General features: G+C 71.8%; 155 protein-coding genes, 3 tRNA genes and 3 pseudogenes (1 of these 161 cut by a window edge). 69 read left to right on the forward strand and 92 right to left on the reverse strand.

Annotated elements, in window-relative coordinates; genetic code table 11:
- The 12 genes from ACIQRW_RS18765 to rplU form a co-directional block, all read right to left on the reverse strand.
- A protein-coding gene (locus tag ACIQRW_RS18765) for a hypothetical protein (protein WP_403761310.1) crosses the window boundary here: on the reverse strand, positions 1-106 show its start. The gene continues 1,040 nt to the left of window position 1, outside the view; 106 of the gene's 1,146 nt are visible here — the first part of the coding sequence; it begins with the start codon at positions 104-106; the stop codon falls past the left edge of the window.
- 206 nt (positions 107-312) lie between these two features.
- A complete protein-coding gene (locus tag ACIQRW_RS18770; RefSeq protein ID WP_403761313.1) occupies positions 313-900 on the reverse strand; it encodes a hypothetical protein in 588 nt (195 codons plus the stop codon).
- A 126-nt stretch (positions 901-1,026) separates the two neighbouring features.
- Positions 1,027-2,310: a glutamate-5-semialdehyde dehydrogenase gene (locus tag ACIQRW_RS18775; RefSeq protein WP_403761316.1), complete on the reverse strand. Its 1,284-nt coding sequence runs from the start codon at positions 2,308-2,310 to the stop codon at positions 1,027-1,029.
- 98 nt (positions 2,311-2,408) lie between these two features.
- A complete protein-coding gene (locus tag ACIQRW_RS18780; protein WP_361322057.1) occupies positions 2,409-2,900 on the reverse strand; it encodes a hypothetical protein in 492 nt (163 codons plus the stop codon).
- A gap of 128 nt (positions 2,901-3,028) precedes the next feature.
- Entirely contained in the window at positions 3,029-4,183 is a 1,155-nt protein-coding gene (gene proB / locus ACIQRW_RS18785) for a glutamate 5-kinase (protein ID WP_265601672.1), read from the reverse strand.
- A 173-nt stretch (positions 4,184-4,356) separates the two neighbouring features.
- Positions 4,357-7,125, reverse strand: a complete 2,769-nt coding sequence (locus tag ACIQRW_RS18790) for a CDP-glycerol glycerophosphotransferase family protein (RefSeq protein ID WP_403761320.1) — start codon at positions 7,123-7,125, stop codon at positions 4,357-4,359.
- Between the two features lie 183 nt (positions 7,126-7,308).
- Positions 7,309-8,547, reverse strand: a complete 1,239-nt coding sequence (locus ACIQRW_RS18795) for a glycosyltransferase family 2 protein (RefSeq protein ID WP_403761323.1) — start codon at positions 8,545-8,547, stop codon at positions 7,309-7,311.
- Positions 8,548-8,725: 178 nt separating this feature from the next.
- Positions 8,726-10,831: a hypothetical protein gene (locus ACIQRW_RS18800; RefSeq protein WP_403761326.1), complete on the reverse strand. Its 2,106-nt coding sequence runs from the start codon at positions 10,829-10,831 to the stop codon at positions 8,726-8,728.
- 225 nt (positions 10,832-11,056) lie between these two features.
- Entirely contained in the window at positions 11,057-12,556 is a 1,500-nt protein-coding gene (locus ACIQRW_RS18805) for an SDR family NAD(P)-dependent oxidoreductase (protein ID WP_403761329.1), read from the reverse strand.
- Positions 12,557-12,876: 320 nt separating this feature from the next.
- Positions 12,877-14,313, reverse strand: a complete 1,437-nt coding sequence (gene obgE / locus ACIQRW_RS18810) for a GTPase ObgE (RefSeq protein ID WP_403761332.1) — start codon at positions 14,311-14,313, stop codon at positions 12,877-12,879.
- 145 nt (positions 14,314-14,458) lie between these two features.
- Positions 14,459-14,716 carry a 50S ribosomal protein L27 gene (rpmA, locus tag ACIQRW_RS18815; RefSeq protein ID WP_026291105.1) on the reverse strand — a complete coding sequence of 86 codons (258 nt, stop codon included), beginning with the start codon at positions 14,714-14,716 and terminating at the stop codon, positions 14,459-14,461.
- A gap of 14 nt (positions 14,717-14,730) precedes the next feature.
- Complete coding sequence (gene rplU, locus ACIQRW_RS18820; protein WP_003969204.1) at positions 14,731-15,051, reverse strand: 50S ribosomal protein L21; 321 nt, start codon at positions 15,049-15,051, stop codon at positions 14,731-14,733.
- A gap of 301 nt (positions 15,052-15,352) precedes the next feature.
- On the opposite strand from rplU, the gene ACIQRW_RS18825 reads away from it, so the two are divergent.
- Positions 15,353-15,949 (forward strand): acyltransferase, encoded by a 597-nt coding sequence (locus tag ACIQRW_RS18825; RefSeq protein ID WP_403761335.1) that lies wholly within the window; start codon positions 15,353-15,355, stop codon positions 15,947-15,949.
- A gap of 104 nt (positions 15,950-16,053) precedes the next feature.
- On the opposite strand, the gene ACIQRW_RS18830 is transcribed toward ACIQRW_RS18825, so the two are convergent.
- The 21 genes from ACIQRW_RS18830 to ACIQRW_RS18930 all read right to left on the reverse strand — a co-directional run bounded on the left by ACIQRW_RS18830 (position 16,054) and on the right by ACIQRW_RS18930 (position 48,117).
- A complete protein-coding gene (locus tag ACIQRW_RS18830) occupies positions 16,054-18,165 on the reverse strand; it encodes a glycosyltransferase family 1 protein (protein ID WP_403761338.1) in 2,112 nt (703 codons plus the stop codon).
- Positions 18,162-19,541, reverse strand: a complete 1,380-nt coding sequence (locus tag ACIQRW_RS18835) for a glycosyltransferase (RefSeq protein ID WP_403761340.1) — start codon at positions 19,539-19,541, stop codon at positions 18,162-18,164. Before ACIQRW_RS18835 ends, ACIQRW_RS18830 begins: the two co-directional genes overlap by 4 nt.
- Positions 19,542-19,614: 73 nt before the next feature.
- The gene (gene galE / locus ACIQRW_RS18840; RefSeq protein WP_403761343.1) at positions 19,615-20,595 is read right to left on the reverse strand and encodes a UDP-glucose 4-epimerase GalE; all 981 of its coding nucleotides are present in this window, start codon (positions 20,593-20,595) and stop codon (positions 19,615-19,617) included.
- A 2-nt stretch (positions 20,596-20,597) separates the two neighbouring features.
- Positions 20,598-21,884, reverse strand: coding sequence for a nucleotide sugar dehydrogenase (locus ACIQRW_RS18845; protein ID WP_403761346.1), 1,287 nt, complete (start codon positions 21,882-21,884; stop codon positions 20,598-20,600).
- 4 nt (positions 21,885-21,888) lie between these two features.
- Entirely contained in the window at positions 21,889-23,502 is a 1,614-nt protein-coding gene (locus ACIQRW_RS18850) for a glycosyltransferase family 2 protein (RefSeq protein ID WP_403761349.1), read from the reverse strand.
- On the reverse strand, positions 23,499-24,518 hold the full coding sequence (locus tag ACIQRW_RS18855; RefSeq protein ID WP_403761351.1) for a Gfo/Idh/MocA family protein: 1,020 nt from the start codon (positions 24,516-24,518) through the stop codon (positions 23,499-23,501). Before ACIQRW_RS18855 ends, ACIQRW_RS18850 begins: the two co-directional genes overlap by 4 nt.
- Positions 24,515-25,633 carry a DegT/DnrJ/EryC1/StrS family aminotransferase gene (locus ACIQRW_RS18860; RefSeq protein ID WP_403761354.1) on the reverse strand — a complete coding sequence of 373 codons (1,119 nt, stop codon included), beginning with the start codon at positions 25,631-25,633 and terminating at the stop codon, positions 24,515-24,517. Before ACIQRW_RS18860 ends, ACIQRW_RS18855 begins: the two co-directional genes overlap by 4 nt.
- A gap of 334 nt (positions 25,634-25,967) precedes the next feature.
- On the reverse strand, positions 25,968-30,224 hold the full coding sequence (locus tag ACIQRW_RS18865) for an Rne/Rng family ribonuclease (RefSeq protein ID WP_403761358.1): 4,257 nt from the start codon (positions 30,222-30,224) through the stop codon (positions 25,968-25,970).
- A gap of 228 nt (positions 30,225-30,452) precedes the next feature.
- On the reverse strand, positions 30,453-31,235 hold the full coding sequence (locus ACIQRW_RS18870; protein WP_403761361.1) for a TIGR03936 family radical SAM-associated protein: 783 nt from the start codon (positions 31,233-31,235) through the stop codon (positions 30,453-30,455).
- A 122-nt stretch (positions 31,236-31,357) separates the two neighbouring features.
- On the reverse strand, positions 31,358-32,560 hold the full coding sequence (locus tag ACIQRW_RS18875; RefSeq protein ID WP_403761363.1) for a hypothetical protein: 1,203 nt from the start codon (positions 32,558-32,560) through the stop codon (positions 31,358-31,360).
- A 67-nt stretch (positions 32,561-32,627) separates the two neighbouring features.
- On the reverse strand, positions 32,628-34,556 hold the full coding sequence (locus tag ACIQRW_RS18880) for a TIGR03960 family B12-binding radical SAM protein (RefSeq protein WP_403761365.1): 1,929 nt from the start codon (positions 34,554-34,556) through the stop codon (positions 32,628-32,630).
- A 52-nt stretch (positions 34,557-34,608) separates the two neighbouring features.
- Positions 34,609-36,135: a CHAD domain-containing protein gene (locus tag ACIQRW_RS18885; protein ID WP_403761368.1), complete on the reverse strand. Its 1,527-nt coding sequence runs from the start codon at positions 36,133-36,135 to the stop codon at positions 34,609-34,611.
- Between the two features lie 30 nt (positions 36,136-36,165).
- Positions 36,166-37,359 (reverse strand): rod shape-determining protein RodA, encoded by a 1,194-nt coding sequence (gene rodA, locus ACIQRW_RS18890; protein ID WP_403761370.1) that lies wholly within the window; start codon positions 37,357-37,359, stop codon positions 36,166-36,168.
- Complete coding sequence (mrdA, locus tag ACIQRW_RS18895; protein ID WP_403761373.1) at positions 37,359-39,581, reverse strand: penicillin-binding protein 2; 2,223 nt, start codon at positions 39,579-39,581, stop codon at positions 37,359-37,361. Before mrdA ends, rodA begins: the two co-directional genes overlap by 1 nt.
- Before the next feature lie 61 nt (positions 39,582-39,642).
- Positions 39,643-40,308 carry a rod shape-determining protein MreD gene (gene mreD / locus ACIQRW_RS18900; RefSeq protein WP_403761375.1) on the reverse strand — a complete coding sequence of 222 codons (666 nt, stop codon included), beginning with the start codon at positions 40,306-40,308 and terminating at the stop codon, positions 39,643-39,645.
- Between the two features lie 11 nt (positions 40,309-40,319).
- Positions 40,320-41,369: a rod shape-determining protein MreC gene (gene mreC / locus ACIQRW_RS18905; protein WP_403761378.1), complete on the reverse strand. Its 1,050-nt coding sequence runs from the start codon at positions 41,367-41,369 to the stop codon at positions 40,320-40,322.
- A 208-nt stretch (positions 41,370-41,577) separates the two neighbouring features.
- The gene (locus ACIQRW_RS18910) at positions 41,578-42,597 is read right to left on the reverse strand and encodes a rod shape-determining protein (RefSeq protein ID WP_018959187.1); all 1,020 of its coding nucleotides are present in this window, start codon (positions 42,595-42,597) and stop codon (positions 41,578-41,580) included.
- A 288-nt stretch (positions 42,598-42,885) separates the two neighbouring features.
- Positions 42,886-43,299, reverse strand: a complete 414-nt coding sequence (ndk, locus tag ACIQRW_RS18915; protein ID WP_228922622.1) for a nucleoside-diphosphate kinase — start codon at positions 43,297-43,299, stop codon at positions 42,886-42,888.
- A gap of 165 nt (positions 43,300-43,464) precedes the next feature.
- On the reverse strand, positions 43,465-43,818 hold the full coding sequence (locus ACIQRW_RS18920; RefSeq protein WP_403761382.1) for a DUF4233 domain-containing protein: 354 nt from the start codon (positions 43,816-43,818) through the stop codon (positions 43,465-43,467).
- A 7-nt stretch (positions 43,819-43,825) separates the two neighbouring features.
- The gene (locus tag ACIQRW_RS18925) at positions 43,826-45,358 is read right to left on the reverse strand and encodes a bifunctional folylpolyglutamate synthase/dihydrofolate synthase (RefSeq protein WP_403761385.1); all 1,533 of its coding nucleotides are present in this window, start codon (positions 45,356-45,358) and stop codon (positions 43,826-43,828) included.
- Positions 45,359-45,495: 137 nt separating this feature from the next.
- Complete coding sequence (locus ACIQRW_RS18930) at positions 45,496-48,117, reverse strand: valine--tRNA ligase (protein ID WP_403761388.1); 2,622 nt, start codon at positions 48,115-48,117, stop codon at positions 45,496-45,498.
- Positions 48,118-48,255: 138 nt separating this feature from the next.
- Between ACIQRW_RS18930 and ACIQRW_RS18935 the strand changes: the two genes are divergently transcribed.
- Entirely contained in the window at positions 48,256-49,263 is a 1,008-nt protein-coding gene (locus tag ACIQRW_RS18935) for a hypothetical protein (protein ID WP_403761391.1), read from the forward strand.
- Positions 49,264-49,348: 85 nt separating this feature from the next.
- Here ACIQRW_RS18935 and clpX read toward each other — a convergent pair whose 3' ends face one another.
- From clpX to ACIQRW_RS18960, 5 genes are all read right to left on the reverse strand, one after another.
- On the reverse strand, positions 49,349-50,647 hold the full coding sequence (gene clpX / locus ACIQRW_RS18940; protein WP_007448932.1) for an ATP-dependent Clp protease ATP-binding subunit ClpX: 1,299 nt from the start codon (positions 50,645-50,647) through the stop codon (positions 49,349-49,351).
- A 156-nt stretch (positions 50,648-50,803) separates the two neighbouring features.
- Entirely contained in the window at positions 50,804-51,487 is a 684-nt protein-coding gene (locus ACIQRW_RS18945; protein ID WP_012380976.1) for an ATP-dependent Clp protease proteolytic subunit, read from the reverse strand.
- Positions 51,488-51,569: 82 nt separating this feature from the next.
- On the reverse strand, positions 51,570-52,175 hold the full coding sequence (locus ACIQRW_RS18950; RefSeq protein ID WP_169808568.1) for an ATP-dependent Clp protease proteolytic subunit: 606 nt from the start codon (positions 52,173-52,175) through the stop codon (positions 51,570-51,572).
- A gap of 311 nt (positions 52,176-52,486) precedes the next feature.
- The gene (gene tig / locus ACIQRW_RS18955; RefSeq protein ID WP_403761394.1) at positions 52,487-53,896 is read right to left on the reverse strand and encodes a trigger factor; all 1,410 of its coding nucleotides are present in this window, start codon (positions 53,894-53,896) and stop codon (positions 52,487-52,489) included.
- Positions 53,897-54,046: 150 nt separating this feature from the next.
- Positions 54,047-54,123, reverse strand: a tRNA-Pro gene (locus ACIQRW_RS18960).
- Positions 54,124-54,300: 177 nt separating this feature from the next.
- Here ACIQRW_RS18960 and ACIQRW_RS18965 point away from each other — a divergent pair.
- A tRNA-Gly gene (locus ACIQRW_RS18965) sits at positions 54,301-54,374 on the forward strand.
- A gap of 100 nt (positions 54,375-54,474) precedes the next feature.
- On the opposite strand, the gene ACIQRW_RS18970 is transcribed toward ACIQRW_RS18965, so the two are convergent.
- Positions 54,475-54,669: a hypothetical protein gene (locus tag ACIQRW_RS18970; protein ID WP_026290750.1), complete on the reverse strand. Its 195-nt coding sequence runs from the start codon at positions 54,667-54,669 to the stop codon at positions 54,475-54,477.
- A gap of 511 nt (positions 54,670-55,180) precedes the next feature.
- On the opposite strand from ACIQRW_RS18970, the gene ACIQRW_RS18975 reads away from it, so the two are divergent.
- Positions 55,181-56,347, forward strand: coding sequence for an acyltransferase family protein (locus ACIQRW_RS18975; RefSeq protein WP_403761398.1), 1,167 nt, complete (start codon positions 55,181-55,183; stop codon positions 56,345-56,347).
- 87 nt (positions 56,348-56,434) lie between these two features.
- On the opposite strand, the gene ACIQRW_RS18980 is transcribed toward ACIQRW_RS18975, so the two are convergent.
- On the reverse strand, positions 56,435-56,935 hold the full coding sequence (locus tag ACIQRW_RS18980) for an HD domain-containing protein (RefSeq protein WP_403761401.1): 501 nt from the start codon (positions 56,933-56,935) through the stop codon (positions 56,435-56,437).
- A 283-nt stretch (positions 56,936-57,218) separates the two neighbouring features.
- Between ACIQRW_RS18980 and ACIQRW_RS18985 the strand changes: the two genes are divergently transcribed.
- Positions 57,219-58,403, forward strand: a complete 1,185-nt coding sequence (locus ACIQRW_RS18985; RefSeq protein WP_403761404.1) for a cation:proton antiporter — start codon at positions 57,219-57,221, stop codon at positions 58,401-58,403.
- Positions 58,404-58,559: 156 nt separating this feature from the next.
- Here the strand turns inward: ACIQRW_RS18985 and ACIQRW_RS18990 are convergent, their stop codons facing one another.
- From ACIQRW_RS18990 to ACIQRW_RS19000, 3 genes are all read right to left on the reverse strand, one after another.
- A complete protein-coding gene (locus ACIQRW_RS18990; protein ID WP_403761407.1) occupies positions 58,560-59,705 on the reverse strand; it encodes a PP2C family protein-serine/threonine phosphatase in 1,146 nt (381 codons plus the stop codon).
- Positions 59,706-59,837: 132 nt separating this feature from the next.
- A complete protein-coding gene (locus tag ACIQRW_RS18995; RefSeq protein WP_403761409.1) occupies positions 59,838-60,662 on the reverse strand; it encodes an Fpg/Nei family DNA glycosylase in 825 nt (274 codons plus the stop codon).
- Positions 60,663-60,771: 109 nt separating this feature from the next.
- Positions 60,772-61,260 carry a ribose-5-phosphate isomerase gene (locus tag ACIQRW_RS19000; RefSeq protein WP_265601637.1) on the reverse strand — a complete coding sequence of 163 codons (489 nt, stop codon included), beginning with the start codon at positions 61,258-61,260 and terminating at the stop codon, positions 60,772-60,774.
- Positions 61,261-61,485: 225 nt separating this feature from the next.
- On the opposite strand from ACIQRW_RS19000, the gene ACIQRW_RS19005 reads away from it, so the two are divergent.
- The gene (locus ACIQRW_RS19005) at positions 61,486-62,919 is read left to right on the forward strand and encodes an amino acid permease (protein ID WP_403761412.1); all 1,434 of its coding nucleotides are present in this window, start codon (positions 61,486-61,488) and stop codon (positions 62,917-62,919) included.
- A gap of 99 nt (positions 62,920-63,018) precedes the next feature.
- Positions 63,019-64,311: an FAD-binding oxidoreductase gene (locus tag ACIQRW_RS19010; protein WP_403761415.1), complete on the forward strand. Its 1,293-nt coding sequence runs from the start codon at positions 63,019-63,021 to the stop codon at positions 64,309-64,311.
- A 7-nt stretch (positions 64,312-64,318) separates the two neighbouring features.
- On the opposite strand, the gene ACIQRW_RS19015 is transcribed toward ACIQRW_RS19010, so the two are convergent.
- The gene (locus ACIQRW_RS19015; RefSeq protein WP_403761417.1) at positions 64,319-64,912 is read right to left on the reverse strand and encodes a biotin transporter BioY; all 594 of its coding nucleotides are present in this window, start codon (positions 64,910-64,912) and stop codon (positions 64,319-64,321) included.
- A gap of 364 nt (positions 64,913-65,276) precedes the next feature.
- Between ACIQRW_RS19015 and ACIQRW_RS19020 the strand changes: the two genes are divergently transcribed.
- The 4 genes from ACIQRW_RS19020 (at position 65,277) to ACIQRW_RS19035 (ending at position 70,988) form a co-directional block, all read left to right on the forward strand.
- A complete protein-coding gene (locus ACIQRW_RS19020) occupies positions 65,277-66,743 on the forward strand; it encodes an amino acid permease (protein WP_403761420.1) in 1,467 nt (488 codons plus the stop codon).
- Positions 66,744-66,897: 154 nt separating this feature from the next.
- A complete protein-coding gene (locus ACIQRW_RS19025) occupies positions 66,898-68,364 on the forward strand; it encodes an amino acid permease (RefSeq protein WP_403761423.1) in 1,467 nt (488 codons plus the stop codon).
- Between the two features lie 226 nt (positions 68,365-68,590).
- On the forward strand, positions 68,591-69,661 hold the full coding sequence (locus tag ACIQRW_RS19030; protein ID WP_403761426.1) for a glycerophosphodiester phosphodiesterase family protein: 1,071 nt from the start codon (positions 68,591-68,593) through the stop codon (positions 69,659-69,661).
- A gap of 91 nt (positions 69,662-69,752) precedes the next feature.
- Positions 69,753-70,988: an epoxide hydrolase family protein gene (locus ACIQRW_RS19035; RefSeq protein ID WP_403761429.1), complete on the forward strand. Its 1,236-nt coding sequence runs from the start codon at positions 69,753-69,755 to the stop codon at positions 70,986-70,988.
- 29 nt (positions 70,989-71,017) lie between these two features.
- On the opposite strand, the gene ACIQRW_RS19040 is transcribed toward ACIQRW_RS19035, so the two are convergent.
- On the reverse strand, positions 71,018-71,689 hold the full coding sequence (locus ACIQRW_RS19040; RefSeq protein WP_403761432.1) for a Dps family protein: 672 nt from the start codon (positions 71,687-71,689) through the stop codon (positions 71,018-71,020).
- A 61-nt stretch (positions 71,690-71,750) separates the two neighbouring features.
- Entirely contained in the window at positions 71,751-73,970 is a 2,220-nt protein-coding gene (gene tkt, locus ACIQRW_RS19045) for a transketolase (RefSeq protein WP_403761435.1), read from the reverse strand.
- A 314-nt stretch (positions 73,971-74,284) separates the two neighbouring features.
- Here tkt and ACIQRW_RS19050 point away from each other — a divergent pair, with 314 nt between their 5' ends.
- From ACIQRW_RS19050 to ACIQRW_RS19065, 4 genes are all read left to right on the forward strand, one after another.
- Positions 74,285-74,926 carry a superoxide dismutase gene (locus ACIQRW_RS19050; RefSeq protein WP_018959211.1) on the forward strand — a complete coding sequence of 214 codons (642 nt, stop codon included), beginning with the start codon at positions 74,285-74,287 and terminating at the stop codon, positions 74,924-74,926.
- A gap of 167 nt (positions 74,927-75,093) precedes the next feature.
- On the forward strand, positions 75,094-75,438 hold the full coding sequence (locus ACIQRW_RS19055; RefSeq protein WP_361321942.1) for a metalloregulator ArsR/SmtB family transcription factor: 345 nt from the start codon (positions 75,094-75,096) through the stop codon (positions 75,436-75,438).
- A complete protein-coding gene (locus tag ACIQRW_RS19060; protein WP_403761438.1) occupies positions 75,435-76,184 on the forward strand; it encodes a DUF2071 domain-containing protein in 750 nt (249 codons plus the stop codon). Before ACIQRW_RS19055 ends, ACIQRW_RS19060 begins: the two co-directional genes overlap by 4 nt.
- Positions 76,185-76,363: 179 nt before the next feature.
- Positions 76,364-77,023, forward strand: a complete 660-nt coding sequence (locus ACIQRW_RS19065; RefSeq protein WP_403761441.1) for a CatB-related O-acetyltransferase — start codon at positions 76,364-76,366, stop codon at positions 77,021-77,023.
- Positions 77,024-77,422: 399 nt separating this feature from the next.
- On the opposite strand, the gene ACIQRW_RS19070 is transcribed toward ACIQRW_RS19065, so the two are convergent.
- Positions 77,423-78,112, reverse strand: a complete 690-nt coding sequence (locus ACIQRW_RS19070) for a class I SAM-dependent methyltransferase (protein WP_403761444.1) — start codon at positions 78,110-78,112, stop codon at positions 77,423-77,425.
- Between the two features lie 122 nt (positions 78,113-78,234).
- A complete protein-coding gene (locus ACIQRW_RS19075; RefSeq protein ID WP_403761447.1) occupies positions 78,235-78,699 on the reverse strand; it encodes a glycine-rich domain-containing protein in 465 nt (154 codons plus the stop codon).
- 211 nt (positions 78,700-78,910) lie between these two features.
- Between ACIQRW_RS19075 and ACIQRW_RS19080 the strand changes: the two genes are divergently transcribed.
- Positions 78,911-80,173, forward strand: coding sequence for a helix-turn-helix domain-containing protein (locus ACIQRW_RS19080; RefSeq protein ID WP_403761450.1), 1,263 nt, complete (start codon positions 78,911-78,913; stop codon positions 80,171-80,173).
- A 182-nt stretch (positions 80,174-80,355) separates the two neighbouring features.
- Here the strand turns inward: ACIQRW_RS19080 and ACIQRW_RS19085 are convergent, their stop codons facing one another.
- Entirely contained in the window at positions 80,356-80,562 is a 207-nt protein-coding gene (locus ACIQRW_RS19085) for a DUF397 domain-containing protein (protein WP_403761453.1), read from the reverse strand.
- Positions 80,559-81,440, reverse strand: coding sequence for a helix-turn-helix domain-containing protein (locus ACIQRW_RS19090; RefSeq protein WP_403761456.1), 882 nt, complete (start codon positions 81,438-81,440; stop codon positions 80,559-80,561). Before ACIQRW_RS19090 ends, ACIQRW_RS19085 begins: the two co-directional genes overlap by 4 nt.
- A gap of 206 nt (positions 81,441-81,646) precedes the next feature.
- On the opposite strand from ACIQRW_RS19090, the gene ACIQRW_RS19095 reads away from it, so the two are divergent.
- Together ACIQRW_RS19095 and ACIQRW_RS19100 are read left to right on the forward strand one after the other, a co-directional pair.
- Positions 81,647-82,048, forward strand: a complete 402-nt coding sequence (locus tag ACIQRW_RS19095) for an ATP-binding protein (RefSeq protein ID WP_403761458.1) — start codon at positions 81,647-81,649, stop codon at positions 82,046-82,048.
- 89 nt (positions 82,049-82,137) lie between these two features.
- Positions 82,138-82,611, forward strand: coding sequence for a hypothetical protein (locus ACIQRW_RS19100; RefSeq protein ID WP_403761460.1), 474 nt, complete (start codon positions 82,138-82,140; stop codon positions 82,609-82,611).
- Positions 82,612-82,619: 8 nt separating this feature from the next.
- Here ACIQRW_RS19100 and ACIQRW_RS19105 read toward each other — a convergent pair whose 3' ends face one another.
- Positions 82,620-83,045: a MerR family transcriptional regulator gene (locus ACIQRW_RS19105; protein ID WP_403761463.1), complete on the reverse strand. Its 426-nt coding sequence runs from the start codon at positions 83,043-83,045 to the stop codon at positions 82,620-82,622.
- Positions 83,046-83,104: 59 nt separating this feature from the next.
- Here ACIQRW_RS19105 and ACIQRW_RS19110 point away from each other — a divergent pair, with 59 nt between their 5' ends.
- Positions 83,105-84,019 (forward strand): NAD(P)-dependent oxidoreductase, encoded by a 915-nt coding sequence (locus ACIQRW_RS19110; protein WP_403761465.1) that lies wholly within the window; start codon positions 83,105-83,107, stop codon positions 84,017-84,019.
- 39 nt (positions 84,020-84,058) lie between these two features.
- On the opposite strand, the gene ACIQRW_RS19115 is transcribed toward ACIQRW_RS19110, so the two are convergent.
- The gene (locus tag ACIQRW_RS19115) at positions 84,059-84,685 is read right to left on the reverse strand and encodes an XRE family transcriptional regulator (protein WP_403761468.1); all 627 of its coding nucleotides are present in this window, start codon (positions 84,683-84,685) and stop codon (positions 84,059-84,061) included.
- Positions 84,686-85,021: 336 nt separating this feature from the next.
- Here ACIQRW_RS19115 and ACIQRW_RS19120 point away from each other — a divergent pair, with 336 nt between their 5' ends.
- Complete coding sequence (locus ACIQRW_RS19120; protein ID WP_403761471.1) at positions 85,022-86,470, forward strand: NCS2 family permease; 1,449 nt, start codon at positions 85,022-85,024, stop codon at positions 86,468-86,470.
- 60 nt (positions 86,471-86,530) lie between these two features.
- Here the strand turns inward: ACIQRW_RS19120 and ACIQRW_RS19125 are convergent, their stop codons facing one another.
- The 3 genes and pseudogenes from ACIQRW_RS19125 to ACIQRW_RS19135 form a co-directional block, all read right to left on the reverse strand.
- Positions 86,531-86,878, reverse strand: a complete 348-nt coding sequence (locus ACIQRW_RS19125) for a VOC family protein (RefSeq protein WP_403761475.1) — start codon at positions 86,876-86,878, stop codon at positions 86,531-86,533.
- Between the two features lie 5 nt (positions 86,879-86,883).
- Positions 86,884-87,063, reverse strand: a pseudogene (locus ACIQRW_RS19130) (hypothetical protein); the annotation flags it as partial.
- Positions 87,064-87,140: 77 nt separating this feature from the next.
- A complete protein-coding gene (locus tag ACIQRW_RS19135; protein ID WP_403761478.1) occupies positions 87,141-87,791 on the reverse strand; it encodes a DsbA family protein in 651 nt (216 codons plus the stop codon).
- A 145-nt stretch (positions 87,792-87,936) separates the two neighbouring features.
- Here ACIQRW_RS19135 and pepN (ACIQRW_RS19140) point away from each other — a divergent pair, with 145 nt between their 5' ends.
- The 4 genes from pepN (ACIQRW_RS19140) to ACIQRW_RS19155 all read left to right on the forward strand — a co-directional run bounded on the left by pepN (ACIQRW_RS19140) (position 87,937) and on the right by ACIQRW_RS19155 (position 96,832).
- Positions 87,937-90,549, forward strand: coding sequence for an aminopeptidase N (pepN, locus tag ACIQRW_RS19140; protein ID WP_403761481.1), 2,613 nt, complete (start codon positions 87,937-87,939; stop codon positions 90,547-90,549).
- Positions 90,550-90,752: 203 nt separating this feature from the next.
- Entirely contained in the window at positions 90,753-91,817 is a 1,065-nt protein-coding gene (locus tag ACIQRW_RS19145) for a hypothetical protein (RefSeq protein WP_403761483.1), read from the forward strand.
- A 373-nt stretch (positions 91,818-92,190) separates the two neighbouring features.
- On the forward strand, positions 92,191-95,499 hold the full coding sequence (locus tag ACIQRW_RS19150; RefSeq protein ID WP_403761486.1) for a S8 family serine peptidase: 3,309 nt from the start codon (positions 92,191-92,193) through the stop codon (positions 95,497-95,499).
- A 304-nt stretch (positions 95,500-95,803) separates the two neighbouring features.
- On the forward strand, positions 95,804-96,832 hold the full coding sequence (locus ACIQRW_RS19155; protein ID WP_403761488.1) for an aspartate-semialdehyde dehydrogenase: 1,029 nt from the start codon (positions 95,804-95,806) through the stop codon (positions 96,830-96,832).
- A 76-nt stretch (positions 96,833-96,908) separates the two neighbouring features.
- Here ACIQRW_RS19155 and ACIQRW_RS19160 read toward each other — a convergent pair whose 3' ends face one another.
- Positions 96,909-97,409: a DUF1203 domain-containing protein gene (locus tag ACIQRW_RS19160; protein WP_403761491.1), complete on the reverse strand. Its 501-nt coding sequence runs from the start codon at positions 97,407-97,409 to the stop codon at positions 96,909-96,911.
- A gap of 124 nt (positions 97,410-97,533) precedes the next feature.
- Between ACIQRW_RS19160 and pepN (ACIQRW_RS19165) the strand changes: the two genes are divergently transcribed.
- Together pepN (ACIQRW_RS19165) and ACIQRW_RS19170 are read left to right on the forward strand one after the other, a co-directional pair.
- Entirely contained in the window at positions 97,534-100,110 is a 2,577-nt protein-coding gene (pepN, locus tag ACIQRW_RS19165) for an aminopeptidase N (protein ID WP_403761494.1), read from the forward strand.
- Between the two features lie 530 nt (positions 100,111-100,640).
- A complete protein-coding gene (locus tag ACIQRW_RS19170) occupies positions 100,641-101,174 on the forward strand; it encodes a hypothetical protein (protein ID WP_403761497.1) in 534 nt (177 codons plus the stop codon).
- Positions 101,175-101,272: 98 nt separating this feature from the next.
- Here the strand turns inward: ACIQRW_RS19170 and alc are convergent, their stop codons facing one another.
- From alc to ACIQRW_RS19195, 5 genes are all read right to left on the reverse strand, one after another.
- Entirely contained in the window at positions 101,273-102,427 is a 1,155-nt protein-coding gene (gene alc, locus ACIQRW_RS19175) for an allantoicase (RefSeq protein ID WP_403761500.1), read from the reverse strand.
- 65 nt (positions 102,428-102,492) lie between these two features.
- Positions 102,493-103,401 carry a LysR substrate-binding domain-containing protein gene (locus ACIQRW_RS19180; protein ID WP_403761503.1) on the reverse strand — a complete coding sequence of 303 codons (909 nt, stop codon included), beginning with the start codon at positions 103,399-103,401 and terminating at the stop codon, positions 102,493-102,495.
- A gap of 143 nt (positions 103,402-103,544) precedes the next feature.
- Positions 103,545-103,757, reverse strand: a complete 213-nt coding sequence (locus ACIQRW_RS19185; RefSeq protein WP_032793216.1) for a hypothetical protein — start codon at positions 103,755-103,757, stop codon at positions 103,545-103,547.
- A 38-nt stretch (positions 103,758-103,795) separates the two neighbouring features.
- Positions 103,796-106,210: a 4-alpha-glucanotransferase gene (gene malQ, locus ACIQRW_RS19190; protein ID WP_403761506.1), complete on the reverse strand. Its 2,415-nt coding sequence runs from the start codon at positions 106,208-106,210 to the stop codon at positions 103,796-103,798.
- On the reverse strand, positions 106,211-106,522 hold the full coding sequence (locus tag ACIQRW_RS19195) for a hypothetical protein (RefSeq protein ID WP_402026232.1): 312 nt from the start codon (positions 106,520-106,522) through the stop codon (positions 106,211-106,213).
- 353 nt (positions 106,523-106,875) lie between these two features.
- Here ACIQRW_RS19195 and ACIQRW_RS19200 point away from each other — a divergent pair, with 353 nt between their 5' ends.
- The gene (locus ACIQRW_RS19200) at positions 106,876-109,866 is read left to right on the forward strand and encodes a beta-N-acetylglucosaminidase domain-containing protein (protein WP_403761509.1); all 2,991 of its coding nucleotides are present in this window, start codon (positions 106,876-106,878) and stop codon (positions 109,864-109,866) included.
- 151 nt (positions 109,867-110,017) lie between these two features.
- On the opposite strand, the gene ACIQRW_RS19205 is transcribed toward ACIQRW_RS19200, so the two are convergent.
- Entirely contained in the window at positions 110,018-110,554 is a 537-nt protein-coding gene (locus ACIQRW_RS19205) for an HNH endonuclease (RefSeq protein ID WP_003969129.1), read from the reverse strand.
- A 314-nt stretch (positions 110,555-110,868) separates the two neighbouring features.
- Between ACIQRW_RS19205 and ACIQRW_RS19210 the strand changes: the two genes are divergently transcribed.
- The 14 genes from ACIQRW_RS19210 to ACIQRW_RS19275 all read left to right on the forward strand — a co-directional run bounded on the left by ACIQRW_RS19210 (position 110,869) and on the right by ACIQRW_RS19275 (position 130,561).
- Complete coding sequence (locus ACIQRW_RS19210; protein ID WP_403761512.1) at positions 110,869-111,936, forward strand: mechanosensitive ion channel family protein; 1,068 nt, start codon at positions 110,869-110,871, stop codon at positions 111,934-111,936.
- Between the two features lie 235 nt (positions 111,937-112,171).
- A complete protein-coding gene (locus ACIQRW_RS19215; RefSeq protein ID WP_361321880.1) occupies positions 112,172-113,395 on the forward strand; it encodes an ROK family transcriptional regulator in 1,224 nt (407 codons plus the stop codon).
- A 59-nt stretch (positions 113,396-113,454) separates the two neighbouring features.
- On the forward strand, positions 113,455-114,786 hold the full coding sequence (locus ACIQRW_RS19220; protein ID WP_403761515.1) for an ABC transporter substrate-binding protein: 1,332 nt from the start codon (positions 113,455-113,457) through the stop codon (positions 114,784-114,786).
- 6 nt (positions 114,787-114,792) lie between these two features.
- Positions 114,793-115,734, forward strand: a complete 942-nt coding sequence (locus ACIQRW_RS19225) for a carbohydrate ABC transporter permease (RefSeq protein WP_403761517.1) — start codon at positions 114,793-114,795, stop codon at positions 115,732-115,734.
- Positions 115,735-115,737: 3 nt separating this feature from the next.
- Positions 115,738-116,649, forward strand: a complete 912-nt coding sequence (locus tag ACIQRW_RS19230) for a carbohydrate ABC transporter permease (protein ID WP_403761520.1) — start codon at positions 115,738-115,740, stop codon at positions 116,647-116,649.
- Between the two features lies 1 nt (position 116,650).
- Positions 116,651-117,916 carry a 6-phospho-beta-glucosidase gene (locus tag ACIQRW_RS19235; protein WP_403761523.1) on the forward strand — a complete coding sequence of 422 codons (1,266 nt, stop codon included), beginning with the start codon at positions 116,651-116,653 and terminating at the stop codon, positions 117,914-117,916.
- Positions 117,907-118,899 (forward strand): N-acetylglucosamine kinase, encoded by a 993-nt coding sequence (locus ACIQRW_RS19240; RefSeq protein ID WP_403761526.1) that lies wholly within the window; start codon positions 117,907-117,909, stop codon positions 118,897-118,899. Before ACIQRW_RS19235 ends, ACIQRW_RS19240 begins: the two co-directional genes overlap by 10 nt.
- A gap of 416 nt (positions 118,900-119,315) precedes the next feature.
- Positions 119,316-120,704, forward strand: a complete 1,389-nt coding sequence (locus ACIQRW_RS19245; protein WP_403761529.1) for a hypothetical protein — start codon at positions 119,316-119,318, stop codon at positions 120,702-120,704.
- A gap of 11 nt (positions 120,705-120,715) precedes the next feature.
- Positions 120,716-121,753, forward strand: coding sequence for a glutamate ABC transporter substrate-binding protein (locus ACIQRW_RS19250; RefSeq protein ID WP_403761532.1), 1,038 nt, complete (start codon positions 120,716-120,718; stop codon positions 121,751-121,753).
- A gap of 108 nt (positions 121,754-121,861) precedes the next feature.
- Positions 121,862-123,232 carry a hypothetical protein gene (locus tag ACIQRW_RS19255; protein WP_403761535.1) on the forward strand — a complete coding sequence of 457 codons (1,371 nt, stop codon included), beginning with the start codon at positions 121,862-121,864 and terminating at the stop codon, positions 123,230-123,232.
- Entirely contained in the window at positions 123,229-126,075 is a 2,847-nt protein-coding gene (locus ACIQRW_RS19260) for a tetratricopeptide repeat protein (protein WP_403761538.1), read from the forward strand. The genes ACIQRW_RS19255 and ACIQRW_RS19260 overlap by 4 nt, the downstream gene beginning before the upstream one ends.
- Positions 126,076-126,077: 2 nt before the next feature.
- A complete protein-coding gene (locus ACIQRW_RS19265) occupies positions 126,078-127,511 on the forward strand; it encodes a PP2C family protein-serine/threonine phosphatase (protein ID WP_403761541.1) in 1,434 nt (477 codons plus the stop codon).
- Positions 127,512-127,601: 90 nt separating this feature from the next.
- Positions 127,602-128,963 carry a VWA domain-containing protein gene (locus ACIQRW_RS19270; protein ID WP_403761543.1) on the forward strand — a complete coding sequence of 454 codons (1,362 nt, stop codon included), beginning with the start codon at positions 127,602-127,604 and terminating at the stop codon, positions 128,961-128,963.
- 131 nt (positions 128,964-129,094) lie between these two features.
- Positions 129,095-130,561 carry an FHA domain-containing protein gene (locus tag ACIQRW_RS19275; RefSeq protein WP_403761546.1) on the forward strand — a complete coding sequence of 489 codons (1,467 nt, stop codon included), beginning with the start codon at positions 129,095-129,097 and terminating at the stop codon, positions 130,559-130,561.
- 47 nt (positions 130,562-130,608) lie between these two features.
- Here ACIQRW_RS19275 and ACIQRW_RS19280 read toward each other — a convergent pair whose 3' ends face one another.
- Complete coding sequence (locus ACIQRW_RS19280; protein ID WP_403761549.1) at positions 130,609-131,604, reverse strand: methyltransferase domain-containing protein; 996 nt, start codon at positions 131,602-131,604, stop codon at positions 130,609-130,611.
- Positions 131,605-131,889: 285 nt separating this feature from the next.
- Here ACIQRW_RS19280 and ACIQRW_RS19285 point away from each other — a divergent pair, with 285 nt between their 5' ends.
- The 4 genes from ACIQRW_RS19285 (at position 131,890) to ACIQRW_RS19300 (ending at position 139,660) form a co-directional block, all read left to right on the forward strand.
- Positions 131,890-132,294, forward strand: a complete 405-nt coding sequence (locus ACIQRW_RS19285) for a globin (protein WP_003969111.1) — start codon at positions 131,890-131,892, stop codon at positions 132,292-132,294.
- A 211-nt stretch (positions 132,295-132,505) separates the two neighbouring features.
- Positions 132,506-135,796 (forward strand): FtsX-like permease family protein, encoded by a 3,291-nt coding sequence (locus ACIQRW_RS19290; RefSeq protein WP_403761552.1) that lies wholly within the window; start codon positions 132,506-132,508, stop codon positions 135,794-135,796.
- Between the two features lies 1 nt (position 135,797).
- Positions 135,798-138,659 (forward strand): ABC transporter permease, encoded by a 2,862-nt coding sequence (locus tag ACIQRW_RS19295; protein ID WP_403761555.1) that lies wholly within the window; start codon positions 135,798-135,800, stop codon positions 138,657-138,659.
- Entirely contained in the window at positions 138,656-139,660 is a 1,005-nt protein-coding gene (locus ACIQRW_RS19300) for an ABC transporter ATP-binding protein (RefSeq protein ID WP_403761558.1), read from the forward strand. Before ACIQRW_RS19295 ends, ACIQRW_RS19300 begins: the two co-directional genes overlap by 4 nt.
- Positions 139,661-139,690: 30 nt before the next feature.
- Here ACIQRW_RS19300 and ACIQRW_RS19305 read toward each other — a convergent pair whose 3' ends face one another.
- The 4 genes from ACIQRW_RS19305 to ACIQRW_RS19320 all read right to left on the reverse strand — a co-directional run bounded on the left by ACIQRW_RS19305 (position 139,691) and on the right by ACIQRW_RS19320 (position 143,542).
- Positions 139,691-140,407, reverse strand: coding sequence for a hypothetical protein (locus ACIQRW_RS19305; RefSeq protein WP_403761561.1), 717 nt, complete (start codon positions 140,405-140,407; stop codon positions 139,691-139,693).
- On the reverse strand, positions 140,404-140,826 hold the full coding sequence (locus tag ACIQRW_RS19310; protein ID WP_403761564.1) for an acyl-CoA thioesterase: 423 nt from the start codon (positions 140,824-140,826) through the stop codon (positions 140,404-140,406). Before ACIQRW_RS19310 ends, ACIQRW_RS19305 begins: the two co-directional genes overlap by 4 nt.
- Before the next feature lie 5 nt (positions 140,827-140,831).
- Complete coding sequence (gene ettA, locus ACIQRW_RS19315; RefSeq protein ID WP_215102464.1) at positions 140,832-142,496, reverse strand: energy-dependent translational throttle protein EttA; 1,665 nt, start codon at positions 142,494-142,496, stop codon at positions 140,832-140,834.
- A 224-nt stretch (positions 142,497-142,720) separates the two neighbouring features.
- Positions 142,721-143,542: a class I SAM-dependent methyltransferase gene (locus ACIQRW_RS19320; RefSeq protein WP_403761567.1), complete on the reverse strand. Its 822-nt coding sequence runs from the start codon at positions 143,540-143,542 to the stop codon at positions 142,721-142,723.
- Between the two features lie 56 nt (positions 143,543-143,598).
- Here ACIQRW_RS19320 and ACIQRW_RS19325 point away from each other — a divergent pair, with 56 nt between their 5' ends.
- The 15 genes from ACIQRW_RS19325 to ACIQRW_RS19395 all read left to right on the forward strand — a co-directional run bounded on the left by ACIQRW_RS19325 (position 143,599) and on the right by ACIQRW_RS19395 (position 154,910).
- The gene (locus ACIQRW_RS19325; protein ID WP_403761570.1) at positions 143,599-144,315 is read left to right on the forward strand and encodes a GntR family transcriptional regulator; all 717 of its coding nucleotides are present in this window, start codon (positions 143,599-143,601) and stop codon (positions 144,313-144,315) included.
- A gap of 617 nt (positions 144,316-144,932) precedes the next feature.
- A complete protein-coding gene (locus ACIQRW_RS19330) occupies positions 144,933-145,205 on the forward strand; it encodes a DUF6284 family protein (protein ID WP_403761572.1) in 273 nt (90 codons plus the stop codon).
- The gene (locus ACIQRW_RS19335) at positions 145,205-145,633 is read left to right on the forward strand and encodes a hypothetical protein (RefSeq protein WP_403761575.1); all 429 of its coding nucleotides are present in this window, start codon (positions 145,205-145,207) and stop codon (positions 145,631-145,633) included. The genes ACIQRW_RS19330 and ACIQRW_RS19335 overlap by 1 nt, the downstream gene beginning before the upstream one ends.
- Complete coding sequence (locus ACIQRW_RS19340; RefSeq protein WP_403761578.1) at positions 145,630-146,472, forward strand: DUF2637 domain-containing protein; 843 nt, start codon at positions 145,630-145,632, stop codon at positions 146,470-146,472. Before ACIQRW_RS19335 ends, ACIQRW_RS19340 begins: the two co-directional genes overlap by 4 nt.
- The gene (locus tag ACIQRW_RS19345) at positions 146,472-146,810 is read left to right on the forward strand and encodes an RRQRL motif-containing zinc-binding protein (RefSeq protein WP_403761581.1); all 339 of its coding nucleotides are present in this window, start codon (positions 146,472-146,474) and stop codon (positions 146,808-146,810) included. The genes ACIQRW_RS19340 and ACIQRW_RS19345 overlap by 1 nt, the downstream gene beginning before the upstream one ends.
- Before the next feature lie 35 nt (positions 146,811-146,845).
- Positions 146,846-147,097: a hypothetical protein gene (locus ACIQRW_RS19350; RefSeq protein ID WP_403761584.1), complete on the forward strand. Its 252-nt coding sequence runs from the start codon at positions 146,846-146,848 to the stop codon at positions 147,095-147,097.
- Between the two features lie 86 nt (positions 147,098-147,183).
- Complete coding sequence (locus ACIQRW_RS19355; protein WP_403761587.1) at positions 147,184-147,564, forward strand: DUF6251 family protein; 381 nt, start codon at positions 147,184-147,186, stop codon at positions 147,562-147,564.
- A 75-nt stretch (positions 147,565-147,639) separates the two neighbouring features.
- Complete coding sequence (locus tag ACIQRW_RS19360) at positions 147,640-147,963, forward strand: hypothetical protein (protein WP_403761589.1); 324 nt, start codon at positions 147,640-147,642, stop codon at positions 147,961-147,963.
- A gap of 83 nt (positions 147,964-148,046) precedes the next feature.
- The gene (locus tag ACIQRW_RS19365; protein WP_403761592.1) at positions 148,047-150,206 is read left to right on the forward strand and encodes an FtsK/SpoIIIE domain-containing protein; all 2,160 of its coding nucleotides are present in this window, start codon (positions 148,047-148,049) and stop codon (positions 150,204-150,206) included.
- A gap of 299 nt (positions 150,207-150,505) precedes the next feature.
- Positions 150,506-150,697, forward strand: a complete 192-nt coding sequence (locus ACIQRW_RS19370) for a hypothetical protein (RefSeq protein WP_403761595.1) — start codon at positions 150,506-150,508, stop codon at positions 150,695-150,697.
- Entirely contained in the window at positions 150,694-151,581 is an 888-nt protein-coding gene (locus tag ACIQRW_RS19375) for a bifunctional DNA primase/polymerase (protein WP_403761598.1), read from the forward strand. Before ACIQRW_RS19370 ends, ACIQRW_RS19375 begins: the two co-directional genes overlap by 4 nt.
- Positions 151,578-151,925: a hypothetical protein gene (locus tag ACIQRW_RS19380; RefSeq protein ID WP_403761601.1), complete on the forward strand. Its 348-nt coding sequence runs from the start codon at positions 151,578-151,580 to the stop codon at positions 151,923-151,925. The genes ACIQRW_RS19375 and ACIQRW_RS19380 overlap by 4 nt, the downstream gene beginning before the upstream one ends.
- Positions 151,922-153,175, forward strand: a complete 1,254-nt coding sequence (locus ACIQRW_RS19385) for a DUF3631 domain-containing protein (RefSeq protein ID WP_403761605.1) — start codon at positions 151,922-151,924, stop codon at positions 153,173-153,175. Before ACIQRW_RS19380 ends, ACIQRW_RS19385 begins: the two co-directional genes overlap by 4 nt.
- 174 nt (positions 153,176-153,349) lie before the next feature.
- On the forward strand, positions 153,350-153,583 hold the full coding sequence (locus tag ACIQRW_RS19390; protein WP_403761608.1) for a helix-turn-helix transcriptional regulator: 234 nt from the start codon (positions 153,350-153,352) through the stop codon (positions 153,581-153,583).
- A 70-nt stretch (positions 153,584-153,653) separates the two neighbouring features.
- Complete coding sequence (locus tag ACIQRW_RS19395) at positions 153,654-154,910, forward strand: tyrosine-type recombinase/integrase (RefSeq protein WP_403761610.1); 1,257 nt, start codon at positions 153,654-153,656, stop codon at positions 154,908-154,910.
- 180 nt (positions 154,911-155,090) lie between these two features.
- On the opposite strand, the gene ACIQRW_RS19400 is transcribed toward ACIQRW_RS19395, so the two are convergent.
- The 4 genes from ACIQRW_RS19400 to ACIQRW_RS19415 all read right to left on the reverse strand — a co-directional run bounded on the left by ACIQRW_RS19400 (position 155,091) and on the right by ACIQRW_RS19415 (position 160,921).
- Complete coding sequence (locus ACIQRW_RS19400; RefSeq protein ID WP_403761612.1) at positions 155,091-156,578, reverse strand: Cys-Gln thioester bond-forming surface protein; 1,488 nt, start codon at positions 156,576-156,578, stop codon at positions 155,091-155,093.
- 198 nt (positions 156,579-156,776) lie between these two features.
- Complete coding sequence (locus tag ACIQRW_RS19405) at positions 156,777-157,238, reverse strand: single-stranded DNA-binding protein (protein WP_403761615.1); 462 nt, start codon at positions 157,236-157,238, stop codon at positions 156,777-156,779.
- Positions 157,239-157,373: 135 nt separating this feature from the next.
- On the reverse strand, positions 157,374-159,281 hold the full coding sequence (locus ACIQRW_RS19410; RefSeq protein ID WP_403761617.1) for a GTPase: 1,908 nt from the start codon (positions 159,279-159,281) through the stop codon (positions 157,374-157,376).
- Positions 159,278-160,921: an ATP-binding protein gene (locus ACIQRW_RS19415; RefSeq protein WP_403761620.1), complete on the reverse strand. Its 1,644-nt coding sequence runs from the start codon at positions 160,919-160,921 to the stop codon at positions 159,278-159,280. Before ACIQRW_RS19415 ends, ACIQRW_RS19410 begins: the two co-directional genes overlap by 4 nt.
- Before the next feature lie 306 nt (positions 160,922-161,227).
- Between ACIQRW_RS19415 and ACIQRW_RS19420 the strand changes: the two genes are divergently transcribed.
- Positions 161,228-161,300: transfer RNA gene (locus ACIQRW_RS19420), tRNA-Arg, on the forward strand.
- A 154-nt stretch (positions 161,301-161,454) separates the two neighbouring features.
- Here the strand turns inward: ACIQRW_RS19420 and ACIQRW_RS19425 are convergent.
- The 4 genes from ACIQRW_RS19425 to ACIQRW_RS19440 form a co-directional block, all read right to left on the reverse strand.
- Positions 161,455-162,273: an ABC transporter permease subunit gene (locus tag ACIQRW_RS19425; protein WP_403761623.1), complete on the reverse strand. Its 819-nt coding sequence runs from the start codon at positions 162,271-162,273 to the stop codon at positions 161,455-161,457.
- Entirely contained in the window at positions 162,270-163,214 is a 945-nt protein-coding gene (locus ACIQRW_RS19430) for an ATP-binding cassette domain-containing protein (RefSeq protein ID WP_403761625.1), read from the reverse strand. Before ACIQRW_RS19430 ends, ACIQRW_RS19425 begins: the two co-directional genes overlap by 4 nt.
- Before the next feature lie 82 nt (positions 163,215-163,296).
- Positions 163,297-164,007, reverse strand: a complete 711-nt coding sequence (locus ACIQRW_RS19435) for a response regulator (protein ID WP_403761627.1) — start codon at positions 164,005-164,007, stop codon at positions 163,297-163,299.
- A gap of 34 nt (positions 164,008-164,041) precedes the next feature.
- Complete coding sequence (locus tag ACIQRW_RS19440) at positions 164,042-165,217, reverse strand: sensor histidine kinase (protein WP_403761630.1); 1,176 nt, start codon at positions 165,215-165,217, stop codon at positions 164,042-164,044.
- Between the two features lie 348 nt (positions 165,218-165,565).
- Here ACIQRW_RS19440 and ACIQRW_RS19445 point away from each other — a divergent pair, with 348 nt between their 5' ends.
- Together ACIQRW_RS19445 and ACIQRW_RS19450 are read left to right on the forward strand one after the other, a co-directional pair.
- On the forward strand, positions 165,566-166,441 hold the full coding sequence (locus ACIQRW_RS19445; RefSeq protein ID WP_403761632.1) for a peptidoglycan-binding protein: 876 nt from the start codon (positions 165,566-165,568) through the stop codon (positions 166,439-166,441).
- A 164-nt stretch (positions 166,442-166,605) separates the two neighbouring features.
- Positions 166,606-167,190: a GNAT family N-acetyltransferase gene (locus ACIQRW_RS19450; protein WP_403761634.1), complete on the forward strand. Its 585-nt coding sequence runs from the start codon at positions 166,606-166,608 to the stop codon at positions 167,188-167,190.
- Between the two features lie 2 nt (positions 167,191-167,192).
- Here the strand turns inward: ACIQRW_RS19450 and ACIQRW_RS19455 are convergent, their stop codons facing one another.
- The 4 genes from ACIQRW_RS19455 to ACIQRW_RS19470 form a co-directional block, all read right to left on the reverse strand.
- Positions 167,193-167,660, reverse strand: coding sequence for a DUF1772 domain-containing protein (locus ACIQRW_RS19455; protein ID WP_403761637.1), 468 nt, complete (start codon positions 167,658-167,660; stop codon positions 167,193-167,195).
- A gap of 241 nt (positions 167,661-167,901) precedes the next feature.
- The gene (locus ACIQRW_RS19460; protein WP_403761640.1) at positions 167,902-169,503 is read right to left on the reverse strand and encodes a von Willebrand factor type A domain-containing protein; all 1,602 of its coding nucleotides are present in this window, start codon (positions 169,501-169,503) and stop codon (positions 167,902-167,904) included.
- A 228-nt stretch (positions 169,504-169,731) separates the two neighbouring features.
- The gene (locus tag ACIQRW_RS19465) at positions 169,732-170,646 is read right to left on the reverse strand and encodes an ABC transporter permease (RefSeq protein WP_215102488.1); all 915 of its coding nucleotides are present in this window, start codon (positions 170,644-170,646) and stop codon (positions 169,732-169,734) included.
- Complete coding sequence (locus ACIQRW_RS19470; protein ID WP_403761644.1) at positions 170,643-173,297, reverse strand: alpha/beta fold hydrolase; 2,655 nt, start codon at positions 173,295-173,297, stop codon at positions 170,643-170,645. Before ACIQRW_RS19470 ends, ACIQRW_RS19465 begins: the two co-directional genes overlap by 4 nt.
- 143 nt (positions 173,298-173,440) lie before the next feature.
- Between ACIQRW_RS19470 and ACIQRW_RS19475 the strand changes: the two genes are divergently transcribed.
- Positions 173,441-173,866, forward strand: coding sequence for a GNAT family N-acetyltransferase (locus ACIQRW_RS19475; RefSeq protein ID WP_403761647.1), 426 nt, complete (start codon positions 173,441-173,443; stop codon positions 173,864-173,866).
- Between the two features lie 281 nt (positions 173,867-174,147).
- Here ACIQRW_RS19475 and ACIQRW_RS19480 read toward each other — a convergent pair whose 3' ends face one another.
- The gene (locus ACIQRW_RS19480) at positions 174,148-174,456 is read right to left on the reverse strand and encodes a hypothetical protein (RefSeq protein WP_403761711.1); all 309 of its coding nucleotides are present in this window, start codon (positions 174,454-174,456) and stop codon (positions 174,148-174,150) included.
- Here ACIQRW_RS19480 and ACIQRW_RS19485 point away from each other — a divergent pair.
- Positions 174,365-174,583 (forward strand): annotated as a pseudogene (locus ACIQRW_RS19485) (phosphatase PAP2 family protein); the annotation flags it as partial. The gene ACIQRW_RS19480 and the pseudogene ACIQRW_RS19485 sit on opposite strands and share 92 nt — an antisense overlap.
- A gap of 87 nt (positions 174,584-174,670) precedes the next feature.
- Here the strand turns inward: ACIQRW_RS19485 and ACIQRW_RS19490 are convergent.
- The 9 genes from ACIQRW_RS19490 to iolC all read right to left on the reverse strand — a co-directional run bounded on the left by ACIQRW_RS19490 (position 174,671) and on the right by iolC (position 186,340).
- The gene (locus ACIQRW_RS19490; protein ID WP_403761650.1) at positions 174,671-175,549 is read right to left on the reverse strand and encodes a response regulator; all 879 of its coding nucleotides are present in this window, start codon (positions 175,547-175,549) and stop codon (positions 174,671-174,673) included.
- Positions 175,550-175,556: 7 nt separating this feature from the next.
- Positions 175,557-177,029: a sensor histidine kinase gene (locus ACIQRW_RS19495; RefSeq protein ID WP_403761708.1), complete on the reverse strand. Its 1,473-nt coding sequence runs from the start codon at positions 177,027-177,029 to the stop codon at positions 175,557-175,559.
- Positions 177,030-177,150: 121 nt separating this feature from the next.
- Positions 177,151-177,771: a DUF4291 domain-containing protein gene (locus ACIQRW_RS19500; RefSeq protein ID WP_403761653.1), complete on the reverse strand. Its 621-nt coding sequence runs from the start codon at positions 177,769-177,771 to the stop codon at positions 177,151-177,153.
- Positions 177,772-177,868: 97 nt separating this feature from the next.
- Positions 177,869-179,617 (reverse strand): DUF4157 domain-containing protein, encoded by a 1,749-nt coding sequence (locus ACIQRW_RS19505; RefSeq protein ID WP_403761656.1) that lies wholly within the window; start codon positions 179,615-179,617, stop codon positions 177,869-177,871.
- 228 nt (positions 179,618-179,845) lie between these two features.
- A complete protein-coding gene (locus ACIQRW_RS19510; protein ID WP_403761659.1) occupies positions 179,846-181,348 on the reverse strand; it encodes a CoA-acylating methylmalonate-semialdehyde dehydrogenase in 1,503 nt (500 codons plus the stop codon).
- A 57-nt stretch (positions 181,349-181,405) separates the two neighbouring features.
- Positions 181,406-183,394, reverse strand: coding sequence for a 3D-(3,5/4)-trihydroxycyclohexane-1,2-dione acylhydrolase (decyclizing) (gene iolD, locus ACIQRW_RS19515; RefSeq protein WP_403761662.1), 1,989 nt, complete (start codon positions 183,392-183,394; stop codon positions 181,406-181,408).
- Complete coding sequence (gene iolB, locus ACIQRW_RS19520; RefSeq protein WP_403761665.1) at positions 183,391-184,302, reverse strand: 5-deoxy-glucuronate isomerase; 912 nt, start codon at positions 184,300-184,302, stop codon at positions 183,391-183,393. The genes iolD and iolB overlap by 4 nt, the downstream gene beginning before the upstream one ends.
- A complete protein-coding gene (locus tag ACIQRW_RS19525) occupies positions 184,299-185,210 on the reverse strand; it encodes a deoxyribose-phosphate aldolase (RefSeq protein ID WP_403761668.1) in 912 nt (303 codons plus the stop codon). The genes iolB and ACIQRW_RS19525 overlap by 4 nt, the downstream gene beginning before the upstream one ends.
- Positions 185,207-186,340 (reverse strand): 5-dehydro-2-deoxygluconokinase, encoded by a 1,134-nt coding sequence (iolC, locus tag ACIQRW_RS19530; RefSeq protein WP_403761671.1) that lies wholly within the window; start codon positions 186,338-186,340, stop codon positions 185,207-185,209. The genes ACIQRW_RS19525 and iolC overlap by 4 nt, the downstream gene beginning before the upstream one ends.
- 133 nt (positions 186,341-186,473) lie before the next feature.
- On the opposite strand from iolC, the gene ACIQRW_RS19535 reads away from it, so the two are divergent.
- Entirely contained in the window at positions 186,474-187,400 is a 927-nt protein-coding gene (locus tag ACIQRW_RS19535; RefSeq protein ID WP_403761673.1) for a sugar phosphate isomerase/epimerase family protein, read from the forward strand.
- A gap of 7 nt (positions 187,401-187,407) precedes the next feature.
- Here the strand turns inward: ACIQRW_RS19535 and ACIQRW_RS19540 are convergent, their stop codons facing one another.
- Positions 187,408-187,932 carry a DinB family protein gene (locus tag ACIQRW_RS19540; protein WP_403761676.1) on the reverse strand — a complete coding sequence of 175 codons (525 nt, stop codon included), beginning with the start codon at positions 187,930-187,932 and terminating at the stop codon, positions 187,408-187,410.
- 247 nt (positions 187,933-188,179) lie between these two features.
- On the opposite strand from ACIQRW_RS19540, the gene ACIQRW_RS19545 reads away from it, so the two are divergent.
- On the forward strand, positions 188,180-188,371 hold the full coding sequence (locus tag ACIQRW_RS19545; protein ID WP_403761679.1) for a helix-turn-helix transcriptional regulator: 192 nt from the start codon (positions 188,180-188,182) through the stop codon (positions 188,369-188,371).
- A 45-nt stretch (positions 188,372-188,416) separates the two neighbouring features.
- On the opposite strand, the gene ACIQRW_RS19550 is transcribed toward ACIQRW_RS19545, so the two are convergent.
- Together ACIQRW_RS19550 and ACIQRW_RS19555 are read right to left on the reverse strand one after the other, a co-directional pair.
- Complete coding sequence (locus tag ACIQRW_RS19550; protein ID WP_403761682.1) at positions 188,417-189,169, reverse strand: class I SAM-dependent methyltransferase; 753 nt, start codon at positions 189,167-189,169, stop codon at positions 188,417-188,419.
- A gap of 56 nt (positions 189,170-189,225) precedes the next feature.
- Positions 189,226-189,546: pseudogene (locus tag ACIQRW_RS19555) on the reverse strand (MMPL family transporter); the annotation flags it as partial.
- 98 nt (positions 189,547-189,644) lie between these two features.
- On the opposite strand from ACIQRW_RS19555, the gene ACIQRW_RS19560 reads away from it, so the two are divergent.
- Positions 189,645-189,962, forward strand: coding sequence for a heavy-metal-associated domain-containing protein (locus tag ACIQRW_RS19560; protein ID WP_403761685.1), 318 nt, complete (start codon positions 189,645-189,647; stop codon positions 189,960-189,962).
- 102 nt (positions 189,963-190,064) lie between these two features.
- A partial coding sequence (locus ACIQRW_RS19565) for a heavy metal translocating P-type ATPase (protein ID WP_403761688.1) occupies positions 190,065-191,255 on the forward strand: 1,191 nt, incomplete at its 3' end.

Raw genomic sequence — 191,255 nt, forward strand, 5'->3', positions numbered from 1 at the left:
GCGCAGCCTGGACGAACGATTCGTCGAAGACGAGCGAGCGGTACTCGTCCTCGCCGCCCGCGGGGTTCTCGGGCGCACCGTCCGGTGGTTCTGAGCGGCCTGTCATGACTTCTCTCCCCATCTCCACACCGGTCGGTTCGGTGCGCAACGGTCTGCTTCGGCCGAGTGGCCTCCGCAGCGAGAAGCCCCCCTGGGAACGAGGGGTCACATCTTGAGGGTAGGTCGATTGCGGCCCGCGTAAACGCGGAGACCGCCGGGAACTGCGGAAGCACCTGGGGCGGCCGTCGGCGATCGGGTGACGGAGCGGGTGGTTCAGGGCACCCGGGGCTCGGCGGAGACCGTGGGGCGGGAGTAGTCCGCGGAGGCCGACGGGGCGGCTCCGGGCTTGTCCACGCCGCTGGTGACGGGCGGCGGCACCTGGTCCTGTCGGTTGTTCGAGCCGCCCCGGTAGACCGCGGTGAAGGCGAGGGAGACCATGCCGACGCCCATCACCAGGGCGAGCAGCCAGGCGACCGGGCGGTGCCAGCGGGCGGAGTTGCGGTAGGGGCGCAAGGAGCCGCCGTGGCGGCCGTAGGGCCCCGGGGCGCAGTCGTCGTCCCCGATGCCGTGGTCGGGGTCGTAGTCGAGGTCCTGGGGGTCGTGGTAGCCCCGGGGGCCGCCGTAGGGGTCGTAGGCGTCGTCGTCCGCGCGGCGGCTCCGACGGGCGCGGGCGGCGTCGGCCTCGGCACGGGCCTCGGCGGCGGCGAGCAGGCGCTCCACGGCGGTGGGCTCATGGACGGGCGCCGACCGGACGAAGTCCTCGTCGAACACCACGGAGGCGAAGTCCTCGTCCGCGCCCCCGCGGTCGTCGTCGGGCTCCCAGCCGTCAGGAAACGGCTTGCCCCCCACGTCGTCCGGCACGGTTTCAGGGTAGCCCGGTCGGGACCTTTTGGGCAGGGACCCCGTGAACTCCCCCGGATCGTCACGGGGCACACGCGGTCGGCCCCACCCCGCGGGAGGGGCCGACCGGAGGGGCCGGGGAGGGGTCTAGCGGGTGTGCCCGTCCCCCGTGACGATGTACTTCGTCGAGGTCAGCTCGGGCAGGCCCATCGGACCCCGGGCGTGCAGCTTCTGCGTGGAGATGCCGATCTCGGCGCCGAAGCCGAACTGCCCGCCGTCCGTGAAGCGGGTGGAAGCGTTCACGGCGACCGTCGTCGAATCGACCAATTGGGTGAACCGGCGGGCGGCGGCCTGCGAGGTGGTGACGATCGCCTCGGTGTGGCCGGAGGACCAGAGCCGGATGTGGGCGACCGCCGCGTCCAGGGAGTCGACGACAGCCGCCGCGATGTCGTAGGAGAGGTATTCGGTCTCCCAGTCCTCCGTCGTCGCCGGGACCACCGTGGCCTTGGACGCCTCGGCGCGGGCGAGGACGTGCTCGTCGCCGTGGACGGTGACCCCGGCCTCGGCCAGCGCGTCCAGGGCGAGCGGCAGGAAGGCGTCCGCCACGTCCTTGTGGACGAGGAGGGTCTCGGCCGCGTTGCAGACGCTGGGGCGCTGGGCCTTGGAGTTGATCAGGATGTCGACCGCCATGGCCAGATCCGTCTGCGCGTCGACGTAGACGTGGCAGTTGCCGGTGCCCGTCTCGATGACGGGCACGGTGGACTCCTCGACGACCGTGCGGATCAGTGAGGCGCCGCCGCGCGGGATGAGGACGTCGACCAGACCGCGGGCCCGCATCAGTTCGCGCACGGACTCACGGCTCTCGCCCGGGACGAGCTGCACCGCGTCGGCCGGCAGGCCGGAGCCACCGACGGCGTCGCGCAGGACCCGGACGAGGGCGGTGTTGGAGGCGTAGGCCGAGGAGGAGCCGCGCAGCAGGACCGCGTTGCCGGACTTCAGGCAGAGAGCGGCCGCGTCGACGGTGACGTTGGGCCGGGCCTCGTAGATGATGCCGACCACGCCGAGCGGGACCCGCACCTGCCGGAGGTCGATGCCGTTGGGCAGGGTCGAGCCGCGCACCACCTCACCGACCGGGTCGGGGAGGGCCGCGACGTCCCGTACGTCGGCGGCGATGGCGCGGATCCGTTCCGGGGTGAGGGTGAGGCGGTCGATGATGCCTTCGCTCGTCCCGGCCTCGCGGGCGCGCTCGACGTCCTTCGCGTTGGCTTCGACGATCTCGCTCGTGCGCACTTCGAGGGCGTCGGCGATGGCCAGCAGCGCGTCGTCCTTGGCCGCGCGCGGAAGTGGCGCGATGTCGGCGGCGGCGGCGCGGGCCCGGTAGGCGGTCTGCGCGACCGGGGAGAGGTTGTCGTAGGGCGAGAGCGTGGTCATGCCCGCAGAGTAATGCGCACTCTGCGGGCATCCGTCACGTATCCCGTGATGCGAGACGCCCGACCCGAGGCGCGGACGCCACCGGATCGCCCCCAGGGTCAGTAGGGGTGCACGCCCACGGGTGCCGCGGGCGGCGGTCCGTAGCCCTCGGCGATCCGCAGGTGGTAGGTCTCGCGGTCGATGACTTCCAGGCCGACGATCTCCCAGGGCGGGAGCTGGGCGCTGGAGCGGTGCTCGCCCCACAGCCGCAGCGCGACCGCGGCCGCGTCGTGCAGATCGCGGGCCTCTTCCCAGTAGCGGATCTCCGCGTGGTCGCTCGCGTAGCGGCTGGTCAGCAGGAAGGGGTGGTCGTGCGCGAGCTGTTCCAGGCCGCGTCTGACCTCCCCCAGCGGAGTCTCGGCGCCCGACACGCTGAGCGTGATGTGCCAGAGCTTGGACTGCGGGGACTCCTCCTTCGCCGTCGTGACCGGCTCCCGTTCGACGGTGTCCGCCGGGGCGGGATTCCGGTCGAGATCCGCCCCCGCTCCGACACTCGTCAGGGCGCGGTTGGCCGTGCCTCGGGGCGGCGCCCCCGGGCGCGCTCGTCTCACCGGCGGCCTCCTGTGATGTGTTGCTGTGCGGTACCCCTGTTTCCCCACTACAAAGTGGACCAGTCCACAGGCGGGCGTGGGGTGGTTTTGGGGAAGGTCCCCGCTGGATGGCGGGACTTTCAGCCGTTTCAGGGGGTGAGGCGCGGCGCGAGGAGGACCAGATCGTCCCTGTGTACGACCTCGCGTTCGTAGGCGGGCCCCAGTTCGCGGGCGAGGTCCCGGGTCGAGCGGCCGAGCAGCTGGGGGATCTCCTTCGCGTCGAAGTTGACGAGTCCGCGGGCGACCGGGGTGCCGTGCGGGTCGCGCAGCTCGACCGGGTCGCCGGCGCTGAACTCGCCCTCGACGGCGGAGATTCCGGCGGGCAGCAGGGAGGTGCGCCGCTCCACCACGGCCCGTACGGCGCCGTCGTCGAGGGTGAGCGCGCCCTGCGGGGTGGAGGCGTGGGCCAGCCACAGGAGCCGGTCGGCGGAGCGGCGTCCGGTCGGGTGGAAGTACGTGCCGGTGTCGCGGCCCGCGAGCGCGTCGGCGACGCGGCTGGCGGAGGTGAGGACGACGGGAATGCCGGCGGCGGTGGCGATGCGGGCGGCCTCGACCTTGGTGACCATGCCGCCGGTTCCGACGCCCGCCTTCCCGGCGCTGCCGATGGTGACGCCGGTCAGGTCGTCGGGGCCGGTGACCTCGGCGATCCGGGAGGCGCCGGGGGTGCCGGGCGGTCCGTCGTAGAGGCCGTCCACATCGGAGAGCAGGACGAGCAGGTCGGCGTGGACGAGGTGGGCGACGAGGGCGGCGAGCCGGTCGTTGTCGCCGAAGCGGATCTCGTCGGTGGCGACGGTGTCGTTCTCGTTGACGACGGGGACGGCGCCCATCTCCAGGAGCTTGTCCAGGGTGCTGTAGGCGTTGCGGTAGTGGCCGCGGCGGCTGGTGTCGTCGGCGGTGAGGAGCACTTGACCGACGCGGACGCCGTAGCGCGCGAACGAGGCGGTATAGCGCGCCACGAGGAGGCCTTGGCCGACGCTGGCGGCGGCCTGCTGGCGGGCCAGGTCCTTGGGCCTGCGGACGAGGCCGAGCGGGGCCAGTCCGGCGGCGATGGCTCCGCTGGAGACGAGGACGACCTCGCGTTCGCCGCCGTCCCTGACCTTGGCCAGGACGTCGACGAGGGCGTCGACGCGGTCGGCGTCGAGGCCGCCGGACGCGGTGGTGAGCGAGGAGGAGCCGACCTTGACTACGACCCTGCGGGCGCCGGTCACTGCCGGCTCGCGGCCCGACGGCCTCTGCTCTGCCACGTGCTTCCTCGCTCTGGATCGCCCCGGTGTCCGATGCGGGGCCCGCTGTGCCGCCCCGGCACAGCACAGTACGCGAGCGGCCGCCCCCGCTGCCTGCCCGTTCCGCTCGGTGGACGCCGAAGGACGGCAGGTGAACGGGGTGCGGGCGGGCGGCGGGGGCGGCCGCGGTGGGCTCAGCTCTGCTGCTCGTCCTTGACGGCGAGCATCCGGTCCACGACCCGGGCGGCGGCGCGGCCGTCGGAGGGCTCGCAGAAGTCGACCCGGAACTGGGCGTACTTCTCCTTGTACTCCTCGCTCACCTCGTCGATGTTCCGGATCGCGGAGACCAGGTCCTCGGAGGTCTTGATCAGCGGTCCGGGGGCGCGGGAGGTGAAGTCGAAGTAGAAGCCGCGCAGGGTGTCGCGGTAGTGCTCCAGGTCGTACGTGAAGAAGAGCATCGGCCGCCCGGAGTGCGCGAAGTCGAACAGCACCGAGGAGTAGTCCGTGATCAGCACGTCGGCGATCAGGTAGAGGTCGGCGATGTCCGGGTAGTACGTGACGTCGTAGACGAAGCCCTGTCCGGCGCCGGGGATGGAGTCGAGGACCTTGTGGTGCTTGCGGTAGAGCAGCACGTGGTCGTCGCCGAGCTCGCGCTTCGCGGCCTCGACGTCGATCTGGTTGTCCAGCTTGAAGCGGCGGCCGCCGTAGCGCTGGTCGTCGCGCCAGGTGGGCGCGTACAGGACGACCTTCTTGCCCGCGGGGATGCCGAGCTTCTCCCGTACGGCCGCGGCGCGCTTGACGCGGTCGGGGGCGTGGAAGACGTCGTTGCGCGGGTAGCCCGCTTCCAGGACCTCGCACTGGAGGCGGAAGGAGTTGGTCATGATCGGGGTGGTGAAGGCGTTCGGCGTGATGAACAGGCTGTACTGGCGCGAGCGCTGCGGGAGGCTCGCGATGTAGGCCAGGTTCGCCTTCGGGGTGCCGAGCAGGTCGGCGCCGATGCGCTTGAGCGGGGTGCCGTGCCAGGTCTGGACGATGACCTGGCCCTCGCGGCGGACGAACCACTCGCGGATGCCGCCGTTGGTGACGACGTACCGGCTGCGGGCCAGTGCCTCGTACCACTCCTTGCTGCCCCACTCGACGCCGCGGACGCCGGGCGGCAGGACGACCTGCTGGTCGTGGACCATCGCGATGTGCTCGACCTCGGTGCCGCGGCGCTTGAGCTCCTCGTAGACCGCGCGGGGCGAGTCGGAGAACTGCTTGCCGCCGAAGCTGTTGTAGAGCACGGCCTCGCGCAGCGGCAGCTTGCGCTGCTCGGGGGTGTAGACGTCGCGCATCAGCCGCTGGCGGTAGGCGCCGCGCAGCTCCGGGTCGAGGACCGGCCCGGACTCCACGAAGATCCGGTCGAAGTCGAGCCGCTCGACGGTGTACGTGCGGTGCTCGCCGCAGTGGGCCAGCGGCAGCGTGTTCACGAGGTCGGGGCGGATCGTGACGGGGAGGTCGCGGGTGTGGTCCCACTCGGTGCGCAGGCGCAGGCGCGGCATCCAGCGGCCGGCGCGCAGCGGCACGGTGCCCTCGTAGGTGGGCATGGTGTCCGGGCGCAGGCGGGCGGTGAAGCGGCCGTCGGCGAACTCGACGGGCAGCGGGCGGTCCTCGTTGCGTCCGGTGTGGCGCAGGACCATCTTCATCTGCTCGGCGGGGCCGGTGTAGACGCCGGAGAGGACCAGCTCGCCGTCGGCGCTCCACTCGACGCTGTCGACGAGGGGCTGGACCGTGCGGACCTGGGGGGTGAAGTTCCCGGCGCCGTCGGTGAGGATCGCGAACTCGCGTCCTTCGGGCAGCGGGTGGACTCCGGTGACGGACTGCGCACCGTTGGTGGCGCGGCGGGTGGTGCCGTCGGCGAAGAGGATCTGGGCGCGGTACTTGACGGACTTGCCGGGGCGCACGTCGTCGACGGGGAGGTCCGCGAAGTCGAGGCGGGCGGTGTGGCGGAGCCAGCCGTCGGCGCCGGTCTCGCCCTGCTGGAGCGGGAGGTCGGTGGCGAATCCGCTCGGCTCGTGGTCGATGCGCAGGGCGGTGGGGTACTTGCCCGCGGGGGTGGTGACGCGGGAGCGCAGGGTGACGGTGAGGGTCTCGCCGTCGGCTTCCTGGGCGATGATCTCGGCCGGGACGACGTCCACGGAGAGTTTGAGCCGGTTGCGGTCGAAGCCGGCGACGAGGCGGACGCCGTCGTCCAGGACCCGCGTGTAGCTGTGGCCGGAGGCGCCCGCGTTGTTCTTGGTGATGCTGCCCACGGACATGCCGCCGGGGCGCGGGATGCCGATGCCCAGGCGCCAGGTGCCGGGCTGCCACTGGCCGCGTACGCGCAGTCGGGACGGGTCGATGCCGAGCTCGAAGCCGGACCAGTCGTAGTTGTGCAGGGCGCCCTTGGCCTCGGCGGTGGCGCGGGGTTCCAGGACGGTGCGCATCCGCAGCGGGAGGGTGGAGCGGCTGCCCTGGCGGCGGAGCACGGCGACGCGCAGCGAGCGCTTGCCGGTGGCCGAGGGGACGTTGGGGATGTAGGCGTACCCCTTGACGAGGAGCTTGCCGTCCTCCCAGCCGAGGTCGAGGAGCTTGCCGCGTACGGGGAGTTCGCTGCGGTTGAAGTTGCGTACCGAGGAGGGGAGCGAGGAGCTCTCGACGCCGGGCAGCTCGATGCGGGCGCGCCGCAGGCCGCGGACGGAGAAGGCTCCCGGGTTCTCACGCTCGTAGTGCAGCAGGTCCACCAGTTCGTCACCGCGGCCGCTGGCAGCCAGGTGCCACTTGACCCGGGCCATCGGGGAGAACTGCCGTACGACCTTGGGAGCGGCACGGGCCAGGAAGTCCTTGGCCGCTCGGTGGAATTCGGGGCGCTCCTCGACCGGAGTCTCCGGGAAGTACTTCATGAGCCGGCTGAGCTCGTCGGGGATCGCTTCGAGGGACGCCACGGGTGGAGGGCCTTTCCGGGGGGACGTGCAGATGATGAACCCCAGGAGGACGGGGCGTAAATGAGACGTCTCCAACCGTCTCATGGTTGCCCCACAGTATGACGTGACACCTCTCACAGGACGAACCGCCCCGGTCGTCACCGGGGCGGGAGAGGGGTCCTGGGCTCCCCCGGCCCCGTCCCGTCAGACGCGGTGGGCGCGGGGGGTGCGCACGACGCCGAGCAGCGCCCGGCGGGCCTTGCGGACCACGCGCCGGGCGAGGGAGATGCGGGGCTTGTCCCGCGGTGCCTCGATCCGCCGTCCGCCGACCCATTCCGTGATGGTCACCTCGTAGGCCCGGTCGGGGAGCACGGAGCTCTCCCCGAAGTGCGGGTAGGCGAGGTGGAGACGGGGCGGGTTCCCCCGGCGGACGAGTTCGGGCTCCTCCTTGGCGCGCAGGAAGGCAACGATGTCCAGGAGCAGGTCGAGCCGGCCCTCGGCGAGGCACATCAGCCGCAGCCGTTCGTTCACCTTGAGGTTGCGGCCGAGTTCCGGGGTCCAGTACGTCTTCATCAGCGGGGCGGCGAGCGCCATCTTCCGCTCGCGGACCTCGGGCTTCTGCTTCAGCAGTCCGGGGCCGAACTGGGGCAGCAGCGTGATGACGAAGGGCCGCACCATCAGGACGTCGCGCCGGGGGCCCGGGGGCACGTACTGGGCGATGAGCCCCATGAGGGCGCGGGCCGAGTCGAAGCGGCGTTTGTAGCTGCCCTTCTTGGTCATCTGGTTGCGGTCCTCGCGGCCCACCAGGTAGTAGCAGGTGTAGTCGGCGACTACGGAGATCCCGTTGCCGCGGATGTACGCCTCCATCGTGAACAGGGCGTCCTCGCCCGTCTTCAGCTTCTCGTCGAAGGTCATTCCGAGGCGTACGAGGAGGTCGCGCCGGAACAGTTTCTGCGCGCTCAACGTGAATTTGACGTTGGAGGAATACAGGTCGGCTCGCTCGACGGTCTCTTTCCACATCGATTTCGCGGCACCGCGATTGACGCCGACGATCTTCCCGAGCACCACGTCCGTACCCGCCCGGTCGCCCATGGCGACCATGCGCTCCAGGGCTTCCTCGCCGAAATAGTCGTCCGCGTCGAGAAAGAAGACGTACCGGCCGCGGGCGAGACCGAGACCCCGATTGCGCGGGCCGCTGGGTCCGCCGGAATTCGCCTGTCGGACGACTCTCATGGGAATCGCGGTCCTGGCGGCGAACTCCTCCAGGCAGGCGCCGGTGCCGTCGGTGGAGCCGTCGTCGATCGCGACGATCTCCATGCGGTCCGCGCCGATGGTCTGCGCCTCGACGGACTCCAGGCACCGGACCAGGTAGGGCATCGCGTCATAAGCTCCGATGATCACACTGACATCGGGCTCGTCGTTCTTCCTGGGCATGTCGGCCATGTGCACCTGTCGATTTGATCACGGAAGAAGGAAGATCGCCCGACTCTGCACCCTTTGCGCATCCGCATGCCGAACGACCCGTACATCCCTCCCCCAAGGAGAGACGTACGGGCCGTGATCGGGGTTGCCTACTTTTCAGCCAGTTCGATCAGCTGTGCGGTGCTCGGCCGTACGGCGCTCAGCGCACGGACGAGGACCCCTCGGCGAGGGCCGCCCGAGCCTCCGCCGCCTCGGCCTCCGGTGCGTCCGGGTCCGCCGTGGCGTCGGCCTCGGCCACCGCCTGCGGATCGCCGGCCCCGACGCCGCTGGTGACGGCCTCCTCGTCCGGCACCGCCACGGACTGGTCGCCGAGCCGCTGGGCGACGCCCACGTTGCGGGCCTCGGCCTTGGCGGCCAGCGCCCGTACGGCGGCGTTGAACTGCTCCATGGAGGTCGGCTCGTCCGGCCCCAGGAGGTAGCTCTTCAGCTCGCGGCGGGCGTTCGCCAGCGTGTCCGCCGCCGGGTCGGCCACCGCGGCCAGCAGCGCGTCTAGCTCCTCGGCGCCGTTGGACAGGATGACCGCGGCGCGCACCGCGGTGTTCTGCCGCTTGAACTCCTCGGCTCCGAGCGCGGCGGAGTCGGTGACCGCGTACGGCTTGCCGCTCGCGATGAAGTCGGAGACCACACTGGAAATGTCCGAAACCATGGCGTCGGACTCGTTGAAGCAGTCGTACAGCTTGGGCTGCGCGCCGGTCACCGTACGGTGCTCCCACCAGCCGAAGGAGCGCCAGTAGGCGTCGTTCCACTCGGCCCGCAAACGGGCTGCCTCCGCCTCGCGGGCGGGGTCGGCGAGCGAGATCCGCGACTCCTCCGCCTCGTCGCCGCCCGAGCGGCCGACGGCCGACAACTGCGCGAGCCGCGCCTCGATCCGGGTCAGCTCGGCCTTGGCCGCGCTCTGCCCGGCGGCGGCCGACGACGCCTCCTTCGCCCAGCGGGGATCGGCGGCGCGCTCGGCGGCGGCCTTGTCCAGCATCGCCCGGATCCGGACGTTGACGGCCTTGGCCTTGCCGCTGCGGATGCCGGTGAAGGGGTGCGGCTTGTAGATGATCCGGACCGGGTCGGCGGCGTTCAGCAGCCGGCGCACGATGTTCTCGCCCGCCAGCAGCAGGGAGGTGTTGCCCGGGTTGTCGTCCCAGCCCTCCCAGGTGGGCGCGTACAGCACGGTCGGGATGGGGTTCTTGACGGCGCCCGTCCAGCTCCTGATGGGCTCCAGCTGCGGACGGCCGACCTCGACGATGTCCTGGTCGAGGACGCCGACGTCGGCCAGCGCGTAGCGGTCGCGGCCGGCCCGGCCCGCGGTCCAGACCTCGTCGTAGACCTTGGAGTACGGGTTGACGCTGGCGAGCTTGTCGCTGTCTCCGTGCCCGATGAAGACGTGCTTCATCGTCGGGACCCGCAGGATGTGGATGTTCTTGCCGACGTTGGCCGGATACAGGCAGACCCGGACGGTCGAGAGGTCCAGGTTCATCAGATGGGTGCCCGCCGGGACGCAGATGACCGGGACGGAGGTCTCGGCCAGCTGCGATACGAGACCGCGCTCGCGCATGATGATCAGCGGCCGGCCCTCGACCCGGGCCATGGTCTCCAGCCACATGTTGCCCTGGTAGGCGGACTCGTTGGAGCCGGAGAAGTAGAGCACCACGGTCGGCTGGTAGTCGCGCAGCCAGCTGTCGACGGCCTTGAGCACGGCGGGGGCCGGAGGCGCCAGCCGGCCCCGGCGCATGTACGGGAACAGCAGCGCGAGGTAGAGCAGGGCCAGCAGCAGCGTCAGGCCGATGCCCGCGTAGCCGATGACGTCCTCACCGGTACCGGCGGCGATCAGGATGCCCACCACGGCCGGGATGTCGAGGTGCAGCATCTTCTCGGCGGAGCGCCGCAGCAGCGCGCCGGGCGGGGCGTCGGGGATGCGGACCGCGTGCAGGTCCACGTTGCGGGTGACGACCGGCATGGTGCGGCGGAGCCGGATCAGGGTCGTCAGGGCGCCGTGCGGCGCCTGGAGCCCGTAGAAGAGCAGGAAGCACGCCACCGCCGAGTAGAACAGCGGCGACTCGGCGAGATCCAGCCGGGCCAGCAGCAGGATGACCATGAGCTGCCGCAGCAGGAAGCGGATCGACAGCCCGGCGCGCACCTTGCCCAGGCGGTTGACCAGATAGCTCCCCTTCTGGTGCAGATACCAGTCGGTGGCATACGTGACAGCGGCGGCCGCCGCGAAGAACCAGATGTGGGGAATGAGCGCGGCAAGCATGACGCAGGGATATCCCAGCCCCATCAACAACGCTGCCGCCAGTTCCGACCTGCTGCCCACACGGGCCAGGCGAATGGCTGTCGAGATCACGAAGAACCTGCTCCAAGGGGTGCCGGTTGATTCACGTATTGGCGGAAATGTGAAGGTGCGGCTTCACGCATTCGGGCCTCTGTCATCGCACAAAGCGACAACAGAGGCCCGGAAAAGCACATTTGTCAAGAATTATTACACATCTGCTTGACGGTCCAGCACGGAGGCCAGGGCCTGCTCGAAACCGGAGGACTCGGCGGCTCCCGCCGTCGGGTCCTGCTGCCGTACGTCGATGACGTGACCGGTCAGGGCGGAGAGCAGGACGTCCAGCGAGGTGCGGGCCACGGCCTCCGAGGAGAGCAGCGAGCCTTCGGGCTCCTGGCCGAACGCCTTGGTGCGCATCGGGGTCGCGGTGCGCTCCGGGTTCACGCAGTTGACCCGGATGCCCTCGCCCGCCCACTCGTCGGCGAGCGCCTGGGTGAGGTTGACCATGGCGGCCTTGGTGGAGGAGTAGAGGCTGTACTCGGCGCGGCCCCGGGTGTAGCTGCTGGAGGTGTAGAGCAGCAACTGGCCCTGGGTCTCCGCCAGGTACTTGTACGAGGCGCGGGCGATCTGGACGGGCGCCAGGTAGTTGACGTTCAGGGCTTCCTGGATCGTCGTGTTGTCGGTCTCGGCCAGCTTGCCGATCCGCAGCACGCCCGCGGTGTTGATGACGTAGTCGACCCGCCCGGTCTCGGCGTACGCCTTGGAGAGCGCGTCGTCCACGTGCTCCGGGTTCTCCACGTGCGTACCGGTGGTGGAGCGGCCCAGGGCGTAGACCTTCGCGCCGTAGCTCTCCGCCAGGGAGGCGATGTCCGCGCCGATGCCGTACGAACCGCCGAAGACGACGAGGGTCTTGCCGGTGAGAAGCTCCCGGTAGGCGGCCTCGTCGGCCTGGCGGGGGGCGGCGGTGGAGGCCAGCTGGAAGAGCTTGTCGGTGATGAAGACGTCGACCGGCTGGGTCACCTTCATGTTGTACTCGTCGCCCGCGACCACATAGATCGGCACGTCGGGGAGGTACTTGAGGACCACCGAACAGTCGTCGGTCGCCTGGAAGTTGGGGTCGCCCGCCGCGACCTCGTACGCCCTGCGGATCGTGGAGAGCTTGAAGGCCTGCGGCGTCTGGCCGCGGCGCAGCCGGGAGCGGTCGGGCACCTCGGTGATGAACTCGCCGTCCTCACCGTGCGTGCGGGTCACGATGATCGTGTCCGCGGACGGGATGGCGACGTCGACGGCCTGGTAACGGTCCAGCGCGTCGACGCAGTCCGTGATCACACGCTGTGACAGCAGGGGGCGTACCGCGTCATGGAAGAGGATGTTGCGGTCCTCGCCCGCCGCGAGGCCCTCGCCGAGGGCCGCGATGGCGCGCTCGGTGGTCTCGTTGCGGGTGTTGCCGCCCTCGATGATCCGGGTGACCTTGGTCAGTCCGGCCTTCGCGACGATCTTCTCGACGTCGGGCACGAAACCGGGCGCCATCAGCACGATGACGTCGTCGATGCCCTCGGCGTTCTCGAAGATGGTCAGCGTGTGCTCGATGACGGCCTTGCCGGCGATCTTCAGCAGCTGCTTGGGGATCGACAGGCCCACGCGCTGGCCGGTCCCACCGGCGAGCACGACCGCTGTGGTCCGGGGCTTGGCTTCATGCGGCACAGACACAGACGACCTACCTTGCTATGACGGGGGAACAGTGTGATGGTCGCACTCTCCGTGACCGTCTCGCAAGGTGGACGTCGTCCGCCGATCGTCCTGCGGATACCCGCAGTTCACCCTCTGGCCAGGGAGGTTGGGCGCTTCGGGGCGGTCGCACGGGGTGACCGACCCCACAGTTGTGTTGCTCAATCCACACATCCGCGGCACGTGCACCCGGCGTGACCGGCGAAAACCACCGGCGCCCGGCCCCGAGGCTACCGGACGGCCCGCCTCCGGGGAGACGGGCCGTCGGCCATGACCGGGGGGCTCCCCCGGGAGAGACTCTTCTAGAAGGGGTCGAACTCGTCGTATTCCTTCTCCGCGTCGTCACGCTCGGAGTCGCGGTCCCGGCGACGCTGCGCGGCGGGGCGCGGCTCCTCCAGGCGGTGGTCCTCGCCGCGGCGGCCGAGCATCTCGGCACCCGCGGTCACGGTCGGCTCCCAGTCGAAGACGACCGCGTTCTCCTCGGGACCGATCGCGACGCCGTCGCCGGCCCGGGCGCCCGCCTTCATCAGGGCGGCCTCGACGCCGAGCCGGTTGAGCCGGTCGGCGAGGTAGCCGACGGCCTCGTCGTTGTTGAAGTCGGTCTGGCCCACCCAGCGCTCGGGCTTCTCGCCACGCACGCGGTAGATGCCCTCGTCGTCCAGGGCGACGGTGAAGCCCGCGTCGTCGACGGCCTTGGGACGGATGACGATGCGGGTCGCCTCCTCCTTCGGCTTGGTGGCGCGCGCCTCGGCGATGATCCCGGCGAGCGCGAAGGAGAGCTCCTTGAGGCCCTTGTGCGCGATCGCGGAGACCTCGAAGACGCGGTAGCCGCGGGCCTCCAGGTCGGGGCGGATCATGTCGGCGAGGTCCTGGCCGTCCGGGATGTCGATCTTGTTGAGGGCGACGATGCGGGGCCGGTTCTCCAGGCCGCCGTAGAGCCGCAGCTCCTCCTCGATCATGTCGAGGTCGGAGACGGGGTCACGGTCGGACTCCAGGGTCGCGGTGTCCAGGACGTGCACGAGCACCGAACAGCGCTCGACGTGCCGCAGGAACTCCAGGCCGAGGCCCTTGCCCTGGCTGGCGCCGGGGATGAGCCCGGGAACGTCCGCGATGGTGTAGACGGTCGAGCCGGCGGTGACGACGCCGAGGTTCGGCACGAGGGTGGTGAACGGGTAGTCCGCGATCTTCGGCTTGGCCGCGGAGAGCACCGAGATCAGCGAGGACTTGCCCGCGCTCGGGTAGCCCACGAGGGCCACGTCGGCGACGGTCTTGAGCTCCAGGACGATGTCCCGGCTCTCCCCCGGCTCGCCGAGCAGCGCGAAGCCCGGGGCCTTGCGGCGGGCCGAGGCCAGCGCCGCGTTGCCGAGGCCGCCGCGGCCGCCCTGACCGGCCACGAAGGTGGTGCCCTGGCCGACGAGGTCGGCGAGCACGTTCCCGGCCTTGTCGAGGACCACGGTGCCGTCGGGGACGGGCAGGACCATGTCCTGGCCGTCCTTGCCGGAGCGGTTGTCGCCGGCGCCGGGCTGGCCGTTGGTGGCCTTGCGGTGGGGGCTGTGGTGGTAGTCCAGCAGCGTGGTCACGGACTGCTCGACGACGAGGATCACATCGCCGCCGCGTCCGCCGTTGCCCCCGTCGGGGCCACCCAGCGGCTTGAACTTCTCACGGTGGACGGAGGCGCAGCCGTGGCCTCCGTTACCCGCGGCGGCATGCAGCTCGACGCGGTCCACGAAGGTGGTCATGGTTGGTGCCTCCAGGTACAGCAGAAAAATACGGGATTGTCTCTGTCGTAACACGCCGAGGGCGGACCCGCTTCCCCGTTCGCCGGGAAAGCTGAGATCCGCCCTCGGAAGGTGCTGTGTGTCGTTCTGCGCGCGCTGAGAAGGATCAGACGGCGAGCGGAACGATGTTCACGACCTTGCGGCCACGGTGCGTACCGAACTCCACCGCACCGGCGGCGAGCGCGAACAGCGTGTCGTCGCCGCCACGGCCGACGCCCGTGCCCGGGTGGAAGTGGGTGCCGCGCTGGCGGACCAGGATCTCACCGGCGTTGACGGCCTGACCGCCGAAGCGCTTCACGCCGAGCCGCTGAGCATTGGAATCGCGCCCGTTCCGAGTGGAAGATGCGCCCTTCTTGTGTGCCATGTGTTCTCAGTCCCTTACTTCGCAGCCGCGGGGATACCGGTGACCTTGATCGCCGTGTACTGCTGGCGGTGACCCTGGCGACGGCGGTAGCCGGTCTTGTTCTTGTAGCGAAGGATGTCGATCTTCGCGCCCTTGTGGTGGTCCACGATCTCGGCCGTGACCTTGATGCCGTCCAGCACCCACGGGTCGCTGGTGACCGCGTCACCGTCGACAACGAGCAGGGTCGAGAGCTCGACCGTGTCGCCAACCTTGGCAGTGGAAATCTTGTCAACCTCAACGATGTCGCCGACAGCTACCTTGTGCTGGCGACCACCGCTGCGCACGATGGCGTACACGCGGATCTCTCTCTCGCTCGGAACGGATCCCCTGATGCCAGCCGCTCGCACGGGCCGGGGCCCGGGACGATCCGGAAGGATGAGCGGCCTCTCCTGGCGGACGGCGCGAACACCGACCGTTACCGGGAGGGATGTGCTCAGGGGTAGGCGCGTTAAGGAAACACACCGAAGGACAAGGTTACGGGGCGGGGGTGTGGGGGTCAAACCGGGGCGAGGGGCCGTAGGCGGGCCTCCGGCCGGGGAGGCGGCGCACCGCCCGCCTTATGCTTTCGGGGCTCACCAGCTCTCCGAAAGGCATGCCGTGAACTACAGGGTCCAGCCCACCGCCCAGGTCGACGAGACCGCCGAGATCGGAGCGGGCAGCAGCGTCTGGGAGCTGGCGCAGATCCGCGAGGGAGCCAGGCTCGGCGAGGGCTGCGTCGTCGGCCGCGGCGCATACGTCGGCACCGGTGTGCGCATCGGTAACAACGTGAAGCTGCAGAACTACGCCCTCGTGTACGAGCCCGCCGAGCTCGGCGACGGCGTCTTCGTCGGCCCCGCCGTCGTCCTCACCAACGACCACAACCCGCGCTCGGTCGACCCGGACGGCAAGCAGAAGCGCGGCGGCGACTGGGAGGCGGTCGGCGTGAAGGTCGCCGAGGGCGCTTCGCTCGGCGCCCGCTCGGTCTGCGTCGCGCCGGTCCGTGTCGGCCGGTGGTCGATGGTCGCGGCCGGCGCCGTGGTCACCAAGGACGTCCCGGACTTCGCCCTGGTCGTCGGCGTGCCCGCCCGCCGGATCGGCTGGGTCGGCCGCAGCGGGGTCCGCCTGGCGGCGCGCGAGGGCGAGCCGGGGGTGTGGGAGTGCCCGCAGAGCGGAGCGCTGTACGAGGAGAAGGACGGGGTGCTCGCGGAGCGCTGAGCGGGCAGGTCGCGTCGGCGGGCGGGGTTCCTCGCCCGCCGACGCGGTACCGGCGAGGGCCGGGAATCGTTTCTCCACGATTCCCGGCCCTCGTACGTCCCGGCTCAGCGGTCGAACAGCAACCGGTCGAAGTCGAGCCGGACGACCGGCCAGTCCCATGTGGTCAGCGCGTGCTCGGTGGCCAGCTTCCCGGCGTTGCGCCAGCTCTCGTCGGACGCCGTGAGGGACAGCACCCGCTCGACCGCGGCCTCGGGGGTCCCCACGATCCATTCGGCCGGGTAGAGCGTTCCCGCGCCGTTCTCACGGCCCGCGAAGAACGGCCAGTCGCGGACCACCGGGACCGCGCCGCTGGCCGCGCCCTCCATGAGGCCCACGTGGCAGCCCTCGCGTACCGACGTACTGAGGATGACGCCCACGTCCTCCAGCGCCCCGGGCACGTCGTCGGTGGAGCCGACCCGTACGACGGCGCCCGACTCCACGAGCGGCCTGAGCGCCTTCTCCAGCTTGCGCGCGTACGCCTTGGCCGCGTTGCTCGGGCGGCCCATGTCCCCGCCGATCAGGAACAGGCGGTACCGCTCGTCCCGTTCCCGGAGCTGCTTGAGAACCTTCAGGGCCCACAGCGGGTCCTTCGCCACCTGGCCGATGCCGACGAGCCCGAGGTTGAAGCGGGTGGCCGGGTCCTTCGTACGCCGGAAGTTGGCGAGGTCCATGCCGTTGTCGATCACGTGCGTACGGGGGGCGTGCTCGCCGCCCAGTCCGGGGATCGACGCCACCGACAGATCACGGATGTGATCGGCGACGAACACCACGTCGTCGACGCGCGAGAAGTCCATCATGTGCGGCCAGCGGGTGAACGCCTCGTAGCTGTGGAGCCGGACGACGATCCGCGTGTCTCCGGGGTCGACCACGGTGAACAGAGCGGCCGGAGCCACACACCAGTCCACGAACACGGTGTCGGCCCAGTCCAGATACGGCCGCAGCTGCTGCTCGACGCCGTGGGCGAAGAGCGGCTCCCCACCCAGACGGTGCTCTATGTGACGCTGCGCGGCGCCGTTGAGCCGCTTCATGCCCGGGTGCTCCGCCATGTCGAGGAAACGCAGCTCGACGTCGGGGTTGGCCTCGTAGTACGAGCGGATCAGGTGCAGGAAGTTCGCGTTGGAGGTCGTCGCGACGAGCAGCCGCAGCGGCCGGTCCCGGGGCGGGGCCGCGGCCGGGGTCAGCCGGCCCTTCGGCCGGACCACGGCGGAGGCGGCCGTCGACTTCCGGAACGGGGCGATGAACTTGGCCGGATCCGCGGCCAGTGGACTGTTGACCTGGTCGATGTGGACGACGCGGTGGAAGGCCAGCTTCGTGGCGTGCAGCAGGGCGTCGGCGGCACCGGTCAGGTCACCTGCCGCGTGGCGACGGTCGGCCAGGTCCAGATAGGCCGTGACCGCGTCGGTGAGGTTGGCGGGCGTCCGGCCGTTCCTGATGACCCTCGACGCCACGTTGTCCAGCAGCTGGGCCTTTATGGCCGGATCGGCGAGCTTCTCGGCGGCCGCACGGGCGGTGACGAGCGCCCCGGACTGGCGTCCGGCCAGCCACATGCCCTCGATGACCTGCTCGGTGGCCGTCATCCGCAGCGAGTCCGGGACACCCGGTGCCGAGACCGCGGCGCGCCAGGCGCGGGCGCCGACGCGGCTGCGCATGGCGAGCGGCCCGGTGGCGTTGCGCAGCAGGTCGGCCGGCAGGGTCCGGACGCGGCGGCGCAGCCCGTCGGTGGCCACCGTGAGGGGGCCGGGGACGTGCTCGGGTTGCGCGGCGCCCGTCTCCAGCCGCTTCTCCAGGGCACGCAGCCCCGCGGCGAGCCCGAAGAACACCTCGGGCTGTCGCCTGGACTGCGAGATGCGCCACGCGCTGTACACCGCGCGGTGGTCGAGAGCCACGACCAGGTCGGCGGAGCGGACGGCCGCCTGGGCCGTCCGGTCGCGCTCCAGGTGGAACCAGAGCCGCTCGGGGAAGCGCATCGCGTCCGTCTTGCGCTGCACGTGCTTGCTCGCCGGACCTCCGGCGGGCACCTTGCGCACGGTGGCCCAGCCCAGGTCGGCTTCGATGTCGGCGACCTTGAAGTTGCCGACGAGGTGGACGCGGGCCCCGAGCTGCCGGAACTTGTCCACCGCCGCGGCCACAACGGTCGCCTTGGGGGTCGAACCCGCGATCATCAGTACATCGGTCATGACCCGGAACCTCCGGAAAGTGCGGGCTTCTGGCCGAGCACCAGAGCGGTCAGGCCCTCCACGGCGCTCGCCATCAGGGAATCACGGGCGTAGCCGGTGCCGTGGTCACGGGCGGCCGCGCGTTGCGCGGGGGTGGCCTCCACGACCATCCGGGCCGCCTCGCAGAACGCGTCCGCGAGCCGCTCCTCGTCCAGCCCTCGGGGGCCGGTCCAGAGCGGGCGGCCGTCCAGCAGACGCGATGCGTCGTGGTCGGCGGCGTGCATGGAGACGATCGGCAGTCCGGTGGCCATGTACTCGTAGACCTTGCCGGAGGTCATGAACGGCCCGCCGATGATGACGAGCACGAGGGCGTCCCAGGCGCCGTACACGTCGGCGACCTCGGCCTTCGGTACCGCACCGCCCACCACGACGCCGTCGTCGGCCGCCGCGCGCAGGACCTCGACGTGCCGGTTGGCCTCGCGGTTGGAGCCCGCGCCGATGTGCCCGCGCACCTCGAACCGGGCGTCGGCGAGCAGCGGCTCCCGCTCCCGGGCGGTGCGCCAGGCGGCGAGGACCGACTCCAGCAGCTGGACGGAGAAACTGACCGTGCCCAGGTGGCCGAAGACGAGGTTCCGCCCGGTGGAGGGGCGGAGCTCGACCTCCGGCACGCTGTCCCGGTCGTAGCCGTTGCGCACCACGTGGATGCGCTCCGCGTGCTCGGGGTAGCGGGCGCGGTAGAAGTCGGCGATCTGGTCGTTGACCACCCAGAGCGACAGGGCGTGCTCCAGCAGGTCCGACTCCCAGCGGCCGGCCTCGGAGTCCTTCGGGAAGGCCTCCACGCCGTCGATGACGTCCAGGGACCAGCCGTCGCGGAAGTCGACCGCGTACGGGGCCTTGTGCTCCTCCCAGAGCCTGCGGACGGCGGCGAGCTGGACGTACGGGACACAGCTGGCGAGGACGAGGTCGGCCGGCCGCTCCCGGTAGAGCTCCAGCGCGGCCGTCTCCAGGGCGCCCCGCCAGCCGCCGAACACCGGCTCGGGGAAGCTCTTGAGCGCTTCGTTACGGAAGCCGGTCAGCCACTTGACGGGGTCCAGCGCCCGCTCCTCGGAGTACAGCCGGATGTCCGTCTCCAGGTCGGCCCGGGACAGCGGCAGCTCCACGATCCTGATCCGCTCGTCGACGGACTCCGAGAGCGTGTGGTCCACGCCGGAGTCGCGGAGCCAGGACTCCTCCGCGATCGTGACGACGGTGACGTCCCAGCCCGCGGCGGCGAACTGGTTCGCGGTCTCCCGCATCCGGAAGGCGGAACTCTTCGCGGCGGGAGGGAACCCGATCGCGAAGTACAGCAGATGCGGACGCGGTCCGCTGCGCTCGTCCATGCCTGGCACTTCAGTCATTCCTGTTCTGCTGAGTTTCGGTGGTCGTTTCTTCGTGACGCCCGGTGTCCGGGTCGGCCCGGGGCGCGGTGCCTCAATCCGAAGCCCGTGGCTCGTGCCGCAGGCGCCACCCCGCCCAGGCCGACTCGACCATGGTGCGTATGCCGTGCCGGGCCGACCAGTCCAGCTCCCCGGCGATACGGTCCACGGAGGCGACCACCCGGGCCGGGTCTCCGGGGCGGCGGGCCCCGGTGGCCGGGGGCGGGCCGGTGCGGCCGGTGACGTCGAGGATGATGCCGACCATCTCGGCGACGGAGGCTCCCTCGCCCCGGCCGATGTTCAGCACCAGTTCGGCGGACGGGTCGCGGGCCAGTCGGCGGGCCGCGGCGACGTGTGCGGAGGCGATGTCCTCCACATGGACGTAGTCACGGACGCAGGTGCCGTCCGGGGTCGGATAGTCGTCGCCGAAGATCCGGGGGGCCTCGCCGGCCTCCAGGCGTTCGAAGACCATCGGGACCAGGTTGAAGACGCCTTCGTCGGCCAGTTCCGCCGAAGCGGCCCCGGCCACGTTGAAGTAGCGCAGGGAGGCCGTGGCCATGGAGTGCGCCCGGCCGGCCGCGGCCACCAGCCACTCGCCCGCCAGTTTGGTCTCGCCGTACGGGCTGAGCGGCAGGCACGGGGTGTCCTCGGTGACCAGGTCGACGTCGGGCATGCCGTAGACCGCCGCCGACGAGGAGAACAGGAAGCGGCGGACACCGGCCGCGGCCGCCGCCTCCAGCAGGGTGCGCAGTCCGTCGACGTTCTCGCGGTAGTAGTACAGCGGTCGTTCGACGGACTCCGCCACCTGCTTCTTGCCCGCGATGTGCACGATGCCGGTCACCGCGTGGTCGGCCAGCACCCGGTCGAGCAGCTCCCGGTCCAGGACCGAGCCCACGACGAGCGGGACGCCGTCGGGAAGGCGTTCCGCGCGCCCGGTGCTGAGGTCGTCGAGGACGACGAGGCGCTCCTCGCCCGTCATCTGCGCGACGACGTGGGATCCGATGTAGCCGGCCCCGCCGGTGATCAGCCAGGTCATCGTCAGCCGCCGATGACGACGCGGCGCACGCCGGCCCAGTTCGCCGGGTCCGTGGTGCGGCGGCCGTCGACCAGGACGCGGACGTCCGGGAGGTCGGCGGCGGCCAGCTCGCGGTACTCGGCGTGGTCGGCCTGGAGGATGGCGGCGGTGACGGCCTGGTGGGCGTCGTGCGGGACGAGGCCGAGGGCGGTCAGCTCCTCGGGGGTGTACATCGGGTCCGAGACGAAGGGCACCGCGCCCCGCGCCTTCAGGGCCTCGACGACGCCGAAGACGCCGGAGAACGCGGTCTCCTTGACGCCGCCGCGGTAGGCCGCGCCCAGCACCAGGACCCCGACGCCGTCCAGGTCGCCGTAGGCGGCGGCCAGCAGGTCGACGGCGTACGCGGGCATCGCGGCGTTGGCCTCGCGGGCCGAGCGCACGACGGTCGCCTCCGGGTCGTTCCACAGGTACATCCGCGGGTAGATCGGGATGCAGTGGCCGCCGACGGCGATGCCGGGCTGGTGGATGTGGCTGTAGGGCTGGCTGTTGCAGGCCTCGATGACCTTCTTGACGTCGATGCCGTTCTGGCCGGCGAACCGGGCGAACTGGTTGGCCAGGCCGATGTTGACGTCGCGGTAGGTGGTCTCGGCGAGCTTCGCCAGCTCGGAGGCCTCCGCCGTGCCGAGGTCCCAGACGCCGTTGGGGCGGGGCAGGTCCTCCCGCTCGTCGAAGTCGAGGACGGCCTCGTAGAAGGCGACGCCGCGCTCGGCGGACGCCTCGTCGATGCCGCCGACGAGCTTGGGGTAGCGGCGCAGGTCGGCGAAGACCCGGCCGGTGAGCACCCGCTCCGGGGAGAAGACCAGGTGGAAGTCCTCGCCGGGGGTCAGGCCCGAGCCCTCGGCCAGCATCGGCGCCCAGCGGGTACGGGTGGTGCCGACCGGCAGCGTGGTCTCGTAGCTGACCAGGGTGCCGGGCTTCAGGCCCGCCGCGATGGCCTTGGTGGCGGAGTCCATCCAGCCGAAGTCGGGGGTGCCCTCGGCGTCCACGAAGAGCGGGACGACGACCACGACGGCGTCGGAAGCGGCGACCGCTGCCGTGGTGTCCGTCGTGGCGGAGAGCAGGCCGGCGCCGACCGTCTCCTTGAGCAGGCGGTCGAGGTCGTGCTCACCGGGGAACGGCTCGGTGGCCGCGTTGACGAGTTCGACGACCTTCTCGTTGACGTCCGCGCCGATGACCTTGTGGCCCTTGGCTGCGAACTGCACGGCGAGCGGAAGTCCGATCTTGCCGAGCGCGACTACACAGATATTCATCGGGTTACTTCCTCTTCGACCTGGACAGTGCGCGGCGCAGCCGTGCGCCCACACTGGGCTTCGGTTCCCGCAGGGGGGCCGTCGTGATCACGAGCCGGCCCTTCGCGTTGGTGTTCGCCGCCACCCGGTGGGGGTCGGTGCTCCCCCACCGGCGGGCCAGCGGCATCGGCAGCCCCTCGGTGCGGACCGGGATCTCGTACGGGGTGCCCGCCACGTCCACGTAAAGGCGGGCGCCCCTCTTGGTGCGTGTGAGCGCCAGCGGGATACGGGCGGTCAGCAGGGTGCCGCCGTCCTTCGCCGCTTCGGCGGTGAGCGTGCCGCCACGCTCCGGGCGCGGGGCGTCCGCGGGCAGCTTGCGCGCGCCGGACTTGTCCGCGCTCTGCGGCATGGCGCCCTGGGCGAGGGCGACGACGGCCGAGGAGGTGTCGCCGGTGATGCCGGCGCGCACCCGCAGGACGCAGGCGAAGTCCGTGCCCTCCTGCTCCCAGTCGGCCGACTCCAGTCGTGTGCCGGCGGAGAGGCGGCCGGCCACCGACTCGCCGAGGACCTCGTAGTACCGCTCGTCGAGGCCGACGGCCGGGTCACGGAACCCGGGGTAGGTGGCGAAGGCCCGGTCGCCCTCCAGCAGGAAGGGCGGTGCTCCGTGTTCGGTCTCCTCCGCGATGGCGCGGGTGAGCTCGTCGACGGCGCCGCTCCGGGCGAGGCCGAAGCGCACCCGGCGCTTGACCCCGGTGCCGTCGCGCAGGCCGTCGGTGAAGTAGGCGTCCACCAGGGCGCCGACGCCTTCGCACACCTGGCGGCGGGTGTCGGCGTCGAGCGTGGGGAAGTCCTTCTGCAGGAGCTTGGTCAGCTCCCAGTCGAAATGCCGCTTGAACACGGCGTCACGCCGCGGGCCGGCGGGGATCAGGGCGGCCGTGTGCTCCATGATCCGCTGGACGCAGCGGAGCCGGGCCAGGTGGTTCGCCCGGTAGGTGATGTTGCTCGCGTCACCGCGCTTGACCGCGTAGTAGCAGGTGTAGTCGGAGATCACGGAGATCTTCCGGGCCCGGACGCACGCCTCGATGGTGAACGGCTGGTCGCTGCCGACCGGCATGTCCTCGGGGAAGCGGAGCCCGTGCTTCTCGACCAGTTCCCGGCGGAAGAGCTTGGTGTTGGCCAGGGTGTAGGGCAGCTCGGAGTCGTCGAGGGTGACGTCACGGTTGCCCGTGTACAGCTTCTGGTGGACGTAACGCCCGTTCGTGCCGACCATCTTGCCGACGACCACGTCGGACTCGTTGGCGTCGGCGCAGGCGACCATCCGCTCCAGCGCCTCTTCGCCGAGGTGGTCGTCCGAGCCGATGAAGTACACGAAGCGACCGGCCGCCAGGTCGAGGGCGCGGTTGCTCGGAGCGGCCGGGCCGCCCGAGTTGGGCTGGTGGACGACAGTGAAGACGCCCGGGTACCGCTGCGCGTAGCGGTCGAGTTCCTTGCCGCTGTCGTCGGTCGAACCGTCGTCGACCGCCACGACCTGGAGCCGCTCGTGACCGATGCTCTGGCCCACCAGCGAGTCGAGGCACTCGGTGAGGTAGGGCATCGTGTTGTAGACGGCCACGACCACCGTGACATCGGGTGTGGTCACCTTCTGGGCTCCTGCCCCTGGTCCGCCGGGATCAGCACCGTGGTGCCGCTGGTGGCGGATTCCAGCACGGAGGCGGCCACCTCGACCGTACGGAGCCCCTGGCGCAGGGTGCAGATGTCGGCCGGCTTGCCCTGTACGGCGTCGCGGAACAGCTCGTGCTCGACGAGCAGCGGCTCGCGCTTGGGGATGGCGTAGCGGATCATGTCGCCCTCGGAGACCCCGCGGAAGGCGCGCAGCGCCTCCCACTCGGTGGTGACCGCGGCGTTGGAGTGGAAGGTGAGGTCGGCCGTGAGGGTGTCGGCGATGAAGCAGCCGCGCTCGCCGGTGACCGAGGTGAAGCGTTCCTTGAGCGGGCTCAGCCAGTTGACCAGGTGGTTGACCATCGTGCCGTCGGACAGCTGGCCCACGGCGGAGACCATGTCCTCGTGCGGGCGGCCGGACTTGGAGACGGTGTGAGCGGCGATCGAGGTGTACGTCCGGCCGGTGACCCAGCCCGTCAGGTCGATGTCGTGGGTGGCCAGGTCCTTGACCACGCCGACGTCGGCGATCCGGTGCGGGAACGGGCCCTGGCGGCGCGTGACCACCTGGTAGACGTCGCCCAGCTCGCCGGCCTCCAGGCGGGCGCGGAGCGAGAGGAGGGCCGGGTTGCAGCGCTCGATGTGGCCGACGCCGGCCACCAGGCCGCGCGACTCGAACGCGTCGACGAGGCGGCGGGCGCCCTCGACGGTGTCGGCGAGCGGCTTCTCGATCAGGGCGCTGACACCGGCGTCGGCGAGCTGGAGGCCGACCTCCTCGTGCAGCGCGGTCGGGCAGGCCACGACGGCGTAGTCGATGCCGAGGGCGATGAGCTCCTCGACGGTGGCGAGGACGGGGGCGCCCTGGGCCCAGCCGTTCTTGTCGCCCATCGGGTCGACGACGCCGACCAGCTCGACGCCCTCCAGGCTCGCGAGGACACGGGCGTGGTGGCGGCCCATGGAGCCGAGGCCGATGAGTCCGGCCTTCAGTACGGCGCTCACAGGTTCTCCCCCAGGGAGTTCACCGCGGCGGCGATCCGCTCCAGGTCGCCCTCGGTGAGCGAGGGGTGGACGGGCAGCGAGACCACCTCGGCGGCGGCCCGCTCGGTCTCGGGCAGGTCCCAGGTGCGGCCTGCCTTCTGGTCCGGCTCCCAGTAGGGCTTGAGCCGGTGGATCGGCGTCGGGTAGTAGACCGCGTTGCCGATGCCCGCCTCGGTGAGCTTCGCCATCGCGGCGTCCCGGTCACCGCTGATCCGCACGGTGTACTGGTGGTAGACGTGCCGGGCGCCCTCGGCCACCGGCGGCGTGGTGACGGCCGGGGCGGTGATGTGGGCGTCGAGGTACGCGGCGTTGGCGCGGCGCTGCTCGGTCCATGCCTCCACCTTGCCGAGCTGTACGCGGCCGACGGCGGCGGACACGTCGGTCATCCGCATGTTGGCGCCGACGATCTCGTTGGCGTACCGCTGTTCCATGCCCTGGTTGCGCAGCAGACGCAGGGTGCGCGCCAGTTCGGCGTCGGCCGTGGTGACCATGCCGCCCTCCAGGGAGTGCATGTTCTTGGTCGGGTAGAAGCTGAACGTGCCGCCCGCGCCGAACGCGCCGACGGGGGTGCCGTTCAGCGCCGCGGCGTGGGCCTGGCAGGCGTCCTCGACGACGGCGAGCTTGTGCTTGTCGGCGATGGGCATGAGCTTGTCCATCGCGGCGGGATGGCCGTAGAGGTGCACCGGCATGATCGCGGCGGTGCGCGGCGTGATCGCGGCTTCGACCGCCGCCGGGTCGAGGCCGAAGCTGCCCGGCTCGATGTCGGCGAACACCACGTCGGCTCCGACGAGGCGGACCGCGTTCGCGGAGGCGGCGAAGGAGAAGGAGGGGACGATCACCTCGTCGCCGGGGCCGATGCCCAGGGCCAGCAGCAGCAGGTGGAGGGCCGAGGTCCCCGAGTTGACGGCGACGCAGTGCCGGTCGTCGACCAGGCGGGAGAAGCCCTCTTCGAAGGCCGCGACCTCCGGGCCCTGCACGACGCGACCGCTGCGCAGCACGCGTACCGCGGCCTCGATCTCGTCTTCCCCGATGACCGGGCGGGCAGCAGGAATCGGCTGCTCGTTGATGCTCGTCATGAACGTCCTCCTTGAACACCGCAAGAGCTCGTTACCAGGCAGAGCTCCGGGTGCGGGACGTCTTACCGAGGTCGCGCGTAACCCCACCGGCGCGATGCCGACGCCCTGCCGAGGAATCCGGCCCGGTCGGTAGGTTCGCCGGGCCTTGTCACCAACCGTAGTTTCCGTGAAGAACGCTCACACGCGTGGCAACCGCCGTCACATTATCAGGGATTTCTCAGCCCATTTCGGGCTCGTTAACCGGCCCTTGCATCAGTTCTGAAACAAAGCAGGTGTCCCGCCCCGATGTACTCGGAGCGGGACACCTTTAGATGAACAACCGGTTACGGATTCATCAGCCGGTCGACGACTCGCCCTCCACGGAAGGCGCGGAAGCCGTTACGGACGGCGACGACTGCTCAGCGGCGACGGTCTTCTTCGTCGTCTTCTTCGCGGCCGTCTTGGCCGTTGTCTTCTTGGCGGCGGTCTTCTTCGCGACGGTCTTCTTGGCGGCCGCCTTCTTCGCCGGCGCCTTCTTGGCCGCGGCCTTGCGAGCCGTCTTCTTCGCCGGGGCCGACTCCGCGGATTCGGATTCGGAATCCGCTGTTCCGGATTCCGCCGCTCCCGTCGCTCCCGCCACTCCCTCGCCGTCGGATTCCGGGGCCTTCGCCTCGGGCGCCGAAGCGACCACGACGACCTCCGTGTCGTCCGACCCGGTGGGCGAGCCCGCCGGTGCGGTGACCTTGCGGGTCACCCGGCGCCGGGCGCGCGGCGGGGCGGCCACGGGGGTCTCGGCCTCGGGGGCCTTCTCCTCCGGAGCCTCGGGGGCCGGCGTCTCGACGGCGGGCGCCTCGACGACCGGGTCCTCGACCGCGACCGGGTCCGTGGTGGGCTCGGCCGGCCGGACCGGCTCCGCGGTCTCGGCCTGCTTCGGCGAACCCGCCGGGGCGGTCGCCTTACGGGTGGCCCGACGGCGCGGGCGCCCCTGGGGCGCGGCCTCGACCGGAGCCTCGGGGGCCTCGGGGGTCTCCGGGGCCTCCACAGCGGGCGTGTCGAGAACCGGCTCGGGCCGGGCCTCGGCGACGGGTACCTCGACGACCGGGGCGGACGCCTCGGCCCTCGGGGCGCCGGCCGGGGCCGACGCCTTGCGGGAGGCCCGACGGCGGCCACGGCCTCGCGTGGCGGCCGCCTCCGCCTCGGCGGGGCTGCCGTAGAACTCCTCGTCGGCGGTCACCTCGGGCTCGACGGCCACCGGGGCGGCGACCTCCGCGGCCAGCTCGGCCTCGGTCTCGGCGGGCTCGGCCGCGTGCTCGTCGTGACCGTGCTCGTGGTCGTGACCGTGCTCGTGGTCCTGGCCCGCGCCGCCGCGGCCGCGCTTCTTGGACTTCTTGCCACCACCACCGCCGACGGACGTCGGCTGCTCCATGTGGACGATGACGCCGCGCCCGTTGCAGTGGACGCAGGTCTCGGAGAAGGACTCCAGCAGACCCTGGCCCACCCGCTTGCGGGTCATCTGGACCAGGCCCAGCGAGGTGACCTCGGCGACCTGGTGCTTGGTGCGGTCGCGGCCCAGGCACTCCAGGAGCCGGCGCAGCACCAGGTCCCGGTTGGACTCCAGCACCATGTCGATGAAGTCGACGACGACGATGCCGCCGAGGTCGCGCAGCCGCAGCTGGCGCACGATCTCCTCGGCCGCCTCCAGGTTGTTCCTGGTGACGGTCTCCTCCAGGTTGCCGCCCTGGCCGGTGAACTTGCCGGTGTTGACGTCGACAACGATCATCGCCTCGGTCTTGTCGATCACCAGCGAACCGCCGCTGGGCAGGTAGACCTTGCGGTCCAGCGCCTTCATCAGCTGCTCGTCGATACGGTACGTCGCGAAGACGTCGACCTCGGAGGTCCAGCGGGAGAGCCGCTCGGTGAGGTCGGGCGCGACGTGCGAGACGTAACCGTGGATGGTCTCCCATGCCTCGTCGCCGCTGACGATGACCTTGGAGAAGTCCTCGTTGAAGATGTCGCGGACGACCCGGACGGTCATGTCCGGCTCGCCGTAGAGCAGCGTCGGCGCGTTGGAGCCGCTGGTGCCCTTCGCCTTCTTCTGGATGTCCTCCCACTGCCCCTGGAGCCGCTCGACGTCACGGCGCAGCTCGTCCTCGCTCGCGCCCTCGGCGGCGGTGCGCACGATGACGCCCGCGTCCTCGGGGACGATCTTCTTGAGGATGGTCTTGAGGCGGGAGCGCTCGGTGTCGGGCAGCTTGCGGCTGATCCCGGTCATCGAGCCCTCGGGCACGTAGACGAGGTAGCGGCCGGGCAGCGAGACCTGGCTGGTCAGACGCGCGCCCTTGTGGCCGATCGGGTCCTTGGTCACCTGGACCAGGACCGACTGGCCGGACTTGAGCGCGGTCTCGATGCGGCGCGGCCCATGGGCCATGCCGAGCGCCTCGAAGTTGACCTCACCGGCGTACAGGACGGCGTTGCGGCCCTTGCCGATGTCGACGAAGGCGGCCTCCATGGACGGCAGCACGTTTTGGACCTTGCCCAGGTAGACGTTGCCGACGTAGCTGGTGGCCTGCTCCTTGTTGACGTAGTGCTCGACGAGCACGTTGTCCTCAAGGACGCCGATCTGGGTGCGCTCGCCGCTCTGGCGGACGACCATCACGCGCTCGACGGCCTCGCGGCGGGCGAGGAACTCCGCCTCGGTGATGATCGGGACCCGGCGGCGGCCCTGCTCGCGGCCCTCGCGGCGGCGCTGCTTCTTGGCCTCCATACGGGTCGAGCCCTTGATGGACTGGACCTCGTCGAAACCGGTGCCCGGCTCGCGCTCCTCCTTCTTGCGGGGCTCGCGGACCTTGACGACCGTACGCTCCGGGTCGTCGGGGGTGCCGTGGTCGGCCTCGGCGGCGGCGTCACCGCTGCGGCGACGGCGACGGCGGCGACGGCGGCTGCTGCTCGACCCGGAGGCCGAGGAGTCGTCGTCCTCGTCGTGCTCGTCGTCGGCGTCCGAGCCCTGGCCCCGGCCCCGGTCCTGCTCGTCCTCGGAGCGGGGCTCCTCGGCGCGGGACGGCGCGGGCGCGGCCTGCTCGGCGGGCTGCTGCTCGTCGTCCGTGTCATTGGCCTCGCCACGACGGCGGCGACGGCCGCCGCGACGGCGACGGCGCGAGGGGCGGTCGCCGTACTCGTCGGTGTCCTCGCCCTCGTGCTCGTCCGTCTCGGCCTCGGGGGCCTCGTCGGCGGGCTGCTCGGCGGGCGCCTCCACAGGAGCGGCGGGCTCGGCGGCCTGCTCGGTCCCGTCGGCCTCGCCACGGCGGCGACGACGGCGGCGCGAGCCGCCCTGCGGCGCGGCCTCGGCGGGCGGGGCGCTCTGCTCGACCTCGGCGGTCTGCTGCTCCTCGACCTCGTCGGCCTCGTCGGGCGCCGAGGAGGAACCGGCCGCGGCAGCGGCGGCGGCCGCGGTCTCGGGGGTCTGGAACATCGGCTCGGCGAAGACCGGGGCCTGGAAGACGGCGACGGCGGGGCGCGTCGCGCGCCGGCCCTTGCGCGTCGGCTCCTCGGGCTTGGTGGTGAACTCGGGGCGACCGGCGGCGGCGGTGGCCCGGCGGCGCTGGCGTCCGCGCGGGGCGGCCTCCTCGACCTCCTCCACCTCGGCGGCGAGCTCCTCGGCGACGGCGGCGGGCAGGCTCTCGCCGGCCTCGACGGGCTCCGCGGGGGTCTCGACGAACTCGGCGGCCGGCTGCGGCGTACCGGCGGGCGCGGACGCCTTGCGGGACGCGCGGCGGCGGGCGCGCGGGGCCGGGGTCTCCTCGACGGCCTCCGCCTCGGCCGCGGGGGCCTCGGCGGCGACGGGCGTCGGCTCGGTCACCGTCTCGTCGACGGGCGCGTTTGCTCCCGGCGTGCCGGCGGGGGCCGAAGCACGGCGGCGGGCACGGCCGCGAGGGGCCTCGGCGGGCTCCGGCTCGACGACGGCAGCGGCGGGCTCGACCACGGCGGCGGGCTCGGCGGCGACGGCCGGCTCGACCACGACGGCGGCCTCGGCCGCCGCCGGGGCGCCCGCGGGGGCGGTGGCCTTGCGGGAGGCGCGACGGCGGCGGGGCGCCGGGGGCTCCTCGACGACGGCCTCGGCCTCTTCCTCGGGCTCGGCCTCCTCGGCGGGCTCGGCCGGGGTCTCGACGACCGGGGCCACGGTCTCGGCGGCCTCCGGCGCACCGGCCGGGGCGGTGGCCTTGCGGACCGCGCGGCGGCGGGTGCGCGGCGCGGGCGCGGCGGGCTCCTCCTCGGCGGCGGCCGGCGCGGGGGCCTCGGCGACCGGGGCGGGCTCGGTGTTCTCCACCGGCTCCGGGGCTCCGGCGGGCGCGGTGGCCTTACGCACGGCGCGACGGCGCGCACGGGCGGGCGGGGCGGTCTCGGCGACCGTTTCCCCGGGCGTGTCGTCCGCGGCGGGGGCGGCGGACCCGGCGGCCGGTATGGCCGGCGTGACGTCCTCGGCGGGGGCCACGGTCGCACCGGGCGGGCCCGCCGGGCGGGAAGCGGCGCGGCGCCTGCGGCGCGGCGGCAGCTTGTCCCCGGGGGTGTTCTCTTCGTTGTTCCCGGTGGTGCCGGGTTCGTTGGGCTGAGGCATGCGGGCGGTTCTCCCGTCGTGCTCCCGGGCGCCGCGTCTGATTCCGGTCCGGCACGGTCCGCAGTGGTGCGATACCGCCGTCCGGGGCGCGGGCGCCACACGGGAACTGATGTCTGGCTCGCCGGTTCCGTCTGCGGTGTGCCTACGGCCTGGCGAAAGTCTTATGGGTCAGTGCGCGGCCCGACCCAGGTGGCTCCCGAGTCGGAGGGCTGCGCTACAACGACCGCCTTACGCGGAACCTGCACCTTCCGGCGCCGTCGCGACGGCTGCCCCGGCGACCGCGGGATGTGCGGTCGGGGCGGCCTCGCGGTCGGGCGCGAGCGGGTCGGTCACCGTGCCGGACTCCTCGTCGAAGAGCCCCTGCGCCAGCCTCGTCACCGCGGCGGGGACGGGCGGCGCCAGGTCGGCCACAGCTCGGAGACCGGACAGGACGTCGTCGGGTCGCACGGCAGGTGTCACGTGCCGAACAACCAGGCGCAGTATCGCACAGGGCCGCTCGACCGGCCTATCGGCCGGAGCGTCGACGACCCGCAGGTCGGCGACGGCGCCACGGGCGTCGAACGTCCGGATGCCGTTCTTCGCCTTGCGCTGGACCTCCACGGTCCCGGCGTCGTTGAACGCGGCCACGGCGGTTCGGACGTCCTCGGGATCGACGCCGTCCAGGCGCATCTCCCAGACGGACGCGGTGAGCCGCTCGGCCAGGCCCGAGGTGCGGGCCTCCACCGCGTCGATGATGTCGAGGCCGTCCGGCATCGACTCGTCGAGCAGTCCGCGCAGGACCTCGGGGTCCCGCGCCTCGGTGAGGGCGATCTCCAGGAACTCCGCCTCACTGCCCGTGCCGGTGGGTGCGGCATTGGCGTAGGAGACCTTGGGGTGGGGGGTGAAGCCCGCCGAATACGCCATGGGCACCTCGGAGCGGCGCAGTGCCCGCTCGAAGGCCCGCTGGAAGTCTCGGTGGCTGGTGAACCGGAGGCGGCCGCGCTTGGTGTAGCGCAGGCGGATGCGCTGCACTGCCGGTGCGGGCGGCGGGCCTTCGGGCTGTCGCTTGCCCAGTGGTTCTTCTCCTCGGTGCGGGGCGGGCGCGGTGGCGCGCCGCCCACGAGATTCGGGTGGCCCCCGGGTGCCGCTCCGGCTCACCCCCGCTTGACGAGTTTCTCGCCGAGCAGAGGGGTCTCGGACGCCTGCGCCGCGCTGGGGACAGTCGTTGTACTACCCAGAGTACGCGCAGGGATCCCCGCCGGTTCCCGGGACCGTGCGCCGTCCGTGGAGCCGACCAGCGCCCGCCACGCGTCGCGGCGCGCTAGGCGCACGGTTTCCCGGGCGGACGCGAGGGCCGTGCGGGCGGCCCGGCCCGCCTCGGCGGCGGCGCGGCGGGCCGGGGCCCACACGGAGTCGCGCAGGAAGTGGCCGACGGGGGTGCACACGGTGCGGTACGCCCAGGAGGCCGGCGCGCCGATCACGTACCGGGCGATCGTGGCGAGGGCCCGCCCGACGGCCCGGGAGACATACCCGGTGATCCGCCAGGCGACCTCGAACGCGGCGGCGATCTCCCGGCCGACCGGGGCGAGAAGCCGGCGGTACGTCCAGGAGACGGGGGCGACGAGCAGGGTCATGACCAGCCAGGTGACGGCGGTGCCCAGCCCGTGTCCGATGGCCGCGATCCCCCGCCAGAGCCGGCCCAGCACCCAGGCGGTGCCCTGCCACAGCTTGCCCAGGACCCAGGCCGTGCCGAGGCCGATGGGGCTGAGGACGGCCTCGTACAGCCACACCACCGGGACGACCATGCCGTAGCGGACCACGGGCACGATCACGTACCGCCACAGAGCTGCGACCGGCAGGACGAGCAGGGTGGCGAACAGCCGGGCCAGGCCGGTTCCGAGGCCGCGTGCCGCCGGGACCAGCAGGGCGGTGCCGATCCAGCGCAGGCCGTGGCCCAGCGGCGTGAGGACGGCCCGGTACAGCCATGCCGCCGGCGCGGCGATCCCGTAGCGGGCGACGGGGACGATCACGTACCGCCACAGGCCGATCCAGGGCCAGAGGAGAAGGGCGACGGCCAGCCAGGAGGCGGCCTTGCCGAGCGGGGTGAGGACCCAGGTGTACAGCCAGGTCAGCGGGGTCGTGACGAGGGTGGCGAGGAGCCACGCCAGGGCCCGGCCGAGCGGGCGCAGCAGGACACGGTCGGCGGCGTGCCAGAGGGCGGCGAGCGCGTCCCAGACCATGCGGACGGGCAGGACGAGCACCACGACCACGATCCGCACCGGGATCCTGATCAGCGTGGTCAACACGCCTTCGCCGGGTTCGTACCCCTGTGGGGCCTGGTGCTTGCCGTAGTCCATACCGCCAAGGACGCGTCAGGCCCGGTCCGGGGTTGCCGGGCCGGGCCTGCGGGTCGTTCGGGGACCGCTACTTGTTGACGACGCTGAGCGGCAGGAGCTTCTTGCCGGTCGGGCCGATCTGGATGTCCAGGTCGAGCTGCGGGCAGACGCCGCAGTCGAAGCAGGGGGTCCAGCGGCAGTCCTCGACCTCGGTCTCGTCGAGCGCGTCCTGCCAGTCCTCCCAGAGCCAGTCCTTGTCCAGGCCGGAGTCGAGGTGGTCCCAGGGCAGGACCTCCTCGTAGGTGCGCTCGCGGGTGGTGTACCAGTCGACGTCGACCCCGAATTCGGGCAGCGTCTTCTGGGCGCAGTTCATCCAGAGGTCGTAGCTGAAGTGCTCGCGCCAGCCGTCGAAGCGGCCGCCGGACTCGTAGACCGCGCGGATGACGGAGCCGACGCGGCGGTCGCCGCGCGAGAGGAGGCCCTCGACGATGCCGGGCTTGCCGTCGTGGTAGCGGAAGCCGATGGAGCGGCCGTACTTCTTGTCGCCGCGGATCTTGTCGCGGAGCTTCTTCAGCCGGGCGTCGGTGTCCTCGGCGCTGAGCTGCGGTGCCCACTGGAAGGGGGTGTGCGGCTTGGGCACGAAGCCGCCGATGGAGACCGTGGCGCGGATGTCGTTCTGGCCGGAGACCTCGCGGCCCTTGGCGATGACGTTGACCGCCATGTCGCCGATCTGGAGGACGTCCTCGTCGGTCTCGGTGGGCAGGCCGCACATGAAGTACAGCTTCACCTGGCGCCAGCCGTTGCCGTACGCGGTGGCGACCGTCCGGATCAGGTCCTCCTCCGAGACCATCTTGTTGATGACCTTGCGCATGCGCTCGGAGCCGCCCTCGGGGGCGAAGGTGAGGCCGGAGCGGCGGCCGTTGCGGGTCAGCTCGTTGGCCAGGTCGACGTTGAACGCGTCGACGCGGGTCGAGGGCAGCGAGAGGCCGACCTTGTCCTCGGTGTAGCGGTCGGCGAGGCCCTTGGCGATGTCGGCGATCTCGCTGTGGTCGGCGGAGGAGAGCGAGAGCAGGCCGACCTCCTCGAAACCGGTCGCCTTGAGACCCTTCTCGACCATCTCGCCGATGCCGGTGATGCTTCGCTCCCGCACGGGGCGCGTGATCATGCCGGCCTGGCAGAAACGGCAGCCGCGGGTGCAGCCGCGGAAGATCTCCACGGACATCCGCTCGTGCACGGTCTCCGCGAGCGGGACGAGCGGCTGCTTGGGGTAGGGCCACTCGTCGAGGTCCATCACCGTGTGCTTGGAGACCCGCCACGGCACGCCGGACCGGTTGGGCACGACGCGGCCGATCCGGCCGTCGGGGAGGTACTCCACGTCGTAGAAGCGCGGGACGTAGACCCCGCCGGTCTTCGACAGCCGGAAGAGCACCTCGTCGCGGCCGCCGGGGCGGCCCTCGGCCTTCCAGGCGCGGATGATCTCGGTGATCTCCAGGACGGCCTGCTCGCCGTCGCCGACGACCGCGCAGTCGATGAAGTCCGCGATCGGCTCGGGGTTGAACGCGGCGTGGCCGCCCGCGAGGACGATCGGGTGGTCCACGTCACGGTCCTTGGACTCCAGCGGGATGCCCGCGAGGTCCAGGGCGGTGAGCATGTTGGTGTAGCCCAGCTCGGTGGAGAAGCTCAGCCCGAAGACGTCGAACGCGCCGACGGGGCGGTGGCTGTCCACGGTGAACTGCGGCACGTTGTGCTCGCGCATCAGCGCTTCGAGGTCGGGCCAGACGCTGTACGTGCGCTCGGCGAGGACGCCCTCGCGCTCGTTGAGCACCTCGTAGAGGATCATGACGCCCTGGTTGGGGAGTCCGACCTCGTAGGCGTCGGGGTACATGAGGGTCCATCGGACGTCGCAGCTGTCCCACTCCTTGACGGTGGAGTTCAGCTCACCGCCGACGTACTGGATGGGCTTCTGCACATGCGGGAGCAGAGCTTCGAGCTGTGGGAAGACCGATGCGGCAGACATCTCGCGAACCTTCGTGAGCCGGCAGGGGTGACCATCCAGCGTACCCCGGTACTCAACGCCTCAGATCCGCGCGCACTCCGGGGGCGGCGGCGCGGGCCCAGACCTCGGGCAGTTCGCGCTCCCGGGCCTCGGCGGCGGCCTCCTCCTGGCCGTACAGGAGCCCCCAGGTGAACGCGGTCTCCCCCGCCGCGTGCGACTGGATCGCGAGCGTGCGCAGGGCCTCGCGGGCGACGACGCTGTCCTGGTGGTCGCCGAGGACGGTCTGCACGGCCTTCACGCGCTTGGCGAAGCGCTTGGCGGGCTTGCCGAGCGCGGGGCGGGCCGCCTCGCCCGCGTACCGGGCGCGTTTGGCGGCCTTGCGGGCCTCGTGCATCGCGGTGTCCCGCTCGGGGCCGGGCGGCTGCTCCAGAGCGTGGTCCATACGGCGCGCGAGCTTCTTGTAGTCCTTGAGCACCGCCCGGGGCAGGGCCTTGTCGGGCGCGCGGCCGGCGGCGGGGCGCAGGGGCGGGTCGGTGCTCAGCGCGTCGAGCGCGTCCAGGAGGTCCAGATACCGCTTCCCGTCCAGTACGTCGATGATCCTGCGGCGCGATCCGGTGCGGCGGGCGGCCGACCAGGCGCGGAGGCGGCCGCGCACCGGGCCGAGGGTCAGGGTGGCGGGCAGGGCCTCGACGCGGGTGCCGAGGCGTTCGTCCAGGACCTCCTGGTCACGGTCGAGGCCCAGTTCGGCGGCGAGCCACTTGAGCTCCGCGCCCAGGGGGTCGGTGACCTCGCGGTCGAGGAGCCCCCGGTGGGTCTTGAAGGTGCTGCGCAGCCTGCGGGTGGCGACGCGCATCTTGTGCACGGAGTCGGGCAGATCGCGGCGGACGGCGGGGTCGAGGCGGACGATCGCGGAGATCTGCTTCCGTACGTAGGCGAGGACGTGGTCGCCCGCGGTGTGCGGCGCGTCCTTCTCCCGCCCTTCCCCGTCCCGTACGGGTGTCGTCTCCGCCAGCGCCCGGGCGAGCTTCGAGGAGGACTCCGCGGGGCGTACCCCCGCCTTGCGGAGCCGCTTCTCGACGGCGTCCAGGATCGCGGGATCGCCGTCGTCGGCCAGCTCGACCTCGATCTCGGTCCAGGTGGCGGTGGCACCGCTCCCCTCCCCCGCGAGGCGCTCCGCGAGCACCTTGTCGACGCTGACCTCGGCAAGGAGGGTTCCGTCGGCGGCCAGCAGGTGGTGGACGTCCCGGGAGGAGAGCAGCCGGACGACGGGGGCGATCTCCGCGTGGCGGACCCGGGAGCGGAGCAGGGCCGACAGTGCGGGCGGCACCGCGTCGGAGAGCGGCTCGTGGATCTCGTCCCGGACGCCGACGGCGACGGGGAACTTCGCGTGCCAGCCCTCGTCCGCCCCGCCGGTCCTGCGGCGCAGGGTGAGGGCGTCGGCGGCGAGGCGGAGGTCGGCGGTGTCGTAGTAGACGGCGTCGAGCTCCGTCAGGCCGCGGTGGACCGTCCGGTCGACCCCGGCCGCCCTGGTCAGGTCGGGCAGCCGGGTGTCGTCGGTGGCTTCGTACTTCCGCTCGATCTCTCGCTTGGTGTCCGCCATGTAGGGACACCTACCCGGCGTGTGCCGGGTTCAGGCGGACATCGGCCGTTGCACCCTGATGGACTGCAACAGCCCGATCGCCACCCAGACGGCGAACATCGAGGATCCTCCGTAGGAGACGAAGGGCAGCGGCAGCCCGGCGACCGGCATGATGCCGAGCGTCATGCCGATGTTCTCGAAGGACTGGAAGGCGAACCAGGCGATGATCCCGGCGGCGACGACCGTGCCGTACAGCTCGGTGGTCTCGCGGGCGATCCGGCAGGCGCGCCACAGGACGACGCCCAGGAGCACGATGATCAGCCCCGCGCCGAGGAAGCCCAGCTCCTCGCCGGCGACGGTGAAGACGAAGTCGGTCTGCTGCTCGGGCACGAACTGGCCGGTGGTCTGGGTGCCTTCGAAGAGGCCGGTGCCGGTGAGTCCGCCGGAGCCGATCGCGATGCGGGCCTGGTTGGTGTTGTAGCCGACGCCCGCCGGGTCGAGCGCGGGGTTGGCGAAGGCGGCGAACCGGGCGATCTGGTAGTCGTCGAGCAGACCGAGCTGCCAGACGGCGACGGCCCCGCCCACGCCCGCGCCGAGGAGGCCGAAGACCCAGCGGTTGGAGGCGCCGGAGGCCAGCAGGATGCCGAGGACGATGACGGCCATGACCATCACCGAACCGAGGTCCGGCATCAGCATGACGATCGCCATGGGGATGGCCGCGAGGCCCAGCGCCTTGGCGACGGTCCGGTGGTCGGGGTGGACCTGGTCGCCCGCGTCGACGCGGGCCGCCAGCAGCATCGCCATCACGAGGATGATCGTGATCTTCGTGAACTCGGAGGGCTGGATCGAGAACCCGGCGGGGAGCTTGATCCACGCGTGGGCGCCGTTGACCGTGGTGCCGAGCGGGGTGAGGACCGCCAGGACGAGCAGCACCGAGATGCCGTAGAGGACCGGGACGGCCCCGCGCAGCGTGCGGTGGCCGAGCCAGATCGTGCCGATCATCAGGGCGAGGCCGATGCCGGTGTTGAGGGCGTGCCTCAGGAGGAAGAAGTACGGGTCGCCCTGGGTGAGGTGGTCGCGGTTGCGGGTCGCGGACCACACGAGCAGCGCGCCGAGGAACGAGAGCGCGAGCGCGGCCCCGAGCAACGGCCAGTCCAGCCGCCGTGCGAGGGAGTCGCGGGCGGTCAGCTTGGCCCAGGAGCCCTCGTCGGGGCCGTAGCGGGAGACGGAGAATCCACCTGCCATCAGGGCTGCCTCCCGTTCGACGCCGGCGATCCGGTGAGTCCGGGCTGGCCTCCGGGCGGCAGGGGCAACTGGGGTTCCTGTCCGCCCGGCTGCTCCCCGGGCTCGGCCGGAGTGGGGTCGTAGGGCTTGACCTTGGGGGCGTAGATCGAGCCGTCGGGCTGGATCTTCGGCAGCGCCTTCTGCGGCTCCGGCAGGAGGGCCTTCTTCTTGTCCTGGTTGCCCTCGGCGTCGAGGCCGTAGAGCGCGTCGTAGATCTTGCGGACGGCGGGCCCGGCGGAGCCGGAGCCGGTGCCGCCCTGGGAGATCGTCATGACGATCGTGTAGTCGTCGGTGTAGGTCGCGAACCACCCGGTGGTCTGCTTGCCGTACACCTGGGCGGTACCGGTCTTGGCGCGCATCGGGATCTTGTCCTGCGGCCAGCCGCCGAACCGCCAGGCGGCGGTGCCGCCGGGCTCGACCACCGAGCGCAGCCCCTTGTCGAGGTCCTTGATGGTCTGGGCGCTGACCGGCAGCTTGCCGCTGGCCTTGGGCTTGATCTCCTGGACGGTCTTGCCGTCGGGGCTGATCACGGCCTTGCCGACGGTGGGCTCGTGGAGGGTGCCGCCGTTGCTGATGGCGGCGTAGGCGGTGGCCATCTGGATCGGCGTGACGAGCACGTCACCCTGGCCGATCGAGTAGTTGATGCTGTCGTAGGCCTTGAGCTGGTTGCCTTCGAGGCAGCTCTCGTACGCGATCTGCTGGACGTAGGTGCCGCCCTTCTTGCCCTCCTTGCACCAGGCGTCCTTGTTGGCCTCCCAGAAGTCCTGCTTCCACTGGCGGTCCGGGATGCGGCCCTTGACCTCGTTGGGCAGGTCGATGCCGGTCTCGGAGCCGAGGCCGAAGTCTCGGGCGGTGCGGTAGAACCAGTCGTTGGCGTCCTTCTTCGGCTTTATGCCGCCGTCCTTCACCCACTCCTCGTGGCCGAGACGGTAGAAGACGGTGTTGCAGGAGTACTTGAGCGCGTCGCCGAGGGTGATGGGGCCGTGGCCCTGGGACTCAAAGTTGGCGAAGGTCTGGTTGCCCAGGCTGTAGGAGCTGCTGCACTGGTAGAGGTCGTTGAAGTCGTTGCCGGCGCGCACGGCGGCGCTGGCGGAGACCACCTTGAAGATCGAGCCGGCGGGGGCCTGGCCCTGGATGCCCCGGTTGAGCAGCGGGTAGTTGGACTTCTTGCTCGTGAGCTTGGCGTACTGCTTGCCGGAGATGCCGCCGACCCAGTCGTTGGGGTCGTAGTCGGGCTGGGAGGCCATCGACACGATGCGGCCCGTCTTGGACTCCATCACGACGACGGCGCCGGAGTCGGCCTCGTACTTCCGGCCGGTGATCTTGTCGGTCTCCCCGCGGACCAGCTTCATCGCGGCGGCGAGCTCGTGCTCGGCGACCGCCTGGACGCGGGCGTCGAGGCTGGTGACGAGCGTGGAGCCGGACACCGCCGGGTCGTTCTCCGCCTCGCCCATGACGCGGCCGAGGTTGTCGACCTCGTAGCGGGTGACGCCCGCCTTGCCGCGCAGCTCCTTGTCGTACGTGCGCTCCAGGCCGGAGCGGCCGACCTGGTCGGAGCGGAGATAGGGCGACGGGCCGTCCTGCGCCTTCTGGATCTCCTCGTCGGTGACGGGCGAGAGATAGCCGAGGACCTGTGCGGTCCTCGCCTTGCCGGGTGCGGCGTAGCGGCGTACGGCGGTGGGTTCGGCGGTGATGCCGGGGAAGTCCTCGGCGCGCTCGCGGATCTGGAGGGCCTGCTGGGTGGTGGCCTCGTCGGTGACCGGGATCGGCTGGTACGGCGATCCGTTCCAGCAGGGCTGGGGGGTCTTGGAGTCGCAGAGGCGGACCTTGTCCCGGACCTCGCTCGCCTTCATGTCCAGGACGTCGGCGAGGCGGGTGAGGACGCCGACGCCGTCGTCCTTCATCTTCAGCAGCTCGGTGCGGCTCGCGGAGACGACGAGACGGGTCTCGTTGTCGGCGAGCGGCACGCCGCGGGCGTCGAGGATCGAGCCGCGCACGGCGGGCTGGACGACCTGCTGCACGCCGTTGCCCGCGGCTTCGGCGGTGTACTCGTCGCCGTTGCGGATCTGGAGGTACCACAGGCGCCCGCCGAGGGTGAGCAGCAGCGAGAAGACGAGGACCTGGATGACGATGAGCCGGATCTGGACCCGCTGGGTCCGCCCGGTCTCGGGAATGTTGCTCACGCGGTGCCCCCGATGGTGGTCCTGCTGGGGGTACGGGGGTCGCCCCCCGGGAAGTACGGCCTCACAGTCGCTTGACCCCCTTGATCCTGCCCGCGCGTGCGGCGCGGTTGCGGGCGGCCTTGACGCGCAGCCCGCCTCGCTGGTTGCCGATCCGCAGACCGGTGCCCGAGGCGAGCCAGCCGGCGGCGACGTCGTTGCCGCCGGACGAGGCCTCGGCGAGCGGATCGTTCTCGGTGCGTCTGGCCAGCGCCATGATGAGCGGCACGGTGAAGGGTGCCAGCAGCAGGTCGTAGATCGCGGCCGTGAACAGCAGGCTGCCCAGGCCCACATGGCGGGCGGCGGTGTCGCCGACGAGCGCGCCGACGCCCGCGTACAGCAGGGTCGAGCCGATCGCGGCGGCGACGACCACGGCCATCGGGGCGAAGGCCGACTTCAGTTGACCGTTCTCCGGCCGGGCCAGGCCCGCGAGGTAGCCGATGACGCAGAGCACCAGCGCGTAGCGCCCGGCGGCGTGGTCGGCGGGCGGGGCGAGATCCGCGAGGAGGCCCGCGCCGAAGCCGATGAGGGAGCCGCTGACCGGCCCGTACACGAAGGCGAGGCCGAGGACGGTGAGGAGCAGCAGGTCGGGGACGGCCCCGGGGAGCTGGAGGCGGGCGAGGACGGAGACCTGGACGACGAGGGCGACGACGACCAGGACGATCGAGAGCAGAGTCCGGTTGATGCGCATGGGGATCAGCTCTACTCCTGGTCGTTGGCCGCGTTGTCGGGTTGGGCGTTGCCCTGCTGGTCGCCTGCCGCGTCACCGGGGGCGTCGCCGCCCGGCTGCTCGTTGATGTTGCCGACGACCTTGCCGGAGCCGTCCACGAGGTCTCCGTTGGGCTGGACCGTGACGGTGACCGTGGGGGTCGGCTTCGGCTTCTTCTTGACGGGCTGCTTGGGCAGGACCATGTCGCGCGGGTCCTCGCGGGGCGCCTGGACGACGACGCCGACGATGTCGAGCTTGGTGAACCCGACGTACGGCTTCACGTAGACGGTCCGGGTCAGCGCGCCGCCGGAGGGGTCGACGCGGACGACCTCGCCGACCGGGACGCCGGGCACGAAGGGCTTGTCCTTGCTGGAGCCGAAGGTGACCAGCCGGTCGCCGGCCTTCACCTTGGCCTTGCCGTTGAGGAACTGCACCGACAGCGGGCGGGAGCCCTGGCCGGTGGCGAAGCCGAGCTCGTCGGTCTTCTCCATCCGGGTGCCGACGGTGAAGTCGGGGTCGTTGGCGAGCAGGACCGTCGCGGTGTTGGGGCCGACGGTGGTGACCCGGCCGACCAGCCCCTCCCCGTTGAGGACGGTCATGTCGCGGCGGATGCCGTCGTTGGCCCCGGCGTCGATGGTGACCGTCCAGGAGAAGCCCTGGGCCGCTCCTATGGCGATGACCTCGGCGCCCTTGATGCCGTACTGTCCGGCGCCCGCGTTCTTCAGCATGGCGTCGAGCTGTCGGACCCGGCTGTTGGTGCGGTCGTCGCTGCCGAGCTTGGCCTTCAGCGCGGCGTTCTCCTGCTCCAGGGTGGAGATGCGGTCGTGCCGGTTGCCGGAGTCCCGTACCGCGCCTATGGCGTTGCCCACCGGGTCGACCGCTGCCGCCACGCCGTTCTCGACCGGTCCGAAGACGGTGGCCGCGGCCTGCCTCGCGCCGTCGACCGGTGACTCCTCGCCGCCTCGGATATCCACCGTGATCAGGGCGAATGCGATGGCGATCAGCAGCACCAGGAGCAGCCGGCTCTCTCGTGTGTCCCTCACGTGCGGCGGCCGTGCCTTCCTCGTCGGAATGTTCGTGCCTTTTTGTACGTCGCTGTACGTGTATCCGCGTCGACGCGTGTCCGCGTCGGTGTGTCTCCGCGTCCGTACAGGTACAGCAACGATCTATATCAACGATCCGGCGGGCGGAGCGTCAGCGTCCGCTCGTCGGATGGGGTGGTGTCCCCGCGGGGACACCACCCGAAGTGCGCTAGCGGCGGGGCTGGGCGTCCAGCACCTGCTGGAGCGCCTCGAACTCCTCGACGCACTTGCCGGAGCCGAGCGCCACCGAGTCCAGCGGGTCCTCGGCGATGTGGATCGGCATGCCCGTCTCGTGGCGCAGCCGCTCGTCCAGTCCGCGCAGCAGCGCGCCGCCGCCGGTGAGGACGATGCCGCGGTCCATGATGTCGCCGGACAGCTCGGGCGGGCACTTGTCGAGCGTCGTCTTCACGGCGTCGACGATCGCGTTGACCGGTTCCTCGATGGCCTTGCGGACCTCGGCGGCCGAGATGACGACCGTCTTGGGCAGTCCGGACACCAGGTCGCGCCCGCGGATCTCGGTGTGCTCGTCCTTCTCCAGGTCGAACGCCGAACCGATGGTGATCTTGATCTGTTCGGCGGACCGCTCACCGAGAAGGAGCGAGTACTCCTTCTTGATGTGCTGGATGATCGCGTTGTCCAGCTCGTCACCGGCGGTGCGGATCGACTGGGCGGTGACGATTCCGCCGAGCGAGATCACGGCGACCTCGGTGGTACCGCCGCCGATGTCGACGACCATGTTCCCGGTGGCCTCGTGGACCGGCAGGCCGGAGCCGATGGCCGCGGCCATGGGCTCCTCGATGATGTGCACCTGGCGCGCGCCGGCCTGCGTCGACGCCTCGATGACGGCGCGGCGCTCGACCCCGGTGATACCGGAGGGCACACAGACGACGACGCGGGGGCGGGCCAGATAGCGACGCTTGTGGATCTTGAGGATGAAGTAGCGGAGCATCCGCTCGGTGATCTCGAAGTCGGCGATCACGCCGTCCTTCAGTGGCCGCACGGCAACGATGTTGCCCGGCGTGCGCCCGATCATCTTCTTGGCCTCGGAGCCGACTGCCAGAATTCCGCCGGTGTTGGTGTTGATGGCCACGACGGACGGCTCGTTCAGAACGATGCCGCGCCCCCTGACGTACACCAGCGTGTTGGCAGTCCCGAGGTCGATAGCCATGTCACGGCCGATGAACGACATTGAGTTCCCCTTGTTCCCCATGAGGATGCGTCGGGCCTTCCCAGGTAGCGAAGATGGCTGGTTCTGGTAGGCGAGGTTGGCGCTGCGGGCGTGGAAGCTTCCATCGTAGTGCCGTATGCACGGACACAGCGCGAGGGTCCTTCGCCATTGTGAGCGGAACGGGTGCCCGTTCTACCCATGGTGACGTTACGTCGGAGGGATGCGTTCCCGCGATCCCAAACCCTATGCCGAAGGGCGACCGAATTACTTCGGTCGCCCCAGGCGTACAGCGCTGTTTGGCCGATCGGGTCAGGAAAGTCCCGGAAAGAAAAGCTTCAGTTCTCGCTCCGCGGACTCCTCGGAGTCCGAGGCGTGGATGAGGTTCTCGCGGGTGATCGTGCCGAAGTCACCACGGATGGACCCGGGCGCGGCGGCGATCGGGTCGGTGGGGCCGGCCAGGGTGCGGACACCCTCGATGACCCGCTCACCTTCGGCCACCAGGGCGACGACGGGGCCGGACTGCATGAACTCCATGAGCGGCTCGTAGAACGGGCGGCCCTTGTGCTCGCCGTAGTGCTGCTCCAGCGTCTCGTGGTCCAGGGTGCGCAGCTCCAGCGCGGTGATCCGCCAGTCCGCCTTGCGCTCGATGCGGCCGACGATCTCGCCGATCAGGCCACGGCGGACCGCGTCGGGCTTGAGCAGGACGAGAGTGCGCTGAGTCATGTACGGCTCCTTGCAAGGCCAGGCATACGGGTGCGGTGAGGGCGAGATTACAGGGGTCCGGGGGCGGGTCTGCGCCCGGGTTCACCCAGGGTCACCTTCGGGCCCCGGAGATCCGGACGGGGAGGCCGCCCGGCCCGGGGGCCCAAGGTCTCAGGCCTCAAAGTCTCAGGCCGTGGCCTCTTCGGCTTCCTGCCTGGCGGCCCAGTTGGCCTTGGCCTCGTCGATCTTGCGCCCGTAGTGGATCGAGGCCCACCACAGACCGCCGAAGGCCAGGCCCAGGATGAACATCGTCGGGACCACGAACCCGCTCAGGACCAGGGCGACCTGGAGCGCCCAGCCCAGCTGGACACCGCCGGGCCGGGTGATCATTCCGCACAGCAGCACGGAGAGGAGCATGCCGAGGCCGCACACCGTCCAGACCACGGCCATGGAGGCGTCGTCCAGCTTCATCGCGACGAGACCGGCGAAGCCGATCACGAAGAACTCGCCGATCAGCGTCGACGCGCAGAGCGTCCGCATCCTTCTCTCAGCCCCTTCCCAGCAGCAGCCGGGCTTCGCCGACCGTGATCACGGATCCGGTCACCAGCACCCCGGCGCCCGCGTACTCGTCCTCCTCCTCGGCCAGCGTGATCGCCGCCTCCAGCGCGTCGTCGAGCCGCGGCTCGACCTGGACCCGGTCGTCGCCGAAGACCTCGACGGCGATCGCGGCCAGCTCGTCCGCGTCCATCGCGCGGGCGGTGGAGTTCTGCGTGACGACGACCTCCGCGAAGATCGGCTCGAAGGCCTCCAGGAGCCCGCGGGCGTCCTTGTCACCGCTCGTGCCGACCACGCCGATCAGCCGGGAGAAGCTGAACGCCTCGGAGACGCCGTCCGCCGCCGCCTTGGCCCCCGCCGGGTTGTGCGCGGCGTCCAGCACGACGGTCGGGCTGGAGCGCACGACCTCCAGGCGGCCGGGCGAGAGCACCGAGGCGAACGCCTTGCGGATCGCGTCGATGTCGAGGGAGCGGGCCTGCTCGGCGCCGATGCCGAAGAACGCCTCGACGGCGGCGAGCGCCACGGCCGCGTTGTGCGCCTGGTGGGCCCCGTACAGCGGGAGGAAGATGTCCGTGTACTCGGTGGCCGCGCCGCCGAGCCCGCGCAGCGTCAGCAGCTGTCCGCCGACCGCGATCTCGCGGGAGACGACGCCGAACTCCATGCCCTCGCGGGCCACGGTGGCGTCGACCTCGACGGCCTTCTTGAGCATCACCTGCGCGGCGTCCACCGGCTGCTGCGCCAGGATGACCGTGGCGCCCTGCTTGATGACCCCGGACTTCTCGCCGGCGATCTCGGCGGGCGTGTTGCCGAGCCGGTCGGTGTGGTCCAGCGAGATCGGGGTGACGACGGCGACCGTGGAGTCGATGACGTTGGTGGCGTCCCAGGTGCCGCCCATGCCGACCTCGACGACCGCCACGTCGACGGGCGCGTCGGCGAAGGCCGCGTACGCCATGCCGGTGAGGACCTCGAAGAAGGAGAGCCGGTAGGGCTGCTGGGCGTCGACCATCTCGACGTACGGCTTGACGTCCTCGTACGTCTCGATGAACCGCTCGGGCTCGATCGGGGAGCCGTCGAGGCTGATCCGCTCGGTGATCGACTGGACGTGCGGGGAGGTGTAGCGGCCGGTACGCAGCTCGAAGGCGTTGAGCAGGGCCTCGATCATGCGGGCCGTGCTGGTCTTGCCGTTGGTGCCGGTGATGTGGATGGAGGGGTAGGCGCGCTGCGGCTCGCCGAGGACGTCCATCAGCGCGGCGATGCGCGTGACGGACGGCTCCAGCTTGGTCTCGCCCCAGCGCCCGGCGAGCTCCTGCTCCACCGCGCGCAGCGCCTTGTCGGTCTCGGGATCGGCCGGGCGGGCGGGGACCGCTTCGCCCTGGGGCTGGCCCGAGTGGGCGCGCAGTGTGCGGCTCCCGGCCTCGATCACCGCCAGGTCGGGGTCGCGCTGGGTCGCCTCGTCGACGATCTCCTCGAAGGTGTCGTCGGGATCGGGCGCGTCGTGCCGGTCTGAAGGGCGGGGCTCACTCACGGGCCCAGTCTACGGATGGGCGCCGACATCGCGCGCAGCGCCCGGCGGAGTGGGGGCGGGCGGGGCACGGAGGGCGTACGGCGAAGCCCCCGCGCCCCGGTCGGTCGGGGGATGCGGGGGCTTCGTCCTGAAGCTGATCAGCTCTGCGGGAGGGCCGCCAGCTGGGCGCCGATCCGCTCGATGTCGGCCTCGGCCTTGGAGAGCCGGCCGCGGATCTTGTCGACCACGTTGTCCGGGGCCTTGGCCAGGAAGGCTTCGTTGCCGAGCTTCCCGGTGGCCTGGGCCTTCTCCTTCTGCGCGGCCTCCAGATCCTTCGTGAGGCGCTTGCGCTCGGCCGGGACGTCGATCGTGCCGGAGAGGTCCAGGGCGACGGTGGCCCCGGCGACCGGGAGCGACGCGGTGGCCTGGAAGCCGTCCCCGGCGGGCTGGAGCCGCAGGAGCTGGCGGATGGCCGCCTCGTGCGGGGCGAGCTCCGTGCCGGTCAGGGTCAGCTCGGCCGGGACCTTCTGGCCGGGCTGGAGGCCCTGGTCGTTGCGGAAGCGGCGGACCTCGGTGACGACCTGCTGGACGAGCTCGATCTCCTTCTCGGCCGCGTCGTCGCGGAAGCCGGAGTCGCCCGGCCACTCGGCGATGACGATCGACTCGCGCCCGGTGAGCGCGGTCCACAGCGCCTCCGTGACGAACGGGACGATCGGGTGCAGCAGCCGCAGCATCACGTCCAGGACCTCGCCGAGGACCCGGCCCGAGACCTGGGCCGGGCGGCCGCCCGCGAAGAACGTGGTCTTGGACAGCTCGACGTACCAGTCGAAGACCTCGTCCCACGCGAAGTGGCGCAGCGACTCACTGATCTTGGCGAACTGGAAGTCGTCGTAGAACGCGTCGACCTCCGCGACCGTCTTGTTCAGACGGGACAGGATCCAGCGGTCGGTGACGGACATCTCCTCGACCGGGGGCAGTTCGCCCTCGATCGTGGCGCCGTTCATCAGGGCGAAGCGGGTGGCGTTCCAGATCTTGTTGGAGAACTTCGCCGAGCCCTGGACCCACTCCTCGCCGATCGGGACGTCGGTGCCGGGGTTGGCGCCGCGCGCGAGGGTGAAGCGCAGGGCGTCGGAGCCGTACTTGTCCATCCAGTCCAGCGGGTTGACGACGTTGCCGAAGGACTTCGACATCTTCTTGCCGTGCTCGTCGCGGACCATGCCGTGCAGGACGATGGTGGAGAACGGAGGGACGCCGTCGTTGACGTACAGGCCGAACATCATCATCCGGGCGACCCAGAAGAAGAGGATGTCGTAGCCGGTGACCAGGACGGAGTTCGGATAGAACTTCGCGAGGCTGTCGGTCCGTTCGGGCCAGCCGAGGGTGGAGAACGGCCACAGGCCGGAGGAGAACCAGGTGTCCAGGACATCGCTGTCCTGGGTCCAGCCCTCGCCGGTGGGCGCCTCGTCGTCGGGTCCGACGCAGACGACCTCGCCGTTCGGGCCGTACCAGACGGGGATGCGGTGGCCCCACCAGAGCTGGCGCGAGATCGTCCAGTCGTGGAGGTTGTCGACCCAGTCGAAGTAGCGCTTCTCCATCTCCTGCGGGTGGATCTTGACGCTGCCGTCGCGGACCGCGTCACCGGCGGCCTTGGCGAGCGGGGCGACCTTGACCCACCACTGGAGGGAGAGACGCGGCTCGATGGTGGTCTTGCAGCGCGAGCAGTGGCCGACGGAGTGGACGTAGGGCCGCTTCTCGGCGACGATCCGGCCCTCGGCGCGCAGGGCGGCGACGATGGCGGAACGGGCCTCCAGCCGGTCCAGGCCCTGGAAGGGCCCGGGGACGGTGATGACGGCGCGCTCGTCCAGGACCGTGAGGAACGGCAGGTCGTGGCGCTTGCCGATCTCGAAGTCGTTCGGGTCGTGGGCGGGCGTCACCTTGACCGCGCCGGTGCCGAACTCCGGGTCGACGTGGTGGTCGGCGACGACGGGGATGGTGCGGTCGGTCAGCGGCAGGCTGATCTGCTTGCCGACCAGGTGCTTGTAGCGCTCGTCGTCGGGGTGGACGGCGACGGCGGTGTCACCGAGCATCGTCTCGGCGCGGGTGGTGGCGACGACGATGGTCTCGTCCCCGTCCCCGTACGTCATGGAGACGAGCTCGCCGTCGTCCTCCTGGTACTCGACCTCGATGTCGGAGATCGCGGTGAGACAGCGGGGGCACCAGTTGATGATGCGCTCGGCGCGGTAGATGAGCCCGTCGTCGTACATCTGCTTGAAGACGGTCTGGACGGCCTTGGACAGGCCCTCGTCCATGGTGAAGCGCTCACGGGACCAGGCGACGCCCTCGCCGAGGCGGCGCATCTGGCCGGAGATCTGGCCGCCGGACTCGTTCTTCCACTGCCAGACACGCTCGACGAAGGCCTCGCGGCCCAGGTCGTGGCGGGACTTGCCCTCCTTGCCGAGCTCGCGCTCGACGACGTTCTGGGTGGCGATGCCGGCGTGGTCCATGCCCGGCTGGTACAGCGCCTCGTAGCCCTGCATCCGCTTCCGGCGGACGAGGGCGTCGATCAGGGTGTGCTCGAAGGCGTGGCCCAGGTGGAGCGATCCGGTGACGTTCGGCGGCGGGATGACGATGCTGTACGGCGGCTTGTCGCTGTGCTCGTCGGCTTCGAAGTACCCGCGCTCCACCCAGCGCTCGTACAACTTCCCCTCTACATCGGCCGGCGCGTACTGGGTCGGCAGTTCGGGGTTGCTGGCGCTTGGCTGCTGAGTGTTCTCGGTCACGGGAGACAGTTTAGGGCCGTCACAGGTCTGCACTGAAACGGATTGGTTCAGTAACGGTGTCCGACCCGATCCCCCATGTCAGGGCGGCTTCCGTCAGGATGTTGGCAACGCATAAGGAATTCTGGAGGGGACACCGCAATGAGCTACAACCAGCCGGGCCCGTACGGTGGGCAGCCGCCGCAGGGCCAGCCCGGACCGTACGGACAGCAGCCGGGCCCGTACGGAGCCCCGCCGCCCCAGGGCCCCCCGCAGGGCCAGCCCGGCTACGGCTACCCGCAGCAGGCCCCTCAAGGCGTCCCTCCGCAGCAGCCGAACCCGTACGGGCAGCCGCAGCAGCCGCAGCAGGGCTACGGCTACCCGCAGGCTCAGCAGCCGGGCCCCTACGGCCAGCAGCCGCCCGCCCCTCCGTACGGCGGGCAGCCTCCGTACGGCTCCCAGGCGCCGCAGCCGAAGAAGAAGACCGGCCTGATCGTCGGCGTGGCCGTGGTGGCCCTGGCGGTCATCGCGGGCGGGGCGTACTTCCTGACGTCGGGCGGCGGTAGCGGTGACGTGGCGGACTCCACGAAGGGGTACAAGCTGACGCCCGCCGCTGCGGTGGACGACTACAAGCAGGACACGAAGGAGAAGGCGCCGGCCGGGCCGGTCACCGGCGAGGACAAGGCCGAGGCCGAGGCCATGGGGATCAAGAACGCCAACGAGGCGGCGGCCCAGTACATCAGCGGCGACATGGAGAAGAACCCGCTCACGGCGAAGATGCTCCTGCTCCAAGGCCTCTGGGGCGAGGTCTCGGATCCGGCGAAGACGCTCGACAACGCGTTCAAGCAGGCCGAGAAGAGCATGTCGGAGGACTCCGACAGCAAGGAGGTCTCCTTGATCGGCAGCCCGGAGGACGTCCAGCCGGACGGTTTCGACGGCGCGCTGATGAAGTGCCAGAAACTCAAGACGATCAACGACGAGGCCGACGGCACCGCGGCCAAGGGGCCGAAGGAAATCGTCACGCCGGTCTGCGTCTGGGCCGACTACAGCACGGTCGGCATCGTCGTCGCCGTCGATGTCGGCTCGGCGCTGACGGGGAAGGCCGTGCCCCAGGAGGACGTGGCCGCCCTCGCCGCCAAGCTCTACAACACCTCCCGCACCAAGATCTGACCCAGCGTCCGATCCCTCAACGCCGAAGGGGCGCCCGCCGGTTCATCCGGTGGGCGCCCCTTCGGCGTACGCAAGTCTTCTGCGGCTAGGCCGACTTCTCGTGCCGGCCGCCGTCGTTCTTGCCGATGGTGCGCGGCTCGCGCGGGACCAGCGTCGGGTTGACGTTGTTGCGGACGACGTCCGGAGTGATGACGACGCGGGCGACGTCCTTGCGGGACGGGACCTCGTACATCACGGACTGGAGGACTTCCTCCATGATCGCGCGCAGACCGCGTGCGCCGGTCTGGCGCAGGATCGCCTGGTCGGCGATGGCCTCCAGCGCCTCGCGCTCGAAGTCCAGCTCCACACCGTCGAGTTCGAACAGCCGCTGGTACTGCTTGACCAGGGCGTTGCGCGGCTCGATGAGGATCTGGAGCAGGGCCTCGCGGTCCAGGTTGTGGACCGAGGTCAGCACGGGGAGACGGCCGATGAACTCGGGGATCATCCCGAACTTCACCAGGTCCTCCGGCATGACCTCCTGGAACTGGTCGCTCGCCTGGATCTCCAGCTTGGAGCGGATCGTGGCGCCGAAGCCGATGCCCTTGGCGCCGGCCCGGGACTCGATGATCTTCTCCAGACCGGAGAACGCGCCGCCCACGATGAACAGCACGTTCGTCGTGTCGATCTGGATGAACTCCTGGTGCGGGTGCTTGCGTCCGCCCTGCGGCGGTACGGAGGCGGTGGTGCCCTCCAGGATCTTCAGCAGGGCCTGCTGCACGCCCTCGCCGGAGACATCGCGGGTGATCGACGGGTTCTCGCTCTTGCGGGCGACCTTGTCGATCTCGTCGATGTAGATGATCCCGGTCTCGGCCTTCTTGACGTCGTAGTCGGCCGCCTGGATCAGCTTGAGCAGGATGTTCTCGACGTCCTCGCCGACATAGCCGGCCTCCGTCAGCGCCGTCGCGTCCGCGATGGCGAACGGGACGTTGAGCATGCGGGCCAGCGTCTGCGCGAGCAGCGTCTTACCGGAACCCGTGGGGCCCAGCAGGAGGATGTTCGACTTGGCGAGCTCGATCGCGTCCTCGCGATTGGCGCCGCCGCCGTTCTCCCCGGCCTGGACCCGCTTGTAGTGGTTGTACACCGCGACCGAGAGGGCCTTCTTCGCGGGCTCCTGCCCGACGACGTACCCCTCCAGGAACTCGTAGATCTCGCGAGGCTTGGGAAGCTCTTCCCAACGAACCTCGCTCGTCTCCGCGAGCTCCTCCTCGATGATCTCGTTGCAGAGATCGATGCACTCGTCGCAGATGTACACACCGGGTCCCGCGATGAGCTTCTTCACCTGCTTCTGGCTCTTTCCGCAGAACGAGCACTTGAGCAGGTCGCCGCCATCACCGATGCGTGCCACGAGGTGCTTCCCCTTCGCCTGGGAGACGCCTGGTTCAGCGACTCCTGGTGCCTCTATCCGACGGTACCTTGCCTGGGCCCCCGTTCGGGCCCCCCTTGGCACGGTTCACACGGCCGTGGCCGTGCAAACGGAATGTGCCAAGGGGAAAGACCGACGTCAGAGCGATGCGCCCGCGGTGGTCTTGCGGGTGGAAACGATCTGGTCGACCAGACCGTACGCCAGGGCGTCCTCGGCCGTGAGGATCTTGTCGCGCTCGATGTCCTCGCTGATCTTCTCCAGCGGGGTGGTCGAGTGCCGGGCCAGCATCTGCTCCAGCTGCGTGCGCATCCGGAGGATCTCGTTGGCCGCGATCTCCAGGTCGGAGAGCTGCTCGCGGCCCGTCTGCGAGGACGGCTGGTGGATGAGCACCCGGGCGTGCGGGAGCGCCATGCGCTTGCCCGGGGTGCCCGCGGCGAGCAGGACCGCGGCGGCGGAGGCCGCCTGGCCCATGCAGACCGTCTGGATGTCCGGCTTCACGAACTGCATCGTGTCGTAGATCGCGGTGAGCGCGGTGAACGAGCCGCCGGGGCTGTTGATGTAGATCGAGATGTCGCGGTCGGGGTCCATCGACTCCAGGCACAGCAGCTGCGCCATGACGTCGTTGGCGGAGGCGTCGTCGATCTGGACGCCCAGGAAGATCACGCGCTCCTCGAAGAGCTTCGCGTACGGGTCGTACTCGCGCACGCCCTGCGAGGTGCGCTCCACGAAGCGCGGGACGACGTAGCGGTTGTCCACCTGCGGGCCGGTGTAGAGGCCGCTCGCAGAGGCGCCGGTGTAGTTGTTCATGTGGGTCTTCACCATCCTGGTGGCGTTCTGTGGGCTGGAGGTCTCGGCGTGCGAGAGGCGTGCGGGAGGTGGTGCGGCCGGTCCGGTGGGAACCGGATCAGGCACCGGTGCCGCCGCCGCCCGGGATGCCCGACGCGACCGTGATGATCTCGTCGATGAGGCCGTAGTCCTTGGCCTCCTCCGCCGTGTACCAGCGGTCGCGGTCGCCGTCGCGGATGATCGTCTCGACGGTCTGGCCGGAGTGGCGGGCGGTGATCTCCGCCATCCGCGTCTTGGTGCGGAGCAGGTACTGGGCCTGGATCTTGATGTCCGAGGCCGTTCCGCCGATGCCGGCCGAACCCTGGTGCATGAGGATGTCGGTGTTCGGGAGCGCGAAGCGCTTGCCCGCGGCGCCGCCGGTGAGCAGGAACTGGCCCATGGAGGCGGCCATGCCCATGCCGATGGTGACGACGTCGTTCGGGATGTACTGCATGGTGTCGTAGACCGCCATGCCGGCCGTCACCGAACCACCGGGGCTGTTGATGTAGAGGTAGATGTCCTTGTCGGGCTCTGCGGCAAGGAGGAGAAGCTGTGCGGTGATCTTGTTGGCGATGTCATCGTCGACCTGCTGACCGAGGAAGATGATGCGCTCGCCGAGCAGTCGGCTGTAGACCTGGTCACCGAGGCCTCCACCGAGGGACGGCTCTCCGGCGGCGTAGGGCATCAGATTCGTCACGTATCCACCTGCTCGTCTCTGACGGCTCCGGCCGTCTCAGCGTCTTCGTACCGGGCGGGTGAAGTCACTGCCCCACCCTTCCTCTTCATGGACCCTAACGCGCAGGTGGGACAACGCCATCCCGCTTCCGCAACTGTTCGCTGGGAGCGCAAGGTCCGCAGTGGGCACAAGGGTTCCGGGGCTCGCACAGCGATACGACGCCCCACGCCGGGATACGGCGACGGGCCCCGGACGCGTGGAGCGTCCGGGGCCCGTCGTGCCGGTCGGCGCGAAGGCCGCCCTGGGGATCGGGACGAGGCTCAGGCCTCGTTCTTCTCCTCGGCCTTGTCCTCGGTGGCGGCCTCGGCCGGCGCCTCCGTGGTCTCGGCGGTGGCCTCGGCGGCCTCTGCGGTGTCCTCGTCGTCTTCGAGGTCGACGACCTCACCGTTGGTGTCGACGACCTTGGCGGCCTCGACGACGACGGCGAGCGCCTTGCCGCGGGCGACCTCGCCGACGAGCATCGGCACCTGGCCACCCTCGACGACGGCCTGGGCGAACTGGTCGGGGCTCATGCCGGAGGAGGCAGCGCGCCGCATGAGGTGCTCGGTGAGCTCCTCCTGGTTGACGTTCAGCTTCTCCTTGTTGACGAGCTCGTCAAGGATGAACTGGGTCTTGATGCCCTTGATGGCCTGCTCGGAGGTCTCGTTCTCGAACTCCTCCAGGGTCTTGCCCTGGATCTCGAGGTACTTCTCGAGGTCGAGGCCCATCTGACCGAGCTGGTGGTGCTCCAGGTTGTGCTTGCGGGTCTGGACCTCGTCCGCGAGCAGCTTCTCCGGGATCGGGACCTCGGCGAGCTTCAGCAGCTCCTCCAGGACGCGCTCCTGGGCCTGGGTGGCCTGGTCGTACTGCTTGGTGGTCTCCAGGCGCTTGCGGCTGTCGGCCTTCAGCTCCTCCAGCGTGTCGAACTCGCTGGCCATCTGGGCGAAGTCGTCGTCCAGCTCGGGAAGCTCACGGGCGGCGACGGCGGTGACCTTGACGGTGACCTCCGCGGCCTTGCCCTCGGCGGAGCCGCCCTTCAGCTCGGAGGTGAAGGTGGCCTCGCCACCGGCCTCCAGGCCGGTCACGGCCTCGTCGATGCCGTCGAGGAGCTCGCCGGAACCGATGGTGTACGAGACACCGTCGGCCACGCCGTCCTCCAGGACCTCGCCGTCGACCTTGGCCTCCAGGTCGATCGTGACGACGTCGCCGTCGGCGGCGGCGCGCTCGACCGGGTTGGTGGCGGCGAAGCGCTCGCGGAGCTGCTCCACGGCCTTCTCGACCTCTTCGTCGGTGACCTCAAGGGCGTCGACGGTGACCTCGATGCCGGAGTAGTCCGGGATCTCGATCTCGGGGCGTACGTCAACCTCGGCGGTGAAGGCCAGCAGCTCGCCGTCCTTCAGCTCGGTGATGTCGACCTCGGGCTGGCCGAGGACGTTCAGCTCACCCTCGTTGACCGCCTCGGTGTAGAACTTCGGGAGGGCGTCGTTGACGGCCTCCTCCAGCACCGCACCGCGGCCGAACCGCTGGTCGATGACCCGGGCGGGGATCTTGCCCTTGCGGAAGCCCTTCACCGTGACCTGCTGGTTGATCTTCTTGTACGCCGCGTCGAGGCTGTCCTTGAGCTCCTCGAAGGGCACCTCAATGCTGAGCCGAACCCGGGTCGGGTTCAGGGTCTCCACGGCGCTCTTCACGGTTCGGTCTCCTTGGTGGCTGACTTCTTGGGGTTCTGCTGGGCCGCCGATTGGCGGCTTCGCGGACCGAGCCCGGTACATCAGACACACGGGCACGCATTTTGCATAGTAACGGCAAGGGGGATGACTCCCACAATGCGATCTTGCTGGTGGTCGGGGTGGCCGGATTCGAACCGACGACCTTCCGCTCCCAAAGCGGACGCGCTACCAAGCTGCGCCACACCCCGTCGGTGCGACACGTAGGGTACATGCCCCGGAGCCGTGGTTCCGCCGCTTTACGGAGCGACGTCAGGGGCCCGGTCCGGGTCCGGTCCGGTGGCCGGCACAACGGATGTGCGGGCACCGCCGCCGACCCGCTACGATGCTCTTCGTGCCGCGGTCCACGGATCTGCGGTGCGGCGCTTGCGGGCGTAGCTCAATGGTAGAGCCCTAGTCTTCCAAACTAGCTACGCGGGTTCGATTCCCGTCGCCCGCTCCACGCAGCCGAGGCCCGGGCCGGAGGATGATCCTCCGGCCCGGGCCTCGCGCGTTGCGGTGCTTCGGCAGCCCGGTCCGGGGCCCGGCAGCCGATCCCGGCCTCAGAAGCTGATCTGGTTGATGGTGTCGGCTATCGAGTTCATGAACCTGTTGATCGACGGCGCCATGCCGGTCGATGCCAGGAAGAAGCCGAAGAGCACGGCGACGATCGCGGGACCGGCCTTGATGGAGCCACCACGGATCATTACCACCAGGATGACCGCGAACAGCAGCACCATAGACAGTGAAATAGCCACGTCTGATCACACCCTCGGTCGGTCCGCCTTGCCGGCCCGGAAGCGTGCACCACCGCGCGCCCCGTCGCCCCCATCGTGCCACCAACTCCCCCGTGGTTGCTGCCGGGTGACGGAACGGACTGACGGGATCCCGCCATCCTTCACGGGCCGACGCCACCCCCGTGACAGGCGCGGCACGGCGCCCGCCCCGCGCCGTGCCGGGGAACCGGGCGGGAAGCGCGCGGGAGCCGCGGGGCCCTCGCGCTCCCTGTGCGCCGACTGTGAAATCCCCGCGGCCGAATATCCACCACGGCGATCGTTTCCGCATCCACACACTTCATTCACAGCCAATTGACCGCGTGGATGCGACGTAATTCACTTCCACCGACACTCGGCCGATATGCCCCATTTAAGCGGGATCAATGGTGCCATAGCGGGCGGTGCTCGACGGTTTCACATTCGAATAGAGGGGAACACGCGATATCTCCCCACAGTTTTACGCGAGGCAATCGACCGGTCTAAGGTGCCTTAGATGTTCCAAGCTCCGAGCGTATTTCAGAGGGCTCCGCTCCCCCCGGCGACCCGGGAGTCGGAGCCCAGACACGAGCAGACGCTCACCGCCACCGCTCCCCGCCCGGCCCCGGGGCCCAGCGCTCGGGGTGCCGCCGCTCCGGCGCCCGCGGCGGCGAGGAAACGCGATCCCTACTTCGACAATGTGAAGTATCTGGCCATCGTTCTCGTCGCGGTGGCGCACGCCTGGGAACCCGTGATGGACGGCAGCCGCGCCACCCGGGCGCTGTACATGATCGTGTACACGTTCCATATGCCGGCCTTCATCCTCATCTCCGGCTATTTCTCCCGCTCGTTCGACATGACGCCGTCCAAGGTGAAGCGGCTGATCACCTCGGTCGCGGTGCCGTACGTGCTGTTCGAGACGGCCTATTCGCTCTTCAAGCGGTACGCGGACGATTCGCCCGACATGGCGATCAGTCTGATCGACCCGTTCTTCCTGACCTGGTTCCTGATCGCCCTGTTCGTCTGGCGGGTGACCACGCCGATCTGGCGCACGCTGCGCCATCCGCTGCCGGTGGCGCTCGCCATCGCCGTGCTCGCCTCCGTCTCCCCCGAGATCGGCGACGACCTCGACCTCCAGCGGGTGCTGCAGTTCCTGCCGTTCTTCGTGCTCGGCCTGCTGATGAAGCCCGAGCACTTCCAGCTGGTCAGGCGGCGCGAGGTGCGGCTGCTGTCGCTGCCGCTGTTCGCCGGTGCGCTGCTCTTCGCGTACTGGATCGCCCCGCGCATGGAGCTCGGCTGGTTCTACCGCGCCAACAGCGCGCAGGAGATGGACGCGCCGTGGTGGTCCGGCGCGGTGATGACGCTCGCGATGTTCGGCTGCGCCCTGGCGCTTACGGTCGGCTTCCTGGCCTGGGTGCCCGGCAGGGCCCGGTGGTTCACGGCGCTCGGCGCCGGAACGATCTGCGGCTACCTGCTGCACGGCTTCCTGGTCAAGGGGGCCGAGTACGCGGGCCTGTTCGACCGCTACACCTGGCTCTCCGACCCGGTCGGGCTGGTCGTCGTCTCGCTCACCGCGGCGGTGGCCGTGACGCTCATGTGCACCCCTTGGGTGGGACGCGCCCTGAAGTGGGCCACCGAGCCGGACATGAAGTGGGCGTTCCGGAAGGACCCCGCGGGGCGCTGAGCCCCCTGACGGACCGGCCGCTCACGGAACGGCCGCCGCCCCCTCGCCGTTCTCCCTGATCCACCCGCCGGCCCGGCCGCGGGTGGATCAGTGCGTCTCCGGGTTGGCCGGATTCTTTCGGTCCGAGGGTGATTCGTCGCCGGCCAGCCCCAACAGCTCGCGTACCTGCGCATACTTCGCCGTCAGTCGGGTACGCGTCGCCGCGTCCAGGACCGCGAGGCGCTCGGGATCCGCGTTGTGGGCGAGGTCCGCCTCCTTGATGAGCAGCGCGCCCGGAGTGGCCAGGATCCGCGCGGCGTACGAGGACAGCTCCTCGCCCGGCCGCTTGGTCACCGCGAGGACCATGTCCTTCACCTCCTGCGGCAGGGCGGCGGCGGCCAGCCACTGAGCCGAGAGCGCGGCGTCCTCGATCGCGTCGTGCAGCCAGGCCGCCGCGATCTGCCCATCGCCGCCGCCGCGCAGCCGCACGCCTTCGGCCACCGCCGCCAGGTGTTCCGCGTACGGACGGCCCGCCTTGTCGGTCTGCCGCGCATGGGCCTCGCGGGCGATGGCCTCCACCTCGGCGACGCTCAGATCGTGTCCAGTCATGGGCCGACCCTACGGCCGCGTACGGCATCAGGGCCCGGGCCGCATCCAGGCCGTTTCCGGGGCCGCAGCCGAACTCGCCTCGTCCGTCCGGGTGTTGATGCCGCATCCCGACGATCCCCATAGCCGAAGCAAAACGACAAAAGCTGACAATCTGATGGACCCATAGTTGCAGGGTCAATCGTTCGGTAAACTAATTACTGATGGATTCTTAATGCCCTCTTGACCAGCTCTTGACCGACCCCGAAGGATCAGGCTCATCGGACACGCAGACACCCTCCTCGCCATGGGCGGCGCCTTCCTGGCCGCTGCCGTCCTCGCCCGCCTCGGCGGCCGCATCGGGCTGCCGACGATTCCCTTGTTCATCCTGGCCGGGATCCTCCTGGGCCCGCACACCCCCGGCTACACGCTTCTGAAGAACCCGCACGACCTGGAGATGCTCTCCGCGCTGGGACTCGTCCTCCTGCTCTTCTACCTGGGGCTCGAGTTCCACATGGACGACCTCAAGACGGGCGGCCGGAAGATGGCCATCGCCGGCGGGACGTACCTCCTGCTGAACGTCGGCGCCGGTCTCGCCTTCGGTTTCGCGCTGGGCTGGGGCACGGCGGAGGCGCTGGTCCTCGCCGGTGTCCTCGGCATCTCCTCGTCCGCGATCGTCACCAAGATCCTGGTGGACCTCGGGCGCATCGGGAATCCGGAGACCCGGCCGATCCTCGGCATCATCGTCGTCGAGGACATCTTCCTCGCCCTGTACCTCGCCGCGCTCCAGCCGATCCTGTCCGGTGCGGACAGCCTCTCGGCCGCGCTGATCGACGGCGGCAAGGCCTTCGGCTTCCTGCTGCTGCTCGCCCTGGCGGCCCGGTTCGGCACGAAGCTCATCGGCAAGCTCATGAACACCAAGGACGACGAGCTGCTCGTCATCTCCTTCCTGGGCGTGGCCGTCTTCGTCGCCGGTGTCTCCGAGATGTTCGGCGTCGCCGACGCGATCGGTGCGTTCATGGTCGGCCTGATGCTCGGCTCCACCTCGTCCGCCGACCGCATCCTGAAGCTGGTCCACCCGCTCCGCGACGCGTTCGGCGCGATCTTCTTCTTCGCCTTCGGCCTCTCCATCGACCCGGGCGACCTCCCGAGCGTGCTGTGGCCGGTGCTGGCCGCCGTGGTGCTGACGCTCGCCATGAACATCGCGGCCGGGCTCGCGGCGGCGAAGGTGTACTCCTTCGGCGCGCAGGCCACGTCCAACATCGCCACCACCCTGGTCGCCCGCGGTGAGTTCGCGCTCATCCTGGCCACGATGGCGGCGGCCGCCGGACTGGACGAGCGGCTCTCGCCGTTCATCGCCGGCTACGTCCTCCTGCTCGCCGTCCTCGCGCCGCTGGCCGCCGGACGCTCCCACTGGCTGACCCGCATCCTGCCGGGCGGCCGCAAGAAGGACGACGACCAGGACCAGAAACAGGTACCGGTGTCGGTCTGAGCAGCACCTGACGGCGGAGAGGCGCCCCGATACCCGGTCTCCGGGTGACGGGCGCCTCTCCGCCGTTCGCCGTCCGGTGACGGGTGTCTCTCCGCCGTTCGCTGCCCCGCGCCCCGCGCCCCGCGCCCGGTGCCCGGTGTCCCGGCCGAAGGCCTCTCAGGCCCGGCGGGAGAGCAGCAGCAGGGCCCGGTCGTCGTTGACGTCCTTGGCGCAGGCCTCGATCAGATGCCAGGCCGCTCCCTCGAAGCCGGTGGAGACATAGCGGTCGGCCTCGCCCGTCAGCCGGTCGATGCCCTCGGACATGTCCCGGTCGGAGGCCTCCACCAGACCGTCGGTGAACAGCATCAGGACGTCGCCCGGCGCGAGCGATCCCTTCACCGCGTCGAACTCGGCCCCGTCGTAGACGCCGAGCAGAGGGCCTTCCCCGGACTTCTCCTCCCACTGGCCCGTGCCCGCGTGCAGTTGGAGGGCGGGCGGATGACCCGCGGAGAAGATCTCGTAGTCGCCCGATTCCAGGTCCAGCACCAGATGGATCGAGGTGGCGAAGCCCTCGTCCCAGTCCTGGCGCAGCAGATAGCCGTTGGCGGCGAGCAGGAAGGCGTGCGGGGGCAGCGAGCCGAGCAGCCCGCCGAAGGCGCCGGACAGCAGCAGGGCCCGGGAGCCCGCGTCCATGCCCTTGCCGGAGACGTCGGTGAGGACGGCCTCCAGGGTGCGGCCCCCGTGGGTGCGGGCCGCGACGACGAAGTCCCCGGAGAACGACTGGCCGCCGGCCGGGCGCAGGGCCATCTCGCGGTGCCAGCCCTGGGGCAGCCGGGGCAGGGAGCTCTGGACCCGGATGCGTTCGCGCAGGTCGAAGAGCATCGTGCCGCCGCGCCGCCAGGGCACGCCGACCCGGGCCCGGAACTGGGCCAGGATCAGCCCGAAGAATCCGCAGGCGGCAACGACGAGCACCGTGCCGGGAGTGACCCGGGCGGGGCCGTCCAGGTACGGGCCGAGGGTGAGCGCCTCGACGATCAGTGCGCCGGCGGCCGTCGCGTAGAGGCCCAGCAGGCTGGCGGGGCGCAGCAGGAGGCCGCCCGCCACGATGGGCAGCGCGAGGGCGGCCGGGTCGATCCAGACCGGGCTCGCGACGGTGGCGAGGGTGATGGCCGGGATCGTCAGCAGCAGACCGGCCAGGGCGATCCAGTCGGAGCCGTCGCCGCGGAAGTAGTCGACCCCGGATTTGCGCAGGCCGATGCGGGCCCGGTGCAGGTTTCTGCGCCACCGGGCCCCGAAGTCGTCTACTCCTCCGCTACGGGCCACTGCCGGGACCTTATCGACCCGAACGGCTCCGGTGCAGGGGGACCCCGGTGACAATGCGCTCGAAATGGGGTCGTCCGCGCGACGGGAGCCGACTTCGCGTGGCATATGACACGGATGTGCGGGGCCGGGACGTCAGTCGCCGGAGGGCCCCGGGGGCTGGCACCGGGGGCACCAGAAGAGGTTGCGGGAGACCAGGTCCGCGGTGCGGATCTCCGTACGGCAGATGTGGCAGGGGAGGTTCGCGCGGCGGTAGACGTAGACCTCGCCGCCGTGGTCGTCCTTGCGGGGCGGGCGGCCCATGGCCTCGGGGAGGTGTTCGGGGCGGACGGTGTCGATCCGGTTGTTCCGCACGCCTTCGCGCATCAGCTCCCCCAGGTCCGCCCAGATCGTGTCCCACTCGGCGCGGGTCAGGTCCCTGCCCGTGCGATACGGGTCGATGCCGTGGCGGAAGAGGACCTCGGCGCGGTAGACGTTGCCGACGCCCGCGATGACCTTCTGGTCCATCAGGAGGGCGGCGACGGTGGTCCGGCTGCGGGAGATCCGCTGCCAGGCGCGCTCGCCGTCCTCGTCGCCGCGCAGCGGGTCCGGGCCCAGGCGTTCGTGTATCGCGCGCTTCTCGGGCTCGGTGATCAGGGCGCAGGTGGTGGGGCCGCGCAGATCCGCGTGGTGGACGGCGTTGACCAGCCGGAGGCGGACCGTGTCGGTGGGCGGCGGGGGCGGGGCGGCGCCGAAGCCGAGCTTGCCGAAGAGGCCGAGATGGATGTGGACCCAGCCGGCGTCGCCGAAGCCGAGGAAGAGGTGCTTGCCGTGGGCGTCGGTGGCGGTGAGGGTCCGCCCGTCGAGCAGTGCCGCGCTGTCGGAGAACTTGCCCTGCGGGCTGCTCACCCGTACCGGCGCGCCCGCGAACCGTTCGGCGTGGTCGTCGGCGAGGCGGCGGATGGTATGTCCCTCGGGCACGGCGGGGCTCCTGCTGGAAGGGCGGGCGGCGGTACGGCTGTGCCGGGCGGCGGCATGGCCGTGCCGCCGGGTCCGGGACCCGGCGGCACGGGAGAAAGAGGGGGGCGGATCAGCCCTGCTGCGGGTGGTGGGCGGGGATCGGGGGGAGCTCGCCGGTGTTCTCGTACGCCGCGAGCATCTCGATGCGGCGCGTGTGGCGCTCCTCGTTCGAGTACGGCGTGGTGAGGAAGATCTCGACGAACTTCGTGGACTCCTCGACCGTGTGCATCCGGCCGCCGATGGCGACGACGTTGGCGTCGTTGTGCTCGCGGCCGAGGGCGGCGGTCTGCTCGCTCCAGGCCAGTGCGGCGCGGACGCCCTTGACCTTGTTGGCGGCGATCTGCTCGCCGTTGCCGGAGCCGCCGATCACGATGCCGAGGCTGTCCGGGTCGGCGGCCGTCTTCTCGGCGGCGCGCAGGCAGAACGGCGGGTAGTCGTCCTGGGCGTCGTAGATGTGGGGGCCGCAGTCGACGGCCTCGTGGCCGTGGGCGCCGAGCCACTCGACGAGGTGGTTCTTGAGTTCGTAGCCGGCATGGTCGGATCCGAGGTACACGCGCATGGTGCGAAGTGTGGCACGAACTTCGCGGGGTAGCCGTCAGCGGGGTCGGGGCCTCCCGCCGCGTTCGATGTGGTCAACACCACTCGGGCAACGATCGGGCAAACGATCCGAAAGAGGGGGTTCCGCTTCCGTGTCTTTCCGGGCTTGAATGCGTGGCCTTGTCTTCGCACCACCCCACGGCGGAGCAGGGCGTTCCCTCACGCACCGAACGTAAGGATTCCCCCCATGACGTCGCAGACGACGCTGGCGAAGCCGGGCCAGGAGCCCGGTGAGCCGGACCGGCCGGACTCGTCGGGCGGGCTTCAGGCAGGTCTGAAGAACCGCCACCTCTCGATGATCGCGATCGGCGGTGTGATCGGCGCCGGGCTCTTCGTGGGTTCCAGCGCGGGCATCGCGGCCGCGGGTCCGGCGATTCTGCTGTCGTACGCGATGGTCGGCCTGATGGTCGTCCTCGTGATGCGGATGCTCGGCGAGATGGCCGCCGCCCGGCCGAGCTCCGGTTCCTTCTCCGCCTACGCCGACCAGGCGCTCGGCCGTTGGGCCGGTTTCTCCATCGGCTGGCTCTACTGGTTCTTCTGGGTCGTGGTGCTCGCCGTCGAGGCCACGGCGGGCGCGAAGATCCTGGAGAGCTGGATCCCGGGGGTCCCGCAGTGGGCCTGGGCGCTGATCGTGATGGTCGTGCTGACCGCCACCAACCTGGTCTCGGTGGGCAGTTACGGCGAGTTCGAGTTCTGGTTCGCCGGGATCAAGGTCGTGGCGATCGGCGCGTTCGTGGTCATCGGCTTCCTCGCGGTCTTCGGCTTCCTGCCCGGGTCGGACAACGCGGGATCGGGTCTGGCGCATCTGACGGACAGCGGCGGGTTCTTCCCCGAGGGGCCCGGCGCGATCCTGACCGGTGTGCTGATGGTCGTCTTCTCGTTCATGGGCAGTGAGATCGTGACGCTGGCCGCCGGCGAGTCGTCGGACCCGCAGCGGGCCGTCTCCAAGGCCACCAACAGCGTGATCTGGCGTATCGCCGTCTTCTACCTCGGCTCGATCTTCGTGGTGCTGACGCTGCTGCCGTGGAACGACCCGTCGATCGTCGAGAAGGGCAGCTATGTCGCCGCCCTCGACGTGATCGGGATCCCGCACGCCGGGCAGGTCATGGACTTCATCGTGCTGACGGCCGTGCTGTCCTGCCTCAACTCCGGCCTCTACACCGCCTCCCGGATGGCGTTCTCGCTCGGCGAGCGGGGCGACGCTCCGAAGGCCTTCGCCAAGGTCAACAAGCGCGGTGTGCCGCAGGCGGCGATCCTGTCCTCGGTCGTCTTCGGCTTCGTGGCGGTGTTCTTCAACTACCAGTGGCCCGACACGGTGTTCCAGTTCCTGCTGAACTCCTCCGGCGCGGTCGCGCTCTTCGTGTGGCTGGTCATCTGCTTCACCCAGCTGCGGATGCGCGGGATCATCCTGCGCGAGACCCCCGGCAAGCTGGTCGTACGGATGTGGCTCTTCCCGTACCTCACCTGGGCGACGATCGCGATGATCTCCTTCGTCCTGGTCTACATGCTGACCGACGACACCGCCCGCGAGCAGGTCGTGCTGTCGTTGCTGGTAGCGGCCCTGGTGGTGGGCATCTCGCTGTTCCGGGAGGTGCGCGGCCGCAAGGCCGTAGCCAAGTGATCCGCACCCGTCCGCTCGATACCTGACAGAGGTTGTCAGGTAATGGGGGGAGGCTCTTCCTCGCACCGCCGAAACGCGAGCGAAGGAGAGCCTCCCCCCATGTCGTCCCAGCCCACCAGATCCGCACCCGCCACCTTCCAGACCGGCTTCCCGATCCGGCCCGGCCGGCTGGTCGGGGCCGCCACCCCCGAGGACGTACGGGAGGCCGTGGCGTACGCCGCCGCGCGCGGACTCCCCGTCGCCGCGCACGCCACCGGCCACGGGCTGTCCGGAGCGGTCGAGGGCGGCGTCCTCGTCGTCACCCGCGCCCTGGACTCCGTCGCCGTCGACCCGGTCCGCCGCACCGCCCGGATCGGCGCGGGCGCGACCTGGGGCGCGGTGACCGCGGCGGCGATCCCGCACGGGCTGGCCCCGCTCAACGGCTCGTCGCCCTCCGTGGGCGCGGTCTCGTACACGCTGGGCGGCGGGCTGGGCATCCTGGCCCGGGAGTTCGGGTACGCCGCCGATCATGTGCGGGCGCTGGAGGTGGTGACCGCCGACGGGGCCCTGCGCCGGGTCACGCCGGAGCGCGAGCCGGAGCTCTACTGGGGGCTGCGCGGCGGCGGGCACCGGCTGGGGGTGGTGACCGCCCTGGAGATCGGCCTGGTGGCGGTGGAGCGGCTGTACGGGGGCTCGATCGCCTTTGCCGGGGAGCGGGCGGCCGAGGTGGCGGGCCGCTATACGGAGTGGACCCGGACCGTGCCGCGGTCCCTCACTTCGTCGCTGGCCGCGCTCGTCTACCCGGACCTGCCGCAGCTGCCCGAGGAGTTGCGCGGGCGGTACGTCGTCTCCGTGCGGGTCGCCTTCACGGGGGACCCTGCCGAGGGCGAGCGGCTGGTGGCACCGCTGCGGGGGATCGGTCCGGTGCTCGCGGACTCGCTGCGCGAGATGCCGTACGCCGAGAGCCCCTCCATCCACAGCGACCCGCCGTTCCCGCACGCGTACTACGGGGAGGGGCTGATGCTGCGGGACCTGGACGCGGGGCCGGCGGCCCGGGTGCTGGAGCTGACCGGGCCCGGGGCCCCGATGATGACGGTGGTGCAGCTCAACCACCTCGGCGGGGCGTTGGCCGGGCGGCCGGAGGCGGCGAACGCGGTGCCCCACCGGGACGCGGGCTTCCTGCTGCGACTGCTGTCGCCGTTGGACGGGACGGACCTGGCGGCGGTGCGCTCGCTGTACGGGGAGGTGTCCGGGGTGCTGGGGCCGCTCGTTCAGGGGCGGTCGCTGAACTTCTCCTTCGGCGGCGGGGACCGTACCGCCGGTTTCCATGAGCCGGAAACGGCGAAGAGGCTCGCCGGTCTGGTCTCCCAGTTCGATCCGGCGGGCCTCTTCGGGGGGCCCTACGAGGGCTGAGCAGGGGTCAGTCGCGGCGGCCGAGCAGCTTCCAGGTGGTCGGCAGAAGGCCCATGGCCAGCGCCGCCTTGAGCGCGTCGCCGATCAGGAAGGGGACCAGGCCGGCGGCGACGGCGGCGCTCAGCGACATCCCGGTGGACAGCGCGAGGTAGGGCACGCCGATGGCGTAGATGATCGCGGAGCCGAGGACCATGGTGCCCGCGGTGCGCAGCACGGAACGGTCGCCGCCGCGCCGGGCGAGGGCGCCGACGACGGTGGCGGCCAGGAGCATGCCGAAGACGTAGCCCAGGGACGGCATCGACCAGCCCGAGGAGGCCTCGGCGAACCACGGCATGCCGGCCATGCCGACGAGCGCGTACAGCGCGAGGGAGAGGAAGCCGCGGCGGGCGCCCAGCGCGGTGCCGATGAGGAGCGCGGCGAAGGTCTGGCCGGTGACCGGGACCGGGGAGCCGGGGACCGGGACGGCGATCTGGGCCGCGATGCCGGTCAGGGCGGCGCCCCCGAGGACGAGGGCCGCGTCCACGGCGTAGCGGTGCCTGGCTGCGGGCAGCAGGTCGGCGAGGACCGCTCCGGAACGGACGGGGGCGGCAGCAGTGCTCATCGGGACTCCGCGGGTGAGGGCAGGTGGGCCGGGACGGCCCCCGCCGGGCAGGGTGGGGTCGGGCTCCCGCCGACGTTAGCCCACGGGTTAACGCTCGATCACCATCAGCCGCCCACAAAGCGGCGGTTGATGCCTTGGTGGGATTCGCACAAAGGCCGGACCGCAATCGCTCTCCCGCGTGACGCTCGTCACGGAGGTGAGAGGTGCCTCGGCGCATTTTGGCGGGGAGGGCGGCGATCGGCGAGACTGTAGCTTCCCCATAAACGATCAGCTCACTCTGATCGGCCCCCCGAAAGACCCGAAAGACCCGAACCACCCGCACGACCGGCTACGGCCCGCTGATCCGAGAGTGACCCCTCCCCCCATGCACGAGGCCCCTCCCCCCACCCCGGCTTCCACTCCTGCGTCCACCGCCGTTCCGGCCGAGCCGCTGTCGCACGGGCTCCAGCAGCGCCATCTGACGATGCTGGGGCTCGGTGGGGTGATCGGGGCGGGGCTGTTCGTGGGCTCCGGCGCGGGGATCGCGGTGGCGGGGCCCGCCATCGTCGTCTCGTATCTGATCGCGGGGGCGCTCGCGATGCTGGTGATGCGGATGCTGGGCGAGATGTCCGCCGCGATGCCCGCCTCCGGTTCGTTCTCCGTGCACGCCGAGCGGGCGCTCGGGCGGTGGGCCGGGTTCAGTGTCGGCTGGCTGTACTGGTTCCTGCTGGTGGTGGTCCTCGCCGTGGAGGCGACGGCGGCCGCGCAGATCGCCCATGGCTGGGTGCCGGGTGTCGAACCGTGGGCGTGGGTGCTGCTGTTCATGGTGGTGTTCACCGCGGCGAATCTGACGGCGGTGAAGAACTTCGGCGAGTTCGAGTTCTGGTTCGCCTCCTTGAAGGTCGGCGCGATCGTGGTCTTCCTGGTGCTCGGGCTGCTGGCCGTCCTCGGATGGCTCCCGGACACCGATCCGGTCGGGATGGCCAACCTGACCGGTCAGGGCGGCTTCCTGCCGAACGGCTGGGGCGGGGTCGTCTCCGGCGTGCTGACCGTGGTCTTCGCCTTCGGCGGTCTTGAGGTCGTCACCATCGCCGCCGCCGAGACGGACGACCCGGCGCGCGCGGTGGGGCGTGCGGTGCGCAGCGCGGTGGTGCGCATCCTCTTCTTCTACGTCGGCTCGATGCTGGTGATTGTGACCGTGCTGCCGTGGACCGCGCAGCAGGCGGGCCTGAGCCCGTATGTGAAGGTGCTGGACGCGATCGGGGTGCCGTCGGCCGGGCAGATCATGAACATCGTGGTGTTCGTGGCGCTGCTCTCGGCGCTCAACGCCAATCTGTACGGCTCCTCCCGCATGATCTTCTCGCTGGCGGAGCGGGGGGAGGCCCCGCGGGGGCTGCTGAAGGTCTCGGGCGGGAACGCCCCGAAGGGCGCCGGCTCCCGGGAGAAGGCAGGCGGTGTGCCGCGCCGGGCGGTGCTGGCATCGGTGGCCTTCGGCTTCGTCTCCGTGCTGCTCAACCTGCTGTGGCCGGACACGGTGTTCCTCTACATGCTCAACTCGGTCGGCGCGGTGCTGCTGTTCGTGTGGGCGCTGATCGCCGCCTCCCAGCTGCGGCTGCGCGCCCGGCTGGAGCAGGAGGCTCCCGAGGCGCTCTCGCTGCGGATGTGGTGCTTCCCGTATCTGACCTGGGTGACGCTGGCCGGGCTGTTCGGGGTGCTGGTGCTGATGCTGACCGACGAGGCGGCGCGCCCGCAGGTGTTGTGGTCGGCCGGGGCGACGGCGTTGGTGCTGCTGGTGGCGGTGGGGCGGCAGCGGCGGGAGCAGCGCGGGGGTTCGGCCGCTGCCGACGGGTAGGCGGGTGGGGGGGGTCGGTCTTACCGACCGGTAGGCGGGTGTACACCTTGTGTGAGCCTGGTGACCGTATAGCGGACACCTGTTCCCTGTGAGCGGTGCGGATGCTCAGACTGTGGGTTCGCCCCCTGTCTCAGCTACCGAACAGAGCCCGTCCATGCCTCGGACCTCCGCGTCTCCCCCCACCGCTGACTCCGCGGCCCCCGCCGGCCCCTCGGCGGACTCCGCGCTCACCCACGGACTCAAACAGCGTCACCTCTCGATGATCGCCCTCGGCGGGGTGATCGGCGCCGGGCTGTTCGTCGGCTCGGGCGCCGGGATCGCCGCCGCGGGGCCCTCGATCATCGTCGCGTACGCCATCTCCGGGCTGCTCGTCATGATGGTGATGCGCATGCTCGGCGAGATGTCGGCCGCCAATCCGGCGTCCGGTTCCTTCTCCGTGCACGCCGAGCGGGCGATCGGCCCGTGGGCCGGGTTCACCGCGGGCTGGTCCTTCTGGTTCCTGCTCTGCGTCGCCGTGGGCCTGGAGGGCATCGGGGCCGCGCAGATCGTCAGCGGCTGGCTGCCGGGGACACCGGAGTGGGCGTGGGTCGCCCTGTTCATGGTGATCTTCCTCGGGACGAACCTGGCCGCCGTGAAGAACTTCGGCGAGTTCGAGTTCTGGTTCGCCGCGCTCAAGGTCATCGCGATCACGCTGTTCCTGGTGCTCGGCCTGCTGGCGATCCTCGGCGTGCTGCCCGACACGGAGGCGCCCGGCCTGTCCAACCTCACGGGGGACGGCGGCTTCCTCCCCAAGGGCATGGACGGGTTCATCATCGGGCTCCTCGCCTCCGTCTTCGCGTACGGCGGCCTGGAGACCGTCACCATCGCGGCGGCCGAGTCCGAGAACCCGGTGCAGGGCGTCGCGAAGGCGGTCCGTACGGCGATGTGGCGCATCGCGGTGTTCTACATCGGCTCGATGGCGGTCATCGTCACGCTCGTCCCCTGGGACGACCCGAAGGTCGCCGAGGTCGGCCCGTTCTACGCGATGCTCGACCACCTCGGCATCGGGTCCGCCGCGCAGATCATGAACGTGGTCATCCTCATCGCCCTGCTCTCCGCGATGAACGCCAACATCTACGGCGCGTCCCGCATGGCCCGGTCGCTGGTCGCCCGGGGCCAGGGCCCGGCCGTGCTCGGGAAGATCTCCTCCGGGGTGCCGCGCAACGCCGTGCTGTTCTCCTCGGTCTTCGGCTTCGCGTGCGTGCTGCTCAGCTACTGGCGGCCGGACGACGTCTTCCCGTGGCTGCTGAACATGATCGGCGCGGTGATCCTGGTGGTGTGGATCTTCATCGCGGCCTCCCAGCTGATCCTGCGCGGCCGCACCGAGCGGGAGGCGCCCGAGAAGCTGGTCGTGCGGATGTGGTTCTTCCCCGTCGGCACCATCGTCGCCCTGGCGGCCATGGTGGGCATCTTCCTGCTGATGCTGCGCCAGCCGGACACCCGGGACCAGCTGCTGGCCACGGGAGCGCTGACCGTGGTGCTGATCGGCATCGGCCTCGTACGTCAGCGGCGACGGGGCGGCGACGGCGCGAGCGGCGTCGGCGGCGACGGCACGGCCGGGATCCCGGCGCAGCGGAAGTAGCTCCCGCCCGCCGCGCGGTACCGGTTCCCGCACGACCTCTACGAACGCCGGGCTCCTCCTCGTACGATCGGGGCGGAGCCCGGCGTTTCGGCGTCCGGCGTTCCGGTGTGTGGTTCCGGCGCTGCGTGCACCCGTGACCAACAGGACATCGCAGGGCCGGGTACCGTACGCCGGGCCGTCATCCGCCCTCGCTTCCGTGGTGGCTCCACCCACCCGAGGAGCCTCCATGTCCGTTGCCCCCAGGCGTCGTTCGATCCTCCTGGCCACCGCCGCCGTCACCGCCGCGGCCACCGCCCCGGCCGTCGCCGCCCCCACCGCCGGGCGTCGCCCCCACCGTCCGTCGGGCCCCCTGGTCATCGGGCATCGCGGGGCGGCGGGCTGGCGGCCCGAGCACACCGCCGACGCGTACACCTATGCCGTACGGGCCGGGGCCGACTGGATCGAGCCGGACCTCGTGCCGACGAAGGACCATGTCCTGGTCGTGCGGCACGAGAACGAGATCGGCGGGACGACGGACGTCGCCCGCCGCCCCGAGTTCGCGGACCGCCGCACCACGAAGACCGTCGACGGCAAGGCGGTGACCGGCTGGTTCACCGAGGACTTCCACCTGCGCGAGCTGCGGACGCTGCGCACGGTGGAACGGCTTCCGCTGGTCCGCGACCGCAACACGGTCTTCGACGGGCGGGGCTCGGTGATGACCTTCCAGGAGGTGATCGACCTGGCCCGGCGGCTGTCCCGGGAGTCCGGCCGGCGGATCGCGGTGTTCCCGGAGACGAAGCACCCGACGTACTTCCGCTCGATCGGGCTGCCGCTGGAGGAGGAGCTGATCCGGGTGATCCGCCGGAACCGGCTGACCGCCCGGGACTGCGTCGTCCAGTCCTTCGAGCCCGCGAGCCTCCGCCGGGTGGCCGCGGCCCGCCTCGGCCTCCCGCTGTGGCAGGCGCTGGGCACGAGCGGCGGCCCGTACGGCCACGGGGTCACCTACCGGGACATGATGACCCCGGCCGGGCTCCGCGAGATCGCCTCGTACGCGGAGTGGATCGGCCCGGACAAGTCCTCGCTCGTCCCGCCGAGCACCCTGCTGGCGGACGCCCACGCGGCGGGCCTGAAGGTCGGCGCGTACACCTTCCGGGCGGAGAACCAGTACCTCCCGGCCACCTACCGGCGGGGCAGTGCGCCCACCGCCTTCGGCGACGCGTTCGCCGAGTACGCCTTCCACTACGGGCAGGGCGTGGACGCGGTGGTGACGGACTTCCCGGACCTGGCGGCGCAGGCCAGGGACGACCTGCGGCGGTAGCGCCGGGATACGGGGAGCGTCCGGCGGCGGCGGGGCGGATGTGGAAACGTTCCGGTGACAGCGCTTCCTCCTGCCCGGAAGGGACCACGCCATGACCGCCCCGCACGTCTTCCCCCTGGAGCCCACCCCGATACGCGTGGCCGACCGGGTCCTCGACGACCTGCGCGCCCGTCTCCAACGGACCCGACCGCCACTGGACGAGGGGAACGAGGACTGGTCCTACGGCGTTCCGGAAAGCTATCTGCGTGAGCTGGTCGCCCACTGGCGGGACGGCTACGACTGGCGCGCGGCCGAGGCCGCCATCAACGCCCACGAGCAGTACCGGGTGAGCGTCGACGGGGTCCCCGTGCACTTCATGCGCGAGCCCGGCCGGGGCCCCCGCCCGGTCCCGCTGATCCTCACCCACGGCTGGCCGTGGACGTTCTGGCACTGGTCGAAGGTGATCGGCCCCCTCGCCGACCCGGCGGCGTACGGCGATGACCCGGCCGACGCGTTCGACGTCATCGTGCCGTCCCTGCCCGGTTTCGGTTTCCCCGGCCCGCTCACCGGCTTTCCGGACGTCAACTTCTGGAAGGTGTCCGACCTCTGGCACACCCTGATGACCAAGACGCTGGGATACGAGAAGTACGCCGCCGGGGGCTGCGACATCGGCGGGATCGTCTCCAGCCAGCTCGGCCACAAGTACGCCGACGAGCTGTACGGCGTCCACATCGGCTCCGGGCTGCCGCTCGACTTCTTCACCGGCCCCCGCGCCTGGGACTTCGCCCGGAACCGGCCCCTCACCGACGACCAGCCCGCCGACGTCCGCGCCCGCATCATCGAGCAGGACCGCCGCTGGGCGCCGCACCTCGCCGTGCACATGCTCGACGGCGCCACCCTGGCCCACGGGCTCAGCGACTCCCCCGCCGGGCTGCTCGCCTGGCTGCTGGAGCGGTGGAACGCCTGGAGCGACAACGGCGGCGACCTCGCGTCCGTCTTCAGCGAGGACGACCTGCTCACCCACGCCACGATCTACTGGGTGAACAACTCCATCGCCACGTCGATGCGTTACTACGCCAACGCCAACCGCTATCCCTGGGCCCCGTCCCACGACCGCACCCCGGTCGTGCAGGCCCCGGTGGGCCTCACCCTCGTCCGTTACGAGAACCCGCCCGGCGTCCACACCGCCGACGAGCGCGTGCGGGCGTTCGAGACCGGCCCGCAGGCGGACTGGTTCAACCATGTCAACGTCAACGCCCATGACCACGGGGGCCACTTCATCCCCTGGGAGAACCCCGACGCGTGGGTGGGCGACCTGCGCCGCACCTTCCGCGGCCGCAGGCCCTGAACGATCCCGTCCAGGGCCCGCGGGCCTCCTCAGCGGGTGGTGCGCCTGCTCGCCGTGGTCTTCTTGACCGCCTTCTTGGCGGTCTTCTTCGCCGGGGCGGGGAGCGCCGTCTTCTTGGCGGGGGTGCGCTTGGCGGCGGCCCGCTTCGGGGACGCGGCCTCGGCGGCCGCCTCCTCGGTGTCGGCGCCGGCGTTCGACAGGGCGCCGGAGCTGGACTCCAGATGGGCCCGGACGAACCACTGGAACTGCTCCAGGCCGCGCAGGTGCTCGATGAGCAGGTCCTCGGTGACGGGGTCGATCTCGCCGGCCTTCCCGACCGCCTCGCGATGGTCCTCGATGATGCCCGTGTAGACGAGGTCCAGGGCGCCGAGGTGGGCGATGGCGTCGGCGCGCCCGACGCTGTAGTCGTCCCAGGTGCGCTCCCTGACCAAGGCGCCCGGGGTGCCGTTCGGCTCGCCGCCGAGGGCGGAGATGCGCTCGGCGGCGGCGTCGGCCATGTCCCGCACGGCGGCGGTCTGCGGGTCGAGCATCTCGTGGACGGCGATGAACTGCGGCCCGACGACGTTCCAGTGGATGTGCTTGAGCGTGAGCGCGAGGTCGTTGAGCGCGTGCAGGCGCAGCGTCAGGAGGTCGATGACCTGTCGGCCCTCGTCGACGCCGAGGCCGGGAACGGTGTAGCGGGGGGTGCGTGCGGGGGACATGGGACTCCTCTGCGGGGTGAACGACGGTGATGGTGTTGGTTGGGGGGGGGGGGGAGGTCGTCTAGCCGACGTCTCCGGTGCCGCCCTCGGTCGGGGCCGAGCCGGGGCGCTCCCCGCCGGGCCGGACGGGTCCGGCCGCCGCGCGGATGCTCTCCCGTGCGGCGTCGGCGACCGCGTGGGGCGTGATGCCGAACTCCTCGTACAGCCGCTCGTAGGCGGCGGACGCGCCGAAGTGCTCCAGGCTCACCATGCGGCCCGCGTCCCCCACGACGTCCCGCCAGCCCTGGGCGACGGCGGCCTCGACGCTGACCCGGGCCCGGACCTCGGGCGGCAGGACCGCGTCCTGGTAGGCGTACGGCTGCTCGGCGAACCACTCGCGGCAGGGCAGGGAGACCACGCGCGCGTCGTGCCCCTCGGCGGCCAGCAACTCCCGTGCTTCCAGGGCGATGTGGACCTCCGATCCGGTCGCGACGAGGATGACGTCGGGCGTCCCGCCCCGGCTGTCGGCGAGTACGTAGCCGCCCCGGGCGGCCCCCTCGGCGGGGGCGTACGCGTCGTCCCCCCGCTCCAGGACGGGCAGCGGCTGCCGGGTCAGGGCGAGACCGGCGGGCCGGTCGTGGTGCTCCAGGACGGTGCGCCAGCACACGGCCGTCTCGTTCGCGTCGGCGGGCCGTACGACGTCGAGGCCGGGGATCGCGCGGAGGGCGGCGAGCTGCTCGACGGGCTGGTGGGTGGGGCCGTCCTCGCCCAGGCCGATGGAGTCATGGGTCCAGACGTAGGTGACCGGGAGCTTCATCAGGGCGGCGAGCCGGACGGCCGGGCGCATGTAGTCGCTGAAGATCAGGAACGTACCGCCGTAGGGGCGGGTGAGGCTCTGGAGCGCGACGCCGTTGAGGATCGCGCCCATGGCGTGCTCGCGGATGCCGAAGTGGAGCGTGCGGCCGTAGGGGTTGCCGGGGAACTCGCCGGTCTGCTTGGACTCCGGCACGAAGGACGGCTCGCCCTCCATGGTGGTGTTGTTGCTCCCCGCGAGGTCGGCCGAGCCGCCCCACAGCTCGGGCAGCACGGGTGCCAGCGCGGTGAGCACATCGCCGGACGCCTTGCGGGTGGCGATGCCCTTGGGGTCGGCGTCGAAGACGGGGAGGCTGTCGGTCCAGCCCGCGGGGAACTTCTGCTCCCGCAGCCGGTCGAGGAGTTCGGCGCGCTCGGGGTGGGCGGAGCGCCACTCCTGGTAGCCGGGCTCCCAGGCGCGGTGGGCATCGGCCCCGCGCTCGACGACCGCGCGGGCGTGTTCCAGTACGTCGTCCTCGACGGCGAAGTCGGCGTCCGGGTCGAAGCCGAGCAGCTTCTTGGTGGCGGCGACCTCGTCGTCGCCGAGCGCGGAGCCGTGGGCCTTGCCGGTGTTCTGCTTGGTGGGAGCGGGCCATCCGATGATCGTGCGCAGCAGGATCAGGGAGGGCCGACCGCGCTCGCTCTTCGCTGCTTCGACTGCGGCGAGCAGGGCGTCGACGTCCTCGACGTAGTCGCCGGTCCGGGTGAAGTCGACCGTCTGGACCTGCCAGCCGTACGCGGCGTAGCGGGCGGCGACGTCCTCGCTGAAGGAGATGTCGGTGTCGTCCTCGATGGAGATGTGGTTGGAGTCGTAGAAGACGATCAGATTCCCGAGCTCCTGGTGTCCCGCCAGTGAACTGGCCTCGGACGTCACGCCCTCCATCAGGTCGCCGTCGGAGGCGACGACGTACACGTGGTGGTCGAAGGGGCTCGTACCGGCCGGGGCGTCGGGATCGAGGAGGCCACGCTCGCGCCGGGCCGCCATGGCCATGCCGACGGCGGAGGCCAGTCCCTGTCCCAGCGGCCCGGTGGTGATCTCGACACCCCTGGTGTGCCGGTACTCCGGGTGGCCGGGCGTGGCGGAACCCCAAGTGCGCAGCGCCTCCAGGTCCGTCAGCTCCATGCCGTAGCCGCTCAGGTACAGCTGGATGTAGAGGGTGAGGCTGGAGTGGCCGCAGGACAGCACGAAGCGGTCCCGGCCGAGCCACTGATCGTCGGCCGGATCGTGCCGCATCACCTGCTGGAACAGCAGGTACGCCAGCGGGGCCAGGCTCATCGCGGTGCCCGGGTGGCCGTGGCCCGCCTTCTGCACGGCGTCGGCCGCCAGCACCCGCACGGTGTCGACGGCACGGACGTCGAGCGGCCCCCAGCCCGCCGCGTCCGCGAGGGGCGGGGCCAGTCGCGGATCGCGACCGTCGTTCGGGCCGTTCGGCGTTTCGGGGGGTGCCATCAAGTCCTCCTGATCAGCGGGGCGGGCGGGCAACAGGCGGCGCGGCCGGGTCGCGGCCCCGGGGCGCCCGGCTGTCCGGCCGGGTCCCCCGGAACGACGGGACCAAACGCGCGACGGCGTACGCAGCACGGAATAAGGAGCAAATCACCTTTGCCGTGCAAACGGGAGGAAGAGGGCGGTAGAGGAAGGGCAGCGCCGCGAGTCCTAGGCCGAAGGGCTGATCACTTCGGAGGCACTCCTGCTGTTAGCCTGCTCTTGCATATAGCTTGCAATAACAACTGGACGGCATTCCCAGCAGTCGGAGGGCTCGCATCATGGCCACGTACACGCTCCCGGAACTCCCGTACGACTACGCGGCGCTCGAACCGGTCATCAACCCGCAGATCATCGAGCTGCACCACGACAAGCACCACGCCGCGTACGTCAAGGGCGCGAACGACACCCTGGAGCAGCTGGAGGAGGCCCGCGACAAGGAGGCCTGGGGCGCGATCAACGGCCTGCAGAAGAACCTCGCGTTTCACCTCTCCGGCCACATCCTGCACTCGATCTACTGGCACAACATGACCGGCGACGGCGGCGGCGAGCCCCTCGCGGCGGACGGCGTGGGCGACCTCGCCGACGCGATCACCGAGTCCTTCGGCTCCTACGCGGGCTTCAAGTCCCAGCTGACGAAGGCCGCGGCGACCACCCAGGGTTCCGGCTGGGGCGTGCTCGCGTACGAGCCCGTGAGCGGCAAGCTGATCGTCGAGCAGGTCTACGACCACCAGGGCAACGTCGGCCAGGGCTCGGTCCCGGTCCTCGTGTTCGACGCCTGGGAGCACGCTTTCTACCTGCAGTACAAGAACCAGAAGGTGGACTTCATCGAGGCGATGTGGCGCGTCGTCAACTGGCAGGACGTGGCGAAGCGCTACGCCGCCGCCAAGGAGCGCGCGGACGTGCTGCTGCTCGCCCCCTGACCGGACACCGGCGCGCCACACCACCACAGGCGTCCTGCCTCGTGATCGTCTTCTCAACCTTCACCACGGCAGGCGGATGAACGGAGAGCCCCCGCGAGGACATGACTCGCGGGGGCTCCCCCATGGGGGCTACTTAGCTGTTTAGCTCATGTGCTAAACATGCACACATGGAATCACCCGCCGTTCCGGCCGATGACGAGGCGAGCGCCTTCCGCGCGCTCGCCGACCCCACCCGCCGTCAGATCCTGGAGGATCTGCGGGGCGGTGAGCTGGCCGCCGGGGAGATCGCGAGCCGGTTCTCGATCAGCGCCCCGTCCATCTCGCGCCACCTGGGTGTGCTCAAGGGGGCCGGGCTCGTCACGGAGCGCCGGGACGCCAACCGCATCCTCTACTCCCTCGCCGAGGAACGGCTCGCCCTGTGCGTGGGGCGCTTCCTCAGCACCGTGTGCCCCGAGCAGATCGTGCTCCGCAACACCAAGTGGCGCTCCGCGCCGGAAGGCGACGCCTCATGATCCGGCCCCGGCTCTCCAGTGTCATCGAACGCCGCCTCCTGGTGAACTACCGGGTCGACCGTCACGTCGCGGCGGCCCTGCTGCCCGCGCCGCTGCGGCCCCAACTGGTGCGCGGTCAGGCGGTGGCCGGGATCTGTCTGCTGCGGATCGGCGGCGTCCGCCCGGCCTGGGCCCCCGCCGTGACCGGGCTGACCAGTGAGAACGCGGCGCACCGGATCTCCGTGGAGTGGGACGGGCCGGACGGCGTCGAGCGCGGCGTCTACATCCCGCGCCGCGACACCGCCTCCCGCCTCAACGCCTTCGCGGGCGGGCGGATCTACCCGGGCGAGCACGGCCGCGCGGACTTCACGGTGCGGGAGGACGCCGACTCCGTACGGGTGGCCTTCGCGACCCGGGACGGCGAGGTGGAGGTGGACGCGACCGTGGAGCCCGCCGACGAACTGCGCGGCAGCGGGCTGTTCACGGACCTGGCGGAGGCGTCGGAGTTCTTCCGCCTCGGCAGCCGGGGCCTCTCCCCCAGCACCGGCGGGGACCACCTCGACGTCCTCGAACTGTCCACGGACGCCTGGAAGGTGACGGCGGGCCGGCCCCGTTCCGTACGGTCCTCGTTCTTCGAGGACCTGGACCGCTTCCCGCCGGGCAGCGCGGTGCTGGACAGCGCGCTGGTGATGCGGGGCGTGGCGGCGGACTGGTCGCAGGGGGAGCCGTTCCGGCTGGGGTGCGGGGCGGGGGCGGTGGCCTCGTAGGGAGGCCGCGCGGGGTAGCCGTAGGAGGGCCGCGCAGGGGGCGCGTAGGAGGGCCGCGCAGGGGGGCCGGCGGGCCGCCCGGGGCCGGGCCGGGCGGGAAAATACCCGCGTTCCGCCGGGCCCGGATGCCACGATGATCCACGTCCGAACGCCCGTACCCCCGCCCCGGAAGCGACCCCATGACTTCTGCCCCCGCGCCCGTCCCTGCCGACCCGACCGTCCTGCACCCGATGCCCGGCCAGCCGCGCGTGGTGCAGCTGAAGCCCCTGATCACCTCGGAGCTGATCGAGGCCGGGGAGTACTCGTACTACGACGACCCCGAGCACGCCACGGAGTTCGAGACCCGCAACGTGCTCTACCACTACGGGCCGGAGCGCCTGGTGATCGGGAGGTTCTGCGCGTTCGGCACCGGGGTGCGGTTCATCATGAACGGCTCCAACCACCGTATGGACGGGCCGTCCACGTTCCCGTTCCCGACGCTCGGCGGCTCCTGGTCCGACCACTTCGACCTGCTGACGGGCCTGCCCAACCGGGGTGACACGGTGATCGGCAACGACGTCTGGATCGGCTACGAGGCCGTGATCATGCCGGGGGTCCGCATCGGGCACGGCGCGATCATCAGCTCGCGGTCCGTGGTCGTCTCCGACGTCCCCGACTACGGCATCGTCGGCGGCAACCCGGCCCGGCTGATCCGCACCCGGTACGAGGAGGCCGACGTCGCGCGCCTGCTGGCGGTGGCCTGGTGGGACTGGCCGGCGGACCACCTGACGCGCCACATCCGTACGGTGATGTCGGGCACGGTGGCGGAGCTGGAGGCGGCGGCGCCGCGGGGCGGGTAAGGGCGGAGCGGGTGGGCTCGAGTCCTCGGCCCTCGGCAACCGGTCAGCGCGCGCAGGTGCCCGGCTCGCTACGCATCGCGGAGTGGGAGACCAACACCTGGTTGCTGGGGGCAGAGGACGAGGACCAGCAGTCGTTCGGCACCTCCGCACAAAGGCCGCCTGCCCGGCCGGAGCACCGAAAACCACCCGGCCCGGACCAGGACGCCCACCCGGCCGCAGAAACGACCAGCCCACTGCCCGCCATGACGTACACACAGTTGGCTGACCAGACTCCGCGAAGCGACCCACGAAGAGGTCAACGACCCTGCGTCCACGCCGCACAGGTTAAAGATCAAGCTAGGACGGGCACCATCGCCACGGCTGCCGACTACGGCCGCGTGCTGCCGATCCGGGTCTCTGTTAAGCCTGCCGGATGGCGGTCACGAGCAGTGTGTCCGCGCTGCGCGGCGCGTCGGTGGTCGAGGGCAGTCTGTCGATGCAGATTCGGGTGAACCCGGCCTCGTCCAGCACCTTCGTCCAGACCTGCTCCTGAAGTACCCAGCGGCGCATCGTGGTCGCCTCACCGCCAGGGGTCCTTGCCGGGACGTCAGCGGGCGAAACGTCCGCTGACGCAGGTGCGCCGCCGAGGTAGTGGGCGAGCGTGGAGAACACCAGCCGGCCGCCGGGACGCAGTGCGGCGGCCACGGACGGCAGAAGTTCGTGCGGGTCGGTGAAGTCGACTGCGCCGAAGACGCTGTACAGCACGTCGTACGAGTCGGGCGCCGTCTGCGCGTGCTTCACGACATCGGACCCGATGGTGCGCAGGCGCGGCGCGAGGTAGCCGAACAGATCGGTGGCCATGGCGTACTGCGCGGGTGAGGCATCGACGGCATCAACTCGGGCGGGGGAATGATGGGTCGCGAGGTGGGCGGCCTGCTTGGCAGCGCCTGCGCCGAGGTCTCCGACGACCTTGTCCGTCAGGTCGCCCAGCAGCTCGGGGCCGGGGCCACCGTCTTGACTCCAGATCCAGTGGAAGGTGTCAGGGACGGCGCGGTTGTGCTCGGCGTGGTTGCGGCCGTAGTGGTGCCAGAGGTCTGTGGTGGTGGTCACCCGCATCATCCTGGCGGGTTCCGCCCGCCGCCGTGTCAGCTCCGGCGAATCTCACCCACGCGTGAGCCGGGCCCCGGCCAGAGGAGGCGCGGGGCCCGGCTTGGCGTTCAGCCCGGTGTGAGTCAGTGCGAGTCGTTGCCGGGGTGGCACGGGCCGCAGTCGGCGGCGTCCGCCCACAGCGGCAGGTCAACCTCCCAGCCGTCAGTCGCGATCAGGTCCGCCGTCCGCAGCACGGAGCCGTCGTTCTTGAAGGCGACGTCCGGAACGTGGTGCAGGAAGTGTCCGCCGTTGAAGCGTTCGCATAGCGTGGCGTAGGCCACGGTGTCCAGGATGATCGTGTGGACACCGATGTCGACGATCTTGCTGGGTGCGAGTCCCAGCGCCCGGCCCCGGTGGTTCATCGCGGTCAGGAGGTAGGCGTAGCCCTGTCCGAGGACCCGGGCCGCCATGATCGAGTCGTAAGGGTAGTCGCGCATGAGGAGTCCGACCTGCTTGTCCCACAGGTCGGCCGGCACGACGTCCCGCGCAGAGCGGATCGGGCCGGTCGTCGGGTCGATGGCCAGAGGGGTTGCGACAGCCGTTGCCATGATGCCTCCGATGGACGAGGCCCCGCGGTCGGGGGCGCTGCACCCAGGACACCGCGCCGACTCGCCCGGTGAAGGTCAACGGTCCTGTTGTGCAAGGGCTTTGCACGTTGTGCAAGCGGGCTCGACGGGCCCGTGTGCCGACCGTACGGTGAGGGCCCCGGTCGTGCGGCGTGGGAGGGGACCTGTGCCTGTTGACCTTTGGAACAGCCCCATGGTGCGCGAGTTAGCGGCGCAGCGGCGCCCCGGCGCGCTCATCCGTCTCGGCCGCGAACACCGTGCCTGGACTCTCGCCGCCCTCGGGGACCGGATCGGCTGCTCAGCCGCCACGGTGTCCCGGTTGGAGCGTCGCAACAGGGTGGCCGATCTGGCCCTGATGCACCGCGCAGCACTGGAAGTCGGGGTCCCGCGACACGTCTTGGTGCATTCCCTGGCGCCACCCGCCCCGACCGCGTCGGCGGCCACTAGAGTGACGGCCAGTCCGTACGCCGAGGAGGACCCGATGCGCCGCCGCACGCTGATCACCGCCACGGCGGCTGCCGGACCGGCCGCCCTGCTGCTGGGGTTGGACGAAGCCTTGGCCGACGCTCCCGGCCCGACCGGCGGCGGTTCGCTCGACACCCGGCTGGCCACCGCCCGCGAGTTGTACGACAAGGGGGCGCACGGGCGTCTCCTCACCGCGCTGCCTGGCCTCATTGGTGACGGCCACGCCACCGCGTCGTCGCGCCGGGAACTCGATCAGGCCCGGCTCTCGTCCGTCTACAGTCTGACCGCCTCGGTGCTGAGCAAGCTCGGCTCGTACGAGCAGGCCCGGCTCACCGCGGACCGCGCCCGCACTTGGGCCGAGGTATCCGGCTCACCGCTCGCGTCCGCAGCCGCAGCCCGAGAACTGGCGATCGTGCTGCGCCACCAGGACCGCTCCGAGGAGGCCCAGCGCCTCATGAGGGCGGCGGCCACCGGAGTGGAGGCCACGGGCCTGCGTACCGACGCTTCGGCTTCCGCGTACGCGCAGATGCTCTGCACTCTGGCGTACACCGCCGCTCGTGGAGGGCACCGGACAGATGCGCTGGCAATGACCGAGGAAGCCCGCTGTGCCGCCCGCCGGCTGCCACCGCACCCCCCGTCCGGCCGTCTGTTTCCCATCACCCCCGCCGCCGTTGACCTGTACGCCGTCGGCGTCCACTGGGCGCTCGGCGACGCGGGGGCCGCGCTGGAGGCCGGGAAGGACCTGCGACCCGAACAGTTCCCGACAGCTGAGCGGAAGGCGCGGTTGGGCACCGACATGGCGCGGGCCTGGTGGGCATGGCAGCGCCCCGCGCAGACCGCCCATGCGCTGCTCACCGCGTACCGCTCCAGCCCGGGAGAAGTCCGAGACCGGCCCGCCATCCGCCGCATCGTTGCCGAACTCGCCGAGCGGCACCCGCGCACCACCGGGGTCCGGGAATTGCAGGCCGCCGTGGTTCTGCGGTCGCTTTAGCAGGCTGGCTGCATGTGGTTAAGAAGTCACCCTGCGGACGATCACGCGAGGGGTATGCGTACCGCTAGGTGTTCTGTCCCGGGAGGTTGTGGGCATGGCTGAGATCCGGCCCCTGCATCGATACCGGATCGCGCGAGGTGGCTGCCCGCCGGGGCGCTGCCCCCGTCTCCGGGCTGTTCCCGTCAGCCGCCGAAGGTACCGGCCTTCACTCCGTCGATGAACAAGGCCCAGTGCTCCGGGCCGTAGAACTGGAGCCCGGCGGCGGGATCCTTACTGTCGCGGACGGCCCGGCCGCCGTTGGCGGTGTGGGCGACCTCGACGCAGTCCTGGGCAGCGCCCTGTGAGGCGTTGGACTTCTTGAAACTGGTCACGATCTCTTCGTGCGTCATTCTGCTTCTTTCTCACTTTCCGGGACGCTTGCCAGAACCTTTCGGACGAACGAAAGACTCTGATCCGGCGTCAGAGCTGCCGCACTCAGCGCTTCGAAGATCCTCGCATGTGCGGCCATTTCCTCAAGATCTTCGACGAGGACAGTGCTGGTGGTGGTGTCGTAGGCGACAGCTTCTGGGGCGGGCTCGGGTCCGAAGCTGAGCATGACGAAGTGCGATGAGAGGTGCGCAGCACGCCACTCGGATACCGGTAGCACCTGCACCTGCACGTTCTGCCGCTGAGCTACGTTAAGTATGTGGAGCAGTTGCTCGCGATGCACCTTGGCCGACGGCATGGGAGCAGTAAGAGCGGGCTCCCAGATGATCGTCGCGAACCGCGCACCATCCTCCTCGATAAGACCACGGCGCACCCTCCTCACCGCCAGAACCTCTTCGACGGACTCAGGTGAGTGCACAGTGAGCCCCGAACTCAACAGCGTCCGCAGATAGTCGTCGGTCTGGAGGAGCCCAGGGATGAACAGTGGTTGCCAGGTACGGATATAGCTCGCATCCGTTTCCAGCGTCACGAAGTCTGCGAATCCAGCTTCCTTGGTGATCCAGTCGAAGTTGAGCCACCAGCCACGCTTGTTGCTGTCGCGCGCCAGCTTCTCCAGCCGCCTGCGCTCGGCCTCCTCCTTGACCCCGTAAAGGTCAAGAAGCACACGAACGTCCCCAATACGCGCACTGACCGTACCGGACTCGATTCTGCTGATCTTGGCAGTAGAACAATCGACCGCTTCAGCGGCGTGCTCCTGATCCAGACACGCGTCCAGCCGCAGCCGCTTGAGTGCCGCGCCCAGCCTCCGACTGCGCACCGTGGGCTTCCCACCTGCGGGCATGACTCCCCCTTTCCCTCCGGCCAGTCTGCCTGGCAACTGTTCTCTCTCGCCAGCGAGTTGCCTCGGACGAGTGAATGCAAGCTTGCACTACAGATTCGCTTGCATCACATCTCACTCGACCTCTAGCGTGGATCACGTCACACCGAGTGCTGACACCAGCACACCAGGTGATCTTGGTTCCGCCTGCCCACGACCTTGGGGGACGTATGTCCGGGCGCACAGACAGCAAGAGGTTCCGAGTCCGCAGGGACTCCATTCCCGCCGCTCGTCGGCACGTCAGAACGGTCTTGGTCGAGTGGAAGCTCGCCGGACTCGTCGACGACGCCACGCTGATCACCAGCGAGTTGGCCACCAACGTCATCGCCCACGCCAGAGGCACCGGCGACTACTTCGAGTTGGGGTTGCGGCGTCGGAACGGCGTGCTGATCCTGGAGGTCGCCGACTCGTACCAGTGGCTGATGCCAGAACTCCGCAAGCCCAGCGACGACGAGACGTCCGGCCGGGGCCTGCTCATCGTCGACGCGCTCGCCGAGCGGTGGGGCGTACGGCCGCGCAACCCCGGAAAGACCGTCTGGGTCCACCTGCCCGTCCGGACCCGGCTTCCGTGAAGTCACCCATGCGCCGCCCACCCGGAGGCCACGGGCGGAGCTTCGTACCGCCCGTGGCCTCCGGGGAGAGAACGGAAGAGACCTGCCCCGTGCTGCAATGCACCGCCGTCACCGACGTACCGTTCTACGAGGCGCTCCTCGCGCTCGCCACCATGGAAGGCGGTCCCGAGCACCCGACCGACGTCCTCGCCCAGGACGACTTCCTCCTCTGCGAACTGGGCGAGCACGACGAGGCCGCCGAGCACGCCGCCCACGTCTGGACCGCCGACGTCCCCGACGACGACCGGGACCTGTGGCTCCTGTGGACCGGCACCGGCGCCCACCGTGTCTACCGGTTCGACACTCTGCCCCTGTGCCCCGCCCTCCTCCGCGACCTGATCGCTCGCACCGTCACCTCGTGCGCGTACCTCGACCACCACCCCGGCCCGCACTCCTGGACCGTGACCGACCCGCTCGGCGACCTCATCACCGAGCACATCCACCGCGAAGTCCGGCGCCTCACGGCCGGGGAAGACTCCAGCGACGCCGACGCCGACGCCGACGCCGATACCGACGGCCCCTGACCGCCCGCTCAGGCAGACCTCGGGGAGACCCCTTCGCGCCCGCCGGCCACCACCGCGCACGCCTCCTCGTCGGTCACGCCCGACTCCGCCGTCAGCTCGATCAGCGCGTCCAGCCGGTCGCGGGCGGCCAGGAGGGCGGCGGCTGCTTCGTCGATGCGGGCGCGTTCGCGGTGCAGGTCGGGGAGCATGCTGGAGCAGGCCGGCTCCAGGATGCGGCCCTCGTCGACCATGCAGGGCAGCAGCTCTGCGATGACGGCCGTGTTGAGCCCGGCGGCCAGCAGCATGCGGACGCCCCGTACGGTCACGACGTCGGCTTCCTCGTACTCGCGGTAGCCGCTCGGGCGACGGGCCGGGCGCAGCAGGCCCTGCTCCTCGTAGTAGCGCAGCAACCGCTGGCTGACGCCCGTCCGTCGGGAGAACTCCCCCATGCGCATATGACGACCACCACATTCGGTTGACTCTCACACCGGTGTGAGACAGCAGCCTATTGCGCATGACACAGCAGCCTTCAACCCGCCTGCGGGACACCCCCGTTACCGTCATCGGCCTCGGTCCCATGGGCCTCGCCCTCGCCGGAGCCCTTCTTGAGAACGGCCATCCCACCACCGTCTGGAACCGCACCCCGGAGAAGGCCCAGGGTCTCGTCGCCCGGGGCGCGCGGCTCGCGGGGTCCGTGGCCGACGCCGTGGCCGCCGGCCCTCTCACCGTCGTCTGCCTCAAGGACTACGCGACGCTGTACGAGGTGCTCGATCCCGCCGGGGGCGCGGTGGCGGGCCGGACCTTGGTCAACCTCAACTCCGGTACTCCGAAAGAGGCGCACGCGGCGGCCTCCTGGGCGGCCGAGCGGGGCGTCACCTATCTGGACGGTGCGGTCATGGTGCCGCCGCCCCTCGTCGGGGACCCCGGATCCGTCCTTCTCCTCAGCGGTCCGCGCGGCGTCTTCGACGCCCACCGGGCCACGCTGGCGAGCCTGGGCGACCCCCGGTACCTCGGCTCCGACCCCGGGCTCGCGGTGCTCCACAACGCGGCGCTGCTCGGACTGATGTACGCGACGATGAACGGCTTCCTGCACGCCACCGCGCTGGTCGGCTCGGCGGGCGTACGGGCAGCGGAGTTCGCCGGTCTCGCGGTGAACTGGTTCCTGCCCACGGTGGTGGACGCGACCCTCGTCGAGCAGGCGCCGGGTCTCGACGCGGGCCACTACCCGGGCGAGCTGGGCACCCTGCACATGAACCTGAACGCGCTGGAGCACATCGCCCTCACCTGCGAGGAGCAGGGCGTGCACACCGGGCAGCCGCGGCTGATGCGGGAGATCGCGGCACAGGCCATCAAGGAGGGCCACGGCGGGTCGAACTACCTGGCGGTGTTCGAGGTGTTCAAGAAGGCGGTGGAGCCGGACGCGCGGTAGCGGCGGCGGGGCCCGGCGGGTCGCACGAGCCCCGCCGGGCTACGCCTGGGAGGACCCCGGCAGCCGGGTCCAGAAGTGATCGACGATGTTCTCGACGTAGCGACGCCCGTCCTCGCCGGATGCCGTGGTGCCGCCGGCCCGGCTCAGGGTCGCCGCCAAGAGGCCCTGGTACTCCTGGTGCATGGCGGACAGGGGGCTCTTCAGGTCGCGGCGCTCCATCGAGACGAGCTTGGCGATGTCGCGGATGTGCGCCTGCCAGCGCGTGGAGACCGCCTCGGTGAGGAGACGGGCCAGTTCCTCCTCCAGCCTGGTGATGGCGATGAAGTCGCGCGGGGGAAGGCTGAGGACCTCGCCGAGCTTGACGGACTGCCGTTTGTCGCCGGCCCACAGACCGGCCTCCTCCATGGACAGATAGGCGTCGAGGGTGAGGCCGGTGGCGCGCGCGACCTCCTCGGCCGAGACGCCGCGCGCTATGCGGTGTTCGAGCAAGGTGCGTGGGTGGCCCATGAGTTCACTGGGACGGCACCACAACGCGCCCGCCAGGGCGGTGAACTCCGTCGCGTCCGGCACATGGGTCCCGCGCTCCCACGCGACCACATGCTCGGGACCGACGTGTGACGTGCCGAAGGACGCGCGCATGCCGTAGGCGACATGACCGGGTGCCATCCCGAGTTTCTCGCGCAAGGCGCGCGCTGCCCGCGCGTTGAAAGGGAGTGGTGGGTGCACATACGGAGCGTAGGGGAGCTGTCACCGCCAATTCCATACCCGCTGTCGGCTGCCTGCCGGTTTGGCGGCAAAGGTCACCGCTGATTCCGTAGGAAGCCACAGGACCGAAAAGGGACCAACTGCACGCTCTACGCGGGTAGTTGCGATCCCACTGTTGCCGCGTATGATCCGCTCGCAAGGTGCCGCATGTGCGTTCGCACAGCGCCTGCCACTCACTTCGGGCAGCACCGGCGAAACCCCCCTTCCCCATCATTCGCAGGCTCAGGAGACTCCGTCATGCACCCCAGTACGACCAGCCCGCCGCTCGACGCGAAACCAGACGGATCGGGGGGCGCCGTCGACCGGTTCTTCCGCATCAGCGAACGCGGTTCGACCTACCTCCAGGAGATACGCGGCGGATTCGCCACGTTCTTCACGATGGCATACATCCTGGTCCTCAACCCGATCATCCTCGGCGGGGCCGAGGACAAGTTCGGCAAGCAGCTGGACAACGTGCAGCTGGTCACCGCCACCGCTCTGGTCGCCGCGGTGATGACGCTGATCATGGGTGTGGGAGGCAATCTGCCGCTGGCCCTGGCGGCGGGGCTGGGCATCAACGCCGTCGTCGCCTACCAGATCGCTCCCCTGATGAGCTGGGACGACGCGATGGGCCTCATCGTGCTCGAAGGGCTGCTGATCTGCGTTCTGGTGATGACCGGGCTGCGCGAGGCGATCATGCACGCCATTCCGCAGCCCCTCAAGCAGGCCATCAGTGTCGGTATCGGCCTGTTCATCGCCTTCATCGGCTTCGTGGACGCCGGGTTCGTCACCCGCATCCCCGACGCCGCGAACTCCACCGTGCCGGTCCAGCTCGGCACCGGCACGCTCACCGGCTGGCCGATGCTCGTCTTCTGCCTGGGCGTGCTCCTGACGATCGTGCTGGTCGCCCGGAAGGTCAAGGGCGCGATCCTCATCAGCATCGTCCTGATGACCGTCGTCGCCATCGTCATCAACGAGATCGCCAGCATCAAGTCCTGGGGGCTCACGTCGCCCTCGATCCCCGACAACCCGGTCGCCGCACCCGACTTCGGGCTGCTGGGCCAGTTCGACCTGTTCGGGTCGTTCGGCCAGGTCAGCGTGTTGACGGTGGTCCTGCTCGTCTTCACCCTCATCCTGTCCGACTTCTTCGACACGATGGGCACGGTCGTCGGTGTCACGGCGGAGGCCGGGCTCCTCGACGAGCGGGGTCAGGTGCCCGGCCTCGGCCGCGTCCTGCTCATCGACGGTGTGGCCGCCGTCGCCGGTGGCGCCGCGTCCTCGTCGTCGGCCACCACCTACATCGAATCCGCGGCGGGTGTCGGCGAAGGAGCCCGCACCGGCTTCGCCAACATGGTGACCGGCGGCCTGTTCGCGCTCGCCCTCTTCCTCACGCCCGTCCTGACGATCGTGCCGCTCCAGGCGGCGGCGCCCGCGCTCGTCGTGGTCGGGTTCCTGATGATGACCCAGGTCAAGCACATCGACTGGGACCGCTACGACGTCGCCATCCCGGCCTTCCTCACCATCGTCGTCATGCCGTTCACCTACTCCATCACCAACGGCATCGGGGCCGGCTTCGTCGCCTACGTGGTCATCAAGGCGTGCCTGGGCAAAGCGCGCGAGGTCCACTGGTTGCTGTGGGGCACCGCCGCGCTCTTCCTCGTCTACTTCGTCATCGACCCGCTGGAGCAGATCCTCGGCCTCAAGTAGCGGAGCCGGAGGCGGTGGCCCGAGGTCAGTGAGTGGTTTCCGGCGGCGGTGGTCCCGAGATCAGTGGCTTCCGGCGTCGGAGAGGCAGAACTCGTTGCCCTCCGGATCCCTGAGGACGGTCCAGGACATCCCCTGCATCGACTGCTCGCCGACGACGGTCGCGCCCAGCTTCGCCAGGCGCTCCACGTCGGCCGGGCGGTCGGGCGAGGAGAAGTCGACGTGGACCCGGTTCTTGGCGGCCTTGGCCTCGGGCACCCGCTGGAAGCCGAGGACCAGCGGGGTCGCCGCGAGGACGACGAACGCGTCGTAGTCCTGCGTCTCCTCGACGCCCAGCGCCTCGGCCCACCAGGCGGCCAGGGCCTGGGGGTCGGCACAGTCGATCGTGATCATTTCCGGTGAGATAAGCATGCCTCTCACCGTACGGCGCACCACTGACAACGGGCCGGAACCCCGCCCGGCCCGTTGCCGGCCCCCCTCAGCAGCGCGACTATTAGCAGCGGGAGTTCACGGCCCGGGATGGAGCCGGACGGGGTGACGCCGATCCGGACCGCGCCCATGGCCCGGTAGAAGCGCTCCGCGTTCGGGTCGGCTTCGGCCGCCTCGCCCGCGCGTATCCGCATGGGGTCATCGTCCCCCGTGCGGATACGCGCGGCCACCGGCTCGACCTACGTCAGTCGAAGATCGGGCCCTGCGTCCGGGTCCGCTTGATCTCGTAGAAGCCCGGGACGGAGGCGACCAGCAGCGTGCCGTCCCAGAGCTTCGCCGCGTCCTCGCCCTTGGGAGCGGGGGTGACGACCGGGCCGAAGAAGGCGACCTGCTCGCCGTCCGCGCCGGGGACGGCGATGACCGGGGTGCCGACCTCCTCGCCGACCTTGTCGATGCCCTCCTTGTGGGAGGCGCGCAGCTCGGTGTCGTACCGGTCGGAGTCGGCGTACTCCGCGAGGTCGGCGGGCAGGCCGACGTCCTTCAGCGCGGCGGCCACGGTCTCGGAGGTGAGGCCCTCGTCGTTGTTGTGGAAGCGGGTGCCGAGCGCGGTGTAGAGGGGGCCGACGACCTCGTCACCGTGGAGCTGCCGGGCGGCGACGACGACCCGGACCGGGCCCCAGGCCTTGTTCTCCAGGAGGTCGCGGTACTCCTCCGGCAGCTCGTCCAGCTTGTCCTCGTTCAGGACGGCCAGGCTCATCACGTGCCAGCGGACCTCGACGTCGCGGACCTTCTCCACTTCCAGCATCCAGCGCGAGGTCATCCACGCCCAGGGGCAGAGCGGATCGAACCAGAAGTCGACCGGGGTCTTGCCGTTGGCCGGAGTGTTCTCGGACATGTCTCTCCTCAGAAGGGCGTGTTACACCTGCGGGCGAGAACGCCTCCGGACGGGCAGCCATTCCCTGCATGCCGCCCCGCGGAGACGCGTGCAAGGATCAATGGGTTCGAACACGACACATGACGCGCGTCACGAAGGAGTGCCCGTGCCCGGTGAAAACCTGTCCCGCGACGAGGCCCAGAAGAGGGCCGAGCTGCTGACCGTCGACGGATACGAGGTCGAGCTCGACCTGCGGTCCGCCGTCGGCGAGCCCGAGGGGGCCGACGGGGGCGACGGGGACGGCGGTCCGCGGACGTTCCGGTCGCTCACCACGATCCGGTTCCGCTCCGCCCGTGCGGGCGCCTCGACCTTCGCCGACCTGGTGGCCCCGGGGGTGGACGCGGTGACGCTGAACGGGACGGCCCTCGACCCGGCCGTCGTGTTCGACGGGACGCGGGTGGCGCTGGACGGGCTCGTCGAGGGCGAGAACGTCCTCGTGGTCGACGCCCGCTGCGCGTACAGCCGGACCGGCGAGGGCATGCACCGCTTCGTCGACCCGGAGGACGGCGAGGTCTACCTCTACACGCAGTACGAGCCGGCCGACGCCCGCCGTGTCTTCGCCAACTTCGAGCAGCCCGACCTCAAGGCCCCCTACCGCTTCCGGGTGGCCGCCCCCGACGGCTGGCGGGTCTGGTCCAACGGGGCCGAGGAGTCGCAGAAGGACGGGGTGTGGACCTTCGCCGAGACGAAGCCGATCTCCACGTACATCACGGCCGTCGTCGCCGGTCCCTACCACTACGTGAGCGACCACTACAGCCGCACCCTGGGCGACGGCACCACGTTGGAGATCCCGCTCGGCGCGATGTGCCGCAAGGGGCTCGCCAAGCACTTCGACGCGGACGACGTCTTCCTGATCACCAAGCAGGGCCTGGACTTCTTCCACGACCACTTCGACTACCCGTACCCCTTCGGGAAGTACGACCAGGCGTTCGTGCCCGAGTACAACCTCGGCGCCATGGAGAACCCGGGCATGGTCACCTTCCGCGAGGAGTACATCTACCGCGGCAAGGTCACCTCGGCCGCCTACGAGCGGCGTGCCAACGTCATCCTGCACGAGATGGCGCACATGTGGTTCGGCGACCTGGTCACCATGGAGTGGTGGGACGACCTGTGGCTGAAGGAGTCCTTCGCGGACTTCATGGGCTCCTTCTCGATGGTCGAGGCGACCCGCTTCACCAACGGCTGGATCACCTTCGCCAACAACCGCAAGGCATGGGCCTACCGCGCCGACCAGCTGCCCTCCACGCACCCCATCACGGCGGACATCCGTGACCTGGAGGACGCCAAGCTGAACTTCGACGGGATCACGTACGCCAAGGGCGCGTCCGTGCTCAAGCAGCTGGTGGCGTACGTGGGGCGCGACGCGTTCCTCGAAGGCGCCCGGCGCTACTTCAAGAGCCACGCCTACGGCAACACGCGCCTGGGCGACCTGCTGTCGGTGCTGGCCGAGACGTCCGGGCGCGATATGACGGCCTGGTCGCGCTCGTGGCTCCAGACGGCGGGCGTCAACGTGCTCACCCCCGTGCCGACGTACGACGCGGACGGGAAGCTGGCCGAGCTGGCCGTCGTCCAGGAGGCCGCCGCCGCGTACCCGGAGCTGCGCCCGCACCGCGTCGCGGTCGGCCTGTACCGGCGTACGCCGGAGGGCGAGCTGACGCGTTACGCGCGCGCCGAGGTGGACGTGGCCGGTGAGCGGAGCGTGGTGGAGGCCCTGGCCGGCTCCGAGCGGCCCGATCTGATCCTGGTCAACGACGACGACCTCACGTACTGCAAGGTCCGCTTCGACGAAGGGTCGCTGGCCACGCTGCGCGACCACCTGGGCGAGATCACGGACCCGCTGGCCCGTGCCCTGTGCTGGTCGGCCCTGTGGAACCTGACCCGGGACGCGGCTCTGCCGGCCCGCGACTTCGTCGCGCTGGTGCTGGCGTTCGCCGGGCGGGAGAGCGACATCGGCGTCCTCCAGATGCTGCACGCCTGGGCCCAGTCGGCGCTGGTCAACTACGCGGCCCCCGACTGGCGCGAGGAGGGCGGCCGGGCACTGGCCGACGGCGCGCTGCGCGAGCTGCGGACCGCCGAGCCGGGCAGCCAGCACCAGCTGACCTGGGCCCGCTTCTTCGCGGCGGTCGCCTCGTCCGAGCAGGACTTCCAGCTGCTGGGCGGGCTGCTGGAGGGCACGACCCGGATCGACGGTCTCGACGTCGACCAGGAGCTGCGCTGGTCCTTCCTCTCTCCGCTGGCCTCGCACGGGGTGGCCAACGAGGCGGCGATCGACGCCGAACTGGCCCGCGACGACACGGCCTCCGGCAAGCGCCACCACGTACGGTGCCTGGCCTCGCGCCCCTCGGAGGCGGTCAAGGCGCAGGCGTGGGCGGCGGTCGTGGAGTCGGACAAGCTGTCCAACGCGCTGGTCGAGGCGACGATCTCCGGCTTCGGGCAGCCCTCCCAGCGGGAGCTGCTCGCCCCGTACGCGAACCGCTACTTCGAGGTGATCGAGCGGATCTGGGCGGAGCGGTCCATCCAGATCGGCATGCATGTGGTGCGGGGGATGTTCCCCGGTCTCCAGGACAGCCCCGCGACCCTCGCGGCGACCGACGCCTGGCTGGGCGAGCACGAGGACGCCGCCCCGGCGCTGCGGCGACTGGTGCTGGAGGCCCGGGACGATCTCGCGCGGGCGCTGCGCGGCCAGGAGTGCGACCGGGCCGCGGCGCAGGCGGGGTGAAACGAGGGGGCGCTCGGTCGGGGCGTGCGTGCGGCGTGAAAGCGGCGCTCGCACATCCGCCCGAGTCGCCCCTCCCCCGATTCCCGGCGCGACGGCCCTTTTCGGTTGTCGAACGTCCGTACTTTAGGACGGCGTTGTCCGGGATTGTCGACGGACGTGTAACAGGGGTTAGGGCACCCTCCCCGGGCGGGAAACCCCGGGACATGACCCAGAACACCCCGCTCTCCCCCCGTCTCCCCGGCCTCCCCCTTCACCCCGAGGACGTCACGCACCGTGTCCTGTCCGCCGCCCAGTTGAGGGCGCGGGGTGTGTCCGCCGCGCAGACGTCCGCCCAGTGCCTGCCCGGTGGCCCCTGGCAGCACCTGCTGCCGGGGGTCTATCTGCTGCACCCGGGCCCGCCCACCGGTCGGGAGCGGCTGCGCGGAGCACTGCTCTACGCGGGGCGCCCGCCGGCCTCCGCGCGGCGCGCGCCGGCGGGCCCCGCGGACGCGGGGTACGGCGAGTCGATGCTCACCGGGGTGGCCGCGCTCGCGCTGCACGGCTTCGCCGCGGCCGGGGACGTGGAGGCGCTGCACCGGATCGACGTGCTGGTCCCGCGCACCCGGCGGCTGCGGTCCACCCGGTTCGTGGAGGTGCTGCGGACCGCCTCGATGCCGGACCCGGTGCGGGTGGGCGAGGTGCCCGTGGCGCCGGTGGAACGGGCCCTGGCGGACGCGGTCGCGGGTACGGCCGACGCGGCCGTCGTCCGGCGGCTGCTGACCGAGGCGGTACGCGACGGGCACTGCGACCCAGCATCCGTGGTACGGGAGTTGAGCGAGGCGAAGCTGCTGGGGCGGCCCGCCGTGGTGGGCGCGGTCGATTCGCTGCTGGCCGAGGGACGGGCGGTGGCGGAGGCGCGGCTGTACACGATGGTGCGCGAGCACGGGCTGCCGGAGCCGCTGTGGAACGTGGAGCTGCGGCTGCCGGGCGGGCCCCGGCTCGGCGGGGTCGACGCCTACTGGCCCGACCAGGCCGTGGCGGTGGAGCTGGACGCCCGGGCGCCCCGGTACGGCGTGCCGGGGCGGAGGGACCGGGCGGAGGCGGACCCGCAGTGGTCCGCGTACGCCGCGAAGCGGGAGCAGTTGGAGCGGCTCGGGGTCACGGTCGTCCACGTCACACCGAGGAAGCTGCGCGAGGCGGCGGACCAGCAGGCGACGGTGGTGCGGACGGCACTGATGGCGGCGGCGGACCGGGAACCGGCGGCGTACGTGATGGTGCTGCCGCGCTGAAAGGGGCGGCGGCCCGGGAGGCCGCCGGCCCGGGGAGGCCGCCGGCCCGGGGAGGCCGCCGGCCCGGGGAGGCCGCCGGCCCGGGGCGCGCCGGCCCCGGGCCCCGGGGCCACGGCTGTTCCCGGCCACCGACCCGTCCGGCCTCCGCCACGGACGCGTCTGGTCCGGACCACGGCCGCCGCCACCCGCGTCGCCAGGCGTCACGGACGCACCGTTTGGCCTCATTCATCCCTCGTGGCACAGCGCGCCCCATGGCGGATCTATGCCATGCCCCTGACTCGCCTCCGTCAACTCTCCACAAACCCCTGTCATTTACGACAGGCTGAGCGGTCATCCGGTACCGAATTCCGGACTCTCTCTTTCAATTACAGGGATGCTGATGACCAAGGAATCCCCCAGCTCCATACCCGGGGCCAGACGCGCGGCACGTATCGCGGCCGCTGCCGGACTGGCGGCGGCACTCGCCGCCTCCGGCGCCGCTCCGGCGTTCGCCGCCGAGGACCCGGCACCGGCACCCGTCAAACCGGCCGCCACGAGCGACCGGGGCGACAAGCTCGGCAAGGCCGACGCCGATGTCCTGGCGAAGGCCGAGGCCAAGGGCGAGAAGAGCGTCACCATGATGGTCGCCACCACCCCGGGGGCGACCGAGCAGGTCAGCAAGCAGCTGGACGCCGTCGAGGGCTCCGTGCTCGGCCAGACCTACGACAAGCTCGGCTACGTCCGGGCGACGGTCCCGACCAGCCGCGCCGAGTCCACCATCAAGGCGGCCTCCAAGCTCTCCTCCGTCCTCGGTATCGATCTCAAGCAGGAGATCAAGCTGGACGACCCGACGCCCAAGGGCGACCGGGCCGCCGGAGCGAAGCAGCCGAAGGCCACGGGCGGTTACGCGGCGCCGAACAAGAAGACCCCGGCGAAGAACCCGTACAACCCGTCGTTCGAGACGGGCGCGGTCGACTTCGTCGAGAAGCACCCGACGGCCGACGGCCGCGGGATCACCATCGGCGTCCTGGACTCCGGCGTCGACCTCGGTCACCCGGCCCTGAAGAAGACCACCACCGGCGAGCGCAAGATCGTCGACTGGGTGACCGCGACCGACCCGGTGAACGACGGCGACGGCACCTGGCTGGAGATGTCGCAGTCGGTCGCCGGCCCGACGTTCACGTCCGGCGGGAAGACCTACTCGGCGCCGGCGGGCAGCTACAAGTTCGCCACGTTCGCCGAGGCGGCCACCACCGGCGGCGAGATGGCGGGCGACCTCAACCGCGACGGTGACACCACCGACGTCTGGGGCGTGCTGTACGACCCGGTCACCGGCACCACGCGGGTCGACCTGAACAACAACGCGGACTTCTCCGACGACACGGTCCTCAAGCCGTACAAGGAGAAGTTCCAGGTCTCCTACTTCGGTGAGGACGACCCGCGCACGCAGGTCGTCGAACGCATCCCGTTCGTCGTCGAGACCCGCAAGAACGTGGTCCTCGACGCCTCGGGCGCGAAGGCGGACTTCGTCAACATCGGCGTCATCGAGGGCGCGCACGGCACCCACGTCGCGGGCATCACCGCGGCCAACGGGCTGTTCGGCGGCGAGATGAACGGCGCCGCCCCCGGCGCCAAGATCGTCTCCTCGCGTGCCTGCACCTGGTCCGGCGGCTGCACCAACATCGCGCTGACCGAGGGCATGATCGACCTCGTCGTCAACCGCGGCGTCGACATCGTCAACATGTCGATCGGCGGCCTGCCGCCGCTGAACGACGGCAACAACGCGCGCGCCGAGCTGTACAAGCGGCTCATCGACATCTACGGCGTTCAGCTGGTCATCTCGGCCGGCAACAGCGGCCCGGGGCTCAACACCATCGGCGACCCGTCGGTCGCCGACCACGTGATCTCGGTCGGCGCGTCGATCTCCAAGGAGACGTGGGCGGCCAACTACGGCTCCAACGTCACCAAGAAGTACGACATGCTGCCCTTCTCCTCGCGCGGTCCGCGTGAGGACGGCGGCTTCACGCCGGTCCTCTCCGCTCCGGGCGCGTCCATCAACAGCACCCAGACCTGGGCGCCGGGCGGTCCGGTCAAGGAGGCGGGTTACGACCTGCCGGCCGGCTACTCCATGCTCCAGGGCACCTCGATGGCCTCCCCGCAGGCGGCGGGCGCCGCCGCGCTGCTGCTGTCGGCCGCGAAGCAGAAGGACATCGAGCTTCCCCCGGCCGATCTGCGCACGGCGCTGACCAGCACCGCGAGCCACATCGAGGACGTGCCCGCGCACGTCCAGGGCTCCGGTCTGATCAACATCGTCAAGGCGTGGAAGCAGATCGCCAAGCAGGGCAAGCCCGCGCACGAGTTCTCGGTGAAGGCCCCGGTCGACACCGCGATCGACTTCGCGCTCAAGGACCCGGGCTTCGGCACCGGCCTCTACGACCGCGAGGGCGGCCTGAAGGCCGGCGAGACCAAGGTCTACGACGTCGTCGTCACCCGCACCACGGGCCCGGACCGCAACGTCCAGCACAAGCTGTCCTGGAAGAACAACGACGGCACCTTCGAGCTCAGCAGCCCCCAGTACGTCTCGCTGCCGCTCGACACGCCGGTCAAGCTCAAGGTCAAGGCGAAGGCGAAGTCCGCCGGCGTCCACAGCGCCATCCTGCGGGTCGACGACAAGAAGACCTCCGGCGTGGACCACCAGATCATGACCACGGTCGTCGTCGCCCACGAGCTGCGGCAGCCCGGTTACGCCTACAAGCACTCCGGTTCGGTCCAGCGCAACGGCACCACGTCGTACTTCGTCAATGTGCCGGAGGGCGCGAAGACCCTTGAGGTCGCCCTCAGCGCACTGCGCTCGGGCAGCCAGACCCGGTTCATCGCCCTGCACCCGTACGGGACGCCGGTCGACCCGACCTCCACGGTCAACTGCTACCCGAACTACGAGAACCCGGCCAACACCTGCCGCCCGGACGCGCGTTCCTACAAGGACCCGCAGCCCGGCGTGTGGGAGATCGAGGTCGAGGCGCGTCGTACGTCGCCGCTGCTGGACAACCCGTACAAGCTGGATGTCTCGCTGCTCGGCACGACCTTCGACCCGGCGGTGCAGACCATCGCCGAGGCGAAGATCGGTACCCCCGCCCCGGTGAACTGGACGGTCACCAACAGCGCCGCCGCCTTCCAGGGCAAGCTCCAGGGCGGCTCGCTGGGCTCGGCCAAGGTGGCGAAGCCGTCGATCTCGACGGGCCAGACCCGTGAGACCACGGTCACCATCGGCGCGGGTGTCGAGAAGCTCGACATCGCCGTCGGTGGCACCTCGGACACCAACGCGGACATCGACCTGCTCGTCTTCCGGGGCGCCACGCAGGTCGGCAGCTCGACCTCCGCCGGTTCCGAGGAGTCGGTCAGCCTGGTCAAGCCCGCCGCGGGCACGTACACGGTCGTCGTCGACGGCTACTCGGTCCCGTCCGGGACCACCACGTACGACTACCGCGACGTCTTCTACTCGGCCTCGCTCGGCACGCTCAAGGTCGACTCCACCAAGGCCGTGAACCTGGCCAACGGTGCCTCCGCCCAGGTCGGCGCCGAGGTCGTGGTCGCCGGGGCGGCTCCCGAGGGCCGGCAGTTCTTCGGCGAGGTCAGGCTGGTCAACACGCGCGGCACCGCCGCGGGCACCGGCAGCGTCGTGATCGAGAAGGTCACGCCGTAACGGGTCCCATCGGGCCGTAACGGATCGCACCGTACGGATCCCATCGTCACGACGGCGGGGCGGGCGCCCTCACGGGCTCCCGCCCCGCTGTGCGTGTTCCTCGTCACACCCCCCGACCGCCGCCGCAGATGTTTCCCCCCGCGCGCGCGGACGTTGCAGAATCTGCGGTCCTCGCGCGAAGAGTCCGCAGGTCGGACAATGGATTGGACAAGGCGGGCCAGGACATACGCATCATGGAGCGGCAAACGGGCCGCACAGACGCACGGGCAGGCAGCCGCCGGACGTGCAGAACAGAGGAGTCCTCGTGAAGGTCGGAATCGTCGGCGCCACCGGTCAGGTCGGCACAGTCATGCTCAGGATCCTGGCCGAGCGGGACTTCCCGGTCGACGAGCTGCGGCTGTTCGCCTCGGCCCGGTCCGCGGGCTCCACGATCGACTTCAAGGGCTCCGGCGTCACCGTCGAGGACGCCTCCGCGGCCGACTACACGGGCCTGGACATCGTGCTGTTCTCCGCCGGCGGCGCGACCTCGAAGGCGCTGGCCGAGAAGGTCGCCGCCCAGGGCGCCGTGGTGATCGACAACTCCTCCGCCTGGCGCAAGGACCCCGAGGTCCCCCTCGTCGTCTCCGAGGTCAACCCGCACGCGGCCCGGGTCCGCCCGAAGGGGATCATCGCCAACCCGAACTGCACGACGATGGCCGCGATGCCCGTACTGCGCCCGCTGCACGACGAGGCCGGTCTCGAAGCGCTGACCGTCGCCACCTACCAGGCCGTGTCCGGTTCCGGCGTCGCCGGTGTCGCCGAGCTGCACGGCCAGGCGGCCAAGGTCGTCGCCGAGGCCGAGAAGCTGGCCCACGACGGCGAGGCCGTGGACTTCCCCGAGCCGGCCGTCTACAAGCGCCCGATCGCCTTCAACGTGCTGCCGCTGGCGGGCTCCATCGTGGACGACGGTTCGTTCGAGACGGACGAGGAGCAGAAGCTCCGCAACGAGTCCCGCAAGATCCTGGAGATCCCGGAGCTGAAGGTGTCCGGCACCTGCGTCCGGGTCCCGGTCTTCTCGGGCCACTCGCTCCAGATCAACGCCCGCTTCGCCCGTCCGATCGGCGTCGAGCGCGCCTACGAGCTGCTGAAGGACGCCGAGGGCGTCGAGCTCTCGGAGATCCCGACCCCGCTCCAGGCGGCCGGCAAGGACGCCTCCTTCGTGGGCCGCATCCGGGTCGACGAGACGGTCAGCCACGGTCTCGCGCTGTTCGTCTCCAACGACAACCTCCGCAAGGGCGCGGCGCTGAACGCCGTGCAGATCGCGGAGCTGGTGGCGGCCGAGCTGAAGGGCTGACCCGCGGCGTCACGCGTACGTGGAAGGGGCGGCCACCGGACACCGGTGGCCGCCCCTTCCCCTTCCCCTTACCGTCTCAGCTTCGCCGCACCTCGAAGTGGAAGCACCCGTACTCCACGGCCCGCACGTGCGCCAACGCCACCTCCGGGTCCGCGAACGCCTCGTCGAGGGCCGCGTCGAAGCCCTTCTCCGTATCCGCCGGGATCTCCAGCAGCCGGCCGCCCACGATGTGCCCCCGGGCGTCGTAGCGGCGCACCGCGCGCAGCGCGCCCGCCCGCGCGAAGGGGTATCCGGCCCGCTCCGGGTCCGGGCCCGGGCAGGCCTCGGCGTGGATGAAGACGGGCCCCTGCTCGTCGTACGCCCCCGGGCTCGCCCCGGTCGCGGCGGCCCAGCGGCGCAGCGGGGCGTAGGAGACGAGGGCGATGCGCTCTCCCGGTGCACTGCCGCGCAGACAGCAGCGCAGGGGGTGGCCGCCCTCGGTCGCGGTGTACGGGCGGCAGGGCCGGCCCGCGTCGTCGGCGGCGCGGAGTTCGGCGAGAGCGGCGGGGTCGATGGGGCGTGGCTGGTGTCCGGTCATGGTCCGAGCATGTCCCGGTGAGCGGTCCGCGTCCGGCGGAAAACGGACATCGCGCTGGGAGCACGTGCGTGGAAGGATGGGCCGAAACGCCGCTTATCAAGTCGCACACCTAGGAGATGACCGCGTGCCTGGCACGAATCTGACCCGCGAAGAGGCACAGGAGCGGGCGCGCCTGCTGACCGTGGACGCGTACGAGATCGATCTCGACCTCTCCGGAGCGCAGGAGGGCGGCACCTACCGGTCCGTGACCACCGTGCGCTTCGACTGCGCGGAGGCGGGTGCGGAGTCGTTCATCGACCTGGTCGCCCCGGCCGTCCACGACGTGGTGCTGAACGGCAAGGACCTGGACGTGGCCGCCGTGTTCCGCGACGCGCGGATCGCCCTGCCGCATCTGCGTGAGGGCGCCAACGAGCTGAAGGTCGTCGCCGACTGCTCGTACACCAACACCGGTGAGGGCCTGCACCGGTTCGTCGACCCGGTCGACGAGCAGGCCTATCTGTACACGCAGTTCGAGGTCCCGGACGCGCGCCGCGTCTTCGCCTCGTTCGAGCAGCCCGACCTGAAGGCGACCTTCGCGTTCACCGTGAAGGCCCCGTCCGGCTGGACGGTCATCTCGAACTCCCCGACGCCGGAGCCTGCGGGCGACGTCTGGACCTTCGAGCCGACGCCGCGCATCTCCACGTACATCACGGCCCTCATCGTGGGCCCGTACCACGCGGTGCACAGCAGCTACGAGAAGGACGGCCAGTCCGTCCCGCTCGGCATCTACTGCCGCCCCTCCCTCGCGGAGTACCTGGACGCGGAGGACATCTTCGCCGTCACCCGGCAGGGCTTCGAGTGGTTCCAGGAGAAGTTCGACTACGCGTACCCGTTCGCCAAGTACGACCAGCTCTTCGTCCCGGAGTTCAACGCGGGCGCGATGGAGAACGCGGGCGCGGTCACCATCCGCGACCAGTACGTCTTCCGCTCCAAGGTGACGGACGCGGCGTACGAGGTGCGGGCCGAGACCATCCTGCACGAGCTGGCCCACATGTGGTTCGGCGACCTCGTGACGATGGAGTGGTGGAACGACCTCTGGCTGAACGAGTCGTTCGCCACCTACACCTCGATCGCCTGCCAGGCGGACGCGGCGGGCTCGAAGTGGCCGCACTCCTGGACCACGTTCGCCAACTCCATGAAGACCTGGGCGTACCGGCAGGACCAGCTGCCCTCCACGCACCCGATCATGGCGGACATCCAGGACCTGGACGACGTCCTCGTCAACTTCGACGGGATCACGTACGCCAAGGGCGCGTCCGTGCTCAAGCAGCTCGTGGCGTACGTCGGCAAGGACGCGTTCTTCCAGGGCGTCCAGGCGTACTTCAAGGCGCACGCCTTCGGCAACACCCGCCTCTCCGACCTGCTGGGCGCCCTGGAGAAGACCTCCGGCCGCGACCTGAAGACCTGGTCGAAGGCGTGGCTGGAGACGGCGGGCATCAACATCCTGCGCCCGGAGATCGAGACCGACGCGGAGGGTCACGTCACCTCGTTCACCGTGCTCCAGGAGGCGCCCGCGCTGCCCGCCGGCGCGAAGGGCGAGCCGACGCTGCGTCCGCACCGCATCGCCATCGGCGCTTACGACCTCGACGCGGACGGCAAGCTGGTGCGCACCGACCGGATCGAGCTGGACGTCGACGGCGAGCGGACCGCGGTGCCGTTCCCGGAGGGGAAGGCCCGCCCGGCCGTCATCCTGCTCAACGACGACGACCTCTCCTACGCCAAGGTCCGCCTCGACGAGGAGTCGCTGCGGGTCGTCACCGAGCACCTGGGCGACTTCACCGAGTCGCTGCCGCGCGCCCTGAGCTGGGCCTCGGCCTGGGACATGACGCGCGACGGCGAGCTGGCCACCCGGGACTACCTCGCCCTGGTGCTCTCCGGCATCGGCAAGGAGTCGGACATCGGGGTCGTGCAGTCGCTGCACCGCCAGGTGAAGATGGCCCTCGACCTGTACGCGGCGCCGGAGGCCCGTGAGGCCGCGCTGATCCAGTGGACCGACGCCACGCTGGCCCACCTGCGCGCGGCGGAGCCGGGCAGCGACCACCAGCTGGCCTGGGCCCGCGCCTTCGCGGCCACCGCCCGCAACCCGCAGCAGCTGGACCTGCTCCAGTCGCTGCTGGACGGCACGGAGACCATCGAGGGCCTGGCCGTCGACACCGAGCTGCGGTGGGCGTTCGTGCAGCGGCTGGCGGCCACCGGGCTGCTGGACGAGGAGGAGATCGCCGCCGAGTACGAGCGCGACAGGACGGCGGCGGGCGAGCGCCACGCGGCCTCCGCTCGGGCGGCCCAGCCCACTCAGGAGGCCAAGGCCGAGGCGTGGGCGTCGGTCGTGGAGTCCGACAAGCTGCCCAACTCCCTCCAGGAAGCGGTCATCAGCGGCTTCGTCCAGACGGACCAGCGCGAGCTGCTGGCCCCGTACACGGAGAAGTTCTTCGCCGCGGTGAAGGACGTCTGGGACTCGCGCAGCCACGAGATGGCCCAGCAGATCGCGGTGGGCCTCTACCCGGCCCTCCAGGTCTCCCAGGAGACGCTGGACGCCACGGACACCTGGCTTGCCTCGGCCGAGCCGAGCGCGGCCCTGCGCCGGCTGATGTCGGAGTCGCGGTCCGGTGTGGAGCGCGCCCTGAAGGCCCGGGCGGCGGACGCGGCGGCGGCCACCGCATAGCGGAACGTACGGCCCTGGGGGCGTCCACTTCGTCGCGGCGGAGGGGGCGCCCCTTTCCCGTGTGTCCGTGCGGGCCCCGGTGACCCGCACCCCCGCCCGGCGTGACCCACGTCACTCCGGGCGCCCCTTGGTGCGGAGGTGGCACGCGTGTCACGGGCTTCACGCACGGCCCTGCGGCCGTCGTCGAGCTCGCTCAGGGCGCGGTCGACGTGGCGCAGGAAGTTCTCCCCCTCGTACCCGTACGACCCGAGCCGGGCCGCGGCGCGCTCGTGATGGTCGGCGACGTCCGACACGACCACGACGACCGTCACGGCGTCCGGATCGTCCGGATCCAGTCCGTCGCACAGCACGGCCTCCGCCATCTGATTTCCCCCCGGGGAGTGCGGTATCGGGTGTGAACGTCCGCAGGTCAGCCCGCGCCGCGTGCGCCGCCCGTTCGGGTGCCGTCGGCGCGCGACGGGGGCTCCCGTGGCCTACGGTCCGAAGGGTCGTCGCAGGAAGCTTCGGTCGCAGGCCACGGGAGGGTTGGGATGCCCGGCTTCGCCGCCGTGCCGGTCGCGCTGGCGCTGTGCGCGGGTCTGCTGACGGGCCCCGCCGCCCCGGTGGCCGGCCGGCCGGACTGCCGGGCGGGTCCGGCGGGCTGCTACGACCTCTACACGTACGGCTACAGCCTCGGGCTGCATCCGTTCACCGGCGCGGACGATGTCCGGGAACAGCTGACCGACCACTTCTGGCTGTTCCCGGTCAGCGGCGGCTGCGCGGGGCGGATCCGGGCGGGAGCACGCTGCGAGCTGCTGGGCGGCAATCCGGTCGAGGTGGAGTACATCGGGAACGACTTCTTCCAGATCAACACGCTGCCGGGGCACCAGTTGGGCCGGGGCATGCACATCCGCTTCGCCTTCTCGCGGACCCTCGGCTTCCACTCCATGACGGTCCGGGCCTGGCAGGACCGGCCCACCGACTGCACGGGCGAGGCCCTCTGCAACACGGTGAACCGGGTGTTCGCCTGGGGGACCTGGCGGGTGCTGGCGAAGACGCTGCGCTTCTCCGCGTACGTCGCCTGAGCCGCCGCCCGGTGTGGAAACCGCCCGGCGGGCGGGCGCAGGAGCGCAACCGTCCGCCGGGCGGGAACTGGGGGGGTGCCGGCCCGAGGGTTACGGGGTCACGCGCCCGACTCCTCGTAACGGCGGGTCAGCTCGGCCGCGCCGGACTCCGTGAGGGTGCCGTGCAGACGCATCCGGGCCACGCCGCCGTCGGGGAAGGCGTCGAGGCGGACGTGGGTGACGACCGCCTGGGCGCGCAGCACGAAGCGGTGGAGGGTGTCGGGCTGGAGGCGGGTGCGCGGGACGATCTCGAACCACTCGCCGGTGTCGCCGTTGCGGCCCTGGAGGGCGATCCAGCCGGCGGAGTTGCCCTTGAGGTAGGCGGTGTCGATCTCGATCGCGCGGACCGCGCCCTGGGCGGGGAGGCGGAAGCGTACCCAGTCGTTGGTGTCGCGGACCCGGCGGCGGCGGTTCTCCCAGCCGTCGTCCATCTTGCGGGAGGTGCCCGGCAGGATGATCTGGGTGGGCGAGGAGTAGAAGCGGTCGGAGGCGTCCTCGTACGTACCGCCGTTGAGCACCGAGATCAGGTCGACGGTGCCGAGCGCGGCGAGCCAGGCCGGGTCCGGGACGACCTCGCCGTGCACGCGGAGGCGGGCGATGCCGCCGTCGGGGTGCTGGCAGAGGCGCAGGTGGGTGTAGCGGCGGCCGCCGGTGATCTCGAAGGCGTTGGCCGCGTGTCCGCGTACGGGGGTGGGCGGGAGGATCTCCTCCCACTTCACGTCGTCGGCGAGCAGCTGCTCGGGGCTCGGGGCGCCCTCGACGGAGGTGGCCTGCACGGATACGCGCTGCGGGTAGTTGCCGCGGAAGTGGGCGGTGTCGACGATCAGGCCGCGGATGATGCCGGGCGCGCCGAGGCGGACGATGGCCCAGTCGTGGTCCTCGGGGGCCGGGAAGGGGGTCTCGGCGCCCGCTCCCCTGCGGCGGCGGGTCTCCCAGCCGTCCATGATCTTGCCCTTGTGCCCGAAGTGCTCGGGGTCGAAGGCGGCGCGTTCACGGATCAGGAGGTTCTCGCGCTCGGCGAAGAACTCGTCGTTGGCGGCGATCACGCCCGCGCCGAGGCGGCGGTCGGCGAGGTCGACCAGCTCGGTGAAGGGGAGGTCTCCGGCTTCGCGGTAGTCGGCGTACGGGTCGCCGCCGCCGTAAGGCGCGGCGTCATTGGCGTGGGGGTCGGTGTCGGGGTCCTGGAATGTGGTCTCGCTCGCGTCGAAGGTCATGGCTCCTACCTTCGCGCCACCGGACCCATCAGGTCCATCGAAAGTTTTCGCAGATATCTTTCAGCTCAGCTGAATGATGTGGCTACGTGGGTGAGCGCCGCGAGGACCCGGGCCACCGCCGGTCCGCTCTCCGCCCCGTGCCGGACCGCCGCCACCACGTGGCGGCGCGGCCGGTCCGCCTCCAGCACCCGCATCACCACGCCCTCGCGACGCTCCCGGGCCGCCATCCGGGGGACCAGCGCGACGCCCATGCCCGCCTCGACCAGGGCGAGGATCGCCGTCCACCCGGCGGCGCTGTGGGCCTGCTCGGGGACGAAGCCCGCCGCCTCGCAGGCCGCGGTGGTGATCTCGGACCAGGGTCCCGAGCCGCCGAAGATCCAGCGGTCGGCGGCCAGGTCCGCGAGGCGCAGGGCGGGCGCGGCGGCCAAGGGGTGATCGGCGGGGAGAGCCACGTCCAGCGGGTCGGCGAGCAGCGGGAAGAGGCTGAAGCGGGGGTCGCGGGCGGTGGGCGCGTGGGCGGCCAGCGACAGGGCCAGGTCCACCTCGCCCGCGGTGAGCAGCTCGTACGCCTGGGCGGCCTCGGCCTCCCGTACGCGTACGTCGGGCCCCGGCCGCTCCTCGGCGCGCAGCAGCCGGACGGCGGGGACGACGAGGGCGGGCACGGCGGTGGAGAACGCGGCCACCCTGACCTCGCCCGCCTCGCCGCGCAGATAGCCGGTCAGTTCGGCCTCGGCCCGCTCCAGCTGGGCGAAGACCGCCTCGGCGTGGCGCAGGACGAGATGGGCGGCGTCGGTGAGACGGACGCGGCGCCCCTGGGCCTCCAGGAGGTCCACGCCGAGCTGCTTGGCCAGGTTGGTGAGCTGCTGGGAGACCGCGGAGGGGGTCATCAGGAGCGCCTCGGCGGTCGCCGTCACCGTGCCCCGGTCGCGCAGGGTGCGCAGGATGCGGAGCTTCTTGACGTCCCACTCGGTCATGGGCGCAACCTACCGGCCCGGCGCGGGCCGTGTTCCCGCCCCCGGGCCGTGCGCACCTCGACGTCCGGGGCCGGACACACGAATGCGCCGCGCGATGGTCCCCACCGGCGGCGCATCCTTCGCGCAGGTCGTACGTGTGCGGGTCAGACCTGCTTCTTGGACTTGTCCAGGACCATGACCAGGCCCGTGATCACCACGAACAGGGCGATGGGCGCGACGACGTAGAGACCGATGGTCTCGATCGCGCTCAGGCGCGGAGCCGGGTCGTCACCGTCGTCGGGCGTGAGCGCGAGCGCCGGGCTCGACATGAGCAGCATCATCAGCGTCGTCCCGGCCGCAACGACGCCGGCGCGCATAGCGTTCTTCTTGTCCACGGTGCCAACGTAGCGAACGCCTAGGGACGGCGCTCGCCCGGGGGTGCCGTATGAGGCTTTCGGGGCCGTAGGACGTCCATCAGCGCGTGCAGCCGGGGCGAGGCGGTGATCTCCTCCAGGGTGACCGGATGCCCCTCGGCGTCGGCGATCGGGAGGCGCCAGTTGGGGTACTGGTCCCAGGTGCCGGGGAGATTCTGCGGGCGGCGGTCGCCGACGGTGTCGGGGAGCCAGACACCGGTCATCCGGGCGGGGGTGCGCAGCAGGAAGCGGTGGACGGCGCGGACGGCGGCCTCCTCGTCGCCGTCGCCCTCGGGGAGCATCCGCAGCCGGGCGAGGAGGGCCAGCCACTCGGCGGTGTCGGTGACGTCCTCGGTCAGCTCCTCCTCCAGGGAGCGGGTGAGCAGGCCGAGACGGTGGCGCAGCGTCACATGGTCGCCGGTCAGCCGGGCGGCGGTGGAGGGCAGGTCGTGGGTGGTGGCGGTGGCCAGGCAGTCCCGGCGCCACCGCTCCGGGGCGAGCGGCCGTCCGTCGCCGTCCCAGTCACGTTCGAACCAGAGCACCGAGGTGCCGAGCACGCCCCGCCGGGCGAGCGCCTCGCGGACCCCGGGCTCGACGGTGCCGAGGTCCTCGCCGACGACGACGGCCCCGGCCCGGTGGGCCTCCAGGGCGAGGACGGCGAGCATCGCCTCGGCGTCCTGGGCGACGTACGTGCCGTCGGTGGGCGGGCTGCCCTCGGGCACCCACCAGAGCCGGAACAGACCCATGACGTGGTCGATGCGCAGGGCGCCGGCGTCGGCCAGCAGTCCGCGCAGCAGGCCCCGGTAGGCGGCGTAGCCGGTGGCGGCGAGGACGTCGGGGCGCCAGGGCGGCAGGCCCCAGTCCTGGCCGCGCGCGTTGAAGGCGTCGGGGGGCGCGCCGACGGACATGCCGTGGGCGAAGGCCTCCTGCTGGGCCCAGGTGTCGGCGCCGGCCGGGTGCACGCCGACGGCGAGGTCGTGGACGATCCCGACGCTCATCCCGGCGTCCTCGGCGGCCCGCTGGGCGGCGGCGAGCTGGGTGGCGGTCAGCCAGGCGAGGCGGCAGTGGAAGTCGACCCGGTCCAGCAGCTCGGCCCGGGCGCGGGCGGTCCCCGGGGAGCGGGGGTCGCGCAGGGCCTCGGGCCAGGCGTGCCAGTCGGGGCCGTGCACCTCGGCGAGCGCGCACCACAGGGCGTGGTCCTCCAGCGCCTGGCCCTGCTCGGCCAGGAAGTCGCAGTAGGCGGCGCGGCGGCCGGGGGTGAGCGGCACCTCGACGACCAGCTCCAGGGCCTGCCGCTTCAGCTCCCAGACGGCGTCCCGGTCGATCAGCGCGCCCTTGTTCAGCACGGCCTCGCTGAGGGCCGCGGCGTCCTGTCGGAGGTCGTCCAGGGCGGCCCGGTCGCGGACGTGGCCGTATTCGGGGATCGACTCGACGCGCAGGTGCACCGGGTCGGGGAAGCGGCGCGAGGAGGGGCGGTACGGGGACGGGTCGGTGGGGTGCCCGGGGACGGCCGCGTGCAACGGGTTGACCTGGACGAACCCGGAGCCGAGGGTCCGCCCTGCCCAGGCGGCGAGGTCGGCCAGGTCACCGAGGTCGCCCATGCCCCAGGAGCGGGCGGAGAGCAGGGAGTAGAGCTGGACCAGGAAGCCGTGGGAGCGCTCGGGCGGCTGCGGGACGCGGGCCGGGGCGACGACGAGGGTGGCCGTGGCGCGGCGGTGGTCCGGCGTACGGACGTGGACACGGTGGACGCCGGGGGGCGGCGGGATCCACCAGGCGGGGACGGTGGCCGGAGCGCCGGGCTCCTCGCCGACGCGCTGCGGGTGCGGCGCGGATGCGGTGGCGATGGCGGACGCGAAGGCGGTGGCGGTACCCGCAGGAGACGTCACGGACGGGGCGGAGTCCGCGCCCCCCGGAGACGTCACGGACGGGGCGGAGTCCGCTCCCCTCGAAGGCGTCACGGACGGCACGGTGGCGTCGGGGGCTACGGGCGGAGCGGTGGCGCCGGCGACGCCCCCCGGAGGCATCAGGGGGGCGGCAGCGGTGCCCGGCGGCGGCACGGGCGGGGTGGGGGCCGCCGCCCGTGCCCGCATGCTCAGCGGGGCGGGGCGCCGGCCCGAGGGGGGTCCCTGGGTCTCGGCCGGCTCCGGCTCGACCGTGACGGTCGAGCCGGGGGGCAGCCCGGCGAGGGCGGGCGGCAGGGGCTCGCCGGCCCAGACCACCACGGTCGGCGGTAGCAGGCGCGAGCGGGACTCCGCGGCGACGAGGCACTTCCGTACGTCCGCCGGAGTGCCGGCGTCGACGCCCAGCGCGGCGAGCACGGCGATGACCGTGTCGTCGGGGACGGACACCGTGACATCCGGCGACGGGGAGTAGGAGGTGGCGACACCGTGCAGTGCGGCGAGCCGGGACAAGCCCATTCAGACTCCTGGGAACTCCATGCCCCCTGCGGTGCCGGGTGCGGTCGGCTCGCTGGTCAGAGGGGCGACGGCGGCGAGCGGAGGCTCGCTCGTGAGAGGGGTGGCATCGGCGAGCGGAGGCTCGCTGGTCAGCGGTGCGGAATCGGCGAAGGAGGATTCGCCGAGCAGGAGGGAGACATCGGCGAGCGGCGGCCCGCTGATCAGGTGGGCGACGTCGGCAAGGGGGAGTTCGCTGGTCAGCGGCGCGGATTCGGGCTGGGTGGGTACCTGTTTGGAGAGGGCGGAGAGCAGAAGCTGCGCGGCAGCGGGCATGGTGGCCTCCTGGCCATGGAGAACAGGACACAGCAGGCCTACCCAAGCCTCGCCGTGGCAGACGTGGACGTGATGCAGGCGTTATGACAACGAGCCCAACGTGCTCTGGGTCACACTCGGTTCCCCGGGGCAGCAGGTATGGGCCGTTTTCAGCCACTCCCGGCCGCCACACCAGCCCCAGAGGGCTCGAAGGCGTCACTATTACCGGCAAATACGGCAGAACGGCCATGCGCATTGACACCCTCGCGCCCGGGTGGTGGGCTCGGAGCCCGCCGCGGCCCACCGCCTGCGGTCCGAGGGGGTGGCACGGCGGTCCATCGCCGACAGTTGGTACGTACGAAGGGGAGCGCGACGTGCGGATCGGGCGCAGAAGGCAGGCAACGGCCGTCGCCGTCGCCGTGATCGGCGGACTCCTCGGATCCGTCTCCGTCGCTCCGGCCGCGACGGCCGCTCCCGCCGACCCCGGCAGGCCCGCGGTCGGCTCCGCCGACCGCGCCGACAGCGCGCGGACCCCGTCCGTCTGGCCCCGGCCGCAGAGCTTGAAGACCACCGGGCCCGCCGTGCCGCTGGGCTCCGAGGCCACGCTCGTCGCCGCGCCCGACGCCGATCCGTACGCCGTCGAACAGGCGCGCACACTGCTGCGCGGGGCGGGCGTCCGGACCCTGCACGAGAGCCTGCCGGGCGGCGGAACGGTGGTCCGTGTCGGCGGCAGCGGAGCCGGCGAGGCACTGCGGGCGCTGCGCGCTCCCGACCGGGCCGATCTGCCATCGGGCGGCTACCGGATCGCGGTCGGCCAGGTCTCCGGACGTGCCACCGTCGCGCTGGACGGGCTCGGGGCGGACGGCCTCTTCCACGCCGTCCAGACCCTGCGCCAGCTGATCGCCGACGGCTCGGTGGCCGGCGTGACGGTACGGGACTGGCCGGGGACCGCCGTACGCGGCATGGCCGAGGGGTTCTACGGAGAGCCGTGGACACGCGAGGAGCGGCTCGCCCAGATCTCCTTCATGGGCCGCACCAAGCAGAACCGCTTTCTCTACGCGGCGGGCGACGACCCCTACCGGCTGGCGCGCTGGCGCGAGCCGTATCCGTCCGAGAAGCGGGCCGACTTCCGGGCGCTCGCCGAGCGGGCGCGCGCCGAGCACGTCACGCTCGGCTGGGCGGTCTCTCCCGGGCAGGCGATGTGCATGGCCTCGGATCAGGACCTCCGGGCGCTGACGAAGAAGATCGACGCCATGTGGGCGCTGGGCATCCGGGTCTTCCAGCTCCAGTTCCAGGACGTCAGCTACAGCGAGTGGCATTGCGACCTGGACGCGGAGACCTTCGGCAGCGGTCCGAAGGCGGCGGCCCGCGCGCAGGCCCGGGTAGCGGGCGCCCTCGCCCGGCATCTGGAGGAACGGCACCCGGGCGCGGCCCCGCTGTCGGTGCTGCCGACGGAGTTCTACCAGGACGGGGCCACCGACTACCGCACCGCGCTGGCGGCCGAGCTGGACGACCGGGTGCAGGTGGCCTGGACCGGTGTCGGGGTGGTGCCGAAGAAGATCACCGGCGGTGAACTCGCCGGGGCCCGCGCCGCGTTCCGCCACCCGCTGGTGACGATGGACAACTACCCGGTCAACGACTACGCCCAGGACCGCATCTTCCTAGGCCCGTACACCGGCCGGGACCCGGCCGTGGCGAGCGGTTCGGCGGCGCTGCTGGCCAACGCGATGGAGCAGGCGTCGGCCTCGCGGATCCCGCTGTTCACCGCCGCCGACTTCGCCTGGAACCCGAAGGGGTACCGCCCGGACGAGTCGTGGCGGGCGGCCGTCGAGGATCTGGCGGACGGGGACGCGGGCGCCCGGGAGGCGCTGCTGGCGCTGGCCGGGAACAGCGCGGGCTCGGTGCTCGGCGCGGAGGAGTCCGCCTACCTCCAGCCCCTGTTCGACGCGTTCTGGAACTCCCGCGCGGACGCCCCCCGCCGCGACCGGGCGGCGGCCGAGCTGCGCGCGGCCTTCTCCGTGATGCGAGGGGCCCCCGAGCGGCTGAAGACCCCCGCCGACGGCCGACTGACCGAAGAGGTGCGCCCCTGGACGGAGCAGCTGGCCCGCTACGGCCGGGCCGGTGAGCTCGCGGTGGACCTGCTCCAGGCCCAGGCCGCCGGGGACGGCGCCGCCGCCTGGCGCGTCCAGCTGGCCCTGGAGCCGCTGCGCCAGGAGATCGGCGCGAGCCGGGCCACGGTCGGCGCGGGTGTGCTGGACCCGTTCCTGGACAGGGCGGCGAAGGTGTCGGCCGGGTGGAACGGCACCGACCGCGCCTCGGGCCGGGTCACGAAGGACGCGCACAGTTATACGGTCCGGCTGGCCGGGCCCCGCCCGGTGGAGGCCGTCACGGCGCTCGCCGAGCCCGGAGACGCCCTCACCGGCGCGGTCGTGGAGGCCTACGTGCCCGGTGAGGGGTGGCGGGCGCTCGGGAAGCTCTCGCCGAGCGGCTGGACCCAGACCGCCGCGAAGGGGCTGCGCGCGGACGCCGTACGGGTCACGGTGCCGGAGGCCGCCCGGACCGTCCCGCCCTCGTACCTGAGCCCCACCCTGCCCCCCTCCCCCGCCGTCGTGGCGGGGTCCCCGCAGGTGCGCGCCCTGGTGCCGTGGTTCGGCGACGAGCCCGCCGCCACGCTCGACCTGACGCGCGGCGAGACGGACGCGGAGATCGGCGGCGAGCCCCAGCGGGTCGAGGCCAGGCTGGCCGGGCGGCGTCCGGTCGAGGTGAAGGGCAAGCTCACCGCGAAGGCCCCCGAGGGCATCGAGGTGCGGGTCCCGAAGCAGACGACCGTGCCGCGTGGATCGCGTACGGATGTGCCCGTGGACATCACCGTCCCGGCGGACACCCCGGCGGGTGAGTACGAGGTTCCGCTGGCCTTCGGCGGCCAGGAGTCCACGCTGACCGTGCGGGCCTTCCCGCGTACGGGCGGCCCGGATCTGGCGCGTACGGCGAAGGCCTCCTCGTCCGGCGACGAGACCCCGGACTTCCCGGCGTCGGCGGCCTTGGACGGCGATCCGGAGACCCGGTGGTCCTCGCCGGTGGAGGACGGGGCCTGGTGGGGGGCCGAGCTGCCGAAGCCGGTGCGCCTGGGCCAGGTGGTGCTGAACTGGCAGGACGCGTACGCCTCCCGCTACCGGATACAGGTCTCCGCCGACGGCCGCGTCTGGCGCACCGCCGCGACGGTGACGGAGGGCCGGGGCGGACGCGAGTCGGTCCGGATGGACGCGAAGGACACCCGGTTCATCCGGGTGCAGGGGGACGGCCGGGCGACGGAGTACGGCTACTCGCTGTGGTCGGTGGAGGCGTACGCGGTCGTGGACGACTGACCGCGTACGTACAGCCTGACCGCGTACGTACAGCCTGACCGCGTACGTACAGCCTGACCGCGTACGTACAGCCTGACCGCGCACGTGCAGAGGGGCCCTGTACGTACAGATTGACCCCGTACGTACAGGGGGAACGGCGAAGACCCGAATCTCAGGCGGACACGCCGTCGATCCGGGCCATCACGTCGTCCGCGCCGAACGGTTGCAGATACGGCAGCCAGCGCGGGTCGCGGTGTCCGGTCCCGATGATCCGCCAGGCCAGGCCGGTCGGCGGGGCGGGCTGGTGGCGCAGTCGCCAGCCGAGCTCGGGCAGATGGCGGTCGGCCTTGACGTGGTTGCAGCGGCGGCAGGCCGCCACCACGTTGTCCCAGGCGTGCTGTCCGCCGCGGCTGCGCGGAATGACGTGGTCGACGCTGGTCGCGGCGGCCCCGCAGTACATGCAGCGCCCGCCGTCCCGGGCGAAGAGCGCCCGCCGTGTCAGCGGGACGGGGCCCCGGTAGGGGACGCGGACGAAGCGCTTGAGCCGGACCACACTGGGTGCGGGCACGGCACGGGTGGCACTGTGCAGAAAGGAGCCGGACTCTTCAAGGCAGATGGCCTTGTTCTCCAGGACGAGGACGAGCGCGCGGCGGAGCGGTACGACGCCGAGCGGCTCGTACGACGCGTTGAGAACCAGGACGTGCGGCACGGTGGATGCCTCCTTGTACGCCGGCGGCGCGTGGCTCGCGCCGGGACGATCCGATCTCAGTCTCTCCTCATGCCTGGTCAAAGCGCCACCACGTACGGGTAACGGGCCGGGAGGATTTTTCTCACTCCGGGCGCCGCACACCGTTCGGCGGTGCCGAACAGGTGTTTCACCTGGGCGCCCGTCGGCACTGTGCGATCGGCCACAGCGGAGGTGTTCCCGGTGAGACCCGTCTCTCCTCCCGCGACGGCAACGATCCACTGCCCCGGCTTCGTTAGTGTGGTTGACCAGCCGTCGTCCCCCTGGAGGTCCCTGTCGTGTCGCTGTCCGTCCTCTTGGCCGCAGCCCCCTCTCCCGAGCCGGGTGGCTCGCTGGGCGAAGCCGCCGAACAGGCCGGGAACGCCGCGGGCTGGGTCGAGGAGAACTGGTCCACCTGGCTGAGCACCGGGTTGCGCATCCTGCTGATCGTGGCGGTCGCGATCACGCTGCGTTATCTGATCCGGCGCGCCCTGACCAATCTGATCGAGCGGATGAACCGCAGCGCCCAGGCCGTGGAGGGCACGGCGCTGGGCGGGCTGCTGGTGAACGCCGAGCGCAGACGCCAGCGCTCGGAGGCGATCGGCTCGGTACTGCGCTCGGTGGCCTCGTTCGTGATCATGGGCACGGCCGCCCTGATGGTCCTGGGCGCCTTCAAGATCAACCTGGCGCCACTCCTCGCCTCCGCAGGTGTCGCGGGTGTGGCACTCGGCTTCGGCGCCCGCAACCTGGTCACGGACTTCCTCTCCGGCGTCTTCATGATCCTCGAGGACCAGTACGGGGTCGGGGACACCGTCGACGCGGGCGTGGCCTCCGGCGAGGTCATCGAGGTGGGGCTGCGCGTCACCAAGCTGCGCGGCGACAACGGCGAGATCTGGTACGTCCGCAACGGCGAGGTGAAGCGGATCGGCAACCTCAGCCAGGGCTGGTCCACGGCCGGGGTCGACGTCACGGTGCGCCCGACGGAGAAGCTGGAGCGCGTCCGCGAGGCGATCACCGCAGCCGCCGAGACGATGACGAAGGAAGAGCCCTGGTCGGAGCGGCTGTGGGGCCCGGTGGAGGTGCTCGGCCTGGACGAGGTCCTGCTGGACTCGATGACGGTCCGGGTGACCGCGAAGACGATGCCGGGCAAGTCGATCGGCGTGGAGCGCGAGCTGCGCTGGCGCATCAAGCAGGCGCTGGACGACGCGGGCATCCGGATGGTCGGCGCGATCCCGCTCCCCTCGGATGGCGAGTCCACGGCGGACCCGACGGCCGCGATGGCAGCCCCCTCCGCGTACGCCTCGGCGACCTCCCCGCAGTCCCTGGCGGCGACCCCGATACCGCCGGCGACGAACCTGAGCAAGTAGCGGCCGAATCTGAACGAGTAACCCCTGCCGCAGCGCCCCCGGCCGCCCCCTGAACCCCAGGGCGGCGGCCGGGGGCGTCGCCGTGCCGGGTAACACTTTGATTGCCGGACGGGGGCCACCCATTGACGGTGCGGTGACCTGCGGCCTACCGTCCTCTCAACCGAATAGGAAACTTTCCTAACAGAGTTTCTCCGGGTCCGCTCCGGAGGTCCGAACAGAGGGCGGTGCATCCACGATGGCGGGAACCACTCCCGGCGCACCCGGCACACCGGGCACACCACGGGTGCTGCGGGCCATGAACGACCGGGCCGCCCTCGATCTGCTGCTGGAGCACGGGCCGCTCTCCCGGACCCGGATCGGAAAGCTGACCGGCCTCTCCAAGCCCACCGCGTCCCAGCTCCTGGCCCGGCTGGAGGCGGCCGGTCTTGTCGTCGCCACCGGGACCAGCGAGGGGCGCCCCGGGCCCAACGCGCAGCTCTACACGGTGAACGCGCGGGCCGCCCATGTGGCCGGGCTCGACGTGAACGGGCGGCGCATCGTCGCCGCCGTCGCGGACGTGACCGGGCAGACCGTCGGGGAGTTCGAGCTGGCGACGCCGGGCCGGCGCGCCGACAGCGTGGTGCGCCAGGTCGCCGACGCGCTGGACGGGGCGGTGAAGGACGCCGGGCTCACCCGCGCCGACGTCCACCGGCTCGTCATCGGCACCCCGGGCGCCTTCGACCCGGGCACCGGACGGCTGCGGTACGCCTCGCACCTGCCCGGCTGGCACTCCCCCACCCTGCTGGACGAGCTGGCCGCGTTCCTGCCGATGCCGGTGGAGTACGAGAACGACGTCAACCTGGTCGCCGTCGCCGAGCAGCGCCTGGGCGCCGCCCGCGGCCACGAGGACTTCGTCCTCCTGTGGAACGAGGAGGGCCTCGGCGCCGCCCTCGTCATCAACGGCAGGCTGCACCGCGGCTTCACCGGCGGCGCGGGCGAGGTCGGCTTCCTGCCGGTGCCGGGCACCCCGCTCGTGCGCCAGGTCGTCAAGGCCAACAGCGGCGGCTTCCAGGAGCTGGCGGGCGCCCAGGCGGTGCCCCGGCTCGCGAAGGCGCTGGGCGTCGACACCCCGCAGCAGCCGTACGCGAAGGTCGCCGCCGAACTGCTGGCGCGGGCGGCCGACGCGTACGAGCGGGACGAGGCCCTCACCGAGCTGCTGCGCCAGTACGCCCAGCGACTCGCCACCGGCCTCGCCTCCGTCACCGCCGTCCTGGATCCCGGGCTGATCGTGCTCTCCGGCCAAGCGGTCGCGGCGGGCGGCGAGATCCTGCGCTCCCTGATCCAGTCCGAGCTGGCCGAGCTCGCCGCCTCCCGGCCGCGGCTCGTGGTCGGCGAGATCGACCGCACCCCCGTACTGCGCGGCGCCCTGGAGAGGGCGCTCGCCGACACCCGCGACGAAGTGTTCGACACCTCGCGCTGAACCACGCTTCTCCCCCGTTCCCCGCCGTCTGCCTCTTCCCCGTCCCTGGGAGTTTTGTCATGCGCACAAGCCGTCTCACCACCACCGCTGTCGCCGTCGCCGCGATATCGGTGCTCGCCACCGCGTGTACCGGCCAGTCCGAGGCCGGCGCCTCCGACGACCCGAACGCGAAGACCACGATCAACTTCTGGCACGGCTGGAGCGCGCCCGCCGAGGTGAAGGCGGTCAAGGACAACATCGACCGGTTCGAGAAGGCCCACCCGAACATCACGGTGAAGGTCTCCGGCAACATCAACGACGACAAGCTCAACCAGGCGCTGCGCGCGGGCGGTTCGGACGGGCCCGACGTGGTCTCCTCCTTCACCACCGCCAACGTCGGCAAGTTCTGCTCGTCCGGCGCGTTCGCGGACCTGAAGCCGTTCATCGAGAAGTCGAAGCTCGACCTGGAGAAGGCCTTCCCGAAGGTCCTCCTGGACTACACCCAGTTCGAGGGCGAGCGCTGCGCCCTGCCGCTGCTCACGGACGCCTACGGCCTCTACTACAACAAGGACGCCTTCGAGAAGGCCGGCATCACCGCGCCGCCGAAGACGATGTCGGAGCTGGCGAGCGTCGCGAAGAAGCTGACCGTCGAGAAGGGCGACAGCTACGAGCAGCTCGGCTTCATGCCGACCTTCCACGGTTACGAGACCGTCGCCAGCCACTACATGTCCTCGTGGGACCACACGTACTTCGACGAGAACGGCAAGTCCAACATCGCCAAGGACCCGGCGTTCGCGGAGATGTTCACGTACCAGAAGAAGCTCGTCGAGGACCTCGGCGGCTACGACAAGCTGGAGAAGTACCGCGGCACCTTCGGCGACGAGTGGGGCGCCAAGCACCCGTTCCACACCGGGCAGGTCGCCATGCAGCTGGACGGTGAGTGGCGGCTCGGGATGGCCGAGAGCGCCAAGGCCGGTTTCGAGATCGGCGTCGCGCCGATGCCCGTCGCCGACGACGAGGCCGACAGCTACGGCAAGGGCTTCCTCTCCGGCACCATCGTGGGCATCGCCCCGGCCAGCAAGAAGCAGAACGCCGCCTGGGAGCTGGTCAAGTACATGACCAGCGACACGGAGGCAGTCGTCGACTTCGCCAACGGCATCCGCAACGTGCCGTCCACCCTTGATGCGCTGAAGTCGCCCGACCTGAAGTTCGACCCGCGGTTCAAGACCTTCCTGGACATCGCCCAGCACCCGAAGTCCAGCACCTCGGACGGGGCCGTCAACGGGTCGACGTACCAGCTGACGCTCCAGGACTTCGGCTACCAGTACGAGAAGGGCGCGGTGAAGGACCTGAAGGCCGGTCTGGAGAAGACCGCGCAGCAGATCGACACCGACATCGCCAAGGCCAAGTAGCCCCCGATGACGACGCACACACTCCGCTCCAAGCGTCGCAGGTCGGCGCTGCGCACGGCGGCCTTCATGTCGCCGTGGCTGATCGGGTTCTCGGTCTTCTTCGCGTATCCGATGATCTCGACCGTCTATTTCTCCTTCACCCAGTACGACGGCTTCGGGGCTCCGGTCTTCAACGGGCTGACCAACTGGACCTACGTCTTCAGCGACTACCCGATGTTCTGGCCGTCGCTGCGCAACACCCTGTGGCTGGTCCTCGTCATGGTCACCTGCCGGGTCGTCTTCGGGCTCGGGATCGGGCTGCTGATCACCAAGATCAAGACAGGGACGGGCGTCTTCCGGACGCTGTTCTACCTGCCGTACCTGGCCCCACCGGTCGCCGCGACCCTCGCCTTCGTCTTCCTGCTCAACCCCGGCACCGGGCCGGTCAACGCGATCCTCGGGGAACTGGGGCTGCCGACGCCCGGCTGGTTCAACGACGCCACCTGGTCCAAGCCGGCCCTCACCATGCTCGCGGTCTGGGGCATCGGGGACCTGATGGTCATCTTCATGGCCTCGCTGCTGGACGTGCCGACCGAGCAGTACGAGGCGGCCGAGCTGGACGGCGCGTCCGCCTGGCAGAAGTTCCGCTTCGTGACCCTGCCGAACATCTCGCCGATCGTGCTGTTCGCCGTGGTGACGGGCGTCATCCAGGCGATGCAGTACTACACGCAGCCACTCGTCGCCGGGAAGGTCGCCTCGGGGGTCATCGGCGGCTCCGGCCAGTCCTTCGAACCCGGCTATCCCGACAAGTCGACACTGACGCTCCCGCAGCTCGTCTACAACCTGGGCTTCCAGCGCTTCGACTACGGCGCCGCCTGCGTCGTCGCCCTCGTCCTGTTCGCCCTGGCCATGGCCTTCACCGCGCTGCTGATGCGGGGCCGCAACAACCTGATCCAGGCCGGTGACTGAGCCATGACCCAACTCCTCGACACCGTCGACAAGACCGCCACCGCCTCCCCGAGGAACTCCCCGCGGACCCCCGCCGCGCGCACCGCCCGCCGCAAGGCGCTGCTGCACTGGATCGCCGTGCACTCGCTCGGGATCGCCGCCGCGCTCTTCTTCGTGCTGCCGTTCGTCTTCGTGGTGCTGACCTCGCTGATGAGCGACCAGCAGGCGCTGACCCGCGACCTCACCCCGAACACCTGGGAATGGGGCAACTACGAGCGGGTCTTCAACACCCCGGGCTTTCTGACCTGGTGGCGCAACACCCTGCTGTACGCGGGCGTCGGCACCGTCCTGACCGTCGTCTCGTCGGTCCCGGTGGCGTACGCGCTGGCGAAGTTCCGCTTCCGGGGCCGCAAGCTGTCGCTGATGCTCGTCATCTCGATGATGATGCTGCCGCCGCAGGTCATCATCATCCCGATGTACCTGTTCTGGGCGAAGCAGATGGACCTGTCCGGCACGCTGTGGCCGCTGATCATCCCGATGGCCTTCGGCGACGCGTTCTCCATCTTCCTGCTGCGCCAGTTCCTGCTGACCATCCCGAACGAGTATCTGGACGCCGCCAAGGTCGACGGCTGCGGTGAGTTCCGCACGCTGATGAAGGTCGTCCTGCCGATGGCCAAGCCCGGCATCGCGGCCATCGCCCTCTTCCAGTTCTTCGCCGCCTGGAACGACTACTTCGGACCACAGATCTACGCCTCCGAGAACCCGGCCGCCTGGACGCTCAGTTACGGCCTCGAATCCTTCAAGGGCGCACACCACACCGACTGGAACCTGACCATGGCCGCGACCGTTCTGGTCATGGCCCCCGTGATCGCCGTCTTCTTCTTTGCCCAGAAGGCATTCGTCGAGGGCGTCACACTGACCGGAGTAAAGGGCTGACATGAAGCTCGCAGTAGTGGGTGGCGGGTCCACCTACACCCCTGAACTGATCGACGGATTCGCCCGGCTGCGGGACACGCTGCCGATCGAGGAGCTGGTGCTCGTCGATCCGGCGGCCGACCGCCTGGACCTGGTGGGAGGTCTCGCCCGGCGGATCTTCGCCAAGCAGGACCACGCCGGAAGGATCACGACCACCACCGACATCGACGCGGGCGTCGCCGACGCCGACGCGGTCCTGCTCCAGCTGCGCGTCGGCGGACAGGCCGCGCGCGACAAGGACGAGACCTGGCCGCTGGAGTGCGGCTGTGTCGGCCAGGAGACCACCGGCGCCGGCGGCCTCGCCAAGGCGCTGCGCACCGTGCCGGTCGTCCTGGACATCGCCGAGCGGGTGCGCCGCGCCAACCCGGACGCCTGGATCATCGACTTCACCAACCCGGTCGGCATCGTCACCCGCGCCCTGCTCCAGGCCGGGCACAAGGCCGTCGGCCTGTGCAACGTGGCGATCGGCTTCCAGCGGAAGTTCGCCCGGCTGCTGGACGTGAACCCCTCCGAGGTGCACCTCGACCACGTCGGGCTCAACCACCTGACCTGGGAGCTGGGGGTCCGCCTCGGCGGCCCGGACGGCGAGAACGTCCTGCCGAAGCTGCTCGCCGAGCACGGCGACACCATCGCCGACGACCTGCACATGCCCCGCCAGATCGTCGACCGGCTCGGCGTCGTCCCCTCCTACTACCTGCGCTACTTCTACTCCCACGACGAGGTGGTCAGGGAGCTCGGCACCAAGCCGTCCCGGGCCGCCGAGGTCGCGGCGATGGAGAAGGAACTGCTCGCGATGTACGGCGACCCGACGCTGGACGAGAAGCCCGAGCTGCTCGCCAAGCGCGGCGGCGCGTTCTACTCCGAGGCGGCCGTGGACCTGGCGGCCTCCCTGCTGGGCAACGGCGGCTCCCCGGTCCAGGTGGTCAACACGTACAACAACGGGACCCTGCCGTTCCTCCCGGACGACGCGGTGATCGAGGTACAGGCCCGGGTCGGACACGACGGCGCGACGCCGCTGGCCGTGCCGGCGCTGGACCCGCTGTACGCCGGTCTCATCGCCAACGTGACGGCGTACGAGGACCTCGCCCTGGAAGCCGCGCTGCGCGGCGGCCGGGACCGGGTCTTCAAGGCGCTCCTCGCCCACCCGCTGATCGGCCAGTACGAGTACGCCGAGGGGCTCACCGACCGGCTGATCGCGCACAACCGGGAGCACCTTTCGTGGGCGTGAACGTGTCGGTCGTCGCCATCGACGCGGGCAACAGCAAGACCGACGTGGCACTGATCGGCGAGGACGGCACGGTGCTGGCCTCGGCGCGCGGCGGCGGCTTCCAGCCGCCCGTGGTCGGGATGGAGGCCGCGATCGACAAGCTGGCCGCCGCGCTGGAGCGGGCTGTCGCGGAGCTGCCGGACGCCAGCGGCGCGTTCGGCGCGTTCGGCGCGTCCGCCCATGTCTCCGCGTGCCTGGCCAACGCCGATCTGCCGGTCGAGGAGGCCGAGTTGGCCGAGGCCCTGGAGGCCCGCGGCTGGGGCTCCTCGGTGGAGGTGCGCAACGACACCTTCGCAATCCTGCGCGCCGGGGTGGACGAGCCCCGGGGCGTCGCGGTGGTGTGCGGGGCCGGGATCAACTGCGTCGGCATGACCCCGGACGGGCGGACCGCCCGCTTCCCGGCGATCGGGCGGATATCCGGTGACTGGGGCGGCGGTTCGGGGCTCGCGGAGGAGGCGCTGTGGTTCGCCGCGCGCGCCGAGGACGGGCGCGGCGAACCGTCCGAGCTGGCCCGTGCGCTGCCCGGCCACTTCGGGCTCGCCTCGATGTACGCGCTCATCGAGGCGCTGCACCGGGGCGGGATCCCGTCGGCGCGGCGGCACGAGCTGACGCCGGTGCTGTTCGCGACCGCCGCGGGCGGCGACCCGGTGGCCCTCGCGCTGGTGGAGCGACTGGCCGAGGAGGTGGTGGCGATGGCCTCGGTCGCGCTGGGGCGGCTCGGTCTGCTGGCGGAGGAGGTTCCGGTGCTGCTGGGCGGCAGTGTGCTGGCCGCGCGCCATCCGCAGTTGAACGACCGGATCACCGCGCTCCTCGCGGCACGCGCCCCGAAGGCCGAGGTGCGCGTCGTGTCCGAGCCGCCGGTGCTGGGCGCGGCGCTGCTGGGCCTGGACCGTACGGGCGCGGCGCCGGAGGTCCATCGGAGGCTGCGCGCGCAGTACGTCTGAGGACCGGAGCACGTCGTACGTCACGGGGGCGTCCCCTCACGCGGTTCGCGTGGGGGGACGTTCCTCGTACGGGTGAACGCCAGGCACGCGCGGGGCGCGAGGGAACCGATCGGGCTCCTGGAACGTGTACCTGATGGGGAGTCCGTTCGCTTATGGGGATGTATCAGGGCGCGTTGCACCGCTTGTCTTGATCGGCCGCGTCCGCCCTGATCGAATGCGGGGACTGATGTGAGGGCTGATGTCGTGACCGATATCGGGACCGATGTGGGGACTGATGTGGGGGCTGATGTGGGGGCCGCTACGGGAAACAGCCGTTCCCGGTGCGCATGTCCGTCCCCGCGGCCATACTTCTGGCCGGGCGCGCGTCCCTGGGCCGGGGACGGGGGCCCGCCGTCAGTGACCGAGGGGGAGGTCGAGTGACACACCCGCCGAGCGGCGGCACGCAGACGCTGCGCACGCCGGACCCGGTGTCCGCGCCCGCCGGCATGGACGCACAGCGCCGCACCACGTGGGCCGTGCGGGCGGAGCGTCTGCGCGCCGTGGCGACGACCGAGCCCGGCCGGCTCCAGATCATCGGGGCCGTCCTGGCCCTGCTGGTCGTGGCCTTCGGCGCGGTGACCACCCTGGAGATCTCGTCGCGGGCCTCGTCGGCCGACGACGTGGTCAGCCGCAGTCAGCCGCTCAGCGCCGACGCGGCGGACATCTACCGCTTCCTGGCGGACGCGGACACGACGGCGGCCAGTGGGTTCCTCGCGGGTGCGCAGGAGCCCGAGGCCGTGCATCAGCAGTATCGGAAGGACATCGAGGAGGCGGCCCGGCTGCTGGTGAAGGCGTCGGGGAGCACCGACTCCGACAGCCCGTCCAGCCGTGAGATAGCCACCCTCAACAAGCTGCTCCCGGTCTACACGGGTCTGATCGAGCGCGCCCGCGCCAACAACCGCCAGGGCCTGCCGCTGGGCGGCGCCTATCTCCGGTACGCGAACCAGAAGATGACCGGCGAGATGCTGCCGGCCGCCGAGCGGCTGTACGCGGCGGAGACGGGCCGGCTGGAGACGGACTCCGCCGACGCCCGGCAGTGGCCCCTCCTGTCGCTCGGCGCCGGGATTCTGGTGCTCGGCGCGCTGGTGTGGATGCAGCGGCGCACCTACCGCCGGACGAACCGGGTGCTGAACCACGGGCTGCTGGCGGCGACGGCAGCTGCCTCGGTGGTGGTGCTCTGGCTGGCCGTGGGGCACGCGGTGGCCCGTACGGAGCTGCGGTCGGCGATGGTGCACGGCCAGGCGTCCCTGGATGTGCTCAACGACGCGCGGATCAACTCCCTGAAGGCGCGCGCCAACGAGAACCTCACCCTGGTGGCGCGCGGTGCGGTGCTGACCCCCGACGGCTCCGCCGACCAGTACGAGGCGGACTACAGCACGGGGATGAAGGCGTTGAAGGACCGGTTGGAGAAGGCCGACCGGCTCGCGGACGACGAGAGCGGGAACGCGCCGGTCCTCGACGCGGCCAAGGACGTGACCGAGTGGCAGGCCCGCCACCGCGAGGCCCGCGCCACGGACGACCGCGGCGACTACGACGGCGCCCTGGAGCAGATCATCGGGGCCGAGGGCTCCACCGGGCAGTCCTTCCAGCGGGTGGACGCCGCGCTGGAGAAGGCGCTCGCCCATGAGCAGGGCGAGTTCACCGCGGCGGCGAAGGACGGGCGGGGCGCCCTGCGGGGCCTGCCGATCGGCGCCGCGGCGCTGGCGGTCCTGGGGGCCGCCGCCGTGATCGTCGGGGTCAACCGCAGGCTCTCGGAGTACCGGTGAGAGGGGCAGCGATGAGCAGGTCGAAGGAGCGTTCCGCACGCGGCGGCCTGCGCGGCTGGGGCGGCGTGGCGGGGATGGCGGCGGCGTGCGCGGTCACCGCGGCGGTCACCCTGCTGCCGCTGGCCCACCACAGCGGCGGGGCGGCCGGAGCGGACGCCCCGGGCGGCGGGGCGGTGACGGCCGCCCAGGCACGGGCCGAGGAGTGCACCGAGCCGGAGGCGAGCCTGCCCGCGTCGAGCGCCGACGGGCCCAGCATCGAGAAGATCAAGGAGCGCGGCAAGCTGATCGCGGGCGTCGACCAGAACAGCTTCCGCTGGGGCTACCGCAATCCGGAGGCCCGGGAGCTGGAAGGGTTCGACATCGATCTGGTGCGGGCCATCGCCGAGGACGTCCTGGGCGACCCGGACGCGGTGATCTTCCGCGCGATCCCCACCAACCAGCGCATCGCCGCCCTGGAGAACGACCGGGTCGACGTCGTCGTGCGGACGATGACGATCAACTGCAAGCGGCTGGAGCAGGTCTCCTTCTCCACCGCCTACTTCCAGGCCGGGCAGCAGGTGCTCGCCCCGAAGGGGTCGACGATCACCGGCTACGACGAGTCGCTGAAGGGCAAGCGGGTCTGCTCGGCCGAGGGCTCCACGGCGTACGAGGCGCTGGAGAAGAAGTCGTTCGGGGCGCTCTACAAGGACGACTTCGACGGCACCGAGCGTGATCGGGACCTGCTGACCGTGCCCAACCAGCTGGACTGCCTGGTGCGGCTCCAGCTCGGCGAGGTCGACGCGGTCGTCACGGACAACGCCCTGGCGGCCGGTCAGGCGGCGCAGGACCCGGCGGTGGAGCTCAAGGGGAGGGCCCCGTTCACCACGGAGTACTACGGCGTCGCGACGAAGAAGGGCGCCGACGACCTGGTGGCCCGGGTGAACAAGGTCCTCGTCGACTACCGGGCGGGTGGTGACAGCAGCCCCTGGATGACGTCGTATCGCAAGTGGCTGGCGGCCGGACTGCCCGGCATAGCGGGCCCGCCCGCCCCCAAGTACCGCGGCGACTGACCACGGGCGCCCCACGCGCACGGGCCGGGGCGGGCGGACCGGAGCAGACCGAGACAGACCGATCCCGCCGGGCCCACCGGCCCGGCGGGGAGAGCGGAGAGGTGATCGATGGGCGTCGCGGGATCCTTCCCCAGCTTCGCGGGGAGGCCCCCCGGCCCGGTCATGGACCGGGAGGAGGCGGACCGTGCGCTGGCCCGGCTCGGTGCGGAGCACGAGGCCATCGAGACCTCGCTCCTCGCGCTCCAGGACCATGCCGGCCGCCGGCTCCTGGAGGGTGCCGAGCTGACCGGCGTCACCCGGGAGCGCTGGGCCACGACCGAGCAGTCGATCACCCTGCTGTGGGGCTATTTCGACGCGTACGCCGGCGCCCTGTCCGAGGCCCGGGAGATCCGTGCGCGGCGGCGCCACCCGAACCGGGAGGACCTCACCGCGCTGACCGAGCTGCTGCGCGGCGAGGCCGTCACCGTCGCCAACCCGGGGGCCGTGCCGCCGCCTTCGGTCGCGGGCCCGGCCAGGCTCTCCGAGCGGTTCTCCCTCCAGGAGCTGGTCGCCCGGATGAACGAGCTGTACGCCAGGTCCCTGGACATGGTCGTCTCCTCCGACTCCGTGTGGTCGGCGCTGCCCGCCCGGATCGATCTGCTCGCCGCCGAGCTGCACCGCACGCGTTCGCTGGCGCACTCCGTGGGGGTGCGGCCCGGTGAGCATCCGGCCGGGGACGACCTGGCGGAGATCACCGAGGAGCTGGCCACGCTGCGGGTGCAGGTGATCTCCGACCCGCTGGCGTTCTGGCTGCCGGGGCCCGGCAGCGCCGCGCCGGGCGGCGGCCGCCCCGACACCTCGCGCTACGACCGGGCGGCCCGCGCCCTGGAGGACGTACGGCGGGAGATCGAGGCGGTGCTCGCGGTCCGGCAGGACGCCGAGGCGCGGCTGGTGCGGCTGCGGGACGTGCTCTCGCGGGCCGACCGCACCCTCACGGAGGCACGGGCGGCACGCGGCGAGGTGCTGGCCAAGATCGCCGCTTCCGAGGTGCCCGCGGTCAGCGGCCCGCCGACCGCCCTCCAGGAGCGGCTGGCGGCGGCGTCGGACCACCGCAGGTACGCCCAGTGGCACCGGCTGTCGCCGCTGCTGGAGTCGCTGGAGCAGGAGGCCGAGGACGAACTGCTGCGTGCCCGGGAGTCGCTGACCTCGGTGACGGCCCCGCTGGCGGTCCGCGCGGAGCTGCGCGGCCGGCTCGACGCGTACAAGGCGAAGGTGGCCCGGCACGGCCTGGCGGAGGATCCGGTGCTGATCGAGCGGTACGACGCGGCGCGCCGCATGCTGTGGAGCGCGCCGTGCGATCTGCGGGTCGCCGAGCAGGCCGTCCTGCGTTACCAGCACGCGGTCGCGGAGATGCTGACGCCGCGCCGGCCCGACGGACCGCAGGACCGGCGGCCCACGGGCACCGGCACCGGCACCGGCAAAGAGGGGGAGACACGATGAGTACGCAGTGCCAGCGCCCCGCGTGCGAGGGGAACTACGAGGACATGGGCGGCGGTGAGCTGTACTGCGACACCTGCGGTCTGGCTCCGGTCGTCTCGCCGACGGGCATGGTCTCCTCGCCGCCGACCGGGATCGCCGGGGGCGGCCGGGCGAGCAGCCGGGACAGCTCGTCGGCGCGCTCCAGCTCCCGCGCCTCCGGACGTGCCTCGTCCCGTTCGTCGACCTCGCGCCGCTCGGTCTCCGGCCGGCTGTCGCGCTCGCTGTCCGGGGCGTCCACCTCCCGTTCGGTCTCGGTGCGTTCCTCCGGCTCGTCGTCGGCGGCCTCGGCCCGGGGGCGGCTCGGCGTCGGTCTGGTGGAGGTCCCGGACGTGCCCCGGCCCGATCCGCGCACAGCGGTGATGGAGAACCCGGAGGTGCCCGAGCGCAAGCGGTTCTGCTCCCGTTCGGACTGCGGGGCGCCGGTGGGCCGTTCGCGCGGTGAGCGGCAGGGCCGCACCGAGGGGTTCTGCACGAAGTGCGGCCACCCGTACTCCTTCGTGCCGAAGCTGACCGGCGGCGACATCGTGCACGGCCAGTACGAGGTCGTGGGCTGTCTGGCGCACGGCGGGCTCGGCTGGGTCTATCTGGCGGTGGACCGGGCCGTTTCGGACCGCTGGGTGGTCCTCAAGGGCCTGTTGGACACCGGCGACCAGGACGCGATGGCCGCCGCGATCTCCGAGCGCCGCTTCCTCGCCGAGATCGAGCACTCCAACATCGTCCGGATCTACAACTTCGTCGAGCACCTGGACCAGCGGACCGGCTCGCTCGACGGTTACATCGTGATGGAGTACGTCGGCGGCAAGGCGCTCAAGGAGATCGCCAACGAGCGCCGCACCCCGGCCGGGAAGCGCGACCCGCTGCCGGTCGAGCAGGCCTGCGCGTACGGGATCGAGGCGCTGGAGGCGCTCGGTCATCTGCACAGCCGCAACCTCCTCTACTGCGACTTCAAGGTCGACAACGCGATCCAGACCGAGGACCAGCTCAAGCTGATCGACATGGGCGCGGTGCGCCGGATGGACGACGAGGAGTCGGCCATCTACGGCACGGTCGGCTACCAGGCCCCCGAGGTCGCGGAAGTGGGCCCGTCGGTGGCCTCCGATCTGTACACGGTGGCCCGGACGCTGGCGGTCCTCACCTTCGACTTCCAGGGGTACACGAACGTCTTCGTGGACTCGCTGCCGGACCCGGACAACATCGAGGTGTTCCGGACCTACGAGTCGTTCTACCGGCTGCTGGTGCGCGCCACGGACCCGGACCCGGCCCGCCGGTTCGCCTCCGCCGCGGAGATGGCCGAGCAGCTGACGGGGGTGCTGCGGGAGGTCGTGGCGCTCCAGACGGGTCGGCCGCGTCCCGCTCTCTCGACGCTGTTCGGCGCGGAACTACGGGTGATCGACACCGAGTTGTTCGCCCGGCCTACGGACGACGTCTCGCGGCTGGGCGGCCGGGAGACCGGCTCCGGGCGTGGCGGTCTCCGGGGCCGCCGCAAGGGCCGCGGCCGTCCGCCGTCCGGCGTTCCGGCGCAGGGCGGCACGTGGCAGCCCCACGCCGGCGCGGCTCCGGTCGCGCCGGGGGCCGTGACGTCCGCGGTGGCCGGGGCGCTGCCGGTGGGCACCCAGCCGCCCGGTCCTGCGGGGGCCCACCCGTCGGGTCCGGCGGGGGCCTCTCCGCTGGCGGCGCCGCCGACGCATGTCCGGGGCTCGGCGCAGGGCGGCGCCCCGCCCGCGTACGCTCCCCCGGCGCGTGCTCCGCTCCCGGCGCCCCGGTCGGCCGAGCCGGCCCCGGTCGCGACGTACGGGCCGTACGTCGCGACCGGACCGTACGGCCCCTTCGGGGCAACCTCCGGGGGCGTGCTGCTCGCCCTGTTCGACACGCGGGCCACGTCGTTGGCGCTGCCGGTCCCCCGGGTCGACGCGATGGACCCGAACGCCGGTTTCCTCGCCGGTCTCATGGCCTCCGCCCCGGCCGAGCTGATCACGGCCCTGCACACGGTGCCGGCCCCCTCGCTGGAGACCCGGCTGCGGGAGCTGCGGGCCCGGCTGGAGATGCGGGAGCTGGACTCGGCCACCCGTGTGCTGACCACCCTGGAGGGTGAACACCCTGACGACTGGCGGGTCGTCTGGTATCGGGGCGTCACCTCGCTGGTCACCGGTGACCACGAGACGGCGGCGCTTTCCTTCGACGCGGTCTACGACGCGTTCCCCGGGGAGATGGCGCCCAAGCTGGCCCTCGGGATCTGTGCGGAGGTGCTGGGCCAGCTGGACAACGCCGCCGAGTACTACCGCCTGGTGTGGGCGACCGACCCGGGGTTCGTCAGCGCCGCGTTCGGCCTGGCCCGGGTGCAGATCGCCGCCGGTGAGCGGGCCGGGGCGGTGAGCACCCTGGAGTCGGTGCCGGGGGCCTCGATCCACTACACGGCGGCCCGGGTCGCCGCCGTCCGGGCGCGGCTGCGCGAGCGCTCGCACCGGGAGCCGCTGCTGGCCGACCTGACGGCCGCCGGCGTCCAGGTGGCGGCGCTGGCCGCCTTCGGTCTGGACCCGGTGCGTCACGAGCAGTTGTCGACCGAGGTACTGGGCAAGGCTCTCGACTGGGTACTCTCCGGTAGTCCCGGTGTCCCGGGGCTGGGCGGACCGGCCGCCGGTTCGTCCGGGGCAGGCAAGCTGCTCGGCGCCGAACTGAACGAGCGGGGGCTGCGGTTCGGGCTGGAACGCTCGTACCGGATGCTCGCCCGGCTCGCGCAGCGGGGCGACGAGAGGATCGAACTGGTGGAGCGGGCCAACCGTTTCCGCCCCCGGACGTGGGTGTGAAGATGTCACAGAGCCACCAGCAGCCCGCCCTGCCGAAGTGCCCGGGCTGCGAGGAACCGCCGGCTGCGGGCGATCTGTTCTGCGGGGTGTGCGGCTACGACCTCTCGGCCGTTCCGGCGCGCCCCGACGACCGGCCCACCATGGCCATCACCGTGCCTCCGGCGGCTCCGGCGGCCGGTGCGGTGCGGTGGCCCGCCGCCGAGGAGACCGACAGCTCGGACGTGCCCGCGCCCGTGGTCCGTCCGGCGGACGTGCCCGGGACGGACTCGGGCGGCAGGCCCCTGACGGAGCCGGACACGCCGGACGCGGTGTCCGGGCGGGGCGCGGCGTCGCCGCCCGAGCCGGTGCGGGCGGGTGGGCCGGAGGCCGCGGCCGTCCAGGTGCGCCACGACGACCGGGCGGACCCGGACGGTGCGGAGGCCTCCGGTGACTTCGCGCTGGCCGCGCCCGATCCCCGGGCGCCGGAGCATGCCGCCGCTCCCGCCGCCGCGCCCGCCCCCGGGGCGAAGGTCTGTGTGGCCTGCCGCTCCGGCCGGGTGGACGCCGACGGCTACTGCGAGAACTGCGGGCACGCCCAGCCCCGTGAGCACGACCACATGGAGCAGGAGCTCGACGCGGTGGCCGCCGTCAGCGACCGGGGCCTGCGCCACCACCGTAACGAGGACTCCTTCGCGGTGTCCTCCACCGCGCTGCCGGACGGCTCGCCCGCCGTCGTCGCGATCGTCTGCGACGGTGTCTCATCGGCGAGCCGTCCCGACGAGGCCTCGGCTGCCGCCGCGAGCGCCGCCAACGAGGCGCTGCTGGAGTCCCTGCCGCGCGGTACGCATCCGCAGACGGCGATGCACGAGGCGATCGTCGCCGCGTCCGAGGCGGTCAACGCCCTGGCGCAGGAACCGGCCGGGGCGAGGGAACACGACGCGCACCGCCACCAGAACGCCCCGGCCTGCACCCTGGTCGGCGCGATCATGGCGGGCGGTCTGCTGATCGTCGGCTGGGTCGGCGACAGCCGGGTCTACTGGGTGCCGGAGGACCGGACCCGGCCGACCGCCCGGCTCACCGAGGACGACTCCTGGGCCGCGCAGATGGTGGCGGCAGGCCTGATGAACGAGGCGGAGGCGTACGCGGACGAGCGCGCCCACGCCATCACCGGCTGGCTCGGCGCCGACGCGTACGAACTGGAGCCGCACACCGCCGCGTTCAAGCCGGACCGGCCCGGCCTGGTCGTCGTCTGCACGGACGGTCTGTGGAACTACGCGGAATCCGCCGAGGAGATGGCCGCCGCCGTCCCGGCCGACGCCCAGGAACAGCCGCTGCGCGCGGCCCAGATGCTCGTCGGGCACGCTCTCGACGGCGGGGGCCACGACAACGTAACAGTGGCGCTTCTGCCGTTCGCCGTACGGCCGCAAGGGGCAGGATCGGCCTGCGACACCGTTTGAGCCGGTTTTCCGTCCTTGCCCCGACCCCGTGTCAGCCGCCCGCGTCCCCTCTTCACCTGATCCCCTGTGGAGCCTCAAGGAGCCGACCAGATGGCCAACTTCTCCAAGTCGAACGTGCCGCAGTTCTCCGTCGAGGTGTACCAGAACGAGTTCCTGCCCGAGGGCGGACGTGAGGTCAACGCGATCGTCACCGTGACCTCGACCGGCGGCGGCACCACCGGCGGCATACCGCTGGCGGGTTCGGCGCCGGCGCCCGCGTACAGGCCGGGGCGGGGCCCGGACGCGGCCGTGGTGCTGATGGTCGACTGCTCGGGCTCGATGGACTACCCGCCGACGAAGATGCGCAACGCGCGCGACGCGACGGCGGCGGCCATCGACGCCCTGCGCGAGGGCACCCGGTTCGCGGTGGTCGCCGGGACGCACGTGGCCAAGGACGTCTATCCGGGCAACGGGGGGCTCGCGGTCGCCGACCAGCAGACGAAGGCCCAGGCGAAGGACGCCCTGCGGAAGCTGAGCGCGGGCGGGGGCACCGCGATCGGCACCTGGCTGCGGCTGGCCGACCGGCTGCTGGGCGCGGCCGAGGTGGGCATCCGGCACGGCATCCTGCTGACCGACGGCCGCAACGAGCACGAGGCGCCCGAGGATCTGCGGGCGGCCCTGGACTCCTGCGCCGGCCGGTTCACCTGCGACGCCCGCGGGGTGGGCACCGACTGGGAGGTGAAGGAGGTCACCGGCATCGCCGCCGCCCTCCTCGGCACCGCCGACATCGTCGCCGACCCGGCGGGCCTGGCCGCGGACTTCACGCGGATGATGGAGAACGCCATGGGCAAGGAGGTCGCGGACGTGGCGCTGCGGCTCTGGACGCCGGTGGGGGTGGAGATCCGGTTCGTGAAGCAGGTCGCGCCGACCGTCGCGGACCTGACCGGCCGGCGGACCGAGGCGAGCCCCCGGGCCGGGGACTACCCGACCGGTTCCTGGGGCGACGAGTCCCGCGACTACCACGTGTGCGTCCTGGTGCCGGAGGCCGGGATCGGCCAGGAGATGCTGGCCGCCCGGGTCTCGCTGATCCTGCCCGACCCCTCGGGCGCGGGCGCCCCGCGGACGCTGTCGCAGGGGCTCGTACGGGCCGTGTGGACGGACGACATGGTGGCCTCGACCTCGATCAATCCGCAGGTCGCGCACTACACGGGTCAGGCGGAACTGGCACAAGTCATCCAGCAGGGCCTGGACGCACGCAAGTCGGGCGACTTCGACGGCGCGACGGCGAAACTGGGCCGTGCGGTGCAGCTGGCGTCGGCGTCCGGGAACCAGGACACTGCGAAACTGCTTTCGAAGGTGGTCGACGTCGTCGATGCCGCGACAGGTACTGTGCGACTGAAGGCGAAGGTTGCGGAAGCGGACGAGATGACCCTCGAAACGCGCTCCACCAAGACCGTTCGCGTCAAGAAGTAGCACGGCACGGTCATCGGACGACCGCCGGGCCGTGAGCACAGAGCAACCATACGTATACGTGGGGCAAGGACGCCCACGATCGACAGCATGACGGCCTCCGGGGCCGGAAGAGGAGAGGGGGAAGCGCCGACATGCCGACCTGCCCGAACGGACACCAGTCGGGTTCCGAGGACTGGTGCGAGGTCTGCGGACACCGCATGGCCACCGGCGGTGCGCCCGCGGGCGCGGTGCCCCCGCCGCCTCCTCCGCCTCCCGCGCCCGGTTACGGCTACCCGCAGCAGGGTTCCGGCGGTGGCCAGCCCACCATGCAGGCGGAGCTGTGCCCGCAGTGCCGCACGCCGCGTGAGGCGATGGCGCCGTACTGCGAGGAGTGCCGATGGAACTTCCTCACCAACACGGCGACCTCGTACACCCCGCTGGCCCCGCAGCACGGCACGCCCGGCGGACCTCCGCCCGGCATCAACCTGCCGCCCGGATTCCAGGCACAGGGGCCCGGCCCCGGCGGTCCCGGTGGCCAGGGCGGTCCCGGCGGACCCGGTGGCCAGGGCGGTCCTCCCGGCGCTCCCCAGCCGCGTGACCCGTTCGACTACCAGGGCTCGCGCCCTTCGCAGATGAACCGTCCCGCCGAGCCGCTCGCCCCCGAGCAGAACGGTCCGCACGGGAACGGCGGTCCGCACGGGAACGACGGCCAGGGCGGGTCTCCGCCGCAGGCGTTCCAGCAGGGGTCCCCGCCGCAGGCGTTCCAGCAGGGGCCCCCGCCGCCGCCCTCGTTCCAGCAGGGCCCTCCGCCGCAGCAGTCCGGACCCTCGCCGTTCGAGCCGCAGCAGTCGGCCCCGTCGACGCACTCACCGTTCGAGCCGCAGCAGTCGGCTCCCTCTCCGTTCGAGCCCCAGCAGGCCTCGCCCTTCGCGCCGCCGCAACAGCAGCAGCAGTCGGCGCCGCCCGGGCCGCCGCAGCCGTCGGGGCACACCGGCGGCGGGGACGACTGGATGCTGCCGCCGCCCTCCCAGGCCCAGCAGCCCCCGCAGTCGCAGCAGTCACAGCCGCCGCAGGGGTTCCAGCGGCCCGGCCCCCACCAGGGGCAGGGCCACGGACAGGACCAGCGGCAGGGCCAGGACCAGGCCTACGACCAGGGCTACGACCCGGGTCAGCAGCACGGCGGGGTGCCCGGTCAGGGCCGGCCCCAGCAGTCCGCCTCCTGGACCGCCGTGATCGCTCCCGACCGCGCGTACTTCCTCGCGATGATGCAGCGCAGCGGCCCCGAGGCGACCGGGCTGAACCTGCCCGCGTACTCCCCGGAGCAGCGTCTTCCGCTCACCGGGAGCCAGATCACCATCGGGCGTCGCCGGCACAGCACCGGCGAGTCCCCCGACGTCGATCTGTCGGTGCCCCCGGAGGACCCGGGCGTCTCGCACCAGCACGCGGTGCTGGTGCAGCAGCCCGACGGCAGCTGGGCGGTCGTGGACCAGAACTCCACCAACGGCACCACGCTGAACGGCGCCGAGGACCCGATCCAGCCCTACGTCCCCGTACCGCTCCAGGACGGCGACCAGGTGCACGTCGGGGCGTGGACGACGATCACGGTGCGCCGGGACTGACAGGCCCTGGGGCCTGTCTGACCATTCCCGCCTGCCTCACGACGCGGTCAGACAGGCCCCAGCGGCCAGGTGTACGGGCCCTGCGGGTCGTCGAGCCAGGCCCACTGCCGGCCCTGGCCGACCGTGATGCCGTACCTCTCCCGCTGCGGGCGCTCCTCGCGCTCCCAGAGGGAGAGGGCCTCGTGCGGATCGAGGGTGCCCGCGGTCAGGGCCAGAAGGAACCGGAAGAGGTCGTCCCCGGCGACCCGGCGCGGCAGTCCGCCGAGGTGCGGCAGCGCGCCGGGACCCGGGAGCGCGCCGCGCAGCGGCACGAAGTACGCCGGGGTGTGCAGGAAGTGCCCCTCGGCGCGCGGACCGTGCTCCGTCGCGCGGACCTGGAGCAGGACCAGGCCGGTGGCGAGCGGCGCGAGGATGCGCGCGCCCGGACGGCACTGTTCCGGCCAGGTCCCCGGTACGGACGGCAGGGTGCACGTCGCGATGATCCGGTCGTACGGGGCGCGCCCCGGGCAGCCCCGGGCCCCGTCGCCGGTGACCACCGTCGGGTCGTACCCGGCCGCGGCGAGGTGGCGCCGGGCCGACTCCGTGATCTCCGGGTCGAGGTCGACGCTGGTCACCGCGGAGTCGCCGAGCCGGTGGGCGAGCAGCGCCGCGTTGTAGCCGGGGCCGGTGCCGATCTCCAGGGCCGTGTGCCCGTCCCGTATGTCGAGGGCGTCGAGCATCAGGGCCATCAGGGACGGCTGACTGGAGGACGAGACGAGTTCGCCGTCCTTGAGGCGGGTGGCCAGCGCCCCGTCCGCGTACACCCCGCGCAGCCAGCGGGAGCGCCGTTCGGGGTCGGGGTCCTCGCCCCAGAGGCGCTCGAAGCCCCGGATTCCGTGCACGTAGTAGAACGGCACGAACAGATGGCGGGGCACCTCGGCGAAGGCCGTGCGCCAGGCGGGGTCGGTGAGCTCGCCCCGCGCGGCGATCTCTCGCACGAGGGCTTCCCGCGCCGCGTCGGCCTCGGCGTCGGGCGGGGAGGAGCCTTGCCGGTGTGCACCCATGTCTCCACTGTCCTGCGCCGGGGCCCTGCGGGCGAGCGGCCGAACGGGCTTTTCGACCCTCGGTCCTAGGGAGTGTCCGCAAAGTATCGTCGTCCGCCCTCTGGGCGGGGCCTGCGGCGTCTGGTGCGTGCTCTCGCAAGGCGCCGGAGTGTCCTAGTAGCGGAGCTACTCGGGCATTTCGGCAACGCCGCGAGAGTGCGTGCCAGGCGTCGTGGGCCAGACGAGACTTTGCGGACACGACCTAGGACCCCGGTCCTCGGTCGGCGCGTCTGCGACCATGGACGGGTGACTGAGATTCCGCGCGACACGCTTCAGGAGCAGACCTTCTACGAGCAGGTCGGCGGCGAGGCGACCTTCCGGCGCCTGGTCCATCGCTTCTACGAGGGCGTGGCGGGCGACGAGCTGCTGCGGCCGATGTATCCGGAGGAGGATCTGGGTCCGGCCGAGGAGCGGTTCGCGCTGTTCCTGATGCAGTACTGGGGCGGCCCGCGCACCTACAGCGACCACCGGGGTCACCCGCGGCTGCGGATGCGGCACGCGCCGTTCCGGGTGGACCGGGCGGCGCACGACGCCTGGCTCGCCCATATGCGGGTCGCGCTGGACGAGCTGGGGCTCGCACCCGAGCACGAGCGGCAGCTGTGGGACTACCTGACCTACGCCGCCGCCTCGATGGTCAACACCGCCGACTGATCATCGCCAACAGCACCGACAGCGTCGGCTGATCACCTGTGCACGATCTGTGACCGGGCAACTCCGGAATTCGACACTCCATCTCCGCATAACGATCACGATCGCATCAAGGTGTACCTGTAAGCGGTTACCAGAACCCTGTTGCCTCTGAAAGCATCACCGGTACGTCGGGGGGCGTGCGCACGCGGTGTTTCCGGGGCTGGGGGATCAGGTGACGGGTTTCGTCCTTCTGCGGGTGAGGGCTCATCGCCTCCTGCTCTCCGCGGCCGTCCTGGCCGTCCTGCTGACCACCTCCGTCCTGGCGGCGCTCACCGCGTTCTCCGATTCCGTGGGCGACTCGGCCCTGCGTCACTCGCTCACCCACGGGTCGGCCGCCTCCGCCGCCCTCGTCGTCTCCGCGTCCGTGGACCACGAACAGCGCGCGGAGGCCGACGACGCCGTCCGCAAGGCCTCCCGTGACGCCTTCGACGGGCTGCCCGTGACCGTGGGGAAGCTGGAGAGTTCGGGGTCGTACGCGCTGCCGCGGAGCCTCCAGGACCCGGCCGCCCGGCGCGGCAAGGAGCCGGACCTCACCCACTTCGCCGCCCTCGACCCGAGCCGGGTGCGGATCACCGGGGGCAAGGCGCCCGCGGCCCCCGACGGCGCGGGTCCCGTCCAGGTCGCGCTGCCCGTCGTCGCCGCCGAGGCGCTGAAGCTGAAGCCGGGCGCGCGGCTCACCATCACCGACCGGCTGCGCGACAAGAAGCAGCGGGTCCTGGTCACCGGCGTCTACGAGGCCGCCGACCAGTCCGACCCGTACTGGCAGTTGGACCCGCTCGGCGGGCGCGGGGTGCGCAAGCTCGCCTTCACGACGTACGGCCCCCTGCTCACCGATCCCTCGGTCCTCGCCTCCGGTGTGCTCGCCGAGGGCGAGACGTCCTGGCTGGCGTCCGCCGACTTCGCCGAGCTGACCACCGGCTCCATGGAGGGGCTGCGCGAGGCGTCGGCCGGCGCCCCGAAGGCCCTGACGGCCGCACCGGTGTTCGCCTCCGGGGTCACCGCGCGGACGTCGCTGCCCACCGTGCTCGACCAGCTCGACCGGGCGCTGCTGGTCTCCCGCTCCACGCTGATGATCGTCGCGGTGCAGCTGGTGCTGCTCGCCGCGTACGCCCTGCTGCTCGTGGCCCGGCTGCTGAACAGCGAACGTGACGGGGAGCGCGAACTGCTGCGGGCCCGGGGCGGTTCGCGGGGCCGGATCACTTCGTTCGCCGCGATCGAGGCACTGTTGCTCGCCGTGCCCGCCGCGGTGGTCGCTCCCCTGCTCGCGGGCCCGCTGACCGGGCTGCTGGCCGAGCGCAGCGCCCTGGCCCGGATCGGGCTGAAGGTCCAGGAGGCCTCGACCGGCACCGTGTGGCTGGTCTCCGCGGCCGTCGCGCTGGCCTGCGCCCTGGCCGTGGTCGCTCCGTCCCTGACGGCCGGGGCCGGTGGGCGCAGGACCCGGGCCGCTTCACTGCCCGGGCCGGTGCGGGCGGGCGCGGACCTCGGGCTGCTCCTCGTCGCGGCCGTGGCGTACTGGCAGTTGGACCGGCAGTCCGGCAGCGGGGCGCTCAGCGGTGACCAGGCGGGCAACCTCGGGATCGACCCCCTGCTGGTCACCGCCCCCGCGCTGGCACTGCTCGCCGGGACCGTCCTCACGCTGCGCCTGCTGCCGCCCGCGGCGAAGCTCGCCGAGCGGCGTGCGGCCAAGGGCCGGGGGCTGCCCGCGGCCCTGGCGGGCTGGCAGTTCAGCCGACGCCCGTTGCGCGGGGCGGGGCCGGTGCTGCTGCTGGTCCTGTCGGTCGCGATGGGCATGCTGGCGATCGGGCAGAGCGCCTCCTGGAACCGCTCGCAGTCCGACCAGGCGGACTTCGGCACCGGCGCCTCGGTCCGGCTCGTGGGCGGGCACGGGAGCGGTCCGGCGACGGCCGGCTCGTACAGCGCCCTGGAGGGGGTGCGGCAGGCGGCCCCCGCCTACCGGGCGGACGTGGAGGTCTCCGGCGGGCGCACCGCGGAGGTCATCGCCCTGGACACCGCGCACGCGGACGAGCGGATGCTGATGCGCTCCGACCTCGCCGACGGAAGCCCGCGGGAGCTGTTCGGGGCCATCGCCCCGGAGCGGGCCCCGCGCCCCGGGCTCGTACTCCCCGAGGACAGCAGCCGGTTGAAGCTGGACCTGCGGATCACCACGGTGTCGAAGCTCTCCGGGGACAGCCTGTACCCGGACCCGGATCCGCCGGTGGTCACCGTGCTCCTGGAGGACCGCTACGGTCTCCCCTACCGCGCCCTGGCCGGCCCCGTGCCGGTGGACGGCCGGCCGGTCCCGGTGTCCTTCCCGGTGTCCGCGGCGGGCGGTCTGGCCGTCATCGGCATCGAGGTGGACGCCGCCGCGCCGTCCGACTACGCGCGCGAGCACCGCGTCTCGGTGAGCGACGTGCGGGTGGTCGCCGCGTCGGGCGCCGAACGCCCGGTGCCGGCCCCGGAGTCGCTGCGCTGGGACGCGGCCATGACGCTCACCGAGTTCGGCGAGGACCGGCCGGGCAAGCCGCCGGTGCGCAACGGCGCGGCGGGCCTGCCGGACTTCACGTACGACACCGGCGTGGACAGCGAGGACAACTGGGAGCCGACCAGCGGCACCCTGCGGGTCACCGCCGCCCGGCCGAAGGCCGCCGCGGTCAAGGCGGTCGCGACGGACGCCTATCTGAAGAGCACCAACGCGAAACTGGGCGACGAGATCGACGTCACCCTGGCCGGGAACACCGTCCGGGTGACCCTGGCGGAGACGGTGCGCCGGCTGCCGACCACCGGGGCCGACGGGGCGTCCGGCACCCCGGACCCGGTGGCGAGCGGCGGCGCGCTGCTGCTGGACCTCAAGGCCGTCACCGAGGTCCTGGCCCACCGGCCGACCGCCACGATCGAGGCGACCGAATGGTGGCTGAGCGCCGCCCCGGGCGACGCCGCGAAGGTGGCGGCCGCCCTGCGCGCCCTGCCGGACACCGATCCGGCCCAGGTGCTGGTCCGGGCGGAGGCCGCCCAGCGGCTGGTGGACGATCCGCTGGGGGCGGGGCCGCAGTCGGCGCTGCCGGCCGTGGCGGTGGTCGCCGCCGCGCTGGCGGCGGTCGGCTTCGCGGTCAGCGCCTCGGGGTCCCGGCGCGAACGCTCCGCCGAGTTGGGCGTGTTGCGGGCGCTCGGTGCGCCGCGCCGCCAGCTGGCCCGCATGATCGCCGCCGAACAGGGCGTACTGATCGCGCTCGCCCTGCTCATCGGGCTCGGCATCGGCACGGTACTGACCCGGGCCGTCGTTCCGCTCATCGTGCTGACCGGACAGGCCGACCGGCCCGTTCCACCGGTGCTGGTCGAGCTGCCCGCCGGGCAGGTCGCCGCGCTGCTGGCCGGGGTCGCCGCGCTGCCGCTCGTGATCGTCGCGACGATGGCGCTCCGCCGCGGGGACCCGGCGGTCACACTGCGCCACCAGGGGGACCACTGACATGCGTCACAACAACCGGGCGGCCACCGCCCCGTGGATCCGTACCCGGCTGCGTACCGCGCCCGGTGCGGCGGCGGCACTCGCGGTGCTGGTGCTGGTGACGGCGTTCCTCGCCGCGGCGTTCCCGCGGGCCGTGGACGCGTACGAGACGAAGGGGCTGCGCCACGACATCCTGTCGGCGGACGCGAGCCGCAGCGTTCTGGAGGTCGCCCGCCCGCAGCCCGGGCTGGAACTGCCGCAGAAGCAGCGGGACGCCGAGGTGCGGAGCCCCGAGCTGACGCGGGTCGGGGGCGGGCTCCTGAAGGCGCTGCCCGCACCGCTGCACGCCGACACGTCGTCGGTCGCGTCCGGGGTGCGCACCACGAAGCCGGTCCTCGCGGACGAGCCCTGGCTGCCGAGGCCCGACGCGATTCCGCCGCGGCTCTCCTACGTGGCGCAGTCGGGGCTGAAGGAGCACGCCACCCTGGCCTCGGGCGCCTGGCCGACGACGCCGCGGGAGGTCACATCGGACTCCCGTCAGGTGCAGGGCGCGGTCACCGAGGAGACGGCGGCCGAGCTGAAGGTGAAGGTCGGCGCGACCGTCGAGCTGCTCACCGCGGCCCAGGAACCCATCACCGTGACGATCACCGGCATCGTGGCCCCGCGCGATCCGCGCGGCAGCTACTGGTCCGCCGATCCGCTGCTGCGCACCCCGTCCCTGGTGCCGGACCCCGAGGCCCCCTTCCCGGTGTACTACTGGACAGGCACCGTCCTGCTGGCCGAGGACGCCGGTCCCGCGCTCCTGAGCACGGCCACCGATCCGGTCCTCTTCTGGCGGATCCCGCCCGACCCGGCCGGGCTGACCGGCCCCGACGGCGCCCGGCTGACGTCCGTCATCGCCTCGCTGGAGAGCGGCCCCGGGCTGCTGAAGGTGCGGGAGACCGCCGGGGACACCGCGGTGTTCGCCACCGGGCTCGGCCACATCGTGGAGGCCAACGCGCGGATGCGCGACGCGATCAGTCCCGTGATCGCGGTCGCCGCCCTCGGCATCGGCTCCGTGGCCGCCGTCGTGCTGCTGATGACGGGGGCACTGATCGCCGCCCGCCGCCGCAGCGAACTGGCGCTGATGCGCTCACGCGGCGGCTCGCTGCGCGGCATCGGCGGCCGGCTGCTCGCGGAGACGGCGGTGACCGTGCTGCCCGCGAGCGCGCTCGGGCTGCTGCTCGCGGTGCTGGCCGTGGGCGAGGGCCGGTGGTGGCCGGGAGCGCTGGCGGCCGCGGGCGTCGGCCTCCTGGTGTGCGTCGCCCTGCCGCTGCGGACGACGCTCCAGCACATCCGGCCCACGCTGCACGGGGCCCGCGAGGACATGGTGAGCGCCCGGCCCTCGCGTCGGCGGACCGTGGCCGAACTGACCCTGCTCGTGCTGGCGGTCGGCGCGGTGACGGCGCTGCGCCGTCGCGGTACGTCGTCCGATGGCGGCACCGACCTGCTGGTCAGCGCCGCGCCGGTGCTGGTCGCGCTGATCGCGGCACTGGTGCTGGTGCGCCTCTACCCACTGCCTCTGCGGCTCGCCACGCGCCCTATGGCCCGGCTGCGCGGGGCGATCGGCTTCCTCTCGCTGGCCCGCGCCGGCCGTTCCTCGGCCGGCGGGGCGCTGCCGCTGCTGGCCCTGCTGCTGGCGCTGGCCACGGCGGCGTTCGGCGGCTCGGTGATCGCCGGCATCGGGGACGCGCGGGACGACGCCGCGCTGGCGTCCATCGGCGCGGACGCCAGGATCAGCGGCGTGAGCGAGCGGACGACGCTGCCCGACGAGCTGGTCAGCGCGGTGCGCGACCTGGACGGCGTACGGGGCGCGGCACCGCTGCGGATCGAGCACAGCGTGGCCCTGCCGGAGGCCGTGGCCGGTGACGGCGGAGCGAACGGGAACGGTGCCGGTACGGATACGAGTACGGGTACGGGCGGCGGCAGCGCCGAGGACGTGGGGGCAGCGGCCATGGTCGGTGTCGATCCCGCCCGGTACGCCGAGCTGGCCCGCGCGACCGGGCTGCCGGCCTTCCCGGCCGCCCGGCTGAAGGCCACCGGCCCCTCGGCCCCCCTCCCCGGGGGTACGGAGTCCGGCCCGGAGCGCGTCCTGCCGGCCATCGCCTCCCCGGCGGTGGCGGCCCGCCTGGGCAAGGAGCCGCAGGCGCTCGACACGCTGTCCGGGAACTTCAAGGTCCAGGTCGTGGGGACCACCCCGCGGGTCGCCTCGGTCTCCACCACGAACTTCCTGATCGTGAACTCCGCCGCCCTGGAACAGCGGGCGCCCACCACGCTGCTCCTCACCGGCGCGCCGGATGCCGGGAAGCTGCACGCGGCGGTCGAAGGAAGCGGCAAGGAGTACGCCGTACAGCTGCGTTCCGAGGAGCGCGCGCGGTATGTGAACACCCCGATGCAGGCGGGGGCCGAGCGGATCTACCTCGCGGCCGTCGCGGCGGGCGCCGGATACGCGCTGCTGGCCGTACTGCTGTCGCTGCTCCAGACCGCGCCGGAGCGCAGGACGCTGCTGGCACGGCTGCGCACGATGGGGCTCACCACCGGGCAGGGCAGGCGGTTGCTGGCCTTCGAGGCGACGCCGCAGGCCCTGCTGGCGGCGGGTGGCGGGCTGTTCACCGGCTGGGCGACCATCGCCCTGCTCTCCCCCGGCGTCGATCTGGTGCCGCTGGCGCTCGCGGGCGTCGCCGGATCGGACACGAGCCCCGTCCTCCTGCGCACCGACCTCTGGTCGCTGGGGCTGCCGGCCGCCGGGGTCGTGGCGCTCGCCGCCGCGGTCGCGGGCGTTCAGGCGTGGTGGGCGAGCCGCCGCGGATCGATCACCGAACTCAGGGCAGGAGACTCCCGATGACCTCGTCCACCGAGACGGCAGGCACGGCCCGCGCGGCCGAAACGACGCTGGCGGAGCTGGAGCAGCGGGCCGCGGCCCGCCGGGACCGCCCTTCCTACGGGCACGACGCGCTGATCGCCTGCGATCGCGTGGTGCGGATCTTCACCACGGACGGGGTGGAGGTGCAGGCCCTCCAGGGCCTCGATCTGCTGGTCACCGAGGGCGAGTTGATGGCTCTGGTGGGGGCGTCGGGCAGCGGCAAGTCGACGCTGATGAACATTCTGGCGGGCCTGGACGTGCCGACGGCGGGGTCGGCGAAGGTCGCGGGCTGCGATCTGCTGTCGATGGGCCCGAAGGAACGGCTGCGCTACCGCCGGGACGTGGTCGGGTTCGTCTGGCAGCAGACCGCCCGCAATCTGCTCCCGTATCTCACCGCGATCCAGAACATCACCCTGCCCATGCAGTTGCGCGGTGGCGGCAGCAAGCGCGAACGGGCCTCCCGCGCCGAGTCGTTGCTCACCATGCTCGACATCGCGGACTGCCGCGACCGGCGCCCCCAGCAGCTGTCCGGCGGGCAGCAGCAGCGGGTGGCCATCGCGGTGGCACTGGCCAACTCCCCGTCCGTGCTGCTCGCGGACGAGCCGACCGGGGAGCTGGACTCGGCCACCGGGGAGCAGGTCTTCGCCGCGTTCCGGCGCGCCAACGAGGAGTTGGGCACCTCGATCGTGATCGTCACCCATGACCAGGCGGTCGCGAACGAGGTGCGGCGTACGGTCGCCATCCGCGACGGCCGTACCTCGTCCGAGGTGCTGCGCCGTACGGAGGTGGACGCGGCGACGGGCCAGGAGTCGCAGGTGGCGCGGGAGTACGCGATGCTCGACCGGGCGGGGCGGCTCCAGCTGCCCGCGGACTACACGCAGACGCTGGGCATGGAACACCGGGTGCTGCTGGAGCTGGAGCAGGACCACATCGGCGTCTGGCCGGACGCGCACGGGGCGGCCCCGGAGGAGCCGGGCAAGTAGGACCGGCACCAGGACAGTGCGGGAGGGCTGTCAGCGGGGGCCGACGGTGAAGGGCAGGGCGCCGAGCTCGCCGCTCGTCGCCCTGCGCAGGGCGATCGAGCCGTACGGGGTCCGCAGCCGGAGCCAGCTGCCCGAGGACAGCAGCGACACCGGGAACCGCGGGTCGGCCCGGAGGAAGCCGAGGGACTGGGCCGCGTGGACGGCCCGGAGCGGAAGGTCCGTGGTCCCGACCGGCCGGGACCAGATCTCCCGGCCGATACGGTCCCGCACGGCACGGGTGCGCCGCTCCTCGGGCAGGGCCTCGTCCCGGGTGCGGAACTCGGTGACGGCTCCGTCCAGCGCGGCGCGCAGAGCGTCCGGCCCGGGCAGCCCCGGCTGCTCCCGCCAGGGCCCCCGGGGCGGCAGGACACCGGTCCAGGGCGGCCCGGTGACAGGGGCGGGCAGCGCACCGGCGCCCGGCTCCGGGGCGCCCGCGGGGTCGCCGGGGGCGGGAACGTCGAGGGTTTCCAGCAGCTCCCCGGCCGACACCGTGACGTCGAGCGTCTCGGGGCGGGCCAGGCGGGCGGCGCGGATGGCGAGGACCTCGAAGGAGGGCGGACGGCCGAACACGGCCAGTGCGTCGCCGCCGCCCGCCTGCAACCGGACCGCGGCGGCCCGGTCGTAGTGGAGCAGCCGGCCGAGGAAGGCGGCGAGATCCGCCGCCTCCCTCGCGTCGGCGAACCGCAGCGACTGCACGGGCACGGTCATGCCGCGGCGGTCTCCTCTGCCAGGTACTGCTGGAGGAAGAGCTTCTCCTCGGCGGAGATCCGCCGGGGCCGCTCCGCCGCCAGGTCGTACGGCACGACGACGGTCGAGGCGCGTACGTACACCTGGTCGGCGTCCTTGATCTCATAGGCGATCGTCAGGGACGCGGCGCCTATCTTCGTGACCCACGACTCGACGGTCACCGGCTCGTGCCGGTGGACCAGCGGGCGCACGTAGTCGATCTCGTGACGGGCCACGACGGACCCGCCCGAGAACGACGGCGAGCCGTCCCCGGGCGCCAGCCGGAACATGAAGTCGATGCGCGCCTCCTCCAGGTAGCGGAGGAAGACCACGTTGTTGACGTGGCCGAAGGCATCCATGTCCGACCAGCGCAGGGGGCAGCTGTAGAGGTGACGAGCCAAGACGATCAGCCTCGCGTGAGCTTCTTGTACGTGGCACGGTGCGGGCGGGCCGCGTCCGCGCCGAGCCGCTCGATCTTGTTCTTCTCGTACGACTCGAAGTTGCCCTCGAACCAGTACCACTTGGAGTCACCCTCGTAGGCGAGGATGTGCGTGGCGACGCGGTCCAGGAACCAGCGGTCGTGGGAGATGACCACAGCGGCGCCCGGGAACTCCAGGAGGGCGTTCTCCAGCGAGGAGAGCGTCTCGACGTCGAGGTCGTTGGTGGGCTCGTCGAGGAGCAGCAGGTTGCCGCCCTCCTTGAGCGTCAGCGCGAGGTTGAGGCGGTTGCGCTCACCACCGGACAGGACGCCGGCCGGCTTCTGCTGGTCCGGGCCCTTGAAGCCGAACGCGGAGACGTAGGCGCGCGAGGGCATCTCGACCTGGCCGACGTTGATGTAGTCCAGCTCGTCCGAGACGACGGCCCAGAGGGTCTTCTTCGGGTCGATGTTGGCGCGGGACTGGTCGACGTAGGAGATCTTGACGGTGTCGCCGACCTTGATGGCGCCGCTGTCCGGCGTCTCCAGGCCCTGGATCATCTTGAACAGCGTGGTCTTGCCCGCACCGTTCGGACCGATGATGCCGACGATGCCGTTACGGGGCAGCGTGAACGACAGGTCGTCGATGAGGACCTTGTCGCCGAAGGCCTTCGAGAGGTTCTCGACCTCGACGACGATGGAACCGAGCCGCGGGCCCGGCGGAATCTGGATCTCCTCGAAGTCCAGCTTCCGCATCTTGTCCGCCTCGGCCGCCATCTCCTCGTACCGGGCGAGTCGGGCCTTGGACTTGGTCTGGCGGCCCTTGGCGTTGGAGCGGACCCACTCCAGCTCTTCCTTGAGCCGCTTCTGGCGCTTCTCGTCCTTGCGGCCCTCGACCTTGAGGCGGGTGGCCTTGCGCTCCAGGTACGTGGAGTAGTTGCCCTCGTAGGGGATCGCGCGGCCGCGGTCGAGCTCCAGGATCCACTCGGCGACGTTGTTCAGGAAGTACCGGTCGTGGGTGACGGCGACGACGGCACCCGGGTACTTCGAGAGGTGCTGCTCCAGCCAGTTCACCGACTCGGCGTCGAGGTGGTTGGTGGGCTCGTCGAGGAGGAGCAGGTCCGGGGCCTCGATGAGCAGCTTGCAGAGCGCCACGCGGCGCTTCTCGCCACCGGAGAGGTTGGTGACGGGCCAGTCGCCGGGGGGGCAGCCCAGGGCGTCCATGGCCTGCTCCAGCTGCGCGTCCAGGTCCCACGCGTTCGCGTGGTCCAGGTCCTCCTGGAGCTTGCCCATCTCGTCCATGAGCGCGTCGGAGTAGTCGGTCGCCATCAGCTCGGCGACCTCGTTGAAGCGCTTGAGCTTGCCCATGACCTCGGCGGCGCCGTCCTGGACGTTCTCCAGGACGGTCTTCTCCTCGTCCAGCTTCGGCTCCTGCATGAGGATGCCGACGCTGAAACCGGGCGAGATGAAGGCGTCACCGTTGGACGGCTGCTCCAGGCCCGCCATGATCTTCAGCACCGTGGACTTACCGGCACCGTTGGGCCCCACGACACCGATCTTCGCGCCGGGCAGGAAGTTCAGGTTGACGTCATCGAGAATCACCTTGTCGCCGTGCGCTTTGCGCGTCTTGCGCATGGTGTAGATGTACTCAGCCAAGAGAAACCGTCCGGCAGCAATAGAGGTGTGGGCAGATACACCCCATCTTGCCTGACGGCCACCCGCCGGGGGAAACCAGCATGTGCGCACGCCCCTGACCTCGGGCGGAGGCCTGACGCAACTGCGCGTCACGGTCGTTGAAAGTCGTTGTCGGGCGTCATTGGTCAGCCCCTGACGGCCCACAGGCGGCCCGGCGCCACCGCTCCGCCCGCAGGTCAGGGGCATCAGTCGGCACTGCTGGCGGGCACCGTGCCGACAGCCAAGAGGTGCGAACTGGCGGCAAGGAGTTCCGGGTACGGCTCCGCCATGCGGGCCGCGTCGAGGGCTGAGGCGATCAGCTCATCCGTGGGACCTTCGCCCGGCTGCTGTTCCGCCGCTTTCACCAGCGACCAGGCGGGGCCCTCGATGCCGAAGACCTGCACATCCTCCAGTCCGGAAGCGACCAGCTCCGCCACCAGCTCTTCGGCCCGGTGGAAGTACGACAGGGTGAACCCCCGCGCGCCGTCGTAGACCGCCGTCTCCAGAATCTTGGAGACGGAGTTGTGAATCCGCTCGGTGTGCAGGTGGGCGTACGTGACGTGCTCGAAGAGCGACGCATAGCGATTGATCGCGGCAGCGGCGACCAGCCCGCCCGGCTTGGCCACCCGAGAGGCTTCCGCGAGAGCCCGCTGCCGGTCGGTGGGGTCGGGCAGGTGGTAGAGCGGCCCGAGGAGCTGCACGACGTCGAAGGTGTCGTCCGGCTCGGGCAGCTCACGCGCGTCCCCGACAACCGCCGGGCACACCGCCGACGCGGCCTCAACGTGACGGGGCACCGGGTCCACCAGAGCGACGTCGTAGCCGTCCTTCACCAGCCATTCAGCGTGAATCCCGGTCCCCCCGCCCACGTCGAGCAGACGCGCCGGCGCAGGCGGCAAAAACCTTCGGAGGAGTTCCTGAGTCCTGACCAGTTCCATCCGACCGTCTGCCGAGCTGCGCAGACGGCTGTCCTCATCGACCGTCTCGCCATAGAACCGCATCACGGAGGGTGCCAATTCGAGATTCGACATGGTCGCAGTATCGTGTGTACCGGTGGACCAGTCCAGCGCAGGAAACAGGGGAAGCCATGGCAGTTCTGAAGTACGAAGAGATCGCAGAGTTCCTGCGCGCCCGCATCGCTGCTGGTGAGATCGCGCCCGGCACCACGATTCCCTCGGGCCGCGAGTTGGCCGAGCAGTGGGATGTGTCACGAGCCACCGCCATCAAAGCCGTCGATGTACTGCGAAACGATGGCGTGGTCGTGGCCAAGCAGGGAACCGGGTTCGTCGTCACGGAGACGCCCGTTGCACGCCCCGCCGGGGCCCGCCGTGCGGGATCGGCGCGCATCCTGGGCGGAATGCCGTTCCTGCGCGTCGGTGAGCCTGATTGGGCGGAACCCCCCGCCCACGTCGCCGCCGCCCTGGGGCTCCCCCCTGGGACGACGGCTCTTCGGCGCGTTCGGGTCCTCCAGCTCCCGGATGGAACGCCGAACAGTTGCGTTGAGGCGTGGTTCCCCCCGGAGGTCGCGGAGGTGTCGCCGCGCCTTGCCGACACCAACCCGATCGCCGAAGGCACAACGCGCTACATCCGGCGCCAGACCGGGCGGGCCCCGGCCGAAGGCGTGGACGTCACCACCGTGCGCGGCGCGTCGGAGACGGAGGCGGAACGCTTGAGGGTGCCGCAGGGTGCACCGGTAGCAGTGCTGTTGCACACGGCGTATGACGAGCAGGGGAAGCCGCTGGTCTGCGAGGAGGGCGTTACCCCCTCCTCGCTCTTCGAGCAGGTGGACACCTACGCCATGTAGGCACGCAACGAGCAACAAAGACGGCTGGACCGGTCCACCGGTTCAGCTTTTTTTGTTGCTAGAAAACACCCCTCCACCTGCGCTTTCCCTCACGTCGGAGCGGCAGCCCGCAGATTCCACGCTTGACTGGACCGGTCCACCGGTCCAGTCTCTTGTTGTGGCCATCGCCCGATCCGGGATCTCCGGAGTGGGTCGATTCCGTCACGCTAAAACTCAACAGCGTGATCCACCGCAGCACGACGACCGTGACCGTTCCGGCCGAGGCGAGTGGAGACCAGCCGACCGAGACCGGGCCCGCGCAGCAACGCGGACCCCACACCCCAGACGGGGGACACGCCATCGGCTCTAAAGAACCGCACGGCACAACCTTCGAAGCTGCGACGACTTCCGGGATTTCGGACCTCCCCGGAACGAGCAGCGCCGTGCGAATCGGAGAACCGAAGCACCAGCGCTCTCGGTGCTCGGCATTCACCGCCCGCCCTACCGGCGGGCTGCGGTGCCGGGTCGCCGTGGTCGCTCGTAGTCCACGAACGACCTCTCAGACGGCGCGAGGCCCCGGTGCTCGAACACCGGGGCCTCATTTCGGGCCGTACTACCTGCTAGGGAGAACACGACCCATGAAGAGCATCGCAGCACTTCAGGCGGCCGTTACGGCCGCCGCCCCGTTCGACGGTGAGCCGTCGAACGCCGAGCTGGACGCGATCGAGACGGAGATGCCCGCCATCCTGGCGGACGTTGTCCTGCTGGACGCGCAGATCATGACGATCGACCGCACGCCGACGGAGCTGGACGAGCGGCGTATCCGCCGGGCCCGCCGGCGGGTGCTGGCCGCCCGCCGGGAGCTGGCCAACCGGTCGGCCGTCGTGAGCCTGTCGGGGGGTGCGGCCTGATGAGCGGTCGCTTCGATCTCACCGCGTACGACCGCAGCCAGATCCTCGCCGCCCGGCAGGCCCTGGCGGATGCACAGTCCATGAGCCTGCTGGATGTGTCCGCCATGGCCCGGATGATCGGCCGCCTTGAGGTGACCGTGGAACAGCTGGTCGAGCTGGTCGACGCGCCGCCCGCCGGCACTCCGGTGCGGTGCCCGGCCGCCCACTCGGAGGACCCGACCCCGTGCGGGGGCCCGGCCGTCGTGACCGTCGTCGACGCGGAGAACGCGGGTGCAGACGGGTGCGAGCACCACGCCGCCCGCATGCTCGCCTCGATCAGCGGCGCCCGACCCGTCGCCAAGCCCGACGCCCCCGCCGGGGTGGCCGTACGGATCTTCCGCACCGCCCACCACACGCACCCCTTCCCGTGGCGGGGGGAGCAGTCATGAACCGCTTCGGCAAGGGCCTGCTGATCGCCGCTCTGGTCGGTGTGGTCGCGATGGCGTTCCGGGTGTCCTGGAACGCCCTGCGCGACGTCGCCACCGCCACCGGGGCCGACCCCACCGCCGCGACGCTCTACCCGTTCGTCGTCGACGGACTGATGGCGCTCGCCCTGGTCGCGACCCTGGTCCTGACCGGTGACGCCCGCCGCTTCGCCCTGCGGGTGCTGGCCGCCTACACCCTGGCCTCACTCGTCCTCAACTACGTCCACGGTCTCGTCCCGCAGCTTCACGACGAGGTGGTCGACTGGGGTCGACTGGCCGACTGGGACCCCGCCAACTGGGCGCTGGTCCTGCTCGCCACGTCACTGCCGGTCGGGTCGATCTACTTCGGCTCCGACCTCGTCGCCAAGGTGCTCCACCACCAGCCGATCGAGCCTCCGACCGATTCCACGAATCAGGAGGAATCGACCGAGACGACCGTAAAACGGTCGACGGCTGACCTGGATGTATCGACGCCCACCCCGATCACTCCGGCACCGGCCCCGGCGGCGCTGGAAGCCCCGGTGGTGGTCGACCTCGTGAAGCCGACCGATCGGGCCCCGGCCGGTGCGGTGGCCGCCGAGTCGACCCGCCCCCGCCGGGCGACCGGCCGCGTCCCCGACGCAGCCCGATCGACCCGACCGACCCGCACCGCCGAACAGCTCCTGACCGAAGCCCGTGCGGCTACAGCCGACTGGGCCGACAAGGAACTGACGGCCGAGGGCATCCGGCGGGCCGTGCGGACGTCGCCCACCAGGGCGCGCGATCTGCGCGAGACCCTGCGCGCCGAACGCACCGCAGCCTGATGGCCGACGTCTACCGGTGGCGTCTCGCCCCCGATGGCCTGGCCACTCGCCGTCAGCTCCGCGCGCTGGGGTTGCGGCCGGGTGGTCAGGACGTCGTCGCCGAACTCCACCGCCCCCGCCGACGCCGCGCACCGCTGGTCGCCTACCTCTACCGCGTCGACCAGGCCAAGCCCGTACGCCCCATGACCCCCGCCCGCGCCGCCGCGCTCGCTGCGGCGATGCGGGCCCGCCGTACCTGCCCCAACTGCTTTGTCGACGCCGGGTACTGCATCCCGCGCTCGCTCGGCATGTGCGTCACCTGCCACGACACCCCCAGCAGCCAGGTTCTGGCCGCTTGAACCTGTTCCGCCCAACGCGTCGAAAGGCCACACACATGGGATTCCTCGACCGCCTCATCGGCCCGCCCGGTTCCGGCTCCGCCGGATCGATCGGCACCACCGGGCAACCGACACCGAACAACACCCCGGCCCCCGCGAATGAGCAGGCGATCCGCTCCGCGTTCAGTGACCGCCGCGAAGCAGCCCGCCGCCACTACAAGAAGACCGGCGACAGCGGCCCCATGTGGCAGGCCAAGGCCGACGAAAGCGACGCGATCAACGCCAGTCGTCGCAATCGCCGACGCTGACCCGTCCGCCCCGGAACACGGCCTGAGGCCGCCGGATCGACTCCGGCCCGGGGCACTCCCGCGCACCGCCCCACGGAAGGACCCGCATGGAACAGCACCTCCCCGCCCCCCGGCTGCCGTCCGTCGTGCAGCTCCCGGACGGCACCCCCGCCTACACCGACCACCTCCCCGCCACCTACCAGCCCGCCAACGCGGTGCCGCAGGTCGTCCACGTCCACCAGGCCCCGCCCGACCGCACCGTTCAGCGTCTCGCGCTCGGCTCCGGCATGGGCGCCGGTGCGGTGGCCGCCGGGGTCTACTTCGGCCCGCTCCTCGTCGGCGTCCTCACCGCGATCGCCGCGAACCTCGCCCTGCTCGCCCTGATCGCCTCTGTCTGTGCGTGGGGCGTCGTGACCGTCGTGAAGTCGGTCGGCGGGCCGGACGGCAAGGCCGCCGCGTCCTCGCTGCGCAAGGGCCGCCGTCGCTGACGGCCCCCTGTCCGTCCGGTCTCGTACCGGGCGGGCGGAGGGCTGGACAGACCGGCCCCACCAGGGAGGTGCACCGTGTACAGCTACACCCGAGCTGAGTCCCGCGAGCGCTCCAAGCTGTTCCGCAAGGGCTTCCGTCAGGCTCTCGCGGACTGCGTCGACCCCGCGATCCGCCAGCAGATCGAGCGCATCGACCGGTCCGCCGCCGAGCGCGGTGCGCAGGAACTGGCCGCACTCCACAGGGTCCAGGCCGACGCCCGCCAGGACCTCGCCACCGCCAAGGCCGTTGAGCGCACCGCCCCGCGCGCCGAGAAGGCCGCCGCGCGGGAGGCCCGTAAGCAGGCCGAGCAGCGCGTCCGCCTCGCTGAGCGGGCCGCCCACAAGGCCGAGCAGAGCTGAGCGGGGGCGGCCGGACCGGCCAAGGACACCGGCCGCCCCCTTCACCCCAACCCGTACCACTGAGCAGGAGAGGCACGTTCATCATGACCGAACCCGCCGTGCAGGTTCCCGGAATGGGGACCGTGCACCACCTCGACGACCACCGCCCCACCACCCCGCCGGCCGAACCGGTCACCCTGGTCAAGGACCCGCCGCCCGAGTCGACCAGCACTCCGCCCACGGCTGTCCCGCAGGTGTCGCGGGTGGTCCGCACCGGCCGCGCCCTGCGCACCGCCGCCACGCACGAACGCACCCGGGCGACCGGCCGGTTCACCGTCCGGCACGGCATGTACGTCGTCGGCGGCGGGCGGATCGTGGCCCGCCGTGCGTGGGAGGGCCGCACCGCCTCCCGCTACGAGCGGATGCTCAGGGCGGCGGAAGCCGCGGGGAACCTCGACCTCGCCACCGAGTGGGAGGAACGCCTCTCCCGCTTCCGCGCCGCACGCCACCAGCGCCGCATGGACCTCCTGTCCGCGCCGGTCAAGGCGGCCAAGGGGGCGGCGGCCGGGCTCGGCATCACCGCCGGTGGCCTGCTGCTCCTCGGGATCATCCTCGCCGTCGCCAACGAGAACTTCGCCGACCTCGCCACCCCCACTCTGGCCCTCATCGAGCTGATCCGGTGGATCGTCGTCGTCATCACCGTGGTGTGGGGCCCGCTGGTCGTCCTCGGACCGTGGGCCGCCTTACTGGCCCTGTGGGGAGTGGGACGGCACCAGCAGGCGGCACCGCAATGGGTCCTCCCCGCCCGTCCGGCGGACGTCGGTGCGCCGGTCACCCCGTCCGTCGTCGTCACCGCCCTGCGGGATCTCGGCATCGCCCCGCTGCGGCAGGCGGTGAAGGAGATGGGGGACGCCGGGGCCGCGATGCTCGGACCGATCCGGATCGCCGGATGCGGCGTCGAAGTCGACGTCACCCTCCCTTCCGGCGTCGCCACCGACGAAGTGCAAAAGCGCCGGCGGAAGTTGGCGGAGAACCTGTCCCGGCACGAGCACGAGGTGTTCATCACGATCGCGCAGGCCGCCCGCACCGTCCGGCTGTGGATCGCGGACAGCGGCGCCCTGGACGAGCCGATCGGCCCCTCCCCGCTGATGACGGACACCACGCTGACCGCCGACTACACCAAGGGACGGTCCCCCTGGGGCCAGGACCTGCGCGGCGACGCCGCCCTGATCAGCCTCTACCAACGCCACATGCTCATCACGGGGCTGTCCAACCAGGGCAAGACCGCCGCCCTACGCGCACTCGCCCTCTGGCTCGCTCTCGACCCCCGGGTGGAGTTCCGGGTCGCGGACCTCAAGGGCGTCGGCGACTGGGGCATGTTCGACGGGCTCGCCACCGTGCTCATCCAGGGGCCGACCGATGACCACGTCATCGAGGCAACCGAGATGCTGGAAGACCTGGTCAAGGAGATGGACCGCCGCATCCAGGCACCGCCCGGCACTGTCTTCACGCCGCTGATCGGGATCGTGGATGAGGCGCAGGTCGCGTTCATGTGCCCCGTCGTCGACAGCGCGAAGCGGCCCTACGGAGGGTCGAAAGCTACGGCCCGGTACTTCATGGCCGCCCGGAAGATCCACAACCAGGGGCGGGCCGTGGACGTGCTGCTCTACCAGGGCACCCAGGACCCCACCGACCAGAACCTCCCCAAGCTGGTCCGCGAAGGAGCCCACACCCGCGCCTCCCTCGCCCTCGGCACCGAGTCGCAGGCCCGCATGGCGCTAGGGGACAAGGCGGTGGACGGCGGGGCTGCGCCGAACCTGCTGCGGCCGGGCCTGGACAAGGGCACGGTCGTGGTCGCCTCGGACGGGATCAAGATTCCCGCCGGGCAGGCCGCTCTGACGGTGCGGACGCACTACATCAGCACCGACGACGCCGCCCAGATCGCCGACCGGGCCAAGGCCCTGCGCGACGGGGTCACCACCCTCCACACCGTCGACAACGGCACGGACCGCGACCCGCTCATGGACGTCATGACCGTCCTCGGAGACACCTCCCGCGTCCTCACCACCGATGTCCTCAAGCGCCTCACCGCGCTGAGCGAGGAGGCCTACGGCGAGTGGTCGCACCTCGACCTGAAGCGGGTCCTGGACGGCACTGGGGCCGAGCCCTACAAGTCCGACGGCCGGATGGTCGTCGGCCGTGAGCGGCTTGCCCGGGTCCTCGCCAACCGCGACACCGAGGGTTCCGCTTCCGCTGCCGAGTAGCAGGGAGGCGGGCCCCGCACGGTCAGGGAGGCAGGGAGAAGTCCCTGGCCCCCTCCCTGACCCGTCTCCCTGGCCCTGACCAGCAGAAATGATCTGTCAGGGAGTCAGGGAGGCACCGCAGGTCAGACCCCCGAAACCCCCTCCACATGCACCCCGACAGGGGGTGCCCAAGCCTCCCTGCCTCATCGACGGCAGGGATTCCGGATACCACCCGGCAAGCCGAAAGCGGCCCCCTCTCACGCCAATGATCCGGGGCCGCTCTCGTCTGCCAGAACCTTCCAGAACTGGAGACATCCATCATGACTCACCCCACCCCCGTGCGGGAGGCCGCACGCGTCGTCGCGATCGAGGCCGCCCGCGCCTACGTCGCGAGCATCGGCGTCATCGACCTCACCAACGCCGGTGTCCTCGTCGGCCACCTCATGGCCGCCGAGACCCTGCTCATGGAGATCGTTGCCGCGCATGACGAGCCCACCGAGGCGACAGCATGAACGCCCACATCCTCACCGCCGCCCTGGACGCGGCTGGGCGCGGGTGGCGCGTCTTCCCGCTCCGCCCCCGCGACAAGCGCCCCGCCCTCCACGGCGAGACCGCCTGCCCCCGCACCGGCGACTGCGCGGCCGGTCACCGGAAGTGGGAGCAGCGGGCCACGACCGACCCGGACCGCATCCGCGTCGCCTGGTCGGCGGGGGCGTTCAACGTCGGGATCGCCACGGGCCCGTCCGGGCTGGTCGTGGTGGACCTGGACATGGCCAAGGCGAAGGATCTGAAAGGAACGCCTGACGGCGTCACTTCTCTGCAAGCGCTCTGCGAGCGCGCCGGGCAGGCCGTCCCCGCCACCTACCGGACCCGGACCGCGAGCGGTGGACACCACCTGTACTTCACCGCCCCGGACGGGGTCCGGCTCGGCAACAGCGCGGGCAGGCTCGGCACCCACATCGACACCCGCGCCCACGGTGGCTACGTCGTGGGTGCCGGGAGCACCCTCCCGAACGGTGCGTACGAGGTGGTTGACCCCACCGAGCCCGTACCGCTCCCGGAATGGCTGTACGCCCTTCTGGCGCCCCGTCAGCCCGTCCGGGGCCTGACGGCTGCGCCCGTGCCGGTTCGGGCCTCCAATTACGCCGCAGCGGCTCTCAGGGCCGAAACGGCGGCCGTGGCCGGGGCTGGGGAGGGTGTGCGGAACTGGACGCTGGTTCGGGCCGCACGAGCGTTGGGGCGGTTCATCCCGTCCGGCGACCTCGCCCGCCATGAAGTAGAGCAGGCTCTTAATTCGGCGGGATTGCGGGCCGGACTCCGCGAGAACGAGTGCAGGGCTGCCGTGGCGAGCGCTCTGAACTGGTCCATCGCCAACAACCCCGGGCGGCCGGCATGACCCCCGCCCCGAATCCCCGCCTTAAGAGCCTGCCTGCCGCCTCGAACACCCCGCAGACCGCCAGCCCCGCCGCAGCACAGATGACCGGTGGCGAGCTGAAAGGCGTCGCCGAAGGCGTCCGCGTTGCTGTTCTCCCTGACCCGCACACGGTCACGGTGACCGGCATCCGCCCCGGGCTCACGGTGTGCGGGCTGGGACGCAACCAGATTCCCGCCGCCGACTGGCTCTGTGCCTGCGGCCACCACGAACGCGCCCGTGGCCGCAACGCCGTGACCGACCTGACCACCCGCGCCCGCGTTGACCACTGCCCGCACACCGAGCAGCACCGGAGGAACGCCGCATGAACACCCCCGCCCAGCAGCCCAAGGCACCCATCGACGGTGCTGCCCTGCTCGATAAACTTGAGGCCTTTCACCGCCGGTTCAACGTCTTCCCGACCGAGTCCGCCTACGTCGCGGTCGCCCTGTGGGACGCGCACGCCCACCTGATCGACTGCTTCGAGACCACCCCGCGCATCGCGTTCCTCTCCCCGGAACCGGGGTCGGGGAAGTCCCGGGCGCTGGAGATCGTGGAAATCCTCACCCCCCGCCCCATGAGCACGGTGTCCGCATCCGCGAACGCCCTCTACCGGCTCGTCGACTCCGCCGAGGGACTGCCCACCGTGCTGTTCGACGAGGTGGACACCATCTTCGGCCCCAAAGCCGGGGCGGACGAGGCGCTGCGCGGGTTCCTGAACGCCGGATACCGGCGCATCGGCGGGGCCCTGCGGTGCGTCGGGGACGGCTCCAACCAGAACGCCCAGGTCTTCGGCTCCTACTGCGCCGTCGCCATGGCCGGACTCGGCTCCCTCCCCGACACCGTCCTGACCCGGTCGGTCATCATCCGGATGCGGAAGCGGGCCCCCAACGAGAAGGTCGAGCCCTACCGCCAGCGCATCCACGAGAAGCAGGGCCACGCCCTGCGCGACCAAGTCGCGAAGTGGGCCGACACCGTCCGCGACCAGGTCGCCAACGCCTGGCCTCAGATGCCCGAAGGGGTCACCGACCGGCCCGCCGACGTATGGGAACCGCTGCTCGCCGTCGCGGACGCGGCCGGCGGAACCTGGCCCGCCCGCGCACGGGCCGCCTGCCTGGACCTGATCAACGCCGGACAGGACAACGACGAAGCATCGCTGGGTGTCCGGCTGCTGACCGACCTGCGCGACACCGTGTTCTGCGGCGCCGACCGGGTGCCCACCGCCGTCATCCTCGAAATCCTGCTCCGCATGGACGACGCCCCCTGGGGCGACCTGGACGACAAGCCCCTGAACTCCCGCACACTCGCCAAGCTCCTCAGCCAGTACGTCACCCCGGCCATCAAGCCCATCAAGCCGCGCGGCATCCGCACCCCCTCCGGCACCCCCAAGGGCTACTACGCGGAAGACCTCACGGACGCCTGGACCCGGTACTGCCCCCCGCCCCCCGAGGAATCCGCAACATCCGCCACAGCCGCCACACCGCAGGTCAGCGGGGGTGAATCCGTGGCGGATACCGCCACACTCACCCGCCACACGTCTGCGGAAACCGCAACACCGCTCTTCCCGGTCGCGGGCTGACTCCCAGTGCCACCAGGTGCCGCCACACGTCCGCGTGTGGCGGCACCTATCCGCCACATGACCGCCATCCGCCACAAACGCAGGCCCCTGACCTGCGGTGTGGCGGCGTGGCGGACGTTGCGGATCTGCCAGGACAGGGCGGGCACCCACCCGCCACACCCAGAGGAGAATCCCGTGGCCACGACGACTCCCCCAGACCCTCGGGCCGCCCTCCGGGGCGGTCTCCCCGATCGCTACCTCACCCCCGAAGACCTCATCAAGATGTTCAAGCTCAAGAGCAAAGAGACGCTCTACACCTGGCGGAAGACGGGCACCGGCCCGCCCGGCTTCCGTGTCGGCAAGCACCTCCGATGGGACCCCGCCGCCGTGCGCGCGTGGGTCGAGAACAACACCGACACCGCCGCCTGACACTCACCAACCCGCAGGGGCACGACCATCGCCGGGTCGTGCCCCTGCCGCATGCCCACAGGAGCATCCATTGGCCGGCCACATCCAAGACCGTTGGTACAAGAACGAACCCGGACCCGACGGAGAGCCCCGCCGGGTCAAGAGCGACCGATACGGCTCCGGACTCCGCTACCGCGCCCGCTACATCGGCCCGGACGGCACGGAACAGTCCAAGAGTTTCCCCGACCGAAAGAAGGGTCTCGCTGAGAAGTGGCTTACGCGCATCGAAGCGGACATGGACGCGGGGCAGTACATCGACCCCAAGGCGGGGCAGATCGTCTTCCGGGACTACGGCGAAAAGTGGCTGGGCGGGTTGACGACGGACCTGGGCAGTCAGGAAGTCGTGGGCAGGCGAATCCGGCTGCATGCAGTCCCCTACCTGGGTACGCGCCCCATGGGGTCGTTCAAGCCGGAGCACATGCGTACGTGGCTGAACACTCTCCAAGTGGCCGTGCCCAATGGCACCTATCGTCGCGCGATCTACGACACGGTGTCCGCGCTGTTCAACGCTGCGGTGGACGATGGAGTGATCAGGTCGAATCCTTGCCACGCCCAGTCGGTTAAGCCCCCGACCCCGGAGCAGCGGCTGATCGTGCCGTGGACCGAGGACCGCGTACTGGCAGTTCGTTCGGGGGTGCCCGACCGGTATGCGGCCACCGTGGACGCTGGCGGAGGCTGCGGTCTGAGGCAGGGGGAAGTTCTGGGCCTTGCCGAAGACAACCTGGACTTCAAGACGGGTTGGGTGCACGTCCGTCAGCAGATCAAGCGCGTAGGCGGCACCCTCGTCTTCGCCCCTCCCAAGCGCGGCAAGCTCCGGGACGCGCCTCTCAGTGATGCGGTGGGAGCTGGCTTGCAGGAGCACATGGGCTTGTTTCCGCCCGTCGCTGTCACGCTGCCGTGGAAGACCCCGAACGGCCCCCTGGTGACACGGAAACTGGTCTTCACCAGCTCTGTCGGCAAGGCCATCTGGCGGAGCTACTTCGATGACTACGTGTGGAAGCCAGCCCTGGCGCACGCCAGCGTCATCCCGCCCAGAGAACCGGGACAGCGCTACGCAGCCGCTCCTGACGATGGAATGCACGCCCTGCGGCACTTCTACGCGTCGGTGGTCCTGGAAGCCGGAGGGAGCATCAAGGCGCTGAGTACCTACCTGGGGCACTCCGACCCCGGGTTCACGCTCCGGATCTACACTCATCTTCTGCCCAGCAGTGACGAGAAGGCCCGAGCCGCTATGTCGTCCGTGTTCCGGCGGGTTCACCCGCTGGATGACCTCGCGGCGGCGGCCTGACGGCCCACAGACGGCCCACGGCCCCGATTCGGCCCCTACCAGGCGATTCCGTCGCAGGTCAGGGGTCGAATTGCGCTCTCGGGCCGCCAGAAACACCCCATCTTGCCTGACGGCCCTCCCCGGACGGAAACCCGTCCGGGGATCGACACGGGAACGGCGTCACTTCCCGCGTACGGACGGTCACTCACCGTCGGAGTGCGGCGCCTTCCGGCGGAGGAGGAAGACCGCGCCGCCGCCCACGACCAGCAGTCCGATGGCGACCGCGGCGAGCATCGGGGTGGCGCTGGAGCCGCCGGTCTCGGCGAGGTCGCCCGCCGGCCCCGATGTGACGGAGCCGGTCGTGGCCGGGACGGACTGCTGGGCGCTCCGCGTGCCGATGTCGTTGCCGGCGTCGCCCGCGCCCTCACGGTCCAGGACACTGCCGCTGGTGGCGCAGTCCAGCACCCCGGTGAAGGTCCTGGTGAACCCGCCGGGCCCGGTGATGGTGAAGTCGTACGCCTGGTCCTCGGCGACGGGGACCGTCACCGTGCGGGTGGTCCCGGCGGCGATGGTGTGCTCGGTTCCGGCCAGCTCGAAGGTGAAGGGCTCGTCGCCCCGGTTGGCGGCCGTGATGTCCACGCCGCCCGCGGCGCAGTTCTTCCGTGCGGACAGTGCGGGGGCGGCACCCTGCTCGGCCCAGGTGGCGCCGGCCCGCGCGGAGACCGTGGACTCGCTGGAGCCGGCCAGGATCTGGGTCTGGGTGCGGCCGGTCCCGACGAGGGCCCGGCCGACCGGCACGGAGGTGGTGGCCTGGACGGTCAGGGAGGCGGTGCCGTCGGCGGTGTCCTTCGGCACGGCGAAGTAGAGCCGGTCCCCGTCCGCCGCGGCGGTGACGGGGGCGCCCTTCTCGTCCGTGACCGCGATGCCGCTGACCGCCGCGTCCACCGGGGGCGACACCGAGACCTGGTCCGCGGCGGTGCGGACGGTCACGGGGCCGAGCCGCTCACCGGCCCGGCCGGAGACGGCGGCTGGCTCCAGGGTCAGCGAGGCCCGGGGCTCCTTCGTCTTGCGCGCGTTGCGGTGCAGCCAGTCGGCGAGCTTCTCCGCCTGCTTGTCCGACGCCGTGACATCGGCGTTGTCCGAGTAGCGCCAGATGGCGACCTGGGTCCCGGCGGCGGCGGTCCGCTCGGTCAGCGGGCCGGTGCCGGCCGCGTCGGCGAGCGCGGCCAGGTCGTCGACCTGGGGGTAGGAGTGCTGGAGGATCCAGCGGATCTTCCCCGCGTTCCGGTTGGTGCTCAGCGAGGTCTCGGCCCAGGGCGTCTCCAAATACCTCGCCTGGTCCTGGGTGGGGTTGTGCAGGTCGATGCAGTAGGTCTTGAGCTTGCCGCCGCCGTCCACGGTCATCTCGAACAGTCCGGCGGGCAGCTCCTGGGTCCGGTCGGGCGCACCGTCCTTCCCCGCGAGGCGGAGCACGGCGCTGTCGAAGGTCTTCAGCCCGTCGAGCACCGCGGCCGCGCCGCCGTGGTGCCGGCCCGGGTCCTCGGCCGCCGCCGGTCCGGCGCCGACGAGTGCGGCAGCCGCGACGAGACCGGAGAGCAGCAGCGCGGCGACCGGGCGGCGGGTGCCGCGGCCGGGGGGCGCCCCTGTCGTGCCGGACGACGCAGCGGACGCTGAAGACGCAGAAAACACAGAATTCCCCTCCGGGCGAGGCCCTCGCGCATGGTGCGCGTGTGGGGAATGCCTCGCCAGCAGACCCAAGTGACCCGTGAGCACTGGGAATCCTAAAGAACGGGGCAAGGGCAGTCCCCCGTACTGCCCTTGCACAACCATTCCGAATCGGAATCGTTATCGCGCGACGGCCGCCGCACTTGTCGACGATCGGCCTTTTCAGGACACCGCGGCCATTGCGTCGACGCGTTCCCGCTGTTTCGGCGACTCGTGCGCATCGCCGTCCGTGACACTTTCCCGACGCTCCGTCAGAACGGGCTCCGCTCTGGCGGCCCGGCGGAAGGCGGCCGTTCCCCGGCTCAGGTCGTGGCCGACGGCGACGGCCTCGACATCGACGAACGTCCGTCGCTGACCGGCCTGTTCCTCCTCGCGGACCTTCAACCGGCCGTGTACGACGAGGGGTTCCCCGACCGAAACGGAACCGGCCAGATTCGCGGCGAGCGTCCGCCAGGACCAGACGGTGTAGAAGCTGGTGCGGCCGTCGGCCCAGAGCTGTTTCTCACGGTCCCAGCGCCGCGGAGTCACGGCGAAACGGAATCGCGCCATTCCACCGGTGGCCGTCTCGCGGAACTCCACCGCCGTCGCGGCGTTACCCACCAGTGTCACCAAGGTCTCGTTCATTTCCCGCCCCCGCTTTCCTTGTCGTACCGGATCGCACCGCTCGTACCTCATCGCACCGCTCGTACCTCTCCGGGCGTCGGTGGGGTGCGGACTCCATGGTGGACGCCGGGCGGAAACCGCGTCGGGGCCTGTGGACTACCGGCCGGTTGTGGAGAACTCCGTCACCGTCACGTACCGCTCGCGCACTTCCCGGTAGCGCACCAGTTCGGCGGCGACCGGATCCAGGACCCTGGCCCGGCCGCATCCGGCGGCCGCCTCGCGCAGCCGCCGCTCGGCGTCCTGTCCGTACCGCCTCGCCGGTCCCCGGATGGCCGCGGCACAGGACCACTCCACGAGCGGGCCGCCGACGACTCCGGCCAGCATGATGAGCGCGGGCGTGACGAGCCCCGGCTCCAGGACGCCGATGATCTGGCCGACCAGCCACAGCCCGCCGAAGATCTGGAGGAGCGTCATCGACACCTGGGCCAGCACCGCGGCGGGCCACCACTTCGGCCGGGGCGGCTTGGCCGGACGGCCGCCGAGCGGGGCTCCGAGCGGGGCTGCGGCGATGGCGCCCTGCCCCGCCTCCGTTCCGCCGCCCCGCTTGGACACGCCGGAGGCCCCGGCCTTGACCGCCAGTTCGTCCAGCGCCTCGGACAGCCCCTTCGCCCCGTTGAACGCGGCCTCGCGCACCGCCTGCGCCCAGGGTCCCGGCAGCCCGTCGGCGGCGTCGTCCGCGACGTTCCGCACTGCCTGCTCGACCCGCTGCCGGGCCGTCGGTTCCTCTTCGGGCGGGGCCAGCGCCTGGCCCATCCGGTCCAGGCTGCCGGGCAGGCCCCGGTTCTCGTACCAGCGCCAGAGCCGCAGCCACGGCGTCCCGCAGGCCCGCCCGGCGTTCCTGCGCCACTCCCGCTCGGCGGCCTGTCCGGCGGCCGCCGCGCCGACGGCCTCGGCCAGCCGGTCGGTGAACTCGTCGCGGGCCCGCTCGCCCAGTCCGGGCCGGCCCTCGGCCACGTAGACCGGGCGCAGCCGCGCCGCCGCCGCGTCGACGTCGGCCCAGAGGCGGCGGGTGGCGGCCGTGCGGTCCTGGACGAAGCGGCCCACCATCTCGCGGAGTTCGGGCACCCCGTCGCCGGTGAGCGCGGACAGGGACATGACGGTGGCGCCGGGTTCGCCGTGCTCGCCGAGCGCGATGCCGTCCTCGTCGAGGAGGCGGCGCAGGTCGTCGAGGACGAGGTCGGCCGCCTCGCCGGGCAGCCGGTCGGTCTGGTTGAGGACGACGAAGGTGACTTCGGCGTGCCCGGCGAGCGGGCGCAGATAGCGCTCGTGGAGGGCGGCGTCGGCGTACTTCTCCGGGTCGACGACCCAGATCACCGCGTCGACCAGGGCCAGGACCCGGTCCACCTGGTCGCGGTGTTCGGTGGCCGCCGAGTCGTGGTCGGGCAGGTCGACCAGGACGAGCCCCTGGAGCGCCTCGTCGAAGGCGGCGGGCCCCGGGTGGGGCCTGCGGCGGAGTCGGCCGGGGACGGCGAGACGGTCCAGCAGCCCGGCGGCCCCGTCGGTCCAGCTGCACGCGATGGGCTGGGAGGTGGTGGGCCGGCGCAGCCCGGTGTCGGAGATCGGGGCCCCGGCGAGCGCGTTGAACAGGGTCGACTTCCCGCTGCCGGTGGCTCCCGCGACGGCGATGACCGTGTGCCGCGAGGAGAGCCGCTGCCGGGCGGCGGCCTCGTCCAGCACGCGTCCCGCCTCGGCGAGGGTGTCCCGGTCGAGCCGGGCGCGGGAGAGCCCGACGAGCTCGCGCAGGGCGTCGAGCCGGGGCGGCAGCGGCCCGCCGGAGGGGACGTACGCCTCGACCTGCGGCTCCACGTCGTCGGCGGCGGGGGCCCGGGGGGCGGTTCCCCCGGCCTCACGGGCCTCGGCCGCCGCGGCGCGCCGGGCGATGAGCCCGTCGTCCCAGCGCCCGTCCCCGCCCCTGCCCGGCACCTCCCCGTCCGACTTCCCGCCGCCGCCACCGTCGCTGCTGCCGTTGCCGTTGCTGTTGTCCTGGTCCGTGACGGCGGTCATCGCTGCCACCTCTCCTTCTGCAGTACGGAAAGCGCGGCGATCAGTTCGGCCTGGGGTTCGGGGGCGACGTCGAGCGCGTCGAGCGGGGCGAGGCGGCGGTCGCGTTCGCCGCCGAGTACCTGGTCGAGGTAGGTCGTCAGCAGCTCACCGCCCTTGTCGCGGAGGCGCAGCGCGCCCTGGACACCGATGCGTTCGGCGAGCTGCTCCCCCGCCGCACGGGCGCGCCGCCCGCCGAGGAGGGCGGCCGCGAGCAGTGCGGCGACGGTCTCGGGGGCGGGCGCCACATTGCGTTCGAGCTGGCGCACCTCCTCCTCGGCCAGTTCCTCCAGGACCCGCCGCCACCGGCGTACGGCGACGGAGATCCGGCCTTCGATGTCTTCGGCGGGCCCCCAGCCGCCCGCCTCACGTCCGGCGTCCTCGAACCGGAACAGGCCCCCGGCGGGCTCGCGGCGCCACTGGGTGCGGATCTGTTCGTCGGCGGCGGAGACCGAGCACTGGAGCAGGGCCACCAGGCTGTCGACGAGGGCTTCGAGGAGCTCCTCGGGCGAGCTGTAGAGCGGGTAGCCGCGCCACCGGGTCCGTGCGTCCCCGGAGAGCACGGCGCCGCTCTGGAGGCGGCGCCGGATCCGGGCGGCCTCCTTGCCGTACGCGTCCTGGACCACCCCGGTCAGCCGCACGGAGGCGGCGTACTGGGCGGCGACGGCGGAGGCCAGCGAGGGCATCCGCACGTTGAGCGACTGGATGACACCGGACGCGGTGCGCGCCACCGCCTGCTGCCGGGCGGCGGGGTCCTGGGCCCGGTGGGCGAGCCAGGCGCGCAGCGGGGCGACGGCGGTGGTGGGGAGCAGTCCGCTGCCGCCGCCCGCGGACTCGGGCAGCTCCGGGATGGTGAACCGGGGTACGTCCCCGAGGCCGGCCCGGGTCAGCAGCGCCGCGTACTGCCGGGAGACCTCGGCGATCACCTGGTGGGGCACCCGGTCGAGGACGGTGACGAGGGCCGCGTCGTACTCCTTCGCGGTACGCAGCAGGTGCCAGGGCACGGCGTCGGCGTAGCGCGAGGCGGTGGTGACCATCACCCAGACGTCGGCGGCGCAGATGAGTTCGGCGGCGAGGACCCGGTTGCGTACGACGAGCGAGTCGATGTCGGGGGCGTCCAGGAGGGCGAGCCCCCGGGGCAGGCTCACGGCGGTCTCCACCCGCAGCGCGGTCTCCCCGTCCTCGCCCCGGGCCGCGAGGTCGTCCAGCCCGTCCGGGTCGGGCGTCTGACCCGGCGGCAGCCAGATCCGGGTCAGCTGGGGCAGCACCCGCACCCCGGCGAACCAGTGGTGGTCGTCCGGGTGACAGATCAGCACCGGGGTCCGGGTGGTGGGCCGCAGCACCCCGGCCTCGCTGAGCCGGCACCCCACCAGCGAGTTGACCAGGGTGGACTTCCCCGCCCCGGTGGATCCGCCGATCACGACGAGCAGCGGCGCCTCGGGGTCCTTGAGGCGTGGCAGAAGGTAGTCGTCGAGCTGGGCGAGGAGTTCGACCCTGCTCTGCCGGGCACGTTCGGCCCCCGGCAGGGGCAGTGGAAGACGCACGGCGGCGACACGGTCGCGCAGGGCGGAAAGTGCGTCGATGAGCTGAGGCCGTACGTCCATGGTCACCACATGCGAAGAATGCCCAATTTTAGATCCTTTTTGAAGCGTATAGGCCTGTCTGCGCGGCGGTTCCACCCTCAGGACAGAGTCAGGACAGAGGGGACGAGTGGGGCAGGGGCATAACGAGTGCACAACACCCGGCGCGAGGGGAGCGAAAACCGATGCAGGAATCGCACCTACCTGCGATTATCGGTTCGCTTCACCGAACCTCCACATCGTGCCACGCAGGTGAAGCAACCGGGTCCAGGGGATCGGAGCCCTATCCTTGTCCCGGCATGGCCACGGAACCACCGATCAGGACTCCCGGCCCCCGTAGCTCAGTGGATAGAGCAGGCGCCTTCTAAGCGCTTGGCCGCAGGTTCGAGTCCTGCCGGGGGCGCACCGACCGCACCACCGAGAGGCCCTCCGCACCGGAGGGCCTTTTCGTCGGTCAGGGGGACGCTAGCGAGCGCGGCGTCATGGCGGCGTAAACAGCGTCCCCGCCGCTCGTGCCTCCCCCGCTCGTGCCGCCCGCCCCTCGTGCCTCCCGCCCCTCACGCGTCCCGTCGGCGGAGCAACAGCAGGGCCCCGAGCGTGAGCGCCGTCGTGCAGGCGGCGACCAGGAGCAGGGAAGGCCAGGGGCCCAGGCTGCCCACGGTGTCGGCGGCGGCGTCCGAGGTCTGGGTGAGCTTTTCCAGGGCGGCCGTCGGGGAGAGTCCGGCGACCCAGCGTTCGGCGTCGCCGAAGAGGGGGCCGAACAGGGACGGCAGGAGCAGCAGGCCGATCACCGTGGTGACCGCACCGGCGGAGTGGCGTACGAGGATGCCGACGGCGAGGCCGAGGACGGCGGCCACCGCGAAGGACGCGGCGATGCCGAACAGGGCGGGCAGCGGCTCGCCCCGGGCGTACCGGCCCTCCGGCAGCATGGCGTCCCCGACGAGGTAGGCGGCCGTGCAGGAGGCCAGGGCGAGGAGGTACATCGCGCCCGCCACCAGCGTCGCCTTGGCGGCGAGGACCGTGCCCCGGCGGGGGCAGGCGGCGAACGTCGTGCGGATGGTGCCGCTGCTGTACTCCCCCGAGGCGACGAGCGCCCCGACGACCGCGGCCAGCATCTGGGCGACGACGGTGAGCGTGAGGCTGCCGCCGAGGACGGTGTCGTCGGGTTGCAGGCTGCCGGTGGCGGCGATGAACACCGCGCCGATGACGGGCAGTACGGCGGTGGCCGCGGTCGTCCACACCGTGGAGCGCACGCTGCGGAACTTGATCCATTCGTAGGCGAGGGCCTCCCGGAAGCCGGTCCGGTTCCGGTTCCGGTTCCGGTTCCGGTTCCGGCGGGTGTCGGACAGCGCGGGCGTGGTCGTGGTCGTGGTCATCGGACTGTCTCCTTCCGGGGTGTCGACGAGCCCCTGTCCTCGGCCCGGTATTCCACCGAGGACCGCGAGAGCGCCGTGTAGACCTCCTCCAAGGAGGAGTGGGCGGGGGTGAGTTCGTGGACGGCGACCCCGTGGTCCCGGGCCAGGTCGCCGATGGCCGGGGCGTCGGGGCCGTCGACCCGCCAGCCGCCCCGGGCGTCCAGCCGCACGCGCGCTCCGGCCGCTTCCAGCAGGGTGCGCAGCCGTTCCGGTTCCGGGGACCTGACGAGGGTGTGCGCGCGGGAGTTGGTCTCGATGAAGTCGCGCATGGTCGTGTCCGCGATGAGCCGGCCCTGTCCGATCACGATGAGGTGGTCGGCCGTCAGTTCCATCTCGCTCATGAGGTGGCTGGAGAGGAAGACCGTGCGGCCCTCCGCCGCCAGGGACTTCATGAGTTCGCGGATCCAGCGGATGCCCTCGGTGTCGAGGCCGTTGACCGGCTCGTCGAGGATCAGCACCTCCGGGTCCCCGATCAGTGCCGCCGCGATGCCCAGCCGCTGGCCCATACCGAGCGAGAAGCCCTTGGTGCGCCTGCGGGCCGTCTCCACGGGGAGGCCGACCAGGTCCAGCACCTCCTCCACGCGGCGGCGCGGGATGCCGTTGCTCGCGGCGAGTCCGGCCAGGTGGTGATAGGCGGACCGGCCGCCGTGGACGCCCTTGGCGTCGAGCAGGGAGCCGACCGCCCGTAGCGGCACGGGCAGGTCCGCGTAGGCCTTGCCGCCCACGGTGACGCGCCCCGCGCTCGCGGAGTCGAGGCCCAGGATCAGGCGCATGGTGGTCGATTTCCCGGCGCCGTTCGGGCCGAGGAAGCCGGTCACCCGGCCCGGCCGGACCGTGAACGACAGCCGGTCGACGGCGGTTCGCCCGCCGTAGCGTTTGGTGAGTTCCGTTGCCTGGATCATGCGGCCGACGCTACGAGCGGGGGGCCGATGGCGAATCCTCCGCCGGAAGTCGCTCCCTGCTCCCCCGGGAGTACGACAGGCCCTAGCGTTCTCCCGCCCTGACCAGACCCGTTTCGTAGGCGAGGACCACGAGCTGGGCCCGGTCTCGGGCGCCGAGCTTCGTCATGGTCCGGCTGACATGCGTCTTCGCGGTCAGCGGGCTCATGATCAGCGCCTTGCCGATCTCCTCGTTGGACAGCCCGGCGGCGACGAGCGCCATCACCTCGCGCTCCCGCCCGGTGAGCACGGCGAGCCGTTCGGCACCGGCCGCCTCGGGGGCCTTCAGCCGGGCGAACTCCTCGATCACCTGGCGGGTGACGGCGGGGGCGAGCAGGCTCCGGCCCGCTGCGACCGTGCGGATCGCGGCGCGCAGGTCGTCCGGCTCGATGTCCTTCAGGAGAAAGCCCGCCGCGCCGTGCCGGAGGGCCTCGAAGACGTACGCGTCGACCTGGTACGTGGTGAGCATGACTACACGGACCCGGTCGAGGGAGCGGTCCTCGGCGATCCGGCGGGTGGCCTCCAGGCCGTCGACGCCGGGCATCCGGATGTCCATCAGCACGACGTCCGGGCGGGTCGTCCGGACCGCTTCCACGGCCCGGGCCCCGTCGGCGGCCTCCGCGACCACGACCAGGTCGTCGGTGAGGTCGAGCAGGGCGCGGAACCCGGCCCGTACGACGGTCTGGTCGTCGGCGAGGACCACGCGGACGATCCCCGGCGGCCCCGCCGCGCTCGCGCTCTCCACCCGCTCGCTCACGCGGCCGCTCCCCGGGTTCCGTACGGCGTCACGTTCATGGGGCCGCTCCCTCCGTCGGCAGCTCGGCGCGGACGCGGAATCCGCCGCCCGGCACCGGACCGTACGTGACGTCGCCGCCCACCGCGACCGCTCGCTCCCGCATACCGATCAGGCCGAAGCCCCGGTCGGCGGGCGGGACGGCGGGCGGCGGCGCCGGGGGGCCGTCGTCCACGACCTCGACGGTCAGCCGGGTGGCGTCGCGGGTCACCGACACCGCGGCGTGGAGCGCCGCGGAGTGCTTCACCACGTTGGTCAGCGCCTCCTGCACGATCCGGTACGCCGTGGCCTCGACGACCGCGGGCAGGGCGGCGCCCCCCGTCTCCCGTCGCAGGTTGACCCGCACGCCGCCCGCCTCGACCCCCGCGACCAGTTCGTCCAGCTGGCCGAGGCGGGGAGCCGGCGCCGTGGACTCCGTCGCGCGCAGGACGGACAGCGTGGCGCGCAGTTCCCGTACGGCTTCCTTGCCGGAGGCGCGTACCTGGGTCATCGCCTGCCGCGACACCTCCGGCGCGGCGTCCAGCGCGTCGAGGGCCACCCCGGCCTGCACGGTCATCGCGCTCACCGTGTGCGCGAGGATGTCGTGGATCTCCCGGGCGACCCGTGCCCGCTCCTGGCGGACCCGGCGGGCGGCCTCCCGCTCGCGGTCCTCCTCGGCCCTCGCGGCGCGCGCCGCGTACTCCGCCAGCAGTTCCCGGCGGGTGCGCACCACCTCACCCAGGAGGAGCGGGACGAGCGGCCAGACCATCTCCAGGACGGGCAGCCCCTGCGGGTTGACCACGTCCCGGCCGACCTTCAGCGCCACCGCGCCCGAGACCGTCGCGGCGATCACCCCGGTCCACAGGGTGCGCCGGCGGTCGCCCAGCACCGCGACCGTGTACAGGGCCACGATCACCGGGAGGTTCAGCAGTTCGCCGATGTGCCCGTGCAGCGCCCACCCGGCACAGGCCGCCCCGGTCACACAGACCACCGGAACGGGCCAACGGCGCCGGCAGGCGAGCGCCGCCAGCGAGACCACGAGGAGGGCCCAGGTCAGCGCGTCGGCCTGCCGGTAGCCGGGCTCGTTGACGGCCGCGTCGGCGGTGGTCAGCACCCCCACCACCGCCACCACCAGCAGATCCGCGACGATCGGCGGCAGAGCCCGCGCACGGGCGGCCAGGCGGTCGAAGGTCATCACCCCCTCACGGTAGGAGGCGGGAGGCCGGGACGCATACGACAGCGGGAGTACACCGGTGCGGGGCCGGTGGCGAACGTCTCGGCGCTGTGCACATCGGGCAGGAGTTCGGACATAGCCGGACGGGAGTTCGGGCACGGCGCAACCTTCCGTCCGGCGGGACGTTCGGCAGGGCGTGGGAGCGGGCAAATCGATCAGGTGGGCCCGAAGGCGGAATCCCCGCCGCAGGGCGCTCCCGACCGTCCCGTCACCCGGCGGGCGTACGCGGCTCCGCGCCGCCGTCCGCCCGCCGGCCCCACACCGAAGCGCCCGCGTGAACTACGCACCATCAGGGAAAGGAGCGCCGCGATGGCGACGCCGCTGTCTGCAGCCAGGCTGCTCAAAGCCCTCCGCGACGAAGGCCTCCACGTCGTCGAACACCGGAGCTGGCGTACCAACAACCGGAACCACAAGGGGCCCTGGGGCCCTACGCACGGCGTGATGATCCATCACACCGTCACCTCGGGCACCGCGTCCTCGGTCGAACTCTGCTACAACGGCCACTCCGCCCTCCCCGGCCCGCTCTGCCACGGGGTCATCGCCAAGGACGGGTCCGTCCACCTCGTGGGGAACGGCCGGGCCAACCACGCCGGACTCGGCGACGACGACGTCCTGCGCGCCGTCGTCGCGGAGAAGGCGCTGCCCCCGGACAACGAGGCCAACACCGACGGCAACCGGCACTTCTACGGCTTCGAATGCGTCAACCTCGGTGACGGCAAAGATCCCTGGCCGGCGGCCCAACTGCTGGCGATCGAGCGGGCCGCCGCCGCCGTCTGCCGGGCGCACGGCTGGTCGCAGCGGTCGGTGATCGGACACCTGGAGTGGCAGCCGGGCAAGGTCGATCCGCGCGGGTTCACCATGAACTCGATGCGCGCGCGGATCGCCAAGCGGCTGGGCGGCTCCCCGGACGGGCCCTCCGATCCGCCGCCCAAGCCGACGTACGAGCCGTTCCCGGGGGCCGCGTTCTTCAAGGTCGGCCGCAACAGCGCGGTCATCACGGCGATGGGCAAGCGTCTGGTGTCCGAGGGCTGCGGCCGGTACACGGTGGGTCCCGGCCCGGCCTGGTCCGAGGCCGACCGGAAGTCGTACGCCGCGTGGCAGCGCAAGCTGGGCTACACGGGCGGCGACGCGGACGGCATTCCCGGCAAGAGCAGTTGGGACCGGCTCAAGGTTCCCAACGTGTGACGGCGGCGCGTCCGGCTGCTCCCCCCTCACCGCCGGAGGTGGGGGAGCAGCCGGACGATGCGGATGATCGCGGCAGTTGACCAGGGTTTCCTCGCCGCGCCGATGGCGCCCCGGTGACCCGCCGATGGAAAGCGGATCGCCGACGAGATCCGAGGGAAGGTGCGATGACGGCCGAGGTGCGAACGGTGGGGGCCGGTGAACTGAACCGGTACGCGGACGGGATCCGCGACGTGTACGCGCGAGCGTTCGCGGCCCCGCCCTGGAACGAGGATCCGGCGCAGGCCGACACCTATGCGGAGCGGCTCGCACGGGACGCGCTCCGGTCCGGATTCACGGCGGCGGTGGCGACGGCCGGGGGGACGGTGACGGGTTTCGCCACGGCCTGGATCACCCCGGAGGTCTTTCCGGCCGACCGCAGCTACGGGCAGGTCGCCGAGGCCCTCGGGCCCGGGCGGACGCGGTCGTGGCTCTGCGGTGCGCTGGAGGTGAACGAGCTGGCGGTGGCGCCGGAGGCGCACGGTGCGGGGCTCGGCGCGGCGCTGCTGGACGCGGTGACGGGGCCCGCACCGGAGGGCCGTTGCTGGCTGCTGACCTCCGTGCGGGCCGAGGCGGCGCTGCGCCTGTACGAGCGGGCCGGCTGGCAGCGGGTCGACGCGCCCGTGCCCGGCGCGGCCGCTCTCGTGGTGCTGCTCGGCCCCCGCCACCCGCGGCGGGCGGAGGCGGGGGCCCGCGTACGGAGGGGCGCCTAGCCCTACAGCGCGACGGCCAGCAGGACGCACGCCACCAGCGCGAACGCGGTGCGCACCTGGTGGAGGGTGTTCCAGCGGGATTCGAAGGCGGCGCGAGCCGCACTGTCGTCGCCGCCCTCGGAGGCGGCGAGGGCGTTGTTGAGCGGGATGTTCCCGACCACGGTCACCAGGTGACCGGCGACCACGCAGATCAGCGCCCCCAGGATGGCGGGCCCCGCCGCCTCGCCGTGCTCGCCGAGGCCGGTGAAGAACGCGGCGGCGGGCAGCGCGACGACGCCGAGGAACAGGACCAGGAAGACCGGGCCGGGGACCTTCTCGTTGAAGCGGCGCATGGCCGCCGTGAACTGCTCGTCCGTCAGGTCGGCGAGGCCGGGCATGATCGCGATCAGGAAGGTCAGCATGAAGCCCGCGTAGAGGCCGTTGACGATCGTGGCGAGCACGAGGAAGAGGGAGGTCATGGCGGACATCATGACCCGGAACGACGTTTCAGCGGGCCCACTTTCGAATGACCGTGCGAAGAGTTTCGGCCCCGGTGGCCCCGGTGCCCCCGGTGGCCCCGGGCGGGGCAGGCCGAGCTGACCGAGCTGACCGAGCCAACCGAGCTGACCGAGCCGGCCGCCCAGGACGCACGTCCCGCTCGGCCCGCTCGTCCTCCTCCGCCCGCTGTCCTCCCCCGCCCGCTCGGCCCCTCGGGCCTCCGGCCGCTCCGCCTCAGCCGATCTCTCCCTCGCCCGGTTCCGGTTCGTCGTCCGTTCCGGATCCTCGCTCGATCCGGTCCGCCTGCCCGATGGCCTTGGCCAGCTTCGTGACGGAGCTGTCCTCGGTCGTCTCCGCCAGCCCGGCGGCCCGCGAGGCCAGTTCACCGAGTCCGGGTGCGCCGGGCAGGTCGCCGCCCCGCAGGTGGTCGGCGAAGTAGGCGGCCACCGCCGCTACTTGGAGCCGGTCGCCCCCGCCGCCCCACAGAGAGCCGTCGATCGCCCCGGTCGTCGCGGTTCCGGTCTCCTCCTGGGCCTTGCGGGTCTTGGGGTCCAGCCAGCGCACGGTGGCCTTGGCCACGGTGCCGGACGCGCCCTCGCGCAGCCGTACGGCGTACAGAGCGGTCACCGTATGGCCGGGGCCCACCTCGCCGCCGTCGACGCTGTCGTCGCGGAAGTCCTCGTCGGCGACCTTGCGGTTCTCGTAGCCGATCAGCCGGAACTGCTTCACGGTCTTCCGGTCGAACGCCACCTGGGCCTTGGCGTCACGGGCCCGGATCTCCAGGTGGGCGGGGAGCTGGTCGACGAAGACCTTGCGTGCCTGCGCCTCGTCGCTGACGTACGTGGTGTTCCCGTCGCCCTTGTTGGTGAGCCGCTCCATGAACGCGTCGCCGTAGTCGCTGCCGACACCGACGCCGAAGAGGGTGATGCCGTACTCGCGGCGGATCGAGTCGATCTTCTCCAGGATGCCGTCGGCGTCGGTGTCGCCGATGTTGGCCAGCGCGTCGGAGAGGAGCACCACCCGGTTGGTGGCGCCCTTGCGGTGGCCCTCGACCGACTCCTCGTAGCCGAGGGTGATGCCCGCCTCGACGTTGGTGGACTGCGTCGGCCGCATCTCCTCCACCACGTCCTTGATCCGGTTCCGGTTGCCCTGGAGGCGGGTCATCGGCAGCCGGGTCTCGGCCTCGTCGCTGAAGGTGACCAGGGAGAGGGAGTCGTCGTCGCGCAGTTCGTCGGTAAGGATGGTCAGCGACTTCCTGACCAGGTCCAGGCGGCCGGTCTCGGCCATGGACCCCGAGATGTCGACGACGAACGTGAGGGCCGCGGGCGGCCGTTCAGCGGTCGACGGGGCGGCCTCGGTGGCCAGGCCGACGCGGAGCAGCGACCAGTCGGAGGCTCCGGTTCCACCGCTCCCGCCCTTCCCGGAGCCGATGCGGGCCCCGTCGACGTTCACCGAGAAACCGGGGCCCTTCGGCCGTTCGTACCCCTGGCGGAAGCTGTTGACGAACTCCTCGGGGCGTACCTCCTCGGGAGAGGGCAGCCTGCCGTCGCCGAGGGTGCGGCGCGCGTAGCCGTAGCTCGCGGTGTCCACGTCCAGGGCGAAGGTGGAGAGGTAGTCGGGCGCTGCGACGTCCGGCCTGCTCTCGTCACCGGGCTCCCCCGTCGGCGCGGCCGACCGGCCCTTCTCGGGCGCCGCCGCGTCCGGCGCGGGCTGTCCGCCGCCGGTCGATCCCTGCCCGTTGCGCGTATCCGAGGTCAGGTCGCGCTTGCCTCCCGAGGCGCTGTCGCCGCCGCTGCACGCGGTGAGGACCATGGCGCCCGCCAGAAGGAGCGCCATGGCGCCCGCCCGGCCCCCCGCCCGGACACCTGCCCTGCCCTCCGCTCTGCCTTCCGTCCGCTTCTCGTGTCGTCGGCCTGCCTGGTGCATAGGTAACCCCCCACGTCGTCACGATGTCCTCGACATCTGTGAATGTGACGTACGGGGTCGCCGACCGGAGTCGACGAAAGCGTTGCGGAACCATCTCGATGCGGCAACAGCGGGCAGGAAACCGGCGGAACATCAGGTTCAGGACACGATGTCCTTACGACTGAACCCGCGGAAGGCCAGCGCGAACAGGATCAGGGCATAGGTCACTGATACGGCCGTGCCCTTGATCATGCCGCCCCACTCCAACTGCGGCTGGAGGGCGTCGGCCCAGGCGAACTGCCAGTGCGCGGGCAGGAAGTCGCGCCAGGAGCCGAGCGCGGTGACCGCGTCGAGCACATTGCCGACGATGGTGAGGCCCACCGCGCCGCCGACCGCGCCGAGCGGGGCGTCGGTCTTCGTGGACAGCCAGAACGCCAGGCCCGCGGTGACCAGTTGGGAGACGAAGATGAACGCCACGACGATCGCGAGGCGGGGCACCGTGTCCCCGGCGGACAGCGCTCCCCCGGTGGGCAGTTTCAGCGGCCCCCATCCGTAGGCCGCCGTGCCCGCCACCAGGGCGACGAGCGGCAGCAGCACCATCGCGGCCAGGCTGAAGCCGAGGGCGACGACGAGCTTGGACCACAGCAGCCGGACGCGCGGCACGGGCGCGGCGAGCAGATAGCGCAGCGAGGACCAGCTCGCCTCGGAGGCGACGGTGTCCCCGCAGAACAGGGCCACCGGCACCACCAGCAGGAATCCGGCCGAGACGAACAGCGAGGTGGCGGCGAAGTTCGCGGCGGACTCGGTCGCCACGTCCATCAGGTTGATCCGGCCGCCGCCCCCGCCGCCGCCTCCTCCGCCGTCCTCGCCGTCCGGCGTGCCGCCGATCGCGAAGGCGATGATGAGGATGAAGGGGAGGGCGGCGAGGATTCCGCCCATCAGCAGGGTGCGTCGTCGGCGCAACTGCCGCATGGCCTCGACGCGGAGGGGAAGGGTGCGCCCGGCGCGGTAGCCGGGGGCCTCCGGGTGTTCGGTCTCCACCCGGGCCTCGGGGGGCTGGACGGGGGCGCTCATGCTGCTCCTCCGGAGATGAGGGTGAGGAAGGCGTCCTCCAGGCGGCGGTGCGGTCCGACGCCGGTGACCGGGACGTCGAGCCGGACGAGATCGGCGACGAGCCGGGAGGTGGTGGCCCCGTCGAGGCGGACGAGGAGTCCGCGCCCGTCGTCGGTGCGGACGGCGGAGCCGATGCCGGGCAGGGCGGCGACCTTCTCCGCCAGCGGCTCGGACACCTCGTCCGCCGTGGTCACCAGGATCATGTCGCCGGAGCCGGTGATCTCGGCGACCGGCCCGGCCTGGACGAGCCGGCCCCGGTCCATGACGACCAGGTGCGTGCAGGACTGCTCGACCTCGGAGAGGAGGTGGCTGGAGACGATGACGGTCCGGCCGCCGGCCGCGTAGCGGATCATCACGTCCCGCATCTCGCGGATCTGCGGCGGGTCGAGCCCGTTGGTCGGCTCGTCGAGGATGAGGAGGTCCGGCATGCCGAGCATGGCCTGGGCGATGGCGAGCCGCTGCCGCATGCCCTGGGAGTACGTCCGTACGGCACGGGCGAGCGCGTCGCCGAGCCCGGCGATCTCCAGGGCCTCCTCGATGTGCGCGTCCTCGGCGGGGCGGCCGGTGGCCTGCCAGTAGAGGTCGAGGTTGGCGCGCCCGGAGAGGTGGGGCAGGAACCCGGCCCCCTCCACGAACGCCCCGACCCGGGACAGCACCGGCGCGCCCGGCCGGATGGCCTGCCCGAAGACGCGGATCTCGCCCTCGTCGGGGGTGATGAGCCCCATGAGCATGCGCAGGGTGGTCGTCTTGCCGGCGCCGTTGGGCCCGAGGAGCCCGAGGACCTGGCCCTTCTCGACGCGGAAGGACAGCTCGCGCACGGCGTACCGGTCGACCGCCTTCGCGTACTTCTTCGAGAGACCGGTGATCTGGAGCGGTACGTCGGTGAGCGCGGGGTCCGGCGCGGGCGTGGCGGTCCGGCGGCGGGCGGTGAGCAGCAGGCCGGCCGCGATGACGAGGGCGGCGGCCGGGAGGCCCCAGGTCCACCACGGGAGGGTGGCCGCCGCGGTCTTCACGGCGGGCGCGGTGGGGATGGTCAGCGGTCCGTCGGCGGTGACGGTGTACCTGGCGGGCTCGGCCGGGGACGCGTAGCCGAGGTCGGTCGCGGAGAACACGAGCCGCAGCCGGTGTCCGGCGTCGAACTCGTGGTCCACGGCGGGCAGCGCCAGCTCGACCGGCTTGCCCTGCTGGTCGGGGGTGATCCGGTAGGGGGCGACGAGCTGGTGGGGCAGCACCTGCTGCCTGCCGTCCGGCGACACGTCGTACACCTTGCCGAAGAGCACCGCGTCCCGGCCGCCGCTCGCCGTCACGTTCACCTTCACGGTGGGCGTGCCGGTGACGCGTACGGAGGTGTCCAGCGGGGCGGACTCGAAGCGGGCGAACTGTCCGGGGAAGTCGAGCGAGAGTCCGACGCCGAGAGAGGAGAGCTGGGCGAGTCCGCCGCCGACGCCGGGCACGGCGGAGATGGCGGGCGGTGCGGCGCCGGCCGGGTTGCGGAAGGTCTTCGTCCCGCCGCCGAGCGCGATGTCCCGGCCGCCGCTGCGCAGCCCCGGGTAGGTGTCGCCGCTCGCGCCGCGCAGGAGGGCGGCGCCGTCGGTGGAGTCGACGCCTCCGGTGCGGGTGACGCGGAAGGCGGGCCCGGTGTCGGTGCCGGTGTCCTCCTTGAGATAGCGGTCGAACCAGGAGCCGACCCGGCCTTCGACCCGCCCGGTCTCGCTGTCGCCGCCGTCGTGCCCGCCCGAGATCCAGTCGACGGAGACGGGTGCGCCGTTGGCGCTGATGGCCTTCTGCATGGCGTCGGCCTGGCCGAGCGGGAAGAGGGAGTCGGACTGCCCCTGGAGGAGGAGCGAGGGGACCTTGATCCGGTCGGCGACGGCGGACGGCGAACGCTCGGTGAGGAGGTCGATCGCCTCGGCGTCGGGCTTGCCGCTGACGGCGACCCGCTCGTACATCTCGCAGAGCCGCTTCTCGAACTTCTCGCAGCCGCCGCCGGTGGTGATGAAGATCCCGGCCCAGAGCTTCTTGAAGACCCCGTCGGGGAAGAGGGCGTCGGCGAGGTTCCAGTAGGTGATCACGGGCGCGATGGCGTCGACCCGCTCGTCGTGACCGGCGGCGAGCAGGGAGACGGCCCCGCCGTAGGAGGCGCCGGTGAGCCCGACCCGGGGGTCGCCCTTTTTGTCGAGCTCCACCTCGGGCCGTTCCGCGAGCCAGTCGATGAGCCGCGAGACGTCCCTGACCTCGTGGTCCGGGTCGTTGAGGGAGATCTCCCCGCCGGACTTGCCGAAGCCGCGCGCCGACCAGGTCAGCACGGCGTACCCGTCGGCGGCCAGCTTCTCGGCCTGGGCCCGTACGTCGTTCTTGCTGCCGCCGAAGCCGTGTCCGATGAGCACGGCGGGCCGCTTGCCGGAGCCTTCGGCGTGGAAGTACGAGGTGTCGATCGGCACTCCGTCCATGCGCAGCGTCCGGTCCTCGCGCTGCACGGCGGGCGTGCCGTCGTCGGCGACGGCGGTCCAGGTGCCGCCGCCCACGAGCACGGCGAGCGCGGCGCCGACCGCGGCCCACCGGCCAGGTGTACGGGGCAGCAGGCGCCGCCATCGAGCAGTAGGGGTCTCCATCCCTCGACCCTAAGCGGAGGATGCAACTCGGTTGAGTGCCGCCGGGGGGAGGCGGGCGGCCTCCCTGAGAGGTACGGTGCGCCCCCGCCGTACTCCGGACGCGGTACAGAATGCCTTCAGACCCCTTGCCTCGGGAGGCCATTGTGGACATTCGTCGCGCTACGACCGTCAGGGAACTCCTGGCCGCCGGCCACCTCTACGACGCACCGCCCCGTGAGGAATGGGCCGCCCGCTTCCTCGCGGCGGACGGTCATGTGCTGCTGATCGCGTACGTGGACGGCGTCCCGGCCGGCTTCGTCACGGGCATCGAGATGCTGCACCCGGACAAGGGCACGGAGATGTGCCTGTACGAACTCGCCGTCGACGACGCGTTCCGCCGCCGGGGCATCGGCAGGGCCCTGACACTGGCGCTCGTGGACATCGCCCGGGAGCGGGGGTGCTACGACCTGTGGGTCGGTGTGGAGGGCGACAACGAGGCGGCGCTCGCGACGTACCGGTCGGCGGGGGCGGGGGACGACGGCGGGTTCACGATGCTGACGTGGGAGTTCGGGGACGGTGCCGCTCAGTAGAGGGGGCGCTCCCGGGTGCCTCTCAGTAGAAGGGGCGCTCCCGGGTGTCAACCCTGACCTTCGTCGGGGGCCGCTCCTGCCGTTCGGCCCCCGCGCCGGGCCCTGGCGCCTTCGTACGTTCGCGGCATGGCAAAGCACACACATCAACACCACTGGCCCGCCCGGCTGTTCGGGTCGGCCGCACTGCTGGCGTCGGCGGCCGCCGTGATCGGGATGCTGTCGCCCGGGGGCCTGGGGCGGCCCGGCCCGACAGAGGTCACGCAGGGGGCTTCCGCATCCCTCTACCGGTCGCTGACGGGAGCGGTCGGGGACGGTCCGGGGTGGCTGGGGCACCTGCTGGAGCTGTCCTCCGAGGCCACGCTGATCGTTCTCGGCCTGCTGCTGCTCGCGGTCTGCTGGTCGGCGGTACGCCGGAGGGACACGGGCGCGGTGGCGGGGGCCGTGCTCATCGGCGCCGGGACGGTCGTGGCGTACGCCGTCAGCGAGGCGCTGAAGCTGATCGTCGACGAGGAGCGACCGTGCCGGGCGTTGGACGGCGCCCGGGCGGTCGCGGCGTGCCCCGAGCCGGGCGACTGGTCGTTCCCGAGCAACCACGCCACCCTGGCCGCCGCCCTCGCGGTCGGGCTGGCGGCGCGGCGGCCCCGACTCGCCGCCGTGACGCTGCCGTTGGCCGTGGCGGCGGCACTGTTGCGGGTCCTGATGGGGGTCCATTACCCGCACGACGTGATCGCCGGGGCGGTGCTCGGCGGGGCGGTCGTCACCGCGGTGCTCCTCGTGCTGGTCCACCCCGCCGGTCTGCTGGCCTCAGCGCTGCTCGGTCGGTGGTGGGGGCAGGATCCCGGCCTCGTGGGCGACGACGGCGGCCGCGGCCCGGTTGTCGACGCCGAGACGGGCCAGGACGGAGCTGACGTGCGCCTTGACCGTGCCCTCGACCAGGTGCAGCCGCCGGGCGATCTGCCCGTTGGACAGCCCGCCGCCGAGGTGCGACAGGACTTCGCGCTCCCTGGGCGTCAGCCCGGCGACCCGCTCCCGGGCGGCGTCCCGCCGGCCGGCCAGAGCCCCGGCCCCGGTGGACGCCAGGTGCGCCACCACGCGGGCGGCGACCTTCGGTGACAGATAGGCGGCGCCTTCGGCCACGGCCCGCACCCCGGCGACGAGTTCCTCGGGCTCGCCGGACTTGATCAGGAATCCGGCGGCCCCACAGCCCAGCGCCCGCAGGATGTAGTCGTCCTCGCCGAACGTGGTCAGCATGACGACACCGGTGGCGGGCAGGGTGCGGCGGATCTCGGCCGCGGCGTCGATGCCGTTGGTCCCCGGCATCCGTACGTCGAGGACGGCCACGTGCGGGCGGTGCGCCCGGACCAGCTCCACCGCCTCGTGCCCGTCGGCCGCCTCGGCGACGACCTCGATGCCGGGGTCGGTGGCGAGGACGGCGCGGACGCCGGCACGGATCATGGGCTCGTCGTCGGCGACCAGGACCCGGATCGTCCCGGCCGGGGTCGTGTCCGCTCGGGTCGTGTCCGCCGCCGGGGTCGTCTCCGCCGCTCGGGTCGGGTGCGCGGGGGCCGTGCGCTCGGGGGCCGTGTCCGCCGCCCGGGCCGTGTCCGCCGCCCCGGTCGCGTTCGCCCGGGTCGCGTCCGCCGCCCGAGCCGTGTCCGCCCGGGTCGCGTCCGGCCGGCTCATCGGGCGCTCACGGTGTCAGCGCGTCGCGGGAGACCAGCCTGCCGTCCCGGAAGCAGAGCCGGTACGCGTCTCCTGACCGGTCGTCGAAGCGGTCGGCCGTCATCGCGTAGAACTCGCACGTCACCCCTCGTTCCTCCGGCCCGGCGCCCCCCGGCCGCTCCACCGACTGCCGGTCCGGCAGCACCTTCCGTATGTCGGCCCGATCCTGCCCCACCCGCAGCCGGGCGTAGTCGCGCGGGTCGAGGACGGACCGGGACGCGGCCACCGTCTCCCACATCCCGACCCCGGCGAGCAGCATCGCGCCCGCTGCCAGCGGCACCGCCAGCGCGGCGAGCAGGGTGCGGCGGATCCGCCGCCGCGCCCGCCGGTATCCGGCCGGCCCGGGGCTCACCCCGCCGGCGGCGGGCCGGGGCGCGGGCTGGGCGGGGGCGTGGTGGGGCAGCCGGGCATCGACGGTGAAGCCGCCGTCCCGGGGGCCGTGGTCGAGGGTGCCGCCGACGAGCCGGACGCGCTCGTCCAGCCCGATGAGGCCCCGCCCCCCGTGCCCGGCGAGCCCCCCGCTCCCGTGCCCGGCGAGTCCACGTTTCCCGTACCCGGCGAGTCCACGTTCCGTGTGCCCGGCGAGTCCTCGGCCCCCGTGCCCGGCCGACGGTTCGCCCGGGGCCCCGGGCGGTGTCGCCGGATCTCCGTCGCGGACCACCACCCGGGTCTCGGTCGCCGTGTGCGAGAGCTCGACGCTCACGGACCGGCCCGGCGCGTGCTTGGCCGCGTTGGTCAAGCCTTCCTGCACGACCCGGTGCGCGGCGCGTTCGACGGCGGGCGGCAGGCCCGCCGCCGCCTCTCCGGCCACCGTCAGTTCGACGTCGAGCCCGGAGGCGGCCGCGTCGCCGACGAGCCGGGCGATGTCGGCGTCGCGCGGCCCCTCCGGCGGGCCCTCGCTCTCCTCGCGGAGGACGCCGATCACCTCGCCGAGCCGCTCCACCGCCGCGCCGGCCCTGCCCCGGATGTCCTGGGCTGCCCGCCGGTGCCGCTCGTCCAGGCCGGGCGCCAGCTTCAGGGCCCCGGCCGACAGGGCGATCAGGCTGAGGTCGTGGCCCAGCACGTCGTGCATGTCCCGGGCGATCCGGGCCCGCTCCAGCAGCCTCGCCTGCTCGGCGATCAACCGCTTCTCCCGCTCCAGCTGTTCGGCCCTCTCCCAGCCGGCCCGGACCAACTCCCGGTACTGACGTGAGAACCGCCCCACGAACCAGGGCACCAGCACGGCGAGGACGACCACCGCCACGAACTGCGTCCCGAGAGCGAGCAGGGACGGCGCCACCGCCACCGCCACCGCCCCGGCCACGAGCGTCCCGGCCAGGACCAGGACGACGGTTCTGCCACGCCCGGGGCCCCGCCCCGCGACGAACGCGGCGATCGCGGTCGGCAGGCCCCACCACCAGCCGACCAGGCTCAGCGCGCCGAAGGCCGCCGCGGCGGGCACCAGCAGGCCACCCGGATCCGCCCACCTGGGGCCGGGCCCACGATCGGTCCTGTTCCTCGGGGAAAAGCTGTTCACGAGGGAGAGGCTACGGAGACCGGGAGCCTTCCGGCACTGCCGAAAGTCACATGTCCGGCGTCGGGGAAGCGCCCCGGACCGGCCGGGGGGCAGCGAGGGCGAGCGGTGTCTCCACAGGCAGCAGGGCCGCGGCCCTCTCCCGCTCCCCCGCCCGGACCGCCGCGTGCACCTCGCGCGCGAGCGGGGTGACATCGCGGACGGACACGGTCCACTCGTCCGCGTACCGCCGGGAGGCCTCACCGCTCAGCCCGAGCTGGAGGGAGCGGTACGGGAGCGGGTTCAGGTCGAGGTCGCGTTCGGGGTCCCACTGGACCCGGGCGGGGGCGGTGCGCAGGCTCCGCTTCCAGTCCGCCCGATCGGCGTGCACGCCGCGTACGTAGTGGGAGAGTTCGGCGCGCGCGAGGGCCCATTCCAGGCCGGCCCGGTCGATCTCGACGGCGAGGACGACCTCCTGCCCCTCCTTCGTGCCCCAGCCGCAGCGGTACATCATCCACAGGAAGCTGGGCTTGATCCAGGTCATCCGGTCCCGCTTCCAGACCTCGGGGAACCGCCCGTCGCGTGCGGCGGGCAGCCCGATGGCGGGGCGGTACGCCTGGTAGACGGTGACGGTGGTGGCTGTCTGCCGGGCGCGGATCTCGTAACGGGGCGGGAGGGCCGGGGTGTTCATGAGTCACAGGATGCGGGGAGGGGCGGGGGCCCGGCATCCGCTTTTCGCGGAGCGGCGGCCCCGCCCGCACGCACGCCGGTGCGGGCGGGGCCACGGTTCACTTCTTGGACTTCGACTTGTCGTACCGGCTGACGCCGTCCTCGTAGCCGACCGCGGGGAGGCCCGGGTCGGACGCCATCGCGACGTCGTCGGCGTTGCGGACCAGCTTGATGCTCCCGAACAGCACGTCGGGGATGACCAGTTCGTCCGAGCCGTGGTAGACCATCGCAGACTCGGAACCGGACGCGGAGCCGGAATCACTGTCGCTCTCGAACGCGAAGCCGGCCTCGGATCCGCCTCCGGCTTCCACCAGCCCGACGTCGTCCTTCACGTAGACGGCGACCAGGAACTTGCCCCAGGTCCTCGCGTCCTTCTTCGCGGCGGTCGTGCCGGGTGCCTTCATCGAGCCGGGGGCCAGGACGGGGGCGACGTAGAACCCGCGCCCCTTGCCGATGCCGTTCGCCGCGCCGACCATGTCCGCGTCCGGGCCGTGGGTGACCAGGCTGCCGACGCTCTCGACGTGGGTGCCGTGGAACCCGACCAGGCGGTAGCCGCTCAGGCTCGCGTTCAGCGCCTTCTGTCGCTCCGCGCGCTCGGCCTCGGACATCTCGCGCCGGAACTCCAGCGGCTCCTCGGGGATGCCGATCTCGTCCGCGCCCCAGTCGCCCTCCGCCCAGTCGGCTCCCGAACGGGATCCGGACGAGGCGACGCTGGAACGCTCCGACTCCTCGTCGCTGCTGCTCTCCTCCTCGCTGCTGCTGTCGTCGGACCGGCGATTGCCCTGCCGGAAGAAGCCGCCCCCACCGTCGCTGTCGCTACTGCTACTGCTACTGCTGCTGTCACTGCTGTCACCGGCCTCCTGCTGGGCGAGGACCTCGCCCAGGGCCCGCCAGACCGCGGCGTGGTCGATCGGGCCGCCCGACCGTTCCAGGTTCGCCAGAACCCTCTGAAGGGTGGCGGGCCTGGCGTAGTTCCTGGGGGCGGGGCGCACGGGGTGGCCGACCATCCACACGAGCAGGTCCGACGCGGACCGGACCGTCGTGGGGCCTTCCGCCCCGCCGTCGATGACGAGTTGCTTGTCGCTCGCCACACGCTGTACGTCCACGGCCCGCTGGACGGCCCCGTCGCCACCGGACGCCGTGTGGTCCGCCGAACGGGCGATGTCCGTCTGCGGGCGGGGCCCGCTCATGACCCGCGTCGCGTTGGCCTCGGCCTCGCGCTCGAACCGGTCGGACGGGTCGGACACCCGCAGCCCCGATCCGTTGTCCGTGCCGGCGACGGGCCCCTGGCGCTGCTGGATGACATGGGTCAGCTCGTGGGCGAGGGTGTGTTTGTCCGCTCCGCCGTCACCGATGACGATGTGGTTGCCGGAGGTGTAGGCACGGGCGCCCACCTCCGCGGCGGAGGCCTTCGCGGCGGCGTCCGTGTGGACGCGGACGTCGGAGAAGTCCGCGCCGAGCCGGGCCTCCATGTCGGCGCGTTCCGCGCCGCCGAGACCCCGTCCACCGGTACGCAGGACATCGTGGACGGCGGAGCGGCGTTGCACGGGCGCGTCCGCGCGGCGTTGCACGGGTGTGTCGGCGGTGGGCGCGGTGTCCTCCTGGTGGCCGCATCCGTCGCCGTGCTCGTGGTCCAGCGCCGGGGGGTGCCCGGCCCTGCGGAGCATCTGGACGACGGCCGCGTTCCCGGCCGTGCCCTGGAGGGCCATGCCTCCGGCGAGCGGCGCTTCGGCCGGCTCCACCGGTCTGCGGGCCTGCTCCCGAACGTTCTCGGCGTCGCCGTTTCGGGCGTTGTCCTGTGCGCGCACGGGGAGCTTCACTTCCTACGGAGGGACGGCGTCCTCTCCTGGATACCCGGCGGGTAGCGCCGGTGCCAGGTTCTCCGGGGCAGGGAAGGCGGGCCCGGGGGGCAGTGTCGGGTGCCGTCGGAGCCATCACGGCCGGAGGGGCGTCACGGGCACACAGGCGTCGGACGCACCGGTCCCCGCCGGCACCGGGGTGCGGGCGGGGACGGGTGAGAACGGCGGGGGCGGCCCTCAGTGGTTGCGCGGGAAGCCGAGGTCGACGCCGGCCGGGGTGTCGGCCGGGTCGGGCCAGCGGGTGGTGACGACCTTGCCGCGCGTGTAGAAGTGCACGCCGTCGTTGCCGTAGATGTGGTGGTCGCCGAAGAGCGAGTCCTTCCAGCCGCCGAAGGAGTGGTAGCCCACGGGGACCGGGATCGGGACGTTGACGCCGACCATGCCGGCCTCGACCTCCAGCTGGAAGCGGCGGGCCGCGCCGCCGTCGCGGGTGAAGATCGCGGTGCCGTTGCCGAACGGCGAGGCGTTCATGAGGGCGACGCCGTCCTCGTACGTGTCCACGCGGAGCACGCACAGCACCGGGCCGAAGATCTCGTCCTTGTACGCGTCGGAGTCGGTGGAGACCTTGTCCAGGAGGGAGAGGCCGATCCAGTGGCCGTCCTCGAAGCCCTCGACCGTGTGGCCCGTGCCGTCCAGGACGACCTCCGCGCCCTGGGCGGCGGCGCCCGTGACGTAGGAGGCGACCTTGTCGCGGTGGGCGGCGGTGATCAGGGGGCCCATCTCGGAGGCGGGGTCGTTGCCGGGGCCGATGGTGATCTTCTCGGCGCGCTCACGGATCTTCGCGACCAGTTCGTCGCCGATCGCGCCGACCGCGACGACGGCGGAGATCGCCATGCAGCGCTCACCGGCGGAGCCGTACGCCGCCGAGACCGCCGCGTCGGCGGCCGCGTCCAGGTCGGCGTCCGGGAGGACGAGCATGTGGTTCTTCGCGCCGCCGAGGGCCTGGACGCGCTTGCCGTTGGCGGACGCGGTGGCGTGGATGTGGCGGGCGATGGGGGTGGAGCCGACGAACGAGACGGCGGCCACGTCGGGGTGGTTCAGCAGGCCGTCGACGGCGACCTTGTCGCCGTGCAGGACGTTGAGGACGCCGTCCGGAAGGCCGGCCTCCGATGCCAGCTCGGCCAGCAGGTTGGCGGCCGAGGGGTCCTTCTCGCTGGGCTTCAGCACGAACGTGTTGCCGCAGGCGATGGCCAGCGGGAACATCCACATCGGCACCATGGCCGGGAAGTTGAACGGCGTGATGCCCGCGACGACGCCCAGGGACTGGCGGATCGAGGAGACGTCGACCCGGTTGGACACCTGGGTGGACAGCTCGCCCTTGAGCTGGGTGGTGATCCCGCACGCCAGCTCGACGATCTCCAGACCGCGGGCGACCTCGCCCAGCGCGTCCGAGTGCACCTTGCCGTGCTCGGCGGTGATCAGCGCGGCGATGTCGTCGCGGTGGGCGTCGAGCAGCGCGCGGTAGCGGAAGAGGACGGTGGTGCGCTGGGCGAGCGAGGAGGTGCCCCACGTCGCGTACGCGGCCTTCGCCGCCGCCACGGCCGCGTCGACCTCCTCCACGGAGGCGAGCGCGACCTGTGTGGTGACGGCGCCGGTGGCGGGGTCCGTGACGGGACCGTACTGGCCCGACGTGCCCTCCACTGTCTTGCCGCCGATCCAGTGGTTGACGGTCTTCGTCATGACGTACTCCTTCAGGCTTCTGGCCGCTCTGGCAGTGCGAGCGGGTTCAGGCGGTCTTCACAGGTGGCGGCGTCGGGCGGCGACCTGCCGGTCGTACTCCTCCCGGGCCTTGACCGCCGCCGGGCGGCTCGCGGTCTCGGCTACCGGAACATCCCACCACGCCTGTGCCGGAGGGGGGCCCGACACTGTGTCGGGCGTTTCGGTCTCGACGTAGACACAAGTGGGGCCCTCCGCGTCACGGGCCTCGGAGAGTGCTTTGCGCAGGTCGTCGACGGTGGTGGCGCGCAGGACGCGCATGCCGAGGGAGGCCGCGTTGGCGGCCAGGTCGACGGGGAGCGGCGGGCCGGTGAAGCCGCCGTCGGCGTCCCGGCCGCGGTAGGCCGTGCCGAAGCCTTCGGCGCCGACCGACTCGGAGAGGCCGCCGATGGAGGCGTATCCGTGGTTCTGCAGGATGAGCAGCTTCAGCGGCAGGTTCTCCTGGACGGCGGTGACGATCTCGGTGGGGTTCATGAGGTACGTGCCGTCGCCGACGAGCGCCCAGACGGGGCGGCGCGGCGTACGGACTCCGTCGGCGAGCAGGACGCCGATCGCGGCGGGGATCTCGTAGCCCATGCAGGAGTAGCCGTACTCGACGTGGTACTGGTCGCGGGAGCGGGTGCGCCAGAGCTTGTGCAGGTCGCCGGGGAGGGAGCCCGCGGCGTTGACGAGGATGTCGTCCTCGGTGACCAGGGCGTCGAGGAGGCCGAGGACCTGGGTCTGGGTGGGTCGCGCGGTCGGGTCGGGGGTGGCGAAGGATGCCTCGACCCGTTCCTCCCACGCTTCCTTCGCGCCGGTGTACTCCGTCTCGTACGCCGGGTCGACCCGGTAGCCGCGTCCGGCGAGCGCCGCCGTGAGCGCCTCCAGTCCGGCGCGGGCGTCGGCGACCAGCGGGAGGGCGGCCAGCTTGTGGGCGTCGAAGCCGGTGATGTTGAGGTGGAGGAAGCGGACGGCCGGGTCGGCGAAGAGCGTGCCGGAGGCGGTGGTGAAGTCGGAGAAGCGGGTGCCGACGCCGATCACCAGGTCGGCGGTGCGGGCCAGTTCGTCGGCGGTGGCGGTGCCGGTGTGGCCGATGCCGCCGACGTCGGCCGGGTGGTCGTGGCGGAGCGCGCCCTTGCCCGCCTGGGTGGAGGCGACCGGGATGCGGGTCGCGGCGGTGAACGCGGCGAGCGTCTCCTCGGCGGCGCTGTGCCGGACCCCGCCGCCGGCGACGATCAGGGGGCGGCGGGCGGAGCGCACCGCCCGTACCGCGGTTTCCAGTTCGTGCGCGTCGGGGGCGGGCCTGCGGACGTGCCAGTCGCGCTCGGCGAAGAACTCCTGCGGCCAGTCGTACGCCTCCGCCTGCACGTCCTGCGGCAGCGCGAGCGTGACGGCCCCGGTCTCGGCGGGGTCGGCGAGCACGCGCATCGCCTGCAACGCGGCCGGGATCAGCGCCTCGGGCCGGGTGATCCGGTCGAAGTAGCGCGAGACGGGGCGCAGACAGTCGTTGACCGAGACATCGCCCGCGTAGGGCACTTCCAGCTGCTGGAGTACGGGGTCGGCGGGCCGGGTCGCGAAGGTGTCGCCGGGGAGGAGGAGGACGGGCAGGCGGTTGATCGTCGCGAGGGCGGCCCCGGTGACGAGGTTGGTGGCCCCCGGGCCGATGGACGTGGTCACGGCGTGCGCGGAGAGCCGCCCCGACTGACGGGCGTACCCGACGGCCGCGTGCACCATGGCCTGTTCGTTGCGGCCCTGGAGGTAGGGCATGCGGTGCGCGGCCCCGTTCGCGCCGCTGCCGTTCCCGTCGCCGCTGCCGCCGCCGCCCGCCTCGACGAGTGCCTGGCCGATGCCCGCGACGTTCCCGTGCCCGAAGATGCCCCAGGTGGCGCTGATGAGCCGCTGCCGGCGGCCGTCGCGCTCGGTGTACTGCCGGGCCAGGAAGGCGATCAGGGCCTGAGCGGTGGTCAGCCTGCGGGTCGGACCGTGGGGGTTCGCGGGGCGCGTCGGGCTCGCGGGACTCGTCGGGCTCAAGGCGTTACCTCCGGGCCGGGCGACGGATGCGCCGTGTACAGCGGGAGTCTGGCGTCGATCGGCTCGTCCCGCCAGGTGTCGCGGATCCATCGGTGGTCGGGGTGGTCGCGGATCAGCCAGGCGCGCTCCTCCCCCGGCCCGGCCATCACGTTCAGGTAGTAGAGCGTCCGGCCGGGCGGGGCGATGGACGGGCCGTGCCAGCCGTCGGGGATGAGGACGGCGTCGCCACCGCGCACTTCGGCGAGGACGTCCGTACCGCCGTCGCGCGACGGGGAGACCCGGTGGTAGCCGATCCCGCCGTCCGCGACCTCGAAGTAGTAGATCTCCTCCAGTTCGCACTCCTCGCCCGGCACGTGCTCGTCGTGTTTGTGGGGCGGGTACGAGGACCAGTTGCCGCCGGGGGTGAGCACCTCGACGGCGATCAGCCGGTCGCAGTCGAAGGTGTCGGCGGCGGCGAAGTTGTTCACCTGGCGCGAGCAGGTCCCGGAGCCGCGCAGCTCGACGGGTACCTCCGGCGCGGGGCCGTAGCGAGCGGGGAGTCGTCGCTCGCACTTCGCTCCTGCCAGGGCGAAGCGGCCACCTGCGCCGGAGGCGATCTGTGCGTGGGAGTCGCGCGGTACGTAGGCGAAGTCGGAGACCCCGCTGAACACGCTCTCCCGGCCCAGCAGTTCAAAGGTCTCGCCTGCCGTACGCACCGTACATGCACCGGCCAACGGCAGGACGATCCATTCACTTCCGCCGGTGTCGAGCGTGTGAACACCTCCCGGTTCCAGCTCCAGCACCCGCAGGGCCGAACGGTCCCAACCGGCCCGCTCGGGGTCGATGTCGACGGCGTACGCCCCGCGCGCGACGCTGCCGGCCGGCAGGTGGTACCGGTGGTTCCGCTCAGGGGGGTGATGGTTCGTCATAACTCTTCCCTACCCGTGCCGAGCAGCGATACGGCGGTGTCGACGGCACCCGTCACGTCCCCGTCGACCGGGTAGAGCAACGAGCGGCCCACGACCAGCCCCCGCACGGTGGGCAGCCGCAGCGCGTCGCGCCATTTCCCGTACGCGGCGTCCTGGTCGTCGCCGACCTCGCCGCCGAGCAGGACGGCGGGCAGCGTGGAGGCTTCCATCGCCCGGGCCATGGCGTCGGGGTCGTCGGTGACGGGGACCTTCAGCCAGGTGTACGCGGACGTCCCGGCGAGGCCCGACGCGATGGCGATGGAGGTCGCCACGGCGGCGGCGCCGAGATCGTTGCGGAGGCGGCCTTCGAGGCGCCGGCAGAGGAAGGGCTCGACGAAAACGGGCAGCCGGCGCGCCGCCATCGCGTCGATGGTCCGGGCGGCGGTGTGCAGGGTGGCCAGCGAACCGGGGTCGTCGTGGTCGATGCGCAGCAGCAGCTTCCCCGCGTCGAACCCGTGGCGGACCAGGTCGTCGGGGCGGTGGCCGGTGAACCGGTCGTCGAGCTCGAACGCGGCGCCGGCCAGCCCGCCACGGTTCATCGAGCCCATCACGACCTTGTCCTCCAGGGCTCCCAGCAGGAGGAGGTCGTCCAGGACGTCGGCGGAGGCCAGCACTCCGTCTACGCCGGGGCGGGAGAGGGCCAGGCAGAGCCGCTCCAGCAGCTCGAAGCGGTTGGCCATGGCGAGGGGCCGGTCCCCCACGGCGAGCGCGCCGCGCGCGGGATGGTCCGCCGCGATGATCATCAGCCGGTCGCCGGGGTGCCGGATCAGCCGCCGCCGCTTCCGTCGCGCGGCGGCCTCGGCGACGGCTTCGGGACGCTCGGCGCGCAACCGCACGAGCTCGGCGAGGGAGGGCGCGAGAGGCGTCATGAGCCCGCTCCGGACGGGGCGTCCGCCGGAGTGCCGGGGCCGGCCGGAGCGGCCGGGGCGCCGGGGTCGGCCGGAGCGGCCGGGGCGCCGGGGTCGGCCGGAGCGGCCGGGGTGCCGGGGTCGGCCGTGACGGCTCCGGTGTTCGCCGGAGCGCCCGGGTCGGCCGTCACGGCTCCGGCCGCGAGGGCTCCCTCGACCTCGTCCGGAGACGGCATCGCGGACGAGCAGGCGAGCCGGGAGGCGACGATGGCGCCGGCCGCGTTCGCGTACCGCACGAGCCGGTCGAGGGGCCACCCGGCCAGCAGCCCGTGGCAGAGCGCGCCCCCGAACGCGTCCCCCGCGCCGAGTCCGTTGACCACGTCCACCGGCAGGGGCGGGCAGTCGGCGGTGGTGCCGTCGCGGTGAACGGCGAGCACGCCCTTCGGACCCTGTTTGACGACGGCGAGCTCCACCCCGGCCGCGAGCAGGGCCCGGGCCGCGGCGTACGGTTCGCGTTCGCCGGTCGCGATGGCGCACTCGTCGACGTTGCCGACGGCGACCGTGGCGTGGGCCAGCGCCTCGCGGTACCGCGCGGGAGCCTCGGCGCTGTCGTCGCCGCCGTCCCAGAACATGGGCCGCCAGTCGAGGTCGAAGACGGTCGCCGTGCGCGGCGCACCGCGGGCGCGGAGTGCGGCCAGGGTGGCGGAGCGGCTGGGCTCGGCGCTGAGTCCGGTGCCCGTCATCCAGAAGATCCGGGCGTCGCGCACCGCGTCCAGGTCGAGGTCCGGCGCGTGGATCTCCAGGTCGGGGGCCTTGGGCTGCCGGTAGAAGTAGAGCGGGAAGTCGTCCGGCGGGAAGATCTCGCAGAAGGTGACCGGGGTCGGATACTCGGCCACGGTCGTCGCCCAGCGGGCGTCCACGCCGAACCGTTCCAGCTCCTGGTGGAGATACGCGCCGAAGGCGTCCTGTCCGGTCCGGGTGATCACGGCCGTCCGCCGCCCCAGCCGGGCCGCCGCCACCGCGACGTTCGTCGGGGAGCCGCCGAGGAACTTGCCGAACGTCTCGACCCGGGCGAGCGGTACCCCGACCTCCAACGGGTAGAGGTCCACCCCGATCCGCCCCATGGTGATCACGTCGTACGGCTCAGGCATGCCCATCCCTTCGACCCACCGGTGGCCGGCTGGTCCCAGGTCTAGTCCCCTCCCGGGAACCCTGTCAATATTTTGTCCGGACATTCGGACGAAGCCTTGACACTCTTCCGCGCGGGCCCCGAGGCTGGGCGTTATGACCCCCTCCGTCCGCCCCTCGTCTCGCATCCGTATCGGCTCGGCCCCCGACTCCTGGGGGGTGTGGTTCCCAGACGACCCGCGACAGGTGCCGTGGCAGCGCTTCCTCGACGAGGTGGCCGAGGCCGGGTACGCGTGGATCGAACTCGGCCCGTACGGCTATCTGCCCACCGACCCGGCCCGGCTGGCCGACGAGACCCGCGAGCGGGGGCTCACGGTCTCCGCCGGGACCGTCTTCACCGGATTGCACCACGGCCCCGACGTCTGGGACCGGACGTGGGCGCATGTCGCGGACATCGCCGGACTGACCCGGGCCATGGGCGCCGAGCACCTGGTCGTCATCCCCTCCTTCTGGCGCGACGACAAGACGGGCGAGGTGCTGGAGGACCGGGTACTCACACCCGCGCAGTGGCGTGAGCTGACCGCGCAGACGGAGCGGCTGGGCCGGGAGGTCCGGGAGCGGTTCGGGCTGCGCATCGTCGTCCACCCGCACGCCGACACCCACATCGACACCGAGGAGAACGTCAACCGCTTCCTGGACGCCACCGATCCGGATCTCGTCTCGCTCTGCCTGGACACCGGGCACTACGCCTACTGCGGCGGCGACAGCGTCAAGCTCATCGAGACGTACGGGGAACGCATCGGCTACCTCCACCTCAAGCAGGTCGATCCGGAGATCCTGGCGACGGTGGTGGCGGACGAGGTGCCGTTCGGCCCGGCGGTGGCCAGGGGTGTGATGTGCGAGCCGCCCGGCGGGGTGCCCGCCCTGGAGCCGGTCCTGGAAGCGGCCCGGGCCCTGGACGTCGACCTGTTCGCGATCGTGGAGCAGGACATGTATCCGTGTCCGCCGGACAAGCCGTTCCCCATCGCCCGCCGCACCCGGGAGTTCCTCCGCTCCTGCGGAAGGCCCGGACCGACGCTCTGAGCTCCCGTCAGACCCCCGTGCGTCCGTCGACGCGTTCGCGGATCAGGTCGGCGTGGCCGCAGTGCCGCGCGTACTCGCCGATCATGTGGGTGTAGATCCACCGCAGGGTGACCTGCGCGCCCATGAACGGGCTGGTGTCGTCGAGCGCCCGGGCCGCGCAGTTCTGCCGGGCCCGTGCCACCTCGGCCTCCCACCGGGCGAGCGCCTGCTCGTGGGTGGAGTCCTCGGCGAGCTCCCAGCCGCCGTCACGGCCCTCGGCTCCGTCGCCGCCGCCGGCCGGAGGGGCGAAGAGCGGCGGGACGTCCTCCTGCGCGAGCACGCGGCGGAACCAGTTCCGCTCGACCTCCGCCAGATGCTGGAGCAGTCCGAGCAACGTGATCGGCGACGGCGCCGCGGACGCCTCGCGCAGCCCCTTCTCGGGCAGGTCCGCGCACTTCTGGGCGAGGGTGGCGCGGTAGAAGTCGAGCCAGCTCTCCAGGGAGAGGCGTTCATCGGCGACCAGAGGGGGCATCGGGCGTTCGGAAGTGCTCATGGCCCCCATCGTGGCAGCCGGGTCCGACAACGGGGCCGCTCCCCGCACCACCGGGCCCGGTTCATCCGTTCTGCCACAGCAGTAACCGTTTCGGCACACATATCTCGGTTACGCGTGGTTTCTGTCACAGCCGGTCGACAGCCCCACGCCGCCTCCCCCGGGGTCGTTCAACCGAGCACGGGCTGAGTGATCGTCAGCCTGTGCTGCGGAGCGCAGCAGAGCAGAGAAGCGCTGAGAGGTGTCACTGATGACCGACGAGACGCTCTGGTCCTACAAGGACATTGCCGCGCACATCCAGGTCCAGCCGGACACCGTCCGTTCCTATCGCAAGCACGGGCTCCTGCCCCCGCCCGACCAGGTGAGGAACGGGAAGCCGTACTGGTACGGAGACACCGTCCGGGCCTGGGTCGCCTCCCGCCCCCGCAACCGGGGCCGCTGACACCCCCTGCCCGCACAGCGACCCCGCTCGCCCGGCCCGGGCCCGTCAGCTCCGGGCGGGCGCCCGGAAGAGGCCCGTCCAGAGGAACGGCTCCCCGAAGAGCGGGGATTCGGGAGCCTCGTCGTTCATCCGGCGCAGCTCGATCTCCGTCAGGCCGGAGAAGACGTGGCGCAGCGCCTCGGGCGAGTAGGCGAGCCCACCCTGCAGACCGCCCGTCCGGTAGAGCTCGGCGTCCGGCAGTTCCGACCCCATCCCGCCCTCACCGGCGGCGAAGCAGGTGAGGGTGAAGTGGCCGCCGGGCGCGAGGCAGCGCTCCAGGAGGGCGAGATAACTGACGCGCCGGTGGGGCGGCAGGTGGTGGAAGCAGCCGGAGTCGTGGATCAGGTCGTAGGGCCCGGCCAGGGCGGCCCCCGCCGCCGTCAGCGCGAACGCGTCACCGCGGTGGAACCGGACGCCGTGGGCCCCCGCCTCTTCCGCCCGCTCCCGGGCCCAGGCGATCGCCGCCGGGGAGAGGTCGACCGCGTCGACGTCGAAGCCGAGCGAGGCCAGGTGCAGCGCGTTGCGGCCGGGGCCGCAGCCGAGGTCGAGCGCACGGCCCGGGGCGATCAGCCCCTGGCGGAGATACCCGTCGAGGCTCTCGTCGGGTTTGTCCACGAAGAACGGCACCGTCTTCGAACGGTCCGCGTAGAAGTCGTCCCACCAGGACGCCCCGTCGGCCGTCCACCGGTCCGCCGCCGGGGCGAACAGCCCGTCCATCAGTGCCAGCACATCGTCCGTCGTCGTCACGTTCCGGTCCATCCGGGCCCCCTTTTCCGATGGGGTAATTCTAGGCAGTCGGAGCGTGAAATCCCAGGTCAGCGGCCTTTTGCCGATGCCGTCGGCAGGCGCCTGGCGTCGTCCGGGACGGGCGGGGAGGCCGACCCCCCGGCCTCCCCCCGTTCGGTGCTCCGCGGGCCCTCCGGGGCCCGCTCCGGGGGTGTTCCCGGCCTCCCCGAGGGCTGTTTCCGAACGGCTTCCCCGTCCCCTTCGCTGAGGCCGAACCTGCGGTGGAAGGAGCGCAGGGGCGCGGGGGCCCACCAGGTGGAGCGGCCCATCAGCTTCATCACCGCGGGAACCAGCAGGCCCCGCACCACCATGGCGTCCATCAGGACGGCGAGGGGGCACTCATACCCCATAGGGGTATAGTGTGCATACGACGGAACGCCGGGAGTCCTCCGTGACGCCCCTGCGCCCCGCCACGCCGCCGTTACGTGTTCGCGAAGAGGAGAACGTCATGACCGCCGAGACAGAGACCCCCCAGTCCACCGGTTCCTGCTGCTCGCCCACTGGTTCCTGCCACGACGGCGCGGCCGACGTGCAGATCGAGCAGACCGACTCGGTGACCACCGTGTACCAGGTCAAGGGGATGACCTGCGGCCACTGCGAGGGCTCCGTCTCGGAGGAGATCTCCGGGATCGCCGGCGTGACCTCGGTCGCGGCCGTCGCCGCCACCGGCCTGGTCACCGTCACGTCCAAGGCCCCGCTGGCCGAGGAGGCTGTCCGCGCCGCCGTCGACGAGGCCGGGTACGAGCTCGTCGGCCCGGCCGCCTGAAGGCCTGCCGGAGCGGCAGCACCCCTTCGCAGATCGGGCCGTACCCCACCAGCCGATACTGGTGGGGTACGGCCCGATCTGCGTTTCCCAGGAGTTCCGGACATGGCCAGCACAGCAGCAGCCGATTCCCCGACCGCCGACACCTCCGAGGCCGAGCTGATGATCGGCGGGATGACCTGCGCCTCGTGCGCCGCCCGCGTCGAGAAGAAGCTCAACCGGATGGACGGCGTCACCGCCACGGTGAACTACGCGACCGAGAAGGCCAGCGTCACCTTCGGGGAGGGGCTGAAGCTCGGGGACCTCGTCGCCACGGTCGAGAAGACCGGCTACACGGCCCGCCCCGTCGCCCGGCCGGAACGGAGGACGCCGACAGGACCCGAGACCCCCACTCTCCCGGCGGCCGCCCCGGGCCCGGGCCCGTACGCCGACGAGGCCCGCCGCACGGACACCGCCACGACCCCGGGCGTCGACTCCGCCACGAGCCCGGGAGTCGATCCCGCCGCGGCCCCGGGGCCGGACCCTCACTCCACCGCCCGGGACGCCGGGGCGGAGCAGGACGCCTCCATCGGCGCGCTCCGTCAGCGCCTCGTCGTCTCGGCCGTGCTCGCCGTACCCGTCGTCCTGCTCGCCATGGTCCCGGCCCTCCAGTTCGACTACTGGCAGTGGCTGAGCCTCACCCTCGCCGCGCCCGTCGTCGTCTGGGGCGGCCTGCCCTTCCACCGCGCCGCCCGGACCAACCTCCGGCACGGCGCGGCCACGATGGACACGCTGGTCTCGCTCGGCACGCTCGCCGCGTTCGGCTGGTCGCTGTGGGCCCTGTTCCTCGGCGACGCGGGCATGCCCGGCATGCGCCACGGCTTCGACCTCACCGTCCCGCGCGCCGACGCCGGCTCCACGATCTACCTGGAGGTGGCGGCCGGGGTCGTCACGTTCATCCTGCTCGGCCGCTACCTGGAGGCCCGCGCCAAGCGGAGGTCCGGGGCGGCGCTGCGGGCGCTGATGGACCTGGGGGCCAAGGACGTCGCCGTGCTCAGGGACGGCCGGGAGATCCGCGTCCCGGCGAGCACGCTCGTGGTCGGCGATCGCTTCGCCGTCCGTCCCGGGGAGAAGATCGCGACGGACGGGACCGTGGTCGAGGGCACGTCCGCCGTGGACGCCTCCATGCTCACCGGCGAGTCCGTACCCGTCGAGGTCACTATCGGCGACACCGTCACCGGAGCCACCCTCAACGCCGGAGGCCGACTCGTCGTCGAAGCCACCCGCGTCGGCGCCGACACCCAACTCGCCCGCATG

The sequence above is a fragment of the Streptomyces sp. NPDC091287 genome (genome assembly GCF_044768525.1).
Lineage (GTDB): Bacteria > Actinomycetota > Actinomycetes > Streptomycetales > Streptomycetaceae > Streptomyces.

What these genes read in the sequence shown, in the direction of transcription:
- ACIQRW_RS18775 (WP_403761316.1), bottom strand. Translation starts at nt 2,310, where the DNA reads ATGACCACGCTCTCGCCCTACGACAACCTCTCCCCGGTCGCGCAGACC.
- ACIQRW_RS18795 (WP_403761323.1), bottom strand. Translation starts at nt 8,547, where the DNA reads ATGGCCGACATGCCCAGGAAGAACGACGAGCCCGATGTCAGTGTGATC.
- ACIQRW_RS18800 (WP_403761326.1), bottom strand. Translation starts at nt 10,831, where the DNA reads ATGCTTGCCGCGCTCATTCCCCACATCTGGTTCTTCGCGGCGGCCGCC.
- obgE (WP_403761332.1), bottom strand. Translation starts at nt 14,313, where the DNA reads ATGACCACCTTCGTGGACCGCGTCGAGCTGCATGCCGCCGCGGGTAAC.
- rpmA (WP_026291105.1), bottom strand. Translation starts at nt 14,716, where the DNA reads ATGGCACACAAGAAGGGCGCATCTTCCACTCGGAACGGGCGCGATTCC.
- ACIQRW_RS18830 (WP_403761338.1), bottom strand. Translation starts at nt 18,165, where the DNA reads ATGACCGATGTACTGATGATCGCGGGTTCGACCCCCAAGGCGACCGTT.
- ACIQRW_RS18835 (WP_403761340.1), bottom strand. Translation starts at nt 19,541, where the DNA reads ATGACTGAAGTGCCAGGCATGGACGAGCGCAGCGGACCGCGTCCGCAT.
- galE (WP_403761343.1), bottom strand. Translation starts at nt 20,595, where the DNA reads ATGACCTGGCTGATCACCGGCGGGGCCGGCTACATCGGATCCCACGTC.
- ACIQRW_RS18845 (WP_403761346.1), bottom strand. Translation starts at nt 21,884, where the DNA reads ATGAATATCTGTGTAGTCGCGCTCGGCAAGATCGGACTTCCGCTCGCC.
- ACIQRW_RS18860 (WP_403761354.1), bottom strand. Translation starts at nt 25,633, where the DNA reads ATGACGAGCATCAACGAGCAGCCGATTCCTGCTGCCCGCCCGGTCATC.
- ACIQRW_RS18865 (WP_403761358.1), bottom strand. Translation starts at nt 30,224, where the DNA reads ATGCCTCAGCCCAACGAACCCGGCACCACCGGGAACAACGAAGAGAAC.
- ACIQRW_RS18875 (WP_403761363.1), bottom strand. Translation starts at nt 32,560, where the DNA reads ATGGACTACGGCAAGCACCAGGCCCCACAGGGGTACGAACCCGGCGAA.
- ACIQRW_RS18880 (WP_403761365.1), bottom strand. Translation starts at nt 34,556, where the DNA reads ATGTCTGCCGCATCGGTCTTCCCACAGCTCGAAGCTCTGCTCCCGCAT.
- ACIQRW_RS18885 (WP_403761368.1), bottom strand. Translation starts at nt 36,135, where the DNA reads ATGGCGGACACCAAGCGAGAGATCGAGCGGAAGTACGAAGCCACCGAC.
- rodA (WP_403761370.1), bottom strand. Translation starts at nt 37,359, where the DNA reads ATGGCAGGTGGATTCTCCGTCTCCCGCTACGGCCCCGACGAGGGCTCC.
- mreD (WP_403761375.1), bottom strand. Translation starts at nt 40,308, where the DNA reads ATGCGCATCAACCGGACTCTGCTCTCGATCGTCCTGGTCGTCGTCGCC.
- ACIQRW_RS18910 (WP_018959187.1), bottom strand. Translation starts at nt 42,597, where the DNA reads ATGTCGTTCATCGGCCGTGACATGGCTATCGACCTCGGGACTGCCAAC.
- ndk (WP_228922622.1), bottom strand. Translation starts at nt 43,299, where the DNA reads ATGACTCAGCGCACTCTCGTCCTGCTCAAGCCCGACGCGGTCCGCCGT.
- ACIQRW_RS18920 (WP_403761382.1), bottom strand. Translation starts at nt 43,818, where the DNA reads ATGCGGACGCTCTGCGCGTCGACGCTGATCGGCGAGTTCTTCGTGATC.
- ACIQRW_RS18935 (WP_403761391.1), top strand. Translation starts at nt 48,256, where the DNA reads ATGAGCTACAACCAGCCGGGCCCGTACGGTGGGCAGCCGCCGCAGGGC.
- ACIQRW_RS18945 (WP_012380976.1), bottom strand. Translation starts at nt 51,487, where the DNA reads ATGGTGAAGACCCACATGAACAACTACACCGGCGCCTCTGCGAGCGGC.
- ACIQRW_RS18950 (WP_169808568.1), bottom strand. Translation starts at nt 52,175, where the DNA reads ATGCCCTACGCCGCCGGAGAGCCGTCCCTCGGTGGAGGCCTCGGTGAC.
- ACIQRW_RS18975 (WP_403761398.1), top strand. Translation starts at nt 55,181, where the DNA reads ATGTTCCAAGCTCCGAGCGTATTTCAGAGGGCTCCGCTCCCCCCGGCG.
- ACIQRW_RS18980 (WP_403761401.1), bottom strand. Translation starts at nt 56,935, where the DNA reads ATGACTGGACACGATCTGAGCGTCGCCGAGGTGGAGGCCATCGCCCGC.
- ACIQRW_RS18985 (WP_403761404.1), top strand. Translation starts at nt 57,219, where the DNA reads ATGGGCGGCGCCTTCCTGGCCGCTGCCGTCCTCGCCCGCCTCGGCGGC.
- ACIQRW_RS19000 (WP_265601637.1), bottom strand. Translation starts at nt 61,260, where the DNA reads ATGCGCGTGTACCTCGGATCCGACCATGCCGGCTACGAACTCAAGAAC.
- ACIQRW_RS19005 (WP_403761412.1), top strand. Translation starts at nt 61,486, where the DNA reads ATGACGTCGCAGACGACGCTGGCGAAGCCGGGCCAGGAGCCCGGTGAG.
- ACIQRW_RS19010 (WP_403761415.1), top strand. Translation starts at nt 63,019, where the DNA reads ATGTCGTCCCAGCCCACCAGATCCGCACCCGCCACCTTCCAGACCGGC.
- ACIQRW_RS19015 (WP_403761417.1), bottom strand. Translation starts at nt 64,912, where the DNA reads ATGAGCACTGCTGCCGCCCCCGTCCGTTCCGGAGCGGTCCTCGCCGAC.
- ACIQRW_RS19020 (WP_403761420.1), top strand. Translation starts at nt 65,277, where the DNA reads ATGCACGAGGCCCCTCCCCCCACCCCGGCTTCCACTCCTGCGTCCACC.
- ACIQRW_RS19025 (WP_403761423.1), top strand. Translation starts at nt 66,898, where the DNA reads ATGCCTCGGACCTCCGCGTCTCCCCCCACCGCTGACTCCGCGGCCCCC.
- ACIQRW_RS19030 (WP_403761426.1), top strand. Translation starts at nt 68,591, where the DNA reads ATGTCCGTTGCCCCCAGGCGTCGTTCGATCCTCCTGGCCACCGCCGCC.
- ACIQRW_RS19035 (WP_403761429.1), top strand. Translation starts at nt 69,753, where the DNA reads ATGACCGCCCCGCACGTCTTCCCCCTGGAGCCCACCCCGATACGCGTG.
- ACIQRW_RS19040 (WP_403761432.1), bottom strand. Translation starts at nt 71,689, where the DNA reads ATGTCCCCCGCACGCACCCCCCGCTACACCGTTCCCGGCCTCGGCGTC.
- tkt (WP_403761435.1), bottom strand. Translation starts at nt 73,970, where the DNA reads ATGGCACCCCCCGAAACGCCGAACGGCCCGAACGACGGTCGCGATCCG.
- ACIQRW_RS19050 (WP_018959211.1), top strand. Translation starts at nt 74,285, where the DNA reads ATGGCCACGTACACGCTCCCGGAACTCCCGTACGACTACGCGGCGCTC.
- ACIQRW_RS19055 (WP_361321942.1), top strand. Translation starts at nt 75,094, where the DNA reads ATGGAATCACCCGCCGTTCCGGCCGATGACGAGGCGAGCGCCTTCCGC.
- ACIQRW_RS19060 (WP_403761438.1), top strand. Translation starts at nt 75,435, where the DNA reads ATGATCCGGCCCCGGCTCTCCAGTGTCATCGAACGCCGCCTCCTGGTG.
- ACIQRW_RS19065 (WP_403761441.1), top strand. Translation starts at nt 76,364, where the DNA reads ATGACTTCTGCCCCCGCGCCCGTCCCTGCCGACCCGACCGTCCTGCAC.
- ACIQRW_RS19075 (WP_403761447.1), bottom strand. Translation starts at nt 78,699, where the DNA reads ATGGCAACGGCTGTCGCAACCCCTCTGGCCATCGACCCGACGACCGGC.
- ACIQRW_RS19080 (WP_403761450.1), top strand. Translation starts at nt 78,911, where the DNA reads ATGGTGCGCGAGTTAGCGGCGCAGCGGCGCCCCGGCGCGCTCATCCGT.
- ACIQRW_RS19085 (WP_403761453.1), bottom strand. Translation starts at nt 80,562, where the DNA reads ATGACGCACGAAGAGATCGTGACCAGTTTCAAGAAGTCCAACGCCTCA.
- ACIQRW_RS19090 (WP_403761456.1), bottom strand. Translation starts at nt 81,440, where the DNA reads ATGCCCGCAGGTGGGAAGCCCACGGTGCGCAGTCGGAGGCTGGGCGCG.
- ACIQRW_RS19095 (WP_403761458.1), top strand. Translation starts at nt 81,647, where the DNA reads ATGTCCGGGCGCACAGACAGCAAGAGGTTCCGAGTCCGCAGGGACTCC.
- ACIQRW_RS19105 (WP_403761463.1), bottom strand. Translation starts at nt 83,045, where the DNA reads ATGCGCATGGGGGAGTTCTCCCGACGGACGGGCGTCAGCCAGCGGTTG.
- ACIQRW_RS19110 (WP_403761465.1), top strand. Translation starts at nt 83,105, where the DNA reads ATGACACAGCAGCCTTCAACCCGCCTGCGGGACACCCCCGTTACCGTC.
- ACIQRW_RS19115 (WP_403761468.1), bottom strand. Translation starts at nt 84,685, where the DNA reads ATGGCACCCGGTCATGTCGCCTACGGCATGCGCGCGTCCTTCGGCACG.
- ACIQRW_RS19120 (WP_403761471.1), top strand. Translation starts at nt 85,022, where the DNA reads ATGCACCCCAGTACGACCAGCCCGCCGCTCGACGCGAAACCAGACGGA.
- ACIQRW_RS19125 (WP_403761475.1), bottom strand. Translation starts at nt 86,878, where the DNA reads ATGCTTATCTCACCGGAAATGATCACGATCGACTGTGCCGACCCCCAG.
- ACIQRW_RS19135 (WP_403761478.1), bottom strand. Translation starts at nt 87,791, where the DNA reads ATGTCCGAGAACACTCCGGCCAACGGCAAGACCCCGGTCGACTTCTGG.
- ACIQRW_RS19145 (WP_403761483.1), top strand. Translation starts at nt 90,753, where the DNA reads ATGACCCAGAACACCCCGCTCTCCCCCCGTCTCCCCGGCCTCCCCCTT.
- ACIQRW_RS19150 (WP_403761486.1), top strand. Translation starts at nt 92,191, where the DNA reads ATGCTGATGACCAAGGAATCCCCCAGCTCCATACCCGGGGCCAGACGC.
- ACIQRW_RS19160 (WP_403761491.1), bottom strand. Translation starts at nt 97,409, where the DNA reads ATGACCGGACACCAGCCACGCCCCATCGACCCCGCCGCTCTCGCCGAA.
- ACIQRW_RS19170 (WP_403761497.1), top strand. Translation starts at nt 100,641, where the DNA reads ATGCCCGGCTTCGCCGCCGTGCCGGTCGCGCTGGCGCTGTGCGCGGGT.
- alc (WP_403761500.1), bottom strand. Translation starts at nt 102,427, where the DNA reads ATGACCTTCGACGCGAGCGAGACCACATTCCAGGACCCCGACACCGAC.
- ACIQRW_RS19180 (WP_403761503.1), bottom strand. Translation starts at nt 103,401, where the DNA reads ATGACCGAGTGGGACGTCAAGAAGCTCCGCATCCTGCGCACCCTGCGC.
- ACIQRW_RS19185 (WP_032793216.1), bottom strand. Translation starts at nt 103,757, where the DNA reads ATGCGCGCCGGCGTCGTTGCGGCCGGGACGACGCTGATGATGCTGCTC.
- malQ (WP_403761506.1), bottom strand. Translation starts at nt 106,210, where the DNA reads ATGGGCTTGTCCCGGCTCGCCGCACTGCACGGTGTCGCCACCTCCTAC.
- ACIQRW_RS19195 (WP_402026232.1), bottom strand. Translation starts at nt 106,522, where the DNA reads ATGCCCGCTGCCGCGCAGCTTCTGCTCTCCGCCCTCTCCAAACAGGTA.
- ACIQRW_RS19215 (WP_361321880.1), top strand. Translation starts at nt 112,172, where the DNA reads ATGGCGGGAACCACTCCCGGCGCACCCGGCACACCGGGCACACCACGG.
- ACIQRW_RS19220 (WP_403761515.1), top strand. Translation starts at nt 113,455, where the DNA reads ATGCGCACAAGCCGTCTCACCACCACCGCTGTCGCCGTCGCCGCGATA.
- ACIQRW_RS19225 (WP_403761517.1), top strand. Translation starts at nt 114,793, where the DNA reads ATGACGACGCACACACTCCGCTCCAAGCGTCGCAGGTCGGCGCTGCGC.
- ACIQRW_RS19230 (WP_403761520.1), top strand. Translation starts at nt 115,738, where the DNA reads ATGACCCAACTCCTCGACACCGTCGACAAGACCGCCACCGCCTCCCCG.
- ACIQRW_RS19235 (WP_403761523.1), top strand. Translation starts at nt 116,651, where the DNA reads ATGAAGCTCGCAGTAGTGGGTGGCGGGTCCACCTACACCCCTGAACTG.
- ACIQRW_RS19250 (WP_403761532.1), top strand. Translation starts at nt 120,716, where the DNA reads ATGAGCAGGTCGAAGGAGCGTTCCGCACGCGGCGGCCTGCGCGGCTGG.
- ACIQRW_RS19255 (WP_403761535.1), top strand. Translation starts at nt 121,862, where the DNA reads ATGGGCGTCGCGGGATCCTTCCCCAGCTTCGCGGGGAGGCCCCCCGGC.
- ACIQRW_RS19260 (WP_403761538.1), top strand. Translation starts at nt 123,229, where the DNA reads ATGAGTACGCAGTGCCAGCGCCCCGCGTGCGAGGGGAACTACGAGGAC.
- ACIQRW_RS19265 (WP_403761541.1), top strand. Translation starts at nt 126,078, where the DNA reads ATGTCACAGAGCCACCAGCAGCCCGCCCTGCCGAAGTGCCCGGGCTGC.
- ACIQRW_RS19270 (WP_403761543.1), top strand. Translation starts at nt 127,602, where the DNA reads ATGGCCAACTTCTCCAAGTCGAACGTGCCGCAGTTCTCCGTCGAGGTG.
- ACIQRW_RS19275 (WP_403761546.1), top strand. Translation starts at nt 129,095, where the DNA reads ATGCCGACCTGCCCGAACGGACACCAGTCGGGTTCCGAGGACTGGTGC.
- ACIQRW_RS19280 (WP_403761549.1), bottom strand. Translation starts at nt 131,604, where the DNA reads ATGGGTGCACACCGGCAAGGCTCCTCCCCGCCCGACGCCGAGGCCGAC.
- ACIQRW_RS19295 (WP_403761555.1), top strand. Translation starts at nt 135,798, where the DNA reads ATGCGTCACAACAACCGGGCGGCCACCGCCCCGTGGATCCGTACCCGG.
- ACIQRW_RS19300 (WP_403761558.1), top strand. Translation starts at nt 138,656, where the DNA reads ATGACCTCGTCCACCGAGACGGCAGGCACGGCCCGCGCGGCCGAAACG.
- ACIQRW_RS19305 (WP_403761561.1), bottom strand. Translation starts at nt 140,407, where the DNA reads ATGACCGTGCCCGTGCAGTCGCTGCGGTTCGCCGACGCGAGGGAGGCG.
- ACIQRW_RS19320 (WP_403761567.1), bottom strand. Translation starts at nt 143,542, where the DNA reads ATGTCGAATCTCGAATTGGCACCCTCCGTGATGCGGTTCTATGGCGAG.
- ACIQRW_RS19325 (WP_403761570.1), top strand. Translation starts at nt 143,599, where the DNA reads ATGGCAGTTCTGAAGTACGAAGAGATCGCAGAGTTCCTGCGCGCCCGC.
- ACIQRW_RS19330 (WP_403761572.1), top strand. Translation starts at nt 144,933, where the DNA reads ATGAAGAGCATCGCAGCACTTCAGGCGGCCGTTACGGCCGCCGCCCCG.
- ACIQRW_RS19335 (WP_403761575.1), top strand. Translation starts at nt 145,205, where the DNA reads ATGAGCGGTCGCTTCGATCTCACCGCGTACGACCGCAGCCAGATCCTC.
- ACIQRW_RS19340 (WP_403761578.1), top strand. Translation starts at nt 145,630, where the DNA reads ATGAACCGCTTCGGCAAGGGCCTGCTGATCGCCGCTCTGGTCGGTGTG.
- ACIQRW_RS19345 (WP_403761581.1), top strand. Translation starts at nt 146,472, where the DNA reads ATGGCCGACGTCTACCGGTGGCGTCTCGCCCCCGATGGCCTGGCCACT.
- ACIQRW_RS19350 (WP_403761584.1), top strand. Translation starts at nt 146,846, where the DNA reads ATGGGATTCCTCGACCGCCTCATCGGCCCGCCCGGTTCCGGCTCCGCC.
- ACIQRW_RS19355 (WP_403761587.1), top strand. Translation starts at nt 147,184, where the DNA reads ATGGAACAGCACCTCCCCGCCCCCCGGCTGCCGTCCGTCGTGCAGCTC.
- ACIQRW_RS19365 (WP_403761592.1), top strand. Translation starts at nt 148,047, where the DNA reads ATGACCGAACCCGCCGTGCAGGTTCCCGGAATGGGGACCGTGCACCAC.
- ACIQRW_RS19370 (WP_403761595.1), top strand. Translation starts at nt 150,506, where the DNA reads ATGACTCACCCCACCCCCGTGCGGGAGGCCGCACGCGTCGTCGCGATC.
- ACIQRW_RS19375 (WP_403761598.1), top strand. Translation starts at nt 150,694, where the DNA reads ATGAACGCCCACATCCTCACCGCCGCCCTGGACGCGGCTGGGCGCGGG.
- ACIQRW_RS19380 (WP_403761601.1), top strand. Translation starts at nt 151,578, where the DNA reads ATGACCCCCGCCCCGAATCCCCGCCTTAAGAGCCTGCCTGCCGCCTCG.
- ACIQRW_RS19385 (WP_403761605.1), top strand. Translation starts at nt 151,922, where the DNA reads ATGAACACCCCCGCCCAGCAGCCCAAGGCACCCATCGACGGTGCTGCC.
- ACIQRW_RS19405 (WP_403761615.1), bottom strand. Translation starts at nt 157,238, where the DNA reads ATGAACGAGACCTTGGTGACACTGGTGGGTAACGCCGCGACGGCGGTG.
- ACIQRW_RS19410 (WP_403761617.1), bottom strand. Translation starts at nt 159,281, where the DNA reads ATGACCGCCGTCACGGACCAGGACAACAGCAACGGCAACGGCAGCAGC.
- ACIQRW_RS19415 (WP_403761620.1), bottom strand. Translation starts at nt 160,921, where the DNA reads ATGGACGTACGGCCTCAGCTCATCGACGCACTTTCCGCCCTGCGCGAC.
- ACIQRW_RS19425 (WP_403761623.1), bottom strand. Translation starts at nt 162,273, where the DNA reads ATGACCACGACCACGACCACGCCCGCGCTGTCCGACACCCGCCGGAAC.
- ACIQRW_RS19430 (WP_403761625.1), bottom strand. Translation starts at nt 163,214, where the DNA reads ATGATCCAGGCAACGGAACTCACCAAACGCTACGGCGGGCGAACCGCC.
- ACIQRW_RS19440 (WP_403761630.1), bottom strand. Translation starts at nt 165,217, where the DNA reads ATGACCTTCGACCGCCTGGCCGCCCGTGCGCGGGCTCTGCCGCCGATC.
- ACIQRW_RS19445 (WP_403761632.1), top strand. Translation starts at nt 165,566, where the DNA reads ATGGCGACGCCGCTGTCTGCAGCCAGGCTGCTCAAAGCCCTCCGCGAC.
- ACIQRW_RS19450 (WP_403761634.1), top strand. Translation starts at nt 166,606, where the DNA reads ATGACGGCCGAGGTGCGAACGGTGGGGGCCGGTGAACTGAACCGGTAC.
- ACIQRW_RS19455 (WP_403761637.1), bottom strand. Translation starts at nt 167,660, where the DNA reads ATGATGTCCGCCATGACCTCCCTCTTCCTCGTGCTCGCCACGATCGTC.
- ACIQRW_RS19460 (WP_403761640.1), bottom strand. Translation starts at nt 169,503, where the DNA reads ATGGCGCTCCTTCTGGCGGGCGCCATGGTCCTCACCGCGTGCAGCGGC.
- ACIQRW_RS19465 (WP_215102488.1), bottom strand. Translation starts at nt 170,646, where the DNA reads ATGAGCGCCCCCGTCCAGCCCCCCGAGGCCCGGGTGGAGACCGAACAC.
- ACIQRW_RS19470 (WP_403761644.1), bottom strand. Translation starts at nt 173,297, where the DNA reads ATGGAGACCCCTACTGCTCGATGGCGGCGCCTGCTGCCCCGTACACCT.
- ACIQRW_RS19490 (WP_403761650.1), bottom strand. Translation starts at nt 175,549, where the DNA reads ATGAGCCGGCCGGACGCGACCCGGGCGGACACGGCTCGGGCGGCGGAC.
- ACIQRW_RS19500 (WP_403761653.1), bottom strand. Translation starts at nt 177,771, where the DNA reads ATGAACACCCCGGCCCTCCCGCCCCGTTACGAGATCCGCGCCCGGCAG.
- ACIQRW_RS19510 (WP_403761659.1), bottom strand. Translation starts at nt 181,348, where the DNA reads ATGACGAAGACCGTCAACCACTGGATCGGCGGCAAGACAGTGGAGGGC.
- iolB (WP_403761665.1), bottom strand. Translation starts at nt 184,302, where the DNA reads ATGACGAACCATCACCCCCCTGAGCGGAACCACCGGTACCACCTGCCG.
- ACIQRW_RS19525 (WP_403761668.1), bottom strand. Translation starts at nt 185,210, where the DNA reads ATGACGCCTCTCGCGCCCTCCCTCGCCGAGCTCGTGCGGTTGCGCGCC.
- iolC (WP_403761671.1), bottom strand. Translation starts at nt 186,340, where the DNA reads ATGCCTGAGCCGTACGACGTGATCACCATGGGGCGGATCGGGGTGGAC.
- ACIQRW_RS19535 (WP_403761673.1), top strand. Translation starts at nt 186,474, where the DNA reads ATGACCCCCTCCGTCCGCCCCTCGTCTCGCATCCGTATCGGCTCGGCC.
- ACIQRW_RS19540 (WP_403761676.1), bottom strand. Translation starts at nt 187,932, where the DNA reads ATGAGCACTTCCGAACGCCCGATGCCCCCTCTGGTCGCCGATGAACGC.
- ACIQRW_RS19545 (WP_403761679.1), top strand. Translation starts at nt 188,180, where the DNA reads ATGACCGACGAGACGCTCTGGTCCTACAAGGACATTGCCGCGCACATC.
- ACIQRW_RS19550 (WP_403761682.1), bottom strand. Translation starts at nt 189,169, where the DNA reads ATGGACCGGAACGTGACGACGACGGACGATGTGCTGGCACTGATGGAC.
- ACIQRW_RS19560 (WP_403761685.1), top strand. Translation starts at nt 189,645, where the DNA reads ATGACCGCCGAGACAGAGACCCCCCAGTCCACCGGTTCCTGCTGCTCG.